Annotated in this window: 202 protein-coding genes, 6 tRNA genes and 1 pseudogene (2 of these 209 running past the window's edge); 74 read left to right on the plus strand and 135 right to left on the minus strand. The window is 60.4% G+C overall.

Annotated elements, in window-relative coordinates:
- From BLT26_RS16270 to BLT26_RS09005, 11 genes are all read right to left on the minus strand, one after another.
- On the minus strand, positions 1 to 558 hold the 5' portion of the coding sequence (locus tag BLT26_RS16270; RefSeq protein WP_139169455.1) for a hypothetical protein. It extends 135 nt beyond the left edge of the window; the window shows 558 of its 693 coding nt (coding positions 1-558); the start codon lies at positions 556 to 558; its stop codon lies off the left edge, out of view.
- Between the two features lie 112 nt (positions 559 to 670).
- Positions 671 to 1681 carry a YiiX/YebB-like N1pC/P60 family cysteine hydrolase gene (locus BLT26_RS08960; protein WP_091512329.1) on the minus strand — a complete coding sequence of 337 codons (1011 nt, stop codon included), beginning with the start codon at positions 1679 to 1681 and terminating at the stop codon, positions 671 to 673.
- A gap of 281 nt (positions 1682 to 1962) precedes the next feature.
- Positions 1963 to 2766, minus strand: coding sequence for a DUF6615 family protein (locus tag BLT26_RS08965; protein WP_091512333.1), 804 nt, complete (start codon positions 2764 to 2766; stop codon positions 1963 to 1965).
- Between the two features lie 128 nt (positions 2767 to 2894).
- The gene (locus BLT26_RS08970) at positions 2895 to 3452 is read right to left on the minus strand and encodes a restriction endonuclease (RefSeq protein ID WP_175453070.1); all 558 of its coding nucleotides are present in this window, start codon (positions 3450 to 3452) and stop codon (positions 2895 to 2897) included.
- Positions 3453 to 3538: 86 nt separating this feature from the next.
- Positions 3539 to 4309 (minus strand): hypothetical protein, encoded by a 771-nt coding sequence (locus tag BLT26_RS08975; RefSeq protein ID WP_091512340.1) that lies wholly within the window; start codon positions 4307 to 4309, stop codon positions 3539 to 3541.
- Between the two features lie 109 nt (positions 4310 to 4418).
- A complete protein-coding gene (locus tag BLT26_RS08980; protein ID WP_091512343.1) occupies positions 4419 to 4718 on the minus strand; it encodes a DUF4288 domain-containing protein in 300 nt (99 codons plus the stop codon).
- A 426-nt stretch (positions 4719 to 5144) separates the two neighbouring features.
- Positions 5145 to 6323, minus strand: a complete 1179-nt coding sequence (gene prpF / locus BLT26_RS08985; RefSeq protein WP_091512346.1) for a 2-methylaconitate cis-trans isomerase PrpF — start codon at positions 6321 to 6323, stop codon at positions 5145 to 5147.
- Between the two features lie 154 nt (positions 6324 to 6477).
- The gene (acnD, locus tag BLT26_RS08990) at positions 6478 to 9075 is read right to left on the minus strand and encodes a Fe/S-dependent 2-methylisocitrate dehydratase AcnD (RefSeq protein ID WP_091513347.1); all 2598 of its coding nucleotides are present in this window, start codon (positions 9073 to 9075) and stop codon (positions 6478 to 6480) included.
- Positions 9076 to 9203: 128 nt separating this feature from the next.
- Complete coding sequence (gene prpC / locus BLT26_RS08995) at positions 9204 to 10331, minus strand: bifunctional 2-methylcitrate synthase/citrate synthase (RefSeq protein WP_091512350.1); 1128 nt, start codon at positions 10329 to 10331, stop codon at positions 9204 to 9206.
- Positions 10332 to 10464: 133 nt separating this feature from the next.
- Complete coding sequence (gene prpB / locus BLT26_RS09000) at positions 10465 to 11343, minus strand: methylisocitrate lyase (RefSeq protein WP_091512353.1); 879 nt, start codon at positions 11341 to 11343, stop codon at positions 10465 to 10467.
- A gap of 3 nt (positions 11344 to 11346) precedes the next feature.
- Complete coding sequence (locus tag BLT26_RS09005; RefSeq protein WP_245720658.1) at positions 11347 to 12012, minus strand: GntR family transcriptional regulator; 666 nt, start codon at positions 12010 to 12012, stop codon at positions 11347 to 11349.
- Positions 12013 to 12329: 317 nt separating this feature from the next.
- Here BLT26_RS09005 and BLT26_RS09010 point away from each other — a divergent pair, with 317 nt between their 5' ends.
- Positions 12330 to 12854, plus strand: coding sequence for a DUF2062 domain-containing protein (locus BLT26_RS09010; protein ID WP_091512361.1), 525 nt, complete (start codon positions 12330 to 12332; stop codon positions 12852 to 12854).
- Here BLT26_RS09010 and BLT26_RS09015 read toward each other — a convergent pair.
- The 5 genes from BLT26_RS09015 to BLT26_RS09035 form a co-directional block, all read right to left on the minus strand.
- Entirely contained in the window at positions 12840 to 13166 is a 327-nt protein-coding gene (locus BLT26_RS09015) for a hypothetical protein (RefSeq protein WP_091512365.1), read from the minus strand. The genes BLT26_RS09010 and BLT26_RS09015 overlap by 15 nt on opposite strands.
- A gap of 35 nt (positions 13167 to 13201) precedes the next feature.
- Complete coding sequence (locus tag BLT26_RS09020; RefSeq protein ID WP_091512368.1) at positions 13202 to 14464, minus strand: lipoprotein-releasing ABC transporter permease subunit; 1263 nt, start codon at positions 14462 to 14464, stop codon at positions 13202 to 13204.
- Positions 14457 to 15212: a lipoprotein-releasing ABC transporter ATP-binding protein LolD gene (lolD, locus tag BLT26_RS09025; protein ID WP_091512371.1), complete on the minus strand. Its 756-nt coding sequence runs from the start codon at positions 15210 to 15212 to the stop codon at positions 14457 to 14459. The genes BLT26_RS09020 and lolD overlap by 8 nt, the downstream gene beginning before the upstream one ends.
- A 55-nt stretch (positions 15213 to 15267) precedes the next feature.
- Positions 15268 to 16512 (minus strand): lipoprotein-releasing ABC transporter permease subunit, encoded by a 1245-nt coding sequence (locus BLT26_RS09030; RefSeq protein WP_091512374.1) that lies wholly within the window; start codon positions 16510 to 16512, stop codon positions 15268 to 15270.
- A gap of 259 nt (positions 16513 to 16771) precedes the next feature.
- The gene (locus tag BLT26_RS09035; RefSeq protein WP_091512376.1) at positions 16772 to 18400 is read right to left on the minus strand and encodes an alpha/beta hydrolase; all 1629 of its coding nucleotides are present in this window, start codon (positions 18398 to 18400) and stop codon (positions 16772 to 16774) included.
- Between the two features lie 205 nt (positions 18401 to 18605).
- On the opposite strand from BLT26_RS09035, the gene BLT26_RS09040 reads away from it, so the two are divergent.
- A complete protein-coding gene (locus BLT26_RS09040) occupies positions 18606 to 18908 on the plus strand; it encodes a hypothetical protein (protein WP_091512380.1) in 303 nt (100 codons plus the stop codon).
- Between the two features lie 40 nt (positions 18909 to 18948).
- On the opposite strand, the gene BLT26_RS09045 is transcribed toward BLT26_RS09040, so the two are convergent.
- The 11 genes from BLT26_RS09045 to BLT26_RS09095 form a co-directional block, all read right to left on the minus strand.
- On the minus strand, positions 18949 to 19413 hold the full coding sequence (locus BLT26_RS09045) for a thioesterase family protein (protein ID WP_091512384.1): 465 nt from the start codon (positions 19411 to 19413) through the stop codon (positions 18949 to 18951).
- The gene (gene sthA, locus BLT26_RS09050) at positions 19410 to 20807 is read right to left on the minus strand and encodes a Si-specific NAD(P)(+) transhydrogenase (RefSeq protein WP_091512387.1); all 1398 of its coding nucleotides are present in this window, start codon (positions 20805 to 20807) and stop codon (positions 19410 to 19412) included. The genes BLT26_RS09045 and sthA overlap by 4 nt, the downstream gene beginning before the upstream one ends.
- A 61-nt stretch (positions 20808 to 20868) precedes the next feature.
- Positions 20869 to 21108 carry a (Na+)-NQR maturation NqrM gene (gene nqrM / locus BLT26_RS09055; RefSeq protein ID WP_091512390.1) on the minus strand — a complete coding sequence of 80 codons (240 nt, stop codon included), beginning with the start codon at positions 21106 to 21108 and terminating at the stop codon, positions 20869 to 20871.
- Positions 21105 to 22031 (minus strand): FAD:protein FMN transferase, encoded by a 927-nt coding sequence (locus BLT26_RS09060; RefSeq protein ID WP_175453071.1) that lies wholly within the window; start codon positions 22029 to 22031, stop codon positions 21105 to 21107. Before BLT26_RS09060 ends, nqrM begins: the two co-directional genes overlap by 4 nt.
- A gap of 164 nt (positions 22032 to 22195) precedes the next feature.
- Positions 22196 to 23419, minus strand: a complete 1224-nt coding sequence (gene nqrF / locus BLT26_RS09065) for an NADH:ubiquinone reductase (Na(+)-transporting) subunit F (protein WP_091512393.1) — start codon at positions 23417 to 23419, stop codon at positions 22196 to 22198.
- 18 nt (positions 23420 to 23437) lie between these two features.
- Positions 23438 to 24046, minus strand: coding sequence for an NADH:ubiquinone reductase (Na(+)-transporting) subunit E (gene nqrE, locus BLT26_RS09070; protein WP_091512397.1), 609 nt, complete (start codon positions 24044 to 24046; stop codon positions 23438 to 23440).
- Positions 24047 to 24049: 3 nt separating this feature from the next.
- The gene (locus BLT26_RS09075; protein WP_091512400.1) at positions 24050 to 24706 is read right to left on the minus strand and encodes an NADH:ubiquinone reductase (Na(+)-transporting) subunit D; all 657 of its coding nucleotides are present in this window, start codon (positions 24704 to 24706) and stop codon (positions 24050 to 24052) included.
- A 2-nt stretch (positions 24707 to 24708) separates the two neighbouring features.
- Positions 24709 to 25491, minus strand: a complete 783-nt coding sequence (locus BLT26_RS09080; RefSeq protein ID WP_091512403.1) for a Na(+)-translocating NADH-quinone reductase subunit C — start codon at positions 25489 to 25491, stop codon at positions 24709 to 24711.
- Positions 25484 to 26695, minus strand: coding sequence for an NADH:ubiquinone reductase (Na(+)-transporting) subunit B (locus tag BLT26_RS09085; protein WP_091512406.1), 1212 nt, complete (start codon positions 26693 to 26695; stop codon positions 25484 to 25486). Before BLT26_RS09085 ends, BLT26_RS09080 begins: the two co-directional genes overlap by 8 nt.
- A gap of 2 nt (positions 26696 to 26697) precedes the next feature.
- Positions 26698 to 28038: a Na(+)-translocating NADH-quinone reductase subunit A gene (locus BLT26_RS09090; protein WP_091512411.1), complete on the minus strand. Its 1341-nt coding sequence runs from the start codon at positions 28036 to 28038 to the stop codon at positions 26698 to 26700.
- Positions 28039 to 28404: 366 nt separating this feature from the next.
- Entirely contained in the window at positions 28405 to 29865 is a 1461-nt protein-coding gene (locus BLT26_RS09095; RefSeq protein WP_091513354.1) for a glyceraldehyde-3-phosphate dehydrogenase, read from the minus strand.
- 309 nt (positions 29866 to 30174) lie between these two features.
- Between BLT26_RS09095 and mfd the strand changes: the two genes are divergently transcribed.
- The 3 genes from mfd (at position 30175) to BLT26_RS09110 (ending at position 35742) form a co-directional block, all read left to right on the plus strand.
- Positions 30175 to 33630, plus strand: coding sequence for a transcription-repair coupling factor (gene mfd / locus BLT26_RS09100; RefSeq protein ID WP_091512414.1), 3456 nt, complete (start codon positions 30175 to 30177; stop codon positions 33628 to 33630).
- A gap of 75 nt (positions 33631 to 33705) precedes the next feature.
- The gene (locus BLT26_RS09105) at positions 33706 to 34440 is read left to right on the plus strand and encodes a CsiV family protein (RefSeq protein WP_091512418.1); all 735 of its coding nucleotides are present in this window, start codon (positions 33706 to 33708) and stop codon (positions 34438 to 34440) included.
- A 66-nt stretch (positions 34441 to 34506) separates the two neighbouring features.
- Positions 34507 to 35742, plus strand: a complete 1236-nt coding sequence (locus BLT26_RS09110) for a DUF819 family protein (RefSeq protein ID WP_091512421.1) — start codon at positions 34507 to 34509, stop codon at positions 35740 to 35742.
- Between the two features lie 257 nt (positions 35743 to 35999).
- Here BLT26_RS09110 and BLT26_RS09115 read toward each other — a convergent pair whose 3' ends face one another.
- The 4 genes from BLT26_RS09115 to BLT26_RS09130 form a co-directional block, all read right to left on the minus strand.
- On the minus strand, positions 36000 to 36215 hold the full coding sequence (locus BLT26_RS09115; protein WP_091512424.1) for a cold-shock protein: 216 nt from the start codon (positions 36213 to 36215) through the stop codon (positions 36000 to 36002).
- A gap of 265 nt (positions 36216 to 36480) precedes the next feature.
- Positions 36481 to 37578: a mechanosensitive ion channel family protein gene (locus BLT26_RS09120; protein ID WP_091513358.1), complete on the minus strand. Its 1098-nt coding sequence runs from the start codon at positions 37576 to 37578 to the stop codon at positions 36481 to 36483.
- 146 nt (positions 37579 to 37724) lie between these two features.
- Complete coding sequence (nagZ, locus tag BLT26_RS09125) at positions 37725 to 38756, minus strand: beta-N-acetylhexosaminidase (protein ID WP_091512428.1); 1032 nt, start codon at positions 38754 to 38756, stop codon at positions 37725 to 37727.
- A 54-nt stretch (positions 38757 to 38810) separates the two neighbouring features.
- Positions 38811 to 39440, minus strand: a complete 630-nt coding sequence (locus tag BLT26_RS09130) for a TetR/AcrR family transcriptional regulator (RefSeq protein ID WP_091512432.1) — start codon at positions 39438 to 39440, stop codon at positions 38811 to 38813.
- A gap of 156 nt (positions 39441 to 39596) precedes the next feature.
- Here BLT26_RS09130 and BLT26_RS09135 point away from each other — a divergent pair, with 156 nt between their 5' ends.
- On the plus strand, positions 39597 to 39917 hold the full coding sequence (locus tag BLT26_RS09135; protein WP_139169457.1) for a DUF6763 family protein: 321 nt from the start codon (positions 39597 to 39599) through the stop codon (positions 39915 to 39917).
- Positions 39918 to 39929: 12 nt separating this feature from the next.
- Here the strand turns inward: BLT26_RS09135 and BLT26_RS09140 are convergent, their stop codons facing one another.
- Positions 39930 to 40571, minus strand: coding sequence for an LOG family protein (locus BLT26_RS09140; protein ID WP_091512438.1), 642 nt, complete (start codon positions 40569 to 40571; stop codon positions 39930 to 39932).
- Between the two features lie 169 nt (positions 40572 to 40740).
- Here BLT26_RS09140 and lexA point away from each other — a divergent pair, with 169 nt between their 5' ends.
- On the plus strand, positions 40741 to 41346 hold the full coding sequence (lexA, locus tag BLT26_RS09145) for a transcriptional repressor LexA (protein ID WP_091512441.1): 606 nt from the start codon (positions 40741 to 40743) through the stop codon (positions 41344 to 41346).
- Positions 41347 to 41612: 266 nt separating this feature from the next.
- Here the strand turns inward: lexA and BLT26_RS09150 are convergent, their stop codons facing one another.
- From BLT26_RS09150 to BLT26_RS09165, 4 genes are all read right to left on the minus strand, one after another.
- Positions 41613 to 41867 carry a hypothetical protein gene (locus BLT26_RS09150; protein WP_091512444.1) on the minus strand — a complete coding sequence of 85 codons (255 nt, stop codon included), beginning with the start codon at positions 41865 to 41867 and terminating at the stop codon, positions 41613 to 41615.
- Between the two features lie 69 nt (positions 41868 to 41936).
- Positions 41937 to 42431, minus strand: coding sequence for a DUF6586 family protein (locus tag BLT26_RS09155; protein ID WP_091512448.1), 495 nt, complete (start codon positions 42429 to 42431; stop codon positions 41937 to 41939).
- A gap of 5 nt (positions 42432 to 42436) precedes the next feature.
- Positions 42437 to 45118 carry a type I DNA topoisomerase gene (topA, locus tag BLT26_RS09160; RefSeq protein WP_091512451.1) on the minus strand — a complete coding sequence of 894 codons (2682 nt, stop codon included), beginning with the start codon at positions 45116 to 45118 and terminating at the stop codon, positions 42437 to 42439.
- A 218-nt stretch (positions 45119 to 45336) separates the two neighbouring features.
- A complete protein-coding gene (locus tag BLT26_RS09165; RefSeq protein WP_091512455.1) occupies positions 45337 to 45858 on the minus strand; it encodes a hypothetical protein in 522 nt (173 codons plus the stop codon).
- Between the two features lie 160 nt (positions 45859 to 46018).
- Here BLT26_RS09165 and BLT26_RS09170 point away from each other — a divergent pair, with 160 nt between their 5' ends.
- Positions 46019 to 46459, plus strand: a complete 441-nt coding sequence (locus BLT26_RS09170) for a universal stress protein (RefSeq protein ID WP_091512458.1) — start codon at positions 46019 to 46021, stop codon at positions 46457 to 46459.
- Between the two features lie 67 nt (positions 46460 to 46526).
- On the opposite strand, the gene BLT26_RS09175 is transcribed toward BLT26_RS09170, so the two are convergent.
- Positions 46527 to 48386: an ATP-binding cassette domain-containing protein gene (locus BLT26_RS09175; RefSeq protein WP_091512460.1), complete on the minus strand. Its 1860-nt coding sequence runs from the start codon at positions 48384 to 48386 to the stop codon at positions 46527 to 46529.
- Positions 48387 to 48542: 156 nt separating this feature from the next.
- Between BLT26_RS09175 and BLT26_RS09180 the strand changes: the two genes are divergently transcribed.
- Complete coding sequence (locus BLT26_RS09180; RefSeq protein ID WP_091512465.1) at positions 48543 to 50504, plus strand: transglycosylase SLT domain-containing protein; 1962 nt, start codon at positions 48543 to 48545, stop codon at positions 50502 to 50504.
- 76 nt (positions 50505 to 50580) lie between these two features.
- Here the strand turns inward: BLT26_RS09180 and BLT26_RS09185 are convergent, their stop codons facing one another.
- Both BLT26_RS09185 and BLT26_RS09190 read right to left on the minus strand, forming a co-directional pair.
- Positions 50581 to 50832 (minus strand): glutaredoxin family protein, encoded by a 252-nt coding sequence (locus BLT26_RS09185; protein ID WP_091512468.1) that lies wholly within the window; start codon positions 50830 to 50832, stop codon positions 50581 to 50583.
- A gap of 4 nt (positions 50833 to 50836) precedes the next feature.
- Positions 50837 to 51718: an FHA domain-containing protein gene (locus tag BLT26_RS09190; RefSeq protein ID WP_091512471.1), complete on the minus strand. Its 882-nt coding sequence runs from the start codon at positions 51716 to 51718 to the stop codon at positions 50837 to 50839.
- A 375-nt stretch (positions 51719 to 52093) separates the two neighbouring features.
- On the opposite strand from BLT26_RS09190, the gene BLT26_RS09195 reads away from it, so the two are divergent.
- The 3 genes from BLT26_RS09195 to BLT26_RS09205 are packed head-to-tail and all read left to right on the plus strand — an operon-like array spanning position 52094 to position 55922.
- Positions 52094 to 53008, plus strand: a complete 915-nt coding sequence (locus BLT26_RS09195) for a PP2C family protein-serine/threonine phosphatase (RefSeq protein WP_091512474.1) — start codon at positions 52094 to 52096, stop codon at positions 53006 to 53008.
- A 13-nt stretch (positions 53009 to 53021) separates the two neighbouring features.
- Entirely contained in the window at positions 53022 to 55490 is a 2469-nt protein-coding gene (locus BLT26_RS09200; protein ID WP_091512478.1) for a bifunctional serine/threonine-protein kinase/formylglycine-generating enzyme family protein, read from the plus strand.
- Between the two features lie 42 nt (positions 55491 to 55532).
- Entirely contained in the window at positions 55533 to 55922 is a 390-nt protein-coding gene (locus BLT26_RS09205) for a hypothetical protein (protein WP_091512482.1), read from the plus strand.
- A gap of 13 nt (positions 55923 to 55935) precedes the next feature.
- Here BLT26_RS09205 and rlmKL read toward each other — a convergent pair whose 3' ends face one another.
- Positions 55936 to 58101: a bifunctional 23S rRNA (guanine(2069)-N(7))-methyltransferase RlmK/23S rRNA (guanine(2445)-N(2))-methyltransferase RlmL gene (rlmKL, locus tag BLT26_RS09210; RefSeq protein WP_091512485.1), complete on the minus strand. Its 2166-nt coding sequence runs from the start codon at positions 58099 to 58101 to the stop codon at positions 55936 to 55938.
- A gap of 465 nt (positions 58102 to 58566) precedes the next feature.
- On the opposite strand from rlmKL, the gene rmf reads away from it, so the two are divergent.
- Positions 58567 to 58818, plus strand: coding sequence for a ribosome modulation factor (gene rmf / locus BLT26_RS09215; protein WP_091512489.1), 252 nt, complete (start codon positions 58567 to 58569; stop codon positions 58816 to 58818).
- A 57-nt stretch (positions 58819 to 58875) separates the two neighbouring features.
- Here the strand turns inward: rmf and BLT26_RS09220 are convergent, their stop codons facing one another.
- Positions 58876 to 59934 (minus strand): quinone-dependent dihydroorotate dehydrogenase, encoded by a 1059-nt coding sequence (locus BLT26_RS09220; RefSeq protein ID WP_091512492.1) that lies wholly within the window; start codon positions 59932 to 59934, stop codon positions 58876 to 58878.
- A 35-nt stretch (positions 59935 to 59969) separates the two neighbouring features.
- A complete protein-coding gene (locus BLT26_RS09225; protein WP_091512495.1) occupies positions 59970 to 64871 on the minus strand; it encodes an NAD-glutamate dehydrogenase in 4902 nt (1633 codons plus the stop codon).
- Between the two features lie 311 nt (positions 64872 to 65182).
- On the opposite strand from BLT26_RS09225, the gene BLT26_RS09230 reads away from it, so the two are divergent.
- The 7 genes from BLT26_RS09230 to rfbB all read left to right on the plus strand — a co-directional run bounded on the left by BLT26_RS09230 (position 65183) and on the right by rfbB (position 73790).
- Positions 65183 to 66157, plus strand: a complete 975-nt coding sequence (locus BLT26_RS09230) for an AAA family ATPase (protein ID WP_091512499.1) — start codon at positions 65183 to 65185, stop codon at positions 66155 to 66157.
- Entirely contained in the window at positions 66157 to 67146 is a 990-nt protein-coding gene (locus BLT26_RS09235) for a DUF58 domain-containing protein (RefSeq protein ID WP_091512502.1), read from the plus strand. Before BLT26_RS09230 ends, BLT26_RS09235 begins: the two co-directional genes overlap by 1 nt.
- Positions 67143 to 67736, plus strand: coding sequence for a DUF4381 domain-containing protein (locus BLT26_RS09240; RefSeq protein WP_091512505.1), 594 nt, complete (start codon positions 67143 to 67145; stop codon positions 67734 to 67736). The genes BLT26_RS09235 and BLT26_RS09240 overlap by 4 nt, the downstream gene beginning before the upstream one ends.
- Positions 67729 to 68775, plus strand: coding sequence for a vWA domain-containing protein (locus BLT26_RS09245; RefSeq protein ID WP_091512508.1), 1047 nt, complete (start codon positions 67729 to 67731; stop codon positions 68773 to 68775). The genes BLT26_RS09240 and BLT26_RS09245 overlap by 8 nt, the downstream gene beginning before the upstream one ends.
- On the plus strand, positions 68772 to 70622 hold the full coding sequence (locus tag BLT26_RS09250; RefSeq protein WP_091512513.1) for a VWA domain-containing protein: 1851 nt from the start codon (positions 68772 to 68774) through the stop codon (positions 70620 to 70622). The genes BLT26_RS09245 and BLT26_RS09250 overlap by 4 nt, the downstream gene beginning before the upstream one ends.
- Before the next feature lie 107 nt (positions 70623 to 70729).
- Positions 70730 to 72394, plus strand: coding sequence for a BatD family protein (locus BLT26_RS09255; RefSeq protein WP_091512517.1), 1665 nt, complete (start codon positions 70730 to 70732; stop codon positions 72392 to 72394).
- A gap of 322 nt (positions 72395 to 72716) precedes the next feature.
- Positions 72717 to 73790: a dTDP-glucose 4,6-dehydratase gene (gene rfbB / locus BLT26_RS09260; RefSeq protein ID WP_091513363.1), complete on the plus strand. Its 1074-nt coding sequence runs from the start codon at positions 72717 to 72719 to the stop codon at positions 73788 to 73790.
- A gap of 460 nt (positions 73791 to 74250) precedes the next feature.
- Here the strand turns inward: rfbB and BLT26_RS09265 are convergent, their stop codons facing one another.
- The 15 genes from BLT26_RS09265 to BLT26_RS09335 all read right to left on the minus strand — a co-directional run bounded on the left by BLT26_RS09265 (position 74251) and on the right by BLT26_RS09335 (position 92837).
- A complete protein-coding gene (locus tag BLT26_RS09265; RefSeq protein WP_139169459.1) occupies positions 74251 to 75267 on the minus strand; it encodes a hypothetical protein in 1017 nt (338 codons plus the stop codon).
- Positions 75264 to 78686, minus strand: a complete 3423-nt coding sequence (locus BLT26_RS09270; protein ID WP_139169461.1) for a rhamnosyltransferase WsaF family glycosyltransferase — start codon at positions 78684 to 78686, stop codon at positions 75264 to 75266. The genes BLT26_RS09265 and BLT26_RS09270 overlap by 4 nt, the downstream gene beginning before the upstream one ends.
- A gap of 47 nt (positions 78687 to 78733) precedes the next feature.
- A complete protein-coding gene (locus BLT26_RS09275) occupies positions 78734 to 81346 on the minus strand; it encodes a sulfatase-like hydrolase/transferase (protein ID WP_091512527.1) in 2613 nt (870 codons plus the stop codon).
- A gap of 63 nt (positions 81347 to 81409) precedes the next feature.
- Positions 81410 to 82231 (minus strand): glycosyltransferase family protein, encoded by an 822-nt coding sequence (locus BLT26_RS09280; protein WP_175453072.1) that lies wholly within the window; start codon positions 82229 to 82231, stop codon positions 81410 to 81412.
- 32 nt (positions 82232 to 82263) lie between these two features.
- Complete coding sequence (locus BLT26_RS09285; RefSeq protein WP_091512533.1) at positions 82264 to 83262, minus strand: sulfotransferase domain-containing protein; 999 nt, start codon at positions 83260 to 83262, stop codon at positions 82264 to 82266.
- A gap of 26 nt (positions 83263 to 83288) precedes the next feature.
- Positions 83289 to 85442, minus strand: coding sequence for a glycosyltransferase family 2 protein (locus tag BLT26_RS09290; protein WP_091512537.1), 2154 nt, complete (start codon positions 85440 to 85442; stop codon positions 83289 to 83291).
- 131 nt (positions 85443 to 85573) lie between these two features.
- Positions 85574 to 86341, minus strand: a complete 768-nt coding sequence (locus BLT26_RS09295; RefSeq protein ID WP_217631410.1) for an ABC transporter ATP-binding protein — start codon at positions 86339 to 86341, stop codon at positions 85574 to 85576.
- The gene (locus tag BLT26_RS09300) at positions 86338 to 87093 is read right to left on the minus strand and encodes an ABC transporter permease (RefSeq protein WP_091512541.1); all 756 of its coding nucleotides are present in this window, start codon (positions 87091 to 87093) and stop codon (positions 86338 to 86340) included. Before BLT26_RS09300 ends, BLT26_RS09295 begins: the two co-directional genes overlap by 4 nt.
- A gap of 73 nt (positions 87094 to 87166) precedes the next feature.
- Positions 87167 to 88060, minus strand: a complete 894-nt coding sequence (rfbD, locus tag BLT26_RS09305) for a dTDP-4-dehydrorhamnose reductase (protein WP_245720660.1) — start codon at positions 88058 to 88060, stop codon at positions 87167 to 87169.
- 16 nt (positions 88061 to 88076) lie between these two features.
- A complete protein-coding gene (gene rfbC, locus BLT26_RS09310; protein WP_091512547.1) occupies positions 88077 to 88637 on the minus strand; it encodes a dTDP-4-dehydrorhamnose 3,5-epimerase in 561 nt (186 codons plus the stop codon).
- Positions 88638 to 88639: 2 nt separating this feature from the next.
- The gene (gene rfbA / locus BLT26_RS09315; protein ID WP_091512551.1) at positions 88640 to 89518 is read right to left on the minus strand and encodes a glucose-1-phosphate thymidylyltransferase RfbA; all 879 of its coding nucleotides are present in this window, start codon (positions 89516 to 89518) and stop codon (positions 88640 to 88642) included.
- A 66-nt stretch (positions 89519 to 89584) separates the two neighbouring features.
- On the minus strand, positions 89585 to 90460 hold the full coding sequence (locus BLT26_RS09320) for an NAD(+) kinase (RefSeq protein ID WP_091512554.1): 876 nt from the start codon (positions 90458 to 90460) through the stop codon (positions 89585 to 89587).
- 219 nt (positions 90461 to 90679) lie between these two features.
- Positions 90680 to 91609: a 1-aminocyclopropane-1-carboxylate deaminase/D-cysteine desulfhydrase gene (locus tag BLT26_RS09325; RefSeq protein ID WP_091512558.1), complete on the minus strand. Its 930-nt coding sequence runs from the start codon at positions 91607 to 91609 to the stop codon at positions 90680 to 90682.
- Between the two features lie 80 nt (positions 91610 to 91689).
- Positions 91690 to 92475 carry an RES family NAD+ phosphorylase gene (locus BLT26_RS09330; protein WP_139169463.1) on the minus strand — a complete coding sequence of 262 codons (786 nt, stop codon included), beginning with the start codon at positions 92473 to 92475 and terminating at the stop codon, positions 91690 to 91692.
- The gene (locus tag BLT26_RS09335; RefSeq protein WP_091512563.1) at positions 92472 to 92837 is read right to left on the minus strand and encodes an antitoxin Xre/MbcA/ParS toxin-binding domain-containing protein; all 366 of its coding nucleotides are present in this window, start codon (positions 92835 to 92837) and stop codon (positions 92472 to 92474) included. The genes BLT26_RS09330 and BLT26_RS09335 overlap by 4 nt, the downstream gene beginning before the upstream one ends.
- Before the next feature lie 269 nt (positions 92838 to 93106).
- Between BLT26_RS09335 and BLT26_RS09340 the strand changes: the two genes are divergently transcribed.
- On the plus strand, positions 93107 to 94087 hold the full coding sequence (locus BLT26_RS09340; protein WP_091512567.1) for a zinc-dependent alcohol dehydrogenase family protein: 981 nt from the start codon (positions 93107 to 93109) through the stop codon (positions 94085 to 94087).
- 445 nt (positions 94088 to 94532) lie between these two features.
- Here the strand turns inward: BLT26_RS09340 and BLT26_RS09345 are convergent.
- The 7 genes from BLT26_RS09345 to BLT26_RS09375 form a co-directional block, all read right to left on the minus strand.
- Positions 94533 to 94609, minus strand: a tRNA-Asp gene (locus BLT26_RS09345).
- 25 nt (positions 94610 to 94634) lie between these two features.
- A tRNA-Val gene (locus tag BLT26_RS09350) sits at positions 94635 to 94710 on the minus strand.
- Positions 94711 to 94844: 134 nt separating this feature from the next.
- Positions 94845 to 97142 carry a DUF6351 family protein gene (locus BLT26_RS09355; RefSeq protein ID WP_245720661.1) on the minus strand — a complete coding sequence of 766 codons (2298 nt, stop codon included), beginning with the start codon at positions 97140 to 97142 and terminating at the stop codon, positions 94845 to 94847.
- Positions 97143 to 97501: 359 nt separating this feature from the next.
- Positions 97502 to 98125: an adenylyl-sulfate kinase gene (cysC, locus tag BLT26_RS09360; RefSeq protein WP_091512574.1), complete on the minus strand. Its 624-nt coding sequence runs from the start codon at positions 98123 to 98125 to the stop codon at positions 97502 to 97504.
- A gap of 219 nt (positions 98126 to 98344) precedes the next feature.
- Positions 98345 to 98420: transfer RNA gene (locus BLT26_RS09365), tRNA-His, on the minus strand.
- A gap of 366 nt (positions 98421 to 98786) precedes the next feature.
- Positions 98787 to 98863: transfer RNA gene (locus BLT26_RS09370), tRNA-Arg, on the minus strand.
- A gap of 19 nt (positions 98864 to 98882) precedes the next feature.
- A tRNA-Pro gene (locus tag BLT26_RS09375) sits at positions 98883 to 98959 on the minus strand.
- A gap of 378 nt (positions 98960 to 99337) precedes the next feature.
- Here BLT26_RS09375 and folD point away from each other — a divergent pair.
- The 3 genes from folD to BLT26_RS09390 all read left to right on the plus strand — a co-directional run bounded on the left by folD (position 99338) and on the right by BLT26_RS09390 (position 102055).
- Complete coding sequence (gene folD, locus BLT26_RS09380) at positions 99338 to 100186, plus strand: bifunctional methylenetetrahydrofolate dehydrogenase/methenyltetrahydrofolate cyclohydrolase FolD (protein WP_091512578.1); 849 nt, start codon at positions 99338 to 99340, stop codon at positions 100184 to 100186.
- Positions 100187 to 100321: 135 nt separating this feature from the next.
- Positions 100322 to 101014, plus strand: coding sequence for a 16S rRNA pseudouridine(516) synthase RsuA (gene rsuA / locus BLT26_RS09385; RefSeq protein ID WP_091512581.1), 693 nt, complete (start codon positions 100322 to 100324; stop codon positions 101012 to 101014).
- A gap of 30 nt (positions 101015 to 101044) precedes the next feature.
- The gene (locus tag BLT26_RS09390) at positions 101045 to 102055 is read left to right on the plus strand and encodes a class I SAM-dependent methyltransferase (RefSeq protein ID WP_091512584.1); all 1011 of its coding nucleotides are present in this window, start codon (positions 101045 to 101047) and stop codon (positions 102053 to 102055) included.
- A 34-nt stretch (positions 102056 to 102089) separates the two neighbouring features.
- On the opposite strand, the gene BLT26_RS09395 is transcribed toward BLT26_RS09390, so the two are convergent.
- The 11 genes from BLT26_RS09395 to BLT26_RS09445 form a co-directional block, all read right to left on the minus strand.
- Positions 102090 to 102545, minus strand: coding sequence for a hypothetical protein (locus BLT26_RS09395; RefSeq protein ID WP_091512588.1), 456 nt, complete (start codon positions 102543 to 102545; stop codon positions 102090 to 102092).
- A gap of 123 nt (positions 102546 to 102668) precedes the next feature.
- Positions 102669 to 103412 carry a spermidine synthase gene (locus tag BLT26_RS09400; RefSeq protein ID WP_091512590.1) on the minus strand — a complete coding sequence of 248 codons (744 nt, stop codon included), beginning with the start codon at positions 103410 to 103412 and terminating at the stop codon, positions 102669 to 102671.
- Positions 103412 to 103882 (minus strand): GAF domain-containing protein, encoded by a 471-nt coding sequence (locus tag BLT26_RS09405; protein WP_091513369.1) that lies wholly within the window; start codon positions 103880 to 103882, stop codon positions 103412 to 103414. The genes BLT26_RS09400 and BLT26_RS09405 overlap by 1 nt, the downstream gene beginning before the upstream one ends.
- A gap of 168 nt (positions 103883 to 104050) precedes the next feature.
- Positions 104051 to 104497, minus strand: a complete 447-nt coding sequence (locus tag BLT26_RS09410; protein ID WP_091512594.1) for a hypothetical protein — start codon at positions 104495 to 104497, stop codon at positions 104051 to 104053.
- Between the two features lie 169 nt (positions 104498 to 104666).
- Complete coding sequence (locus BLT26_RS09415; RefSeq protein WP_091512597.1) at positions 104667 to 105878, minus strand: Wadjet anti-phage system protein JetD domain-containing protein; 1212 nt, start codon at positions 105876 to 105878, stop codon at positions 104667 to 104669.
- Positions 105879 to 106004: 126 nt separating this feature from the next.
- The gene (locus BLT26_RS09420) at positions 106005 to 109628 is read right to left on the minus strand and encodes an ATP-binding protein (protein WP_091512601.1); all 3624 of its coding nucleotides are present in this window, start codon (positions 109626 to 109628) and stop codon (positions 106005 to 106007) included.
- 142 nt (positions 109629 to 109770) lie between these two features.
- Positions 109771 to 110484, minus strand: coding sequence for a DUF4194 domain-containing protein (locus BLT26_RS09425; RefSeq protein ID WP_091512604.1), 714 nt, complete (start codon positions 110482 to 110484; stop codon positions 109771 to 109773).
- A complete protein-coding gene (locus BLT26_RS09430; RefSeq protein WP_091512608.1) occupies positions 110477 to 111958 on the minus strand; it encodes a Wadjet anti-phage system protein JetA family protein in 1482 nt (493 codons plus the stop codon). The genes BLT26_RS09425 and BLT26_RS09430 overlap by 8 nt, the downstream gene beginning before the upstream one ends.
- 15 nt (positions 111959 to 111973) lie before the next feature.
- The gene (locus BLT26_RS09435; RefSeq protein WP_091512616.1) at positions 111974 to 112174 is read right to left on the minus strand and encodes a DUF3012 domain-containing protein; all 201 of its coding nucleotides are present in this window, start codon (positions 112172 to 112174) and stop codon (positions 111974 to 111976) included.
- 68 nt (positions 112175 to 112242) lie between these two features.
- Positions 112243 to 113616 (minus strand): cysteine--tRNA ligase, encoded by a 1374-nt coding sequence (gene cysS, locus BLT26_RS09440; RefSeq protein ID WP_091512619.1) that lies wholly within the window; start codon positions 113614 to 113616, stop codon positions 112243 to 112245.
- A 122-nt stretch (positions 113617 to 113738) separates the two neighbouring features.
- The gene (locus BLT26_RS09445) at positions 113739 to 115412 is read right to left on the minus strand and encodes a glutamine--tRNA ligase/YqeY domain fusion protein (RefSeq protein ID WP_091512623.1); all 1674 of its coding nucleotides are present in this window, start codon (positions 115410 to 115412) and stop codon (positions 113739 to 113741) included.
- A 232-nt stretch (positions 115413 to 115644) separates the two neighbouring features.
- Here BLT26_RS09445 and BLT26_RS09450 point away from each other — a divergent pair, with 232 nt between their 5' ends.
- The 4 genes from BLT26_RS09450 to BLT26_RS09465 all read left to right on the plus strand — a co-directional run bounded on the left by BLT26_RS09450 (position 115645) and on the right by BLT26_RS09465 (position 118673).
- Entirely contained in the window at positions 115645 to 116154 is a 510-nt protein-coding gene (locus BLT26_RS09450; RefSeq protein ID WP_091512626.1) for a peptidylprolyl isomerase, read from the plus strand.
- A 52-nt stretch (positions 116155 to 116206) separates the two neighbouring features.
- Positions 116207 to 116932 carry a UDP-2,3-diacylglucosamine diphosphatase gene (gene lpxH / locus BLT26_RS09455; RefSeq protein ID WP_091512630.1) on the plus strand — a complete coding sequence of 242 codons (726 nt, stop codon included), beginning with the start codon at positions 116207 to 116209 and terminating at the stop codon, positions 116930 to 116932.
- A gap of 95 nt (positions 116933 to 117027) precedes the next feature.
- Entirely contained in the window at positions 117028 to 118188 is a 1161-nt protein-coding gene (locus BLT26_RS09460) for a saccharopine dehydrogenase family protein (RefSeq protein WP_175453073.1), read from the plus strand.
- Positions 118185 to 118673 (plus strand): DUF2269 family protein, encoded by a 489-nt coding sequence (locus BLT26_RS09465; RefSeq protein ID WP_091512636.1) that lies wholly within the window; start codon positions 118185 to 118187, stop codon positions 118671 to 118673. Before BLT26_RS09460 ends, BLT26_RS09465 begins: the two co-directional genes overlap by 4 nt.
- Positions 118674 to 118703: 30 nt before the next feature.
- On the opposite strand, the gene BLT26_RS09470 is transcribed toward BLT26_RS09465, so the two are convergent.
- Positions 118704 to 119336 (minus strand): malonic semialdehyde reductase, encoded by a 633-nt coding sequence (locus BLT26_RS09470; protein ID WP_091512641.1) that lies wholly within the window; start codon positions 119334 to 119336, stop codon positions 118704 to 118706.
- 39 nt (positions 119337 to 119375) lie between these two features.
- Positions 119376 to 119858 (minus strand): DUF3429 domain-containing protein, encoded by a 483-nt coding sequence (locus tag BLT26_RS09475; RefSeq protein WP_091512644.1) that lies wholly within the window; start codon positions 119856 to 119858, stop codon positions 119376 to 119378.
- A gap of 104 nt (positions 119859 to 119962) precedes the next feature.
- On the opposite strand from BLT26_RS09475, the gene BLT26_RS09480 reads away from it, so the two are divergent.
- Entirely contained in the window at positions 119963 to 120226 is a 264-nt protein-coding gene (locus tag BLT26_RS09480) for a DUF3081 family protein (protein ID WP_091512647.1), read from the plus strand.
- On the opposite strand, the gene BLT26_RS09485 is transcribed toward BLT26_RS09480, so the two are convergent.
- Positions 120223 to 120852, minus strand: coding sequence for a MiaE family protein (locus tag BLT26_RS09485; protein WP_091512651.1), 630 nt, complete (start codon positions 120850 to 120852; stop codon positions 120223 to 120225). The two genes, BLT26_RS09480 and BLT26_RS09485, sit on opposite strands and share 4 nt — an antisense overlap.
- A gap of 101 nt (positions 120853 to 120953) precedes the next feature.
- Complete coding sequence (locus BLT26_RS09490) at positions 120954 to 121691, minus strand: iron-containing redox enzyme family protein (RefSeq protein WP_091512654.1); 738 nt, start codon at positions 121689 to 121691, stop codon at positions 120954 to 120956.
- Between the two features lie 136 nt (positions 121692 to 121827).
- On the opposite strand from BLT26_RS09490, the gene BLT26_RS09495 reads away from it, so the two are divergent.
- Positions 121828 to 122835: a DNA replication terminus site-binding protein gene (locus tag BLT26_RS09495; RefSeq protein ID WP_245720662.1), complete on the plus strand. Its 1008-nt coding sequence runs from the start codon at positions 121828 to 121830 to the stop codon at positions 122833 to 122835.
- A 35-nt stretch (positions 122836 to 122870) separates the two neighbouring features.
- Here BLT26_RS09495 and BLT26_RS09500 read toward each other — a convergent pair whose 3' ends face one another.
- The 3 genes from BLT26_RS09500 to BLT26_RS09510 form a co-directional block, all read right to left on the minus strand.
- On the minus strand, positions 122871 to 123305 hold the full coding sequence (locus tag BLT26_RS09500) for a hypothetical protein (RefSeq protein ID WP_091512657.1): 435 nt from the start codon (positions 123303 to 123305) through the stop codon (positions 122871 to 122873).
- The gene (locus BLT26_RS09505) at positions 123296 to 124294 is read right to left on the minus strand and encodes a lipid kinase (protein WP_091512663.1); all 999 of its coding nucleotides are present in this window, start codon (positions 124292 to 124294) and stop codon (positions 123296 to 123298) included. Before BLT26_RS09505 ends, BLT26_RS09500 begins: the two co-directional genes overlap by 10 nt.
- 88 nt (positions 124295 to 124382) lie before the next feature.
- Positions 124383 to 124838, minus strand: a complete 456-nt coding sequence (locus BLT26_RS09510) for a DUF1289 domain-containing protein (RefSeq protein ID WP_091512666.1) — start codon at positions 124836 to 124838, stop codon at positions 124383 to 124385.
- A 319-nt stretch (positions 124839 to 125157) separates the two neighbouring features.
- On the opposite strand from BLT26_RS09510, the gene acnB reads away from it, so the two are divergent.
- From acnB to BLT26_RS16275, 3 genes and pseudogenes are all read left to right on the plus strand, one after another.
- A complete protein-coding gene (gene acnB, locus BLT26_RS09515; protein ID WP_091512670.1) occupies positions 125158 to 127773 on the plus strand; it encodes a bifunctional aconitate hydratase 2/2-methylisocitrate dehydratase in 2616 nt (871 codons plus the stop codon).
- Between the two features lie 890 nt (positions 127774 to 128663).
- Positions 128664 to 128921 (plus strand): annotated as a pseudogene (locus BLT26_RS09520) (hypothetical protein); the annotation flags it as partial.
- Positions 128922 to 129017: 96 nt separating this feature from the next.
- Entirely contained in the window at positions 129018 to 129353 is a 336-nt protein-coding gene (locus tag BLT26_RS16275) for a hypothetical protein (RefSeq protein WP_139169465.1), read from the plus strand.
- A gap of 198 nt (positions 129354 to 129551) precedes the next feature.
- Here the strand turns inward: BLT26_RS16275 and BLT26_RS16280 are convergent, their stop codons facing one another.
- From BLT26_RS16280 to BLT26_RS16745, 6 genes are all read right to left on the minus strand, one after another.
- Complete coding sequence (locus BLT26_RS16280; RefSeq protein WP_139169467.1) at positions 129552 to 129878, minus strand: hypothetical protein; 327 nt, start codon at positions 129876 to 129878, stop codon at positions 129552 to 129554.
- 184 nt (positions 129879 to 130062) lie between these two features.
- Positions 130063 to 130416 carry a hypothetical protein gene (locus BLT26_RS16285; protein WP_139169469.1) on the minus strand — a complete coding sequence of 118 codons (354 nt, stop codon included), beginning with the start codon at positions 130414 to 130416 and terminating at the stop codon, positions 130063 to 130065.
- A 154-nt stretch (positions 130417 to 130570) separates the two neighbouring features.
- Positions 130571 to 130915 carry a hypothetical protein gene (locus BLT26_RS16290; RefSeq protein ID WP_139169471.1) on the minus strand — a complete coding sequence of 115 codons (345 nt, stop codon included), beginning with the start codon at positions 130913 to 130915 and terminating at the stop codon, positions 130571 to 130573.
- Between the two features lie 282 nt (positions 130916 to 131197).
- Positions 131198 to 132670, minus strand: coding sequence for a hypothetical protein (locus tag BLT26_RS16295; protein WP_139169474.1), 1473 nt, complete (start codon positions 132668 to 132670; stop codon positions 131198 to 131200).
- A complete protein-coding gene (locus BLT26_RS16300; protein WP_175453074.1) occupies positions 132661 to 133194 on the minus strand; it encodes a hypothetical protein in 534 nt (177 codons plus the stop codon). The genes BLT26_RS16295 and BLT26_RS16300 overlap by 10 nt, the downstream gene beginning before the upstream one ends.
- A 752-nt stretch (positions 133195 to 133946) precedes the next feature.
- A complete protein-coding gene (locus tag BLT26_RS16745; RefSeq protein ID WP_425435279.1) occupies positions 133947 to 134291 on the minus strand; it encodes a DUF5992 family protein in 345 nt (114 codons plus the stop codon).
- A gap of 806 nt (positions 134292 to 135097) precedes the next feature.
- On the opposite strand from BLT26_RS16745, the gene BLT26_RS16305 reads away from it, so the two are divergent.
- Positions 135098 to 135406 carry a hypothetical protein gene (locus tag BLT26_RS16305; RefSeq protein ID WP_139169478.1) on the plus strand — a complete coding sequence of 103 codons (309 nt, stop codon included), beginning with the start codon at positions 135098 to 135100 and terminating at the stop codon, positions 135404 to 135406.
- A 181-nt stretch (positions 135407 to 135587) separates the two neighbouring features.
- Entirely contained in the window at positions 135588 to 136268 is a 681-nt protein-coding gene (locus BLT26_RS09530; RefSeq protein WP_091512677.1) for a hemerythrin domain-containing protein, read from the plus strand.
- A 730-nt stretch (positions 136269 to 136998) separates the two neighbouring features.
- Here BLT26_RS09530 and BLT26_RS09540 read toward each other — a convergent pair.
- Positions 136999 to 138105, minus strand: a complete 1107-nt coding sequence (locus BLT26_RS09540) for a MipA/OmpV family protein (protein WP_091512684.1) — start codon at positions 138103 to 138105, stop codon at positions 136999 to 137001.
- A gap of 360 nt (positions 138106 to 138465) precedes the next feature.
- Between BLT26_RS09540 and BLT26_RS09545 the strand changes: the two genes are divergently transcribed.
- From BLT26_RS09545 to BLT26_RS09585, 9 genes are all read left to right on the plus strand, one after another.
- Positions 138466 to 139536 carry an efflux RND transporter periplasmic adaptor subunit gene (locus BLT26_RS09545; protein ID WP_139169480.1) on the plus strand — a complete coding sequence of 357 codons (1071 nt, stop codon included), beginning with the start codon at positions 138466 to 138468 and terminating at the stop codon, positions 139534 to 139536.
- Positions 139537 to 139540: 4 nt separating this feature from the next.
- On the plus strand, positions 139541 to 142672 hold the full coding sequence (locus BLT26_RS09550) for an efflux RND transporter permease subunit (RefSeq protein ID WP_091512692.1): 3132 nt from the start codon (positions 139541 to 139543) through the stop codon (positions 142670 to 142672).
- A 58-nt stretch (positions 142673 to 142730) separates the two neighbouring features.
- A complete protein-coding gene (locus BLT26_RS09555; RefSeq protein WP_217631411.1) occupies positions 142731 to 143216 on the plus strand; it encodes a hypothetical protein in 486 nt (161 codons plus the stop codon).
- Positions 143200 to 144132, plus strand: a complete 933-nt coding sequence (locus BLT26_RS09560; protein WP_091512696.1) for an aldo/keto reductase — start codon at positions 143200 to 143202, stop codon at positions 144130 to 144132. Before BLT26_RS09555 ends, BLT26_RS09560 begins: the two co-directional genes overlap by 17 nt.
- A complete protein-coding gene (locus BLT26_RS09565; protein ID WP_091512699.1) occupies positions 144129 to 144803 on the plus strand; it encodes a DUF6064 family protein in 675 nt (224 codons plus the stop codon). The genes BLT26_RS09560 and BLT26_RS09565 overlap by 4 nt, the downstream gene beginning before the upstream one ends.
- 213 nt (positions 144804 to 145016) lie before the next feature.
- Positions 145017 to 146339, plus strand: a complete 1323-nt coding sequence (locus BLT26_RS09570) for a cytochrome c (protein ID WP_091512702.1) — start codon at positions 145017 to 145019, stop codon at positions 146337 to 146339.
- On the plus strand, positions 146336 to 146827 hold the full coding sequence (locus tag BLT26_RS09575) for a (2Fe-2S)-binding protein (RefSeq protein ID WP_091512705.1): 492 nt from the start codon (positions 146336 to 146338) through the stop codon (positions 146825 to 146827). The genes BLT26_RS09570 and BLT26_RS09575 overlap by 4 nt, the downstream gene beginning before the upstream one ends.
- Positions 146820 to 149144 (plus strand): xanthine dehydrogenase family protein molybdopterin-binding subunit, encoded by a 2325-nt coding sequence (locus BLT26_RS09580; protein WP_091512709.1) that lies wholly within the window; start codon positions 146820 to 146822, stop codon positions 149142 to 149144. The genes BLT26_RS09575 and BLT26_RS09580 overlap by 8 nt, the downstream gene beginning before the upstream one ends.
- A gap of 95 nt (positions 149145 to 149239) precedes the next feature.
- Positions 149240 to 149911, plus strand: coding sequence for a haloacid dehalogenase type II (locus tag BLT26_RS09585; protein WP_342706323.1), 672 nt, complete (start codon positions 149240 to 149242; stop codon positions 149909 to 149911).
- A 38-nt stretch (positions 149912 to 149949) separates the two neighbouring features.
- On the opposite strand, the gene BLT26_RS09590 is transcribed toward BLT26_RS09585, so the two are convergent.
- On the minus strand, positions 149950 to 151560 hold the full coding sequence (locus BLT26_RS09590) for a hypothetical protein (protein WP_091512718.1): 1611 nt from the start codon (positions 151558 to 151560) through the stop codon (positions 149950 to 149952).
- A gap of 296 nt (positions 151561 to 151856) precedes the next feature.
- On the opposite strand from BLT26_RS09590, the gene BLT26_RS09595 reads away from it, so the two are divergent.
- The 7 genes from BLT26_RS09595 (at position 151857) to BLT26_RS09625 (ending at position 158004) form a co-directional block, all read left to right on the plus strand.
- A complete protein-coding gene (locus BLT26_RS09595; protein WP_091512720.1) occupies positions 151857 to 152171 on the plus strand; it encodes a hypothetical protein in 315 nt (104 codons plus the stop codon).
- A gap of 86 nt (positions 152172 to 152257) precedes the next feature.
- A complete protein-coding gene (locus tag BLT26_RS16715) occupies positions 152258 to 153349 on the plus strand; it encodes a DCC1-like thiol-disulfide oxidoreductase family protein (RefSeq protein WP_342706325.1) in 1092 nt (363 codons plus the stop codon).
- Positions 153350 to 153383: 34 nt separating this feature from the next.
- The gene (locus BLT26_RS09605) at positions 153384 to 153851 is read left to right on the plus strand and encodes a DUF4174 domain-containing protein (RefSeq protein ID WP_175453075.1); all 468 of its coding nucleotides are present in this window, start codon (positions 153384 to 153386) and stop codon (positions 153849 to 153851) included.
- Between the two features lie 44 nt (positions 153852 to 153895).
- Entirely contained in the window at positions 153896 to 154156 is a 261-nt protein-coding gene (locus BLT26_RS09610) for a fatty acid desaturase (protein ID WP_091512730.1), read from the plus strand.
- Positions 154157 to 154276: 120 nt separating this feature from the next.
- The gene (locus BLT26_RS09615) at positions 154277 to 155128 is read left to right on the plus strand and encodes an alpha/beta fold hydrolase (protein WP_091512733.1); all 852 of its coding nucleotides are present in this window, start codon (positions 154277 to 154279) and stop codon (positions 155126 to 155128) included.
- Positions 155129 to 155321: 193 nt separating this feature from the next.
- On the plus strand, positions 155322 to 156494 hold the full coding sequence (locus BLT26_RS09620; protein ID WP_175453076.1) for an FAD-dependent oxidoreductase: 1173 nt from the start codon (positions 155322 to 155324) through the stop codon (positions 156492 to 156494).
- Between the two features lie 133 nt (positions 156495 to 156627).
- On the plus strand, positions 156628 to 158004 hold the full coding sequence (locus tag BLT26_RS09625) for an MBL fold metallo-hydrolase (protein ID WP_091512738.1): 1377 nt from the start codon (positions 156628 to 156630) through the stop codon (positions 158002 to 158004).
- A 30-nt stretch (positions 158005 to 158034) separates the two neighbouring features.
- Here BLT26_RS09625 and BLT26_RS09630 read toward each other — a convergent pair whose 3' ends face one another.
- The 3 genes from BLT26_RS09630 to BLT26_RS09640 form a co-directional block, all read right to left on the minus strand.
- Positions 158035 to 159822 (minus strand): SulP family inorganic anion transporter, encoded by a 1788-nt coding sequence (locus BLT26_RS09630; protein ID WP_091512741.1) that lies wholly within the window; start codon positions 159820 to 159822, stop codon positions 158035 to 158037.
- A 40-nt stretch (positions 159823 to 159862) separates the two neighbouring features.
- Positions 159863 to 160276 carry a protein tyrosine phosphatase family protein gene (locus tag BLT26_RS09635; protein ID WP_091512745.1) on the minus strand — a complete coding sequence of 138 codons (414 nt, stop codon included), beginning with the start codon at positions 160274 to 160276 and terminating at the stop codon, positions 159863 to 159865.
- Between the two features lie 62 nt (positions 160277 to 160338).
- Entirely contained in the window at positions 160339 to 161220 is an 882-nt protein-coding gene (locus tag BLT26_RS09640) for an MBL fold metallo-hydrolase (RefSeq protein WP_091512750.1), read from the minus strand.
- A 106-nt stretch (positions 161221 to 161326) separates the two neighbouring features.
- On the opposite strand from BLT26_RS09640, the gene BLT26_RS09645 reads away from it, so the two are divergent.
- The 5 genes from BLT26_RS09645 to BLT26_RS09665 all read left to right on the plus strand — a co-directional run bounded on the left by BLT26_RS09645 (position 161327) and on the right by BLT26_RS09665 (position 166646).
- The gene (locus BLT26_RS09645; protein ID WP_091512754.1) at positions 161327 to 161641 is read left to right on the plus strand and encodes an ArsR/SmtB family transcription factor; all 315 of its coding nucleotides are present in this window, start codon (positions 161327 to 161329) and stop codon (positions 161639 to 161641) included.
- Positions 161642 to 161649: 8 nt separating this feature from the next.
- Complete coding sequence (locus tag BLT26_RS09650; RefSeq protein ID WP_091512758.1) at positions 161650 to 162084, plus strand: YeeE/YedE family protein; 435 nt, start codon at positions 161650 to 161652, stop codon at positions 162082 to 162084.
- A gap of 3 nt (positions 162085 to 162087) precedes the next feature.
- Positions 162088 to 162513 (plus strand): DUF6691 family protein, encoded by a 426-nt coding sequence (locus BLT26_RS09655; protein WP_091512760.1) that lies wholly within the window; start codon positions 162088 to 162090, stop codon positions 162511 to 162513.
- A gap of 98 nt (positions 162514 to 162611) precedes the next feature.
- Positions 162612 to 164342, plus strand: coding sequence for a SulP family inorganic anion transporter (locus BLT26_RS09660; protein ID WP_091512763.1), 1731 nt, complete (start codon positions 162612 to 162614; stop codon positions 164340 to 164342).
- A 69-nt stretch (positions 164343 to 164411) separates the two neighbouring features.
- On the plus strand, positions 164412 to 166646 hold the full coding sequence (locus tag BLT26_RS09665; RefSeq protein ID WP_091512767.1) for an ATP-dependent helicase: 2235 nt from the start codon (positions 164412 to 164414) through the stop codon (positions 166644 to 166646).
- Between the two features lie 66 nt (positions 166647 to 166712).
- Here the strand turns inward: BLT26_RS09665 and BLT26_RS09670 are convergent, their stop codons facing one another.
- The 7 genes from BLT26_RS09670 to BLT26_RS09700 all read right to left on the minus strand — a co-directional run bounded on the left by BLT26_RS09670 (position 166713) and on the right by BLT26_RS09700 (position 174310).
- Positions 166713 to 167420: a DUF4919 domain-containing protein gene (locus tag BLT26_RS09670; protein WP_091512770.1), complete on the minus strand. Its 708-nt coding sequence runs from the start codon at positions 167418 to 167420 to the stop codon at positions 166713 to 166715.
- On the minus strand, positions 167401 to 168666 hold the full coding sequence (locus BLT26_RS09675; protein WP_245720664.1) for a patatin-like phospholipase family protein: 1266 nt from the start codon (positions 168664 to 168666) through the stop codon (positions 167401 to 167403). Before BLT26_RS09675 ends, BLT26_RS09670 begins: the two co-directional genes overlap by 20 nt.
- A 188-nt stretch (positions 168667 to 168854) precedes the next feature.
- On the minus strand, positions 168855 to 169862 hold the full coding sequence (locus BLT26_RS09680; protein ID WP_091512773.1) for a YhdH/YhfP family quinone oxidoreductase: 1008 nt from the start codon (positions 169860 to 169862) through the stop codon (positions 168855 to 168857).
- A 50-nt stretch (positions 169863 to 169912) separates the two neighbouring features.
- Entirely contained in the window at positions 169913 to 171088 is a 1176-nt protein-coding gene (gene sohB, locus BLT26_RS09685; protein WP_091512777.1) for a protease SohB, read from the minus strand.
- A 24-nt stretch (positions 171089 to 171112) separates the two neighbouring features.
- The gene (locus tag BLT26_RS09690) at positions 171113 to 171763 is read right to left on the minus strand and encodes a cation/multidrug efflux pump (protein ID WP_091513383.1); all 651 of its coding nucleotides are present in this window, start codon (positions 171761 to 171763) and stop codon (positions 171113 to 171115) included.
- A gap of 5 nt (positions 171764 to 171768) precedes the next feature.
- Positions 171769 to 172596: an NAD(+) diphosphatase gene (gene nudC / locus BLT26_RS09695; protein ID WP_091512780.1), complete on the minus strand. Its 828-nt coding sequence runs from the start codon at positions 172594 to 172596 to the stop codon at positions 171769 to 171771.
- A gap of 16 nt (positions 172597 to 172612) precedes the next feature.
- A complete protein-coding gene (locus tag BLT26_RS09700; RefSeq protein ID WP_091512784.1) occupies positions 172613 to 174310 on the minus strand; it encodes a FimL-related protein in 1698 nt (565 codons plus the stop codon).
- Positions 174311 to 174632: 322 nt separating this feature from the next.
- On the opposite strand from BLT26_RS09700, the gene nhaB reads away from it, so the two are divergent.
- Positions 174633 to 176174: a sodium/proton antiporter NhaB gene (gene nhaB / locus BLT26_RS09705; RefSeq protein WP_091512788.1), complete on the plus strand. Its 1542-nt coding sequence runs from the start codon at positions 174633 to 174635 to the stop codon at positions 176172 to 176174.
- Positions 176175 to 176247: 73 nt separating this feature from the next.
- On the opposite strand, the gene dnaQ is transcribed toward nhaB, so the two are convergent.
- Genes dnaQ through BLT26_RS09720 form a run of 3 tightly spaced genes read right to left on the minus strand, consistent with a single transcriptional unit; the run spans position 176248 to position 178229 of the window.
- Positions 176248 to 176979, minus strand: a complete 732-nt coding sequence (dnaQ, locus tag BLT26_RS09710) for a DNA polymerase III subunit epsilon (RefSeq protein ID WP_091512792.1) — start codon at positions 176977 to 176979, stop codon at positions 176248 to 176250.
- Position 176980: 1 nt separating this feature from the next.
- Entirely contained in the window at positions 176981 to 177418 is a 438-nt protein-coding gene (gene rnhA / locus BLT26_RS09715) for a ribonuclease HI (RefSeq protein ID WP_091512795.1), read from the minus strand.
- Positions 177419 to 177440: 22 nt separating this feature from the next.
- Entirely contained in the window at positions 177441 to 178229 is a 789-nt protein-coding gene (locus BLT26_RS09720; protein WP_091512799.1) for a class I SAM-dependent methyltransferase, read from the minus strand.
- Between the two features lie 180 nt (positions 178230 to 178409).
- Between BLT26_RS09720 and gloB the strand changes: the two genes are divergently transcribed.
- The gene (gene gloB, locus BLT26_RS09725) at positions 178410 to 179180 is read left to right on the plus strand and encodes a hydroxyacylglutathione hydrolase (protein ID WP_091512802.1); all 771 of its coding nucleotides are present in this window, start codon (positions 178410 to 178412) and stop codon (positions 179178 to 179180) included.
- 199 nt (positions 179181 to 179379) lie between these two features.
- Entirely contained in the window at positions 179380 to 181101 is a 1722-nt protein-coding gene (locus BLT26_RS09730) for a lytic transglycosylase (RefSeq protein ID WP_175453077.1), read from the plus strand.
- 182 nt (positions 181102 to 181283) lie between these two features.
- On the opposite strand, the gene BLT26_RS09735 is transcribed toward BLT26_RS09730, so the two are convergent.
- From BLT26_RS09735 to BLT26_RS09785, 11 genes are all read right to left on the minus strand, one after another.
- The gene (locus BLT26_RS09735; RefSeq protein WP_091512806.1) at positions 181284 to 183164 is read right to left on the minus strand and encodes a SurA N-terminal domain-containing protein; all 1881 of its coding nucleotides are present in this window, start codon (positions 183162 to 183164) and stop codon (positions 181284 to 181286) included.
- A 111-nt stretch (positions 183165 to 183275) separates the two neighbouring features.
- Positions 183276 to 183548: an HU family DNA-binding protein gene (locus tag BLT26_RS09740; RefSeq protein ID WP_010132873.1), complete on the minus strand. Its 273-nt coding sequence runs from the start codon at positions 183546 to 183548 to the stop codon at positions 183276 to 183278.
- A gap of 258 nt (positions 183549 to 183806) precedes the next feature.
- Positions 183807 to 186212 (minus strand): endopeptidase La, encoded by a 2406-nt coding sequence (lon, locus tag BLT26_RS09745; RefSeq protein ID WP_091512809.1) that lies wholly within the window; start codon positions 186210 to 186212, stop codon positions 183807 to 183809.
- Between the two features lie 317 nt (positions 186213 to 186529).
- A complete protein-coding gene (gene clpX, locus BLT26_RS09750) occupies positions 186530 to 187819 on the minus strand; it encodes an ATP-dependent Clp protease ATP-binding subunit ClpX (protein WP_091512813.1) in 1290 nt (429 codons plus the stop codon).
- Between the two features lie 152 nt (positions 187820 to 187971).
- Positions 187972 to 188613 (minus strand): ATP-dependent Clp endopeptidase proteolytic subunit ClpP, encoded by a 642-nt coding sequence (gene clpP / locus BLT26_RS09755; protein WP_091512816.1) that lies wholly within the window; start codon positions 188611 to 188613, stop codon positions 187972 to 187974.
- A gap of 172 nt (positions 188614 to 188785) precedes the next feature.
- Complete coding sequence (tig, locus tag BLT26_RS09760) at positions 188786 to 190099, minus strand: trigger factor (RefSeq protein WP_091512820.1); 1314 nt, start codon at positions 190097 to 190099, stop codon at positions 188786 to 188788.
- A gap of 194 nt (positions 190100 to 190293) precedes the next feature.
- A tRNA-Leu gene (locus BLT26_RS09765) sits at positions 190294 to 190378 on the minus strand.
- 202 nt (positions 190379 to 190580) lie between these two features.
- A complete protein-coding gene (fadA, locus tag BLT26_RS09770) occupies positions 190581 to 191756 on the minus strand; it encodes an acetyl-CoA C-acyltransferase FadA (RefSeq protein ID WP_091512824.1) in 1176 nt (391 codons plus the stop codon).
- 11 nt (positions 191757 to 191767) lie between these two features.
- Positions 191768 to 193924, minus strand: a complete 2157-nt coding sequence (gene fadB, locus BLT26_RS09775; protein WP_091512827.1) for a fatty acid oxidation complex subunit alpha FadB — start codon at positions 193922 to 193924, stop codon at positions 191768 to 191770.
- Positions 193925 to 194180: 256 nt separating this feature from the next.
- Positions 194181 to 194777, minus strand: a complete 597-nt coding sequence (locus BLT26_RS09780; RefSeq protein WP_091512831.1) for a cupin domain-containing protein — start codon at positions 194775 to 194777, stop codon at positions 194181 to 194183.
- Between the two features lie 56 nt (positions 194778 to 194833).
- On the minus strand, positions 194834 to 196690 hold the full coding sequence (locus BLT26_RS09785; RefSeq protein ID WP_091512834.1) for a beta-ketoacyl synthase: 1857 nt from the start codon (positions 196688 to 196690) through the stop codon (positions 194834 to 194836).
- A 153-nt stretch (positions 196691 to 196843) separates the two neighbouring features.
- On the opposite strand from BLT26_RS09785, the gene BLT26_RS09790 reads away from it, so the two are divergent.
- Positions 196844 to 197830 carry a GlxA family transcriptional regulator gene (locus tag BLT26_RS09790; protein ID WP_091512837.1) on the plus strand — a complete coding sequence of 329 codons (987 nt, stop codon included), beginning with the start codon at positions 196844 to 196846 and terminating at the stop codon, positions 197828 to 197830.
- A 5-nt stretch (positions 197831 to 197835) separates the two neighbouring features.
- Here BLT26_RS09790 and BLT26_RS09795 read toward each other — a convergent pair whose 3' ends face one another.
- Together BLT26_RS09795 and BLT26_RS09800 are read right to left on the minus strand one after the other, a co-directional pair.
- Complete coding sequence (locus BLT26_RS09795; protein WP_091512841.1) at positions 197836 to 198471, minus strand: class I SAM-dependent methyltransferase; 636 nt, start codon at positions 198469 to 198471, stop codon at positions 197836 to 197838.
- An 11-nt stretch (positions 198472 to 198482) separates the two neighbouring features.
- Entirely contained in the window at positions 198483 to 198959 is a 477-nt protein-coding gene (locus BLT26_RS09800) for an Hsp20 family protein (protein WP_091512844.1), read from the minus strand.
- Between the two features lie 146 nt (positions 198960 to 199105).
- Between BLT26_RS09800 and thpR the strand changes: the two genes are divergently transcribed.
- On the plus strand, positions 199106 to 199732 hold the full coding sequence (thpR, locus tag BLT26_RS09805) for an RNA 2',3'-cyclic phosphodiesterase (protein ID WP_091512847.1): 627 nt from the start codon (positions 199106 to 199108) through the stop codon (positions 199730 to 199732).
- Between the two features lie 42 nt (positions 199733 to 199774).
- Here the strand turns inward: thpR and BLT26_RS09810 are convergent, their stop codons facing one another.
- Positions 199775 to 200656 carry a hypothetical protein gene (locus BLT26_RS09810; RefSeq protein ID WP_091512851.1) on the minus strand — a complete coding sequence of 294 codons (882 nt, stop codon included), beginning with the start codon at positions 200654 to 200656 and terminating at the stop codon, positions 199775 to 199777.
- A 678-nt stretch (positions 200657 to 201334) separates the two neighbouring features.
- Here BLT26_RS09810 and hpf point away from each other — a divergent pair.
- The gene (gene hpf / locus BLT26_RS09815) at positions 201335 to 201670 is read left to right on the plus strand and encodes a ribosome hibernation-promoting factor, HPF/YfiA family (protein WP_091512855.1); all 336 of its coding nucleotides are present in this window, start codon (positions 201335 to 201337) and stop codon (positions 201668 to 201670) included.
- 157 nt (positions 201671 to 201827) lie between these two features.
- Here the strand turns inward: hpf and gorA are convergent, their stop codons facing one another.
- Positions 201828 to 203183, minus strand: coding sequence for a glutathione-disulfide reductase (gorA, locus tag BLT26_RS09820; protein WP_091512859.1), 1356 nt, complete (start codon positions 203181 to 203183; stop codon positions 201828 to 201830).
- A 234-nt stretch (positions 203184 to 203417) separates the two neighbouring features.
- On the opposite strand from gorA, the gene BLT26_RS09825 reads away from it, so the two are divergent.
- Complete coding sequence (locus BLT26_RS09825; RefSeq protein ID WP_091512863.1) at positions 203418 to 203918, plus strand: hypothetical protein; 501 nt, start codon at positions 203418 to 203420, stop codon at positions 203916 to 203918.
- A 15-nt stretch (positions 203919 to 203933) separates the two neighbouring features.
- Here the strand turns inward: BLT26_RS09825 and BLT26_RS09830 are convergent, their stop codons facing one another.
- The 5 genes from BLT26_RS09830 to BLT26_RS09850 all read right to left on the minus strand — a co-directional run bounded on the left by BLT26_RS09830 (position 203934) and on the right by BLT26_RS09850 (position 208591).
- Positions 203934 to 204470 (minus strand): SRPBCC family protein, encoded by a 537-nt coding sequence (locus BLT26_RS09830; RefSeq protein ID WP_091512867.1) that lies wholly within the window; start codon positions 204468 to 204470, stop codon positions 203934 to 203936.
- 10 nt (positions 204471 to 204480) lie between these two features.
- The gene (locus BLT26_RS09835) at positions 204481 to 205626 is read right to left on the minus strand and encodes a TIGR01620 family protein (protein ID WP_091512870.1); all 1146 of its coding nucleotides are present in this window, start codon (positions 205624 to 205626) and stop codon (positions 204481 to 204483) included.
- On the minus strand, positions 205626 to 207065 hold the full coding sequence (locus BLT26_RS09840; protein WP_091512874.1) for a YcjX family protein: 1440 nt from the start codon (positions 207063 to 207065) through the stop codon (positions 205626 to 205628). The genes BLT26_RS09835 and BLT26_RS09840 overlap by 1 nt, the downstream gene beginning before the upstream one ends.
- Positions 207066 to 207264: 199 nt before the next feature.
- Positions 207265 to 208062 (minus strand): GIN domain-containing protein, encoded by a 798-nt coding sequence (locus BLT26_RS09845; protein ID WP_091512877.1) that lies wholly within the window; start codon positions 208060 to 208062, stop codon positions 207265 to 207267.
- Between the two features lie 106 nt (positions 208063 to 208168).
- Positions 208169 to 208591: an HIT family protein gene (locus BLT26_RS09850; protein ID WP_091512880.1), complete on the minus strand. Its 423-nt coding sequence runs from the start codon at positions 208589 to 208591 to the stop codon at positions 208169 to 208171.
- A gap of 395 nt (positions 208592 to 208986) precedes the next feature.
- On the opposite strand from BLT26_RS09850, the gene BLT26_RS09855 reads away from it, so the two are divergent.
- The 4 genes from BLT26_RS09855 to tcdA all read left to right on the plus strand — a co-directional run bounded on the left by BLT26_RS09855 (position 208987) and on the right by tcdA (position 211310).
- Positions 208987 to 209346 (plus strand): globin family protein, encoded by a 360-nt coding sequence (locus tag BLT26_RS09855; RefSeq protein WP_091512884.1) that lies wholly within the window; start codon positions 208987 to 208989, stop codon positions 209344 to 209346.
- A gap of 152 nt (positions 209347 to 209498) precedes the next feature.
- Positions 209499 to 209963: an FKBP-type peptidyl-prolyl cis-trans isomerase gene (locus BLT26_RS09860; protein ID WP_091512887.1), complete on the plus strand. Its 465-nt coding sequence runs from the start codon at positions 209499 to 209501 to the stop codon at positions 209961 to 209963.
- A 106-nt stretch (positions 209964 to 210069) separates the two neighbouring features.
- Positions 210070 to 210507, plus strand: a complete 438-nt coding sequence (locus BLT26_RS09865) for a thiol-disulfide oxidoreductase DCC family protein (protein WP_091512891.1) — start codon at positions 210070 to 210072, stop codon at positions 210505 to 210507.
- Positions 210504 to 211310 carry a tRNA cyclic N6-threonylcarbamoyladenosine(37) synthase TcdA gene (gene tcdA, locus BLT26_RS09870; protein WP_091512895.1) on the plus strand — a complete coding sequence of 269 codons (807 nt, stop codon included), beginning with the start codon at positions 210504 to 210506 and terminating at the stop codon, positions 211308 to 211310. The genes BLT26_RS09865 and tcdA overlap by 4 nt, the downstream gene beginning before the upstream one ends.
- Here tcdA and BLT26_RS09875 read toward each other — a convergent pair.
- Positions 211300 to 212955, minus strand: a complete 1656-nt coding sequence (locus tag BLT26_RS09875) for an aminotransferase class V-fold PLP-dependent enzyme (RefSeq protein ID WP_091512899.1) — start codon at positions 212953 to 212955, stop codon at positions 211300 to 211302. The genes tcdA and BLT26_RS09875 overlap by 11 nt on opposite strands.
- Positions 212952 to 213722 (minus strand): TatD family hydrolase, encoded by a 771-nt coding sequence (locus BLT26_RS09880; RefSeq protein ID WP_091512902.1) that lies wholly within the window; start codon positions 213720 to 213722, stop codon positions 212952 to 212954. The genes BLT26_RS09875 and BLT26_RS09880 overlap by 4 nt, the downstream gene beginning before the upstream one ends.
- 115 nt (positions 213723 to 213837) lie before the next feature.
- On the opposite strand from BLT26_RS09880, the gene BLT26_RS09885 reads away from it, so the two are divergent.
- The 3 genes from BLT26_RS09885 (at position 213838) to BLT26_RS09895 (ending at position 215672) form a co-directional block, all read left to right on the plus strand.
- A complete protein-coding gene (locus tag BLT26_RS09885; protein ID WP_245720665.1) occupies positions 213838 to 214431 on the plus strand; it encodes a LysE family translocator in 594 nt (197 codons plus the stop codon).
- Between the two features lie 183 nt (positions 214432 to 214614).
- Entirely contained in the window at positions 214615 to 215160 is a 546-nt protein-coding gene (locus BLT26_RS09890; RefSeq protein WP_091513390.1) for an Hsp20/alpha crystallin family protein, read from the plus strand.
- 89 nt (positions 215161 to 215249) lie between these two features.
- Positions 215250 to 215672 (plus strand): hypothetical protein, encoded by a 423-nt coding sequence (locus BLT26_RS09895; protein WP_139169482.1) that lies wholly within the window; start codon positions 215250 to 215252, stop codon positions 215670 to 215672.
- Between the two features lie 56 nt (positions 215673 to 215728).
- Here the strand turns inward: BLT26_RS09895 and BLT26_RS09900 are convergent, their stop codons facing one another.
- Genes BLT26_RS09900 through BLT26_RS09915 form a run of 4 tightly spaced genes read right to left on the minus strand, consistent with a single transcriptional unit; the run spans position 215729 to position 219823 of the window.
- Entirely contained in the window at positions 215729 to 216562 is an 834-nt protein-coding gene (locus BLT26_RS09900) for an SDR family NAD(P)-dependent oxidoreductase (RefSeq protein WP_091512909.1), read from the minus strand.
- On the minus strand, positions 216559 to 217533 hold the full coding sequence (locus tag BLT26_RS09905) for an SDR family oxidoreductase (protein ID WP_091512911.1): 975 nt from the start codon (positions 217531 to 217533) through the stop codon (positions 216559 to 216561). Before BLT26_RS09905 ends, BLT26_RS09900 begins: the two co-directional genes overlap by 4 nt.
- A complete protein-coding gene (locus BLT26_RS09910; protein WP_245720666.1) occupies positions 217530 to 218447 on the minus strand; it encodes a bile acid:sodium symporter family protein in 918 nt (305 codons plus the stop codon). Before BLT26_RS09910 ends, BLT26_RS09905 begins: the two co-directional genes overlap by 4 nt.
- Before the next feature lie 35 nt (positions 218448 to 218482).
- On the minus strand, positions 218483 to 219823 hold the full coding sequence (locus BLT26_RS09915; RefSeq protein ID WP_091512914.1) for a flavin-containing monooxygenase: 1341 nt from the start codon (positions 219821 to 219823) through the stop codon (positions 218483 to 218485).
- 185 nt (positions 219824 to 220008) lie between these two features.
- Between BLT26_RS09915 and BLT26_RS09920 the strand changes: the two genes are divergently transcribed.
- On the plus strand, positions 220009 to 220971 hold the full coding sequence (locus tag BLT26_RS09920; protein WP_245720667.1) for an AraC family transcriptional regulator: 963 nt from the start codon (positions 220009 to 220011) through the stop codon (positions 220969 to 220971).
- Between the two features lie 253 nt (positions 220972 to 221224).
- Here the strand turns inward: BLT26_RS09920 and BLT26_RS09925 are convergent, their stop codons facing one another.
- A complete protein-coding gene (locus BLT26_RS09925) occupies positions 221225 to 221707 on the minus strand; it encodes a hypothetical protein (RefSeq protein WP_091512921.1) in 483 nt (160 codons plus the stop codon).
- 189 nt (positions 221708 to 221896) lie between these two features.
- Between BLT26_RS09925 and BLT26_RS09930 the strand changes: the two genes are divergently transcribed.
- The 3 genes from BLT26_RS09930 (at position 221897) to BLT26_RS09940 (ending at position 225938) form a co-directional block, all read left to right on the plus strand.
- Complete coding sequence (locus tag BLT26_RS09930) at positions 221897 to 222466, plus strand: lipid-binding SYLF domain-containing protein (protein WP_091512925.1); 570 nt, start codon at positions 221897 to 221899, stop codon at positions 222464 to 222466.
- A 385-nt stretch (positions 222467 to 222851) separates the two neighbouring features.
- Positions 222852 to 223976: a M14 family metallopeptidase gene (locus BLT26_RS09935; RefSeq protein WP_091512929.1), complete on the plus strand. Its 1125-nt coding sequence runs from the start codon at positions 222852 to 222854 to the stop codon at positions 223974 to 223976.
- A gap of 216 nt (positions 223977 to 224192) precedes the next feature.
- Positions 224193 to 225938 carry a M28 family metallopeptidase gene (locus BLT26_RS09940; protein WP_091512933.1) on the plus strand — a complete coding sequence of 582 codons (1746 nt, stop codon included), beginning with the start codon at positions 224193 to 224195 and terminating at the stop codon, positions 225936 to 225938.
- Positions 225939 to 225995: 57 nt separating this feature from the next.
- Here the strand turns inward: BLT26_RS09940 and BLT26_RS09945 are convergent, their stop codons facing one another.
- From BLT26_RS09945 to BLT26_RS09965, 5 genes are all read right to left on the minus strand, one after another.
- Positions 225996 to 226460: a phosphate-starvation-inducible PsiE family protein gene (locus BLT26_RS09945; RefSeq protein ID WP_091512936.1), complete on the minus strand. Its 465-nt coding sequence runs from the start codon at positions 226458 to 226460 to the stop codon at positions 225996 to 225998.
- 159 nt (positions 226461 to 226619) lie between these two features.
- Entirely contained in the window at positions 226620 to 227015 is a 396-nt protein-coding gene (locus tag BLT26_RS09950) for a YciI family protein (RefSeq protein ID WP_091512940.1), read from the minus strand.
- 248 nt (positions 227016 to 227263) lie between these two features.
- Complete coding sequence (locus BLT26_RS09955) at positions 227264 to 228901, minus strand: AMP-binding protein (RefSeq protein WP_091512943.1); 1638 nt, start codon at positions 228899 to 228901, stop codon at positions 227264 to 227266.
- A 104-nt stretch (positions 228902 to 229005) separates the two neighbouring features.
- Positions 229006 to 229323, minus strand: coding sequence for an SCP2 sterol-binding domain-containing protein (locus tag BLT26_RS09960; protein ID WP_091512945.1), 318 nt, complete (start codon positions 229321 to 229323; stop codon positions 229006 to 229008).
- Positions 229324 to 229383: 60 nt separating this feature from the next.
- On the minus strand, positions 229384 to 230686 hold the 3' portion of the coding sequence (locus BLT26_RS09965; RefSeq protein ID WP_091512948.1) for an acyl-CoA dehydrogenase C-terminal domain-containing protein. It continues 491 nt past the right edge of the window; 1303 of the gene's 1794 nt are visible here — the last part of the coding sequence; the start codon falls outside the window, past its right edge; the stop codon is at positions 229384 to 229386.

Genomic DNA, 230686 nt, shown 5'->3' on the forward strand with positions numbered 1-230686 from the left:
ATCCCCTAACCAAGAACGAACATGGCTCAATTTGCTAAGCTTCTCTGAAGCTTCTGCGCCCTTAATAGCATGAACAACATTTTTGCATGGTTTGTTACGAAAATCCTCTCCGGGGTGTTGCGCTCTCCATCTCGGGAATCCCTCACCTAATGATAGAAGCCCTTCATCGTGTAGTATTTTGTTAAAGGAGCCCTCAATCTGGGGGAGCAAATGGTAACAACAAGAAGAATATTCACCACCAAGAAAGTTTACAACCCCTTTGAAGCACAGCTCTCCGCGTTTCGGAAACAGGCTTTCTAATAGCTCTTTATCTAGTAACTCGAGAGAATAAAGCTTTGCTTTTCCACAAAATTGACAATGCGATTTTTTTACCGCTTGCACTGCATGAATTAAGGCATCACTTTCAGTGGTAAATTTAGTGTTCAAAGTCAGTTGCGGCTGGCCTTTCAAATAATGAAGTTTACCGTTTTCCGCTTCAATAACTATCATATCCGCGGCTAAAGATACCACGCGACCCCTAACCCCATTTTCAGTGGTAATTTCGTCTCCAATTATCAACCTGTATTCCAAAATAAGTCCCCATCCTCCATACGACATAATGCCCCAATCACTGGGTTAGCGTAACCAGCTCAGCCTGCATCGGCTCATTAGGCCGCGATAATTAGTCAAGCTACAACGAATCATTTTTTCCGTATAATTGAATCAAAACTCGTGCCGCTTTCACACGCCGCTTATGATTTAGACATAGCCGGAGATATAAATCACTCAACAAGCGGAATGTTTCACGCGGGTACGCACGATTCATCTCGCCATAACCCCCCGCGTTAGTCTCCCAATGAGCAAAAACACCGTTTTCATCGTCTCTCAACGTGGCGCGACAATAATCAAGCAGCTCTTCAGGGTCTGTAAGCGAGTGATAAAACTGGACAATCAATACTGGATCGTATCTCCATGGAAAGCGCGAAAGCTCCTCTTTCCAATGCTCGAGATATCCTGAAGAACGAAACGCATTAGCAATTAATTTATCGAGATCTTCCCGCTGGATCACCAGACTATCTATATCATTAAGACTTTCGACGTTCGAATTTAAAGCTCGTATAGCTGTAAGCAGCCTATTGGTCTTTTCTCGCATCCCTTCTGTTGTATCACATATCCCCGCAGCCACATTGAGCTCATCAGCTAAGACTGGAACCCATGGGTTATCAATCTGAATTAATTTCTTAGAGCTCTTAATATCATTAGGCGTGCAGAAATCGGGGTTCTTCACCAAAATGATACCTGCGGATGCATAGGCTCTCGCTACCATTCTTGAGCAATACTGCTTGACACTACCTTTTTCTGAAATCGTAGGCGCTATTGATTTAGCCGCCTCAATTTTTGTATAACGTGTTCCCGTGGAGGCTCTTGCATAATTAACGATACTCTCTGCTTGAACCCGGGAAAGCGGCGCCTTTGATCTCAAGGCATAGATTGCACATTCATCTTCGTAGAAAAGCTTTTGGATATTCCTCGCCTGCACGCCCTCTCCAGTCGAATCAATGACTGAACCATAGGCTACGCAAACCATCGCATGAGATATATCACTGCGAGTGACCTTGCGGATCAATCCACTGTCTTTCTTCGTAGTCGTCGTAAGAACAATATCCCCCGGCTGAAGGATTTCAGCATTTATCCTTTTCATAATCCTCCTACAATCTAATGCCTCAGCTCATATTTGGTCAGGCCGGAGCGAAACGACGATATGCAACTACAGGCTATGCCAACATCAACTAATCTTATGGTCAGTATTCGACATCAACGCGGCAAAGTGATTGTTCTAATGAGCGAAAAGAGAAACATTCGGGTCAGAGTAAGGTTTTGACAGCCGAAATCACAGTGGCATAGAGCGCCGACATTTTATTCTGACTCCAATATACGCAGGAGCCGGAGCACGCAGTGCGGTGACCCCTCCGACTGGCCTTGTTATATATTTTCTTCATTCAATTGTCTGAATACTGTTACACGCATAAGCCTCTCATCCTGAATATCGATAAAATCAGCTTGACTCTCGCGCTCTAGCATTTGCTTAACGTAGTATGGCGGAGAGTCTTTGAGGACGTATCTATCGGTGCCTTCATCCGCTTCGACTTCTTGTCCTGATAGAAGGCCGGCTCCCTCTAACCATCCTAGAGCTCTCACAGGGAGGTCCCCCCCAGAGAATCCTGAGCAGCAGAATATGCAATGCATCGGCCTTAAGGAACCAATTACGTTCTTAAGGTGATTTTCTCCTTTCTTTTGGAGTCGCTTAACGACGATTGGATTAAGTATTGCCGTCCCATAATGACGAACGCTGGACTTATAAGTTTTACATTTCCAACTTGTCTGATAATCTCCGGGCTTCCAGTTTGAATACATGCAATACAGTGGAATGAGACCGTTCTTATTAGCATCCTTTATGAGAAGATCAACTTGTTTCCCGCTCTTGTTGCTATGGTGAAGATGCTCATATTTTTCAGACTTTAGCTTGAGCACTTTTGCTTGCACACGCATCCCGAGCCATTTTCCGCTGGAACCTGTAAACCACCACTCCCAATCAGAACCATTGACCGCTTCTTTGTGCCGAGTAAACGTATCAACAACAATTTTTCCTTTGCCCCACTTCTTTAAATTGAGAACAAGAAAGTCGGTAATGGATTCTTCGCCTACCTGGTAGTTGTGCTTCCTAGCCTCTCTCAGCCTGTCCCACGTCCAGCCGGAATTCTTTATCGTTATTTCGTCAAGCTGCATCTATCAGGATACCTTTCACATATAACGCCGCGATCAGCCGCAGCTTACTGTCCATCTTTTGCGCGAAAATGGGGGCAACAGCGACCGCGCAACAGGTGCGCGAAGTAAGCGGTCAGGCTGCAGTCTTCTTATGCTAACTCCTGGGTGCACCACTCAAGCAATGGTTCTAACCGGCCAGATTCAACCAGGCTAAAACACTGACGCTCGTCTTCATTTAAAGTTACAAACCAACCTATAAATTCCGATGTTTTTACCCAGGGAGGCGTAACCGAAGGACCGCTTTCAGCAGACCTTGTTACAAAATTTGTATTGCCATTCTGAATTGTTATTGTTGCAATTCCCCTTTTTGTCGCGTATTCGATTGCACCACGTTGAAACCCTGATGTGGAGAAAACCATACCTTTATGGGCATTTGAGTCTCGTAACTTGGATTCTAAAACCATAATCACATCACGCTTTACTGCGCCACTGTACCTTTTGCACTCAATTAACACTTTAATCTTTGCTCCGCCAAACACAGTGAATTCAGCAGTAACATCTATCTCGTACTCTCCACTATCACCATTTAAAGTATTTAAATGGCTAACTTCAAAGTTTTCAAGGTTTTGTACCGAACCGGAAATCCAATCTTTGACTTGAAGTTCGAATTGCTCGGGAGAAATATCTACAGCTTCTTTTCCTATCACTATTGCGATGTCCCAATTTCGAGCATAACGTCAAGCTTTAGGGCGGGCTGCGCAGCAAGCTGTCCCAGGCTGGCAATAGCGCTTTGTTAGGCGCTGCATTCTACCTCCTTAGAATTGCTCCATATTTCTTGGTAGATCTGCTTTTTTGCAAGAGCAATTGGGGTTTGCAGAGGGATCAAGTACGTTGCTTTTTTACCTGCATCTTTTATTGACCCCCCCATGATCCACGCCACATCATGATCTATGAATATAATGCGGTCATGCAATTCTTTGCTACGCCTTAATTCAATATGAGTTTGAAACTGAGACGAATGCTTTTGAATATAAGTATTGATGTCTTTGGAATAACGATCAGCGAGTATTTGGATACTTAGTTCAGTGTTCGCTGAAGCGAGATAGGCATCAAATGCCTCACCATTAAAATATGGATCAATAATCATGATCTCAGATTCTGCAGAGGCAATTACTTCTTTAAGGTCAGCAAAGAATCTGTAGACATCGCCTGGCGCATAAGCGCTACCAATATCACTTCTATCTTCGAGTTCAAGCTCTAGCTTTATTTCCTCCATCGCATCAAGGACCTGCCCTTGAATTTGGACAATGGCGGGTTCCCAGTATTGAATCAGCGTAGTAAAACTAGATTTGAATTGTACCTTTCTCTCAATACTTAATCTTGACAGTAATGCGCCAACCTTTGATAGCCACTGTCGTTGAGGTGAAGCCGCGTCCATGATTGGCTTGTCACCGAAATCTGGTGCATTTTCTAGAGCTTCGGTAAGCTTAAGAAGCAATATGTGCTTCTCTATCGGCCCATCACCTTCGAGCTTTTTCATCATTCTTTGTAGTTGATCCGTCATATATCGCTCGATTTCATTTTTGGCCTAACGCCCGGCTTTGGGGCGGACTTGGAGCGGCGAAGCCGCGGAAAGGCCGTCCCGGCCCCTCAGGGGCAATAACAGCCGCTTGTTAGGCGTTACCTTTGGGGAGAAACTCTGAGAGCCATTCCAGGTCTGTAATGGCTCCAGCAATTTCGTCTCCAGATTCGAAACTCTTCTCCAATGGTTGGATATCCAAAATGGTCGCAAGGGGCCAGGAAACTAGCTGATCGAATTCATTCCTATACTCATTCGGTTGCTCAGCCTTTAGAGTAGCATCAACATCCTTGATAGAAGTCGAATCAAATATCCGAACTTGGATATCTACCGAGTCAGAGGCCTTCCCTCCGACTATGCAACCGTAAACCACTAGAGCAATGTATTTATCCATTTTTCCTCAGTGGCCGCCTAACAGTTTATTCAAAAGACGCGTCTATATATCCAGCTGTCGTCTATGCACGAGGCACGCCCTCTTCCAAAATGGAGACGAACTAAATCTTTCAATAGGTTGAAATACAATCAAGCCATCATATCGATGTAAAAACGCGACGCGTCAATACTCATCTTACTGATTGACGTATCATGATCATATTAAGCTTTCTATTAAAGTCAATGGCTTAGAAGTATTTCTCTACTGACAGATGACGCGTCTCGTGATATTCGGGATATGAACAGGACTTTGGCTATTTACCGGACACGCAATAGCCATCTGGAGATTTAGAAGATGTGTCAGGGAGGCTATCGCCTCCCTTAACAGGCCATTACAAGAAAACGTAACAGCGAATAGAGCAAGCCAAGAAATCTAGCGACCTTCGGCTCAGAAGGTATCGCCCGGCACCCGCACCCAACCTTCCATCAAAATCCGCGCACTACGACTCATAATGGCCTTGGTAGCCGTCCACTGTCCGTTGACCACCTCCGCCTCCGCCCCAAGCCGCAGGGTCCCGGACGGATGGCCAAAGGTCACGGCATTGTGCTCCCCTCCCCCCGCGGCCAGATTCACCAGGGTACCGGGGATCGCGGCAGCAGTACCGATGGCGACGGCGGCGGTGCCCATCATGGCGTGGTGCAGTTTGCCCATGGACAGGGCACGCACCAGCAGGTCGATATCGCCTGCGGCGACCTTCTTGCCGCTGGAAGCCACATAGTCCTTTGGTTCCGCCACGAAGGCGACTTTGGGGGTATGCTGGCGGCTGGCGGCTTCTTCCACATTGCTGATCAGGCCCATCTTGACCGCGCCATGCGCCCGGATGGTTTCGAACATGGCGAGGGCCTTGTCGTCACCGTTGATGGCTTCCTGCAACTCGGTACCCACGTACCCAATCTCGTCGGCGTTGACGAAAATGGTGGGGATGCCGGCGTTGATCATGGTGGCTTTCAGGGTACCAACGCCCGGCACCTCCAGGTCATCCACCAGGTTGCCGGTGGGGAACATGGCCCCGTCGCCGTCGGCCGGGTCCATGAATTCGACCTGGACTTCGGCCGCCGGGAAGGTGACGCCGTCCAGCTCGAAATCGCCGGTCTCTTGTACTTCCCCATTGGTGATGGGCACCTGGGCGATGATGGTCTTCTTGATATTGGCCTGCCAGATACGCACGGTGCAGGTGCCGTTGTCCGGGATGCGTTCGGCATCGACGAAGCCGCTGTTGATGGCGAAGGCTCCCACGGCGGCGGTGAGGTTGCCGCAGTTGCCGGACCAGTCCACGAATGGCTTGTCGATGGCCACCTGGCCGAACAGGTAGTCCACGTCGTGGCCGGGCTGTTCGCTTTTCGACAGGATCACGGTCTTGCTGGTGCTGGAGGTGGCGCCGCCCATGCCGTCGGTCTGCTTGCCGTAGGGATCGGGGCTGCCGATTACGCGCAGCAGCAGGTTGTCGCGGGCTTTTCCCGGTACCTGGGCGGCTTCCGGGAGGTCCTGCAGGCGGAAGAAGACGCCCTTGCTGGTGCCGCCGCGCATGTAGGTGGCGGGGATTTTGATTTGGGGTGCGAAGGTCATTAAAGAGTCTCGCATGAGTGTTTTTTGTGGTTGTAGGAGCCTGCTTGCAGGCGAGCGGTTCGAGCTTCGAAACATTCGCTTGCAAGCAAGCTCCTACGGGTGCTCTGTAGGTGGTTTGTTCGCCTGCAAGCAGGCTCCTACAGGGGGCTTCGCATCAGGCCTGGGCTTCCGCTTCCAGGAAGTCCTTGGCGAAGCGCTGCAGTACACCGCCGGCGCCGTAGATGGAGACCTCTTCCTGGGTGTCCAGGCGGCAGGTTACCGGTACTTCTACGGTTTCACCGCTCTTGCGGTGGATCAGCAGCGCCAGGGTCGCGCGGGGCTTGTGCTCGCCGATCACGTCGAAGGTCTCGGTGCCGTCGATGCCCAGGGTCTCACGGGTGGTGCCGGGCTGGAATTCCAGCGGCAGCACGCCCATGCCGATCAGGTTGGTGCGGTGGATGCGCTCGAAGCCCTCCGCCACGATCGCTTCCACACCGGCCAGCGCCACGCCCTTGGCGGCCCAGTCGCGGGAGGAGCCCTGGCCGTAGTCGGCGCCGGCGATAATGATCAGCGGCTGCTTGCGGTCCATATAGGTCTCGATGGCTTCCCACATGCGGGTCACCTGCCCTTCCGGCTCGATGCGGGCCAGGGAGCCCTGCTTCACCTCACCGTTTTCGTCGCGCACCATTTCGTTCAGCAGCTTCGGGTTGGCGAAGGTGGCGCGCTGGGCGGTCAGGTGGTCGCCGCGATGGGTCGCGTAGGAGTTGAAGTCCTCCTCCGGCAGGCCCATTTTCGCCAGGTATTCACCCGCGGCACTGCTGGCCAGGATGGCGTTGGACGGCGACAGGTGGTCGGTGGTGATGTTGTCACCCAGCACCGCCAGCGGGCGCATGCCTTTCAGGCTGCGCTCTCCCGCTAAAGCGCCTTCCCAGTACGGCGGGCGGCGGATATAGGTGCTCTGCGGGCGCCAGTCGTACAGGGGCTGGCCCTTCTCCGCCTCGGCCTTGTTCAGGTCGAACATCGGGATGTAGACCTCGCGGAACTGCTCCGGCTTGACGCTCTCTTTGACGATCGCGTCGATCTCTTCGTCGCTCGGCCAGATATCCTTCAGGGTCACCGGGTTGCCGTCCTTGTCGTGGCCCAGTACGTCCTTCTCGATATCGAAACGGATGGTGCCGGCAATGGCATAGGCCACTACCAACGGCGGCGAGGCCAGGAAGGCCTGCTTGGCGTAGGGATGAATACGGCCATCGAAGTTACGGTTGCCGGACAGTACGGCGGTGGCGTACAGGTCGCGGTCGATCACTTCCTGCTGGATCTTCGGGTCCAGCGCGCCGCTCATGCCGTTACAGGTGGTACAGGCAAAGGCCACCACGTCGAAGCCCTGTTGCTGCAGTTCGGGCAGCAGGTCGGCTTCTTCCAGGTACATTTTTACGGTCTTGGAACCCGGTGCCAGGGAGGTCTTTACCCAGGGCTTGCGGGTCAGGCCCAGCTTGTTGGCGTTGCGCGCGATCAGGCCGGCGGCGATCATATTGCGCGGGTTGCTGGTGTTGGTGCAGCTGGTGATGGCGGCGATGATCACGGCACCATCGGGCATCAGGCCCTCTTCTTCCTCCCACTCTTTCGCGATTCCACGAGTGCCCAGTTCGGACACCGGCAGCAACGCGTGCGGGTTGGAGGGGCCGGCCAGGTTGCGGCCAACGGAGGAGAGGTCGAACTTCAGTACGCGCTCGTATTCGGCATCTTTGAGGCTGTCTGCCCAGAGGCCGGTTTCCTTGGCGAACTGTTCCACCAAAGCCACCTGCTCGTCGTCGCGGCCGGTCAGCTTCAGGTAGTCGATGGTCTGCTCGTCGATGGCGAACATACCGGCGGTGGCACCGTATTCCGGTGTCATGTTGGCAATAGTGGCGCGGTCGCCCAGGCTCAGGCTGGAAGCGCCCTCGCCGAAGAATTCCAAGTAGGCGCCGACAACGCGCTCGCGGCGCAGGAATTCGGTCAGGGCCAGCACCATGTCGGTGCCGGTGATGCCCGGCTGCAGCTTGCCGGTCAGCTCAACGCCGACGATATCGGGCAGGCGCATATAGGAGGCGCGGCCGAGCATGACGCTCTCGGCTTCCAGGCCGCCGACGCCTACTGAAATGACGCCCAGCGCATCCACCATCGGGGTATGGCTGTCGGTGCCGACGCAGGTATCCGGGAAGGCGACACCATCTTTCTTCTGCACCACCGGGGACATCTTCTCCAGGTTGATCTGGTGCATGATGCCGTTGCCGGGCGGGATCACGTCCACGTTCTCGAACGCGGTCTTGGTCCAGTTGATAAAGTGGAAGCGGTCCTCATTGCGGCGCTCTTCCACCGCGCGGTTTTTCTCGAATGCATCCTTCTCGAAGCCCGCATGCTCCACCGCCAGCGAGTGGTCGACAATCAGCTGGGTAGGCACCACCGGGTTGACCTTGGCCGGGTCGCCACCCTTCTCGGCGATGGCATCGCGCAGGCCGGCCAGGTCCACCAGGGCGGTCTGGCCGAGGATGTCGTGGCAGACGACGCGCGCGGGGAACCAGGGGAAGTCCAGGTCGCGCTTGCGCTCAATCAGCTGCTTGAGGGCGTCGGTGAGCATTTCCGGCTCGCAGCGACGCACCAGGTTCTCCGCCAGGATGCGGGAAGTGTACGGCAGTTTTTCATAGGCACCCGGCTGAATATTTTCGACGGCCTCGCGGGTGTCGAAAAAGTCGAGGTCTGTGCCGGGGAGTTTTTTGCGGTATTCGGTGTTCATGAAAATCAGACTCGAATAAAACTTGGGGTACTTCGGCGTCATCCCGGCGCAGGCCGGGATCCAGTGCTCGCTGGGATTTCAGTAGAGCTGGATTCCGGCCTGCGCCGGAATGACGAGTAAAAAGTAAATTAACCGCGTTCGGCGATCGGAGTTACCTTGCGCAGCTCCGGGCCGACATATTCCGCGCTCGGGCGGATAATGCGGTTGTCGGCGCGCTGCTCGAATACGTGGGCGGCCCAGCCGGTTACGCGGGACATTACGAAAATCGGCGTGAACAGCTTGGTGGGAATGCCCATAAAGTGATACGCGGAAGCGTGGAAGAAGTCGGCGTTGCAGAACAGCTTCTTCTCGCGCCACATGACTTCCTCGCAGCGCACGGAAACCGGGTACAGCACCTCGTCACCCACATCGGCTGCAAGCTTCTCGGCCCACTGCTTGATGATGGCGTTGCGCGGGTCGGACTCGGTGTAGACCGCGTGGCCGAAGCCCATGATCTTTTCCTTGCGCTCCAGCATGCCCAGCAGCTCTTTCTCCGCTTCTTCCGGCGAGGAGAAGCGCTCGATCAGCTCCATGGCCGCCTCGTTGGCACCGCCGTGCAGCGGACCGCGCAGGGAACCGATGGCACCGGTGATGCAGCTGAACAGGTCGGACAGGGTGGAGGCGCAGACGCGCGCGGTAAAGGTGGACGCGTTGAACTCGTGCTCTGCGTACAGGATCAGGGAAACGTTCATCACCTGTGCGTGCAGGTCATTCGGCTTCTCGCCGCGCAGCATGTGCAGGAAGTGGCCGCCGATGGAGTCGTCATCGGTTTCGGTCTCGATGCGCACGCCGTCGTGGGTGAAGCGGTACCAGTAGCAGATGATGGACGGGAACGCGGCCAGCAGGCGGTTGGCGCGGTCGTACTGCTGGTCGAAGGACTCCTCGCCCTCCAGGTTGCCCAGCATTGAGCAGCCGGTGCGCATAACATCCATCGGGTGCGCGTCGGCGGGGATGCGCTCCAGCACTTCTTTCAGCGCCTGCGGCAGGCCGCGCATGCCCTTGAGGGTGCCCTTGTAATCCGCCAGCTGTGCACTGGTGGGCAGCTCGCCATTGAAAATCAGGTAAGCGACTTCCTCGAACTCGCAGTTTTCCGCCAGGTCCTTGACGTCGTAACCGCGGTAGGTCAGGCCGGAGCCGCTCTTGCCTACGGTGGACAGTGCGGTTTTGCCGGCTACCTGGCCGCGGAGGCCTGCGCCTCCTACTTTCTTCTCTGCCATCTCTAATTCCCCTATTTCTTTCAATGTTTTCTTTAGTACATCGTCATGCCGGACTTGGTCCGGCATCCAGTGCGGAGTTTCTTACCACCCCCGGACTGGATCCCGGCCTGCGCCGGGATGACAGTAGGTAAAATTACTTCTTGAACAGCTCGTCGAGCTTTTCTTCAAACTCGTGGTAGTTCAGGTAGTCATACAGCTCCGCACGGGTCTGCATGGTATCCACCACCACCTGCTGGTCGCCGTTTTCCAGGATGCTGGTGTAGACGTTCTCCGCGGCCTTGTTCATGGCGCGGAAGGCCGACAGCGGGTACAGCACCATATCCGCACCAGACTCCGCCAACTCCGCCTTGTTGTACAGCTTTGTTTTGCCGAACTCGGTGATATTGGCAAGGATCGGCACATTCAGCGCATCCTTGAAGGCGCGGTAGTGCTCCAGTTCGGTGACCGCCTCGGCGAAGATGCCGTCGGCACCGGCCTCGATACAGGCCTGGGCGCGATCGATGGCGGCGTCGAGACCTTCCTGGGCGAAGGAGTCGGTACGGGCCATGATGAAGAAGTTGTCGTCGGTACGGGCGTCAACCGCCGCCTTGATGCGATCGACCATCTCTTCCTTGCTGACGATTTCCTTGTTCGGGCGGTGGCCACAGCGTTTCTGCGCCACCTGGTCCTCGATGTGTACCGCAGCCGCTCCGGCACGGATCATCTCCTTGATGGTGCGGGCAATATTGAAGGCCCCGCCCCAGCCGGTATCGATATCCACCAGCAGCGGCAGCTCGCTGGCGGCGGTGATGCGGCGTACGTCCTCGAGCACATTATCGAGGCTGGTCATGCCCAGGTCCGGCAGGCCGTAGGAGGCATTGGCGACGCCGGCGCCCGACAGGTAGATTGCCTTGTGGCCGATCCGCTCCGCCATGATGGCGGTGTAGGCATTGATGGTGCCCACCACCTGCAGCGGGTTGTTTTCGGCAAGGGCGCGACGGAAACGTGCGCCGGCAGAGAGAGTCTGGCTCATTGGCTACCTCAGTTTATTTTCAATGTTTTGCCGCGAGGCACGGATATGGCGACGCATGAGCAGCTCGGCAAGGTCGCCATCCCCGGCCTCGATGGCCTCGATGATATGGCTGTGTTCGCGGAAAGCCCGCTGGGCGCGGGGACTGGCCATGCCCAGCTGGTAACGGTACATGCGCACGCGGTAATAAAGGCGATTGCAGAGTGTGTCGATCAGCAGGTCGTTACCCGAAGCCTGCACAATGCGGAAGTGAAAGTCGAAATCGCCCTCGGGCTGGAAATAGGCCCGGCCCGCGCGCAGTTCTTCCTGCTGCTCATGGTGCTCGAGCATCCGGCGCAACTCGGCCAGGTCCTCCGCGGTACGGGCACCGGCAGCGAGCCGGCAGGCCATGCCTTCCAGGGCCTCACGCACGTCATAGAGCTCCAGCAGGCCGCGCTCGGTCAGCTCCACCACCCGTGCGCCCACATTGATGCGGCGCTCCAGCAACCCCAGCGCCTCCAGGCGCATCAGTGCCTCTCGCAGGCTGCCGCGGCTAGCCTCGAAGCGACGCGCGAGCTCCGGCTCGCTGATTTTGCTCCCGGCGGCGATGCGTCCCTCAACGATTTCGGCCCGCAGTGTCTCGAACAGGCGATCTGCCAGGGTCCGGGGGGCCTCGCTGGGGGCGGCTTTCACGTGTGAATCATTCAAGCTGGAACCAGATTGTCGACAATCCAAAAGGAAGCCCACCATAAAGCAGCAGGAATGTGCGGTCAACCCTGTAGCCATACCCACATTGTTGACAATTTTGCCTATCTGGGAACCAGTTGGGCGATGGTAGTCTTGAGCGCTCCAAGCGGGCATAATAGCGCCCGCAGCGGGAAGCGCGTGTCGCCCACCGGTCCGCGATCTATCCTAGAGAAGGACCAGGACAGGCGGGGGATCACGCTCAGCTGAAAATGACGGGTGGATTCCATTGTTCCGACCTGCCAGTTTCCGGGTACAGTGACGTTATGCCGAAAAGTTTTATCAGGCGCTGGCTGCCGACCCCCGAACAGGTGCGGGCCAATAAGGGCCTGGGCTTTTTGGGCTCCCTGCTGCACGACCCCAACCTGTTCCACCTGAATCGCCACTCGGTATCGGTAGCCTTTGCCGTGGGCGTATTTACCAGTTTCCTGCCGCTGCCCGGCCAGATGGTGATAGCCGCCCTGCTGGCGCTGTGGTTCCGGTGCAACCTGCCCCTGTCCATGATCCTGGTCTGGATCAGCAACCCGATCACCATGCCGGCCATTTTCTACAGCACCTACAAGCTGGGTGCCTGGATCCTGGGCACGCCGCCGCTGGATTTCAGGCTGGAGCTTTCGTGGGAGTGGTTGACCGGTGAGGTGGGCAAGATCTGGCTGCCGCTGTTTTTCGGCTCACTGCTGGCCGGGATCTTCTTTGCGGCCGTCTCCTATTTCGGCATGCAGGCCCTCTGGCGCTGGCATGTGCTGAAACGCTGGAAAATCCGGCTGGAACGCCGCTCAGCGATCCATTGAAGCCCGCTGCCGTTCGGGATCGTGCACCCGGTTCCAGCAATAGGCCACTATTGAGTAATAGCTGAGGAAAATACCGAACAGGACGCCCATTAGTGGCAGGAGCTCTGCAGTGCCCATGCCTTTTTTCAGGAAAAGGATCACCGACATAAAGCTCCAGATATACAGCGGGTAGAGCGTTGCGCAGGTAAACAGCCGAAACCTTCCGAATGCCTCGCCCTCATTGGGGCGCAGAAAAGGAAACGGCCACCAGCAGATCGACGGCCGGTGTATGACGGCCATAAATCGCATCAAGATCATTTCCTTCTCTCTCATAGCCCTCTCCCCTTCCTGCGCCCAGATTTCAGTTCTTATTGTTCGTTACGCAATGCCGCCGCGGGTTGCACCCTACTCGCCTGCAGTGACGGGTAAAGCGTGGCCAGAAGGCTCAGCAGGAAGCCCGCCCCCACAACCAGCGCCACATCCGCCCACTGCAGCTCGGATGGCAGGTAGTCCACGGGGTAGACGTCGGACTTCAGGAACTGGATACCGAACAGGGATTCCAGGCCCGCCACCAGATCCGTAACAACCAGTGACGCACCTATGCCCAGCAGGCCCCCGACCACAGCGCCCACCAGGCCCACCAGGGCTCCCTGGCTGACGAAAGTGAGCAGGATCTCCCGCGTACTGGCGCCCATGGTGCGCAGGATGGCGATATCGCTGTGCTTGTCGATCACCACCATGACCAGGGTCGACACCACGTTGAACGCGGCAATGGCGATAATCAGCAGCACCAGCAGGCCCACCAGGTTGCGGGACATCTGGATCGCCTGGTAGAGGTTGCCGTGGGTGCGGCTCCAGTCACTGCCATAGAAATTCTCACGCGGCAGGTCTGCCAGCAACTGGCGCATGATCCAGTTGGCTTCCAGCATCTCCTTCACGCGCAACTGTACGCCCGCGCCGCCGGCACCACCGGCAAGGCTACGGGCCTGCTCCCAGCTCAGCAGGGCCAGGCTCTGGTCCAGGGCGGTACCGGAATGAAATACATCCACGATACGGAAGCCCGCCAGCCGCGCCGCCCTTCTGCCGCCGTCGGCACCCTCGCTGTTGGGAACAATCAGGGAGAGGTGCTCGCCGCGCTCTACACCAAGCTTGTCCGCCAGGCCGCGACCGAGAATGATGCCGGGCTCGGCAGCATTCCCCAGGGCGGCAAATGCTTCCGCGGAGACAAATTCATCGATATTCGAAACCCGGGTGATGGTGTCCGGGTTGATCCCCTGGGCCAGCAACGGGGTCACTTCCCTGCCCTTGCGGGCCAGGGCATTCACCTGCCACACCTCGGCCGCCGCCTCCACCTCCGGGGATGCCGCCAGGCGGTCGCGCACTGCGGCCCAGTCTACGTCGGCAGAGGCGTTGTAGATGGTGGCGTGCGGCATAATGCCCAGGATGCGCTCGCGCAATTCGCGATCGAACCCGTTCATCACCGACATCACCACGATCATCAGGCCCACGCCGAGCACCAGCCCGACCATCGACAGTCCCGAGATGAACGACACCAGGCCGGCGGAGTCCTCGCCGCGACGCTGCGCCCCGGCATAGCGCAGGCCGATAAAGGCGGGCAGCGGCCTAAACATGGTTGCCCTGCTGCCAGTCACTCTCAAGGCGCCCATCGATCAGGTGCAGGGTGCGATCCAGCGCTGCCGCCAGGTCAGGGTCATGGGTCACGATAATAAAGCTGATACCGAGCTCGCGATTCAGGCGGTCCATCAATTTGTGGATTTCCCGGGCCGTGGCGCGGTCCAGGTTTCCGGTGGGCTCGTCCATCAGGACGCAGGCGGGGCGGGTCACCAGGGCCCGCGCAATTGCCACGCGCTGGCGCTCCCCCCCGGACAACTGGGAGGGTTTGTGGTCGAGGCGCTCACCCAGTCCCACTGCCCTAAGCATGGCTTCGGCCTCGGCGCGCGCATCGGCAATCGAGGACTTGCCGATCAGCAGCGGCATCGCCACGTTCTCCAGCGCGGAAAACTCGCCCAGCAGGTGGTGGAACTGGTAAACGAAACCCAGGCTGCGGTTGCGCAGCCAGCCGCGCTCATTGGCGTTCAGGGAGGCGAGGTCGCGGCCCGCTACCCGGACTTCCCCTTCGCTGGCGGTATCCAGTCCGCCAAGCAGGTTCAGCAGTGTGGACTTGCCGGACCCGGATGCGCCGACAATGGCCAGCTTCTCACCCCGCCGGACTTCCAGCTCCACCCCGCGCAGGACCTGCAGTTCATTGTTGCCCTGGCGATAGCTCTTGCGCAGGTTGCGACAGGAAAGCACCACCTGGCCGCCATCGGCCTCGGCGGGAGTAGCGGGCTCTGTCTGTAATTCCACTTGGCTGTTCATCTCTAAGATGCTTCCGTATTCTGGTTGCTGTGCGGGCGGCTACCTGGACGCCGCCCTACTCGTAGCGCAGTGCTTCGGCAGGCTCGATCTGGGCTGCGCGCCATGCCGGGAACAGGGTGGCCAGCAGGCTCATCACGATCGCGGCAGCCAGCACTATGACGGCGTCGGCGGTGCGAAACTCCGATGGCAGGAAGCTGACGAAGAATACCCGCGGATCAAAGATCCTGGCACCGAGGACATTCTCAACCCAACTCACCATATCGGTCAGGTTCAGGGCAATCACTATTCCCAGCAGCGCGCCGGTGAGCGCGCCGATGATGCCGATGGCACTGCCCTGTACCACGAATACCCCCATGATCTGCCGCGAGGTCAGCCCGAGGGTACGCAGCACGGCGATATCCGAGCGCTTGTCCGCCACCATCAGCACCAGCGCAGAGACAATATTGAAGGCAGCCACGGCGACGATGATCATCAGCATCAGCGTCACCACCGTTTTTTCCATTTTCACTGCCTGGAACAGGCTGCCCTGGGATTTGCTCCAGTCCTCACCGCTGAAGCCGGGGCCCAGCTCTTCCGCATAACCGGCCACTTTGCCCAGCGCATTGTTCATGTCGTCGAAGCGCAGCTGCAGGCCCTGCGCCCGCCCCGGCATGCGCATCAACCGTGCCGCGTCCTCGATATGCATCAGCGCCATGCTCTGGTCCACCTGCGCGCCCACGGAAAATATCCCGGACACCGTGAAGCGCTTGGTGCGAGGAAAAATGCCCGCGGGGGTAATGACCACTTCCGGCAGCGTCAGGATGACACTGTCACCGGGAATGACATTAAGCTGGCGCGCCAGGATACGCCCCAGCACGATGTTGTAGCTGCGCGGCTGCAGGGTGTCCAGGCTTCCCATCAGCATGTGCTCGCCCACCTGGCTGACATCGCTCAATGCAGCCGGATCGACACCCTGGAACTCGACACCGTGGCTGTCATTGCCCCCGCCGAGCAGCGCGAAACCGCGCACGAAGGGACTGGCAGCCACGACATGGGGCTGGCGGGCCAGCTGCCCGGCCGCATCGCGCCAGTCCTCCAGCCCGCCTTCTTTCTGCACAAACCCGTGCGGCACCACACTGAGGATGCGCGTCTTGAGTTCGCGATCGAAACCATTCATTACCGAGGTGACCACGATCAGGGCCATTACCCCGAGTGCCATCCCCAGCAGTGAAAAGCCGTTGATAAACGAAATGAACTGCTGGCGGCGCCGGGCAGCTACATAGCGCAGGCCGATGAACAGGGGAACGGGGCGAACCCACATAATTCAAAATGCTCCAAAGTGGGCGGTTTCCGGATGGCGCGCTGGCGCCCGCCGGTCCTGGTACAGCCGCCCTGCCCCCGCGGGGAGGTGGGACGATCCGTACGCCGGTCCGTACGCCGGAAAGGTGCGCTTACCGGTTACAAAGTGATTCGACACTGGCGGATATTCGGCACTGCAGGGCCGTTGCGGGTCAGATACGGCAATCATAGGGGGTGATTTAAACGGAAATAGCGCAAGAAATCCAAGTAATTGGACAAAGTCAGCGCTCGTTGTATCCCTGCAGCCGTTTTTTGAGTCGCTCGAGGCCGGACTTGCCCCAGCCCCCGGGTTCTGTCAACGCCAGCCAGGCGAGGATGTAATCCGACGGCGCATAGCTATGGCCGTAGCCCATGGGCGCGACGCCCGCGTGCATGTCCGCGGCGAGCTGGAACATGGTCACGACCGGGTACCATTGCAGCTCGGACGACACCCCGGGGCCCCGCGGGCGTTCCATCCAGGCCGGTTTCCGCAACAGCGCGTCGGGAGTGAAGAACACAATCGGGTCGCTCGCATGCTGCAGGTAGGCAATGCGGAAATTACCCCAGGGTTTCTTACCGCGGTAACCCCCGTGGTGGTTGCCGAAGCGCACTACCGCGCCACCGCGAAACATGGGCAGCCAGGCCGGGGAGCCGGGGTCCCGCCCGGCGGTCACCGCGCGCCAGGTATCGCTCCGGAAAGGCGGGCCGGTCCAGAGCGCGCCGTGGAATGGATCGTCGATGATGTCGTAGAAATCGAAAGAGCGGTCGGAGTTGAGCGCTCCCAGGCTCAACCCGAACAGGTAGAGCTCGGGGCGGCTATCGCGCGGCAGCTTGCGCCAGTACCCGTAAACCGCACGGAACAGGGCCTCCGCCGTCTCCCTCCCGTAGGCGTCCTCGGTCATCAGGGCGATGGGGCTGGGCAGATAGGAGTACTGGGTTGCGACGCTGGCAATGTCGCCACGGTGCAGGTACTCGACGGAATTGATGGCACCCGGGTCCACCCAACCGGTCCCGGTCGGGGTGATCAGGAGCACGACCGAGCGATCGAACCCCCCCACCCGCTTGAATTCCTCCAGCGCCAGCTGTGCGCGTTCCTCCGGGGTGTCGGCGGCGTTCAGCCCCACGTAGACCCGGATCGGGTCCATCCCCTCACCGGCAACCTCGCGGATATCGTCGGCGGTCGGCCCCAGTGCGAGATAGCGGCGTCCCTGGTGGCCCATGTCCTGCCAGCGTACCAGGGACCGGGCGCCCCCCGGCTTGTCTGGATCAGCGGGCGCGGGCAGGTCCGGCTCCATGCGCGCATCGAGCTGTCGGTATACCGAGTCCACCGCCCGCAGGCCAGCCATTAACAACACATCGCTGACAAGCGCCCAGAAAAGCGCGAACGCGGCGACAAGTCCCAGCACCATGGAAACCCGCGGGGGAATGCGGTGCTCCAGCCTGCGGGAAAGGAACCGCATCGTACGCCGGAAGCCCCTGGCCACACCCAGTACGACCATGAATACCACAATCGCAACCAGGGCAATGGTAAAGGGCCGCACGCCCGCTACCGCTCCCAGTCCCATTGCCTCACGAACCGAGTTCTGCCAGCCGGTGGCCTGCCACAGGAAAACGACCACCAGCGCCGCGCAGACCGCGGCGCAGCACCAGACGAGAACCGTGCGGGTGCGGCCAGCCGGAAGCGGCAGCCCGAGGAAACGCCAGAGCCAGGCAAGGAGGCTGCCAAAGCCGTATCCCGCGGCGAATGACAGACCGGAGACTATGCCCTGCATCAGGGCGTCGCGGGGAATCAGGGATGGGGTCAGCGACAGCGCGAAGAACAGGGTTCCGACCAGCAAGCCGGGAATTGAGAAAAGAGCTCCAGGGCGCATCCGTGACCATCCATGGAACAGGGTTCACTTCCAGCCTAGCACAGCGGCTGCCCGCGCCAGCGTCGGAAAAACGTGAATATTGGCAAGTGTTTAGGCAGAATATCTGCTTTAATGGCGCAAGAAGCCGTTAACAGTCGCCGCAAGGCGCTACCAGCGCCTGCCGGGGCGAAGAATAATGAGAGAACCCGTTCGCCGGAGCACACCAATGTACCGCAATACCACCAACCTCACCCGCCTGCGCGCCGTGGCCGGCGCCCTCGTACTGGGCTTTTCCGCCAGCGCTGCCGCCGAAACCGTGGAAGTCCCGGTAGGAAGCCAGGGAATGGTTGCCGAGGCCTCCTCGCTGCGCGGGCTGGACAAGGACCAGGTGACCGCGCGCCTGGGTGAGCCCGTTGGGATCCAGGGCCCGGTGGGTGACCCGGCCATCTCGCGGTGGGAATACGCCGACTATTACGTATATTTCGAGTGGGACAAAGTGCTGCACGTGGTCAGCAAGCCGCGGGGATAAATCCACGCGCCAGGGCTTACCGCGGTAAGCCCTGCCCGCTTCAGTAGAGGTAGGTCGCAGTGCCGGTGGCAATCAGCTCCTCGGCATCATTGAAAAGCTCCATCCGCGTCACGACAAGCTTGTTGCCCGTGCGCAGGATCGAGCCCCGACACAGAAAGTGCTCTCCCCTGCCGGGCTTCAGGTAATCCACGCGCATATCCACGGTGCCGAGTTTCGATAGCCGCTCGGTCTTCTCTTTCCAGTGGATATCCCCCATACGCTGGTACGCGGCGACCATAGCCGTCAGGCCACCGACAGTGTCCAGCGCGGTGGCGATTACTCCCCCGTGCAGGATCTTCTTCCAGATATTGCCGATCAGTTCCGGCCGCAACTCGAAAGCGGCCGACAGGGTCAGCCGCTCCAGGTCGAGTTCGCGCATTTCCAGCCCGATCTGCCGGTTGAAGGGAATCTGCTCGAAGAATCCCCTGACCAGCTCGCGGAATTCACCCGGCGAGGGTTCGGTCACAGTCGCATTACCCGGTTAAGCCCGTCCAGCGCGGCACTGCGGTAGGCCTCCGCCATGGTCGGGTAGTTGAAGGTGGTATTGACGAAGAAATCGATCACATTGTTCGGTGCCGGCTGCTTCATGATCGCCTGGCCGATATGCACGATCTCCGCCGCCTCGGCGCCAAAACAGTGGATGCCGAGAATCTCGTGGGTCTCGATATGGAACAGGATCTTGAGCATGCCGACGCGCTCACCGGAAATCTGCGCCCGCGCGGTATGCTTGAACAGCGCCCGGCCCACCTCATAGGGAACCCTGGCCGCTGTGAGCTCAGACTCTGTCTGCCCGACGGAGGAGATCTCCGGCAGGGTGTAGATACCGGTCGGCGCGTCCTCGATCACCCGGTGTCCCCGGCCGGCAATCGCGGCAGCCACCGCACGACCCTGGTCATAGGAGGCACTTGCCAGGCTCGGCCAGCCGATCACGTCGCCCACGGCATAGATGCTGTCCACCTCGGTGCAGTAGTGCTCGTCCACCTTCAGTTGCCCGCGATGGTTGGCCTCGAGGCCCACATTCTCCAGTCCCAGCGAGCCGGTGTTGCCTGACCGGCCGTTACACCACAGCAATGCATCGGCATGGATACGCTTGCCGGACTGCATTTCCATGATCACCCCGTTATCGGTGGGAACCACCTTCGCGTATTCCTCGCGGTGGCGCACCGTAACCCCCATGTCGCGCAGGTGGTAGCTCAGCGCGTCCGAGATCTCGTCATCGAGGAATTCCAGCAGGCTATCGCGGGTGTTGATCAGGTCAACCTTGATACCCAGTGCCGCGAAAATCGAGGCGTACTCACAGCCGATCACGCCCGCCCCGTAGATCATGATGGAATGCGGGGTGTGCTGCATGTCCAGGATCGTATCGCTGTCGTACACACGCGGGTGATTGAAATTTACATCCGCGGGCCTGTAGGGACGGGAGCCGGTTGCAACAATGAACTTCTCCGCTTTCAGCACTTCCGTGGCCCCATCCTGGAGCAGGACTTCCACGGTATGGGCGTCGCGGAAACGCGCCTCGCCGATAATCAGCTCGACACGGTTGCGGGCATAAAAGCTGGTGTGCATCTCCACCTGGTAATTGATGACCTTGTGGACGGTCTCCATCACCTGCGGGAATGTGAGTCGCCGGGGCTCGCCCAGGGCGCGGAAAACCGCCTGGGTGTTATAGCGCATCAACTGCTTTACCGAGTGGCGCAGTGCCTTGGACGGGATGGTCCCCTTGTGGGTACAGTTGCCCCCTACCGCCGGGCGCTTTTCGATCACAGCCGCGCGCATGCCCTTCTTGGCCGCGCTCATCGCCGCCGCCTCTCCGGCGGGGCCTGATCCGATAACTACCAGGTCAAATTTCTGCTCTGCCATCTACCAGCTCTGTTTTGATGTTTTGATTTTCGGTATCAATGCGGCCCTCTTGGGTCCGCAATCAGTGTTTTTTGGTCGCGTCGTATGCCAGGTCGGCCTGCTGCGCGACTTTCTCCTGTCGCTCCTGCTCCTTGCGGCACTCGTCGTCGTCACCGCCGCAGATTTCACAGTCCTGCTTCATACCGATTTTGTTCAGTCCACCGCAGGAACCCTTGAGGGGTTTGTTCTGCAAGATGGCGCCCAGCGCCATTCCGGTCACGATAAGCACCATGGCTACGAAGGCAAAGATATAAATAGTCACGATTCAGATCCCTCCAGGTAGGGAGTAAATGCGCTGCTGAAACGCTCTTCAAAACCGTTGTCGGTCTTCACCAGCATGAATACGGCCAAGCCTTCCCGCTCTGCCAATTTTAATCCCGCATCTGCGCCCATCACATTCAGGGCGGTCGCGAGGCCGTCAGCCTCGGCGCATATATCAGCAATCACGGTGACAGAAGCAAGCCGGTGCTGCAAAGGCCTGCCGGTGCGCGGATCGATACTGTGGGAGTAACGCACCCCGTCCCGCTCGTAGTAATTGCGGTAATCGCCACTGGTCGCCACGGCGCGGCCACTGACGCGCACCGGCTTGTGCACCACCTGCCCCGCGCGGGTCGGGCTCTCGATGCCGATACGCCATTCGTCACCACCGGGGTTGTGGCCCAGGGTCCTGAGCTCCCCGCCAATTTCCACCAGGTAATTCTCGATGCCCTGCTCTTCCAGCAGCTGCGCCACCCGATCGACACCGTGCCCCTTGGCGATAGCCGACAAGTCCAGCTGCACATCGCGGGTCCGGGTCAGTCGGGGCGGGTTGCGCTCCAGCTCCAGGGCGTCGGAGCCGACCAGTCCCAGCAGCCGGTCGATTTCCTCCTGCCCCGGTACCTTCTCCGGCTCGGGAGTGGGGCCGAAGCCCCACAGGTTCACCAGCGGACCCACGGTGATATCGAAAGCCCCGCCGCTGCGCTCGTTTATATCGATGGAGAGCCCCACTACGTCCGCCAGCGGCTCGCTGATCGCCACCGGTTCGCCTATCGGGCCGGCATTGAAGCGCATCAGCTCGGAATCGGGGATATAGGTGGACATCTCCCGGTTTACCGCTTCCAGCTCCTGCTCGATCAACTCCTGCAGAGACTCCTTTGCGACCTCCGCCGGGGGAGCCACCACAGTGATGTGATACCGGGTACCCATAGTGGGCCCCGACAGCTTCCAGCTCTCGGTATCCGGGCCACACCCTGTGAGGAAGGCAGCGGTAAGCAGTGACGTGCACACAAGCAAAAACAGGGCCCGGAATGCGGGCCCTGTTTTTGTTGTTATCGGGTGATTCGATGCTCTGGGCAATTCACTCACTCCGATCAGCCACCGAAGTCATCCAGCAGGATATTGTCATCCTCAACACCGAGGTCCTTCAGCATATTAATGACGGCTGCGTTCATCATGGGCGGACCGCACATGTAGTACTCGCAGTCCTCCGGCGCCGGGTGATCCTTCAGATAGTTTTCGTAAACCACGTTGTGAATGAACCCGGTGTAACCGGTCCAGTTATCCTCCGGCTGCGGATCGGACAGCGCCACGTGCCACTGGAAGTTGTCGAACTCTTCCTGCAGGCCGTTGTAATCGTCCTCGTAGAACATCTCCCGCAGGGAGCGCGCACCGTACCAGAAGCTGATCTTGCGGCTGCTGTTCAGGCGCTTGAGCTGGTCGAAGATGTGCGAGCGCATCGGTGCCATACCGGCACCACCGCCGATAAAGACCATCTCATTGTCGGTTTCCTTGGCAAAAAACTCACCGAAGGGACCGTAAACCCTGATCTTGTCGCCCGGCTTCAGGTTGAACACATAGGAAGACATCTGGCCCGGGGGAACACCCTCGGTGCGCGGCGGCGGGGTGGCGATACGGATGTTGAACTTCACCACGCCCTTCTCTTCCGGGTAGTTCGCCATGGAATAGGCGCGAACCACCGGCTCGGTGACCTTGGACTCCAGGTTGAAGAAGCCAAAGTGCTCCCAGTCACCGCGGTACTCTTCCTCGATGTCGAAATCGGAGAATTTCACATGGTGGGGCGGCGCCTCCAGCTGTACGTAACCGCCAGCACGGAAGTCAACATTCTCGCCTTCCGGCAGCTTCAGGGTCAGCTCTTTAATGAAAGTAGCCACGTTCGGGTTGGATTCCACAGTGCATTCCCACTGCTTCACACCGAACACCTCTTCCGGCACCTCAATTTCCATGTCCTGCTTGACTGCCACCTGGCAGGACAGGCGCTTGCCCTGCTTGGCCTCGCGCGGGGTGAAGTGAGCAGCCTCGGTAGGCAGCATATCGCCACCACCGGCCACCACCTTGCACACACACTGGGCGCAGCTGCCGCCGCCGCCACAGGCAGAGGCCAGGAACAGGTTGTTGGCCGCCAGGGTCTGCAGCAGCTTGCCGCCGGCGGGCACGGTCAGGGTCTTCTCACCGTTTACCAGGATATTGACGTTACCGGTGTTTACCAGGCGGGAGCGGGCGACAAGGATCACTGCCACCAGCGCCAGCACGATGACGGTAAACATCGCAACGCCGAGAATAATTTCGAGATTCATGGTATTGCGTTCCCCCGCTTAGATATCGATACCGCCGAAGGACATGAAGCCGAGCGACATCAGACCAACGGTGATAAAGGTGATACCCAGGCCCTGCAGGCCTTCGGGCACGTCACTGTACTTTAGCTTCTCGCGGATGCCCGCCAGCGCGGTAATCGCCAGCGCCCAGCCGAGACCGGCGCCGAAGCCATAAGCCACACTCTCGCCGAAGTTGTATTCGCGCTCTACCATGAACAGGGATGCACCCATGATGGCGCAGTTCACGGTGATCAGCGGCAGGAATACACCCAGGGCGTTGTAGAGTGCCGGCACATACTTGTCCAGGAACATCTCGAGGATCTGCACCAGGGCGGCAATTACGCCGATATAGGACAGCAGGCCCAGGAAGCTCAGGTCCACATCCGGGTAACCCGCCCAGGCAAGTGCGCCGTCTTTCAGCAGGTATGTGTAGATCAGGTTGTTGACCGGCACAGTCAGGGTCAGTACGACGATAACCGCCACACCGAGGCCCACGGCCGCCTCGATCTTCTTGGACACGGCCAGGAAGGTACACATGCCCAGGAAGAAGGCCAGCGCCATGTTCTCGACGAACACTGCGCGGACAATCAGAGAAATATACTGTTCCACTTATCAGGCCTCCTGCGCTTTGGTGTTGGGCGCAATCTTGAACTCCGGTTCTTCCACCTGGGCCGGCTTCCAGGCGCGGATTGCCCAGATGAACAGGCCGATCAGGAAGAAGGCACTCGGCGGCAGCAGCAGCATGCCATTTGGCACATACCAGCCACCGTTGTTCACGGTCTGCAGGATCTCGACACCCAGCAGCTTGCCGGCACCGAACAGCTCGCGGATAACCGCCAGGCCGATCAGGATCACGCTGTAGCCGAGGCCGTTGCCGAGGCCGTCGAAGAAGCTGGCCGCGGGGCCGTTCTTCATGGCGAAGGCTTCTGCCCGGCCCATCACGATACAGTTGGTGATGATCAGGCCGACAAATACAGACAGCTGCTTGGAGATGTCATAGGCCAGCGCCTTGATCACCTGGTCCACCAGGATTACCAGCGAGGCAATCACGGTCATCTGTACGATGATCCGGATGCTGTTCGGGATCTGGGTGCGGATCAGGGAGACCAGCACGTTGGAACAGCACACCACCACGGTCAGCGCCACACACATAACCAGCGTCACTTTCAGGGAGCTGGTTACCGCCAGCGCGGAACAGATACCGAGGATCTGCAGCGCAATGGGGTTGTTGTTAAAAATGGGTTCCAGCAGAGTATCTTTGGTTTTCATGCTCACGCCTCCCCTGCTTTCAGGTTTTCCAGGAAGGGACCGTAGCCCTCGCTGCCGAGCCAGAATTCGATCAGGTTGCTGACGCCCCGGCTGGTCAGGGTAGCGCCAGACAGGCCGTCAATCTTGTACTCGGCGTTCGGGGTGTCCTTGTCGACACTGCCCTTGACGACGCTGAGGCCGACTTCGCCACTGTCGAGATAGACAGTCTTGCCGTGCCACAGGGCCTTCCAGTTGGGGTTGTCCACCTCACCGCCCAGTCCCGGGGTCTCCTTGTGTTCGTAGAACCCGATACCGGCAACTGTATTGAGATCGTTCTCAAGCGCGAGGAAGCCGTAAAGCTGTCCCCAGAGGCCGTAACCGCGCACCGGCAGGATGATCTTCTGCAGTTCGCCGTTCTCCTCCACCAGGAACACTTCCTTGATGTTTTCCCGGCGGCTGATCTTGGCGATATCCTCGGCGGGAGTCATCTTCTGGCTCGCGTCGGGGATTTTGGCTGCGGCGCGGCCGCTGCCACCAGCCGGCTCTTCGTCGGTGAAGGTGCCATTGCGAAGGTCAACGTACTTGATGCTGACTTTCGCGAACGCCTCTTCCACCGCCGCCTTGCCGGCCTGGTCGGGCTCGATCAGGTCGCCCGCCAGCAGCACATTGCGCTTCAGGTCCAGCGCCGCATTGGCCTGCTGCATCGGCTTGAGCATGACCGCCGCGGTGGAGACCACGACGGAGCACACGATACACAGCACCAGCGCTACGATCAGGGTGCCTTTGACAGAATCTTTATTAGCCACGTGCCAGCCTCCGTTTGATATTGGACTGCACCACGAAGTGGTCAAACAGCGGGGCGAACAGGTTGGCGAACAGGATCGCCAGCATGATGCCTTCGGGGAAGGCAGGGTTCACGACGCGGATCAGGACCGTCATGACGCCGATCAGCATGCCGTAATACCAGCGACCCAGGTTGGTCATTGCTGCCGACACCGGGTCGGTGGTCATGAAGATCAGGCCGAAGGCAAAACCACCAACTACCAGGTGCCAGTACCAGGGCACATTGAAGAAGGGGTTGGTGTCGGAACCGATCAGGTTGAAGATCAGGGAGGTGGCCATCATGCCCAGCAGGGTTCCAGCCACGATCCGCCAGCTGGCGATCTTCATGCCCATCAGGATGACGCCGGCGATCAGGATAACCAGGGTGGAGGTCTCACCGATGGAGCCGTGCATGTTACCCAGGAACGCGTCCCACCAGGTCAGCGGGCCCGCGGCCGCCTGGACCACACCGTTCTGCACGCCCTCGCTGGCCAGTACGGACAGCGCAGTCGCGCCGGAGTAGCCGTCCACTGCGGTCCACACCATGTCACCGGACATGGAAGCCGGGTAGGCGAAATACAGGAAGGCACGGCCGGTCAGTGCCGGGTTGAGGAAGTTTTTGCCGGTACCACCGAACACTTCCTTACCGATCACCACACCGAAGCTGATACCCATTCCCACCAGCCACAGCGGCAGGTCCGGCGGGCAGGCCAGCGCAAACAGGATAGAGGTTACAAAGAAGCCCTCGTTCACCTCATGCCCGCGCACGGCTGCGAACAATACCTCCCAGATACCGCCGATGACGAAGGTCACCAGGTAAATGGGGAGGAAGAACATGGCACCGTAGACGAAGTTGTCCCAAGTGCTGGCCGGGTTGTAGCTGGTCAGCGCACCGATAATCGCGTGGCGCCAGCCCTCGAACTCGGTGGTACCCATGTCGGCAATAATCAGGTTGGACTGGTAGCCGATGTTCCACATGCCGAAGAAGGCCGCCAGCATGGCACAGGCCCAGACGCTGATCATAATGCGCTTCAGGTCGATACCGTCGCGCACGTGCGCCGTGGTCTTGGTGCGTTCGGACGGCTGGAACAGGCCAGTGTCCACCGCCTCGTACAGCGCGTAGAACTTTTCATATTTGCCGCCCTTGTGAAAGTGCGGCTCGATGGAATCAAGGAATTTGCGCAGCATCCTTAGCCCTCCTTCTCAATACGGGTCAGGTTGTCCCGCAAAATGGGGCCGTATTCATACTTGCCCGGACACACGAAGGTACACAGGGCCAGGTCTTCCTCCGCCAGTTCCAGCGCACCCAGTTGCTGGGCAGTGGCGGTATCGCCCACGATCAACGCACGCAGCAGCTGCGTCGGCAGGATATCCAGTGGCATCACCTTCTCATAGGTACCAATCGGCACCATGGCGCGCTCGGAACCATTGGTGCTGGTGGTAAAGTCGAACCGCTTGTTCTTGAACAGGCGGGACAGGTAGATGGGGAAAGCGGAGAAGCGCTTGTTGCCGGCACGCAGGTAGTGCAGGAACGGACGCTCGTGGCCTTCCTTGAGCACGCTGACCTGGTTGGCATAGCGCCCCAGGTAACCCAGCGGCCCCTCGGCGGCACGGCCACCGAAAACAGAACCGGAAACAATGCGGTTATCACCGTCTTGCAGCTCCCCTGCAGTCAGCTCGACCAGGCTCGCACCCAGCCGGGTGCGCAGCAGGCGGGGCTGCTTGACCTGCGGCCCCCCGAGAGCGACCACGCGGTCGGTGAACAGGCGGCCGGTCTGGAACAGCTTGCCCACGGCAATCACATCCTGGTAGCCGATGGTCACAACGGTGCGACCTGCACGGACCGGGCTGAGGAAGTGAATGTGGGTGCCGGGCAGGCCCGCGGGGTGCGGACCGGCGAAGGCTTCGCGGCTCACACCGGGTGCATCCGGCACCGGGATATCGGCATCGGGGGCGGTGCATACGAAGGTTTTCTCCGCCAGGCGGGACAGGATCTCAACGCCCTGGCTGAAGGCTTCGCGGTGTTCGGCGATGATCAGGGCCGGATCGGCGGCCAGCGGATTGGTGTCCATCGCGTTGATGAACACGGCCGCGGGCTCCAGGTCCAGCGCCGGAACCTTGCTGAACGGACGGGTCCGCAGGGCGGTCCACATGCCGGACTCAACCAGGTTCTCCCGCACCTGCTCAGCGGTCAGGGTCTTGAGCTGGTCGGCGCCGTAGGCGGCAAACTGCTCAGCCTCGTCACCTTCGATCTCGATAACCACCGACTGCAGTGCGCGGCGGGCGCCGCGATTAATGGCGACAACCTTGCCAGCCGCGGGTGCCGTGTAGCGGACACCCTCGGTTTTCTTGTCGGTAAACAGCAGCTGTCCGAGTTTGACGCTGTCCCCCTCAGCCACCGCCATGGTCGGCTTCATCCCGTGGTAATCGGGGCCGAGCACGGCGACGGTCTTGAGTGCAGGGCCATCGTGGATGACCTGCTCGGGCGCGCCGGATATGGGTAAATCCAATCCCCGACGGATCTTTCTCATACGCCTATGCCTAAGTTTCTAGTTTAAGAAAGTATGCGAATACAGCCATCAGGCCGGGCGTACCCCTGCCCTGGCCGGAGGCTGCACTCTGGAATTCACGCGCTGCGAGGACTTAAACCGCTTGGTGCCCGGCAGACGGGCAGGAGGTAGCAAGGCGGCCCCACGAAACCGCGCGCATTATAAAGATGGGTCCGTCGCTTTACCAGAGTCCAGGGGGTCGAATTGGCGTATAGGAGGGAAATTTTTGCTGGAAAAACAAGGATTTGAGATAACGGGTCGGCCGGGGCCTGCCGGCGCCGGCCGCCCCGCCAGTGCGGCCTTCAGGCCGCCGGCGGGACCGGCGGCCACAGTGACCGCCGGGACAGGTCAGTCCTTGACCGGGAAAACCTTGTAGCGCACTCCTGCCATGTCCTCCAGGCAGCGCACCACCTGGCAGCTGTAACCGAACTCGTTGTCGTACCAGCAGTACAGCACGGCGTTATTACCGTCGACGATGGTCGCGATGGAGTCGAACACACAGGCGCGACGGGAGCCAACAAAGTCACAGGACACCACTTCAGGTGAGTTGGTGTAGTCGATCTGCTGGCGCAGTGGCGAATGCAGGGCCACCTCACGGACGTACTCGTTGAGCTCCTCCTTGGTAGTCTCCTTGCCCAGCCGCAGGTTCAGGATCGCCATGGATACGTTCGGGGTCGGAACCCGGATAGCATTTCCGGTCAACTTACCCTTCAGCTCAGGCAGCGCCTTGGCGACGGCTTTGGCCGCGCCGGTCTCGGTCAGGACCATATTCAGCGCTGCCGCCCTGCCGCGACGCTCACCCTTGTGGTAGTTGTCGATCAGGTTCTGGTCGTTGGTATAGGCATGCACGGTTTCCACGTGGCCGTGCTCGACCCCGAAGCCGTCCATCATCGCCTTCAGCACCGGCACAATGGCATTGGTGGTGCAGGAGGCAGCGGAGATGATCTTGTCATCATCCTTGATGTCATCGTTGTTGATGCCGTAAACGATGTTCTTGATATCGCCCTTGCCGGGAGCGGTGAGGATGACCTTGGAGGCGCCGGGGCTCTCCAGGTGCTGGCTCAGGCCCTCCTCGTCACGCCATACACCGGTGGAGTCCACCACGATGGCATCGTGGATGCCGTGCTGGGTGTAGTCCACTTCCTGCGGGGAGTTGGCGTAGATGACCTTGATCTCGTTGCCGTTGCAGATCAGCGAGCTGGTCTCCTCGTCCACGCGGATTGTGCCCTTGAAGGCGCCGTGCACGGAATCGCGGCGCAGCAGGGAGGCGCGCTTGACCAGGTCGTTATCCGCCTTGCCCTTGCGCAGCACGATGGCCCGCAGGCGCAGGACGTCGCCACTGCCCGCCTTCTCGATCAGCAGGCGCGCCACCAGGCGGCCAATACGGCCGAAACCGTAGATCACAACATCCCGCGGTTGCGGGATCGGCTTGCCGGCACCCTCGGCCTCGGCCAGCTCCTCGCGGACGAACTCGTCCACGGACATGCCGCGATCGTCGCGCATGTATTTGTTGGTCAGGGTGCCCAGGTCTATGTGCACCGGACCCAGGTCCAGCTTGGTCATGGCTTCCAGCACCGGGTAGGTTTCCCACTCGGACAGCTCGTTGCCCTCAACCTGCCGCACAAAACGGTGCGCCTTCATGATGCTCAACACGGAGCGGTTTACCAGGTTGCGGCCGTACATGTAGATACCGACGTTACGCTCGCGGTTGAGCTTGCCGATCATCGGGATCATGGATTCGGCCAGCGCTTCGCGCTCTTTCCAGTCCTTGAAAAAATCCGCGGGCTTGGGTCGCTTCTGAGTCACTATCAGACACCTCTGCAATCAGTTGTGTAGGCAGGCAAAACACGGCTGGCAACAGGGGCCCAGGCCGCGTGGCTGCGCATTATCAGGATATGCCCGGGGGCGCGCAACCGAGCAAAAAAACGCCTGAAAATTGTAGTAAAACTACCAGTTCATCCCCACGGATCCCCTCGGCGAAAAGCCGCTTTGCAGGGCCGTCCCGGACCCCGACACTGGCTGTCGGGGGAACCCGGCCTGCACCGCCAGTTGTTCACAGTTACAATAGCCACCGCCCCGGGCCAAAGCCCGCCTGAAAGCGTGGATATACAAGGTACGATGACCAATTTGCAGCCCTTCTCGCCGCCGCAGTTTCGCTCCGAAAATGACCGCCAGTTCTGGGGCGGCCTGCGTGGCGCTTCCGCTTCCCTGGCTATCCTGAGCGCCGCCCGGCGCAGCGATTCACCGACCCTGCTGGTGGCCCGCGACAGCCTCGAGGCCCAGCGCCTGGAAGCCCAGCTGAAATTTTTTAACAACGGTCTTCCGACGGAGATCCTGCACTTCCCGGACTGGGAGATACTTCCGTATGACACTTTCTCCCCCCACCAGGACATTATCTCTGACCGCCTGGCCGCCCTCTATCGATTGCCCCGGATGGGTTCCGGCATCATCATCGTGCCGGTCAGCACCCTCATGCATCGGCTCCCGCCGCGGGACTACGTGGCCGGCAATGCCCTGGTATTAAAGGAAGGCCAGCAGTTCGACCTCAGCAGCCAGCGCCGACTGCTTGAGCAGGCGGGCTACCATTGCGTCGACACCGTCTACGAGCACGGGGAGTTCGCGGTACGCGGCTCCCTGATGGATATCTACCCAATGGGTAGCCCCCTGCCCTTCCGCATCGACCTGTTTGATGAGGAAATCGAGTCCCTGCGCACGTTTGATCCAGAGACCCAGCGCACGGTGGAGAAGGTCGATAGCGTAAACCTGCTCCCCGCGCGCGAATTCCCCATGCACAAGCCGGCCCTGGCGGGCTTCCTGCAGCGCTGGCATGAAGCATTCGACTCCGATCCGACCCAGGTATCCATCTACCAGGACATCAGCGCGGGCATCGCCCCGGCGGGAATCGAGTATTACCTCCCCCTCTTTTTCGAGCGCTGCGACACCCTGTTTGACTACCTTCCGGAGGGCAGCGCCGCCTTCCTCCAGGGCGACATCCAGGGTCCACTGGAAAACTTCTGGAGAGAGGTGAACAACCGCTACGAAAGCCGACGCGGTGACCTGACCCGACCGATCCTGCCGCCACGCGAGATACTGCTGGAGATCAACGAGTTCAACGGCGCCCTCAAATCACTGCCCCGGGCAATTTTCTCTGATGAGGAGTTGCCTTCGGCCGAAGGCAATTACAACTTCGCCACCGCCGAGCCCCCGCGCCTGCCGGTGGACGGCAAGGCGGACAACCCCCTGGCGCAGCTGGAAAGCTACCTGATGGAGTACGACGGGCGGGTGCTCTTCTGTGCTGAGAGTGGCGGGCGCCGGGAAGCCCTGCTGGACCTGCTCGGCAATATCCAGGTGCAGCCGACCCAGTTCAGCTCCTGGTCTGACTTCCTCGCCAGCGACGAGACCCACGGCATCACCGTGGCTCCCATCGACCAGGGGCTGAACCTGCTGGAACCGGCGCTCGATGTCATCGCCGAGCCACAGTTGTTTGGCGAGCGTGTACTGCAGCAGCGTCGCCGCAAAAAAGCCAAGGACGATGCCGAGAATGCGGTACGGAACCTGGCCGAGCTGCGCATCGGCGCCCCGGTGGTGCATATTGACCACGGCGTTGGCCGCTACCGCGGACTGCAGCACCTGGAGATCGATGGCCAGCCGGCAGAATTCCTCATGCTGGAATATGCGGACGAGGCCAAGCTGTATGTACCGGTGGCCAGCCTGCACCTGATCAGCCGGTACTCCGGCGCGGACGAGGCGCTGGCCCCGCAGCACAAGCTGGGAAGCGAGCAGTGGCAGAAAGCCAAGCGCAAAGCGGCGGAAAAAGTCCGTGATGCCGCCGCCGAGCTGCTCGACATCTACGCCCGCAGGGAGGCCCGGGTCGGGCACGCGTTTGGCGACCCCGGCCTGGCCTACCGCGAATTTACTGCGGGCTTCCCCTTCGAGGAGACGCCGGACCAGCAGCAGGCGATCGAGGCCGTAGTAGCCGACATGCTCTCCGATAAACCCATGGACCGCCTGGTGTGCGGCGATGTGGGCTTCGGCAAGACTGAGGTGGCTATGCGAGCCGCGTTCGTGGCGGCGCATGCCGGCAAGCAGGTGGCGATGCTGGTGCCTACCACCCTCCTCGCCCAGCAGCATTACCAGTCCTTCCAGGACCGCTTCGCCGACTGGCCCGTCAACATCGAGGTCATCTCCCGCTTCCGCAGCGGCAAGGAGATCGAAGGAATCAAGGAACGCGTGGCAAGCGGCAAGGTGGATATCCTTATCGGCACCCACAAGCTGCTGCAAAGCGACCTGGACTTCAACAACCTTGGCCTCCTGATTATCGATGAGGAGCACCGTTTTGGGGTGCGCCAGAAGGAGCGCCTCAAGAGCCTGCGCGCGGAAGTGGATATCCTTACCCTCACCGCCACACCAATCCCACGTACCCTGAACATGGCCATGGCCGGCATTCGCGACCTGTCGGTGATCGCCACCCCGCCGGCACGCCGCCTGTCAGTGAAGACCTTCGTGCGCCAGCGTGACGAGGCCCTCATCAAGGAGGCGATCCTGCGGGAAATCCTCCGCGGGGGGCAGGTTTACTTCCTCCACAACGAGGTGAAGAGCATCGAGCGCATCGCACGGCAGCTGGAAGAGCTGGTACCCGAGGCACGGGTCGGCATCGGCCACGGCCAGATGCGCGAGCGCGAGCTGGAACAGGTGATGAGCGACTTTTACCACAAGCGCTTCAACGTTCTGGTGTGCACCACCATCATCGAGACCGGCATCGACGTGCCCAGCGCAAACACGATCCTTATCGAGCGCGCCGATAAATTCGGCCTCGCGCAGCTGCACCAGCTCCGCGGTCGCGTGGGCAGGTCCCACCACCAGGCCTATGCCTACCTGCTGACACCGGGCAGGCGCTCCATGACAGCCGATGCAGTCAAGCGCCTGGAAGCCATCAGCGAGGCCCAGGACCTGGGGGCGGGCTTTACCCTGGCCACCCATGACCTCGAAATCCGCGGGGCCGGCGAGCTGCTGGGTGAGGAGCAGAGCGGGCAGATCCAGAGCGTGGGCTTCACCCTTTATATGGAGATGCTCGACCAGGCGGTGAAGGCCATCCGCGAGGGCCGCACACCCAATATCGATGAGCCGCTGGAATCCCCCGCGGTGGACGTGAACCTGCGGGTGCCGGCACTGATCCCGGAAGATTACCTCCCGGATGTACACGGTCGCCTGATGATGTACAAGCGCATCGCCAACGCGAAGGACGCGGGAGAACTGAGGGAGCTGCAGGTAGAGATGATCGACCGCTTCGGCCTGCTGCCGGAGCCGGTCAAGCACCTCTTCCGTACCACCGAGATCAAGCTGGAGGCGGAGCGGATGGGTATCCGCAAGCTTGAGGCCTCCGCCGTTCGCGGACGCATCGAGTTTTCCGAGAATACGGCCGTCGATCCACTGACCCTGGTGAAGCTGGTCCAGACGCAACCGGGCCGTTTCCAGCTCCAGGGAGCCAACCAGCTGAGCTTCGCCCTGGACGAGGGCGGGTCCGACACCCGCCTGAATCAGGTTTCAGGTGTGTTGGAGCAACTGGCGCAGTGATAGACTGTGCCCTCCGGGGCCCTGCCGACCGGCGGGCCCCGGGCGACACATAACAAAGCAAGCGGTATCAATATTATGCGATTGGTTCACCTCTGTACGGCCCTGCTGCTGGCCCTCACCGCCGCCGGCACCCAGGCGGCCAGCTATGCGGGCACCACCTTCGAGATCGAGATGATCGTCTTCAGCCGGACCGACGGCATGAGTGGCTCGAGGGAAAATTGGCCCGCTAGCCCCCGCCTGTCCTACCCCGCAAAGTGGATTGATTTCACCACCACCGGGGGTGAGGGTGAGCCGCAGCTGGTACCAGCCGCCACCCAGCTGGACAACAAGGCAGCTGCCCTGCAGCGCTCCGGCAACTACCGGGTGCTATTCCACAAGGCCTGGCAGCAGCAGCTGTGGCAGAAACGCCGTGCGCCCGCCATCCTCATCGAGGGCGGTGACACCTATGCCGGTCACAGCCAGCTTGAGGGAAGTATCAAGCTCAGCGTGTCCCGCTACCTGCACCTGAGTACCAACCTGTGGATGAGCGAGTTCGGGGAACCCGGGAGCGAAGGCGGTATCCTGCTGCCGAAGCCATCGAGTCTCGACAATGGCGAGCCCCTCGACCTGGCCGCACCTGGTGCCGCCAGGACGATAGCCTCCCAGGGCAGACCCGGCCCGGTGTACGCAGCCCGCGTCGCCCAGCTGCAGCAGGAGCGCCGCATGCGCAGTGGTGAACTCCACTACCTCGATCACCCCCGCTTTGGCGTACTGGTCCAGGTGCGCACCCTGGACAAGCCGGAAGACGGGACGCCGGCCGCGGGCAACTAGCCCGCGCCGCCGGCCCCATACATCGCAATTTTAATAAGACCAACCAGCGACCCCTGACAGGTATCCATGATCACCAACGACGCCATCATTCTCGGCATGCTGGCTGCTATCCTCGGCTTTGTGTTTTACACCGCGGGCAGCGAGCACCGCTTCTGGAAACGTTTCTACCGCTTTGTTCCGGCCCTGCTGCTCTGCTACTTCCTGCCGTCCCTGTTGACCACTTTCGGCATAATCGACGCCGAGGCCTCCCAGCTGTATTACGTGGCCTCGCGCTACCTGCTGCCGGCCAGCCTGGTCCTGCTGACACTCAGCATCGACCTGAAGGGTATTATCAGCCTGGGCCCCAAGGCGCTGATCATGTTCCTGACCGGCACGCTGGGGATCGTCATTGGCGGCCCGCTGGCCCTGATTATCATGTCGGCAATCGACCCCGATCTCCTGGGAGTAAGCGGCCCTGAGGCCGTCTGGCGGGGTATGACTACGGTCGCGGGCAGCTGGATCGGCGGCGGCGCCAACCAGACTGCCATGAAGGAAATTTTCTCGGTGGGCGACCAGGTGTTCTCGGCCATGGTTGCGGTGGATGTCATCATCGCCAACGTCTGGATGGCGGTGCTGCTGATCATGGCCGGCAACGCGAAGCAGCTGGATGCCAGGCGTGGCGCAGACACCACGGCAATTACCGAATTGCGCGAAAAGGTCGAGGAGATACAGAAAAGGCACTCGCGCATCCCCTCCTTGCCCGACCTGATGCTCATCGCCGCAGTCGGGTTCGGCATTACCGCCATCGCCCACGCATTCGCCGACGTCCTGGCGCCCTGGTTCCAGGAGAATGCCCCGCACCTCGACAGGTATAGCCTCACCAGTCCCTTCTTCTGGCTGATCATCGTTGCCACCACCTTGGGAGTGGCCATGGCTTTCTCTCCGGCAAAGCAGCTGGAGGGCGCCGGCGCCTCAAAGGTGGGCTCGGTCTTCATCTATTTCCTGGTGGCGACTATCGGCACCCACATGGACATCACTGCACTGCGCGACAGCCCGGAACTCTTCCTGCTCGGCGCCATCTGGATGGCGGTGCACGCTGGTCTTCTGCTCCTGGTTGCCAAACTGATCAAGGCCCCGACCTTCTTTATGGCGGTGGGAAGCCAGGCCAATGTGGGCGGGGCAGCCTCGGCCCCGGTAGTAGCGGCGGCCTTCCACCCCTCCCTTGCGCCTGTCGGTGTGCTGCTCGCGGTGATGGGTTATGCGCTCGGAACCTACGCCGCATGGTTCTGCGGCCTGCTACTGCAAACTATTGCGGGAAGCTGATACCTGGGATTAACGCGCCCACCGAAGGGCGCCTGCGAATAGCGGGAAAGCGGAAGACAGTAATTTATCGGGGAACAGCCACCAGGCAGTGAGCCCGGGATGCGCTACGGCGGATAAAAGAGGAAAAAGTAAGGACGGGCCTGTGGCCCGCCCGGCAGGATTCTTGTCAGTGCGCCAGGCACGCTTTACCAGCTGTCAGCGCATTACCGCTAGCGCTTCGCAGGTGCCGGACTGGCAACAACGGCAACGAGGCCGGATCACTCACACGGAACTACGTCTTCCGCCAATAATCCCTTATCGCCTTTCTGCATTTCAAACTCGACCGACTGGCCTTCGTTGAGGGTTTTGTAGCCCTCGCCGCGGATACTGCGGTAATGCACAAAGATATCTTCCGTGCCCTCTCCACAGGTGATGAAGCCATAACCCCGGGCGTTATTGAACCACTTCACGGTACCTGTAACGCGATCACTCATTCAGACAACCTCATTATTGTTATTGCGATTACCACGCGGAGCAGCAAGCGCATCTCCATTGCAGCGGTCGCTCCTCGACTCACTGAACCTCAATTGTCCGGCGGGTCGCCCCGCTAGACACCCTCTGATTCTTAGATAAATCGGCGCCAGTGTCTAGGTTTCCACGTGAAATAATTACTACAGAACGTGTGAGCTGCGCAATAAAAGATCAAAACTGCCAGCGCGCTTCCGCTTTTCTGAACATTCCTGCTTTTCCTGTCTCTGCTTAACCCGCATTTGCCGACGCCACCATCTCCACACCGCGGAGTTCCGGCGGCAATTCCGCAATATGCAATGTGGATGTCGGGAAAGCACAGGAGGCACCATGCTGTTCGACAATTTTCAGGATTTGTAGCAAGACGTCCTGCTTGATCTCGTGATAACGCACCCACTCAGTGGTTTTGGTGAAGGTGTAGATAAAGAAATCCAGGGACGAGGGTGCGAAGCTGTTGAAGTTGACGATAAGGGTCTGGTTGGCATCAATTTCAGGATGCTCCTGCAGCATTGCCTTCACATCGGCCACTATGCCCGCCATGAGCGGCGCATCCTCGTAGCGGATTCCTATCGTCTCGTAAATTCGGCGATTGAGCATACGCGAGGGGTTTTCCACCGAGATCTGGTTGAATACCGCATTCGGGATGTAAAGCGGGCGCTTGTCGAACGTGCGAATACGCGTGAGGCGCCAGCCGATATCCTCAACGGTACCCTCGATCTCCTTGTCCGGAGAACGCACCCAGTCACCCACCTTGAACGGCCGGTCCAGGTATACCATCAACCCACCGAAAAAATTTGCCAGCAGGTCCTTGGCCGCAAAGCCCACAGCCAGGCCGCCGATACCGCCAAATGCCAGAACCCCACTGATGCTGTAGCCGAGAAACTGCATGACGACCATTGCGGAGGTGATCACGATCGACGCGCGCACCAGTTTCCCCAGGGCCCGCACCGTCGTAGCGTCAAGCGGCTTGCTCATATACCGCGGATCGCGCAGGTTGTGCTCGGCACTGCGGGAGAATCGCAGGGCAAACCAGGTAATGACCAGGATGAACCCGATTTCCCGCACAGGCTCTGCGAGAGAGAATATTTCGGCTCCGGTTGCCCTGCCCGCCCGACCGGCTGCGATCGTCAGCCCAAACAGCCAGATGAGCACGGCTCCAGGGGGGTTCAGCGCCTTCATCAGCGCGTCATCCCAGGCGCTCACCGTGCGCGCTGCGCGGGCCTCCAGGCGCCTGGCGAAACGGCCGAACAACCAGCCCGCCAGCGCAGTAGCAAAGATGATCGAGAAAATTACCACGATCCAGAAACGGTTATCCCCGATCCAGGCCATGACCATGGACTCTACAGATTCCACCGGAGGTACTCCTGCTTAATTGATGTCTTCGTCGGGGGCAGAAAATAACGCGCAATGCAGGGGCATGGCCAGCGAAACAGCGCCGAAACCCGGGGTGCGCTCAAGCTGCGCAAGAAAGCGCCTCAGCCGGCCGCGGCCTCCGCGACCAGTCCTGCCAGCCAGGTGCGCGTTTTCTGCCAGCGTTCGCTCTGCGCAAGGGCCTCCCAGCTGATGGGATCCTGCCGGCCGCGCATGCGCTGCAACCGGGCACTGGAGGCCTCCGATGGAACGAACCCCTCGAGGGCCTCCAGGCATTCGAGCGCGCCGGCGCGATTGTTGCAGACCAGGCCCATATCGCAGCCGGCATCCAGCGCCGCCCGGATCCGCGCCCCGTAGCCTCCCGCCGCCCCGGCCCCCTCCATCGAGAGATCATCACTGAAGATCACGCCGTTGAAGCCGAGCTCCGCGCGCAGGATCTGTTGCAACCAGAGCCGCGAAAATCCCACCGGCTTCTGGTCGACCTGGACAAAGCGGATATGGGCAGGCATCACCGCGTCCAGTTCCCCCGCCCCGATACACTCCACGAACGGCAACGCATCCGAGGACATGACCTCTTCGAGTGTCCGCTCATCCTCGGGCAGCTCCTCGTGACTGTCCTCCAGCACATGCCCGTGACCGGGAAAGTGCTTGCCGGTCGTCGCCATGCCAGCCTCATGCATGCCCTCCATGAATGGCCTGACCCGGGCCGCCACCGCCGCCGGGTCAGCTGCAAAGCTGCGGTCACCGACGATCCGGCAGTGCTTGTCATCCGCATCCAGGACAGGGGCAAAACTGAAATCCACCCCGCTTGCGCGCAACTCGGCCGCGAGTAGCCAGCCGGCATCGCGCAACTGCCCGGGCTCCGCCCGCGCAGCCAGCACCTGCATGGAGGGAATGCGGGTGAAATCGTCACGGAAGCGCTGCACTCTCCCGCCCTCCTGGTCCACCGCGAGCAGCAGCTCCGGCCTGACCTCCCTGATCGAGCGGACCAGCGACTGCAACTGCTCGCGGTCGCGATAATTCCGGGCAAAGAAGATCAGCCCCCCCACCAGGGGGTGGCGCAGCACCTCCCGGTCCTCTGTGGACAACTCGGTACCGTCAACATCTATCATTACCGGACCAATCAGATCAGCCATTGCTTGCTCTCCAGCGTATTCCATTCCCTGCCCTATTGGCGCATGACGCCCATTCTACTCCCCGGCCCTGAGCAAAGCTGCCGCCGCAGGCACGAGGCGGTCGAGCGTTTCCGGCAGGCTGCTTGGCGCGCCGAAATCCTCCCTGAGGATAGCCTCGATCGCGTCGAAGCTCGACAGGGTAAAGATCGTCGCTCCCAGCATGAAGTACAGGCGCCAGTAGAAGGTGACCGGGTCAAGGCCCGGCAGGGCCTGGCTGAGAAGGCCGGCAAAGCGACGGTAGCTGTCGCCGTAGCGACTGACGATAAAGCGCCGGAGGTGTCCCTGGTACTGGGTGTAGGCCAGGCCCAGCAACCGCATGAATCGCTGTGGGTCGCGTCCCTCGGCCACCAGGCTCGCGAGCCCCCCGCGGTAGAGGCTCTCCAGCAACTCTTCCACCTCCAGGGATTCGCCCCCGGCCACACGGCGGTCAAGCTCCGCTGCAAGGGTCTCGGTAAAGGGCGTCAAAAACCGCTCGAATACCGCCTGGATCAGTTCTTTCTTGGACCCAAAGTGGTAATTTACCGCTGCAAGGTTGACTCCTGCCGTGCTGGTGATGGTGCGCAGGGACGTTTCTGTGAAGCCCCGCTCGGCAAACAGGACCTCCGCGGCATCCAGAATCCTGCTGACCGTGTCTGACTGGCTCATAAAAATTCAAACCATCAATTTAAACGCTTGTTTTGATCTGGCCGAGATTAGCACATTTGTGCACTTGAGAGTGGCGATTGAGAGTGGCTATCAGGGGGTTACCGGCGGGGGACCCCGGACGCTAGAGTGAAGAGAAACACGAAGGGGACAAAAATCATGGCAAACAGTCACCCCGATATAGGCAACTGGTTCGAGATGATCGAGAGCGGGCAGCTGTTCGAAGTGGTGGCCATCGACGACCTCCACAAGACGGTGGAAATCCAGTACCTCGATGGCATGCTGGACGAACTGGATCTCGAGCAGTGGCTGACTCTCCCATTGGTCCCGGCTGCACCGCCCGAGGACGCCAACGTGGCATACGGGATGACGGCGCGCGAGCACAGCCCCGCATCGAGTGAAACGCCTCTCCCGGAGCAACTCAACCCCCTGGACTCACTGGAGGGCGAGACCTTCAGTGGTACAGATGAGTCCCTGTAACATGGGTCCTCGCTAGTGTCGTCGCTCACGAATGAAATCGAGGATGATTTCCGCAGCCTCATCTACCGTATCCACGATATGAAAGAGGTCGAGGTCTGAGCCGTCAATACAGCGGCTCTCCAGTACCGTATCCACCAGCCAGTCGTGAAGCCCCGCCCAGTACCGCTTGCCCACGAGCACGATCGGGAAGCGGTGTACTTTTTGCGTCTGCACCAGTGTCAGCGCCTCGAACAGCTCATCCAGCGTACCGTAACCACCAGGCAGCCCCACAAACCCTACCGCGTGCTTTACAAACATGAACTTGCGTACGAAGAAGTAGCGGAAATGCAGGCTGATGTCCTGGTACGGATTTGCGGCCTGCTCGAACGGGAGTTCGATATTGAGACCAATGGATGCACCCGGCTGCGGGTGGGCACCGCGATTGCAGGCCTCCATCAGCCCGGGACCTCCACCGGTAATCACCGAGATACCCTCGGCGGCCAGTAATTCCCCCAGCCTGACTCCCTGCCGGTACTCGGAACTCTCCTCGCTAAAGCGGGCACTGCCGAATACAGTCACGGCACCGGTAAGGGCGATCAGTTTCTCGATGCCATCGACTAGCTCGGACTGGATCCTGAGGACGCGCCAGGCTTCTGGCATTTTGGCGTCTAACATTACTGCTTCCTTTCGCTGTCGCGCTATTCAGCGCTTTATTCTTTCCTGTTCTCTCCTTACTCCAAGATAGCAGTATTTGGCGACAATACCGCGACATTTGCGCCCGCCAGAAATCTGTATATAATCCCAGCAACTGTATAAAAATACAGACACATGATCAGGTGACAATATGACCAATCTTACGGCACGCCAGTCTCAGGTACTCGAGCTGATCAAGACCTACCTGGATGAAACGGGTTATCCCCCCACTCGCGCGGAAATCGCCAGGCAACTGGGCTTTAGGTCCCCGAACGCTGCCGAAGAGCACCTCAAGGCACTCGCCCGCAAGGGAGCGATAGAAATGGTGGCCGGGGCCTCTCGGGGCATTCGTATTCCCGATTACCAGCCGGGCCTGCCGATCGTAGGCCGCGTGGCGGCCGGCAACCCGATCCTCGCCGAGGAGAATATCGAGGATTACTGCGAGTTGCCCTCCGACTTCTTCCACCCGCCGGCGGACTACCTGTTGCGCGTACACGGTATGAGCATGCGTGACGCCGGTATCCTCGACGGTGACCTGCTCGCGGTGCAGCGTACTGACCAGGTCCGGAATGGACAGATTGTAGTCGCCCGTATCGAGGACGAAGTAACCGTGAAACGGTTTCGCCGCAAGGGGAACCAGGCCACCGTGCAGCTGTTGCCGGAAAATGAGGATTTCGAGGTAATCCAGGTCGATATGCGAGACAAGAGCTTCGCGATCGAGGGTCTCGCCGTCGGTGTCATCCGCCAGAGCCCCTGACAGGCTTCTTGAGCGGGCCTGTCGGCCCGCCGTCCCCCGCCGCGGGCCGGACACTGGTTAGCAATGCCTGAAGGCCAGGTACCGGCAAGGCAACACCTTCCTTTTCAATCCTTGTACGAATTAATCTGGAAGGCCGGAGGCTGATACACCTACCTCGCGGTCTGGCGATCGTTCGGTCAGTTGGCAGAATCAGGTTCGGACAGGCCGGCAGGTGGAAGACAGCAGGTGGTCGCAGCTACACGCAGGACGCATGTATCAGTGAATGGTCAGTGAATGGTGTGGTTGACAGGCTCCAGCTCCTCTTCCTCGAGGTACTCCGCGGCAATCTCATCAATATTCTGGACGGCATCTATGCCCGCCTCGAGCATGGCCCGGGCCACTGCGATCTTGTGCTCGCGCAGGAACTCGGCGCTGGCGCTGGAAAAATGAATTCGCACCAACGGGTCCTCTTTCTCCCCGGCACGGCGCAGCGCGACGTCACCATTGGCGAGCTCGATAATTTCAAAGGTCTCGGAGGACATTCGCTTCTCCTGCAACATCAGTTTGGCCGCAGTGTAACACAGTAGCGAAGGCAGGTTCAGCGCCGGGCCTCACCATTCCTCCATGTGGGCACGCTGGCGCCGCACCAGTTCCGCCAGGGCTCCTCGCCACTGGGCGAGGACCGCAAAATCCAGCGCCACTCCAGGAGAAGAACCGAGGTCGACAAGTGGAATTTGCCGACCTGCCTTAACGGCCTGCCCCGGAGGGGAGGCCACGGAAAACTGCCACAACTGCTGCCACGCCGCCTGCAATCCCGAGAGCCAGCTACCGGGATCCTCTTCCAGTGCCACGAGCTCGGCCGCCTCAGAGGAGGCCTGCCCGCGCGCCTTGACGTCACGCGCCAGCTCAGCAGAAGTTTGTGGCTCGGTCCCAAGCTGGAGCTGGAAAGCAAGCTCGCACAGGAAGGCGCGGTAGGCGCGCCAGAGCTGCAATACTGCCGCTTCCTCCACAGCCCCCTGCTGCAAACCCTGTGCAGGGGCCAGCTCGAGCAGCAACTGGCTCTTGCGCAGGGCGGCGGCCACGGTGCCGGTATATGGGTTGCTCATGCTGGCTACTTGCTCTTCGCGGCCTTCTTGCGCGCTGGTTTACGCTTGGCAGCGGCTTTCTTGGCTGCCTCCACCTGCCATTTACCGTCGCGGTAGAAGGCTCGCCAGCCAGTCGCCTTGCCGTCCTCCTCGGACTGTACGTATTGCTCCTGGGTCTTGCGGCTGAAACGCACGACAGTATCGCGGCCCTCATCGTCTTCCACCGGAGCCGAAAACAGGAAACTGTATTTTGGATCTATTTCATCCTTGTGTGGGAGAAGCTCCTTGACCAGCGGCGCACGCGTCTCGCGATTCTTGGGAAACTGGCTCGCGGCCAGGAACAGGCCGGACGCGCCATCCCGCAGGATGTAGTGATCATCCACCTTCTGGCAGGGCAGCTCGGGCATGGGCACCGGGTCCATTTTCGGCGGTGCCGGTTGGCCGTTCTTGAGCAATTTGCGGGTATTCTTGCACTCCTCGTTGGTACAGCCGAAATACTTACCGAAACGCCCCGACTTCAATTGCATATCGCTGCCGCACTTATCACACTCAATCACCGGGCCGTCGTAACCCTTGATCTTGAAAGTGCCCTTCTCTACTTCATAACCGTTGCAGTCGGGGTTGTTACCACAGATGTGCAGCTTGCGATGCTCGTCGAGAAGGTAACTGTCCATAGCGGTACCACACTTGGGACAGCGGCGTTTCTCGCGCAGGGCGCGGGTTTCGGCGTCCTCATCCTTGTCTGCGTCCACCGCCTCGTCACCGGCGACCAGGTTCATGGTATTGGTGCAGCGCTCCTTCGGGGGAAGCGCATAGCCTGAACAGCCGAGGAACACGCCAGTGGACCCGGTGCGGATCTGCATATGCCGGCCGCACTTGCTGCACTCGATATCCGTGTCCGTCGGCGTATTGCGGCGCATACCGCCTTCGGCCGCCTGCGCCTTTTCAAGCCGTGCGGAGAAGTCCCGGTAAAACTCGTTCAGCAGTTCCTTCCAGCCCTTGTCCCCCTCGGCTACCGAATCCAGTGACTCTTCCAGGTTGGCAGTAAAGCCGTAATCCATCAGGTCCTTGAAGCTCTCGCTCAGGCGGTCGGTAACGATATCGCCCATTTTCTCGGCGTAGAAACGGCGATTCTCCAACCGCACATAGCCGCGGTCCTGGATTGTGGAAATAATCGAGGCATAGGTTGAGGGCCGGCCAATGCCGCGCTTTTCGAGCTCTTTTACCAGCGCCGCCTCACTGAAACGCGCGGGTGGCTTGGTGAAATGCTGTTTCGGCTCCAGTTTCTCAAGTGCGAGCTTTTCGCCCACCTTTACGTCGGGCAATACCGCATCTTCATCTTTCTTGCTTGTCTGCGGCGCTACCTTGAGAAAGCCGTCAAACCTGATCACCCTGCCCCGCGCGCGGAGCTCGAAGTCTCCCGCGGTTACCACCACCGAAGTCGAGGTGAACTGGGCCGGGGTCATCTGGCAGGCGACAAACTGCTGCCAGATCAGGTTGTAGAGCCGCTCCGCATCACGCTCGACGCCGCTGAGCATATTGGGCTGCATGCGTACATCCGAGGGACGAATGGCCTCGTGGGCCTCCTGGGCGCCCTCTTTACTGGCATAGTTATTGGGAGAATCGGGCAGGTACTTGTCCCCGAATTTCTCGCCGATAAATTCCCGCACTGACTCCACCGCCTCACGGCTGAGGTTGGTGGAATCGGTCCGCATGTAAGTGATGTGCCCCGCCTCGTACAGCCTCTGGGCCAGCATCATGGTTTTCTTGACACTGAAACCCAGGCGATTGCTGGCAGCCTGCTGCAGTGTCGACGTGATGAAGGGCGCGGAGGGCTTTGAGCTCGTGGGCTTGTCATCCCGTGCGGCCACGACAAAGTCACTGGACTGTAGTGCCCGGGTGGCGGCAGTAGCATCGGCTTCATTGGTCGGGCGGAAAGTTTCCCCGGCCTGCTTCTTGACCTCCAGACGCAGGGGGTCCGACTTGGCGGTGGAGGTATCGGCAAACAACGTCCAGTACTCTTCCGGCACGAACGCGCGGATCTCGCGCTCCCGCTCCACCACCAGGCGCACGGCAACCGACTGCACGCGCCCGGCCGACAGGCCGCGAGCCACCTTCTCCCACAGCAGCGGGGACACCATGTAGCCCACGATGCGATCGAGGAAACGACGTGCCTGCTGGGCGTTGACGCGATTGATATTCAGTCGGCCCGGGTCCTTGAAGGCTTCCTGGATCGCAGACTTGGTGATCTCGTTGAAGACCACCCGGCGATAACGCTCATCGTCGCCGCCAATCGCCTCGCGCAGGTGCCAGGCGATAGCCTCACCTTCGCGGTCAAGGTCCGTAGCCAGGTAAATAGCGTCGGCGTTCTTCGCCAGCTTCTGCAGCTCACTGACCACTTTTTCTTTTCCGGGCAGGATTTCGTAATGGGCTGCCCAGTCGTGATCGGGATCAATGCCCATACGCTTGATCAGCTGCTCGCGGCTTTTCTTGCGCTTGTACTTTTCCTTCTCTTCAGGCGACAGCTTGCGGGTCTCAGCCGCCCGTCGGGCTCGCTCCTTGGGATCCACCGGCTGCTTGTTGCCACCGGAAGTGGGCAAATCGCGAATATGACCGACGCTGGACTTCACCACGAAGTCCTTCCCGAGATACTTGTTGATGGTTTTCGCTTTGGCCGGTGATTCGACGATGACCAGTGATTTACCCATAAGTACTTGTTTTTTAATGGAAAATTTTGATTGATTAAGCGCCCGCCGCCTGTTCCACAGCGGTCCGCATTGCGCGAATATATAAGCCCCGCCCTAGGTGCGGTCAAGTTGGAGCGGCAAATTAGTCCCCTCCCGGGCTGCCGGATACTGCTCCCGGGGAGGGAAAAACCGGTTCGCTGGATGGCCCCGCCAAGGGCTGAACCGGGGTTGGCCGCGGACTACCCGGACCGGTCGGGACGCGCTCCCTGGCGAATGGCATCCTCAATCGCGGGCCGGAATTCCTCCAGCGCGGTGACAAGCATATCCATACCCCTGTCGCCCGTCTGCTCGCGCCATTGCACACCAAGTCCTGCCTGGGTCGCATGGATACCAAGGGCGTCATCGGGGAGCGCTGCCAGCATCTCCCGCAGCAGCTGCCAGGCCTTCTCCGGTGCAGAACGGTCATTGCGCCAGTCCCAGCGGCCGCTGAAGTGCATGTCGTGTGCCATGCGCTGCAGCTCGAGCACCCAGCCGGTCAGGAGTCGGCGCGGGTCCTCCCAGCGAGCGATGTACACGGCCGCAGTACCCTCCCCGCGCGATTCCGGCAGGGCGGACATCTGCACGATCATTCCGGCGGCCGCAGCGCGCTGGCGCAATGATGCCAGGCGGCGGTCGCGGCCGCTGGGCTTCAGCCACATCACGGGCCCGATGACCAGCGCCACGGCAAGCAGGATGATAAGGAGAGGGAGCCAACTGCCCATTCGAACTCCGTTTCAGAGGATTGTTACGCCTATTGTGTGGTCTCCGGTGCCTGCAATGTCAACCGGTTTGTTTTACATTAGACTCTCAAGCACATAACAGGCGCCCGGGATCGTCGTACGATATGACGACCAGTCGACATATAAAAGGAGCAATGTGCCAATGGCCACGTATAAGAAAATACTTGTAGGTCTCGATCTCTCTGAGGATTCCTCCCAGGTCCTCAAGAAAGCGGAAGAACTCGGCAAGGCGTTTGGGGCGGAGCTCAGCCTCTCCCACGTTATCGAGCCCCTGACCTTTGCCTATGGCGGCGACATCCCCATGGATCTCTCGGAAGTGCAGGAACAGCTGCAGAACCAGGCGAAGGAGCAGCTACAAAAGGCGTCGGTTCCACTCGGCATCCCGGAAGAACGCCAGCACGTGGTCCTGGGGCAACCGGCATCGGAGATCCATCGCCTCGCGGAGGAGATAAGTGCGGACCTGGTGATTATCGGCAGTCATGGGCGTCACGGCCTGGCGCTGCTGCTGGGATCCACTGCCAACGGCGTTCTCCACGGCGCCGGCTGCGATGTGCTCGCAGTGCGCGTGCATTCCGAAGAATAACAATGGCCAAAAATCGCTAGCGCATTCGGGGCGGCACGGGACGGGGGCGCCCCCCGCGTGCCGTCTATCATGCTCCCTCGTCCAGCTCTGCCCAGCGGTCAAACGCTTTTTCAAGTTCGTCCTGTCGCTCCGCCAGCAGCCGCAATCGCTCTTCCACCACTGCCTGCTCACCCTGGTAGAAATCCGGCTGCGATACCTCTTCCTCGAGCGCCGCTATTTCCTCTTCCAGGGATTCAATCCGTCCGGGCAGGCCATCCAGCTCGCGCTGCAGCTTGTAGCTGAGCTTCCTGGTTTTGCGGGCCGGCTGTGCAGGGGCCGCGGCCTTTTCCTGCGCAGGCGGCTCGGTGCTGCCGGACCGGTCAGGCGCAACAAAGCGGCCGCCCTGGCGCTGGAAATCCTCGTACCCACCCACATATTCGCGAACCACCCCATCACCTTCGAAGGCGAGGCAGGAATCCACCACATTGTCGAGAAAAGCACGGTCGTGGCTCACGAGGAGCACTGTTCCGGAAAAGCTGAGCAACAATTCCTCGAGGAGCTCCAGGGTTTCCACGTCGAGATCGTTCGTGGGTTCGTCGAGCACCAGGATGTTAGCCGGCTGGCTGAACAGCTTCGCCAGCAATGCCCGGTTGCGCTCGCCGCCACTAAGGGCTGATACACGTGTGCGCGCCTTGGCCCCGGAAAAAAGGAAATCCGACAGGTAGGACATGGCATGTCGGGTCCGGCCACCGACAGTGATCGACTCACGTCCACCGGCAACATTGTCGAGCACTGTCATGTCGGGGGCGAGCTGGTCCCGTCGCTGGTCAAAATACGCCACCTGTTGCCTGGTTCCCAACCGTATGGTCCCACTCTGGGGTTTGAGCTCCCCCAGGAGCAGTTTGATCAGGGTACTCTTGCCGGCACCATTGGGGCCGATAAGCCCAACCTTGTCCCCCCGCATCAGGGTAAAATCGAGGTCCCGGACCAGGGGTTCCTCCCCGGGGTAGGCAAAGCTTACCCCCTCCAGTTCCGCCACGAGCTTGCCCGACAGCTCCCCCGAATCGAGGGCCAGCCTGGCGGTCCCCTGCCGGGACCGCCGCGCGTCACGCTGCCGGCGCAGGTCCTGGAGGGCCCGTACCCGCCCTTCGTTACGGGTGCGCCGGGCCTTGATACCCTGGCGGATCCAGGCCTCCTCCTGAGCCAGCTTCTTATCGAACAGGGCTTCGTTGCGGGCCTCCTCCGCCAGCACCTTTTCTTTTTCCTCCTGGTAGCGGCTGAAACCACAGGCGAACACACGCAGGCGACCGCGATCCAGGTCCCACACAGAGGTGGCCAGGCGGCGGGCCAGCGCCCGGTCATGGGTTACAAAGAGCAATGCGCCACGGAAAGTGTCGAGGAATCCTTCCAGCCATTCCACCGCGGCGATATCAAGGTGGTTGGTCGGTTCGTCCAGGATCAGGAGGTCCGGCTCGGTGACCAGCGCACGTGCCAGCGCGGCCCGACGCTGCCAGCCACCGGAAAGATCCCGGACGACATCCGTGGCGGTAAGCCCGAGGCGGTCGAGAAGGCTGTCGATACGGGGAATCAGGTCCCAGCCTTCTGCATCCTCGATCTTCGCCTGCAATTCCTCCCCCGGTTCGTCCCGGTAGTCAGCCAGCCAGAGTCCTACCGGTCCGAGGCCGGCGGCAACAAACCGGTATACCGAGTCGCTGCAGCCCGACGGCAGCTCCTGCTCGAGGACCGCCACCACCGCGCCGCTGCTGCCGACCACCTCACCGGCATCGGCGTCCACCTGGCCCGCTATCAGGCGCAGCAGGCTCGACTTGCCTTCCCCGTTGCGGCCCACGAGGCAGATCCGGTCACCGCGATTAATCGTGCCACAGGCATTCTCTGCCAGGACCTGGGTTCCATAACGCAGGCTCACGCCATCCAACTGAAGCAACATATTTTACAACTACACTATTTGAGGGTGTGCCCGTTCTCATTCTCGCCCGAAAGTCCGGGCAACCGGGAATCCGGGCTTGTGCGAAATGGATATTTTACGCAATATTTACGCGCTATTTCAGTTTTACCGGCGCGAATTATCAATCGGGTGAGTACTATGTCGATTGACGCAAAGGGAATCGCGTTGTCGCTTTTCCTGGTGCTGGCCGCCGCCCCGGCACTCAGCGAGTCCAACGCGGAGAAAGCGGTGGCCCAGCGCGAGAAACTCCGGGAAGCCCGCCTGGCCATCAGCAGGGGGGACACCGTCGAGCTCAACCGCCTGAAGCGGGAGCTGCAAGGCTACCCCCTCCTCCCCTACCTCGATTACTGGGCGATCGTCCGCAAGATCGACAGCCTGCCCTACACAGAGATCGACCGTTTCCTGGGAGAACACCAGGATACCGCAATCGGCGATTGGCTGCGTGTCCGCGTCCTCCGGGAACTCGGCAGCAGAAAGCGTTTCCGCGCCTATCTCAAGTACTACAAGCCGGAGAAGATCACCCGCACCTCCCTGCGCTGTTATTACGCCGATGCCGTTGCCCGTCACGGCGACAGGGATGAGGCCTACCGCCTGGTGGAGGAACTCTGGATGGTGGGGCGTTCCCAGGCCGAGGAGTGTGACCCGGTATTCGCCCGCTGGATCAAGGATGGCGGGCTTACACCCGAACTCGCCTGGGGCCGCCACCTGCTCGCAGTGGAAAGCGGCAATCTTGACCTGGCCAGGTACATCGCCGGCAAGATGCCCCCTGAGCAGGCGCAACTCGCCCGCCTGCTGCGTGAAGTCCATCGCCACCCAGCCCAGCTCACCAATTACACGCACTTTATCGACAAGCGCCCGGAATACCGGCAGATTGTCCTGCATGGCCTGGAGCGGCTGGCGAGGGAGGACGCAGCCGTGGCCGATAGCGCCTGGCAGCGCTATGAGGCCAGCTACCTGTTTGCGGACGCGGAACGCGACCAGTTGCTGCGCGAACTTGCGCTGCAGTTTGCCCGTCAGGATGATATCGATGGGTTGCGACGCTTCTTCGAGCGCACGGAAGAATTTACCGATGCCCGGACGATAGGTTGGCTGGCCCGCCAGTCCATGCGGGAACTCGACTGGGCACAGGTTGAGTTCTGGATCGACCGCCTGCCACCGGAAGAGCAGCTGCTGGACGTCTGGCTCTACTGGAAAGCCCGCTCCCTTGAAGAGCAGTACGGAAAGGGCCGTGCCGACGAAGCCGTGCAGCTCTACCGACAGGCTGCCGAAGAGCGCAGCTACTACGGCTTTCTCTCCGCCGACATCCTCGGCCAGAACTACAAATTTATAGACCGCCCGGCGCCGGTAACGCCGGACCTGGTGGCGGAAATGGCGGCGCGGCCCGGCATGCTGCGCGCCCGCGAACTGCAGGCAATCGGCGAGCTGTATCACGCCCGTCGCGAATGGGACTATGCCACCGAGGGGATGGAACACCGGGAACTGCTTACTGCGGGCAAGGTGGCGAGTGCCTGGGGCTGGTACCACAAATCGATTCGCTCGGTGCTGGCCGCCGACTACCTGGATGACCTGGAACTGCGCTTCCCGCTGGCGTTCGCTGATATCGTCACCGACGTCAGCAATCGCATGGCGCAGAAAACGGCGCTCGATCCCTACCTGATTTACGCCGTCGCCAGGCAGGAGAGCCATTTTGCACACGATGCCAAGTCCGGCGCCGGTGCCCTGGGCCTGATGCAGCTGCTTCCATCCACCGCAAGGGCCACCGCGCGCAAGGCGGGAGTGGAGTACCGTCGCAGCTGGGACCTGCTGACGCCAAAGACAAATATCGCCCTTGGCAGCTTTTACCTGCGCACGCTACTGAATCGTTTCGACAATAACCGGATCCTGGCGGCGGCGGCCTATAATGCCGGCCCAACCCGGGTGGCAGGCTGGCTAAAGGAAACGGGCAAAAAACTGCCCTACGATGTCTGGATCGAGACCATCCCATACCATGAGACGCGCAAGTACGTGCAGAACGTACTGGCCTACTCGGTGATATACGCCTACCGCAGCGGCAGCGTCAAACCGTTACTGAGGGATAACGAGGCCACCAGCAAGCTCTAGCTTCCCCCTGGAAGGCAATGAAATGCGCCTCGACGGGGATACGGGAGCGTGCTGCGGGCAGGAAGGTCCGGGACCGCTAGCGACACCGGGCCTCCAGCCACCCACGTAGCACCCCGGTGTCGAAAGGCCAACCGCACACATCCCCGGGGTCCCCGAGCCCCACCACCGGGATCCGCATCCCGAACTCCCGCTCCAGGGCGGGGTCCCCGGCAATATCCACCTCCCTCAGGCGAAGGCCAAACTCTTCCAGCACCGGCCAGATTTCAGGCTTGGCCTTTTCGCACAGGGTACAGCCGAGCGTGGTGTACAGGAGTAAGTCGCGCGGCACGGGCTCAGATCAATCCCTGCTGGCGGGCCCAGAACAGTCCGGCGACGCCGAGCCCCAGCAACAGCAGGGTGCCCAGCCACAACCAGCCTCCGGCACCTGTATCGGCGGCCGCAGGGCCGCCGTCGAACCGCTGGCGCTCCCGGGTCAGTTCACTTTCGGGAGGTGCCGCCGCCCGCAACACGCCGGGCTGTTCGCCCTCTGCTCCCTTTTCCCGGGCCGCCTGTACCACACTCAGGTCAATAGCCGGCCTGACAGTGGTTTTGTCCAGGTCATCCGCCGGGCCCACGACACTGAAGCTGAGGGTGTCAAAGCGCAGCTCATCACCTCTACGCACCCTCGTCTCTGCGACCCGTCGATTGTTCAGGAATGTACCGTTAGCAGAGCCCAGGTCCACCACAAAGAGGAGCCCGTCCCGGACTTCCAGGCGGGCATGGCGGCGGGAGAGATGTGACAGGGAAAAAGTAATGTCACACTCGTCCGAGCGCCCCACCACGCTGGTCTGCTTCACCGGGAACACACGACCGGCAATTGCCGGGTGATTTGCGCGCAACGCCCAGGATACAGCGGAGCTTCCGGCAGACGCAGATTGCATCCTCGTCACCTTCGGGTCCACGACTGCGAGCTCGCAGTCCCCGACCGTCACCCTGTCATTGAGCTTTACCCGGCAGGCGCCACTGATCGGCTTGCCGTTTACTGCGACCTGTCCGTAACCGGACAGGTCGCGCAGGGTAAGCACATCGCCATCGACCACCACCTCGGCGTGCAACTTGGCTATTGTCTCGCCAGTCAGGGTGAGGTCGCACGTGGATGCGCGGCCGATAGTAACTCGGGGCGCCACAAGCCAGACGCCCTGTCTGGCGTCCTTGAGATCGCAAAGTTTTAGCATGTAATTGCGTTCCTGATAATGCGGGTTTGAGCGATGGCACAGTTTCCGGCAACCGCGGCGGGACGCCACACCGGAGCCGTGTTGAGCAAAAACCAACCCATCTCGTTATTAACCAAAAAAGTTTATCACGAACTTTTTGGATAGCATGTGATTAGGTTTGCAGCATACAATCACCGGGTCGCATATGCTTGTCCGTGGTAGCCTGTGTACACGCCACGGATTCGCGTTTCGCCCGACAGATCGCATTCCGGGAGGAAAGCGTACGTCAGCTCGGCAAAGGATACGGCGCAACACCTGTCGATTTAGCACACCTGTGCAAGCAGGTACCCCGCAGGGCGCCGGAAACCAAGAATAAGATACAGGTAGTTGGACGTAGTGAGTGAAGCCAAAGTACGCGATGTATCGAGGCACAGCCCCCCACAATATTCCAGGACTGGGACCAGCCGCAGTGCAGGTGCCACACACCCAGGCTACAAAAGAGACCAAAACGAAGACGCCTTCTGGTCCGACGAGAATCGCGGTGTCTGGGTGGTGGCCGATGGGCTTGGAGGGCACCAGGCCGGGGAGATTGCCAGCAAGACTGTCGTAGAGGAAGTCCAGCGCTCAGCCGCTACCGATCGCCACTACGAACACGCACTGCAGAGAGCACATGCCCTGCTGCTCGGCGATGAGCAAAGCGCCGGTAACATGGGATCAACCGCGGTGGTGATGGCGGAAGAAGGTCCCTATTTCCATGTTTACTGGGTTGGTGACAGCCGCGCCTACCTCTGGTCACCGGGCTCCCCTACCGGCCAGCTGCGCCAGCTGACCAATGATCACTCTTACGTACAGATGCTGGTGGACTCCGGCGCGATCAATGCCCAGGAGGCCGCCAGTCACCCGAACCGGAACGTGATTACACGGTGTATCGGGGGCAGCACAAACCCAAGCCTGGATGTGGATCGGATGTCTTCACCCTGGGGACCAGGCGACCGACTGCTGCTGTGCAGTGATGGGCTGAGCACCGAGGTCGAACCGGAAGCTATCGCCGAGATTCTCTCAGCCAACCCGGACCCTCGCCGCGCCGCCGACCTGTTGGTGGCAGCCGCACTGGATGCCGGCGGCAAGGACAATATCACCGTTCAAGTTATCGATGCTCCCCATCAGCACGAAGCTGACCGCACTGGTGGCCCGCGCCCTCGCCGCCAAAACCATACTGCCGGGAGAAGAGCCATCGTTATCGCAGCATTCATTCTGGCCGTTGCCAGCGGCCTTTGGGCTGGCTGGCGCTTCGGCCTGTTAACGTTTTAAGGAGACGACATAGATGGAGGTCGTCAGCAGCAACAATTCGCTGGAAATCCCCGGCTACCGCATCCTGAGAAAGATCAACCAGGGCGGGATGTCCACCGTCTACCTGGCGGTGCAGCGCAGCGTCGGGCGGCAGGTGGCCCTCAAAGTCATGTCGCCGGTCCTCAACGCGGACCCGATTTTCAGTGAGCGCTTCCAGCGCGAGGCAAACATCGTCGGGCAGCTGTCCCACCCCAATATCGTTGGCATTCACGATATTGGCCGTTTCCGCAGCCTCAACTATATCGCCATGGACTATATGCCCGGGGGATCGGTCTCGGACCGGCTCGCGCAGGGCGTGATAGAACCCATGGACGCGATCAACATCACCCGCCAGATCGCGCTGGCCCTGGATCACGCGCACGGCAAGGGCTATGTCCACCGGGACCTCAAGCCGGAAAACATCCTGTTCCGCGAGGATGGCTCTGCGGTTCTCACTGACTTTGGGGTGGCACGCGCCGTGGCCCGCACCACCCGGATGACCAGTAGTGGCATGGTAGTGGGTACGCCTCACTATATGAGTCCCGAGCAGGCCCGGGGCGCTGCGATCGATGGGCGCGCCGATCTATACAGCCTCGGCATTGTCTTTTATGAAATGCTCACCAGCGTAGTGCCATTCCAGGCCGATGAGGCTGTGGCAATCGCCATCAAGCACCTGACCGAGCCCGTCCCCCGGCTGCCGGCTCGCCACTCGCTTTACCAGGGGCTGATCGAACGCTTTCTTGCAAAGGACCCCGAACAACGGTTCCAGAGGGGGCTCGATGTTGTCGACAGTATTGACCAACTACTGGCAACACTGGCCGGAAAGCCTGCAGTCCAGTCAACCCACGCAAACAACACGGCGGTAGGCACTTCCAGCCTGCTGCGCGCGCTGGTAATGACACTTTACGGCACGCTGAGCGACCGCGTCGCCGCCGCCTGGGCGCGGATGCGGGACAAGCCCCTGGACGAAAAGCACCCGCGTACCGAGCAGGCAACTATCATGCGGATCCAGCAGGTGATCCAGCAGGCACCTGAAAGGAAAGTCCGGCAGTGGACGTACGGGTCGACCATTGTGGCCGGGCTCCTCGTGGCATGGTTATTCTTGAGTCTCTCCACTGACCAGTTCAACTGGTGGTCAGGGGGCTCTCCCGGTAAAGGTGGTGAAGAGCCTGCGGCACTGGCTCTGCGCCCCGCCGAGGGGAAACCGGAGGCATCCCCCGCACGGGCCGCGGGAGTAAATACGCTTTCCCGTACTGCTGACGACCAGGGCGCCACCGGAGGGGGAGAGGATGACCTGCAAGCGGCCACTGCCCCCACCTCGTCCCCGTCCGCTATACCAGCGGCGGCCAGCGTCGACGAGTCAGTGGGTACTGAGGGGCAGCTGGAAGATAATGCGACCGAGCAAGATGTTGCCGACCCCCACCCGGCGGACGAGAGCGGTGCGACAGGCTCGACCGAAAATCCGACAGTCATCGACCAGGAAGGAACCAGCGGCAGCGAGCAACCAGAGTCGGGTACTTTCGCCCTGTACATCAACACCTCCCCCGCAGACGCCCGGGTAAGGATCATGAACATTGCCCCGACCTACCGAGCGGGTATGGAGCTGGAGCCCGGCAAGTATGATGTAGAGGTAAGTAAGGCCGGCTATGACAGCGAGCGGCGCTGGGTCAGCATCGTGGATGCTGACCGCCGCATCTCCATCAAACTCAGCCGCAGTCACACCCCCGGCGAGATCTTGCGGCCCCGGCTTAAGGATGGTGGCTGGGCACCGAGCCTGGTGGTGGTTGAACCGGGCCAGTTCATCATGGGCGACGACAAACGCCCTACCTCGAGCCCCGCCCACAAGGTCAACATAAAGGAAGCATTTGCAATCTCCCGGCACGAGGTCACCTTCAACCAGTATGACCGCTTTGCCGAGGCTACCGGGGCCCCCCTGCCGGGTGACGAAGGCTGGGGACGCGGCCATCATCCGGTCATCAATGTCACCTGGAAAGAGGCCCGTGAATACGCGCGCTGGCTTTCCCGGCAGACCGGCAAACGCTTCCGCCTGCCCACCGAAGCCGAATGGGAATATGCCGCCCGGGGCGGAGAGGCCAAGCCTTTCTGGTGGGGAGACCAGGACCCTCGGGGCAAGGCCAATTGCCGGCGGGGTTGTGACAGTGAGTTTGTCGGGTTCTTTTCCGCCGCCAGCGCACCGGTAGGCCAATACGATGCAAACGGCTTCGGGCTTTTCGATACCGCCGGCAACGTCGCCGAGTGGACACAGGATTGCTTCCTCGCTGACTACAACAGCAGCCTCGGGGACGGGGGGGCCGTAAAGGTAAGAAATTGCAGCCTGCGCACAGTGCGGGGCGGATCGATGCGCGATCCGCTTTACAATGTCAGCCCGGCACACCGTACGGGACAGAGCCAGATCTCCATGAGCAAGGAAATTGGTTTCCGCGTGGTGATGGAACTCGACTGATCCGACCGCTGCTCGTCATGATAACAACGAAAAGGAGCCGACATGGCGAACACCAGGAAAGTTATTTCGCTGTTGACGGTAACGGGAATCGTGGCCGGCTGCAGCGGCCTGGAGTTCAGGACCAATATCGGCCCCTACACAGAAAGCCGGTTAGTAAGCGCGGCGGTGGAGATCTACTCACCCACAGAAATATCCCGCTATGATGCGGTTACGCTGGGTAACGTAGAGGCCACCGCCTGCCAGGAGCGCCCCGACGAGCCCGTAGCCAGCCGCGCGGAACTGGTGCGGCAGATGAAAATGCGGGCCCACCGGCTCGGCGGTAACGGCCTGGTCATAGAGGCCTGCGGCAAGACCACCCTCGGAGTCTGCCAGACCTACATTGAGTGCCACGGCACGGCCTACTCAGTGCCGCAGCGGCAGACCAGGCCGTGACGTGAACCGCGAATCATGACTGGCGAATTTTCCACACATTGTGGATCCTGGGGTTGCGCTGGAAATCCTTGTCGAGCATCTTCCCGGAAAGGTTTTCCACCTCGAATTCGCCGCTGATACCCTCCCCCATTTTGAAACTGCGCAGGTTGTTGGAGAAAACCAGGGTTCCTCCCGGGGCCAGTAGCACCATGCATTGGCGAATCAATGTCTCATGATCACGCTGGATATCCAGCACACCGCGCATCCTGGCGGAATTGGAAAAACTCGGCGGGTCGAGGAAAATCAGGTCGTAACCACCGCGCCGGTTCTGCTGCGCGGCCTGGAGCCATTCCAGGCAGTCGGCCTCCACCAACTGGTGGCGGTAGGGATCCAGGCCGTTACGGCGAAAATTACGCGCAGCCCAGGCCTGGTAGGTTTTCGACATATCCACACTGGTACTCTGGGCACAGCCACCCAGTGCGGCCTGCACAGTCGCACTGGCCGTATAGCAGAAGAGATTCAGAAACCGCTTGCCGGACGCAAACTCCCGGAGATACCTCCTCACCGGGCGATGATCGAGAAAAAGCCCGGTATCGAGGTAGTCCCACAGGTTCACCTCCAGCTCTGCCCCTTCTTCATTTACCCAGAAAGAGCGGCCGCTCTCTGCACCGCGCTGGTACTGTCCGCCGCCCTTGTGAGTGTGGCGCCGTCGTTCCTTGATACTGATATCGGCCTGGGGGATTTCGAGCACCTGCTCGACGGCCCGCACCAGGTCCCTCAATCGTGAGCGGGCCTTTTCCTCGGGAATCTGCGCCGGCGCCCGGTATTCCTGGACATGCGCATAGGTCTTCCCCTCGAGCGAGCGATAGACATCGATAGCAGCTGCGTATTCCGGCAGGTCCGCATCGTAGAGTCGATAGCAGTCGATATTGTTCCGGGTGGCCCACTTGCCCGTCGTCCGCAGGTTCTTTCGCAGACGATTGGCCACCATTTCCGCCTCGGCGGAAAGGCGCGCTCCTGGCGGCTGGGAGCCAGCGGGCGCTCCCTCGTGGATTTCGAAGAGAAGGAGCTGGCTCGGTATGCTGCCGTTGTAGAGCTTGTATTGTTTGTGCGACTTGAGGCCGGTGCTGTGCCCGAGTTCAGGATTTCCGGTAAAAATGCCTACCAACCAGCCGGGGAACTCCTGTTTGAGCTGGCGGCCGAGTTCGGCGTAGGTTTCACGCAGCGCTTCCTGCTCACCGAGCCGCTCACCATAGGGCGGGTTGGTCAGCACCAGTCCGGGCTGCACATCCCGGTGACTCGGCACCTTGAATGCCTTCACGGCCCGGCAGCTGACGCGCACCTGGCGCTCCAGCCCCGCCCTGGCGATATTCGCCTCGGCTGCAAACAGCACTTTCGCATCGGCATCGTAACCGCGTATTTCCGGCAGGTCCCGTTCCAGGCCCCGCCGCCGGCGTTCCAGCGCCTCTTCACGCAGTCGGCTCCATATGTCGCTCTGGTGGCCGAGCCATCGCTCGAAGCCAAAACTGCCGCGCAGGAGCCCGGGCGCCATATCTGCCGCCATCATCGCCCCCTCGATCAGGATCGTGCCCGAGCCGCACATGGGGTCCAGCAGGGCCCCACCGCGATCGGCGATTTCCTGCCAGCCGCAGCGCATCAGCAGGGCCGCCGCCAGGTTTTCTTTAAGTGGCGCGGCTCCGATATGGGTCCGGTAACCGCGCCGGTGCAGGCTCTCGCCACTCAGGTCGATGGAGATATCCAGCTGGTCCCGTTGCAAGCGCAGGGCGACCGTCAGGTCCGGCTGGTGGCGGTCGACCAGCGGACGATCACCGGTCTTGTCGCGCAGGCGATCCACTACCGCATCTTTCGCCTTCTGGGCCCCGAACTGGCTGTTGCGAATCTCCCGGTTGGTGCCGGAGAACTGCAGCCAGAGTTTGCCGGAAGGATTGATATGCTCCTCCCAGGGAATCCCCGCCACCGCTCGGTAGAGGGCCTCCGCATCATTCACGCGGGCCCGCACCAGCTGCAGGAGGATCCGGTTGGCAAGCCGGCTCCACAGGCAGCACCGGTAGGCCAGCTCCAGCTCGCCGCTGAAGTGCACCGCGGCAGGCTGTTCCCGCAGGTCCTGCGCACCCAGCCGGGCCAGCTCTTCGGCCAAAAGCCCTTCAAGTCCCCTGGGACAGGTAGCGGTAAATTGCATCTGGTTTCCTGACAAAGCTATCTCCGGTAAATCACTCAAAACCTTTCCCAACTCGGGCGCCGCACAGTCCGGCCACGGCGACTGCACCGGTTTGGTCCGGCTGGCTATAGCCTTTGTTTCTATAAATACTATTTTTCAGAGCGAAGCGTTTGTTCACACGGGTCCGCCCTTCTGCTCTACTGGAGGCACGTCAAAACACGTCACTTGAAGCGCCACTTTATGTGATCCCCGCTGTGAGACCCGGGTCAGGTGTGGATACGCTTCTCGCCGCGCTGGCGGAAAGGCTTGGATTCAGCCCCGGCCACAATAATCTAGAAAAGAGGCTGGCCCGCCGCAATGCAGCGGCAGTCCCCCAAAAACATTCACTAAGCTTAAAGACAAAGGATCAAAAATCACACCAAGCCTGCCCGCTGCCGCTAGTGGGCCATACAACCAGCCCAATATGACCGAGAGGTGCTGTATACGATGAAACGCCAAAAACGTAACCAGTCCAGCAGAGCCTTCTACAAGGGATATCTCGCCGCCACCCACAACAAGCCCATGGACAGCTGTCCCTATGTTAACGGAAACCTTCACCAGGAATGGGTCAACGGTTGGCGCGACGGCCGGCAGGATTACTGGAACGGATTTGATGATTCTACCAAAGCCCAAAAACTCGAAACTTACCGCACCGTAACCACCAATATCCATCACCCGGATGGGTGGAGCACTGTCTAGTCCGTTGTGACCGCGCGGAGGCTCAACGGCCTCCGCGCCGGCTTTCGCAAGCAGTCCTTAACCAGCGTCCTGCGCCTGCCTGTTCCCCTCGCCCTGGCGCCGCAACAGGGCAATCGCCTCGGCGGCCTCCCGGATGACCGCCGGGCCGCGATAGATAAAGCCGGTATAGATCTGAACTGCCGTCGCCCCGGCACGGATCTTCTCGACAGCACTTTCACCGTCAAAGATTCCACCCACGCCGATAATCGGCAGTGCGCCCTGCAGCTCATCGGCGAGCCTGCGGATCACCTCGTTTGAGCGGGAAGCCAGGGGCCTGCCGCTGAGCCCACCCTGCTCCTCCCCGTGCGGCAGGTTACTGACCGAAGACTTGTCAATGGTCGTGTTTGTGGCGATGACACCGTCGATCCCGTAGTTCCGCAACGCCGCGGCAACCTGGGCAATTTCCTCCGGTTCCATATCGGGAGCGATCTTTACCGCCAGCGGCACATACCGGTCACCCTCACGCGCCAGCTGTGCCTGCTTGCTCTTCAAAGCGTCCAGCAGGCTGTTCAGGTTTTCGCCGAACTGCAGGTCCCGCAGGCCCTGGGTGTTGGGCGAGGAGACATTGGCGGTGATGTAGTCCGCATACGGGTAGACCTTTTCCATACAGTGGCAATAGTCTTCCGCCGCTCGTTCGACCGGGGTATCGAAATTCTTGCCCACATTGATACCGAGCACTCCGCCGTAACGGCGACGGCTGACCCGCCCCACCAGGTAGTCGACCCCCAGGTTATTGAAGCCCATGCGGTTGATGATGGCCTCGGCTTCCTCCAGGCGGAAAATCCGCGGCTGGGGATTGCCCGGCTGCGGCCGCGGCGTCACCGTGCCCACCTCCACGAAGCCAAAGCCCAGGTGGCCGAGTCCGTTGAATGCCTGCGCGTTCTTGTCCAGTCCTGCCGCCAGGCCCACCGGGTTGGGCAGGGTCAGGCCCATCACCTCCACCGGGTCATCGGCCGGCGGGTCGGCGAACAGGGACAGGAGGCCCAGCCGCTCGGCAGCACCGATGGCATCCAGGGAAACATTGTGCGCGCGCTCCGGGTCGAGCGCGAACAGCGCCTTGCGCAAATATGAATACATGCTCTCTCGTTACCTGACTTTCTCTCTTCCGTGCATCACCCGGCCGCGCCGGCTGCGTGCGGCTCCGCGAGCGTTTCCTGGTCTGCAGTGGCATTGGCCAGGTACATCAGCTCGCGCAGCGCCACGGTAAACATGGCGAAATCGGTGGACGGTGCGGCCCGCAATTCGGCCAGGATCCCGTTCCACCGCTGTATGGCGGGCGCCATGATAGCCTTCCATTGGTCCATTGCGCCATCCACATCCAGATCGGTCTCGGCGGCGAGCCGCAGGAGATTGACCGCCAGGCTGCTCAGCTGGCTGTCCAGGTCGTCCATACTGGTCTCCCGGGCCTGGGCCTGCCAGAAGTTGTCCACTGGCAGGTCGATGATCTGGTTGCCGAACCACGGCAGGTCCAGGGCATCCGCGAGCCGGAAGTAGATCCGCGCTACCTCCTCCACCGGCCGGTTGCTGATCCTGGCTGACTCGGAGATGCCGAGGGCGGAATAGAGATAGGTGGGCGAGGCAGCCAGCAGCGCCACGTGCTCCGGGATCCCGGCCTCGAGCAGCTCGTTGTAACGCTCTTCCCACAGGCGCCGCGGGAGCCCACTGAGCACTTCCGGCAGCCCCTTGATCACTCGCTGCACGGATTCACGGTACGGAACCTGCCCGTCCGTCGCATCGAGTTCGGTACGCCGGTTGCGGATAAACCAGCGCGCGGCGCGTCGCACGCGGCCGATCATCGAGTTCAGCAGCTCGAGTTGCAGGCTCGCCGGCACCTGGTAATCGAGTGCCTCGATCTCGGCCTGGAACTCGTCCATCAGGTAGGCATCCCGGGCGCTGATGTAGGCCGCGGCAATGGTATTGATGTCCGCACCCGTGGCACCGGCCATGCGGTGATAGAAGGTGATCCCCATGTTGTTGACCATCTCGTTCGCCACCTGGGTGGCCACGATCTGCCGGCGCAGGGGGTGGTCGTAGACCAGCTCGCGGTAACGCGCTACCAGCTCCTCGGGGAAGGCGGACTCGACCGCCTCCAGCACCCGCGGGTTTTCGATGATCTCGGCTTCCAGCAACTCTTCCTTGAGCTTCACCTTCACGTAGGAGATGAGCACGGAGAGTTCCGGCCGCGTGAGGAACTGGCCGCGATTCTGCCGCTCGCTGATCTGCTCATTGTCCGGAATGAATTCCAGGCTGCGCCGCAGGCGCCCCTCGCTCTCCAGCGCGTTGATGGTGCGGCGGTACTCGTCGATACGCTCGGGTGCCTGGAGCTCGGCCAGGCTGAGGGCCTGGGTCTGCTCGTAGTTGTTGTGCAGCACCAGTTCGGAGACTGATTCCGTCATCTCCTCGAGCAACTGGTTGCGCTGCTTGCCGGTCAGGTCGCCGTTGGCCACCACCTTGTTCAGCAGGATCTTGATGTTAACTTCGTGGTCGGAACAGTCGACCCCGCCGGCGTTGTCGATAAAGTCGGTATTGCAGTGCCCGCCCGCGAGGGCAAACTCGATACGGCCCCGCTGGGTCATGCCCAGGTTGCCGCCCTCGCCGAATACCCTTGCGCGCAGCTCGCGCCCGTCCACCCGCAGGTTGTCGTTGGACTTGTCACCGACCTCGGCGTGGGATTCCGTCGACGCCTTGACGTAAGTACCGATACCGCCATTCCAGATCAGGTCGACCGGCGCTTTCAGCATGGCGCTGATCAGCTCGTTGGGGTTGAGGCGGTCCGCCTCGATACCGAAGGCCTCCTTCATTTCGGGAGTGATCTCGATGGACTTGGCCTGGCGCTCGAACACGCCCCCGCCCCTGGAGATCAGCGAGCGGTCGTAGTCCGCCCAGCTGGAGCGCGGCATCTCGAACAGCCGTGCCCGCTCGGCAAAACTGGCGGCGGCATCGGGATTCGGGTCGACGAAAATGTGCAGGTGGTTGAAGGCACCCTTCAGGCAGATATGCTCGGACAGCAGCATGCCGTTGCCGAACACGTCCCCACCCATGTCGCCAATGCCGATCACGGAGAAGTCCTCTTCCTGGACATTGATGCCCATCTCGCGGAAGTGGCGTTGCACCGAAACCCAGGCGCCGCGGGCAGTGATGCCCATCTTCTTGTGGTCGTAGCCCTGGCTGCCACCGGAGGCAAAGGCGTCGCCGAGCCAGAAGTCGTACTCCGCCGCGATGCCATTGGCAATATCGGAGAAGGTCGCGGTGCCCTTGTCGGCCGCGACAACCAGGTAGGGATCGTCCTCATCGCGGCGCACCACCTGCTCCGGCGGCACGACCTCACCGTCCTTGAGGTTATCGGTAATATCCAGCAGGCCCCTGATGAAGGTCTTGTAGCAGGCGATGCCTGCCTCGAGCATGGCCTCGCGGCTACCGTCTGCCGGCGGACGGCGCACCACAAAGCCGCCCTTGGCCCCGCTGGGCACGATCACCGCGTTCTTGACGTTCTGCGCCTTCACCAGGCCGAGGACCTCGGTACGGAAATCCTCGAGACGGTCTGACCAGCGCAGGCCGCCTCGGGCCACCTTGCCACCACGCAGGTGCACGCCCTCGACCTTCGGCGAGTAGACGAAAATCTCGAACTCCGGGCGGGGTTCCGGCAGCCCCGGGATATTGCGCGGGCTGAACTTGATGGAGATGTAATCCTTGGGCTCATCATCCTCGCCGGCCTGGAAGAAGTTGGTGCGCAGGGTGGCCAGGATCAGGTCCAGGTAGCGTCGCAGTACCTGGTCCTCGTTCAGGTTGTCGACCCCGTCGAGCCCATCGTGGATCTTCTTGATCAGGCGCTCCACCCGGGTCTGGTCCTGCTTGTTGCCGCTGCCGACCCGCGGATCGAACATGGCGCGGAACAAAGCCACCAGGTTGCGGGTGATATCCACGTGGTTCGCCAGGGTGGCGGCGATGTATGGCTGGCTGGCGCTGAACTTGGTCTGCTTGAGGTAGCGGGCGTAGGCGCGCAGCATGGTGACCTCCCGCCAGTTCAGGCGCGCAGCCAGTACCAGGCGGTTGAAGGCGTCGCTCTCCGCCACACCACTCCAGATCGCGGCGAAGGCATCCTGGAACAGGTTGCGTGAAGCCTGGGCATCGACGCGGGTCGGCAGGCCGAACTCCAGGTGGAACTCGTGCATCCACACGTCACTGATGCCCTTGGGCCGGATGGTGTAGGGGAACTCACCCATTACCCGCAGTCCCAGGTGCTCGAGTACCGGGATCACGTCGGACAATGGCAGGCCACCGCCCCAGTTGAATACCTTGAAGCGCAGGCTGCCAGGCGCCGCGCCCACTGGCTGGTAGAAACTCATTGCCACCCGGTTATGCGGGCTCAGCTCATCCATGGCCGCGATATCCTGCACGGCAATCCGCGGCTCGAAGTCTTCGCGGTAGCCGGCCGGGAAGGCGCGCCCATAAAGGTTGTACAGGCGATTCCCCTCTTCCTCGCCGTGGCTCTCGACGAGGGACTTATGGAAAACATCTTCCCAGGAACGGGTTATATCCACTATCTGTGCCTCCAGTCGGGCTTCATCAATCTCGACGGGCTCGCTGGGATCGACCCGGAAGACGAAGTGCACCCGCGCGAGAATGGATTCGGAAAAATAGGTGGTGAACTCGGATTCGCGCGCGTTTATTGCCTTGGCAATATGCGCGCAAATCAGCTCGCGAACATCACTGTTGAACTGCTCGCGGGGCACGAAGACCGTTGCCGTGACGAACTTACCGAAGGGGTCACGACGCATGAACAGGCGGATATGGGCCCGCTCGTTCATGCTCAGTACGCCCATTACCGTATGGAACAGGCCCTGGGTGCTGCTCTGGAAAAGCTCGTCGCGCGGGAAGGTATCCAGGATCCGGCGCAGCGCCTTGCCATCATGGCTGTGGGGCGAGAGGCCACTGGACTCCATGATCGAGGCAATCTTGCGGCGGATAATCGGGATATTGACCGGGCTCTCGGTATATACGGGTGAAGTGTAGAGTCCCATGATTGCGGACTCACCGATCACCTCCCCGCTGGCATCGTACCGCTTGACGGTCACATAGTCGGAGTAGGCTGCGCGGTGTACCCGCGACTTCACCGACGACTTGGCGAATGTCAGGTAATTCGGCCCCTGGTAAAAGCGCTGCTTGCCCTCGTTGAACGCCGCCTCCGGCGTTGGCTCGGCGGTCTCCTCCAGCTTTTTGAAGATCCCGAGACGGCGGTTTTCCACCTCGGTCAGGACCTTCCCATCACCCTCCTGGGTGAACTCGTACTCCCGGTAGCCGAGAAAAGTGAAATTCCCGTCCCGCATCCACTGCAGGAACGCACACGCTTCCTGCAGGTTGGCGTCGTCCTTCTCTACACCAGTATGCAGCTGGTCCTCCAGCGCGCTGCAGGTGTCCAGCATGGGCACATAGTCATCGACCACCAGCTCGACGTCGCCGAGGATATCCTTGAGCGCCGCCGTCAGGTCGGAGTGGCGCCCGGCAGAGGTGTCGAGGTTGATCTCGACGTGAATCAGGGCCTCGGCGGACACACCCGTCGGCAGGTCCATTCCTGGCCGGGGCCTCGGCAGCAGCTTCTTGAGCTTGCCCTTGGCGGTGCGCTCCATCTGCAGAACGGTGCTCTTGATCGAGTGAATCACCGTGTCACGGCGATTGATCTCGATGCGTACCGAATCCACCAGGAATGGCATATCGCGTTGCAGCACACCCACCACAGTGTGCGAACACTCCCAGCCATCGTCTTCGAGTCGCGGGTTGAAGACCCGCACCTTGGGGCGCCCGGGCGTGCGCTGCTGGATAAAGTCCCACCAGGTGTAAATGCACCCGTAGACATCAGCCATCCGCCGCCCCTCAAGGTCCTCCAGCGGATACTGGTGCAGGAACTGCTCGGCAAAAGCCACCACGGGCTCGGCCTTGTCGGCCAATTTCTCGCGGATCAGGCTACTCACCTGCTCGACCAGTTCCTCCCGGCTATCGGTAATTACCGTCGCCATATTCACGCAAAACCTCCCAAGCTCATTATGTGAAGCCGGCCGGGCATCGCAGGCCTGCTTATTCTTATCGGGTGCGAGGACCAATGCCTCATTTCACTAACTTGCATACCGCCCGGCAGGCGTACAATCCTTGACCAGGCAAAGAACTTTTGTTTATCCCGGCAGCCTAAAGCCACCGGTGGTTGCCTCAGGGCCCAGTGCCGCTAGAATCAACAGAACCACGCCTCCGGCCGCGGGCGACTATATATAAAAGATGATAGATATCGGCCCGCGGGAAAGGGAGCAGCATCATTCTCGGCAGAAGAGACATTATGGAATCGACGACGCAGAATATCAGGGACCGCGTTATCGCTCTGGGCGATTGGCTGGAGCAACAGATCATTGGCCAGGAGGCCCTGGTAAACCGGATACTGATCGCGCTCCTGGCGGACGGCCACCTGCTGGTCGAGGGCGCCCCTGGCCTGGCGAAGACCAAAGCGATCAAGACACTCGGCGATGCTATAGAGGGAGATTTCCATCGCGTCCAATTTACGCCGGACCTGTTACCGGCAGATATTACCGGTACCGATATCTATCGACCGGAAACCGGAGAGTTCCATTTTCAGCCTGGCCCGGTTTTCCACAACCTGGTGCTGGCTGACGAGATCAACCGCGCGCCTGCAAAAGTCCAGTCCGCCCTGCTTGAGGCCATGGCGGAACGCCAGATCAGTGTAGGCCGCAAAACCTATCCGTTACCGGACCTGTTCCTGGTGATGGCCACGCAAAACCCTATCGAGCAAGAAGGGACTTATCCGCTGCCAGAGGCCCAATTGGATAGATTCCTCATGCAAGTGAATCTTGCCTACCCCGATGCGGGCGCGGAAGCAAAAATTCTGCGCCTGGCCAGATCCGAGGCTGCCGTTGGCGAAAATCGCCCTTCCGGTGTGGTCAGCCAGGAGGAGGTTTTCCGCGCCCGCAACCAGGTCCTCGAAATGCAGATGGTGGAAGCGGTAGAGACCTATCTTGTCCAACTTGTCATTGCTACACGCGAACCGGCGAAGTATGACAGCGAGCTGGCCAGCTGGCTAGATTTTGGTGCAAGTCCCAGGGCGACGATCGCCCTGGATCGCTGCGCCCGCGCCCGCGCCTGGCTCGAAGGTCGTGACTTTGTCACCCCGGACGATGTCATGGAAGTAGCACCCGATATCCTCCGTCACCGCCTGCTACTCAGCTTTGAGGCCGAGGCGGCGGGCGTGACGGCCGACCAGGTGATCCACAGGCTACTGCAACAGGTTCCGGCAATCTGATGCCAAAGGCTGTTTCCCACACCGAGCTCAGCCCGCGCGGCGCTTATCCGGAGGTCACCTCACTGGTACAGCTCCGCTACATCGCGCGCCAGCTGCACATGTTCCGGCCCCGCCTGGCGCGCAGCGACCAGGCCGGCGGCCTGCTGACCCGCTACCGCGGACGCGGCATGAACTTCGAGGAGGTCCGGCATTACCACCCGGGGGACGATGTGCGCTCCATCGACTGGCGGGTGACCGCACGCACCGGGGAAACACATACCAAGCTTTACCAGGAGGAGCGCGAACGGCCTGTCGTGATCCTGGTGGACCTGCGTTCGCCGATGTTTTTCGGCAGCCGCCGGGCGTTCAAGTCCGTGGTTGCCAGCGGGATAGCGGCGGCGCTGGGATGGGCCGGCCTGCATCATAGTGACCGCATTGGCGCCATGATATTTACCGACGACGCTATCGATACGGTGCGTCCCCGCCGCAGCCATCACGCCGTCCTGGCGATGATACACGCCATGGTCGAGCTGGCCGGCGAGCTGGACAGCCCGGTGCCCGCGAACGGCAGCCAGCCCATGAAACTGCTGCTCGAGGAAGCCCGGCGGATCAGCCGCCCCGGCACGGCACTATTCCTGGTTTCAGACTGCCACGACCTGGACGAGAGCTGTGCCCAGCCACTATACCTCCTCACCCGCCACGCGGACCTGCAGGTGCTCCGCATCGCGGACCCGCTGGAGCTGTCGCTGCCCGCGCAATCGCTGACCATCTCCGATGGTCGCCAGCGGACCTTCCTCGGCGCCGGCAACCGCCCACTGCGGGAGTTTTTTGCCGAGCGCCATGCGCAGGCCCGCGCCGATGTCGAGCAGCTCTGCCGGCGGCACCGACTGCCGTTGCTGGACTTTGACACCGCCAGCCCGCTGGTGCCCACCCTGCTCGACTACTTCGGCAACCGGCAGCGTGACAACAGCCGGCTCAGTGCCCCCGCAGCACGGGAGCTGGCGCCATGAGACTCCCGGGCAGCCGTCAAGCCACGCCGCAGCCAGCGCCCCCGCAACCGGCGCAGCCACAGCTGTCACCGGAACAGCAGGAGCTGATGGCGCAGCTGCGGGACATACACGAGCCGGCGCCAGTCGGCTGGTGGCCACCTGCCCCCGGGTGGTGGCTACTGGCGGCCATGCTGGTGGCCGTGCTGATCGCCGCCCTGCTATGGCTGCAGCGCGCGCGCGCGCGAGCCGTGCGGCTCCGCTACCGGCAGGAAGCAGTACAGCTGCTGAAGGAAATCGACCCCGCAGATACCCGTGCGGCCGAGACAGCCAACGAGATTCTCAAGCGCGTGGCCGTCACCAGCTACAGTCGCGTCCGTGCCGGCCGCCTCACCGGGAGCGCGTGGCTGCAATTCCTGGAACAAAGCAGCGGCCTCCCCTGCCCCCCTGCAGCAAGGAAGGCCCTGCTCGAGGAGCTCTATCGCCGGGATCGCTCCAGCGAGGAAGCCAACCGGGCACTGGTCGATTACGCCATCGACTGGGTCAGGCGCCACAAGCAGGCACTGCCAATGGCCGCTGCGCGGACACAGGCCACGGAGGCAGCGGATGTTTGAATTTGCCTCTCCCTGGGTCTTTGCGCTGCTGCCCCTGCCGCTGCTGACCCGGCGCCTGCTGCCGCGGGCCCGCCCCCTCGACAGCGCGCTCAAGGTGCCTTTCTACGCGGAACTCTCGCAACGGGGCAGTGGCGCACCCGGTAACCTGCTCAACCTGTTAATGCTCTGGCTGCTGTGGATCCTGTTGATAACCGCGGCTGCCAGGCCCCAGTGGTATGGCGAACCGATCACCCAGACCAGCAGCGCACGCGACCTGCTGTTGGCCGTGGACATTTCCGGCAGTATGGAGACACCGGACATGCTGCTGGCCGGTCGGCCCGCGATGCGGATCGACGCAGTGAAAGATGTAGTGGGCAATTTCGTCGAGCGCCGCAAGGGGGACCGGCTGGGACTGGTATTGTTCGGCACGCGCGCCTACCTGCAGGCACCGCTTACTTACGACCGCGAGACAGTCGGCACGCTGCTGCGCGAGGCGCAGATCGGCTTCGCCGGCCAGGGTACCGCCATCGGTGACGCCATCGGGCTGGCGGTCAAGCGACTGACACAGCGACCGGCGGAACAGCGGGTGCTGATCCTGCTTACCGACGGCGCCAATACCGCCGGTGAAGTAGCGCCGCTAAAGGCCGCGGAACTCGCCCAGCAGGCGGGCGTGACCGTCTACACCATCGGGGTAGGTGCCGAGGAAATGGTGCGCCCGGGCCTGCTGGGCAGTCGGTTCGGCGCGCGCCGCATCAACCCATCCCGCGACCTCGACAGCGAGACCCTGCAGGCCATCGCCGAGCGCACCGGGGGGCAGTATTTCCGCGCCCGCGACCCCGCAGAACTGGCGCGAATCTACGAGGAACTTGACCGCCTGGAGCCGGTCGAGCAGGAGGCCGCCACCTACCGCCCCCTACGCTCCCTGTACATCTGGCCGCTGGGCGCAGCCCTGGCGCTGGCCTTCCTGTGGGCCGCCATCCCCCTGCTGCGCTCAGCGCCAGGCCGTGTCGCAGCCCGGATTAGCGAGCGACGCAGCCTCGCGGGAGGGAAGCTGTCGTGAACCTCCTGGCCGACCTCGAACAGTTTCATTTCCTGCGCCCAGCGCTCCTCTGGCTGCTGCTGCCGGCCGCCCTGGCTTGCTGGGCACTTGCCCGGACGGTGTTCAACAGCGGCCAGCTGCAGAAACTGGTCGACGCCGACCTGTTGCCGCACCTTTTGCTGCGCGGCGGTGCGCGACGCCCGTTGCTGTTTATGCTCATTTTCTTCCTGCTGGCCGGCATGATCGTCGCCCTCGCCGGTCCCAGCTGGCGCAAGCTGCCCACCCCTGTTTTCAGCAACCAGGATGCGCTGGTAATCCTGCTCGACCTGTCCCCGTCCATGATGGCGACCGACCTGTCGCCCGACCGGCTCACCCGCGCACGGCTGAAAATCCTCGACATTCTCAAGGAGCGCAAGGACGGGCTTACCGCCATGGTTGCTTATGGCGGCGAGGCCCATGTGGTAACTCCGCTGACCGAGGATACAGCCACTATCGCCAACCTGGTGCCGGCTCTCTCCCCCGGGATCGTGCCGGTGCCCGGCAGTAACATCGAGATGGCGGTAGAGGCCGCAATCCGCCTGCTGCAAGACGGTGCCAGCGGCCGGGGCCGCATCCTGGCCGTAACCGACGGTATCGCTGACGAAGCCCTCGGGACAGTGGCCGGGCTTACCGACCCGGCCGCAATCGAGTTTTCCGTCCTGGCGGTGGGGAGTGGTGAGGGCAGCCCGATTCCCCGCGGCAACAGCGGCGGGTTCGTGACCGACGGTAACGGTGCCATCGTGATCGCCGGGTACGATGCCGGCCAGCTGCGCAAGCTGGCGCGCAGAGGAGGCGGCCGTTTTTCCCAGATCACCGTTGATGACCGGGATATCTCCTACCTGCTCGAGCAGGCGGGCACCCCCGAGCAGGCCACGGAGACCGAGCGCGAGTTTGACCAGTGGCGAGAAGAGGGCCCGTGGCTGGTGCTGCTGTTGTTACCCCTGGCCGCCCTGTTGTTCCGGCGCGGGGCATTGGCGTGCGCCCTGCCCCTTGCCGTGAGCTTGCTCCTCCCGCAACCTTCCCGCGCAGACGAGGCCAGCGGCATCTGGGATGACCTCTGGCTTCGCGACGACCAGCAGGCCCGCAGGCTGTTACAGCAGGGAGCCCCGGAGCGTGCCGCAAAGCTCTTCGAGGACCCGCAGTGGCGCGGCACCGCCAAATACCGCGCCGAAGATTTCCCCTCAGCAGCCAAGCTGTTCTCGCGCGGCGCGAACGCAGACAGCCTCTATAACCTGGGCAACAGCCTCACCCGCCAGGGCCGCTATGACGAGGCAATCGCCGCCTATGGCCAGGCGCTGGCCCGCCAGCCTCAATTCCCGGATGCGGAGCACAACCGGGAAATCGCCCGCAAGCTCAAGGAGCTGCAACAACAGAAGCAGCAGCAACAACAGTCCCAGCAGGGACAAAAACAGCAGCAAGAGCAGCAGGGTCAAAAGGAGCAACAGCAGGGGGCACAGCAGCCTGGCGAGCAGCAAGATGAAGATCAGTCGGGGTCACAAACCGGCCAGTCTCCGCAGCAGGAGCAACAGGACGGCAGCGAAGCGCAGGACGGTGCCGAGCAGCAACAACAGGGTGCCCAGGCCGGCGAGGAAGCCGAGACCGACGGTGAGGGGAAAGCCGGGGAGCAAGCCGACCGGCAGCAGGCCCCGAATGAAAACGCGCTGGATCCCGAGACCCAGCAGGCCCTGGACCAGTGGCTGCGCCAGATTCCCGACGACCCGGCCGGCCTGATGCGCGAGAAATTCAAGTACGAGAGCCTGCAGCGCAGGCGGGAATACCGCACCGGCGAGTGGAAGCCACCGGAAAACGGGGCTTCCCAGCGATGGTAGCTACAGGAACCAGCAGCCAGCGCTCTTCTTGCCAGGGCTGCTCGTCGGTTAACATCAACCCAGGGGCGGCCCAGCGCCGCAGTACATTGCGAGACTGTTCACATACCATGCGCCGAGTATCCCACCTGCTCCAGGCAGTGTTTTTCCTGCTGCTGGCCAGCACGGCAGCGGCAGATAGCGAGCTCACCGCGACCGTCGACCGCAACGAGATCGCGATCGATGAGACACTGAACCTGCGGCTGCGCTATTCCGGCAAGGAATCCGGCGGGCAACCGGACTTCGAACTGCTGGAACAGGATTTCGATATCCTCTCCCGCCAGCAGTCCAACCAGTACCGGGTGATCAATGGTCGCGCGGAGAGCTTTGTCGAGTGGATGCTGACCCTGGCCCCAAAACGGGAAGGACGCCTGTTCGTGCCCTCCCTGCACCTGCACGGAAAGGTTTCCGACGCAATTCCGATAACCGTTTCCGAGGCCGGCTCCCGGCCCGATGGCGGCGACAGCAAGGCCTTTCTCGAGGTTGAACTCGATAAAGACCGGATTTATGTTCAGGAGCAACTGCTGGTCAAGGTCCGCCTTTATACGGTAATCGGGCTCCACGACATCTCCACCGACCCGCTGCAGATTCCCGGCGCCCATATCGAGAAAGTGGACGAGCAGCGCTACGAGCGCCGGATCGGCGGGGTCGCACATGCGGTCTACGAGCTGACCTATGCCGTCTTCCCGGAAAGCTCGGGCAAGCTCCGTATCCCCGCCCTCACCTACGTGGCTGTGGCCGGCCGCCGCGATCCGTTCTCGCTCTTCAACCGCAACACCCAGCGCCTGCGTCTGCGGTCAGAGGCGAAGGAAATCGAGGTACTGCCCAAGCCGGACAGTTACAGCGGCGAGCACTGGCTGCCGGCAGCCAGCCTGGGCATCGTGCAGAGCTGGAGCCAGGACCCTGACACCTTCAAAGTGGGCGAACCGATCACGCGGATCATCACCATTCGGGCGGAAGGGCTGCGTGCGGCCCAGCTCCCTCCCCTGCCCCGGATCAATGTGGAGGGCCTGAAGACGTACCCCGACCAGCCCCAGCAGGATGACCAGGCCGGCGCCAGCGGCATCAGCGGCAGCCGCATCGAGACCACCGCCATCGTTGCCACCAGGGCCGGTGAATACCAACTGCCCCCGATCACCCTGAGCTGGTGGGATACCAAGGCCGGCCGCCAGCGGGTGACGCAGTTGCCTGCTTTCCGGTTTACCGTCAGTGGTGCTCCAGGCGCTGCCGGCACCAGCGCCAGCGGTCCCTCCACCCTGCCCGCCCCGGCCACCGGCAGCCAGCTTTCAGGCGATGCGTTTTGGCGTAACCTGGCTATTGCGGCAGTGGCGTCGCACTTGTTGTGGATTTTTTATTTTTGGTGGTTTCGGCGGCACCTTGGCGTGCCGCGAAATTACAATCCAGCCCCGCAGAGAAAAAGCACAACAGAGAGTCGCGAAATACTACTACAAGCAGCGGAAAGCGGTGACGCCACCCGCCTCCGTGAGGCGCTACAGTCCTGGCTCTACGAACGGTGTCCGAAACTGAAAGGAAAGGGTATTGACGAGGCCAGCGAGCAGTTGCAACTGAAAGAATTGACTAAACTGCAACAACTGCTAAATGCCGCCCTGTACGTAAAACCTGCTCGCCCGCTCAACCGGCAGCAGGTGCAGATTTTGGTAAAAAAGCTATTAAGGGCCGAGGCCGAACCCCAAGCCCAGCCCAAGCAAGGGTCACTGCCAGAGCTGTTCGGTTAACGAAGCAGCATCCTGTCCCACCGGGTCTGTCCTCGCGAGCCCAAACAGGGTCCATACTAACGGGCATCCAGCCAACGCAAACTTGCTGCCACACGCAAAACCTGGTGCATCTTGCGCTTGAACATCCAGAGGTGCTGCCTCGTGCGCGAGCAGAGGCAGAGATTCCATCAGAGCGCCCTCCGGCTAGCGCCCTTCCCACCCAGTCTACCGACCTGGGTCCCTTCCAGTATGTACCAAAGGCTCTTCTGTTGGTAACATTGGCACCCAAACAACAACTCGCACCAATTTACCGGTGCTCTTGCGATTTTCTTTAGAGGTAAAAGTGGGAACGATCTTAGTCACCGGGGGCGCTGGGTTCATTGGAAGTGCTGTTGTTCGCCATATCATCAACTGCACTCCGGATACGGTAGTAAATGTTGACAAGCTTACCTATGCGGGAAACCTGGATTCTCTGCGGTCAGTAGCGCAGTCGCCACGGTATAATTTCGAGAAAATCGACATTTGTGACCAGCCGGCCATATCTAACTTGCTGGCCAAATATCAGCCCACCTCCATTATGCATCTGGCCGCGGAATCCCACGTCGATCGCTCGATAGATGGTCCGGGTGCTTTCATCGAGACAAATATCCACGGAACTTATTGCCTGCTTCAGGCTGCCAGGGATTATTGGTCTGCCCTGCCACAAGAAGCACGGGAGAGTTTTCGTTTCCACCACATCTCAACCGATGAAGTTTACGGTGACCTGGAGTCCGCTGATGAACTGTTCACCGAGGAGACTCCTTACGCACCCAGCTCACCCTATTCGGCAAGCAAGGCTGCGTCTGACCATCTCGTAAGAGCTTGGGGGCGCACCTACGGCCTGCCGATTCTCATCACTAACTGTTCGAACAATTATGGTCCCTTCCACTTCCCGGAAAAGCTGATTCCGCATGTAATATTAAATGCCTTAGCAGGAAAACCACTCCCGGTTTACGGAGATGGCTCGCAGATACGTGATTGGCTGTTCGTTGAAGATCATGCTAAAGCACTGTACCGGGTTGTTACAAACGGAGAGATCGGCGAAACCTACAATATTGGGGGACATAACGAAAAGAAGAACATCGAGGTTGTTGAGACAATCTGCGAACTGCTCGAGGAATTGGCGCCCAACAAGCCTGCTGGGGTGACTCACTATAAAGATTTAATCACCTTTGTGAGTGATCGGCCTGGCCACGACCGTCGCTATGCAATAGACGCCAGTAAAATCAAGGATCAGCTCGGGTGGATGCCGGAACATACTTTTGAGTCAGGAATTCGTGAAACTGTACAGTGGTACCTCAACAATGAATCCTGGTGGAGCAACGTATTGAGTGGGGATTATCAACTCAACCGCATCGGGATGACGCCGGCTGAGTAATTAGATAGACCTCAACCTTCCCCGCGATCTCGCAGCGCTCTTCAAAGGCCGTTATCGAGATCGCTGGACAACTCAACCATAAGCCGCACGAAGCCCGCCAGCAATTTCGACTCTCGTTCTATAGCTGCTGCATTTCTTCGAATTTTACAGCTTAAAAAGTCTAGCCAGCAAAACGCAATCTATCAAAACCGGTATACTGCGTGAGCCTAGACGCCCTGCTAATTAGAAGCCAAGCTGAAACTAGGCTTCACCCCCCTCAAAAAAAGAACAGAGCTCGAACCCTAGTCGACAACAGTTCCCTGCCCCGAAAGCAGCGCACGCCTAGGGAAGACAGGATTTAGCACACAAAATCATCGGCGCTTTTGAACTTCCCTGCAAAAAAATGGGCCCAACCCGTATCCCGTAGCCCCGACAGCCGTCCACCGGCACTTGAAACAACACTTCACCCCAAAGAAATTGATCAGGAGCCATGAGAATGGGGCCTCTGGAATTTAGCTATTGCTTTACGAATCCGTTCAAATCCTTCCCCCCCCAAATCTGCAATATGCCGCAAGTAATCCTCAACATAGCTGGGTGAAATCGGGCCCTGGGCAATCCAGCTGGTGGCGTCAGGAATATCGTAGCTATCAAAAAGGCTCTGCTTCTCCAGGTACTTCTTGGCCACAGAATTGTTAATCGGCATATACTGCTCCAGAAGCTCTCGACGCTGGCTGGGCGGCAAAAAATATCGCGAGGACTCGGATCTTCCCAGCTCAACAGGTTTTAGAAGAAGCGATATATCAGGGCCATCAAGGTACGGAGCCAAGGCCCTCGCGAAACAAACCTGCTCTCGCGACAAACTGGGGTTGGGATCCCTCTGCACTTGCTCAAAATCAGGGTCAAAAGAAAGACCTAGAACATTCAAGAAATCAGAAAAAATATTACCACCGTAAAACTGGCTACGCTCATAAGGCCGGACGTGGACCTTGTCCTTGCCGATTAGGGAACCCCACTTCTCAGCGTGATAAAAATAATCAAAAATCTTTGCTTGAACAAGCTGTGACCTAAGGCCAGAGATATCGGCATCCAGGGCTCCGGCCTTCACTATTTGCGCAAACCAAGACTCTAGAAACTGATCCTGTCGCCTGAAGTATATGATGACATTAATATCGCAATGCGGCGACAAGAGACCGACCATGTATTCTATTTCTGACAGCGTTAATCCCGGGAAGTTCTCACTGCTAATTACGTGCCGCCGGGCCTCGCTCGCAACAATCTCGTCAATAAGACAACTCAATTTCCTCTTCACTCGCTCAGCGTATGCTGGATCATGGCGATGATCGTTAAAACAGAGGCCATGGTGATTTATACGATGCAATCCAGTTCGACAATAATTTACGCCTTTGCGAAGTAACGCACTATGATTAAGCGACATGAACGACTGAATCGCCGTGGTGCCTGTCTTACCCGTACCCAAATGGATAAATAGTTTCTTCATTCTTCGCAAGCCTCCTCCCGGTTCGCGCGACTGTATCCAGCTAGCCGCGAAGCATTTGATGCCTTCCGTGCGTCAATAAGCTCGGCATCCACGCCGTTCTCCGTCCCCCAGCTCTGGTCTCTCTCATTCAGCGCCCCCACTGCGGGACCGATATCGTCCGCATTTTCCATCTGGTAGCCGAAAACCTTTCGAAAAAAACGCCCTTCCTCATACGCCCTTTTCTCCACATCGCCTTCGTCAAAATCGTGTGAATGGTAAACAACCGCCTGGCACGCATAGACCTTGGAGTAGCCCGCCTTGATCACTTCCCAGGCCCACGCCTGGTCCTCACCAAAATCTATTTCTGGATACGGAATTTTCTCCCAGACGGAGCGACGCATGCATGAATTATTGTCACTATAAAAGTGTAAAAACTGTTTCCATGAAATATCGGAATTCTCCCACTTTTCCGGGTCGGTATACCTGGAAACACAAATCTTTTCCTTCAAAAACTTATGAAAATGATCATGCAAATCCCGCTTGGTAAAAGGATCCGCATCCGGCCATGGAAGGTGCTTTCCAAATGCACCGGCAGCATCAGGAAAGTGCTCCAAATGGGTCACCAGGTTATAAAGCCAATATTCATCTTTCGGTAATGCGTCCTGGGTGAGGATAGCGATATACTCACCTGAAGTTAGGCTGATTCCCAGGTTACGGGTCCGTCCGTGCTGGAACTCGCTATTTGGAATGCGGTGAAGACGAACGGATCCTCGTCCCTCAACAAACTCAGCTGTTCCATCCTCGGAGCCGCTGTCAACAACCAGGACCTCAAATGGCCAAGGGGTCTTCTGACGCTCCAGAATTTCTATTACACGCCTAAATACTTCCCCCCCATTCCAGGTGGGAATTACTACGGACGCTTTGGGCTGGCACTCCTCCTGCGTTTCTCCACCATCCTCGGCGCAGAAACCAAGTGCCTTAAGACGCTCCAAGACAGCACTTTCAACGTCACGGGCGGATTGCTCCCAGGTGAACTGCCCAACCCAATCCAGTGCCGCTCGACGCTGATGACTTAAGCGCTCCTGATCCGATATCAGCGCGGCCAGCTCGTCAGCCATGACTCGTGGATTTGGTGACAGGAGGGTTACAACACCGCGAGGGAATATAGCGCGCGTACTTTCTCCGTCAAGCTCTGCCACAGGTAGACCGCAAGCCATCATCTCCTGGGGTATCAGTGAATAGTTCGTTGCAGAAAAAACGACCCCAAGGTCACACTCCCGGTAAAGGCTTGCCAATTCATGGGGAGCCAGGACCCCATGATCTATGCACTCAAATGGTGTCTTGGAAAAGGGCAGGCTCGCGCCGAAACAGTGAACCTCAAGCTCGATGCCCTTTTTAGCCAGGGCCTCTAGGGCCAGAAATCCCAGCTCCACCGCTCTCCTCGAGGTAAAGTGGCGCGCATAAAATGCGATCTTGAACTTTCCATCCGTGTTATCGACTCGCCCCTCAGGAGAATAGATAGTACGATCCGCGGACAACCAGAATCCCTCTGCCCAGCGGCCGTAACGCTCCTGCATCAATTCACGAAGCCACGGGCTCGCGCATATACAATCCAGGTCATACTCATATGTCATTTTCGCTGCGATCGCGCGGCTGCCCTGCGGATAAAATTCGGGCTCATGATCCTGCACGAAGTAAAACCGGCGCTTAAACCGACATGCTGACAATACATGGCTGACAGAAGACCAATCAGTAGCGAATATCACATCCCCGCCACCAAAATCCTGTCTGGGGCCTACAAACCTGACATCGCCTTTTATCACCTGAAAGTGCTTGACGATGTCATCGTATGCATCCGACTCTGTGGAGTGACTTACAGGATTGTAAATCCAAATGGTATTCTTATGACCAAAGAACTCGAGAAACCGAATTATTCTAAAAATAGTCATGTGGCCGCCTGCGCCGGGCGAGAAATCGGGCATGACCCAATGAATATTTAGTGCGCGCGGGTTATAAGTTTCAGAGCATGGCCTCAGCTCGGTCAAAGAACAGTCTAGCAGGGGCCTGAGTGCGGCATCCTGGACTACTGTGGACCCAGGGTCGAGCTTCAGGCGCCTCCGAGCAGCTGCCACGACAGGAAATGCGGCGAGACCTGTCTGCTTGCCGTACTTAAGGTAGTGACTTAGGGGCTCCGTTAAGCTACTGTCCTGAAGGTATTGTTGATGGTATTTTTTTGAATCGAATCTAAGTGACGGGTTATGTCCCTTCTTCCAGCCCGACTTCGCATAGTGAAGGACTGGATTCCGGTCTTCTGGAATCTCCTCACTGTACATCTCTAGATACCAAGTGGTATCGAAATAAGGGTTCGGGTTACGCCCCTCACACATCCCGGTTTCGACAAAATGCTCTAAGGGATCGACCTGGAGTCCGCGCAAGTCTTCGTAGAAATTTACATACCAGTCACCCAGAAACAGGCCCGTATCCAAAATCTCTGAACAGATGGGTGAACTGTAGACCTTCCTGAACTGGCGGCCCTCAGACTGCCCGTATTCAATAAAGTGCTTCAGCGGCTCGATGCCAGCTTCCTTGACGTCAGGGTTACTTGCCAGATAGTAAGCAATATCAAACTCACCTGACGGGTTTACGCCGCTGCGCCAGCCGGTCTTAAAGTAATGAATCAGTTCGGGAACTCCGGCTTCTGGTGTATAGCAAGCGCTTTTAGAGTACCAAACCGGGTCGAAATAATAATTCGGCTGCCTTCCTTCCTTCCAGCCGTAACGACAGTAGTGATCCAGTGGATCCATGCTGGAAGCCCTTACGTCTGGATACTTTGCAAGATACCAATCTCGTACAAAGAGGCCACAGCTTTCAATCTCGAATTTCAGTTGCTGGAGGTTCAATTCCGCCGGAAAGCCATTATTACCCTGAAACACCCCATGCTGAATGTAGTGAGAAAGAGGGTCCATGCCACCAAGCTCATAAGCCATGGAATACTTCTTCGGGTCAAATCCTGGTGAGGTCCGATCTCTGCCTCCAGTTAGAATGTATTCAACGAGGGGGCACAAGTCTTTTGGCTTCGAGTCCCCTATACGATCCAAGTACCATGAAGTCTCGAAATAGGGATTAGGGTTCTTCCCTTCCCTCCAGCCCACATGGTAATAGTGGGCTATAGGATCAAAAAAAACCTCCGCTCCTTTCTCATACTCTTGCAAATACCATTGAGCCTTAATCAACCCGGACGATCGAAGAAGCTTCAGGTTTTCATTGTCTCTCTTTTTCTTTAAGCCAGGAATCATTCTACAAACAGTCTCCGAGTTCACTCCAGATTGTCTTGCGGCAAAAAACAGCAGCGCAACACTTAGCGATAAGGTATCTGGGACAGCCTGACCATAAAAGCCGAATCGCGGGAGTTCTTCTGACCCGATATAAGCCTTGGCCAAGCTGTCACCTATAAGGCGATTAAGCGCAAAGATAGGCGGCCTCCCCTTTAGAGAGGCCCGCTTCTTAGATCCAAAAAGGGCAAATTTTTTAGCTCTCTCCCGAACTTATCCTCCAGGAATCTACTGTAATCATCTTTGGAGCCGCCACCCGGGATAAACTCCCTGTCGCCGGCATCATATATATTTTTTACATAAAGCTTATTGCTTGATAGCGGATCATTTCTATTCAAATCAAATACAAGCTTCCAGTCTTCAATTTCAACCACATATCGGAAGGGTGTATTTTTGAACCCTGCAGCTGCAGCAACGCCAAAAGATCCGGCTGTATTCTTTGATACAAGGGACTGTCCATCGCTCAGAATATTCCCCAGCTTACCGACACCAAGCAAATCGAGGATCGTGGGCATGATATCGACTTGACTTGCAACTTTCTTGGAACTTAGAGCTGAATATCCTGGAGCCTTAATATAGAGAGGAATATGTAAATCTTCGCTAAAAAGGGTACGGCCATGCATCAAGTAATTGTGCTCCATAAACTGCTGTCCGTGGTCACCAACCACTACTATTATCGCATCCTCGTAGAGCCCGTTTCTCTTCAATTCATTTACAAACCTGCCGAACAGCTTGTCTGAAAACCTTATGGAATTCTTATATCTGTTGAAGATCATTGGATTATTCTTAATGGCTAACTCTCTGGCAGAGTTGAGAGAAACACCCGATTCCTCAGAACCCGCATAAGGTTCAAAGGTGGCACCCATAGTTTTCGGCCAGCGGTAGGGATAATGCGTAGAATCCCAAAAAACAATATTAAACGATGCCCGACCAACATCTGTATTAATTGAGCTTTGAATCAAGGTGTCTGTAACTGAAATATCGATAGCAGGAATACTGCCAGGGATATGCTTGGTAATGTAATCAATGAGTTGCAGATCAGAACCGAACATTGTTTCGTCGGCGCTCAAGTAGGACAGGTCCTTGGAAGAGTGAACTTTTATCTCGTAACCCGCATTCTTGAGCGCCCGAAGGGACTCTGATCCGGCCTTATGCTCTTTAGACTTATAGGTATCCCAATATAACGGTATTCTTGAGTTAACGATCGAATACCAGCCATAGTGTGTCGCATTACCGTTGGCAATCGCCTTCTTGAAATTCAGAGCCTCTCCCTTAAATTTGTATAGGTTTGGCGCAACATTTTCCGTAATAACATCACTTCGAACAGATTCAAGAATAAATAGGTATACGTTCCTCTTCTTAACCTTTTCGGTAAGGTTTTGCGGAAACTCGGTCGATCCCCTGACTGGGTATGGCTTTACCTTTACGCCGTATTCAATAATAAAGTCTTTAGCCTTGATAAATGTGAGATATGTAGGAATATCGCTTTGCTCTAAAGACCAAAGGCTGTGGGATTTTGTTCGCGCGCTAAACCATTGCTCAACATAAGCTATAGAGATCAGAACAACAAAGAGAGAGATGCAGTTCTTCCATGAAATTTTTATAGTGAAGCCTCTCTTAAGTCTCCCAAGAATAAATGCGAGAACGAACGCCGACAAAATCAGGAAAAGGCAAACTATCTGATATGCAACCAATAAAGGCTTCGAAAGCTTCGTAAACTCAAGATTTTTTTGAAAATTCTGAATACCACCATCAAGCATTATCTGAAGGCCATGGCTGATATGCATCCCATTTAAGCGAAAGAGTTGCGCGTCTGCCACATAGCAAATCGCGAAAAGGATTGCCAAACCGGGGAAGAACCAACTGCGTGCAGTATCACGGAGTAGCCAGCCAGCAGCTGCTATCAACAACAGAAAAAAACAAACCGAAACTTGTGCCGCAATAAAGGCGCTTGCGTACGCAACTGACACGCCAGGATAGATAGCCCCAAGAAAAAGCCAACTACCATAAATGGAAATAGCAAAAGCGAAAAGATAGGCTAGAAAATTTATATCACGAGGCTTTTCAACTGAACCCCGAATATAATTTGTAAAAATTGAAATCACCGCATCGACTCGGTTTTCAATTCCTTGCCGGAACAACTCAATCTTTTCACCGCGAACCAGAATAAAGCTGAGCGCTAGCTGAGCCGCCTTGAGTAAAGCAGCAAAAATTGGCGTCAGAATTAGAATACCAATAAAAACATCCCGGTTACGAACAACAAAGTACCCTTGAACATTATCGGTCAACTCAATAATGGGGTCTTGCCCGGAAGAAGTGACTTTAATCCCTCCAGCAGCGCTCTGTACCTTATCAATTCCATTGATGATAGTCAGCTCTGCTCCCCGCCGCTCATCTAATTCTATCTCGAACCAGCGATATGTTCGAAGCTTGAAAGACTTTAGTATTAACTCTCCTTCAGCCCACAGCGGATCAAAACGGATTTTCTTAGTGCCAATACCACAGGGTATACGGCCTTTAAAAACATATGTTGCATCAGCAACCCTATATTCAGGACTGTACGGCAGCTCAAGCATGTGGCTGCTTCGATACCCTTTCCCGTCATCACAGTAAATCGCCGCAACGGCATCTTCTGGTGATAGCAGCTGGGCCTCAAGTTCAAACTTCAAGTGCTCAGGCAGCTTGATTTGGACCTTGAGAAAGAATATAGATAGCAGTGCACCCAGTATCAGGACTATTTGATTTTTATGAAGTAATTTCAATATCATCTTTATATACTTGCAACATAACAACGCGCGTAAACTGACAGCTTCTACGAGTAGTTCATTGAATCAGGTGAATTTCCACCCGTGCTTATTAAAGAATTTAAGTGCAGAGCTGCAAAAATATAGGTGGTGCCGAAACGTCTTTCTCCCAACGTCCCCCCCCGCATGCTTAACCTGTACTGACCGGGCATAGCTTATCCGCCCCAACTTTCTGATTCGTAGCGAAAAATCAAAGTCCTCAAAATACATAAAAAATCTCTCATCGAAGCCCTCCAGTGCAAGAAAGTCCTGAGTACGAAGAAACATATAACAACCCCCTGCCACCTCCAGCTCTGTCGCGGGCTGTGAAGACAAGTCTGCGTAACTGTAGCGACGTAACCGTTTCTCGAAAATTCGAGCCAATGCTCGATTGCCAATATATCTTAGGAATAACGTCAGACAGTCGGGGTAAGTTTTAGCCACATGAGACAACTTTCCCCCCTCCTCCTCTATACTAGGCGTAAGCATGACCGTTTTCGGATTGGCGATCATGAACTTGAGCGACTCCGCTAAAGCGTCAGGATAGAGCCAGACATCGGGGTTTAAAATAAGGTGATACTCGGATGATAGAGCCGGGGAAATGACGTTATTCGACTTACCATATCCCATATTAAAATCAAGTTTAATAAGCTCTATTTTCAGGCCATGGGGTAAATGAATATCACCCACAACTAGCTTAAGCTGCTGAAAGTATTCATCTGACAAGGAATTATCGATGATATAAAGCGTGACACCAGACTGCCCAATTTTATTTAAACAATCGTACGCGGAAATTACTGATGAGAGATTCTCGGCAAGCATTCGCAAATCGGTTTTATGTACAACTATCGAAATGCTAATCTCTATCATGTTTTTTCCGCTTTCATGTACTGTCAAATTCTTCACCAGGGGCGCCATCGGGAATTCTTCTTCAGTGAAGACAAAAATCTCGTCGACAGTCCGGAAAGAAGAAACGCATTAAGGTTGGGCGGTTCATACTTCTCCAGGGAAACAAATCGGTCTATTAGTGGACCACCAAGAAAAGCTGAAGGGTCAAGCCCCAGCTCACCACAGAGCTTGTAATTTTCGCTCTCCCACGCCTCCACTATCCCTTGGGACCCAACTGGATAACGCCACGGTCTTTTGACAAAAACTTTTTCCAGTTTTTTTGATTTCTTCACAAGCTGATTTGTTAATGCAACATACTGCGACCTTCTTTTCCGCTTGTCGCAGCCTATATTAAGCTGCCTGATCAACTCCACGAAATCAATTGAAGGCGAAACATTCTTCCGAAGTTCAGGACGGCATAAATTATTTACTGGCAACTCGATGCCGGCGACCTGTAAAAAAGCAGTGAGAATATCTCTTCTACTACTGTCATAATCTACAACTTCAACATCAAAACCTGCCGACTGCCACAATTTGAACTTCGAAAAGAAGTCGAACTTTTTATTGGAGTCCAAGAACTCTTTGAATGTCGCCTCGCCACCCCATTTGATATGCTCGATATAAAGAGACTGAGCGTAATCTACTTGATTCCTAAAAAAGAGAATTACCTTTACATCGTAATCGGAAAAATATTCCCGCAAAGACTTGCATCTCTCAGGTGTCACATTGAAATCGAAGTGCTCACTTGAAATTAGTATTTTCCTGTGCCTGCTTTCCTCAATTTCAGTGTTTAGCTGTCTCTTGAGACCCTTTATAAGATTACGATTGAAATTTTCAGCTTCGAAATTGAAGCCAAGCGCCTTTGCCAGCCAGTAATGCTGGTTGTCCTCCAAACCCGTAATCGGATACAAAATACCGGCAGCCGAAAGCTCGCTGGCATTGGAAGAGAATACATCTTGAAGATACGTTGTACCCGTCTTCTCCAAGCCCACGTGTAAAATAATTTGCTTCATAAAACTGGCAACACAACTAGGCGCAATCAAGATTGCTCGTGAACGGAGTCCCGGCTTGCGAAGAACTTCTTCTGCTTATCTACCGCTCGCTTGTAGCTCGCATGCAGAGTCTCATGCCGCCTCATTCGCTCATTTCTATCATATGGCGTCCTGAATAGAGAGGTAGTCTTTTCAACATATTTAAACGGGCTATCGCTCGTGTAACGTACCCATAAATCCCAATCTTCGAGCGCATCCATTTCAATATCAAAGCCGCCAAACTGATCGTAAAGATCTCGTTTGAATATGACAGCCTGGATCGGAATGAAGTTGTGATGCCGTAACGTATTCACGGAAAACTCTTGCCTGAAAATAGCGGGCGTTGAATGTGTCTCCTCCAAGTAATGGGAACTTCCTTTAAGCTCTGCATTTGTGGAAGTTTCCACCTCCCAGCTAAGCCCGTAAACCCCGACAACTTTCGACTCATGCAAAAGCTCTGCCATCAGGGTTTCCACGTGGTCAGGAAAAAAGAGATCATCATCATCGAGGAAAGTAAAATATTGACCAGAAGCAATGTCGAGACCAGCGTTTCCGTTGAAAGACCGTCCCTTTTTTGGCTGTCCTGAATAGATGACTTGCTTACCTTCTGGCAATCTTTCAGAAACTTTCTGAATAAAATCCCTGTGAGTCTCGCCGCCATCTTCAACAACCACTAATTCAAGGTTGGGATATGTCTGATTTAAGACACTAGCAATACATTCTCTCAACCACTTTTCCCTGCCTGGATATGTTCTGGTAATCACGCTGACGAGAGGCGGCTTTTCCACAGGTGGCCTTAGCTCAAAAAACGCACCATCCCGCTGCATTTCATAGTCCCACGCACGAAACGGGAAGCGCAAGGTGCTCTTTTTTCGCGTGAGCAGGAAATACGGGGCATTTACAACAATCTTCAGCAGGTTCTTGAATAGCATTCTGCGTCCACCAGGGACGCCACGTACAATTGTTATAAGAGAGCCATAAAGGGCTAAGATTGCGATAATATCCTTAACTGATCCATAGCGGAGTCTTATGTACGCATTAGCCAGTGTGCTACCCATAAACTGTACTGGCTTTACCTGGTGAGCGTGTTCGTACGTATGGTGCCATACGACAGCCTGTGGAACATACTTCACATGGTAACCGGCATCGCGGAATCGATATGAAAGCTCAACATCCTCGCCATACATGAAAATCTTTGGCTCGTACCCACCAACATCGAGATATGCCTCGCGTTGGATTAGGATACAAGCATGCGAAGACCAAGAGGTCTCGAGCGTAACAGGGTCAAAGTATTTCGGGTGCTCGTACGGCTTCTGGCGAAACTCCCAGCTCGCAGTCTTTGCCTTGTCTGCCGCAGCAAAAGATACGGCTCGTGTAATTGAATCCTCCTCAAATACTAGGTCGACATTCGAAACCAGGACATAGTCAGCAACACACTTCCTGATGGCGAAGTCGTGTCCCGCACCGAAACCCAAGTTCGGGCGATTGTACAAATGCACAGCTTTAAATTTATCTCCAAACTCGAGCGTGAGATCTTCGATCTCTTCTGGAGTACCGTCACTGGATGCATTATCCACAAAGTGAAGGGTAATTTTCTTGAGGGGATAATTCTGGGCGCAAAGGCTTTGAAAGAAACCCTTGAGCCATTTTTTATTATTGAAAGTTACAGCTGTAATTTCAATTTCAGGCATATCCTCCATGCAATCATCAAACTCAATATCAAACAGGGCAGAATTTCGGTCGCGCGCCAAATGACGCATCATCTGTCTGTTCGAATTGTTACTGTGAACCTGAAATACCCTGGAGGTTAACCAGCGAAAAATTCCCAGCAGTCGGTATTTCAATTTTGCCGGAAGCCACTTCGCTCTTGCGACCATGTATAGGCCATGGATGATGCCTCGCTTGGCAGCCTGGAGACCGTAGCGAACATAATGCTGTGCCCGGCGGGCCAACCTTGCCGCACAGCGAAGGGGCCTGGTCAACAGCCAGGACTTTGAGCTGTATATCCATTCGAGGCGGAGGTTCGCCTCTTTCAGCTCCGCCTCCACTTTCTCACAGTGGGCACATGGGAATTGTTTTCGGCTGCCACTTTCCATCGCTGAAAATTCATCATCAGATGGGTCGGGCTTACCTTCAGCGCTAAATTGATCTGTGGCACTCATTCAGCAACCTCTATTATCTATTCAGGACTTAGCGTAAGTTCGCGTAATCCACATTTAAACTCTTCCTGATTTCCGACAGGACATTGAAATCAAGAGCCTTTATAACCGAGAAGACTTATTAAACCGTCAGACTAGGATCCATCGCGACAATATGTCGATACAACCTCATCAACACTGCCCTGCTGAACGGTTACGCCATCCTTGATATAGACAGCCCTATCACAGAGTTCCTCTACGGTGGCTAGATCATGCGAGACAATTACAACCGATTTGTCTGAGTGTATTTTCTCCAGAATGACATCCTTCGATTTAACCCGGAAATCTTTATCACCAACACCAAGTACTTCATCAATGAGAAGAATATCGGGATCCGCTTCCATTGCGACGCCAAAACCAAGCCGCGCCCTCATCCCGGCCGAATAAACGGAAACAGGCTTGTCAATTGCGTCCTCTATCTCTGCAAACTTGAAAATACTTTCGAGCCGAGCACGCGCAGCCTTGCGGGACATTCCCAGTAAAATACAGCTCATTATTGCGTTTTCGCGACCACTCAAGTCAGGAATAAAACCGAGCTGCAGAGCCAAGAGCGATGTATGCACGCCCGGTCTTCGGAAGAGCGTTCCAGTATCCGGCTCAATGATTCCTGCCAGCAATTTAAGAAGTGTGCTTTTGCCAGCTCCATTTCTCCCCAAGACGCCTAGAGTTTCGCCCTTCCTTAAGTCCAGCGAAACTGACTTTAGTGCCCAGAACTTATCGCGCGAAAACCGTCTATTATCTGGGTAGGACACGCCGACAGAATCGAGCTTCAACATCACCTGCTCTTTAGTCAGCGCCTTATCATCTACGCCTAATTGGGTTTCTTCACTCAGGCTTTTGCCAATCAGGATATTCTCAGTCATGACATTACCTTTGGATAATAGCGATCGAATTTCCTAAATAAAAATAGGCCGAGCAAGCAAAGAACCGTGGACACTCCAGAGACGTTTGCAAGATGAGTCCAATCCGGCTGAGAGGAATTCAAAAGGACATTTCGGTATGACTCAATAATCGAAATCATGGGATTCAAATATAGAAATTCGCGAACATCGGGCGAGAACTGTTGGATATCAAAGAAGATGCCGGACGCGAACATCAACATCATAAGCCCATGATTAACCAATGTTCTTACGTCGACGACAAAAGGGACCACCGCAGCCAGGATAAGCGAGCATCCAAGGATAAAATAGAGCTGCGTGAGAGCAACAGGCAATATATACAGCCAAGCAAGCGATGGTTGATGTCCAAGCGCCAAGAGTAGTGCGAGCAACAGTACCAAAACCAAAAGAAATTTAACTGTATTAACAGCGACGGGTATCAGGGGAAGGACCGCCTTGGGGATATATACCTGTTGAATCAAGCCCCGATGAGCCAGCACACTTGAGCACGCAGGCATTAACGTTGAGGCGAACCATTTCCAGGGAACCAGCCCACATAGCAAAAAGCTTACAAAATTCTCACCGCCTGAGCGTATGCCGAGAGCGAAGATTAAGTAAAAGGCCCCCATATAAAGTAGCGGTTCCAGAACCCACCAAAGCATACCCAAGTATGCCGAGGCAATATCTCGACGCAACTCGGCATATGTTTTATAAATAACCAGATCTGTCAGTTGCATATCACAGCCTTTAAAGCAACCAAAGAAAAATATGTAAAAAGTATTATGCAGCGACTCTTGTCACACGTACTGTTCAATACGCCCCTCGTTTTGACAGCTCCTTATATTCATCCAACATTAAAGTAAGCTGTGTGCGCCAGTGCTTGGCCGGGAAATTAAATGTCTGCTCTAGCTTACTTTTATCAAGAACGCTATACGAAGGCCTCTGGGCGGGCGTAGGATATTCCTTTTGTGAGATGGGACGTATTTCCGTTGGGCGCTGTAAAATTCCCTTGTCGAGGGCAATTTCCTGAATAGCTGTTGCAAAATCGTACCAAGAAGCCACACCTGCATCTGCCCAATGAAAAATTTCCGGCTTAGAAGGGACTTGGGAATTAGCCATGTGGCCGGCAACAGTCCATACAGCTTTCGCGAGGCCATTGGCCCAAGTGGGACTCCCTACCTGATCGGAGACAACCCCTAAAGAGTCTCGCTCAGCCATTAGCCTGAGCATTGTCTTGACGAAGTTACTTCCGTGGCAGGAGTACACCCATGATGTTCGTATAACTACTGAGCTTTTAACTTCAGATGCAAAAAGAGCTCTTTCTCCGGCAAGCTTGCTATGGCCATAGACATTCAGTGGCGAGGGCGCATCCATACTGTCATACGGCTCAGATTTCTTTCCATCAAAAACGAAATCAGTCGACAATTGAATAAACGACGCCCCAAAATTCTTTGCATGACTAGCCAGCTCCGCGACAGCGGCCTCGTTAAGCAAATATGCTTCTTCGGTTGCCTGCTCGGCTCTATCCACCGCGGTATATGCAGCGCTATTGATAATGATGTCGGGCCGACTTTGTTCAAAAATACTCGCTACGCTATGCCTGTGGGTTATATCAAATTCCTCTCTACCCACTGCAGTTACATGCCAGCCTTGAGGCTTTGATCGCACCAACTCCCACGCTAACTGGCCATTCTTCCCAATCACCAGGGCTCTTACATTTTTATTTCGCATAATATTGGAGCTTTGGAGCCTCAGCTAAACTTTTTCCAGAGCGATCTTTTTCTGACAGGATTGGCTGAACCGAGTCCGGCAGTGGCCATTCAATGGCAATATCCGGATCATCCCATCTAATAGATTCCTCGCTCTCCGGATGATAATAATCGGTACACTTGTAGACAAACTCGGCGCATTCACTCGTTACAATAAAGCCATGAGCAAATCCAGCGGGCACCCAAAGTTGTCGTTTATTTTCTGCGGAGAGGAACTCACCGACCCATTGGCCAAAGCTAGGCGATCCCTCTCGAAGATCAACTGCAACATCGAACACCTCACCCGCGATTACTCGTACCAGCTTCCCCTGTGTATGCGAGGTTTGGTAATGAAGGCCGCGCAATATCCCTTTATTTGAACGAGAGTGGTTATCTTGAACGAAGTCAACATCCGCGACATTCTCTCGGAACCATGTGTCACGGAAAGTTTCCATGAAGAAACCCCTGTCATCCCCGTACACTTTGGGCTCCAACAGCTTCACCGCAGCGATTGCAGTATTTATAACCTTCATGCTCAAAATATTCTTTCCTTGAGTACCTGCAGCAAGTACTGACCGTATCCGCTCTTAAGTAAGGGCTCAGCCAGTTTCTCAAGCTGCTCTTCATTAATAAAGCCCATTCGATAGGCAACTTCTTCAGGGCATGCGACTTTGAGCCCCTGGCGTGCTTCCAACGTCTGAACGAAGTGGTTGGCTGCAAGGAGATTGTCGTGAGTACCAGTATCCAACCAGGCGGCACCGCGTCCAAGCACTTCTACGGTAAGGGTACCGGCCTCCAGATAGGCGCGATTTACATCGGTAATCTCTAATTCCCCCCGTGCAGAAGGCAAGATTGATTTAGCGATATCTACGACTTGATTGTCATAGAAGTAAAGCCCAGTAACTGCGTATTTTGACTTTGGTTCAGTTGGCTTTTCTTCAATAGATAGAGCCTTGCCGTCCTCATCAAACTCGACCACGCCATAGGCCCGAGGGTCGTCTACATGGTAACCAAAAACAGTGGCACCCGTCGTTTGGCGGGTAGCTTTCGTCAAAAGTCCCATAAAGTCATGCGAGTAAAAAATATTGTCTCCCAAGACTAAAGCGCAACTATCCGAACCAATAAAAGACTCACCAATGACAAAAGCCTCCGCAAGCCCATTAGGAGACGGCTGCTCAGCGTAGGTCAGAGTCAGTCCAAGTTCCGAGCCATCACCCAGCAATGCTTGAAACAGCGGCAAGTCTTTAGGTGTCGAGATGATCAGAATTTCCTGTATACCCGCCAACATAAGAGTCGTTAAGGGGTAGTAAATCATTGGCTTATCATATACAGGAATAAGCTGTTTACTAATGGCCTTCGTAAGCGGATATAATCGAGTCCCAGAGCCGCCCGCTAAAATAATCCCCTTTCGCATTTCAATTCACCTCTTGTACACTTTTATTTGTACGTTTTTCTATTACAAAGCGATAACGCAAGCTTCTCAGAGCTGACCAGCCCACCCCAGTTTCGATCTACAAATTTCATAAAAGTTATGATCGATGGGGTGAATCAGCGTTAGTCGATGCGGTTTCTTATGGATCCGGATCACATCCCCCGGTTCAGTAATCACCTGATCGTGCCCATCGCAAGTAACGTGTGGCTTCGCGATGTTGTGCTCGCCAATAATGATCTTGAACTCGCTGCTGCCCTCTACCACGATCGGTCGGCTGCTGAGGGTATGGGGGTTCAGGGGGACGAGGACGATCGCATCCAGCTTTGGATGCATGATTGGGCCACCGCCCGACAGTGCGTAAGCGGTAGAGCCCGTGGGCGTTGAGACAATAAGGCCATCAGAGCGCTGGGTGTAGACGAATTGCCCATCGATGAACAGGTCGAACTCAATCATCCGGATAAATTCGCCGGGATGGATTACCACATCGTTGAGTGCAGAGCCCTTGCCCACCGGCTTGCCATTACGGCTCACAGACATATCCAGGAGGAACCGGCTTTCCGCCATGTACTTCCCGGCCAGAACTTCGCCGACTTTCTGCTCGATCTCGTCCGGGGTGATATCGGTGAGGAATCCCAGGCGCCCACGGTTGATTCCCAGGAGCGGGACACTGAATTTGGCCAGGGCCCGCGCCGCTGCCAGCAGGCTGCCATCGCCGCCGACCACAATCACCAGGTCGCAGAGTTCTCCGAGCTTGTCTTTCGTCGAAATACGGGCGTTATGGCCGGTTACCGCGCTGGCGGTCTCCTTTTCGAGGACAATCGCGTAGCCTTCTCGCTCGAGGAAGGCCATCAGGCGCTTGAGCGAGAGAACAGCACTATCACTTTCTGTACGGCCGATCAGCCCGATATTTTTGAATTCTGACACCGCTCCCCCATGGTGCCCGAACGCGGGCCCAGCGATCCGTTTGTTCTTGTGCCGGCCCCATACCGACCATTTTTTGATCAAAAAGAGGGCCTGACCGCCCTTTTATGCGACCGGGGATTATGCCTGATGATCGTCGCTTAGTCGATCCGGGTCCCTCCGGTCAGCCTCAGCAGAATAGATTAAATATTGAGCAGCGTGCGCAGTCCTGTAGCACCTGACTCATCGCTGTCCCCGCCGCCCCTGTAGCCCACCAGAGTGTACAAGGAGAATCCTGCCGGGCCCGGGTGGTGCGTCGCTAAATAGATGTCGGTGTAGCGCGTAGGCAAGTTTCGCGGTGTAAACAGGATCCAGGGGAACGCCTGTTTCGGCCTCGAACTGCCTCTGGAAAGCTACGAGCTCCCTCGTGCTTCTCGCGTATCCCCCGCAGTGATAGCCGGGCAGGATTCGCGCTGGGGAATCGCTCCTTAGGGTGTTGAGCCAGCCGGCAGCTGCCTGGGCGATTGCGTTCTCTGCCCGCAGCACCGGAATACCGACCGCATTCAGGTCACCGAGCCCGGCCTGCAACCCGGCCAGGGTCAGTCCCGTACCGCAGGCAATCCACACCTGTTCAAATGGCACAGGAGCAGTTTCGCGTATCACTTCGCCAAGTAAGCGGGCTCCCTGCACTCCCTGCCGGTTCGCGCCGCCCTCGGGAATGAAATAACCGTTGATACCGCCCAGCCCCACCCTCTCCAGGAAGTCCGGCAGATCGCGGTCACGATATTCAGCACGGGAAATGAAGCGCAGCTCCATCCCCATCCGCTCTGCATCCTGCAGCATTGCACTCATTGCTTTGGGGCGGTAGCCACGGATGATCCCGAGTGACCGGTAGCCAAAACGGCGAGCCGCCGCAGCGGTAGCGTGAATATGATTTGACCAGGCTCCGCCACAGGTCAGCAGGGTCTCCGTCCCGCGTCGCTCAGCCGCCTGCAGGTTGTAAACGAGCTTATAGGCCTTATTGCCGGATATCAGGGGGTCCAGCAGGTCGTCACGGCGGATCCAGACTTCGGCCCCGGGAAAGAGGCTGGTATCCAGTTTCTGGTAAGGAATATCCCCCGCGGCTACCCGGATATACTGCGGATCGAAGCGGGTCAGGTAACGCGGGCGCATGAGTTCAGAGTTCTTGTCACGACATAGTGAGGCAGGGAAAGTGTCAGCATTGGTCAGCTCGAGGGTTTGGCGATCTCGCGCTACGCCGGCCGGGGTATCTCCCCCTCCACCAGGAAAGGCGCAACCGGAAATGATCGTGTCTCGCTGCGATCCCCCAGTTTCAGCAGAAACGCCACGCCCTCGGGTCCGGTCTCAGCAATCACCTCGGCCTCATGGGCGGGTGTACGGCGAAACAGGGCCCCGGGGGAGAAAAGCGCTACATTAATGCCCTCGTCATCAGTCGGGGGAAAAGGTCCTGTTGCGGCTTGCCTTGCCCGGGCGGACGGTGTCTCTATTCCCGCGACACCGGCGCCGCGCAGGGATTTAGCCATTTGCTGGCAGGGCTGGTAGCGAGCCGGGTCCGATAACCTATCCCAATAGGCCTCCCATGCAGGTTCCTGCAGGCGCACCCCGGGGTCCAGGCAGTAACGGGCAGAGAAGATGGTGTGATAGCTGGTAATCGGGTCAGCCGGCGATTGCACCATGTCACGCAGAAATACCAGCCGGTAATAAGCGGACTCGGCCAATACGGTCGTGATGGTCTTGCTGCCATAGAAAATACCATTCTCGGCCACGCTGCCGAAACGGGATCCCCAGGGCAAGGGTGGGTATCGGAAAGGGGTGGCCAGCAGGTAATGGAGGTGTTCGCTGCCCGGCAGGCGGCGGGGCTTGCTTCTCTCCAGCAGGTTTTCGAGCGCTTCCTGCTTTTGCACACTGTCCACCAGGCTGCGGGTAGCGACGTCTTCCTGTGATTCGACAATACGAAACAGCCGCCCCATGATCCGCTGGCTGGTCGTATCGATAAGCTCCTGTATCCCCCCGGTCAAACCTTGCCCCGCATTGCATCAAGGTAACCTACCACCCGGACCAGCCCCTCGATACTGGCTACGAGTTCCCTGGGGCTGCCATTCAACGCCAGGTTTGGTGTATGGAACCAGTACCGCGCTCCTTCGGCGCCGCCCATCAACACAAATGCAGAACGGTAAGCACGTACCAGGAGCAGTGCCAGCTGGCCAGCGGCACTATTCGGGTCGAGACCGGACTTGCGGCGCAGCGTGCGCTCGTCGAGGTGGACGATTTCCGCCAGCTCTTTCTTCGGCAGACCGAGATGTGATGCCGTGTTGAGTACAGCCTCCAGCAGCACTTCATCATCAGAAGCGTGGGGCTGAAATGAGGGTACAGACGCCATGTTGCCTTCCCAGTTCCGGTCATTTGACCGTATTGTAGACATCAACCGGTCACTTGACAACGGTTCCATTCCAGCAACTACCCGAAGCTGTCAGGTCTGCCCACGCGTGCAATCACCACTGTTCTACATCGAAATATCCAGCCCATGCTGCCATCAAGCTCAGTGATATATCGTCATCAGATAGAAAAAGTAGCCAGGTACAAAATCGATGGACTAGATTGCCACCATGATAAGAGGCCTAACCCAACAGGAAATGGAGGAGCGACAGGATGCTTAAAGCCGAGTACCAGACCCGGGGCCCGGTGCCCCAGGATGTAATAGAACCGGTGGAGTTCGAGAAGCCGCAGCTAAAGGAAGGAGAGGTCCTGCTGGAGTTGCTGGCCTCGCCGATCAATCCTTCCGATGTGCTCACGCTGACCGGACAATACGGCATGCTCCCTCCCCTACCTGCCATCGGCGGCAACGAGGGAGTGGCGAAAGTCATCGAGCACGGGCCTGGCGTCAATGCTCCCGAGATCGGCCAGACTGTGTTGCTGCCGGTCGGGATAGGTACCTGGCGTACCCACTTTGTGGTTGCCGCCGACAAACTGGTACCGCTGCCCAACGAAGCGGACCCGCTGCAATTGTCGATGATTTCCATCAATCCGCCGACCGCCTCCCTGATGTTGAGCGAATTCGTGGACCTGCAGCCGGGCGACTGGGTCATTCAGAATGCTGCCAATTCCGGCGTAGGCAATTACCTGGTCCAGCTAGCGAGTATCCGCGGGCTGAAGACCGTCAATATCGTTCGCCGCGAGTCCCTGGTGGAGCCGCTCAAAGCCCAGGGGGCCGACGTGGTGCTGGTGGATGGGGAAGACCTGCCGGAGCGCGTAAAGGAGGCCACGGGCGGGGCAGCAATTAAACTTGGTATCGACGCGGTGGGGGACACGGCAACCGGCCGCATCGCTGATTGCCTGGCTGAAGGGGGCACCCTGGTCAATTACGGCATGATGAGCGGCAAGCCATGCAAGATCTCTCCTTCCGCCCTGATTTTCAGCGGCGTGTCCCTCAAGGGTTTCTGGCTGGCGCGATGGTTTGAGCAGGCTTCAACCGACGAGCAGCAACGCGTTTACGGGGAGCTGACCCAGTTGATAATCGCGGGCAAATTGAAAGCCCCCGTCGACAGCACCTATAGCGTCAGCGACATCAAGGATGCAGTGGCAGCGGCAGCCCAGGGAGGGCGCGAGGGGAAGATTTTGGTTACTGCCTGACGGCCTTCCCTCCTCCTCGATCGAAAGATCCCCGGGTCGCCCGGTGGATCCTGGATGCCGGCCTGCGCCGGCATGACGACAGCTGGAAAACTGGTGACCTGGGTCGACCCAGCGCTACAAAACAGCCCCGTTCTCGCCTGGATCGCCCACTCTCGAGCGGAACCTGCGGGCGCCTTCGGCGTCCAAAACTGTTCCAGACAGTTTTGTTGCACGCCGATCGGCCATATACAAAAAAGCCCCGCTCTCTCCAGCAGACTTCCATGCAGACTGCGGCTCTTGTAGCGGGACTGACTCGGGCCATCCCTGGCCCTCGCCCTTCGGGCGCCTTCGCTTTGCTCCGGCGTCCAAATCGGCAGTCCTGCCGATTTGTCGAACGGGGGTTCTTGCACGCCGATCGGCCATATACAAAAAAGCCCCGCTCTTTCGAGCGGGGCTTTTTTGTATATGGCGGACCGGACGGGACTCGAACCCGCGACCTCCGGCGTGACAGGCCGGCATTCTAACCAACTGAACTACCGGTCCGCGGTAGCGCATCTCTGTGAAGAGATGGTGGGTGGTACAGGGGTCGAACCTGTGACCTACGGCTTGTAAGGCCGTCGCTCTCCCAACTGAGCTAACCACCCTTCTGCTGGCTGGGGGCTGTGCCTCCCGAGCGACGCGCATCATACCCGATTGGACGGGCCTGTCAACAAAATGGGCGCCAGAATTTCGAAATTTTTCCTTTCCCCACCGTCACTTACATCTTACCGCCACGCGCTCAATCGGCATCGGCCGCCGGCACTGCCACCGAGGTAGGCCGCACCGTCTCGGGCACGTCCTCATCATCACCCGCGAATCGGGGTACCGGCCGGCGGTAGTCGGACAAGATCGAGTGCCCCGCAATCGAGACCGGGGCTCTCCCTGGAATCAGGTTCTCCTCCGGAAGGGCCAGGTCCGGCGCCCCGTAATCGCATACGCCCGACGGGAAGATACGCTGCATGTCCCGCAGCCGTTCCGCAATCTGCCCTGTGGCATTACCATAGGTGCCCTTCTCCAGCGCTGATTCCACAGGCTGCAATTGGCACTTGAAGATGTCATCGGTGAGAGGCCCGCCCGCCATTTGCCGCGGTGTGCTGTGGATGGGGTATTCCCGCATGCACGCGCCGGCGCGACGCCCGTTCCAGGGACCATCCCAGACTCCTTCACCCACCGCAATCACATTGCCCTGGCTGTCGAAGCACTGGTCGTTGGCATCTACTGGCCGGTTGGCCGCCACGCCAAGTTGCGGGCTGTCGATGATGTTCTGCATCCAGCGGTCCATGGTATCCAGCGCTTCATCGAGAGGCGTGTACTCCTTGTGGCTCACCCAGATCAGCTGGTTGTCTGCATGGCCACGGGCCCGCCGGATGCGCTCCCGCGTAGAGAACGATGCCACGCTGTGATGCATATCCAGGTCGCGGTCCAGGTAGTGGCGGAGGTCGATGATGGGCACCTCCACATCACCGAGGAACACATGCCCGGAGCGGTAAATACCCTCGATTGCGGCCATGCTGGCCCGGGAGCGAGGGGCCGGGCTATCCAGGGTGCCGAGGTTCATGTTGTGCTCGCTCCAGACCGACAACTCCATCGGGAAGAGATCTCCATTCAGGAACCAGAGCTTTTCCCCCCCCAGGTTTTCAGGAGCCTTCCAGCCGCCGATGGTGGCATTCAGCTCCAGGAAGGTATCCACCGACAGCTGACCCCGCCGCAGCGCCTCCAGGCCGTACTGGACGCCCTCGTTGTCCCAGGCACTGTTCGCGTACCCGGTCTCGTCGGCGCCGTAGAATGCGCGCAGGTCCTCCCAATGGGACCAGTGGGTGTTTTCCGCCACCTTGTCCGCAAAACTCTTGATGAAGTGTACGAAGTTGGGGTTGTTGACCAGCGGCACCAGGCCCCGCCACCCCTGCGTGCACTCCGTGGTGCCCTCCCGCCCGTTACGGTACCTGCCGTCGAACAGGGCGGCAGCAGTCTCAAGCAGGTGGAAGCGGCCATTCATCTCCCTGCTCCCGGGCAGGCCCTGGACAACACTGCGCTCGGTGGCGTCGCGCCAGCGCGGATTGTCAGCATCGACAACGTCGAAGAAGTACTCCAGTGGCTCGCAGTCGAACACGTAAATGGTCTGGCTGACCATGTCGGGATAGGAATAGAGCGGAATGGCCGCGTCGAGCAGTCCCGGCGCATTCTGGGCAAACAGGTATTGCTGGATCGCGCCACCAGAGCCCCCCAAACCCACTGTGTATAGTGGTTCACCATACAGGGACACAAACTGTTTCTTCAGCCGGCGCGCTACATCCTCCGCCAGCCAGATATTGTAGTGATTGCTGGTCTGGTTGCCGGTGGAATAGACGATCGCATACCCCCGGGCCAGCTGGTCCGCCCGGCGCCCGACGATGTCCCCCTTGGTGATATCGCCCTGGCGCCTGCCCACACCCACGCCGCCACGGAACTGGTAGATAAGGCGTCGGTTCCAGTTCGAGGCGCTCGGCTTGCCAGCAGTCTCACCCGCGCCCCTGAGAGCGGCAATTGCGTAGAAAAAGCGGTTTATTGTTCCCGTCTCCAGCCGCACGACAAAGTCCACGGAGCGGCCATTGACCGTCACCTGGTCGATATCGCCCTCAGCCTGCTCCAGCGGGTAAAAATCGCCGTCATTAATGCTGCGATAGAAATAACTGACGTGGGTGGGATGACTGCAGTCCCGGCTGTAACCGATTATCTCCTCGGTACGATTGCCCTCCTCGTCCACCGCGAATACAGGCACTCCCTCGCCGTTCTGGTTGTCCACCAGCGGCTGGCGAGTGGTGACGTTGTTGACGCCGCAATAGAATGGATAGGTGGAAGGCCCTGAGAAGAGTGTCTCAACCGGCCCTATCTCACCAATCCTGATGGGGAATGGGAAATATTCAGGGGGGCGCTCTATCGTCCGCGGATGAGGGCCGCTGTATGCAGGTGTAGGCGAATGGTCAAGGGCGCCGTCCGGCACACCCACCACCGGGGCTGGCGGCACACCGGGAATATGCGGGAGACGCTCTACAAACATCCAGCTTCCCACGGCCACCGCCAAGACGAGCGCGAGCCCTATTCCAGAGAGAATCCTTGCTCTCCGTCCCTGCATAATCGCCTCCGCATAGCGAGCTTTTCCTGAGTACAGCCTGAGTATATGAAGGGAAACCGGCACCAACCGGCCAGCTGGCGCTCAATTACACTTCACTGCAAAGACAGGCGCACGAGCGGTACGGTAATTTTTACCAGAATGGTCACTTGCAGTATGCAATGCGGACTAATGCGGGAGGGGGCGCCAGTGGCGAGGTAACACTGGAAGCACTTTATAGGAGGAGAGTTTTCCTGTCGTACGGAAGGCGGCCGGGATCACCCGGCCGCCAGGCATTGCGCCCGGCATCAGATAATGATGCCGCGTTCCTGCAGGTTCTTGATGATCACGTCTACTTCCTGCTCAAGGGTGAGCTGGTCAGTGCGCAAATGCAGCTCTGGCTTTGTCGGCGCCTCGTAGGGGTCATCAATGCCGGTAAAACCCTTGATCTCACCCGCGCGGGCTTTTTTGTACAGCCCCTTCGGGTCGCGGGACTCCGCTTCCTCGAGCGGACAATCAACAAAGACCTCCAGGAATTCGAGATCATTTTCCTTGTGAATGCGACGCACCATTTCCCGGTCGTCAAGGTAGGGACTGATAAAGCTGCTCAGCACCACTACGCCACTGTCAGCGAACAGGCGGGAAATCTCCCCCACCCGGCGGATATTCTCCTTGCGGTCCTCGGCAGAGAAGCCCAGGTTGGAGTTGATGCCGAGGCGAATATTGTCGCCATCAAGGCGGTAGCTCAGCACGCCGCGGGCAGCCAGCGCCTTCTCCAGCGCGACAGCCACGGTGCTCTTGCCGGAGCCGGATAGTCCGGTGAACCACAGGGTGACGCCCTTGTGGCCGAGAATGCTGGCGCGATCGTCGCGGTTAATCTCACCGTGATGCCAGTGTACGTTGGTGGCCTTGGGCTCTGCTGATACCGTCACCTGTCACTATCCCCTAAATCCCGTCTACAAAAACCCCCGCAACAGTGCGGGGGCGACCAAACTCTGCCTCATGACCAGCCGGTTGCGGAAGGCCTTTTGACGCCCATATTATCGGGCATCGGGGGCGCCAGCGCAAAGCGCGACACCTTTCTTTTTGGCATATACAAAAAAGCCCGGCTTATAAGCCGGGCTTTTCCGCACCTCGAGAAGAGGTTTGTATGGGGTGGCCGACGGGGATCGAACCCGCGACCTCAGGAGCCACAATCCTGTGCTCTACCAACTGAGCTACGGCCACCATTAAAAGTGCTATGTATTGACGTCTTGTGGCAACGCCAATCCTGCCTGTGGGCACATCGCCCGGCAGGGCCAGAGCGACTGCCTGCAAAGCGCTGCTTTGCGGTCGATCTGGCGCCGATCAGCTGCGCTGACCGGCCGGAATAGTCCTGCGACTATAATCTGGCAGCGGGATTGACCGAGACTGCCTGACCAAAGCCACCTTCTTATAATCGCCCGGCAGGGCCGGGGCAAACGCCTGCGAAGCACTGCTTCGCGTTTGTTTCGGCGCCGACCAGCTGTGCTGGTCGGCCGGAATAGTCCTGCGACTACAATCTGGCAGCGGGGTTGACCGAGACTGCCTGACCAAAGCCACCTTTTATAAGGTTGGCACGCCCGGCAGGACTCGAACCTGCGACCATCCGCTTAGAAGGCGGATGCTCTATCCAGCTGAGCTACGGGCGCAAGAAAAACCCGGTTTATCTGGTCGGGGCAGAGGGATTCGAACCCCCGACATCCTGCTCCCAAAGCAGGCGCGCTACCAGACTGCGCTATGCCCCGATTCAACTTGTCATATAACTGTATCACGGAGCACTGGTTAGGGCTTGCGCCAGCCCTGTTCGCAGGCTGTTCGGGCCCGGGCACCTGCCCCGCAGTCCCGCCGGTCAGCTGCCGCCTACCCTGCGAGAGCGCGCATAATACTGACACCCCCCGGGGGAGTCAACGGCGCTAAGCTATTCTTTTTGCAGAAGTTTACCCGCAGCGACCACACCAGTGACCGGATAGGGAAATTATTCCCGGCCTGTGCGAAAATAGCCCGCCCCGAACCCGGTCCGCGGGCAACTCCTGACGGGCAGTTGCGGTCGCCGGGAGTGATTTCCCCGGGGACGCCCAAAGTGAAGTCCCCTACTGGATAGATGAAAGAGTCGAGATTACCTTATGTCAGCACTGGTTCTGGACGGCAAGGCCCTGGCCAAGAAAACGGAAGAGGAACTGTCTGCCCGCGTAGCGGCACTGAAGGAGAAGAGCGGCGGGCAGACCCCGATCCTGGCCACGATCCTGGTGGGCGACGACCCTGCCTCTGCAACTTACGTAAAAATGAAGGGGAATGCCTGCCACCGGATCGGCATGGATTCCATGCAGGTAGAACTGCCCTCTTCCACCACTACCGAGCAGCTGCTGGCCAAGATCGAAGAGCTGAATGCCAACCCCAACGTGCACGGGATCCTGCTGCAGCACCCGGTGCCGGAACAGATCGACGAGCGCGCCTGCTTTGATGCGATTCGCCTCGACAAAGATGTGGATGGGGTTACCTGCCTGGGCTTCGGTCGCATGGCCATGGGTGAGGAAGCTTACGGCTGCGCCACACCCAAGGGCATCATGCGGCTGCTCGAAGCCTACAATATTGAGATCGCGGGCAAGCATGCGGTAGTGGTGGGCCGCAGCCCCATCCTGGGCAAGCCCATGGCTGCGATGCTGCTCAACGCCAACGCGACCGTTACCACCTGCCACTCCCGCACCCGCGACCTGGCTGACCATATCAGCCGCGCCGATATAGTGGTTGGCGCCGTCGGCCGCCCGGAGTTCATCAAGGCGAACTGGATCAAGGACGGTGCGGTGGTCGTGGATGCCGGTTACCACCCTGGCGGCGTCGGGGATATCGAGCTTGCGCCGCTGGTGGACCGCGTCACCGCGTACACCCCCGTGCCCGGTGGGGTGGGGCCAATGACTATCAATACCCTCATCTACCAGTCGGTCGATTCCGGGGAGCGCAAGATCGCTTCCTAACACCACCAGCCGGCCTGGATACTCACCGGGCCGGCGCCCGCCCGCCAGGCTCTTATTCCACGGTGGACGGCGGGCCACCGTTTCACGAACCAATATTTCTCCCTGCTCCCGGGGAAAAGGCAGCAAGAGGACCCCATGCGCCTAGACAAAGCCGTCAGCCAGGTCACCGACCTGTCCCGCGCCGAAGTAAAGCGGGCCGCCCGTGCCGGACGCATCACGGTGAACGGAGCCCCGGTTTCCGACCCGAGTACAAAGGTCCTTCCCACCGACGAAATATGCCTGGACAGTGAACCACTGGAAGAGCCGGGCCCACGCTATTTCATGCTGAACAAGCCCCTCGGCTATGTATGCGCGACCAAAGACAGTGAACACCCAACGGTACTCGACCTCATCGACGAGCCCAACAAGCACCAGCTGCACATCGCCGGGCGCCTCGACGTAGACACCACCGGACTGGTCCTGCTTACCGACGACGGCCAGTGGTCCCACAAGGTGACCTCACCCCGCCATCACTGTGACAAGACCTACTATGCCCACCTGGCAGAGCGGGTCGACGACAGCGCGGTAGACAAATTTGCCAAGGGGCTGTGGCTCGACAGTGAAAAGAAACGCACCCGCCCGGCAGTGCTCGAGATCCTTTTTGCCAACGAGGTCCGCGTCACGCTGAATGAAGGGCGCTATCACCAGGTGAAACGCATGTTCGGTGCACTTGGTAACCGGGTCCTGGAACTGCACCGGGAACGGATTGGCGATATCATTCTCGATGAGGACCTCGAGGAGGGGAATTACCGCCCCCTCACCCCCGACGAAATAGCCTCGGTCCAGTAATCCCCGCGGATACAAAGACGCCAATTCCAGATGCCCCACCTGCTCCAACAGTTACTGCAAGAAAACCCGCGCGAGACACTGTGGATTGCCGAGGAGAACAGCAAAGCCCTGCTACAGGCCGGCTTTCGCTTCGACGGCGACCTGATTACGAATCGCTGGGACATTGCCCATTTCGCCGACGGACGCTGCCACCACAGTTTCTTCAGCGACTTCCGGTTCGCGGAACTGGAGCGGCGCTATCGCCGTATTGTCTTCCCGGTGTCCAAGGAAAAGGCAATCGTCCACCATGTCATCAACTCGACACCGGAGGTTCTCGGCGCGGGCGGTGAACTCGCGCTGCTCGGCGGCAAGCAAAGCGGCATCAAGACCTATGCCGCCAAGGCGGCGGCCAGGCTCGGAGGGGATAAAAACCTGGTCAAACATGGACTTGAATACAGCTGCCAGGTGGTCTTTCACGAGAGTGACGGGCAACGGCTCGATGACCAGGATTACACCCGCCTGCGGCCGCTCGACGCGCTGGGTGGCCTGTACAGCAAGCCCGGTCTGTTTGGCTGGAACAAAATCGATCGCGGCAGCGCACTGCTGGCGGACCGGTTTGCGGAACACCTCCCTCCTCCAGGAGCGAACGTGGTGGACCTGGGCTGCGGCTACGGTTATCTCAGCGCGGAGCTCGCCCGGCATGGCACCTTCCACTTTACTGCCACCGACAATAACGCGGCTGCCCTGCTGGCCTGTGAGCGCAATTTTCGCGAGCGGGAAATCACCGGCGTGGTTACGCCGTCAGACGCGGGACGCGAGCTCGGAGCCAATATCGCCGACCTGCTTATCTGCAATCCGCCGTTCCACCAGGGTTTCCAGGTCGAGGGAGATCTCACCGACAGGTTCCTGGAAAACGCCGCGCGGCTCTTGCGGCCAGGTGGAACAGCCCTGTTCGTGGTGAATGAGTTCATTCCGCTCGCGCGGAAAGCAGAACCCCTTTTCACAGATATCCAGCCACTGGAAAGGCGCGACGGATTCAGCACCTTCAGGCTGTGTCGCTGACCGGGTCGCTGGACCGCTGCACCTGGAACGGGCTTCAGTAGTCGCGCAGGTTATAGAGGTTCATCGAGAGGTGGTGCTCATCGAGCTCTTCAAGCTCCAGCAATCTCAGGAAGGCATCCCGGGCCGAGGGCGTGTCCGCACCCTGTAGCAGGTCGCGGTACTGGTCGGCCAGGTACATGTCTATGTCCAGCGCCAGCTTGGCAATGCCATCCGCGTCCTTCAGGTCGATATTGCGCAGTCGCTGCAGGAACTCCGGTTCCCTGCCCTCCGGTGCAAACTGCACCCAGGTGTGGAGGGCACCCGGGGAGACGTCGGCGAGAAAGTGCTCCAGGGTGTGCATCATTTCCTTTTCCCGCCGCTTCAGCTGGTCCAGCAGCAGCACGACCCGGCGGTCTCCCGCCAGCTGCTCGTACTCCCCATACTGCCGGGCTAACTGCTTGTGAAAATCCCTGCCCTCCTGGATTACGTCCTCTACGGTTTTGTAACGCATGCACCGACCCCGGATAGACTGACCACTTTGTTATGAGTATAGACAGTCAGTATGAAAAGGCGCCACGGGTCACAGGTCGCCGGTCCCAGGACAGAGGAATCGAAATGAGCGAGAGGGTCCGGGCTAGCGCAGTCGCCTCAGGCGGCACGCCAACCGGCAGGCATTGCTGGACGGGTTGATCTGGGACGGAGCGTGGGTGTGCAACTGCCGTTGCGATAGCGGAGACCGGCTAGTCGCCAATATACAGTTTTCATAACCCGGCAGCTCGGCGCTCCAGCCACCCCACAGCTGCCCACTGACTTCCGCCGAGCGCCAGCCACTCGCGAGCATCTCCCGGCGGCTGCCGAAATTCGCCACCACCAGCCCACGGGGGCTCAGAAGCCTCAGCAGCTGTCGGCACCAGTCCGGGCTTGCCGAAACTGTCCGCTGGGCCTCGCCGCCGACCTCCCCGAACAGGTCGTCGACTATCAGGTCGTAATCCCCTGCCCCGTTTTGCAGGGCGCGCGAGACAAACGCCGCGGCATCCTCGCAAACGAGCCCTGCCCCTCCGGCGCCAAAATGTGATCGCGCCACCTCCAGGTGCACCGGGTCCAGGTCGACGCCGGTGATCTGTTCAGGGCCGACGTAACGTTGCAGAAGGCGAATCACTGCGCCGCCCCCCACACCCAGTACGAGGACCCGGCGAATTTCACTGCTGTCACGGAAGAATGCCGGTAGCAGCAACAGCTCCCACAGGGAGCCTCTGAGGGGATCACGGGAATTCCACTGGCTGTGGAAGACGCCGTCGGTATAGAGACGCACACTGGCGCCGTGGCGGCGCACCTGGTAGCGCCGGCCACCCACGCACCGCTCCCATACCAGCCCCATCAGCCCGCGGGTAGCTCCGAATTTTCCAGCAGGGCCGCGGCAAACTGCCGCAGCCCCGCCAGGTCGTCCGCGCTGAATCGGCCCTTCGTGGGGCTGTCGATATCCAGCACGCCGATACAGCGATCGCCGTTATAGAGGGGAATCACCACTTCCGAGGCAGACACGGCATCGCAGGCAATATGGCCCGGGAATGCGTGCACATCTTCCACCAGTTGCGCCTCGCCCGTCGCCACTGCGGTACCACAGACCCCTGCCCCCACCGGGATTCGGGTGCAGGCGGGCTTGCCCTGGAAGGGGCCCACACGCAATTCGTCACCGTGCAGGAAGTAAAAGCCGGCCCAGTTGATATCGGGCAGCTCCATGAACAGGAGCGCACTTGCGTTGGCGGTATTGGCGAGCCAGTCACGCTCGCCGGAGAGCAGGCCCTCCAGCTGGGCACAAAGGGAAGAATAAAACTCGCTGGGCGGCATGGGGTAAACCTCGCGCGGAAAATATGGTGAGGCACTGTCTGCGGGCAGCCGACCCACGACATACCAGCGCCTCGCTGTGCCTCTATCTTGGGGCGGGGCGGCGAGATTCAATGCCCCACGGCCCGGGTAGTTACTGCCAGGCAGTTACTGTCAGGTAGTTACTAATAGTTACTGGTAGGGGTCCTCGACCGGCTCTTGCGAAGCGTCCTCTTCGCTCCCAGGACGGTAGCGCTCCGCATCGACGGTGGGCCGACTCCACTCATCCTCTTCCTCCCCGCGGCGGATCGCGGGCCCGGAAGAAGTCACATCGGAAGCCACCAGGCCGCGATCGGTGTTGCGACCGGCCTCACGCTGCCCGGCACCGCCGGCCGGCTCGGTCGGCCTGGCCCCGGCCCTGGTGATCGACCTGAGGCTGGGGCGCCGGCGGTCCGAGGCCTTCGCGGCCGCCAGTTCACTGCTCAGCCTGTTGACCTCGGCCTGCAGGTCTCCGACCTTTGCCTGCAGGTCGGTGATCTGCGAATGTACGCCCTTGATCTTGCGACTCTCTTTTTCGTAAAACACTGCCGCACCGCCGAAGGCCAGCACAAACATCATCAGGATCGGAAAATAACGCATGGAAGCCCCCTAAAAGTCCCTTTTCAAACATCTGTCCGTAGTATGCATATACCTCGGGGCCATCTTCTGCGAAGTCCCTCATGTAACGCAACTTCCAGGCGCCGCCATCTGTGACCGGAACGCAAAGACAATCCAGATATTGGCGCGACCAGAGCAGGCTTTCAGCCCGTCACTGGCCTGCAGCCACCAGCGAATGTAATTCCCGCCCGGATAATGCCTCCTGGTCCACACAGGCACCCTCGCGCTCGAGCGCAGGGATCAGGTACTCATCCGCATAAGGGCACCCGGTCTGCCCCAGGCTCCGCTGCCGGGCCTTTCCCGCTAGCTCCGGCGGGTGCCCGCCGCCACCCTGTAGTCGGGCCAGCAACCGCTCGTAACCCGGCCGCCAGCAATCCAGGGAGGCGAAGCTGCGTTTAAGCGCAGCGGCGATATGCATGCCCTCATAATCCAGGTCACCCCAGAAGTGAGCCGGCAGGTCACGGGAAGACTGGCCCTGCCACCATTGCAGGAAATCCCGCCGCAATTCGAGCGATGCCTCGTTGAGCGTTCCGAAACGCACCACCCCGGGCGCCCGCACCCGCGCGGCACCACCGCGGTAACCCTCGATATAAACCAGCGCCATCGTTTCCGGCCGGCAGTCGGCAATGGCCAGGAAAGAGTCCTGGTTCTCGACCAACAATACCTCCCGCCACTCTTCCGGCAGGTACAGGTGCATCAGGATCGGGCGCTCCCGGACACGGTCGCTTCGGCCGGGGAACAGCATCCGCACCAGCGCCTGCCGGTGTTCTGCATCCAGGTACTTGGAGTCGCCGAGAAAGGAGCGCGCCGACAGCTGGCGCCAGGTGGGCTGGCGGTCCTGAGCCAGTTCCTCTCCCACAGCCGCCCAGCACTCCAGCAGCTGGTCATAACTTTCGAACCCGGGGTCCAGCTGCAGTCCCCCGGGTGGAAAGGCTTGAGGACACTCGAAGCGGCCCGCCAACGCCGTCAGTGCCCGCTGCCACGCGGGGTCCACCCGCACCGGGCGGGGACGATCGAGCCACTCTCGCACCAGCTGCTCGCGCCGGTCGTCGAAGTACAGCCGCGCGCCCTCCCAGGCGCCACGGCCTGTTCCGGGCCGTTTCGCCGGTTTGATCGAGAAACAACGGTAGTCATTGGCCAGCCACTGCAGTTCCTCCCAGAGTTCGCCGTCGTCATAGAGCGGGTCGTTGAATGGCGCCAGGACAGCGCGGAGGTCGCGGGGTGCATTGCCCGGGTCCAGGGTCAGGGCGATGGGCTTTTCCTCGCCGGCCAGAATCTGCCGGTCGCGCCGTTCCAGCACATACTCCAGCAGCCCCATGATCACCGGGTTGGCAGCGGCCAGTTCGGGGATTCGGATCGACATTGTCTCCTCCCTGTCGTCTTCCCTCTTCTGATTGTGGCGACAGTGCCGGCCCGGTCAGCAGCCTGCACCGGCATTGTCTTCGTCGCACAGGCAAGTCCCTGCCCTGCACCGCCACATACCGGGAACCTAGTCCACCAGCTCCATGAATTCCAGCGACGCCTGCTGTCGGATGGTGCGGCGGTGGTTGGCCCATAGCTCGGCGATACGGTCGCGATTGCAGACCTTGCGGTCCACGTAGACGCGGGTGTTGAGTTCGCCGATGGGCGTCGCGCTCGGGCACTTGCTGAACACAAACTGGTTGGAAATCAGGTCCATGAAGGGCCCGGACTTGCTCGACGGCATGATAAACAGGAGCTGCAGGCCCAGGGTCTCGGTCAGGTAGCGTATCACCTCCCGCGAGCGGGATTCGTCCATCTTCGAGAAGGCCTCGTCCACCAGCACCATCTGCAGGTGGGTGGCACCCTCGTTGAAACGGAAGGCTGAGGTAACCGCGGCCGAACGGATAATATAGGCCGGCGTCTCCAGCTGGCCGCCGGAGCCGGTGCCGTACTGGCTGAGCGCGATCGGCTCCTTGCCCTCCGGCTCCTTGTAGATCTCGTAATTGCGGTAATTGCGGTAGTCGCTGATGCGCTCCAGTTCCCGCCGCGCCAGCTGCTCGTCTTCGCTAAGCAGCATGTTCAGCAACCTGTCGCGCACCCTGGCCTGCTCCGCGCTGAGCTGCGCGTCGAACAGGCTCTCTTCCTCGCCCAGGTTGGGCAGCTCGATAACCGCCTTGAAGAAATTCCAGTATTCGCGGAATTCCGGCACCCAGCGATAGGCAAAGCGAAACCGCTCACGGTCGGCACCGAAACGGTGGTGCTCCAGTTCCCGGTTCAGGTCATCCAGCACCCGCTTGCCGTCGTTAATGGACTGGTAGATGGCGTGGCACAGGTGCGTTACGAAGGTGGTGTTGAAGGATTTCTTCAGGCCGGTGAGCTGCTCGTGGCGATCCACCAGCAGGTTGTTCTTCAGGCGATTGCGCAGGGCGGCCACCTGCTCGACCAGCTGGCACACCAACTTGAACTGGCCCTCGTTGTGGCCAGCGGCAAAGTCCGGATCGTAGGCAAGGGTATCCCCGGTACTGCAACTACTGTTGTAATCCTTTACGCCGCCCAGCAACTGGCTCTGGTACTTCTGCAGCAGCCCCTGCCACTCCTCGATATCCCGGGAGAAATCGAAGCTACCGCTGGCCTGCGCCGCCTGCTCGTCGGCGTTCTGCAGTGTGGTTTCCGCATCGAAATCCGGGTTGATCTGCACGATGCGCTGTACCGCTGCCTCGCAATCCGCCTGGGTTTCCTCCAGCGCGTCCAGCTGAGTAGCGAGACCCTTGAGCTGCTTGTCGATATGCTCCAGGTCCCGTTCCAGCTTGCCGGCCTGCTTCTGCAGGCCGGCCTGGTTCTCGCGTTCGGCTTCCAGCTTGTCGTGCAGCTCCGACGCCTGGCGCTCCAGCTCGATACCATCGTCCAGGTCCAGGTTGGCCAGCGCCTGCTCGGCGCTGCGCAGTTCCCGCTGGGCGGACAGCGCCGCGTCGACAGATTCCAGCAACCGCAGGGGTGCAAGGGTACGAACCGCATCGCCGACCCGGCGCAGCTGTCGCTGGTGGTCATTGACCTGTGACGCCTCCAGCAGCAGCTGTTCCAGCGCCTGCTGCTGGGCCGCCAGTGCCCGGGCGCGCGCACCCTGGCCGAACACCAGGTCGGCCTCGTCGATATCGCAGCGCCACATGCTGTAGCTACCGCTGGCGAGCCCCTCGGCGGTCAGGCCGCGCCGGGTGGTACGCAACTCCTCTGCGTCCCGCACCTGCAACACGGAGCCGTAGGACGCACGCAGGTAGTACTCGGCGGTCTTGTGGGAGAAGGACATTAATTCCAGGATCGATTTCGCCGGCAGCTCCATGCGCTCCGCGTCCCGCCGTGCCTTCTCGCCCTGGATCACGCGGGCGCGATTGTTGCGCCCCGCCATCGCGCGCACGATGCGGATTGCCTCCGCCTCGTAGGCCGGCTCCACGATAATCGAAAAGCGCGCACCGCCCAGGTAGCCCTCCACCGCCATCTGCCAGGATTCATCAAGCACTTCGACGAAATCACACAGCACCTGCGGCTCCGCCTGCGGGCACTGCTCACGGATCGCGGCCAGCGCCTGCTCCACCGACTGCGGATAGCGCACGCGGTTGGACTGCAGGTGATGGATACGGCTCTCCTGCTGGTGGAGTTGCTTCTGTAGCTGCTGCACGCGCAGCTCACCCCGGGATACCAGCTCTGCCACCTGCTCACGGAGGGTGCCGGCGCCGGAGCCGGGGTCGCCCAGTTGCTCCGCCAGCCTGTTCTGCAGTGACTCCGCCGCGGCTACCTGTTCGCGCAGGGATTCCTGGGCGGAGAGGTCGATCCAGTCGTGGCCCAGCAGCTTCTGCAGGTCCGGCAAATCCTCCGCCCGCGCCGCCGCCTTGATCGACCTGGTCAGGGCACGATCCGAGAAGGCCGGGATTTCAGCCCCCACGGATGTATTGTTGAGCAGTTCAAGCAGATCCTCCGCCGCCGAGCGATTGGCAGAGAAAGCCTTGTACTGTGCGGAGAGCGGGTTGGCCAGGGCCGCAAGGGCGCGGTTGGCGTTGGTGATATTGCGATCCAGTTCATCCTTGGTGCGCAGTGAAGCGATACCCTGCCGCTGCGCCTGCACCGACACCAGCTGTTCGTTCAGCTCGCGGTTGCGCTGCTCCGACAACTGGATCTCGCGACCGGTACGCTCCAGCTCGGCGCGCGCCTCCTGCTGCCGGTTCTTGCCTTCCAGGTAGGTCTTCTGCACCTGCAGCTGCTGGTGCCTGGCCTGCAGGTATTCCTGTACCCGCAGCTGCCGCCACTGTTCGGTGTAAAGGTCAGCAGATTCGGCAATACGTTGCAGGGAGTCGACGCGCTCGATGATCTCCCTCGCCTCCTGCTCCATCCCGTGAATGGTTTTCATCAGCTCGGACACGGAGCGGATGGCGTCGCCCAGGTCGCGCTTTTCCAGCACCTCCTGGGCCACAAAGTCGTTGATGCTCTTGACCGGCTTGTAGGCCATGAAGTTCGAGAAGGTGCGTGCCGCGTGCATCGCCTCGCGATCCGGAACCGCGTCCCGGCGCCCCCGCAGTGCACCGTAAAGGCGGCGCAGGTAGGCCTTTTTCTTGTCGTACTGCTCGACCTTCTCGAACTGCTTGCTGGCTACACTGTAAAACTTGTCCAGCGGCAACAGGTGCTTGCCGTCCCGGTATTCCCTGACCAGGTCCTTGATCGACAACTGTTCGCCGGGAATCACGAAAAATTTCAGCGCGTCCTGTCGCGCCTGGGCCGGTTTACTACTGGTATCCAGGTGCGCGCGGATCCCCATCACCGCGGTGAAGGGTTCCCCGTCCTCGCCTTCGGTCGGAAAGAATACCCCCGCGATATAGCAGTCAGTGGGCTGCAGGCGAGCATAGCTGCCGTCATCGCAGCCGAGCACGTAGGACGCCAGGGTGCGCACCTGCTTGCCACCACGGCCTCGCTGGGTGGTTTCGTCCTGGCCGGGATTGAAGGTAAACAGGGTGTCGTGCGCAGCCGTCATCAATGTCTGGATGGCATCCGCCGCGGTGGTCTTGCCGGAACCGTTGCCGCCCGAAAACAGGTTGATGGGGCCGAAGTCGTATTCCAGCTGGGGAATATTGCCCCAGTTGATCAGGATCAGTTTTTTCAGGAACATATTTTTATCTGGCGCCAGTTGCTGGTCGTGCCGTTAATGCTGATTGGTGCCTGTAGGAGCGGCCGCTGGCCGCGATTTCCGGGCTGCAGCTCTGCGCTCCCCCGGTCGCGGCCAGCGGCCGCTCCTACAGTTCGTAGGCTCTTTATGCTTTGGTTTCCGTGAAAAGGCTGTGGTCCTCGCTCTCCGGTGTCAGCCGCTCTTCCCCATCTACTGCATCATCGCTTTCGCCAGGCTGCCGGTCCAGCAGCTGCTGCAGCGTGGCCTCGGTGACGAACTGGGCGATGGTGGGCCTGACGCGCAACAGGGTGTCGGTAACGGCTTCGCTGTCCTCGCCGGCAAACTGGATAAGGCGCAGCTGGCGCAGTTTTTTCAGGATCTGTTTCCGCTCAGCCAGTTTCTCCGGCAGGGACATTTTCAGCAGGTTGCGCAGGCCCAGCTCCAGCGCTTCGAGTGAGAGTGCCACACAGCCCTGCTCGTCCACCTGCCCCTCGCGGAGGCACTTGTCGTACTCAACCCGCAGCACGAGAATGGCCGCCACCTCCTGTTGCGACAGGCGTGCGCGGAACCCGCCGTGGTGAGGCTCCTCCTGGTCCGGCATGCCCGGCACTTCCGCCCCGGGCGGGTAGACGCGGATAAAGCGAAAGCGCGCATCATGCTGCAGTCGCACACCCAGCGGCTGCAGCCATTCGCGCACCAGCTGCTCACAGCGCTGGAAGCGATCGTAAAGCAGGGTTTCCACATTGCTCTCGTCACGGCAGATTACGCCATAGTCCAGCAGGCGCACCAGCAGTTCGGAAAACTCACCGCGGGTCACGCGGCACTGGGCGAGCGCCTCTTCCAAAGCCTGTTCAATCACTTTCGTTCAGCTCGAGATAGTATTCGTCAAATTGGGCGAAGTAGTCGTTACTGGCCACCTCACCGGTAAACTGCACCCGCAATGCCGGCGCCTCGCCGCCCTGGTTGACCGCGGCCGCCTCCAGCGCGTGGCTCATGGCGAGCAGGTCGCGCGCGTCTTCCAGCGGCAGGTCCTGGCTGCTGACCCGCTGGCCGCGACCGAGTGCCTTGTGCAGGTAGTCCCGCAGGTCGCTGCTATTGAAATTGAAGGCCTGGTCCAGCAGTTGCTGCAACAGGATGGCCCGGCGGTTATCCGCCTCCAGTGGGGCACTCTCCTCCACCCGCGTGTTGACCGGCTGCCGGCGGCTGCGCTGCCACAACTGCACCTGTTTCGGGTCGAATAGGCGCAGCTGGAAAGTGGAAACCTGCTCCCCCAGCCGCTCGAGCAACTCACCGCGGTCGTCGGCACTGCCCAGGTCCTGGCACAGCTCCGAAAAAGTGCCCTCGCTGCTGCTCTGCAGGTAACTGAGCTGGCGGATAATGATCTCGGCGCGCTTGGTGAAACCGTGCAGTGCCTGGCGCAGGGCCGGCAGCTTGACCTCGCAGGCGCGGCGCATACGGTCCTCGATGGTGTCGAGCATCATCCACAGGATCGAGTGGCCCTCCACCACCAGCTCCGGCAGGAGCTGGCGCAGGCGCCGTTCCCAGTCAGCTTTCTGTGTGTTCTTCTTGCGCCGGATCTGGCCAATGACGCGGTCGATGGCATCGCGGTGCTTCTCCACGCTGTCGGCAGACAGGCGGATGGCGAGATCCGGCTGGAAGCGGCTCTCCATAAAGTTGAAGAACTCATCGGTGGCCTGCTGCACCAGTATCTGTGCCTCGACCTCCCGTACCAGCTCCCGCTTGCGCTCTTCCAGCTCGGCGATCATGTCCGTGAAGTCGGCAACGATGCGCTCGGAATATTCCCAGGCATCGATCAGGTCGTAGACCTCGCCGCGCGAGGCGAAGGCCTCCAGGGAATTGAGCGTGTTGCGGGTATTGCGGTGACGCGTCCGCACCCGGGTGCTGTTGAGTTCGATCAACGGCTGGGTAAACAGGCGGCCGCGACGGCTGAAGGGATAGGAAACCGAGAGTGTCGCGCTGTCGACCAGTTTCTCCAGCCAGCCGTACTCGACCAGGCTGTTCAATACCCAGATCGACTGCTCTCGCAGGTTGCGGAAACGGATTTCCCGGTCAGCCGGAAGTGTCCCGTCGGCCGCAGGCGCTCCCTCGACGGCGGGTTCCGGCTGCTCATCGTTGCCGGCGGCAAGATTGGGTGCGCGCGTCAGCGCCTCGGAGAAAATCTCCAGGATCTGCTCGCGCCCGAGCGATTCGCCATAATCCGCCTTGGCAGTATACAGGCGCTCGTACAGCAGGCGCAGGCACTCCACCACCTGCTCCCGGTACTTGCCGGTGAGCGGGCGGAAGAAGTGCTGGTAGGGTTCATCGAAAAACAACGCTGGCAGGTCCGGTTAACGGTTGTCCTGCTCTTCGCCGGGCTTCTGGTTCAGGACACAGTACTTGGTGTAGTCACCGGCATCCTGCAGGGTCCATTCGCCCTTGGGAACACCGTCCATCTTCTTGCACCAGGCATCCGAGCCGCGCTCGGGCTCACAGGCGGTCAGGGCGACCAGTGCGATGGCTGACATGGTGAAGGTAAATACTTTTTTCATGGTCTGTTTCCTTTGCTTTTCTGGTTATCCGGGTCATGGGCCTGCTGCCCGTCATATCGTCGGGGCAGTTATTCCCGCCGCCACTTGGTTCCCTCGCGGGAATCCTCCAGCACCACGCCCTTGGCCTTGAGCTCCTCACGGATCTCATCGGCACGGGCGTAGTTCTTGTCCTTCTTGCTCTGCTGGCGCTCGGCGATCAGTGCTTCGATCTCATCTTCGGAGATTGATTCCCCCCCGCGCGCCTGTTTGAACCAGGTTTCCGGGTCCTGCTGCAGGATGCCCAACATATTCCCGCCGGCCAGCAGCGCCGCCTTGTGTTGCGGCTTGTCGCCTGCCGCTGCCTTGTTAAGCTCGCGGGCAATGCGGTGTAGCTCGCCAATGGCCACCGGGGTGTTCAGGTCGTCGTGCAGTGCGGCCATAAAGGCCTCGTCCTGGGCGGCGTCCTCCGCTGCCACTACCGACTCGCTGTCGCGCAGGAAACCGTAGAGCGTATCCAGGCTCCGCCAGGCCTGGTCCAGCAGGTCCGCACTGAAGTTCAGCTCAGAGCGATAGTGCGCCGACAACAGGGCAAAGCGCAAGACTTCCCCCGGGTACTGCTGCAGCAGGTCATTGACCATGCGGAAGTTGCCCAGGGACTTGGACATCTTCTCGCCTTCGATATTGACGTAGCCGTTGTGCATCCAGTAGCGCACGAAATCTGTGCCATTGGCGCAGCAGCTCTGGGCCCGCTCGTTCTCGTGGTGAGGAAAGGTCAGGTCGCGACCACCGCCGTGGATGTCGATGGTGTCACCCAGGTGCTTCTTGATCATTGCCGAGCACTCCAGGTGCCAGCCGGGCCGGCCACGGCCCCAGGGGCTGTCCCACCCAGGCTCGTCCCCCTTGGAGGGCTTCCAGAGCACGAAGTCCCCGGCGTACTTCTTGTAAGGGGCCACCTCCACCCGGGCGCCGGCCAGCATGTCATCCAGCGAACGCTTGGACAGCCTGCCGTAATCGGGCATGGAATCCACGGCAAACAGGACATGCCCCTCGGCGGCATAGGCGTGGCCCTTGTCCAGCAGCGCCTCGATCATGTCGATCATTTCCGGCACGTGCTGGGTGGCGTAGGGGATGATATCCGGCTCCAGGTTGTTGAGCGCGGCCATGTCCTCGAAATACGCCTGCGAAAAACGCGCCGACAGCACCCCGATATCCTCGTCCTGGTCGCGGGCGGCCTTCATGATCTTGTCGTCAATATCAGTGATATTGCGGGCGTAGACCACATCGCCGAACTCCCGCTTGAGCAGGCGGTATAGCGTATCGAACACCACTGCCGGGCGCGCGTTACCGATATGCACGCGGTTGTAGACCGTGGGGCCGCACACATACATGCGCACGCGGTCCTCTACCAGCGGCTTGAAGGGTTCTTTCTGTCCCGAGAAAGTGTTGTAGAGCTGTAAGGCCATGACTTCCTTAAATGCCTGAATCTTGATTCGCACCGACTTTCACAACATCCGGCGCACTCGGTGAACACTGGATCCCGGCCTGCGCCGGGATGGCGAATCAGCGATCCGCCGCAGTGTGCTGCCTACTTGTTCTGTTCCTTGGCCCAGCTGTCACGCAGGCCGATGGTGCGGTTGAACACCGGCCGGTCCGCGCTGCCGTACTTGTTGTCACGGCAGAAGTAGCCCTGGCGCTCGAACTGGTAACCCTGCTCCGGCGCGGCGCCGGCCAGGCCGATTTCCGCCTTGCAGCCACTCAATACCTTGAGGTTGTCCGGGTTCACATGCTCGAGGAAATTCTTGCCACCGGAGGCCGGTGCCGGGTCCTCGAACAGGCGGTCGTAGAGGCGTACCTCGCAGTCCACGCTGCGGTCCGCAGAGACCCAGTGGATCACGCCCTTGGGCTTGACGCCGTCGGCCGGGTCCACGCCCAGGGTATCCAGGTCAACGGAGCACCGTACCTCGACGATCTCGCCACTGTCGTCCTTTATGACTTCCTCGGCCTGGATCACATAGGCGTTGCGCAGGCGGACTTTCTTGCCCAGCACCAGCCGCTTGTATTTCTTGTTGGCCTCCTCGCGGAAGTCCTCTTTCTCGATATACAGCGTGCGACTGAAGGGCAGCTCCCTGGTGGGGAGGTCATCGCGCACCGGGTGGCCTGGCGCGGACAGGGTCTCCACCTGGCCCTCCGGGTAGTTGGTCAGGGTAACCTTGAGGGGCTCCAGCACGCACATGGCACGGGGGGCGTTCTTGTCCAGGTCGTCGCGAATGCAGTACTCCAGCATACCCACGTCCACCACGGAATCGGAGCGGGTGACGCCGATCATCTCGCAGAAATTGCGGATCGCGGCCGGGGTCACGCCGCGACGGCGCTGGCCGGACAGGGTCGGCATGCGCGGGTCATCCCAGCCGTCCACGTGGCCCTCGTCCACCAGCTGCTTCAGCTTGCGCTTGGAGACCACGGTGTAATTCAGGTTCAACCGCGCAAACTCATACTGGCGCGGGCGCGCCGGCACCGGCAGGTTCTCGATAAACCAGTCATACAACGGCTTGTGGTCCTCGAACTCCAGGGTACAGATGGAGTGTGTGATCCCCTCGATGGCGTCGGACTGGCCGTGGGCGAAGTCGTAGCTCGGGTAGATGCACCATTTGTCGCCGGTCTGGTGGTGAGCCATCTTCTTGATGCGGTAGATGACCGGGTCGCGCAGGTTGATATTGGGCGCGGCCATGTCGATCTTGGCCCGCAGGCTGCACTCGCCCTCTTCCATCTCGCCGTTTTTCATCTGTTCGAACAGCGCCAGGTTTTCCTCCACGCTCCGGTCGCGGTAAGGGCTGTTGCGACCCGGCTCGGTGAGGGTGCCGCGGTATTCGCGGGCCTGCTCCGGGGTCAGGTGGTCCACATAGGCCTTGCCCTCGCGGATCAGGTGCAGCGCCCAGTCGTGCAGCTGGTCGAAATAGTCCGAGGTGTACTTGACGCCGTCGGCCCACTCGAAGCCGAGCCATTCCACATCCCGCTTGATGGAAGCGACGTACTCTTCCTCTTCCTTCGCCGGGTTGGTGTCGTCAAAACGCAGGTTGCACGTACCGCCGAACTCTTCGGCCAGGCCGAAGTTAAGGCAGATGGACTTGGCGTGCCCGATATGCAGGTACCCGTTGGGCTCCGGCGGGAAGCGCGTGGCCACCTGGGATACCCTGCCCTCGGCCAGGTCTTCGCGGATGATGTTCTGCAGAAAGTGAGCGGGCTTGCTCTCGGATGTCATAGTCTTCTCTTACCACTGTGCGAACGTAAGCGGCGGATTATAGCGTAGTTGGCGGCGGGAATACCGGCCCGTGACTGGTTGATTTTTCGACACCGTGTCCCTTTTCAACCCCCTTGCCGCCGGCAGCTGGACATTTTTCACCCAGCGGGGATGCCGGCGTGGAATTGCCGTTTTACTGCCATGGGCGACACGGTATCATGCCGCCCCAAGTTCACCCCGATTAGGATGTTTTATGATCACCCTGCACACCACCCACGGCGATATCGCTATTGAGCTCGACTTCGACAAGGCGCCGAAGACCGCAGCCAACTTCCTGCAGTACTGCCGTGACGACTTTTACACCGGCACCATTTTCCACCGGGTGATCGATAACTTCATGGTCCAGGGCGGTGGCATGACCCCTGATATGGAGCAGAAGCCCACCCGTGAGCCCATCGAGAACGAGGCGGACAACGGCCTCAAGAACGACACCGGCACCCTGGCGATGGCGCGCACCATGGACCCGCACTCTGCCAGCTCCCAGTTCTTCATCAACGTCAATGACAACGATTTCCTCAACCACCGCGGCAAGGATCCGCAGGGCTGGGGCTACTGCGTGTTCGGCAAGGTCGTCGACGGCATGGACGTAGTGAACAAGATCAAAAGCGTCAAGACCGGCAGCAGGGGCTTCCACCAGGACGTGCCGCTGGAGAGCATCGAGATCACCGGGGTCACCATCTCCGACGATTACTCCGGCAAGTAAACACGCCGACCAGTAAATACGCCAAGAAGAAAAGCAGACAGGAAGACCCGCCTTGCCCAGCTACCTGATCTCAGACCTGCACCTGGATGAGAGCCGCCCGGCGATCACCCGGGCGTTCTTCGACTTCCTGCGCGGCCGCGCCGCCGGCGCCGAGGCCCTCTACATTCTCGGCGACTTTTTCGAGGTGTGGGTCGGCGACGACGATGACTCGTCGCTGGCCGGCGAGGTGGCCACCGAACTCAGCCGCTACAGCGGCACCGGCGCCGAGCTGTACCTGATGCACGGCAACCGTGACTTCCTGCTGGGCGAGGAATTCGCCCACCGCGCCGGTGCCATCCTGTTACCAGACCCGAGCCTGGTTACCCTCGCCGGGCAGCGGGTTCTGCTGATGCACGGTGACAGCCTCTGCACCCGGGACGAGGAATACATGGCATTCCGCCGCCAGGCCCGGGACCCCAACTGGCAGGAAGCCCTGCTGGCCAAACCGCTGGCAGAGCGGCGCCAGATCGCCGACCAGATCCGTGCAGTGTCCAAAAGCATGAACAGCCGCAAGGCCGAAGACATCATGGACGTGACACCCGCCGAGGTGGAGGCGGTCATGCGTAAGCACGGTGTCCGCACCCTTATTCACGGCCACACCCACCGCCCGGCAACCCACACTCTCGATATCGACGGCGATCCTGCCAGGCGTATCGTGCTGGGCGACTGGGGGGAAAAAGCCTGGTGTGTCCGGGCGGACAAGAATTCCCTTGAACTCATCGACTGGGACATAGCATGATCTGCCGGAGGGGATAAATTGAATGCCCCGGAAAGGTCCTTGACGGAATGGAAGTGAGGGCCGGTGGCATGGCAGGGGGTACAAGGAGCGGCAGTTTGGTCAGAAATCTCAGCAAACGCGTACTGATTCTCGGCGGCTATGGCACTTTTGGCTCGCGGATCGCGCAGCTCCTGGCCGATCGCGATGATATTCAGCTGATTATTGCCGGGCACAATCGCTCCAGGGCCGAGAGCTTTGCCTCCTCCCTCCCCGGTCTCGCGGAAGGCCTCAGGCTGGAGCGGGATTCGGTCAACCTCCCCGCCCAGCTCAAGGCCCTGCACCTGGACCTGCTGATCCATTGCGCGGGCCCCTTCCAGGGCCAGGATTACCACGTGGCGGAAGCCTGTATCCGGTCCGGCATCCCCTATATCGATATCAGCGATGACCGCCGCTTTGTCTGTGACTTCCATCGCCTGTCCGCCGAGGCGGAACGCGCCGGGGTGACACTGGTTTCCGGCGCCAGCTCCGTGCCCGGCCTCAGCTCCGCCGTATTGAGGGAACTGCGCACGGAATTCGGCGGAATAGATGCGGTCGAGATCGATATCGCCCCGGCCCACCGCATCGCCCGGGGGCTGGCCACCGTCCGGGCCGGATTCGAGTCCCTCGGCCGCGAATTCCCGATCCTGCGCGCCGGCGAGTGGCGCGAGACCTACACCGGCGACCAGTTGCGCAAGACACGCCTGGCCCACCCGGTGGGCACGCGCTGGGTGTGCAATTTCGACGTGCCCGACCTGGAGTTGTGGCCGCGTGCCCTGCCCGACCTGCGCCACGCCCGCTTCGGCACCGGGGTCGAACCCCGCACCCTGCAACTGGGGTTGGCAGCCTGCGCCCGCCTGGCAAGGCACAACCTCCCCGCCACGCAACCGTGGCTTGCCCGGCTGGGACACCGGCTGGCGGCGCGCTGGCCGGGTGGCTCCGCCCACGGCGGCATGCAGATCCATATCGGCGGACGCGACCGCGACGGCAGGCCGCTGGGCTATCGCTGGCAGGTTCTCGGGCTCAACGGCGACGGCCCCTGGATACCGGCCGCCCCGGCCGCCGCCCTGGCCAGGAAAATACTCGACGGAAACTACCAGGCTCCGGGGGCCCGGGCCTGCTGGGAACTGCTGGACCTGCGTGAGATCCTGCTGGAGATGAACCGGTTTTCGATCATCAGCGCCTGTGAAAGGATTGATACCAGCAGCGGAACGCCGCTTATGCCCGCCCTGCAGTCATGACCGCCTATCTGCTGTTCAAGGCCCTGCACGTGCTCAGTGCCATGGTGGTATTCGGCACCGGGGTCGGCATCGCCTGGTACGCACTGCGCGGCTGGCTTAGCGACGACGTACATATCATGCGGTGGGTGAGCGCCGAGACAGTTCTCGCCGACTGGGTTTTCACCTCCATAGCCATCGCGCTGCTACTGTTCAGTGCCGGGGGCATGGTCTTTGCCAGCCCCACCCTGCTGGACGCGGGCTGGCTGCGCGCCTCCGTGCTACTTACCGCGCTGGTGTTCTGCCTGTGGCTGCCCGTGCTCGGAATCCAATATAAGCTGCGCGCGCGATTAGACTCCGCAGGCCGTGAAAAACAGGGTTCTGAGTCGGGACCACGCCCTGGTGCCGCAACGCAACGGCTGGCGCTTTACTGGTGCCTGCTGGGGGCGGCGGCGCTACCGCTGATGATTGCGATAGTATTCCTGATGGTGCTCAAGCCCGCGCTATAGGCCGGGCGCAGTTCCCCCGCTTCCTGCCGGCTACAGAATCTTGCAGACCTCTTCGAACTCAAACCTGGGGCTACGCGGGTGCAGCAATTCGGGGTTCCCGTATCCCAGGTTGCACAGGAAGTTCGAGCGGATATGGCTCTCGGGACAATGCTCCTGCTGGAAAGAGTCGCCCTCACTGGCTTCCCGGAAGAATTCGCGATCCACCTGCTCATTGTCAAAACCCGACATGGGGCCGCAATCCAGCCCCAGGGCGCGCGCGGCGAGAATAAAATAGCCACCCTGCAGCGACCCGTTGCGGAATGCCGTAGCCGCTGCCAGCTCGGTGTTGTCCTCATACCATTCCTTCGCCGGGGCATGGGGGAACAGCCTGGGCAGGTAATCGTAAAACCGCAGGTCGTAGGCGATGATGGCCGTTACCGGTGCCGCCATGGTTTTCTGGACATTGCCCTCGTTCAGTGCCGGCCGCAGTCGCTCCTTGGCCTCCTTGCTGCGCAAAAACAGGATGCGCGCCGGACAGCAGTTGGCACTCGTGGGACCCATTTTCATCAGGTCATAGAGCCTGTTCAGCGTGTCATCGCTCACCTGCCTGTCGAGCCAGTGGCTGTGCGTGCGCGCCTCGGTAAAGAGCTGTTCCAGCGCCTGTCGGGAGAGAGCGTGGCCCATATTTGCCTCCTGTTAACGAAATTTCCCTGCCGTGCAGTGTCACCCGGTGCGCACCAGCACTGCGCCCAGCATGACCAGGTGGCAGGCAATTACGATATAGCTGACCCTGCTGCGTGTGCGAAAGTAATCGTACAGCCCGGGCAGGTTGGGATTCAGTCGAGCCTCGGCCCAGCGCGTAAAGGCAAAACCAAGCGTCAGCAACAGCATTCCCCAAGGGAGCCGATACAACATCAGGCCCACCCAGGCACCGAGACAGACCAGGTTGCTCAACAGGGCCAGCGCCATCCGGTGCGGGTGACTGGCCCGGTTAAGTGCCCCGCCCCACCAGATGCCGCACAGGAAACTCAGGATGCAGGCACTATAGGCGCTGAACAGCAGGCGCCCGTCCACGCCGAGCAGTTCCACACGCGAGAATTCCATGTAGATACCGAGAATGAACGGCACGACTCCCGCATAGGCGAGCGCGTCGAACAAACGCGTGTTGCGCTCCGGTGTCGTTATTCTTTCGTCCAGTTGAGTCATGTAGGCTAAGCTGACATGCTTGGGGTTTGGCGGTCCGTCTTGCACTGTTACTGCACGACGTCGCGAGCCAACTAAGCTTAGCGCAAACGATGGCGGGAATCCCTGTGGAGCAGGAACATAAAATAGACGTCAGGCAGGCACTGCGGGCCTTCGACCGAATCACGAGGGAAGGTGAGAAAAGGGATGACGGCTGGCACTACCAGGGCCTGACGGCCAGCACCGATTTCGACGGCTACACAGTCTTCATCAGCTCGGCTAAAGTCCGGCTCACCATCTTCTTCCACAACAAATACACGGTGGACTACCGCAACGCGTTCGAACTGCACGAGTTCGCTGAGCAGCTGCGCAAACTGGACAAGGCCCGCTAGCTTTTTGCCGGCACACCACTGTGGAAGCGGAACTCACCATCAGCCGACTCCACCAGCGACCGCTCGACCTCGAGCAACTCGCGCACCCGGCCCGAGATATCCTCGCCCGCAGCATTCCGGGCGAGCGTCAGGTAATCGCGGAAATGACGGGCCTCCGACCTGAGCAGGGAGAGGTAGAACTTCTGCAACTCCTCATCGAGCTGGGGGGCGATACGGGCGAAGCGCTCGCATGAACGCGCCTCGATGATCGCGCCGCAGATCAGCGTATCCACCAGCCGGCCGGGCTCGGCGCTGCGCACCTGCTCCCGCAGGCCGGCGGCGTAGCGGGACGCACTGACGTGCGGGTACGCGATGCCGCGCTTCTGCATGATCGCCAGCACCTGTTCGAAGTGGCGCAGCTCCTCCCGCGCCAGGCGGGACATCTTGTTCAGCAGGTCGAAGTTATCCAGGTAGCGGAACATCAGGTTCAGCGCGGTGCCCGCCGCCTTCTTCTCGCAGTTGGCGTGATCCACCAGCATCAGCTCCGGCTCCGCCAACGCCGCCTGCACCCAGGCGTCCGGCGTGGGGCACAGCAGGAATTCATGGATTGCGGAGAGGTCGGGAACCGGCTGGCTGGTAGTCGTCATTGGGCACATCGAACGGTATTGGCGGATTTGAGGGCGCGATTATAGCGGCGACACCGCTGCACGGGAATGGCGCGACGGCAGTGCCGTGAACCGGGAGGGCCTCAGAAGCCCGCGGCCCGGGCGGCCACCAGCCCGGACTTCTCTGCCACCTCGTCGCGGTAGTGCAGCCATCCATGTAACACCCGCCCCATCCAGTGCAGGACAGCCGCGCGGTCCTCCTCGGCTACCAGGTCGAGCATCAGGTGCCAGGCCGAATGGCGATGCGCCCGTTCCACCGAACGCTGTGCGCGTTCCAGCAGCAGGCAGTTGGCCGGCAGGCCGTAGTGGCGCACCAGCGGGTGCCCCTGCGGTCGCCGGCGCGGCGGTCGCTCCTGCCCCGGCTCCAGCACCGCCCGCTCGTAGCGGGTTCCTTCAAGAAATAGCGTGGTAACCGCGGCCGCCACCGCCCAGCCGTGATGGCCGGTGGCGTCATCAAGCACCGAGCGGTACTCCGCCGCGCGCGGCAGTAGCCGGGGATGCCGGAAGCGATCCAGGTTCATGCCCAGCGCCCGGGGAATTTCCAGGTACAGCTCCGCATGGGGAGCGGAGCCACTGACCTGCCCGGTTTCCTCCTCGTAGAGACTCTCCGCCAGCTCCCGGCGCGCCTTCGGCAGCGGGCACTGGATAAAAGCACGCCCCAGCATCACGGAATAGTCCCGCACCCAGGTCGCGTACTCCTGTTCCAGCAGGATATGCAGCTGCTCGGCGGGAACCTGGCCGTGCTCGAATGCCGGTTCCGACCAGTGCACCTTGCGCTCCATGACCCGCAGCAGCGAGTCCTTGAATTCACAGCGATTCATAACCGCCAATGGTAGGAAGAAGCGGGCAGCGCCGGTAATCGTTTGCCCTGGCAAACCTCCCTTTCCGGCTGGCTCCCGCCCTCTCTGGAGGTGCACTGCGCGGCTATATTGATAACGACTTAACAAGTGTCTTATTATGGGCACAAATTCCTTCCGGGAGCCCAAGGTGGCCAGCAATCACAGCCGAGAGCTAGAAATCGCCAGACTGGCGCGGGACATCGCCCCGCGCCTCGATCATGTCTACGAGCGTGCGGCCCTGCTGCGCAGCGAGCTGCAACGCCTCGAGGACTCTCCGCGCCGGTTCGAGCACTACCTGTTGCAGCCCGCCTTCGCCCGGGATGCCGCACTCCAACTGGAGGCCGGCTTCGACCGCCCCTTCGCCCTGGCTGGAGAGCTATATGCGGCCCTGGACCACCGGGACAGCGCCGGCGGAGATGCCAGGACCACCCTGCAGGTTCCGGGTCTGCTGGCCGTTCCGCGGCGGACGATCGACGCCGCGGCCGAACTCAATCTCGCCAAACAGGGCTTTGCCACCGCCGTGAGCGAATTCAGGCGGGCCCTGGATCACCGCCCCGCCTCCGAGCGCGACCAGCGCCTGCGGGAGCTGCTTGCCGATGCAGGCCACCCCCGCGCACATCTCAGGCAGTGCTACCGGCAGGTCCTGCTCTGCCCCGCACACCCGGATGCCATCGCCCTGTCATGGATCAAGGCGCGCAAGTCCATTCGCAAGGTCACCGCGGACTGGTGTGAACAGAAGCTGGTGAAGCTGGACCCGCAGGGCGCGGACCCCGGCATCCAGTACCAGCGCCAACTGCTGGCCGGGCTCGACCGGCGCCAGCACGGCGACCTGCGGCAGGTCCAGCTACAGAGCCGGCCCAACCTGCAGGTGGCGGAAATTTTCCGAGGGGACAACGTTCAAGGTAAGAATGCGGAAGGTGGCGGCCAGGCCGGGGAGGAATACCGGCAGGTTGGCTATGCGGCCATGCCGGTGCTGGTCCTGGCCGATGAGAAAGGCCGCCTGCCGGAATTCACCCGCGTGGGCGACGAGCCTGCGGCGGGCCGGCGACGCCAGCGGCGGGACCTCGCACTGTCGCGGGAGCCATTCTTACCGGCCCTGCGGGTATACCTGCGCAATTCGTCCTGAAGCATGGGGACGCTTAACGCACGGCACCAGTTCAGTCAGGACTGGGCGAGCCCGGCGAGGGTCTGCTCTACGTCATCTTCGCAGCGCTTGAACAGCTCCCGGTAATTCTCTCGCAGAGGTGCCAGCTCGTCACCGCGCAACAGGGTGAGCAGCTCATGTTCGGCATCGCGCCGCTGCAGCAGCACCCTGGTGGTTTCATCGGGGGAAAACATGGCTTCCAGCCGCTGCAGTAACTGCTCGCCGGTTTCCCGGTCGCGGTCGGGCACCGACGGCAGCTCCCCCAACGCCCGGATTTCTTCCGCCACACGCTCGGCGAGCTCGTCCCGACCGCGGGCAATTGCCAGGCAGCGCTCGCTGGCCTCCGGATCATCCAGGAACTCGGCCGCATCGCGGTAATTGTCCGCGCTGTGCCTGAACGCCATGTGCAGGTCGTTGAGGGCTGTTTCCCTGTCGTCTCGAATCAGTGCCATGCTTCGCCGTTCTCCATATCAGAATTGGGTCTCCCGCCGGTACGCCGCTCACCAGAGAGTCCGGCATTACCGCGGGCAGTGAGTTCCGGCGCATCCCGGGGTACGACCACCTCGAGTACCTTTTCCCTTACCTTAAAGGTCGCCGGCGTCTGTGTCACCGGCTCGCCGTCGGCATGCACCTCCATGTGCTCGGGGTTGGTGTCGATCTCTATCTCGCGGCCGGCGGCGTTGAAAACGCGCCGTACCAGGTCGTGCCTGCCGCCGCGCAGCAACGGTGCAAGGGTCACCAGCTCCCAGAGCCGCTGCGGCCGCACACTGTACAGATCCAGCAGCCCGTCGTTGATGGTTGCGTCCTGGTCGACCACATTGCCGCCACCATAGAAGCGGCCGTTACCCACCGCCAGCTGGATGGAGCGCAGGGAGTGCTCGTGCCCGTCGATCTTCAGCCGCACCCGGAACTGGTCGCTGCGGGCCAGCGCCGCGCCCATCGCCTTGAAGTAACTGAATACGCCCCAGCGCTTCTTGACCTCGTCAGTCAACTCCCGGGTTACATGGACACCCAGGCCGATGTTCGCAACATTGAAAAAATAGTGGCCGTTCACCTCACCCAGGTCGATCCGGGTGCGGTGGTTGTCGGCGATCACGGCAAAGGCGCGCTCCAGGTCGCTGCCAATCCCCAGCGACCGCGCCAGGTCGTTGGCGGTGCCAAGTGGCAGGACGGCCAGCGGTTGCCCGCATTCCAGCAATACCCCCGCGGCCGCGCTGATGGTGCCATCGCCGCCGCCAATGATAACCAGGTCGAACTCATCGCAGCGCGAGCGGATCGCCTCGTGCATTTCTTCCACGCTGCCCGATTCCACCCGCTCTACCTCTATGCCCGCCTCGCGCAACTGCTCCAGGCCTGCCGCCAGGTCTGCAACGGCTGCGGCACGGCTTTTCGGGTTGAGCACTAGCAGGGCGCGCTGTGGCGCCGGTGGTGACTGGCCGATGGGGGCAACTCCTGTTTCTGAACGGGCGCGGGACCTGCGCGGGCGCCCACCTGATCCTGTTAAAGCTTAGCCGTGCCCGGCCGGGGCCTCAGGCCCGCTGCAGGCCGGGCGCAACGAAGCGCAGGTAGTAAGCGACCGAGAGCCCGTAAAAGTCCTCGTCGATGCGCCGGCGCAATTCCACCAGCGAAACACCCCGGGCCTGGGGCGTCGGCTGCAGGCCATACTCAGCCGGCTCGCGGATCTGGCTGGCGCCGGCCCGCAACAATTCAAACACCCAGCAATACGGGCTCTGCTGCTCGTCGAACCGGATCTGCTGGTGGCGCAGCTGCGCCTCCAGCAACGCCTGGTCGACAATCTCCAGCTGGCTGCGCACGGCATTGGCCAGGTAGCCTTCGCGACGGTCGGCAATAATCCGCCGCTGCTCCTCGGTATAGGCGTTCCAGTCAATCACCTCGTGGGCGAAACGCTTGCAGCCGCGACAGACATCGTCGCCAATGCCGGTAGAACAGACGCCGATACAGGGAGTACGGACTTTCTTGTACATCTATTAACCAGAAGCTTGCAGTGGTTTCATGAGCCGGCCGCAGAACGGCGATAAAATCGAGCCCGTAGACTATTTTGTTTGCATCCTGATGGGAAGATGCCCGCCCACCTGTGCGCACTTTACGACCAAAATTCACCGCACAAATAGTCGTAATTCGCGTAAGTTATTGATTTTTCAATCAACTTAACAGCTGTGGGGCTTTCCTGTAGAATCCGCGCCCATCCCCAGCGGCCAAGAAACCGGGAAAACCCGCAGTGAAATAACCGCGGTGAATTCCACCAGCTGTTGGTCCACCCCACACACAAAGAGGGACTTATCCGTGCTTGAAGCCTATCGCAAACACGTCGCCGAACGCGCCGAACAGGGTATTCCGCCCAAGCCTCTGGACGCCGAACAAGTGGCCGGGCTGGTGGAACTGCTGAAGAACCCGCCTGCCGGCGAAGAGCAGGAACTGGTAGACCTGATTACCCACCGCGTACCGCCGGGTGTGGACGAGGCCGCATACGTGAAGGCCGGCTTCCTGTCCGCCGTCGCCAAGGGCGAGACCGAATCCCCGCTGATCGACCGCGCCCACGCGGTGAAACTGCTGGGCCAGATGCTGGGTGGCTACAACATCTCCACCCTGGTTGACCTGCTCGACGACGGCGAGCTGGCCGAGCTGGCTGCCGAGCAGCTGAAAGGCACCCTGCTGATGTTCGACGCCTTCCACGACGTGGAAGAGAAAGCCAAGGCTGGCAACAAGCATGCCCAGGCGGTGATGGAATCCTGGGCCGAGGGCGAGTGGTTCACCCAGCGCGAAGCCGTGCCCGAGAGCATCAAGGTTGCCGTATTCAAGGTCACCGGCGAAACCAACACCGACGACCTGTCCCCTGCCCCCGATGCATGGTCCCGCCCGGACATCCCCCTGCACGCGCTGGCCATGTACAAGATGAAGCGCGACGGCCTGGAACCGGAAGAGCCCGGCGTCACCGGCCCGCTGAAGCAGATCGAGGAAGTGAAGGCCAAGGGCCTGCCGGTCGCCTTCGTCGGCGACGTGGTCGGCACCGGTTCCTCACGCAAGTCCGCCACCAACTCCGTGCTGTGGTACTTCGGCGAGGAGATGCGCGGCGTTCCCAACAAGAAGTCCGGCGGCATCTGTATCGGCGGCAAGGTGGCCCCGATCTTCTACAACACCATGGAAGACGCCGGCGCGCTCGTTTTTGAAGCCCCGGTCGACGACCTGAACATGGGCGACATCATCGAGATCCGCCCGTACGAAGGCAAGATCCTGTCCGAGGACGGCAAGGTCCTGTCCGAGTTTGAACTGAAGTCCGACGTGCTGCTCGACGAGGTTCGCGCCGGTGGCCGTATCAACCTGATCATCGGCCGCGGCCTGACCACCCGTGCCCGCGAGTCCCTGGGCATGGGCCCGACCGACCTGTTCCGCAAGCCCGAGCAGCCCAACGACACCGGCAAGGGTTACACCCTGGCCCAGAAGATGGTGGGCAAGGCCTGCGGCATGGAGGGCGTGCGCCCGGGTACCTACTGCGAGCCCAAGATGACCACCGTTGGCTCCCAGGACACCACCGGCCCGATGACCCGCGACGAGCTGAAGGACCTGGCCTGCCTGGGCTTCCAGGCCGAGCTGGTGATGCAGTCCTTCTGCCACACCGCCGCCTACCCGAAGCCGGTAGACATCGACACCCAGCACAAGCTGCCGGACTTCATCATGAACCGCGGCGGTGTTTCCCTGCGCCCGGCGGACGGCATCATCCACAGCTGGCTGAACCGCATGCTGCTGCCCGACACCGTGGGCACCGGCGGCGACTCCCACACCCGCTTCCCGATGGGCATCTCCTTCCCGGCGGGCTCCGGCCTGGTGGCCTTCGCCGCCGCCACCGGTGTCATGCCGCTAGATATGCCGGAATCCGTGCTGGTGCGCTTCAAGGGTGAAATGCAGCCGGGTATCACCCTGCGCGACCTGGTACACGCCATCCCCTACTACGGCATCAAGCAGGGCCTGCTGACCGTGGAGAAGAAAGGCAAGAAGAATGCCTTCTCCGGCCGCATCCTTGAGATCGAGGGCCTGGACAACCTGACCGTGGAGCAGGCATTCGAGCTGTCCGACGCCTCCGCCGAGCGCTCCGCCGCCGGCTGTACCATCAAGCTGTCGGAAGAGACCATCGCCGAGTACCTGCGCTCCAACATCACCCTGCTGCGCTGGATGATCGCCGAGGGCTACGGTTCCCGCCGCACCCTGGAGCGCCGCGCGCGCGCCATGGAAGAGTGGCTGGAGAACCCGCAGCTGATGGAAGCCGACAAGGACGCCGAGTACGCCGAGGTGATCGAGATCGACCTGGCCGAGATCAAGGAGCCCATCGTCTGCGCCCCGAACGACCCGGACGACGCGCGCCTGCTGTCTGAAGTGGCCGGCGACAAGGTGGACGAGGTGTTCCTGGGCTCCTGCATGACCAACATCGGCCACTTCCGCGCCGCGGGCAAGCTGCTGTCCCAGCACAAGGGCAGCATCCCCACCCGCATGTGGATTGCCCCGCCCACCAAGATGGACGAGCACCAGCTGATGGAGGAAGGCTACTACAACATCTACGGCGCCTCCGGTGCCCGCACCGAGATGCCCGGTTGCTCCCTGTGTATGGGTAACCAAGCGCGCGTGGCGGCCAACAGCACCGTGCTGTCCACCTCCACCCGTAACTTCCCCAACCGCCTGGGCGACGGTGCCAACGTGTACCTGACCTCTGCGGAACTGGCCTCAGTGGGCGCCATCCTGGGCAAACTGCCCACCCCGGCGGAGTACCAGGAATACGCGAAGAACATCAACTCCATGGCGGCAGAGATCTACCGCTACATGAATTTCGACCAGATCGAGGAGTTCCAGAAGTCTGCCGAGGAAGGCAAGCGGATCGCCGCGACCGAGATTCAGGAAGTGAGTGTTTAAGCGCTAGTCTGGCCTGAAACGAAAAGCCCCGCCCTGTAAGGCGGGGCTTTTTTTGTTCATTCCCATCTGAAAACCTACGCTCGATCCGACACTCCTAGGGGCACCTACCCGCCTCTAGACTTCCCCCCTCCTTAGCCGGTACTCCCAGAGAGCACTGGATTTCCATACCACTCTGCCTCGTAGACATTAACAAACGATGCTTTTCATTGACATCACCGGCCTCCCCTATAGCATTAGAATTTGGGTCACCCACACCCCAGCCACAACGTCGATTTGATCAAGTTTTTACGGGATATTCCCGCTATCGCCGTGGTTCCTAAGAGCAACAAAAACATGGAGGAAGCGAACCTTGAGCAGCAATCATAATTTTGGAGTCAGCGAGGCTCACGCAAAAAAGTGATTATTTTTTGCTCTATTGATGAAGTCAGCTTTGGCATATACGGGGATTTTGAAGGCGGGAAGGAAATCGGATCGCTAAGAGTTCACAATGATGGCCGGGTATCCTTTGGAACTATCTCGCAAGCACCCGGAACCTGTGATTACTGGGGCTACCAGTTTTCATTTGATGCAACCACAGAAGGCGGGAAAAACATGCTGAGCTTCATATTGTCAGCTAAGGCCATGAATAAACCCATAAATATATGGTATTCACCCGCTCCAAACCCGGGAACTAATCAGACCAGCGGTTGCACAGAATTGAATTTGGCAGTTCCATCTAGCCTGGCTTTTCAAAAATAAAGCCGCGTTCTTCCTTCCTCTTCCGTGCTCTGACCTCTGTCTGGAGGAAGCAGGAGTCTGATTGCCGCTGGATTACCCGCGCTAGCGACGTCCAAAACCGACCTCCAAGATGGAAACCTGGCATTTATATCTAGGCCATGTGGGTAATGACCAGCTTCAAGCGCCGCGCGCGCGTCATGGAAGAGTGGCTGGAGAACCCGTAGCTGATGGATGCCGACAAGGACACCGAGTATGTCGAGGTGATCGAGATCGGCCTGGCCGAGGTCAAGGAACCGTTCGTTTGCGCCCCGGACGAAGCGCACCTGCTGTCTGAAGTTGCCGGCGACAAGGTGGACGAGGTGTTCCTTGGCTCCTGCATGACCATCGGCCACTTCCGCGCCGCGGGCAAGCTGTTATCCCAGCAAAAAGGCAGCTAATCTTTATTCCACGTCAATAAAAAGGATGACGCTCGCATTCCCTCTACTTATAATTAGAAAAACCATTAAGTTAAAGTTTAGGAGAAAACCATGAAGATACAAATCTGCTTGCTAACCTTATTTTCAACCTACTTCCATTCTGCTTTTTCTCATGCCGCCAGCACTGGTCCTCATTATATAGAGACCGTTAAAGCACAGTGGACTGGCACCTATGTAAAGCTGAAAGATTTTGTCAATAGCGACACGTCTGTACAATGCGAGGGTAGCACCTTCTACTTCACTAGCAGCACAGCCAATTACGAAACCAGGACTTCTTTTCTCCTCGCTGCCTTTATGGCAGGAAAACCAGTGAACATCACTTACTATGACTGCAGTTCAAGTTCACCTCATATTGAAGTTGGGTCCGTGCTGCTGTCCCAAGAATAATCTTTGAAGCGAGCAGCAGTAGCTGCTCATTATTTTTACTCACTTGGCCTGCTAAAATGCTCTTTAGGAATTGGCCAACTCCGAGCCAGCACAGTTTCAACACTCTATAAACTAATGAACAGGCTAAATTTACCACGTCATCATATAGATCCTAAACTAGGCAGAACCCACAGCTTGCCCATCGCCGACAATCTCGATTTACTTAAGCTTGACCATGACAATCTGTGGGCGATCTGCTGAACATTGGCTACCGATTATAGTAAAAATTACCGGCTTTCCTGATGCATAAGCTGTCAAGACCATCGACTTTGATATATCCGACGCGCCTCCTGCCATATGGTATTTATCCTCATAGCGACAATCGAAAGGATTAACGAGACTAGCCTCATCGGTCTTGATATACAAGCCATCACCGGAAGTCCAGTTTTCCACCGCAACAATTTTGACTGCCGCAGTTTGCATATTAGAGCCGTGCGTAAGACCACAAGCAAGCATAAGGACCGAAACCAGAATAATTCGATTCATGAAGAACTCCTATAATAAATTTTGAGCCAACCTACAGAAACAATGAGAGGCTGCGGTCCTGCTTAGCGAACACGGAGGAACTTGCTGTTCGCCATGAAAGTTGCGTGGCTAGGGCAGTCGTCTCGGGGAGATACGTTTCCCTTTCTAATAACAACACCCACGGATAAAATTCAATCTTGGCGAGTCATTGATAAAGGGCTACCTGAACGATTATTGGTCGGTTTTCGGGCGCACAACCACCGCCACCTATATTTAACCCCGGATCCGCGCCAGAGGTTATTGCAGCCAATACTACTGAGCGACTCACCGCTGAGGTGGCTTTCACGTGATAGCCCTCCAACTTTGAACAGCTAGCCGGGTTGGTCAAAATTTCCTGATCAGTCTCGACATATAATGAGTCATTTGGATAATTCTCTGTACCAACCCATTTTGATATTTTTATAATTTTTACACGTCCAGTGGCCTCATTCGTAGCCGAATAGCTTAAACCCAGTGTGAAAACGATCAGAAGAATAGAACGCTTACCATTAAAACTCATTACGTTTTCCTACCAGGTATCGACTAACTGAAATTCTGAGACCGAAATTTCAAAGTGTGTCACACACTATATAGTTTTAGAGGTGCCTTAGAGATTACCCCTTTAACTGTAAGTAAACTCAGCTCAAAATCGGTTAATACGAATCATCGCCTTGTTATTGTGGTACTGTTTTTACATGTTGGATCAGTGGGTAGCCATCAGAAGTATGCGGGCTGCAGCCCTCGACCCACAGCCGCACCTGTTTGCCTGACGTGTAGGCGGCAAGCATCAATGCGTAAATCTCGCTGAAAGCCGGATTATCCAGCTTACTGACCACATACCAAGTCGGGTCACAATCAGCATTTACTGAAGCATCGGATATTTGGAAAATACCGTAGCCGCCATGGCCGGAATGCGCGTAAGCGACCTCTATATCGACCGGTGGCGTCCAGGTACCTGCGCTTGCGGGCACTGTGAACAAGGCAAAAGCGGGCAAAATTGCCTGGAAAGCTCTTTTCATAATCTGACCTTTTTAAAACAATTATTTGCATTACTCGAAAACAAAAATTAGCAGACTGTACATCGACAGTTGCTCACGTGGTATAAGCAGCCAGCACGAGGCTCAGCTGTGCTTTGCTTTGCTACCTTCAATGTTAATTTGAAATGCATAGTACCAACCATGGTTGCTGGCAGATACGGGCCAGCTCACTCCACGAGGCTTCATCATTATATATCCCGCACTCTCTCGCAAAATTACCGATCTTTATTTAAAAGAAAACATAAAGATATAGCGGCACATGAATCAATTAACATCGAACGATATAGTTTTCGAGGAATAAATTCCTTTTGTCTCTCGAGGCGAACCGCCAGAAAAAATGAGCTCCCACCCTTCACACTGAGGACCCCACGCCCCACCGCATCCTTGGTATTCTGTACAATTCCTTAGATTGATATCTACGGAGTGCGATTGCCCGAGAGTTTGTGTAAAGGTAATACTTCCGCTATGCGAATCACCTTGATAATCACTGGAATAAGCCAACTTTCCGTCAACCAAAAGATCCATAGCACAATACCTCTCCGCAACGGAAACGCGGCTATCACGAGCAACAAATGAAATTGAGACTCGGTCCAAATCTCTTACATCATTATTGACTGGCTCGCCTGGGCAGCCCATGACAAACGCCCATTCAGTTCCCTCATTTGGGGCACCAACGTCCACTCTTACCTGGTTCGTATCAACTTCACTCTCAGTTACAAAAAAACTCGAGCTATGAAACCCGGATACTTCCTGCTCTGTGGAATATATTTCACTACCATTTAGCGTATAAATCCCCAGCTCATCAGGAATTGTATAGGCTTCAAACTCGAACTTTACCTCTCCAGGCTGATTTCCCAAGTCTTGGATAAAGGAGTAACTACCTTGGCCACCGCTTTTTACTAAGGGTGAACCACAAGCAATCACCTCAGTACACGCAGCACTTTCAAAATTTGCTGCAACAGCATCTACTTGGGCTTGTATCCTATTAATCAAATTGGGATTTTCTTCAAAATAGGCAGGAAAGCTGTGATTATTAGGTGTTGGTTTGCTTACGTATTGGTAGTTCCCGGGAAGAATATCTGTATGCAATAATCTTAAGCCATTAACCACAGTGTCAGAATTTAGGGTTGTATAACTTCCCCTTGAGACACTCTCAAATGGAACACTGTTTGTGACGGCGCCGACCAAGACCGCTCCTACCTGCTGATCTTTAGTTGGCTCATTAATAGAAATCCAATTTGAGGCCATCTTTGAGTAAAGTGATCCTTGAGAGTAACCTAACAGAACAATATTTTTACCCGCGTCCAAAACGGGCAAATATTGATTCAGATGGTTCCCCAAATCTGGCTGATTCAAATAATGCCTGGAATAGGCTTTTTCATAGGACTCAGTCCAGGAGTCTACGATTTTATTGGAGAACTCTGAATCAATGGCCCCCAATTCCGAGAGGCCATACTTCCAGAAGGTACTCCAGTTTTCTATACCCTTCTGGCGACCAGCCTCCACTACATCAAGAAATAAGTTTTCGGTCGAGACATATGAAAGCCTAACATCATATTGAGGGAATAGCGCTCTTATTTTCTGGTAGCCCAAATTGGCCGAAGTAGGATCCGTATTCATCCCATTAACGAAAAAGATCACTGGCTGCATTTTCTCACACTCAGCGGCGGTCAACTGCTGACTAACGAGCGTCGAGCCAACAAGAAAAACCCACCCTATAGACTTTCCTAGTTGCATTGGATATTCCTTCCACCCATTTCATTAATATTTGATAAATATGTTTCTAAATTAGCTGCATATGCTTTCGATCTCTTATAAGTATTAAGTGTCTTACTGATCAAATCGACGATTGCCTTTTCTGCAGCTTGCTCTCCTGCACTTATTGTCACACAACTCCTGGCTTTGATAAGCATCAAGTTTATATCTTGAGCAGGCTCCACGGTTCGAATGATCGCAGACTGCTGAGCTGCCGCAAATTGATATAGCGAATCCCTCACAGCTGGATCACTGTCATAGGCAAGACTGATGTAGCGCTCTATATCATCTCTCACGCCGTCGTTATCTGAATCAATTCCCGCGACAGTGGCTTTGCCTTCTTCACCAGGGTCTTGTGGGATAGAATCATCAAAAACAGGAACAAAAAAAGTGATCGATGAATTGCTAATTGGAATAAATTTAACAGGATCCCCTTGATAAACATCTGAGGGATTGATCAACTCCTGAGCCTGAGCACAAACAGATACCAAACTGAACAAAGTCAATATCAATATCCTTTTTCGCATGACTAAACTTCCTTTAACATAACGAGGTAGAATTAAATATCAGCCACTTAGATATACAACCAGGCCAAAAAAATAAAAAGTAAATTAACACACGGTATAATAGAGACAAAAAGACAATCTAAATAGGCGGCTCTTTTTAGGGAATATAAATAAATAATTAAAGAGATCAAGCTCACATGAAACTGACTAAAAATACACACAAGCAGAAGCCAAGATGCCCAATTTTCGCCACCGGTCCCTGAGCTCCATGCCATATAAATATAAGGCAAAAATGAAAGGATAAGTGGCGCCAGTAAAGCGTTGCCGGCCATTAAGAGAAACGAAATCCGGCGCACAGCCTGCACCGAGATAGACCTGATCAAGATTTCACCACCTTTTTTCTTGTAATTCTTGCACTAGGATAAGTCGCGCCCCAAACCTACGTATAAATTATTCGATTAAGATCAGCAGTTTGGAGTACGTCCTCTCTAGCGCCTCTCAATTTATATAGCCTATGACTGCCCTAGCCTTGTGGTCTCTACTGCTACAGTGCTACCCAGCTTAGCAGCAACCCGCCAGACTTAGCGTGCACCTGGGCCAGATTGCGATTAGATCGGTAATGCGACAGATTAAAGCGATCAAACCATAGCCAAATTAATTCGACCACAATCCTAACTCAAAGCCGCATATTATTCTGTTCCTGCCCGATAAGAAAAAGTGCGCGCAGCACGCCAAGTGCTGCTAGCGGAAAATTAAGTATGTAAATCAACCGACACGGCACTCTCGCAATCAGAAGAATCCGTGTAACTGTATATACTAATTGAATTGCCGGACACCAGGGCACTAGTAGCTAAAGTAAAAGCACGGTCAAAGACTCCGTCGGTTCCCGCATGCTCTCTCCGAAATTTTGCCTTGCCATTGCAGCTATCACTCGTCCCTCCCGAGTAAAAAACCCAGAAAGCCTCCTGATTTTGTGATGTTGCCGATACCTTCGTCACTAAAGCCTTTTGAACAATAAAGCCTCCGGCAGCAGATGAGGGAAGAGAGATAAGCCCGAAAAAGATCACAATGAAGAAGTTACAAAGTCTCATAAGCATCCATAGCAAATAATGTTAACCAATCAAAACTAACGTCCGAGCATATTCTATAAATCGAAAGGGCACAACGAGACATGTGTACCAATTAACAATCGAGCCGGGCCAGTTAACGATAAAAGGTCTGTCGCCTTCCACACATTTTTGAAAGCTCCCTGAGCACTTGGGTTACGGCTCTTATGTGTTGGGACATACATGTTAACCTGCGTGGGTACGGTTAAAATCATTGTGGCTATGCGGAGAAATTATGATTAAATGATGATTTCGACAATGAAAAGTGTTGAAAAATAATAGTTTTTAAAATTGAATTTTCAATATAAGCACCTGCAAGCTTTGGAGTTAAAATGAAACAAAATATTATATTTGCTTTAGTATCCTCTACTATTGCAAACAATGCTTTAGCTACTTGCACATCCAACATCTGCACAGATGTGTACGTTGATCGAATGTATACGAACACTACCGGACTAGTCTACGTAGCCACTAGTGGCGACGAAACGAAGCTGGACTGCAGCCCGATTTCAGATGTCTATCTTTCGTTCACATTAGATGAGCCTGCCGGAGATGCAATTTACTCCACACTGCTTGCTGCGCAGATGGCAGATCGAAGGGTTAGAATTAGAATATTTGACGGTAGCAGCAAGTGTGGCATCCAGTACATCACCCACGATAGGCAATAAGGACGAGCGCTAGTAGCACAGCGCGAACACTTCCGGAAGCAAAAGGGTGCATCGTAGTAAGGTATATGTCAGTGCGCTTTTCTATTGCGGAAGCCCGCACGCTCAACTGTCCCGCAAGGAGTTACGAAGATGCAAAAGCTTTTAACGGTGATTTTCCTATGCTTATTGTCAGCAACCGCGCTTGGGGAGGTAATACAAGTAACAGAAGTGCCGAGCAAGTGGAAGCTTGAAAACTATATCGGTGATAACGTCGTGGCATGGTACACCAGCGCCCCCTGCGAAAATGGAAGAATAATTCTTCCAAGTACTACAACCCGGGATGACCGGAATAGATTCTGGTCTGCCGTGCTGACAGGAAAAGCAAGTGGAAAAGAGATCTTTGTACGATATGACACCACTACCTGCGAAATAGTAAGCTTCGGCGTTAGTGCCCAATAGCCTGTCCGGTGGGGAACATTCGCCCCTGATTCCAGGCGGGCCCCTGCGTCCCCTCTGGTTAGGAACAACGACCCTTTCACTCTATTGTTCCTCCAGTCAGTAGGGGCCTTGTCCGCGCGGGCCTCGCTTCCGGTTCGCCCCATGGGCACAGTGAAGAATCATGGTTTCGGGAGATTAACGTATGGGCACACAACCAGGCCTGAAGGCCAGAGTCACGGCGTCCTGGTCGCGCCTCAGCTGGCTGGTAACCATCGTGGTACTTGCACTCTGTGCGAATCCCCTCGTGGTAAGGGCTGTTGCAGAAACAGAGGCGCAACAGGACCCAACGGACGTCCTGCGTAAGGAGCACCAGCTTATCCAGAAGATGGTTCGGGCGGCACAGCAGGAGGCTACCGATATCCAGCAGAGCGGAAAGGTGGACCGGGCGCGTATTGGCAAATTCCACGATTTTTTCAAGAATTTCGCGGACAAGTGTCACCATGCTAAGGAGGAACGGGAGCTTTTCCCCGTGCTCCGCGAAGTCGGCGTCGATACAGTGGTTATCCACCTTGTGGTCAAGCAGCACGAGGAAGGACGCATCTTGCTGGGCGGGGTTGAAGAATGGCTGGCGGCAGCCGATAAGGGTGAGGAGGCAGATCCGCAGGCACTGAGGCGCTACCTTCTCGAGTACGCCACGCTGATGCAGCGCCATATTGCCACAGAGAACGAATACCTCTGGCCCCGGGCTGCAGCCCAACTCAGCGACGCGCAGAAAGGGGCGCTGGCCGAAGCTTTTTACCGGATCGAGGTTGAAGAGCTGGGCAAGGGGTTTCACGAGAAGTACCACGGCCTGACCATGGAGGTGCTGGGGAAAAGCGAATGACCTGAGGGATCAATCCTGCCTGGTGCAGTAGTAGCTTTTCAGGCTGAGAGAACCAGCCAGTGCTAAAGTCGTGGCCTCACAAAGCCCGCCAGATGGACCAAAGAACCGCCGCTTCGCTCTGGTTTTCCGGCCCCGCTGGCGCGCGTTATACCCAAGACTTACCCCCAATCATTAGACTCCCTGTATAGTTAGGTTTCGGCCTAACACGGTACGCATCTCTGAGGATCGTATGAACACCCTGCTCAACAAAAAGCGTGCTCTACTTGGCTGGGTTCAGTCTCGCCGGCGAATGACGCTCCTGGCTATAGGGCTACTTGCAGTTGTTCTCTATGAGACCGCTTTGGCTTGGTACCGTCCCTTCATCTATTCAACGGGCGCGATTTCCACATTGCCGATACACTCGGGAACAGCCTCGGTACAGTTGCAACCGCGCTGGTGTTCGCCTCGTTACTTGGCCGTTCTCATACACAAGCGCTATTTGTGCTTCGCGCTGCGGCAATCGCGGTCGGGGTTTATGAGCTCGCACACCCGTTGCTGGGCAAGCCGATTGACCCGCTAGACCTTGTTGCCACGCTTATCGCTGGGTTCATATGCCAGTACACCTATGGCCTGGTGTACCGCCGCGAGCTTCGCGTCGAAACAGCACGGGGGTGAGGCCTAATCGTTCGCCCAGGCCGACGTCCCCTCTGGTGGGACTTAACTCAGATGAAAGGGCGAAGCCCGGGTGTTCTCAGAACGCGTAGGTAATCGCCGCAAACCCCTTGATCACCCTGTCGTCCTCGACGATGGGGCTGTCGGTGATGTCACTGTCCAGTTCTTCCGCTGCCACGGCCAGTATTACCCGCCAGTTCCGGGTGAGCTCGTAGAGCCCCCCTACCCCGACTTCCACGGTAAAGCTGTCTCCCACCGAGTAGGCGGGCCGGCCGGGGATGGCCGCGGAGGCGGGCACGCCGTAGTCGTAGTCGGCCAGCTCGCTGCTGAGCCAGTTGACCCCCAGCTCCGGGGCCAGGCGCAGCCTGCCGAACTGGAATCCCCGCGATACGCGCGCCACCGCGGTGCCGCCGCCGATCTGGTCGAGCACGTCGTGTTTGTAACCCAGATCAAACTCGAAGCCGTTGGGGCCGTCGTAGACCAGGCCCAGCCCCGCCATCAGGGTGCTGTCCCGGTCGCCGAGGCCTTCCAGTATGTCTGCGTCGTCCTCCTCGTAGGCGCCCACCCGATAGGAGGCGGTCAGCGCCAGGCGCAGGTCGCCGCTACCCAGGATGCCGTAACGCAGGTAGGGCCCCACCCACTGCAGGCGCTCGCCGAGATAGGTGATCGCCGGGATCGGCTGGATCACACTGCTGTCCGAGCCCAGGTACGGGCTGCTGCGACCGATCACACCCAGCCCCACGCCCCACTGGCCGGACTCACCGAGGATGCTGTAGAGCTCGATGTCCTGGCTGGCTGTGCCATCCCCGGCCAGTGAGAAGCTCGCCTGCTGGAAGCTGGGCGGCCCCTTGGGCTGGTATTTTTTGGACAGGCCCACCGGCTCCACGGGTATGCCGATGAAATTTCGGTCGAGGGCGCGGTTGTTGTTCTTGTCCACGTAGGCGAGCAGCGCCACCTCCCCTGCCGGGACGTCGCGAATCACATAGGTTTCACCGGGCTGTATCGCGAAGCGCTCCTCCCGCGCGGGGTCGCGGAAGTTGCCGAACGCATCGGGATCGTCATAGACCTGCAGTACGAGGGTCCCCTCTGGCGGCAGGTTCTGCACGCGCACGCTGATATCGGCGGCTGTGGCACTTGCGGCACCGATCGGCAAAAGCAGTGACAGGGTCGCGGCGGTTATTTTCATGGGCAATGTCGTCCTGGCTAGCCAATCTGTTCGTATACGAACATCGTAGAAAAACAGATGAAGCGGGCAATTTATCCGGGCGCCCTGCCTCCATTTGGCGGGCGAGTGGGCCGGCGAGTCCGCTATGAAAACAGGCTTTAATTAATATCCCGGCCCATCAAAATTTATGTAGCGCAACTCACGGTAGAGCAGTGTCACCGGGCGTTATTGTTGCGCCACAGGTCGCTTGGCTCGGAGTGCAACTAATCCTGCGCCTTGCCCGGCGTGGCCAGAATTGTTCGAATAATGGAATGGTGAGGAACCCCCGTCCCGAGGCGGCCCACTTGCCTCCAAGCGCAAGCAACAAGCAATGGAGACACCTTGAATACTGCAGAACCTGGTCGAATCCACCGCTGCCTGAATATCATGACCGGCGCTGCGTTGCTGGTTTCAGCGCTGCTCACCGGCTGTGGGCCCACCGGCGAAGCCTCCACGGGCCGGGACCGGCCCCGGGTGCAGCCCGTAGTTACCGAGACGGTCGCCTGGCAGCCACGGGTGGTACGGATCGAGGCGGTGGGCACCTCCCGCGCCGGGAAGAGCGTGACGCTCTACCCGGAAGTGAGTGGTGAGGTGGTCGAAGTAACGCTCAAGGCCGGCGACAGGGTCAAGGCCGGGCAGACCATCGTGCAGCTGGACCAGCGCGACCAGCGCCTGGCGGTACAGCTCGCCCGGGTGGCGCTGGAGGACGCCAAGCGCCTCTACAACCGCTACCAGCGCACCCGCGATTCCGGAGCGGTCACCGAGAGCGCCGTGGACGACGCCCGCAGCGCGGTGGAACGCGCACGGCTGAGCCTGAACCGCGCCGAGGTGGCACTGGACCATCGCTCGATCGAGGCGCCTTTCGACGGGCATATCGGCCTGACCAACCTCGATCCCGGCGCCCGCGTCGACCCTTCCACCGCAATCACCACTATCGACGACCGCCGCAGCCTGCTGGTGACCTTCCAGGTACCCGAACTGTTCTTCGGCCAGATCCGGGAGCGCCAGGGCATCTCGGTGGCCACCTGGTCCAACGGCGACCCTGCGCACGAGGGCGTGGTGCTGGATATCGACAGCCGCGTGGATCCGGGGACCCGCACCTTCACCGTGCGCGCGCGGGTAGACAACAGTGAGGACCGGCTGCGGCCGGGCATGAGCTTCCGCGTGACGCTGGACCTGGCCGCGGGCCGCTACCCGGTGGTGCCCGAGGTGGCACTGCAGTGGGGCAATGACGGCGCCTTCGTGTGGGCATTGAACGGCGACAGCGTCACCCGCGTGCCTGCCACCATCGTGCAGCGCCTGCCGGGCGCGATCCTGGTGGATGCAGACCTGCCGGAGGGCGTGGCGGTTGTGACCGAGGGCACCCAGCGGATGCGCGAGGGCATGCCGGTCGCCAATATGGCGAGGTTGTAATCCCATGCGCGATCACCCGCCCCCTAACACCGACACCCTGCCCCAGCGCAACGACCTGGCCTCGCTGGCAATCCGCCGGCCGGTGCTGGCACTGGTGCTCAACCTGTTGATCGCCATCGCCGGCATCGCCGCCTTCAGCGCGGTGGAGGTGCGCGAGCTGCCCGATGTGGACGTGCCGGTGGTATCCGTGCGCGGGGAAATGCCGGGCGCCTCCCCCGAGACCATGGATGCCGAGGTCACCAGCGTTGTCGAGGGCGCGGTGGCGCGGGTATCCGGCATCAGCACCATCCGCTCCTCCAGCGAGGAGAACAACTTCCGCATCTATATCGAGTTCAACCCGAACGTCGACCTGGATACCGCGGCCGCCGATGTGCGCGAGGCGGTCAACCAGGCGCAGCGGGACCTGCCGACAGATGTCGAGCGGCTGGTGGTGGTGAAGGCCGCCGACCAGCCCGACCCGGTGATCCACCTGGCGGTCACCAGCGACCGGCTGCGCGACGAGGCGCTCACCTACATCATCGAGAAGGACATAGTGCCCGAGCTGGTCTCCATACCCGGCGTGGCCGATGTGCCCGTGTCCGGGCAGCGCCAGCGCGTGCTGCGGGTGGTGCTGGACCCGCTGCGCCTGACCAGTTTTGGCCTGTCCGTGAGCGATGTGGCCGCGGTGCTCCGCCAGGCGCCGCTGGACGTGCCCTCCGGCAGCTTCCGCTCCGATGAACAGCTGCTGCTGGTGCGCACCGATGCCTCGACGGTGACGGAGGAGCAGGTCCGCGACATAGTGATCAGCGGCACCACGCGCATCGGCGATGTGGCCCAGGTGGCGTTTGGGCCCGAAGATGTGCAGTCGCTGGTGTACCTGAACGACCGCCCGGTGATCAGCCTGGGGGTCGTGCGCCAGGCCCAGAGCAATACCATCGAGATCAGTGAGGCTGTGCGCCGCGTGGTGGCCGGCCTCAACCAGCGCTTCGAGGAGCTGGATATCACCGTGACCGAGGACCGGGCGGTGTTTATCCGGGGCGCGGTTCATGAGGTGGTCACCAGCCTCTGCTTTACCATTGCCATAGTCATCGCCGCCATCTGGCTGTTCCTCGGCAACATCCGCACCACCCTGGTACCCAGTACCGCAATCCCCATCGCCCTGGTGGGTACCCTCGCGGGTATCTGGCTGATGGGGTTCTCCATCAATATCCTCACGCTGCTGGCGATTGTGCTGGCCACCGGCCTGGTGGTGGATGACGCCATAGTGGTGCTGGAAAACATCCAGCGGCACCGCGCCCAGGGCATGGGAGCCCGCGCCGCGGCCGTGCTGGGCACGCGCCAGGTGGTATTTGCCGTACTGGCCACCACCGCGGTGCTGGTCAGTGTATTTATCCCCATCGCGCTGTTGCCCAGCACCGCCGGGCGCATGTTCCGCGAGTTCGGCCTGGTGCTGGCCACCGCGGTGGCGCTTTCATCGGTGGTGGCCCTCACGCTGGTGCCCATGCTCACGGTGCGCCTTACCGGGGATGAGCGGGACCAGCGCCCGCACCCGCTCTATGGTCGCCTGCTGGGGATGGGCGGGCAGATTGCGTCCGCCTACCACCGCAGCCTGGCCGCCTGCCTGCGCCATGGCCGGGTGAGTTTCGCGGTGGCGCTGTTGCTGGCGGTAGGCGCCGGCGGGCTCTACCTGGTGCTGGGCAAGGAACTGCTGCCGCCGGAGGATCGCGGGCTGATCCGCGTGGACGCCACCGGCCCGGACGGCGTCGGCCAGAACTACATCGCGCGGCAGGCGGAGCACATCGAGGAGGTGGTGCGGCCCCTGGTGGCGCGCGGCGACGCCACCGACATCATCACCCTGATCGGGCGCTACGACCCCAACCGGGCGCGGGTGACCCTGCCGCTGGCCCCCTGGGAGCAGCGCGAGAATTCCCAGCAGGCGCTGGCGGCGGAGATCGCCGGGCCGCTGGCGGAGATTCCCGGTGCCCGTATCCGGGTCAGCAGCCCCAACAGCCTGTCGCTGCGCGGCGGCGGCGACGGCATCGAAATCGCCCTGGTGGGCAACGACTATGCCCGTATCTACCAGGCGTCCCGGCAGATGGCGCGTGCCATCGAGGACCGGCTACCCCACCTGCCCCAGCCGGACATCAGCTACCGCCCCACCCAGCCGCAACTGGCGATCGAGATCGATCGGCGCCGCGCGGCAGACCTGGGTGTGCCGCTGGAAAATATCGCGCTCACCCTGCGCGCCGTGGTCGACGGGCTCGACGTGGTGGACCTGAACGTGGGCGACCAGGCCGTGCCCATCATGCTCGAGGCGGCCAACACCGCGGTGTCCTCGCCGGAGGACCTGGTGAACCTCTACGTCAAAAGCCGCAGCGGTGCGCTCCTGCCCCTGTCCAGCATGGTGAGCCTGCGCGAGGAGAGCGTGGCCGCCGAGCTGGACCGCCACGGCCAGCGCCGGGCGATTGAAATCAACATGGGGCTGGCGCCGGGCTACCCGCTGGCCAGCGCCGTCGAAGAGCTGCGCGCGCTGGCAAAGGAAATACTCCCCGGGGACGTGGGCATCCTGTTCCTGGGCGAGGCCGACACCCTGCAGGAGAGTTCGCGGGAGGTGGCGATAACCTATGCCATCGCCGCGCTGGTGGTGTTCCTGGTGCTGTGTGCCCAGTTCGAGGCCATCAGCAGCGCCGTGATTGTGATGGCGACGGTGCCTTTCGGGCTGGCCGCCGCGGTCTATGCCCTGTTCCTTACCGGTACCACCGTCAACATCTTCTCGCAGATCGGGCTGGTGATGCTGATCGGGCTGATGGCGAAGAACGGCATCCTGCTGGTGGAGTTCGCGGACCAGCTGCGCGATCGCGGCCACAGTGTGCACGACGCCATCACCGAGGCGGCGCGGGTGCGCCTGCGTCCGATTGCCATGACCATGCTGTCCACCGTGCTCGGCGGGCTGCCGCTGATCCTCAGCACCGGCCCGGGCGCCGAGGCGCGCGCCGCCATCGGCTGGGTGATGTTCGGCGGTCTGGGGCTGGCTGCGCTGTTCACCCTTTACCTGACCCCGGTGGTGTACCTGGGGCTGGGGCGCTTCCACAAGCCGCGCTCGCTGGAGGGCAACCGCCTCGCGGAGGAACTGCAGGCAGCCGCCGGCAAATCCTAGCCGCTACCAGCCGGGCCGGAATGGGCCTGAAGAACGAATGAAGGGAAACCAGACCTGCATGAAGCATTTCACGTGCGATCACGATGCCGTGAGCGAAACGGGCCAGCACCATCTCCCGGCCGCGGAGGCGTGGGTGCGCTTTCTCGCGCATTTCCTGTTTGTGCTGGCGGCGTGGACGGTGTTTATCAAATACATTTTCCCCGCCGGCTATGCCCTGGCCCACGGGGAGCCGTGGCACCGCTATTTCTACTGGGATTTCTGGCCGGTGGCCCATGCCTGGCTCGGCTGGGCCCTGATTGCGCGGCCGCGCTATACCTACCTGCTTGCGGTAACAGTGGCAGTGGTCGAGATCATCATCATCGTCGCCAAGTTCGCCGGATTCCTGGCCGATCCCACCTGGTCCATCTGGCGCACCAACTGGTTCGTGAACAAGGTGTTCGTGCTGGCCTGTTTCGTGTTATTGCTAGCCACGGCAATGCTGAAACCTGGATGCTTCAAACCCCGGAGCAACAACGGGAGCAACAAGGATGAAGAGACGGCCTGATCGCAGGGAATTCCTGAAACTGGCGGCTACCGGCCTGGCCCTGGCCGGGGTGCCTGCGGGGCTACTCCGGGCCGCGGCGGCCAGTCCCGTGCGCAAGGCTATTCCCACCAGCGGCGAAATGCTGCCCGTGATCGGGCTCGGCACCTGGCGCACCTTCAATGTGGGCAGCGACCCACAGTTGCTCGCTGAACGGACCGAGGTGGTCCGCGCCTTCTTCCAGCACGGTGGCGGGCTGGTGGACTGCTCGCCGATGTACGGCTCTGCCGCCGATACGATGGGCTATGCATTAAGGAAACTCGGTACGCCCGACTCGCTTTTTTCCGCCGACAAGGTGTGGGGGCCGGCCGGCGGCTCCGCCCGCGAGCAGGTGGCCCGGCAGGCGCAGCGCTGGGGTATCGAGACCTTCGACCTGATGCAGGTACACAACCTGAGCAACTGGCGGGATTACCTGGATGTCCTGCGCGAGCTGAAAGCCGCCGGCAAAATTCGCTACATCGGCATCACCACCTCCCACGGCCGGCGCCACCGCGAGTTCGAGCAGGTGATGGCCAGCGAGGATATCGACTTCGCCCAGCTCACCTACAACATTACCCATCGCGAGGCAGAGGAACGCTTGCTGCCCCTTGCGCGGGAGCGCGGCATTGCAGTCATCGCCAACCGCCCCTACGACGGCGGCGCCCTGATCAAGGGCCTCAAGCGGCGCGAGCAGGTTCCCCAGTGGGCAGTGGAGGAGTGCGGCAGCAGCACCTGGGCGGATTTCCTGCTGAAATTCATCATAAGCCACCCGGCCGTCAGCTGCGCCATCCCCGCCACCACCCGGGTGGATCACCTGAACGAGAACATGCGCGCGGGCCGTAAGCCCCTGCCCTCGCCGCGTTGCCGGCAGCGGATGATTGAGTTTATCGAGTCGCTATGAGCGACTGGGACAGCTACCGGCTGCAGGACTTCGTGCCCTTTTCCGCCGAGGTTTACTTCCGCCTGCAGGAGCGCATGGGCGAGGCCTTCTGGCCGCTCCACCTGGCCATGCTCGCGGCAGGCGCGGCCGCCCTCTTCCTTGCGCTGCGCGGCCGCCGGCGCCTGGCCTGCCTGCTGCTGGCTCCGGCCTGGGCCTTCGTCGGGGTGGCCTACTTCCTGCAGCGCTACGGCAACCTGAACTGGGCGGGGGACTATTTGGGGTGGGCCTTTATCGGCGAAGGCGGGCTGCTTGCCGTACTCGCGGCCATTCCGGGCGGGGCCGCAACCCGAGTGCCGCGGGCCACCCTGCCGGTTATCGTCGGCACGACCCTTGCTACCGCGGGCCTTCTCGCCTGGCCGCTCATCGCGCTTTTGTTCGGCTACGCCTGGTTGCACGCGGAAACCTTCGGTATCCATCCCACCCCCACCGCCGTCACCACGCTGGGACTCTTGTTGATCGCGTCGCGGGGCGCGGCACTGTGGCTGGCCGCCCTTATTCCCCTGCTCTGGATCGCCCTGTCGGGGTTGACCCTGACGGTGCTCGGCGCCGGCTGGGCCCCTGCCGTCTTTGTGGTGCTGGCGCTCGGCCTCGGCGCGCTGGTGTGGAAAAGCGCGGTAACCGGGCAGCGATAGCAGACCCAGTGACGGCAAGACGCCCGCCAAATATCCCCGCACAACTTCAGGGAAACCCACCGGGACGCCGAGCGCTGCTATAAACATGGCGTGAGCGCGGACACGCGCCGGAGCCGCCCCGACACGCCCGCCCGGCCTGCACGGGAAGAGACAAACAAGTCGATCACGGCATGCCGCGAACCCATCACTCCCCCTGTCAGCGGAGAATCGGCCATGAGTAAACGCTGGTACATTGCCATCGCAGTGCTCGCCGTCATTGCCGGAGGCCTGGCACTGGCGGTGTGGGAGCCCGCTATCCCGGCTGCAGACGAGGCCAGCCGGCAGGACTTCAGTCCCGGGCAGGTTGAGCGGGGCAAGGTACTGGCAGGCATCGGCAACTGCGGTACTTGCCATACCGTGTCGCCGGACAAACCCTTTGCGGGCGGCGTCGAATTCCCCTCCCCTTTCGGCAGTCTCTATTCCACCAACATCTCCCCGCACCCGCAGGACGGAATTGGCCGCTGGCCCCGCGAGGCATTCGTGCGCGCCATGCGCGAGGGCGTTTCACGCGAAGGCTCCCACTTGTACCCGGCCTTTCCCTTTACCCACTTCAAGAACATCACCGACGAAGACCTGGATGCGCTGTATGCGTATTTCATGACGCGGGAGCCCGTCGCCTATACACCGCCGCAGAACGATCTGAGTTTTCCATTCAACCTGCGCTTCCTGCAGTGGGGCTGGAAGCTGTTGTTCTTCGATCCGGACCCGTGGCAGCCGGACCCGGAACGGGGGGAACAATGGAACCGCGGCGCCTACCTGGCTAAAGGGCTGGGGCATTGCAGCGCCTGCCACACGCCCCGCAACTTCATGCAGGCCGAGAAAAAGGACCGCGCCTATGCCGGCGCACTGGTGGACAACTGGTACGCGACAGCGCTGGACGAGAGCCAGCCGGTGCCGGTGCACTGGGACCGGGAATCCCTCTATGAATACCTGCGCGAGGGGACATCCCGCTTCCAGGGTGTCGCTGTCGGCTCCATGGGCGAGGTGGTACACCGCGGCCTGCGCCTGGCCCCGGACAGCGACATCCGCGCCCTGGCCACCTACACGGAGTCCCTTTCCGGGGGCCGGAATAACGGCAATTCCCGGCAGATAGCCGCCGAGACAATCACCGCAGCCCAGCAGCGCGCGCGCTCAGAGTACAGCCCGGGAGAAGAGCTGTATGTCGCCGCCTGTGCCGCCTGCCATTACAACGACCCGCAGGACCCGTTGGCGGTCCGCGCCGAGCTGAGCCTGAACAGCGCGGTGACCGCCGATGACCCCACCAACCTGCTGCGGGTGGTCATGGAGGGCGTTGGTACCGGCGCGGGCACCCCCACCCTGGTGATGCCCGGTTTCTCCACCCTCAGCGACGAGAACCTGGTGGCACTCGCCGACTTCCTGCGCGAGCGCTCGAACCTGCCGCCCTGGAAAAACCTGCGCAAGCGCATCGGCGAATTGCGCGAACTCCACCGGCAATCACAGCCCAGCGCCACCGGAAAGGCGGGAGAACAGCCATGACCACGGAATTCAAGATCAACGCCAGGCCGGTCAGGGTGGATGTGCCCGAAGATACCCCCCTGCTCTGGGTCATCCGCGACGACCTCGGTTATACCGGCACCAAGTTCGGTTGTGGCATAGGCCTGTGCGGAGCCTGCACCGTGCACGTGAATGGCCGCGCCACGCGCTCCTGCATCACCCCCGTGAAGGATGTGGCCAATTCAGTGGTCACCACCATCGAGGGGCTGGCTGAAAACGGGCACCCCCTGCTGGAGACCTGGGTCGAGGCGCAGACGCCGCAGTGCGGCTACTGCCAGCCGGGCCAGATCATGCAGGCCGCCGCCATGCTGCGGGACTTCCCCAACCCCACCGATGAGCAGATCAACCAGGTGATGAGCGGTAACTTCTGTCGCTGCATGGCCTACGTGCGAATCCGCGAGGCCATCCGGATGGCGGCGCAGCGAATGCAGGCCGGCTCCGGGCGCCCACAGGAGGCTGACCATGCTTAAGTACCTCACGGGGAAAAGTTCCGGCGGCGCCCACGCCGACGAACTGGCCTCCCCGGGCCGGCGCGGCTTCATTGTCGGCATGGCGGGCGCCGTCCTCACCCTGGCCTTTGCGCGCTCGCCGCTCAGCCTGGCCAACCCGGACAAGACCGTGGCCGAGGGGGCCTTCGACCCCACCGTGTGGTACTGGATCGAGCCCGACGGCCGGGTGGTGGTCAATATCGCCAAGGCGGAGATGGGCCAGCATATCGGAACGGCGCTGGCGCGGATCGTGGCAGACGAGCTGGAGGCCGACTGGGAGCAGGTGGAACTGCGCTACGTGGATAGCGACCCCAAGTGGGGTTATATGGTCACCGGCGGCAGCTGGTCGGTGTGGAAAAGCTTTGACCCGTTGAGCCGCGCGGGCGCCGCTGGCCGCAAGGTGCTGATCGAGGAGGGCGCAAAGAAACTCGGGGTGAAACCGGAACAGTGTCGCGCGCGCGCCGGCAGGATCATCGCCGGGAACCAATCGATCAGTTACGCCGACCTGGTGCGCGGCGGCGGCATCAGCCGCAGCTTTACCGACGAGGAGCTGAAGCAGATGCCCATCAAGCCGCCCGCCGAGCGGCGCATCATCGGTGGGCAGACCCGCGCGCTGGATATTCCCGGCAAGGTGGACGGCAGCACCCTGTACGGCCTGGACGCGAAGGTGGACGGCATGGTCTACGGCCGCCCCATCATTCCACCCACCCGCTACGGCTCGTCCGTCAGCAGTATCGACGACAGCGCAGCGCGGGAGATCCCCGGTTATCGCCAGACTGTCACCCTGGAAGACCCGTCCGGTACAGTCCCCGGCTGGGCGATGGTGATTGCCGACAGCTTTCACGCCGCCAACCAGGCGGTAAAGCGCATCACCGTAAACTGGTCGCCGGGCAAGACCACCGGCGTGGACGAGCAGGCGGTGCTGGACCATGGGCGCAAGCTTATCGGCACCGCGGACCAGGGCGTGCTGGCGCTGGACGCGGGAGAGGTCGACAAGGCATTCAATGATGCCGCCGAAGTACTGGAAAGCGAATACGTCACCCACGGCGTACTGCATTTCCAGCTGGAGCCGGTCAATGCCGTCGCCCTGGAGAAAGACGGCACCTGGGAGATCCACACCGGTAACCAGTGGCAGTCACTGATCATACCGGTGCTTTCCAGGGCCCTGCAGGTCCCCAAGGAGAAGATTGTCATGCGCACCTACCTGCTCGGCGGCGGCTTCGGCCGGCGGCTGAACGGGGACTACTCGGTGCCGGCGGCCCTGGCGGCCAAGGCAGTGGGCCGGCCGGTGAAAATGGTCCTCACCCGCGAGGACGACGCGCTGTTCGACTCCATCCGCTCCCCGTCGGTGCAGAAAATCCGCATGGCGTTCGATGGCGACGGCAAGATCACCGCGATGGAACACCACGCCACCGCCGGCTGGCCCACACAGGTGATGGCGCCCGACTTCATGGCGGACGGCATCAACGGCAAGTACGACCCCTTTGCCATCCAGGGTGCCCTGCACTGGTACACCATGAACGGCCACCGCGTGCGGGCCATCTCCAACGATCTCGCCAACGACACCTTTCGCCCGGGGTGGCTGCGGTCCGTGGGCTCCGGCTGGGTTAACTGGGCGCTGGAGAGCGCCATCGACGAAGCCGCCCACAAGGCGGGGGAAGACCCCATCGAATTCCGGCTGCGCCGGCTCAAGGCCATCGGCAGGAATGCGGGTAGCGCACCCAACGCTGTCGGCGGCGCGGCGCGCCAGGCCAATGTGGTGCGCCGCGTGCGCGAACTCTCCGGCTGGGGCGCAGAATTGCCCGCGGATACCGCCCTCGGCGTTGCCACCAGCTACGGCCAGGAACGCAACATGCCGACCTGGACCGCGTGCGTGGCACGGGTGCGGGTGGACCGCGAAACCGGCCGCGCCACGGTGGAAAAACTCTCACTGGTCACCGACGCCGGCACCATCGTGCACCCGGACGGGGCCCGCGCCCAGGTGGAGGGGGCGGCGCTGTGGGGAATGAGCATGGCGCTCCATGAGGGCACCGTGCTACACAACGGCAACGTGGCCGATACCAACCTGAACACCTACACGCCGCTGCGGATGCGCGATGTCCCCGAAATCGAGATGGAGTTTGTGGACAGCACCGAGACCGCGGTTGGGCTCGGCGAGCCGGCCACCACGGTGGTGGGGCCTGCCATCGGCAATGCAATATTTGCCGCGGTGGGCGTGCGGATGCGGGAGCTGCCCATCCGCCCCCACGCACTGCTGGCAGAGCTGCAGCGGGACAGTAAGGCCAACCGGGAGGCCTGAGCCGGCACCGGAAGGCCCGCGCGGCGCCCGCCGCGACAAGACACAGACCGGTCGCTACAAAGGCGGCCAGCGCCCGCACCGGGCAAGGATATGGTATGACAAGCCGGGTAGTTTTTTTCGATGTGATCGAGACCCTCTTTTCCCTGGCGCCGCTGCGCGAGCGTTTTACCGCCCTCGGCCTGCCGGAACAGGCGGCCGCGGTGTTCTTTGCGCAGTTACTGCGGGACGCCTTTGCCCTCTCCGCCGCGGGCAGCTTCCGGCCCTTCCCGGAGATCGCCCGGGCCACGCTGGAAGTGGTGCTCGCCAGCGCGGACGCCCAAACCGGCAAGGACGAGATCGACACTGTCCTGGAACAATTCGGCAAGCTTCCCGCCCACCCGGATGTGCGCCCCGCCCTGGAGCGGGCCCGCGCGGGGGGACTGCGGTCGTTCCTGCTGACGAACGGCTCGCGGCAGAACACCGAATCACTGGTGCAACAGGCCGGACTGGAATCCCTGGTGGAGGGAATTATCTCGATCGAGGAGTTCCGGGTCTGGAAACCCCGGCGGGAACTCTACCGCCAGGCGGCCGGCCGGGCGGGCACGTCCCCCGCGGAGGCAACCCTGGTGGCCGCCCACGCCTGGGACACCAACGGCGCACTGGAAGCCGGCCTGCAGGCCATCTGGGTGCGGCGCCAGGATGCCATCTACCACCCGCTGATGCGCGAACCCCGGGCCTGTGTTGATGACCTGCAGGAGGCGGTCCGGGTGGCGCTGGAGGCCGGCTGAGCGCGACCCACCACCTTTGCCCTGCCACCCCCACCGCATCAGTAACCCGGCCTGAGGCACTCGAACCTGTCCGGCGGCTGGCTGCCCGGCTTGGCGTTCAGCAGCAGGAAGCTCATCACGTGCAGGTTCTCGAAGCGCTCCTCGTAGGGGGGAAAACTGTCCACCCCGTGGGGAAAGGCGTCCAGGTGGCAGCGGGCGCAGCTGAAGCCCTTCTGGGTGTAGGTTTCCAGCGTGGTGTTCACCAGGTTCTGCACGTTGGAGTGCTGCGGGCCGGGAATGCCCGGCCCCAGGTGCGGGTTCGGTTCGCGCAGGTTCTTGTTCTGGGTGCCGATCAGCTGGTAGTAGGACCAGACGCTGTCCCGCAGCAGGGTCTGGTACTTGTAGTTCACCACCTGCACGTCCGGCGGAATCGGGGTCACGCGGGAGACATTCACCATTTCCCGCTCGGCCTCCGGCACCAGCATGTCGCCGGCCTTGTAGGGCGCGGGTATCACGTTGGCCACGCCACCCTGGCCGTTGACCTCATAGCCGTTGGGGTATTTCGCCGGGCGACCGTAGTCCCCGCCGGGATTGAGCGCCGGCCGCGCGGGCCTGGGCAGCGGGTCGAACAGCTTCCGGCCCACCTTCACGTTGTCGATATGCTCGAAGGTGGACGGCAGGTGCCCGAATGGAGTTACCCGGTGGATATGGAAACCCACCAGGCCCATCAGGGTGGGCTCGCTCATCGACCCGTCCGGCAGCGGGAACTGCAATAGCCGGCGGAAGTAGCGCCCGGGAATATCCGCATCCTCACCCTCGGTCTTCAGTACCTTCCACGCCGCCTTCACCTCGGTCATGCCCTGTTGCGCCCAGGGCGGCAGGCTGTCGATATAGAACTCGTTGCCGGCGGGCACGGGCTGGAAAAACCGCCGCGCGGGATCTCCCGGGCGCTGTGCTACCGGCGGCGTGGCGTTGTTGTTGTTGGCATAGTCGATGTAGTTCTGCACCACCCGCGCCTGGGTGTCGGCATCGTAATAGCCGAACTGCTTGATGTAAGAGAAATAGGGCTGGCTCTGGGTCACTTCGACCCGCAGGTAGCGCCGGTTCTGGTCCACTACCGGGCCGGTAGGCACATTGGCGTTGGTATAGGGCTGGTTGATGCCCGGGGCGAAGGGCGTGCCGTAGGCGTAGTCGCCGGTGTAACAGGGGGGCGTCGCCACCCGCTGCAGCCCGGTGAAGTCCGGCTGCCCCCACACCACCGGCCATTGCTGCGGATGCACGAACACTGTCTCCGGGGACATGTAGGTCTCCCAGACCACCACGCGCTCGGGATCAGGCGTATTGGAGATAGGGGCGAGGCGCGCCCGCGGATCCGGCTCGCCGCGCAGGCCGCCCACGCGGTAGGGCCAGTTGAGTGCGATAAAACTCTGCCAGGCAAATTCGTAGATATCCAGCTGACTGGGCTCGCCGGGCGGCTGCTGGTCGTGGCCGGCCGGGCGGTAGCGCTGGTTCACGTCGAAGGGCATGATCCAGGGCCGGTCGTGAAGATACCCCTTGCTGTCCGCTGCCCCCGCCGTCACCCCCTGGGCCACGGCTCCCTGCACAAGCAGCGTGGTGAGCGCCGTGACTACCGTGACCAGGAAAAACTCCAGCCGCACTGCTCTGTCCATACGCCGAATTCTCCCTACTGCTACTGGCGTCCTTCACATAAGCCTAGCGCTATTCCACAGCCAGCGGCTGGCGACATGCGCGTGCAATCAGTGACGGTGCAGCTTTTCAAAATGGGATCGCCGGTGCCCGCGTTGCCGAAGGGGGTGCCCTTCCATACACTGGGGCCTTTGCCGGCCCGGGCCCGGGGGAACTACCCTGCACTGCCCGGGAACCATCACCGGAACGACCGGAACCACTAGCTGGACAGACAAGGAGCACACCTGCGATGGGAGGTCACGGGACCCCAGAAGCCGGGATGTCGAGAATTTCACGGGCACTCTACAGTGCCGCCCTGCCCCTGGCAGTGGCTGGCGGACACCTGGTCGCCGCCGCCTTTGGCAGGGGTGAGCTGTCCGTGGAACCTGCCTTTGTCCTGCTGACGCTGCTGGCCAGCGCGGTAATTTTCGCAGCCAGTTACACCCTGCACGACTGGGCCCACAGGCTGGCACCCGCAGCAAGGCACGCAGCAGCGCGCACGGGCCGCATGCGTCGGCTGGCGTCACCGGTGGTCTGGATGCCAGTGATAATCGCGGCACTCGCCCTCATCGCGCACCTTCTCAACCAGTCCTGAGCCCGCCGGTCCAGGGCCCCGGGTTGATCCCGGCTACAATGGCGTGCGTAGCAACTGCGAGCAAATTCACCGAGCGCGGGGCTTCCTTGAACGACGAAAGATTTACCATCTTCTACGATGGCCGCTGTCCGCTGTGCATGCGGGAGATCCATCACCTGCGGCGCTGGGATACCCGGCAGAACGTAAACTTCGTGGATATTCACAGCCCGGGTTTTGCCGAGCGGTATCCGGAGATCGATCCCGTGCGGGCCATGGAGGTACTGCACGCACGGAGGCCGGGCGGCGAGGTGATCACGGGGCTGGATGTCACCGTGGAGACCTGGTCCCGCGTTGGCAAGGGACACTGGGTACGATGGCTGCGCTGGCGCCCGATCCGGCCACTGTCCGACCTGGCCTACCACTTTTTTGCCCGGCATCGCGAGCGCATCGCCGGGCTGCTCACGGGGCAGCGCCGTTGCCCTGAAGACCAGTGCGCCGGTGTGGCGCCTGACGGGGACTCTATGCAAACACCGAGCCTGGAAACACCGCGCCACTGGCACCGCACTGACCTGGACCGGCTGGAGAAAGGCTTTCGCGTCAACCTGGTAAACAGCCTGTCGGGATTCAAGAGCGCCAACCTGATCGGCACCGCCGACCCCGCCGGCCACACCAACCTGGCCATGTTCAGCTCAGTGGTGCACCTAGGCGCCAACCCACCGCTGATCGCCTTTATCAACCGCCCGGACAGCGTGGAGCGCCACACGCTGGAGAACATCCTGGTAACCGGCTGGTTTACCGTAAACCAGGTCAACAGCGATATCTGGCAACGGGCGCACCAGACTTCCGCCCGCTACCCGCGGGAAGTGTCCGAATTCGATGCCACCGGCCTGGCCACGGCGCCCTGCCCCGTCTGCCCGGCACCTTTCGTGGCCGAGAGCCGCCTGCGCTACGCCTGCCGGCTGGTGGAGCACCAGACGCTGCAGGTCAACGGCACCGTGATGGTCATCGGCGAGATCGAATACCTGGAAACTGACGGTGCGGCCGTCGCGGAAGACGGCTATATCGATATCGAGCGCCTCGGCACAGTGGCGGTGAGCGGCCTGGACAGCTACCACCGCACCCGCCGCCTGGATAGGCTGCGGTACGCCAAGCCTGACCGGCCGGTGCGCCCGCTGGGCAGCGCCGGCGACCGGGACTAATATTGCGCTGACAACTCATATGCGAGGAGGCGGCGTGAACAGACTAAGACTCCAGACAGGCGCCTTGCTGGCCCTGTCGCTGGCGGCCGCAACCGCCGCCAGTGCCCCACCGCTCAACGATTTGGCGCCGCTCGTGGGGGAGAAGCGCGTACTCCTGATCCGCGGCACGCCCGCCACTGCCGGATACCCGCAGCAGCTGCGCGAAGCGCGCGTCGGAGTGGCTGAGCGCGACCTGGTGTGGTTCCGACTGACGCCGCCGGCGATCGCGTCAAACTATGCCGGATCCCTTGCACCCGGGTTCGGCGAGGCCCTGGCACAGCGCTATTTTGGTGACAAAAACACCGATGCCACAGTGATCCTGATCGGCAAGGACGGTACGGTGAAGGCGGGCTACCGGAAACTCGACCTCGAGGGACTCTTCGACCGCATCGACAGTATGCCCATGCGCCAACAGGAGATGAGACAGGAGCGGACGCGACAGCGCCAGGCGGATGCCGACTGAGCTGCCCGGCGCTCATCGGTGCGCTGTCCGCTGCCAGGGCGCTGATGTGTTTCGTGATGGGCATCCTGCTGCCTGAAACCATCAACTACATTGAGCACTACAGGCCCTGCCGCGGGCAGCTGGCAAGCGGTCGTTACGAACGGGTGACGCCGACGCACTCCTGGAACTCCAGCCACCTGATCGGGCGCCTGTCGCTGTTCGAGCGGTCGCGCCACTCCGATCATCATTTCCGCGCGAGCCGGCAGTACCCGGTGCTGGACCACCACGACAGCAGTCCGCAGATGCCACGGGCTATGCCGGCATGATGCTGCTGGCGGCCGTGCCCGTGCCTGGTTCCGAATAACGGGCCGGCGCCTGCAGCAAGACAGGCAACCGGTCACCTGACCCGATATCATGATGAAAACAAACCAAGAAAGGATGCAGCCATGCCAGTCGTTCAGAGAGACAGTCTCGCCCTCCACTACGAAATCCAGGGCAGCGGGCCCGCCCTGCTACTGCTCCACAGTTTCCTGTGCTCGGGGGCCATGTGGCGCGAGCAGGTGGAGACCCTTGCGGAGAAGTACACCGTCATCACCATGGACATTCGCGGCCACGGGGAGTCTTCCGTGCCGCAACAACCATTCAATCTTTACGACCTGATGGAGGACGCGCTCGCGGTACTGGACCGCGAGGGCATCGACAGTGCCGTCTGGGCGGGCCTCTCCATCGGCGGCATGATCGCACTGCGGGCGGCAGTCAAGGCGCCGCAGCGGGTGAGCGGCCTTATCCTCATGGATACCCACGCCGGGCCGGAAAAAATGCTGAAACAGATGCGCTACCGGCTCATGGTGCTCGCGGCGCGTGTCTTCGGTATCCGGGCGCTACTGCCGCAGGTAAACAAGCTGATGTTCGGGGACTTCACCCTGGTGAATAAGCGTGACCTGGTCAATGAATGGCAGGAAGTGTTTGCCCGCGTGCCCATGCCCACCATCGCCCACGGCGTCAATGCCCTCTGCAGGCGCGACTCACTGCTTTCCCGGCTGGGACTGATAGAGAAGCCGACGCTGGTAATCGTCGGCGATGACGACCGCTCCCTGCCGCCACACCTGTCCAGGGAAATTGCCGACGGCATCCAGGGCGCACGACTGGAGATGATCGCCAAGGCCGGGCACCTGACGGCGCTTGAACAGCCACAGGCAGTCACAGGGACCATGCAGGACTTCCTCGCTGGGATTGCCGCCGGCGAACCAGCTGCGGGCGCTCCGCGCAGCGAGAATTCCGCCGCGCAACATTCGTAGGCGCCGCCGCCGAGGCCGCGCAGGCCCGCCGCGGTGGCGGGCCTTTTTATTGCCCGATTTCCCGGGCTGGAGCTACCCGCGTCTCGCGATCCGCAATAGCGTAATGGGACCAGAGTAGCCAACGGGAGCGATTCCCACTTTCCAGAGTTTCCAGACATGCATCAGGAGGCCACATATCAGCACCCAGGATGTTGTGGTTGTCGGCGCGGGCCCGGTGGGCCTGGCACTGGCGCTCAGGCTTGCCCGCAAAGGTCACCGGATCCTCGTCCTCGAGAAGGCTCCCGGTACCTCCGTACACTCGCGGGCTCCCGCGATCTGGCCGGCAACCCAGGAAATACTCGCCGGGCTCGGCGTGATAGATACCTTCCTCGAGGCCGGCATCCCGGTGCCCCACCTGCAGCTCGAGGATGTGGACCGGCAGCGCGTGCTCCTGAGCGCGCCCCTTTACGAACTGTCCGCACAAACCAGCTACCCCCAGCTACTCATCCTCCCGCAATCAAAAACGGAGCAATTGCTCCTGGCGGCGCTGCGCCAGCAACCTTCGGCGCAGGTATGCTTTTCCTGTGAAGTCACGGGCCTGGACCTGGGGAAGTCCTCCGTCGAGGTACGCTATCGGCAAGATGGCATAGACACGTCGGTAGCTGCAGCAGTAGTGGCTGGCTGTGACGGCGCCCATAGCCTGGTGCGACGGGAGATCGGTGCTGAGCTGCAGGGAATTACCTACCGGGCAAGCGCGGCACTTGCCGATATCAGGCCAGCGGGTGCCGCCGGTTTCCATTCGCCGCGACTCACGACCCGCCCGCGACTCGCCATCGGGATCCGCATCGAGGGCGATATCTGGCGGCTCATCCTGCCGTTTGCCGGCAATGAGAACATCAGCCTTCAGCAGAGGGTGGCCGATGCCGCGGCCAGCCTTTTTGCTGGAGCCGCCTGGGAGCCCGTCTGGCATAGCGAGTTTCGACTGCACCGGCGCGTCAGCTCCAGTTTCTGCCGGGGCCGCGTGGTGCTCGCCGGCGACGCTGCCCACCTGAACAGCCCGGTAGGTGGCCAGGGCATGAACGCAGGTATTGCCGACACCGTCCCGCTAGCCGCGGCAATCGCGGCCGCACTCCGGCAGGACAGCGCTGCACCGCTGGAACAGTTTGGACGTAGGCGCGAGCGGGAGATCCGGCGCGGGGTCAACCGCTTTACTGATATCCTCACGCGCCTGCTGCTGGCCCGCCGCGGCCGGATGTTGCGGCCGGTAATGGTTTTCCTCAATGCCTGCATGCGTTTCCCGCCGCTGCGCCGACGCTTCCTCAACAAGCTGGCCATGCTGGACCAGGGAGCGGCCAGGCCTGGCGCCCGGAACCAGCCGACAGCTTAGCTGTCGCATGCCACAGTACCACCGCGCATAATTTCCTGCAGGATTTGCCTGCTGGATTAGACTTTTGAGTCTGTATCCGCAGGCAATGGCTGACCGCCCGCGAACACACCAGACACGATCCATCGGAGGTCCAATGTTTGTCGATTCCATCAAGTCACCTGGCCTGGCGCAAATCTCTTACCTCATCGGCGATGGCAACGAGGCCGCCGTAATCGACCCGCGCCGCGATTGTGAAGTCTACGCGCAAATGGCGCGCGAGAAGGGCTGCCGAATTACCCATATCTTCGAAACCCACCGCAACGAGGACCTGATTTCCGGCGGTCCCATCCTCTCAGACATCACCGGCGCGCCCGTGCACCACGGCCCCAATGCTGCCGATGAGGTTGACTACGCCGACACCATTCATGAGGGGGACTCCTTTACTTTCGGCTCCATGCGGCTTGTGGTCCTGGAAACACCGGGGCATACCGACGACAGCCTGTCGTTTGCAATTTACGACGACAGCTTTGGCGAGGATGCCGTCGGGGTTTTCAGTGGGGATGCGTTGTTTGTCGGCGATGTGGGACGCACGGATTTCTACCCCGACCGCGCCGAGGAGGTCGCTGGTAACCTGTTCGACAGCCTGAAGAAGATCACCGGCCTGGGTGACCAGGCGATCCTCTACCCTGCGCACGGGGCCGGCTCGGTCTGCGGTGACAACATGGCCGACCGGGATTTCTCGACCATCGGTTACGAGCGCAAGAACAACCCGATGTTGAGGATCGACAAAAAGGACGAGTTCGTTAAGAAGAAAGTGAACGAGCACCATTACCAGCCGCCGTATTTCCGCGTTATGGAACGCCTGAACCTCGAGGGTGCCGCACCCGTGCGGTCTGTGCTCACCCCGCCGGTGCTCGACATGCAGGCGTTCGAGGAAGTTTCCGGCAAGGCGGTGCTGGTGGACGTGCGCGGTATCTCACCGTTTCTCGGCGCCCACATCCCCGGCAGCTACGCCCTGCCGGTCGACATGATCCCGGCCTTCGCCGGTTGGTTCCTGGACGAAAACGATGAGCTGATCCTGGTTGCAGAGAACGCCGCGCAGGCCGAAGAGGCGGCGCGTAACCTCGCGCGCATCGGCTACGACTACATAATCGGCTACCTGGATGCCTCAATGCCCGGCTGGGCGGCCGGCGCCCGGCCGTTCGAGCGTGTGCAGGTCATCGATGTGCACGATGTGGAAAAGCGGGTCAAGGAAGGACAGGAGAACTGGGTCCTGCTGGATGTGCGTGACAAGGGCGAGGTGGAACAGGGCATTATCAAGGGCGCCGAGATGGCCTATGTCGGCAAGCTCAAGGAGGAAATGGACAAGCTGCCGCAGGACCGCCATTACACGGTCATGTGTGCCAGCGGCGCCCGAGCCACCATCGCCGCCTCGGTGATGTTGCGCGCGGGCTTCCAGAAAGTCGATGTATTCCTGGGCTCCATGGGCGCCTGGCGGTCAGCCGGGCACGACGTGGTCGAGCCCTCCTGACGACCCGCCTTGCGGCCGTGGCGGGCCGGTTCAGGCCGATTCGTGGCCCGCTGGGGCCGCGGCGACCGTCGCCGGCGCTGCCGGCTCAGCCCCGGCCTGGGCCCGCGCCGCATTGAAAGCCTGGAACTGCGTCAGGTAGACCGCTCCCGAAAGATGGGTGAGGAAGCCGCTGCGCTCGAGGCTGTCCATGACCGGGCCCTTTACCTCGGAGAGGTGCAGGTCGATGCCCAGCTCGGCAAGGCGGGTATTCAGGGCCTCGAGTACCTCCAGCGCACTCCAGTCGATCTCATTGATAGCGCTGCACATCAGGATCACATGCCGCACCTGGCGATTGGCCGCCAGGTCGCTGTATATCCGCTCTTCCAGGAAAGCGGCATTGGAGAACATCAGGCTTTCATCGACGCGGATGGTGAGGATTTCCGGTACGGTCAGCACCTTGTGCCGGCGGATATTGCGGAAATGTTCGGTGCCTTCGACCAGGCCGACCTCGGCAATATGGGGCTTGGAGGTGCGGAAGAGGAACAGCGCAATTGAGGCACCCACGCCACAGGCGACCCCCGCCTCCACCCCGAACAGCAGCGTAATCACGATAGTGACCAGCACCGCGACAAAATCGCTGCGGCTGAAGCGCCAGGTCTTGCGCAGTATCGAGAAATCCACCAGCGTAAGGACCGCCACTACGATGGTGGCCGCCAGGGTCGCCTTGGGCAGGTAGTACAGGAACGGGGTCAGGAACAGCGCTGCCAGCGCAATACCGGCCGCCGTCAGGATGCTGGCCATCTGCGTGACCGCCCCGGCATCGAAATTGACCACCGAGCGGGAGAAGCCGCCGGTCACCGGGAAGCCACCGGACAGGCCGGAACCGAGGTTGGCCGCGCCCAGGCCGATCAGCTCCTGGTTCACATCGATTTTTTCCCGCCGCTTTGCCGCCAGCGTCTTACCCACCGATACCGATTCCACATAACCGATAATGGAAATCATGATCGCCGGAAGCAGCAGCGCCTCCACGAGTTCCAGTGAGGGCCAGGGCACCGACAGGTCCGGCAGGCCGCCCGGGATCTCTCCCACAAGTGCCACGCCTTTGGCTTCGAAATTGAACTGTGCCGCGACGGCGATGGTGGCGACCACCCCCAGGACCGGGGCCGCCTTCACCAGCATCCCCGCGGCATGCCCCGAAATCGGCAACCGCTCAAGTACCCCCACCGCATAGCGACGCGACCAGAGCAGGAAGGCGATGACCGCAAAGCCCGTGACGACGGTATAGGCATTGATGCCTGCCAGGTTCCCGCCGAGGGACTCTGCCATTTCCACCACATTATCGCCGCCGGCGCTGATGCCCAGCAGGTGCTTGAGCTGGCTGAGTGCGATCAGCAGGCCCGACGCGGTGATAAAGCCGGAAATGACGGGGTGCGAGAGGAAATTTGCCAGGAACCCCAGGCGCAGGAGTCCCATCAAGGTCAGGAACACGCCGGACAGGAGCGCCAGCACTGCGGCAGCCACCAGGTAGTCCCCTGTGCCGGTCCCGGCCACCTGGCCCAGCGCGGAAGCACTCATCAGGGAGGCCACGGCCACCGGCCCCACCGAGAGGGTACGGCTGCTACCGAACACGGCGTAGGCCACCAGCGGCACCATACTCGCGTAAAGCCCCACCTGGGCAGGCAGGCCCGCCAACAGCGCATAGGCCAGCGACTGCGGGATCAGCATGATCGTAACGATAACGGCCGCGAGGAAATCGCGGCTGAAGGTAACGCCGTCGTAGTTGCGCAGCCAGTGGAGGATCGGCAGTGCGTTCGACAGCAAATTCAGTCCGTTTTTCATACTTCAGTTAACCCGCTATACCGTTTGGGCGCTGCCCGGTTCAGGGAGAAAACGCAATCACCACGCCGCTCACATCAAAGCCGGCCTTGCCGGCCTGCGCCACCAGTGTACGGGGCTCCTCACCGGCGAGGCACTTCGCCCCCGCCCAGAGGTTGCAGGACCGGTTACCCGTGCGACAGAAGGCATGCACGCGCTTCCCGCTCGCGAGCACCTGGCGGAACTGCTCACAGTGCTCCTGGTTCATCTGGCCACGGGCGAAGGGAATGGCCACAAATTCCATCCCATGCGCCTCAGCCGCCTGCCTGAGCTCGGCAAAGGAAGGCAGGTCCTCAACCTCCCCTTCGGTGCGATTACACACCAGCACTTCCACCCCGGCCGCAGCCAGTTCCGGCATTGCCTCTGGCCCGCAAAGGTCGGACACGCTCACCTGCTGGTCCAGTTGTTTGATATCCATTGCTAACTCCATGGGCGGGCCCGGCTCCCCACCGCGGCCCGCAAAGCCGTTGTTTAGACGAATCAGGTCAGGGTGTTGACCGGCACTTTCAGGTAGACCACGCCGTTGTCCTCCGCAGGGGGCATCTGGCCTGCGCGGATATTCACCTGGATCGAGGGAATGATCAGGCGCGGCATTCCCAGGGTGGCATCGCGCTCGGTGCGCATCTTGACGAACTCATTCTCGCTGATGCCGTCGCGCAGGTGGATGTTACTGCGCCGCTGTTCGCCCACCGTGGTCTCGCACTGGTGTTCGCGCTCGCCCTCCGGCGGATAGTCGTGGCACATGAACATGCGGGTCTCCTCCGGCAGCTCCAATAGGTTTTTCACCGACCGGTAGAGGATACGGGCATCCCCGCCCGGGAAGTCGCAGCGTGCGCTGCCCACGTCCGGCAGGAACAGGGTGTCCCCCACAAACAGGGCGTCACCGATAAGCCAGGCCATGTCCGCTGGTGTGTGGCCCGGGGAGTAGATCACCCGCCCCTCCAGCTCTCCAATACTGAAGGTGTCCCCATCGTGGAACAGGTGATCAAACTGGCTGCCGTCCACCAGGAACTGCTTCTCCAGGTTGAACACCTCGCGGAAGATGGTCTGCACCTGGCGGATATGGTCGCCGATGGCAATCTTGCCCCCGAGCTTCTCGCGGATATAGGGTGCCGCGGACAGGTGGTCGGCATGAGCGTGCGTCTCCAGGATCCACTCGACCGTGAGGTCTTCCCCCCGGACGAAATCGATGATCCGGTCTGCACCCTCATGGCTGGTATGGCCGGAAGGCGCGTCGAAATCGAGCACGGCATCCACCACGGCGGCTGAGCCCCCGGACCGGTCGTAAACTACGTAGCTCCAGGTCTCGGTATCCGGGTCCAGGAATGGCTTGACGATCGGTCGCTTTGCACTGGCAGTCATGACTGGCCTCCAATTTCTGAATTACGGCCACAATATACTTTTCATTATTATATAAATCAATATAATATGTTCATGTAAATCGTTGACGCAGCGAGAGCGGAAACCAATGCCCGATACATCCACCTTCAGCCTCGACAAGATGCGCGCTTCTGCCGGCAATGCCTCGGCACTCCTGCGCTCCCTCGGCAACCAGGACCGCCTGCTCCTGTTGTGCCAGCTCAGCCAGGAAGAGCTCTGTGTCAGCGACCTCGAGGAGCGGCTGGACATCCGCCAGCCGAGCCTGTCCCAGCAGCTGGGGGTACTGCGCCGCGAGGGCCTGGTAACCACCCGGCGCGAGGGCAAGCGAGTCTTCTATCGGATCGGTGACCAGAAAGTGCTGACCCTGCTGCAAACCCTGTATGAACTTTACTGTGCGGAGTAACCACACCCATGACCATTGACTGGAATGCCTTTACCCCACTGACGGCCCTCGCCGGCGGCGCGCTGATCGGCCTGGCCAGCGCGCTGTTGCTGGTGCTGAATGGCCGCATTGCCGGCATCTCCGGCATCCTCGGCGGCATACTGGCCCACAAACCCGGGGAGACCGCATGGCGCCTCGCATTCGCGCTGGGCCTGCTGGCCGTGCCCGGCCTGTGGCTGCTGTTTAGCCAGTTGCCGCCGATCGAGATCAAGGCGGGCTATCCCGTACTGATCGCGGCGGGCCTGCTGGTGGGCATCGGCACCCGCTACGGCTCCGGCTGCACCAGCGGCCACGGAGTCTGCGGCCTGTCGCGACTGTCACCGCGCTCGCTGGCGGCGACCCTGTCCTTTATGGGGGCGGGATTTGCCACTGTTTTCGTTGTCCGCCACCTGCTGGGAGCCTGAGCCATGAACAAGACTACCGTCACTGCATTTGTTGCCGGACTGCTGTTCGGCCTCGGGCTCCTGCTCTCGGGCATGGCCAACCCGGAAAAGGTGCTGGCCTTCCTGGACCTGGCGGGCAACTGGGACCCGTCCCTGGGACTGGTGATGGTCGGCGCCATCCTGGTGGCGCTGCCCGCCTTTACCTGGGCAAAGGGTCGCCAGCGGTCGCTGATGAATGAAGCGCTGGAGCTCCCCACCCGCAGCGACATCGACCGCCCGCTTGTGGTCGGCAGCCTGCTGTTCGGCGCCGGCTGGGGACTGGCCGGCTTCTGCCCCGGCCCGGCGGTGGTGGCCACCGGTGCCGGCGAGCTGAAGGCGGTGATATTTACCGTCGCGATGCTCACCGGCATGACGGCCTTCCAGCGCTTCCGGCGACTGGCCACCGCCTGACCGCAGCCCGCCGTTGCTGCCGTAGCCGGGAAAACGGGTCTATCTTTGCATAGCGCCGGGCCCGAATCCCCGGGGCCCGACAAGGGAATTGCAGCAGCATGCGGGCGAGCAACCTCGTACCCAACTGGTTGAAGGGTTATCGGCGCCAGTGGCTCGCGGGCGATACCGTGGCCGCGGTGCTGGCGACGATGATGATCGTGCCACAGGCGCTCGCCTATGCGGCGCTGGCCGGCCTGCCACCCCATATCGGCCTCTATGCCAGCCTGTTGCCACTGGCAGGCTACGCCATGTTTGGCTCCAGTTCCGTGCTGTCGGTCGGCCCGGTTGCCGTGCTCTCCCTGATGACCGTATCCGCACTCTCCCCCCTGGCCACGCCAGGCAGCCCCGAGTGGGTACTCGGCGCGGTCACCCTGGCGGCGCTGAGCGGCATCTTCCTGTTCGCCCTGGGCCTGCTGCGCATGGGCGCCCTGGCCAACCTGCTCTCCCACCCGGTCATTCACGGGTTTGTTTCCGGCGCCGCCACCCTGATCATCATCGGTCAGGTAAGCCCCCTGCTGGGCATTCAGAGAGAGGGCGAAACCGCCGTGGAAATGACCATCGGCGCCGTAGAGCAGCTTCCCAACGCCCTGCATGCCAGCGCGCTCGTGGGGCTCGCTTCGCTGGCCCTCCTCGCCGCCGCCCGCATCTGGCTCTCCTACCTCCTGCGCCGGGCGGGCGTAAAGAAGGCGCGCGCCAAGCTCATTGCGCGCCTGGCACCCATGGTGGTGGTGGCGACGGCGATCGCGCTCTCATGGCACTTCGACTGGGACAAGGAAATGGCGGTGGTCGGGGCCATCCCCGCCGGGCTGCCCGAGATCGGCATGCCCGCCCCGGAATGGGGGATGACCTACCGCCTGCTGCTGCCGGCCCTGATCATCGCGCTGCTGGGTTTCGTTGAAAGCCTGTCGATTGCCCACGCCATCGCCCTGCGCCGGCGGGAGCGGCTCGACCCGGACGCCGAGCTGCGCGGGCTGGGAGCAGCCAACCTGCTCAGCGCCGTATCGGGCGGCTTCGCCGTGACCGGCAGCTTCGCCCGCACGGCCATCAACGAGGAGGGCGGCGCCCGCTCGCCGTTCAGTGGCATCATCGCCGCCGGGCTGCTGGCGCTAATACTGCTGTTCGCCACGGCGCCCTTCGAGATGCTGCCGCTGAGTGTGCTGGCAGCCACCATTATCGTGGCTGCCAGCAGCCTGATCGACCTGCCAGGCTTTATCAGCAACTGGCGTTACGACCGGACCGACGGCGCGGCGATGGGCGGGACCTTCCTGGGCGTGGTCCTGTTCGGTGTCGAGGCCGGCATCGGTATCGGCATCGGCCTCTCCTTCGCCACGCTGATCTGGCGCACCAGCCGGCCGCATATCGCCGTGGTCGGCCGGGTGCCGGGTACCGAGCAGTTTCGCAACGTACTGCGGCACACGGTGAGAACCCAGCCGGAGATCCTGTTCCTGCGTATCGACGAAAGCCTCTTCTTCAGCAACATCAGTGCGGTGGAGGATCGCCTGCTGGCGGAGCTGAAGCGTCGCCCGGAGACGCGCGACCTGGTACTGATCCTGTCCTCGGTCAGCCGCATCGACGGCACTGCACTGGAGCGGCTGCAGCAGATCAACCGGGATCTCCGCGCGCGGGAGGTCCAGCTCCACCTGGCCGAGGTCAAGGGGCCGGTGCTCGACCGGCTCAGCCGCTCCCGCTTCCTCGAACAGCTGAGCGGGCGGATTTTCCTCTCCTCCTATATCGCCGAGCTGGCGCTGCGGCGCCGTGACCAGGAGGAAGGTGACGCCGCCACCACCTGACTCCCCGCGCACCCTGTACCGCCCCGCCGAATACTGGCAAAATATCCAGTATTTGAACCACTGGTTACCATGTCGACAGTCCTCACGGAAGAACAGCAGGCGATTGCCGATCACCCCGGCGGCCACGCCAAGGTCATCGCCGTGGCCGGCTCGGGCAAGACCACCGCCCTGCTCCACTATGTGCGCAACCGCCTGCAGGGCGGCGTGGCACCGGAGCGCATGCTGGTGCTGATGTACAACCGCAGCGCGCGGGAAGACTTTGCGGCGCGGCTGCAGCGGCTGGTGGACGGGCCGGTGCCCGCGGTGCAGACCTTCCACAGCCTTGGCTACCGGCTCTACCAGCGCCTGATCGCGCACGGGCACATCGCCCCCGCCAACCTCTCCCCCCTGCCCCAGTCGACCATCCAGCTACAGATCTGGAAGGCCATCGAGGCCTGCGCCCCACCGGAGGAACTGGAGGATATCCGCGCCCGCAAGCAGACCGAGATCGAGGCGGCGGAGTTCTTCATCGACTACACCAAGACCATCCTTACCGGTGACCTGAGCGCCTTTCAGGAACTGAAGCTGGGCGACGAGTACATGTACTTCCTGAAGGTGTTCCGCGCCTTCGAGGAGTGGCGCCGCGAGCAGCAGGCGGTGACTTACGCCGACCTGATCTACGATCCCGCCATCCTGCTGAGCCTCAGCCCGGAGATCGCCGCCGGTTACGGCAGCCACTACGAGGATATCCTCGTGGACGAGTACCAGGACATCAACGAGATACAGCATTTCCTGCTGCGGGTGCTGTATGGCAAGTCCGGCAATGTCATCGCCATCGGCGATCCCGACCAGACCATTTACGAGTGGCGCGGCTCCCGGCCGGCCTACCTGCTCAGCCATTTCGATGGCGATTTCCCCCCCTCCGGCGTCTACCGCCTCAGCCGGACTTTCCGCTACGGCCATGCCCTGTCACTGGCGGCCAATCACTTTATCGGCAACAACCGCGAGCGCGCGGAAATCTTCTGTGTCTCCGCCAACGGGGAGCAGGAGACAGATATCGAGGTGGTCAACACGGGAAAGGAAACCCGCTGGCTGGTGGAGCACCTGCGCCGCTGCCGCAAGCGCGGCGAGCCGCTGGCCCAGGTGGCCATCCTGGTGCGCCTGTGGTCGGTGGCAGCGCCGATCGAGCTGGCGCTGCTGGCGGCCAATATCCCCTACCGCTCCGGCGCCCGCAATACAGTACTGTCCAGGCGGGAGCTGCGGCCTCTTTTCTGGACCCTCAACATCGCCTCCGGCCGCTTCGCCAGCCTTCCCGCCGCGCGCCGCCAGCAGGGGCTGTACGAATGGCTGACAGCCCCGCATATCCGCATTGCCCGGCGGGTACTGGAGCCAGTATGTGCGGAGCTGGCGCGCCGGGAAAGCGACTGGGGCAGTCACCTGCTGGCCCTGGCACCGGAGGCCCTCAGCAAGCCGCAGCTCAAGCGCTTGCGCCAGCGCGCCCGGCTACTCACGGAAGTGGAGAACTGGCGCGGCCTGGCCGGCGAGTTACTGCGCCGCCAGCTGGGTGAGCTGGATTTCCTAACCGGCATCGCCGAGGACAGTTTTACCCCGCAACAGGGCGAGGAGCGCCAGCAGACGGTGCTGGCATTCTGCCAGTACCTCGACCAGCTGAAGCAGCCCCCGGAACCGGCGCTGGCCCACCTGCAGGAGCTGCAACGGCAGCACCGGGAAGGAGAGCAGAATGCCGCGGACGGGGTCACAATCACCACCATGCACCAGGCCAAGGGACTGGAGTGGGACCAGGTCATCATTCCGTCGCTGACCCGCCACAATATGCCCTACCAGCCCCAGCGCGATTTCTCCACGCCCGCCTCCGTCGAGAGCGAGCGGCGCCTGCTGTATGTGGCGATGACCCGGGCGCGGCGCCGGCTTTTCCTGGTGGCTCCGGGGACCGCCCCCGGCGAAGCGGGTTCCGGCACCGCAGCGGCCAGCGACGACCAGCAGCCATCGCTGTTTATGGATGAGATGCAACTGCCCCTCAGCCGCCTGGTGGCGGAGAGCCTGCGTGAGCGCCCCCGGACACTGCACAGCCCGGTGCCGGTCTCGCGCCTGGCCCTGCGCTATATGGAGGCCGTGGACTACAACCCGGATATAGAGGCGCCGCCGGCTGAGGCCCGCCGGCCACAAACCGGCGAGGGTATCCGGCACCGCAAGCTGGGCCACGGCCGGGTGATAGGCTGGGATGGTGACCGGGTGGAAATCCTGTTCAGCGACCGCCAGTCGCGCCGCTTCGACTGGGAGCGGCTGGCCTCTTTCCTCGTCTAGGGAAGAGCGAGAGGTCTCCGCGACCGCGGCCGGGAGGCGCCCGGCCAGCCAAGGCCGGGCCGTCGGTCAGTTGGTACTGGAACTGGTGCTGGCGGCGGCGTGGGCGAACTGGCGGCTGACATTGAAATACAGTGCGTACTCATCCCCCGACTCGGGGTCGCGCACCTGCATCTTGTCGTACACGCCCTCGCGATCGTAAACGGTCGACTGGTCGAGTACCTGCAGCCCCTTCAGCCGCACGAAGCCATGCAACTCGGAGGTGGTGATGGTGTGGTAGGCACTCTCCTGGCTGCGCCCGTCGCCGCTACTCTCGATAGCCTCCATCAGCCCCTCGACCATGTAGCGGTGGCGGTCCTCACGGGCGAAATCGGCACTGCGACCGCTGCACAGCACGCCGATCATATGCGCCTCGAGGCTCATATAGTTGTCCTCCAGAACCCGGTCGACATGCTGCAGGCAGTCGCCAAACTCACCTTTCTCCACCGCGTTGTAGGCTTCCGGCAAACCCTCGATACGGGCACCGCCGTAGGGGTTGTACGCTGCCGATTGCACGTAGGCCCGGCGCAGCTGGTTGAAATCAAGGGTGAAGGAGAGGTTCTGCGCCTCCGCCAGCAGGCGCTCGTATTCGGTCAGGGGAGCCGCCGGTGTCACCACCGGCCCCGGGGGCGGGGCAGCAGCGCCGTCGCCGCCTGTGGGCGCGCTACAGGACGCGATAAGCCCCAGCAGTACCAGGAGCCCCAGAAGACGTGCGTTCTTATATTTGCGTATTGCCATTTGCTGGTTCCGTTGTCGGTTTAGCTTTCAGTCCGAACAATCCCCTGCGCTCAGTCTCGGCGAATTCCACCTGCGGTTTAAGGAACTGGCGCAACTTTTCTTGCTCCCACATAGCGTCCTGGTACCCAAGCTCGACCAGCTCGCCGATAAAAGGTTTCTCGAACAGGAGATAACTGGCGGCGGAAGCCCCGCCTCCAGAAGTGGTGGCACCCGTGGCGCGGAACAGCCAGCGCAGCGAGCGTGGGAGGTAGCGGACCTTGCGACCGGCGAGGCGGTCGAGGCTCTGTGACGGTTCGATGACAGCCGAGTCCACCGGCCGCAGGGGGGAGAGCTCCTCGAGCTCCTTTTCCGAGACGGAAGCCAGCAGCTGGTTGACCCGGTCCAGGTGTTCCAGGTCCCCTTCCAGGCTGTCGATGAACGCAGCGTTGAACAGCTGCCCCGCGATCTGCGCAATGGATGGGGAATGGCGCGGCGCCTTGATCTTGCGCTTGCCCCAGTGGACGGGTGAGCGGTTGTCCGAGACACCAACTACAAACACGCGGTTGGCGCCCAGGTGCAGCGCCGGGCTGATCGGGGCCATCTGTCGCACCGCCCCGTCACCGTAGTATTCGTTGCCGATCTTGACCGTGGAAAACAGGGTCGGGATGGCTGCCGAGGCCATCAGGTGATCGGGGGTCAGGCGACTGCGTATGCCGTAGCGACGGAAGCGTCGCCATTCGCGCAGGTCGTCTGCTCCCTGGAAGAAGCTCACCGACTCGCCGGCGCTGTAGGACATCGCATTGACGCAGACCGCCCGCAACTGGCCCTCGTCGATCTTCCGCTGGATATTGTCGAACTCGATCACCTCTTCGATGAGCCGGCGCAGGGGGGAATTATCGAGCAGGGCCAGGGGCTTCTGGCGGCCAACCCCCTGGTTGAACAGCGAAAGAGTAATGGAAAGCATGTTGCCAAGCAGGCTGCCCCAGCCGCTGCCGTAGATATCGTCAACCGAAAGTCCCAGCCAGAGCTTGCACAAGCGCTCCACCGATTCGCGAAACGTGCCGGGATGGGAAGCCAGCAACAGGGCATTGACCGCGCCCGCGGAAGTGCCGCAAATGATCTGGAACGGGTGTGGCGTCTCGTCCGGTACAAGCTCAGCGAGCGCTTTCAGGACCCCGGCCTGGTAGGCGGCCCGTGCGCCACCACCGGACAGTACCAATGCGCTGGCCTGATGGGTGAGTCTGGGAATTTCTTTCTGTGACGACAACGCTGTTCTACCAATCGGCTCTGTTCAGGATCCAGGGTTCAGGAAAAAAAGCCGCCGAAATGCCGGTGTTCGGGGCAGCCCCGGTTTTGGGCTGTCGGCTAATGAGGATAGCAGTCGCGCCCGCACGTTTCGATAACCGATTCCGGATCCGGGTCACGAAAATAGCCGGCCTCCCTGCAAGGATACGGCTATAACGCCATATCCACCACGTAGCGTCCGATGCCGTGGCCGCGGTGCAACCGGGCGAGGAATTCCGGCGCCTGCTCGAGGGAGATGTCCTCGGCAATCCGGGCAAGCTTGTCGCCGATGTACCATTCCCCGGCAAGCTTCTCCCAGACGGCCGCCTTCTTTGCCAGCGGCAACTCGACACTGTCCACCCCCAGCAGGCTGATTCCCCTCAGGATGAACGGAAAGACATTGGCCTGGAACTGGGCACCCGCGGCCATGCCACAGGCTGCCACGCCACCGCCATATGCCAGCGACTTGATCACATTGAACAGGGTGTCGCCGCCGACAGTATCCACCGCCCATGCCCAGAGGGGCTTGGCGATCGCCTTGTTGGCAAACGGAACCAGCGTCTCCCGGTCGAGTACTTTCCAGGCCCCGAGCCTCGTAAGGAAGTCGGCCGATTCGAGTTTCCCGGTAACCGCCGCGACCCTGAATCCCAGGTGCGCCAGCAGGGCAACGGCGATGGAACCAACTCCGCCGGTGGCGCCCGTGACCAGCACCTCTCCCTGCTCCGGCCGGGCACCGGCCTCGAGCAGCTTCTCCACACACAGCCCCGCGGTCAGTCCCGCCGTGCCGAGTACCATCGATTCCCGTGCACTGAGTCCGTCAGGCAGCGGCAGGGCCCACTCCGCCGGGATCGCGACCTGTTCGGCCAGCCCCCCGGGCGTGTTCATACCCAGGCCGTAGCCGGTGACCAGCAGCTCCTGGCCCTCGCGGAAAGTCCCGCTGCGGTCCTCAAGCACACGACCTACGGCATCGATACCGGGTGTGTGGGGGTAATGCGTCGTTACGCCGCGGTTGCCGAAGGCCGAAAGGGCATCCTTGAAGTTGAGTGAGGAATAGGAAACGGCCAGCCGCAGCGGGTGGTCGGGCAGCTCGCTGGCGTTGCGCTCTACTACCTGCTGGTCAAACTTTCCCGGGGCGACCTCCTCTACCCGGATGGCCCGGAAAACCGCATCCTGCATCATATCGTCTCCAGTTCACTTGCAACCGATCAGCCCGGCCGGACTGCGCGGCCTTACTGGGCCTGGTGGCGCCAGGCTGCCAGCCGCGACAGCAGGCGCATCAGCGCCGACTCGATACCACTCTGGGCTGCAAGGCCTATCCTCTTGGCGATATTGGTCTTCTCCTTGTACTCCACCTGGTATAGCGCCGCCTCGCCTGCCCGGCTGGTGAGGTATTCATCGGAGGTTTTCAGTGCATCCACCAGCCCGAGGTCGATGGCACGCTGGCCGAACCAGACCTCGCCGGTGGCCACCCGGTTCACATCCAGCTGCGGCCGGTACTCACCGACAAAGTGCTGGAACAGGGCGTGGATCTCTTCCAGGTCACTCTGGAATTTCTCCCGGCCCTCGGGGGTGTTCTCACCAAACATGGTCACTGTGCGCTTGAACTCGCCGGCAGTGAACAGCTCGTAGTCGACATCGTGGCGCTTGAGCAGCCGATTGAAGTTGGGCAACTGGGCCAGTACGCCGATAGAACCGACCATGGCGAAAGGCGCCGCGATAATACGATCGGCGACACAGGCCATCATATAGCCGCCGCTGGCGGCCACCTTGTCCACAGCAATGGTGAGGAAGATGCCGGCTGCGCGCACCCGCGCCAGCTGGCTGGCCGCGAGCCCATAGTTGGCAACCATACCGCCGGGGCTCTCCAGCACCACCAACACCTCGTCGCCGCTCTCCGCCACCTGCAGGATGGCGGTGATCTCCTCGCGCAGGCTGGACAGCGCACTGGCCTTGATGTCGCCATCGAAATGCACCACAAAGACACGCGCGTCCTCGCCTTTTGGCTTGAGTCTGGGGTGCGGCGTACCTTCACCTTCCCCGGCCTCCGCATCGGCCTCACCCTGCTCCGGCACCGGCGTGTCCCTGCCCTCGTGACCTTCCGGCCCTGCGCCCTTGCCTTTGCGAGCCGCCTTGTGTTTTTTGGCGAGCTCCTTTTCGCGCGCCTTGTGCTCGCGAGCCAATTGCTTCTTGCGCTGGGAAAAGGCGTGCTTGTCCAGTACTGCGTGGAGCAGCGCTTCCTTCATCTGGTCATAGCGATCGTTAAGGTGGGTGACACTGATATGGCCCTGCACGTGCTCTTTGAGTTGCGCGCGATTGGCCACGATAAACCCGATAATGACCAACAGGGCGACGACGATCGTTATCACTTTGGCCAGGAACAGGCCGTATTCACTGAGAAATTCCACTGCAACTCCAAAAGTCCGTATTGATTACTGCCACTGCTCCATCGCCGAAGTGGCTTGCTGGTTGAGCGGCCGCGCCAGCAGGCCGGTGTGGGATATCCGAACCTCATAGACGGCACCGTCCTCCATCGGCAGGAAAGTAGCGCTGCCGTATACCGTATCCACCAGCGGCAGCCGTGGGTCCAGCTCCCGCAGCAGGCGCCAGACGTCCACACCGTAATTGCTGCTCTCCAGCTGGTGCACCGTGCGCTGTTTGCCCCGTTCATCCTGCAATGTCAGGTACCTGCCGCTCAAACGGTCCAGGCGATAGGCGGGCTTGATGCCCCAGCGCGCCAGGGGACCTTTCCACTTCAGCATGCGTGCGTCCAGTTGCCACTGGTCGCCGCTCAACTCGAATTCCTGGGTGATACCGTCAGCATCCGCGAAGCTCACCTGGTACTGTTGTTCACCAAGCCTTTCGAAAGAAACGGTTCCCACAGTGTGTTCGTCCGCGAGATTGCGGTAGCTGTATACATCCGCCGCCACCAGTACGATCAACAGCGCGCCGCCAAGCAGCGCCAGCCCGATGGTGCCGCGGATAAAACCCAGTAACCAGCTCCCCTTGAGCAGCACCTTGCCCCCCCAGAAAACCAGCAACAGGGCGACCAGCGCAATCAGGAAGGTGATGGCGATATACATGGTTTTCAACGCTCCATTTCAGAAGGATTGCCACTTGCCGCGGCTGCAAAGCCGCGGATCAATTGCCCCGACAGGGTCTGGGGGGGCGGAATCTCCCCCGGCAGCTCGCGATAGTTAAACCAGCGAGCGTCTGCAATTTCCCCGGGATCCAGCGACAGGTCGCCACCCTTCCAGGGAACCCGGTAACCGAGCATCAGCTGACCCGGGAATGGCCACGGCTGGCTGCCGACGTAGTGTGGCTGCCCCACGCTCACGCCGACTTCCTCACGGACTTCACGCGCGACTGCCTGCTCGGCACTCTCCCCGGGCTCGATAAATCCCGCCAGCGCGGTAAAGAGACCATGGCGATGGTGTGTGTGCCTGGCCAGCAGGCATTCCTCTCCGCGGGTAACCAGCATGATGACACAGGGCGAGATCCGCGGATATACCACCAGCTCGCACGAGGGGCATATCCGGGCGCGCTCCCCGGCAGGTGAATATTCCGTGGCCCGGCCACAGCGGCCACAGAAGCGGTGGTCGCAATCCCAGCTCACCACCTGCAGGGCCCGTCCGGCGAGCGCGAACATCTCGTCATTCACGGCACCGAGTAACGAGCGCAGGCCTCGCCACGCGCGACCGGGGAAATCGCCAGCCTCTGCCAACAGGTGAACCCCGCACGGCTGCCCGGACAGCTCACCCAGGTTGTGTGTGGCGATCGGCTGCTCCGTGAGAAAATCCAGGCACGTGTGGACGAAGTGGTTGCCGATACACAGGAGTTCGCCCCGTGCCACCACAATATGCCGGGACAATTGTGGGTGGGGCCGCACGCGAGTCGCGGGCAGGAAGCGATCCATCACGGTGCGAGCCCGGTCAGGCTGCCTCCACCGGGTAGCCAAGCACAGCGAGGCTTTCCAGCGCGAGTTTGAGGGAATCGGGATTGGCCTTGCGATGCATCCGGACCTCACCCAGATAGTATTCGAGGCTGATGATCGCATCTGCGAAGGTATCGAGCGCCTGCTCGATCTCGGGCACCGCCTCGCGTTGCTGCATCACTGTCTCGACAAAGTCCACCAGGCGCTCCACCACGCCCGCCGCACGGGTAAGGTTCAGTACGACCAGTCCACCCCGGACGGAATTCAGGGTGGTGGAGACATTGCGGATATGGCCGTAGTCGTAGCCCGATTCGGCATAGGAAGCCAGGGCACGCTTGATCAGCGACAGGCCGGCCTCGGCCTCCTTCAGCACCGTCACCTCCGCCTCAGCCAGCTGGCTCATTTCCACCGCGGAATCCGCGTGGCCGAACTCATCCACGTCAATACTGGAACTCTGGCGCAGCGCCCTGATGGTATTGTCCACCTGCAGGACCTGCTGGGTCAGGTTTTGCAGCGCAGTCTCAGTCGCAGTACCACCGAGTTGGGCTTCGGAACGCAGGGCGTCAACCGCCTTGCCCAGCTCGGTGCCCACTTTATGGAAGTTGAGCAGCAGGAGAATACTGGCAATCTTGCCCAGGTTCGCCATCAGCCCCTCGTCCTCACACAGGCCGCTCACGCCGAGGGTCTCCACATCATCGAGCATGCGCCGTACACCGGAGAGCTCCTCGTCCAGGGCCACGGCCACCGCGGTGATGGCAGTGGCCCCGGGGCCGCCCAGGCTTGCACGCTCCCGCTCCAGCTCTGTCTCGCCATAGCCAAGCGGCGCCACATTGAAGGTTTCCAGGATGCGGGCACCCTGGCCACGCGGTCTCGACAACGCGAGCCAGTAGAGGCTCTCTTTCATCAGCACCGCCGGTGGGGATTGGTCGAGGGCCTTGTCTCCCTCACGCTGCAGTGCGCGCAGGCGGCGATCAAACATGCTGAAAACCATCACCCGTGAGCGGCTGATGTGCATATTGCTGGCCGCCATACCCGCAAGTGCAGAGCCTGCCACAGCCCAGAGCTTCCCGATTGGGCGGCCCGCAGTCACACTGGCCACCCGCTGCAGGGCCCGGGCCATCATCGTATACGCCGGCTGGCTGGGCTTGCCCTGCAGCAGGGCCAGCAGGCCTACCTGGTACATGTGGCGGAAACGACGCACGAAACTGCGCAAGTCCTCCGACATGACCGCTGAGGAAACCGCGCCGGGCACGCTGGCATCGAGGCGGCAGCTGAAGAAATGACTCTCCGGCACAGGGGGTTCGGAGAGCGTTGCCCGGAGGTGATTGATGTAGGGAATCAGCAGTTCCGGTCTGGCAACGCCGCGGTTCTGCACGAATTCCAGATAGCGGGTAATCACATAAAAAGAAGTGCTGAGCGCCTCCATTACCTCGCCTGAGGGCTGCGTCTTGCCAGTCTCCATGTCAGTGAGGGCTCTCAGCATCTCCTGTGCAAGCAGCTCACCACTCTTGAGCTGCACCATCTGCAGGACACCGCAGACCTGGCGCAGCCCGGCGATGCAGGAGCCGAGGGATTCCCTGTTGCCCTCTTCCGCAGCGAACTGGTCCAGCAGTGCCGCCGCACTGTCGACGGCGGCCACCAGTTCGTCCTTGACCAGGTTTACTGAGGTTATGTTGATCTCGCGCGATTCTGTCACTGCTACACGACGCCTTTTATTTCATCAACCAGATCATATTTTGACCACCTACGGGCTTCCCGGCCCGGGCGGCTGGCCAATTTATACTAAACTCGTCGAGATTCCACTATCGGGATGTCAATTTCCATCGAACAATCGACATTTCCGCTACTACAGGGACTCACAGGTAACAGTCGCTGGGATTCCCCGCGACCGCGCCGTTTCAGGACTCGGCCCGAAATGACCGTAAAGAGCCGCCGGGCCGGACTCCGGCGCGCGCCGCACGCGCTCCCCCGGCCCTCTTCACACGGAAACTCTTGCGCCACACCAAGGATGTTCACCGATGAGTGTCCACAAGAAAGCGCCCCCTCCCTCCGAGGGAGACCTGGGATGGGCGTTCGCCGCAAACTTTCTTGGCGAAGCGCCGGACTGGTATAAATTCACCATCGCCCTCTCGCTCCTGCTGAATCCCGTATTGCTCTTTACCGTCGGGCCTTTTATTACCGGCTGGATATTGCTCGCCGAGTTCATTTTCACCCTCGCCATGGCATTGAAGTGTTACCCACTGCAAGCGGGCGGACTACTAGCCATCGAGGCCACTCTCCTGGGACTGACATCGGCGGACGCGGTCTATAACGAAGTCAGCACAAATATCGAGGTCATCCTGCTGCTGATGTTCATGGTGGCCGGCATTTATTTTATGAAGGGCCTGCTGCTATTCCTGTTCACCCGCCTGGTTCTTTCGGTTCGTTCCAAAACGCTGCTTTCCTTGCTCTTCTGTGCAGTCTCAGCGCTGCTGTCAGCCTTCCTGGATGCGCTGACCGTCACCGCGGTTCTGATAGCTGTTGCCGTGGGCTTCTATGCGGTTTACCACCGTGTGGCGAGCAACCAGCCCCACCACCACGACAGCCATGACCACTCCTCAGACGAGCATGTGGTCGAGTACCACCGTGAGGATCTCGACCAGTTCCGCGCATTCCTGCGCAGCCTCGTCATGCACGGGGCGGTGGGCACCGCCCTGGGTGGCGTTTGCACGCTGGTTGGTGAACCCCAGAACCTGCTGATAGCGGAAAAGGCGGGCTGGGAATTCCTGGATTTTTTCCGGCGCATGGCCCCGGTCACCTTACCCGCCCTGTTCGCCGGGCTGGCAACCTGTTTCCTGGTGGAAAAAATGAAAGTCTGCGGTTATGGCGCCAGGCTGCCGGCAGCGGTCAGGGAAATCCTGGACATTTACGCTCATGAGGAACAGGGCAAACGTTCCGGACGCGATGTCGCCGAACTATGGGTGCAGGGAGTGGTGGCAGTGCTGCTGGTATTCGCGCTCGCACTGCACGTCGCGGAGGTGGGTCTCGTCGGGCTAATGGTTATCATCCTGCTGACAGCGTTCAATGGGGTAGTGCAGGAACCCAGGATCGGCCACGCATTCGAGGAAGCCCTGCCATTCACCTCCCTGCTGGTGGTGTTCTTCGCCATCGTTGCGGTGATCCACGAACAACACCTGTTTGAACCCGTTACGCACTGGGTGCTGGGCATGGCACCCGAGCGGCAACCGGGCATGCTCTTTATCGCCAACGGAGTGCTGTCGATGATCAGTGATAACGTGTTCGTCGCCACGGTATACATCGAGGAGGTCAAGAGTGCCCTGGAGGCGGGCGAAATTTCGCGTGAGCATTTCGAGAAGCTGGCCATAGCGATCAATACCGGCACCAACTTGCCAAGTGTCGCCACCCCGAATGGACAGGCGGCATTCCTGTTCCTGCTCACCTCTGCCCTGGCACCATTGATCCGGCTGTCTTACGGGCGCATGGTTGTAATGGCCCTTCCGTACACAATAGTACTGAGCGCGGTCGCGCTGGCCTGCGTGGTATTTATTGTGGGCGGCTGAACGCGCGCCGGGCCATTCACGGGTGAGCCGCATGGAGTCCATCCCGAGCCGTTACGCTAGCCCCTGCTACGGATCACTTCCAGAAATGCCTGCCGGCACTTTTTTCCAGGGCCGCCAGCATCTCGTTGTGTGCCTGGATTTCCTCGGCCGAGGCCGTCGGCACCGGCAGCGGGCGACGGTCTGCCGGCAGGCGGCGAATGGCGCCGGGGGCCAGCTGTTGACTGTTTTCCCCTTCGTCACCATCGCTGCTGCGCTCCCCGCCCTGCGCCAGGGCGAGGTCGGTCTGCCCCCCGGTCATGGCAAGGTAGACGTCGGCCAGGATCTCCGCATCGAGAAGTGCGCCATGCAGGTCCCGCTGGGAGTTGTCGACGAAATAGCGCTTGCACAGCGCATCCAGGTTGTTCTTCTGTCCCGGGTGTTTTTCCCTGGCGAGGGCCAGCGTGTCCAGCACGCTGCAATGGGCGGCGACGGTCTGCCAGCGGGGACTGGCCAGCCGCTTCAGCTCCCAGTCGATAAAGCCGACATCGAACGCAGCATTGTGGATGACCAGCTCGGCGCCCTCGCAGAAGGCCATGAACTCATCGGCGATCCGGGCAAATACCGGCTTATCCTGCAGGAATTCGTTGGTGATTCCGTGCACCTCGATGGCGCCGTCATCCACCTCCCGCTCGGGGTTGATGTACTGGTGATAGTGCCGCCCGGTGGGCTTGCGGTTGACCAGCTCCACGCAGCCGATCTCGATGATGCGGTGGCCACTCTTGGGGTCGAGGCCGGTGGTTTCCGTATCCAGGACTACCTGACGCATTTCAGCTCTCCAGTTCATCTATACCGCGGTTGGCCAACTGGTCGGCGCGCTCATTGCCGGGGTGGCCGGCGTGCCCCTTGACCCAGTGCCAGTGCACGTCATGATCAGCGATCCCTTCGTCCAGCTCGCGCCAGAGATCTGCATTCTTTACCGGTTTCTTGGCCGAGGTTTTCCAGCCATTCTTCTTCCAGTTGTTGATCCAGCTGGTGATGCCCTGGCGCAGGTATTGGGAATCGGTGTGCAGATCCACGCGGCAGCGTTGCTTGAGTGCCGCAAGCGCCTTGATCGCGGCAAGCAGCTCCATACGGTTATTTGTCGTATGGGGCTCCCCACCGTAGAGCTCTTTCTCCGCATCGCCGTGGATCAGCAACGCGCCCCAGCCGCCCGGACCGGGATTGCCCCGGCAGGCGCCGTCGGTATATATGGTGACTTGTTTCAATTTGACTGCTTGTTTTTCGTAGTTAGCGTTTTCGATGCCCGCGACGCGCAGCCACCCGCGGGCTTGTGGGGACCGGGCGCAAGGCTGGCTGGCGCTCGCCGCGCCACTGGATGCGGAGGGTGCGCATGCGCGCCACTTCTTTGCGCGCGACTATGATGTAAAAGCCACCCCATGGCAAGCGCCAGCGCGCGCCGAGTCGCTCCATCCAGCTGGTGCGCGCAAGCAGTTCCCGATGCTGCAGCGGCAAGCGAAAAAATCCCCGTTCCAGCGTGTTGGCCTGCAGGTCGAGCAGGTTCATCCAGTCCTCCAGCCGGGCCGCACGGAGGTGATTGCCGTGCTGCACGGCCGCCCGGGAAAACAATAGCCGGGAGGCTCCCAACAATGAGAAGGGGTTGAATCCCACCAGCACCAGGTGTCCCCCGGGGATCAGCACACGCGCGGCTTCGCGCAGGACCTGGTGTGGGTGCTCGGAGAAATCCAGCAGGTGATGCAACAGCACCACATCGATGGACTCCGAGGGCAACGGCAGCTGCTCGAATTCCACCACCGCTGCCCCTGCCTGGCGGGAAGACGGGCTCAGGCGGAAGCAGTGGTTGATCCGGCTGCAGGCGGCAAAATCTATTGCATCCGTCACCCCGGCCTGCATCAGGTGGTAGCCGAACAGGCTTTCAACCAGGGGCTGCGCCAGCGCCAGCTGCTGGCTCAGGATCTCCTGGCCCAGCCCGCTCTCGAACCAGTTGGCCACATCGGTACAGGCCTGGGTCAGGGGCGGGACTTCTGCACCCTGTGTACGAAGCGACACTCTAGCCATTGGCTCTCCGACGGTTTTGCCCTCCGCATGGCGAAACGGGATTACACAGGGAAGCCAAGATGTGGAACCGCCACCCCGATTTATGCCCGCGGCCGACGACCCTGTGCTCGGGCGCTGCCCTGGAGGTACTCTCACTACACTATGTTATCGTTACGCAAGCTAGATTAACCGGTCATAACCATGCTCACAATATCACCTATTCCCGCGTTTAATGACAATTACATCTGGCACCTGGAGCGAGACGGAGAGCACTGGGTGGTCGATCCCGGCGAAGCGCAGCCGGTTATTGACGCGCTGGCCGGGGAACAGCTGGCGGGCATCCTCATTACCCATCACCACCTGGACCACACAGGGGGTATTGCTGAATTACGCGAACATTACGACTGCCCGGTGTACGGTCCCGGCTCGATCGACGGCGTGACCGAGCCCCTGGCAGACGGCGACAAAATCGAGCTTCTCGGGTATCCGGTCCGTGTGATGGCGGTGCCCGGGCACACCCTGGACCACCTGGCACTACTGCTGGAGGAAAATACTTCAGATGGGCAACAGTACCACCTGTTTTGCGGCGACACCCTGTTCGCCGGTGGCTGTGGCCGCCTCTTTGAGGGCACGCCCGAGCAGATGTACGCCTCACTGTCGAAGCTGGGCGCCCTGCCCCCCGAGACGCTGGTCTACTGCGCGCACGAATACACCCTGGCGAACCTGCGCTTTGCCGCCGCGGCGGAGCCCGGTAACAGCGTGTTGCAAAACCGGATTTCGGAAACCGAGTCCCTGCGCGCCCGCGACCAGGTCACCCTGCCTTCCACCATCGGCGAGGAACTAGCCACCAATCCCTTCCTGCGCTGCCACATACCGGCTTTGTCCCGCTGCGCCAGCAACCATGGCGCCGAGAACAATCCTGGAGAGGTGGCTGTCTTCGCCAGCCTGCGCAAGTGGAAGGACAATTTTTAACCAACCAGATACTCCGGAATGGCATCCGCTTGGTCCCCCTGGCCGCAACTCAAGGCAAATTGCGCAAAAACTAGCCAGTTTCCATTGACCGAAACCTGATCAGCTCTTTAGAATCAGAACATTACAAACAGAAGCTCAGGCTCAATAGTAATTTAACCGCCCTGGGCTATCGAACAGCAGAAAACTCGCGGATACCGGCATGGTTCAAAAGAAACTGGCTGTTGCCATATTGGCAACGGCAATGGGGGCCTGCGCGCAGCTCGAGGAACAGCAAGCGTCGCAGCAGCGTTCACTGGATGATCGGGAAGGAGCCCATGAGCAGAGCAGCACCAACCTAGTCACGGCCCCCAAAGTGGATAAAGCACTGCCGCCCGTCGATATCTGGGACCGCCTGCGGCGCAATTTCGACCTGCCCCGTCGCGTGGATCAGCCGAAAGTGCGCGATTACATCGCTTACTATTCACGTAACGAGGGCTACATGGCCCGGGTTACCGAGCGCTCGCGCCGTTATATATTCCATATCGCCGAGCAGCTGGAAAGAGCCAACCTGCCGATGGAACTGGCTCTGCTCCCGATCGTCGAGAGTGCCTACGACCCGTTTGCCTACTCCCATGCAAGTGCGTCGGGCATGTGGCAGTTCATTCCGGCTACCGGACGCTCTTTCGGCCTGCACCAGAACTGGTGGTACGACGGCCGCCGCGACGTGGACGCCTCAACCAAAGCCGCAGTCCGCTACTTTACCTACCTGAACAAGAAGTTCGACGGTGACTGGGAGCTGACCCTGGCTGCGTACAACGCCGGCGAAGGCACCGTCCGGCGCGCGCGGGAACGCAATGCCCGTCGCGGCAAGGGCACCAGTTTCTGGGACCTGCCCCTCCCGCGTGAAACACAACGCTATGTTCCCCAGCTGCTGGCCCTGGCAGAAGTGATCTCCCGCCCGGACTACTACCGGGTACCCCTGCACGACGTGGCCAATGAGCCCTACTACACCAGCGTGGACGTGGGCAGCCAGATAGACCTGGCCCAGGCGGCGGAGCTGGCTGACATCGAAATTGAAGAACTGCAACTGCTGAACCCGGGATTCAGTCGCTGGGCCACCGATCCCAACGGCAAGCACGAGCTGCTGATCCCGATCGACAAGCGCGACACCTTCGTAACCGCACTGGCTGCGATACCCGAGGAGCAACGCGTCAGCTGGGAGCGTTACAAGATCGCGCGCGGCGATAGCCTTTCCACCATTGCCCGACGCTACGAGACCTCGGTCGACGCCATCCGGCAGGCAAACAAGCTTCACGGCAACAATATCCGTGCCGGCAAGACCCTGCTGATCCCGCGTGCATCAGGGGCCAACGGCCAGTACGCCTATGCGCTTGACCAGCGAGTGGGCCGCAGCGGCTCCGGTTCCAGCGGACGCAAGACCAGCTATACCGTCCGGCCGGGAGACACCCTGTGGGAAATAGCGCGCACCCTCGGGGTCAGCGTCCGCCAACTGGCAAGCTGGAATAGTATGGCTACGGGCGAGACCCTGCGTCCCGGGCGCACCCTGGTAGCCTACAGCAGCGGCGGCAACAGCAGCGACACCCGCAAGGTTTCCTATCGTGTGCGCGACGGCGACTCTCTCTGGAAAATCGCGCGCTCCCTCGGGGTCAGCGTCAGTCAACTGGCAAGCTGGAACAATATGACTACGGGGGAGACCCTGCAACCCGGGCGTACCCTGGTAGCCTACAGCAGCGGCGGCGACAGCAGCGCCACACGCAAGCTTTCATACCGTGTGCGCAGCGGCGACTCCCTCTACCGCATCGCCCGGAAATTCAGCCTCGAGATCGACGATATCCTGCGCTGGAACAAGCTCAGCCGTTCCAGCTACCTGCAACCAGGCCAGCGCCTGACCCTGTTTGTCGACAGGGCCGCAAGCGGTTGATGGCAGCCCTGCCCGAGAAAGAAAAAACCCGGCCCAGGCCGGGTTTTTTTATATCTCACCGAGCAGTACTCCAGCCATACGCACGCCCGCCCCAGTTTCCGGCAAGCAGGCGCGGGCCATGGCAGCTTATCGCAGGTATAAAAAAGCCCGGCCGGGGCCGGGCTTTTTCTTGCCGGAAGCTCTTACTGCGCTTCCACTACCTCGATATCTGCCCTGTCAGCCAGGTACCTCTGCACCGCGGCGAGCTCGGCGCTACCGCTCAGGGAGGCCAGTTGCTGGCGGAGAGCCTGCCGCTGCTCCGGAGTCTGGCGCTTGAAATCACCCTCGCGGACGTCGCGCAACTGGAGGATTACCTGATCCCCGCTGTCAGTGGCGAACACCTTGATTGCAGCCGAACCAGATGATGGCGCCGCCATGGCGAAGGCTTCAGAGATAATCTGGCCGCGCTGGCCGACACCCCCGCGACGGGTATTGTCGCTGGATTTCAGGGACAGCTGCTGTTCTTTCGCAACCTCGGCGAATTCGGCACCCGAACGCACCTGCTCGGCAAACGCCTCTGCCCTCTCAGCCAGCTGCATGCTCGCCTTCTCACGCTTGAGCTGTTCGACGATGCGCTCGCGCACTTCCTCGAGCGGATAGGTGCCAGCCGGCTGATGCTCAGTCACCCGCAGGACCACGGAGTGATCCTCTGTCAGGTTCAGCACGTCAGAAGTGTTACCGTCCAGCATCACCTCCGGTGCAAACGCAGCGGCGACTACCTTGTCATTGGCCGCAATGCCGGGTCCGCCCTGGCGACCGAACAGCGGCAGCTGCTGCAGGGAAACGCCCAGTTCCTCTGCCGGGCCGGCCAGTGTCTCGGCGTTATAAGCCAGGTCTGCGAGACGCCCGAGGGCAGCGACAAACTCGCGCTCGGCTTCAGCGTTGCGCAACTGTGCGGTAATGGCGGCTTCCCGCTCCTCAAAGGATGGGGGTTCGACGCCCTCAACCTCAAGCAGCTTGATGAAGTGCGTGCCGGCATCCGTCTCGACCGGACCGGAGACGCCCCCGACATCCAGCTGGGCAAGGGCCTCCTCGAATGCCTCCGGGAATACATCCCCGTCGGTGAATCCAAGATCACCGCCCTCCTCACTGGAGCCCACATCGTCGGAATACTCACGGGCGAGAGCGGCGAAGTCCTCGCCCGCTTCAAGCCTGGACTGAATCTCGGCAATTTTTGCCTCGTCAGCATCCTCCAGAAGGATGTGCGCAGCCCGGCGGCGTTCGCTGGCCTGGTAATTCGCCGCTTCCTGTTCGTACTGTGCGCGAACATCCTGCGGAGACACATCGATATTCTCGGCGAACACCTCGGGCTTCAGCTCGATATATTCAATGGCCACCTGTTCCGGACGCTTGAAAGAGGCCTCGTTTTCGGCGTAGTAATCCTGAACTTCCTGCTCGGACACACTGACTTCGCCGAGCATATCTGTCACAGGCAAGACTACGTAATCGAAATCCCGCTCCTCCATCGAGATCTCGACCACTTCCTCGGCATCGGCACGGGTGGCTATCGCAGTGCCGGATACGCTGTCAGCATATTGCTGCAATACCAGGTCACGCTCCATCACCTGGCGGAAACTGGCCGGGCTATAGCCCATGCGGCGGAGGGCATCCCGAAACATTTGCGGGTCGAAAGTGCCATTTACCTGGAAGGCGGGCACCTGTACGGTTTCCCTGTCGATGGCGGCAGTGCTCATGACCATACCGCTATCCTGCGCTGCCTGGCGCAGTACGGAACTGGTCACCAGCTGTTGCAAAACCGGGCCGCGCAGGCGCTCGTCAGTCAGGAGGTCAGCCGGTGCGTTGTCACCGTACTGGCTCAAAATCATATTGCGGCGATTCTGGATCGCGCGCTGCAGGTCGAGGTTGGTAATTTTTTCACCGTTGACTTCGGCCACCTTATCGGTAGCGCCGCCACTGCTGCCGGCGAAAAAGTCGATTCCCCCAATGACCATAATGAAACCGAAAAAGCCGGCCACGATGATTGCGGCTGTGCCTTTCAGGTTATCGCGCATGGACTGAAGCATGCTCAGCTCCGAAAAATAACTCTAGATAAATTTATATGGGCCAGAAACAAAAAAGGCGCATCCCAGCGATACGCCTCTTCTGAAGCTTCGAACCTCGCGGGTCCGTGCCTCTTAGTTTACTGCGTCTTTCAGGGCTTTACCGGCCTTGAAATTCGGGATCTTGGCAGCGGCGATTTCGATCGGGTCGCCGGTGCGCGGGTTGCGGCCAGTGCGCGCAGCGCGTTCTTTAACGGCGAAAGTACCAAATCCTACCAGAGCTACCTGATCACCCTTTTTCAGTGCATCGGTAATGCTGTCTACCATGGCGTCCAGAGCACGGCCGGCCGCTGCCTTCGGAATGTCTGCAGATGCGGCAATTGCTTCAATCAGTTCGGACTTATTCACGCTTAATCCCTCTGTTCTTTTCTAGGTATGTACTGGGAGCCCCCTCGCAGGGCTCCTCCGCGTTCGAGCCTTGTCATCGGCGAATTGGGCGCCGATCAATAAGCCACGTGTTATACCAACTGCCCGATAGCGGGTCAAGGAAGCATGCGGGTTTCAGGGCAGTTGGACAATTAAGCGACAGCTTTTGCTGGCGGTCAGATTATTTTTTAAGCGGCTTCAGGGGCACCCTGCGGTGCCCCTGCAATGGCGCGAATTTTATTAATGGGTGCGAACCTGGCCCTGGGAACGCTCCTCAGCCTTCTTCTGCAGGGCCGAATACTCTTCGTCCGTCAGGGACTGCGGCTTGTGTTCAAGCGCAAGATCGAGCACCTGGTCGATCCACTTGACCGGCTTGATCGTGAGGTCCTGCAGGATATTGTCCGGGATGTCCTTCAGGTCGCGCTCATTGTCCGCCGGGATCAGCACCGTCTGGATGCCGCCCCTGTGCGCCGCCAGCAGCTTTTCCTTCAACCCACCAATGCGCAACACTTCGCCCCGCAGGGTAATCTCCCCGGTCATGGCCACGTCCGAACGCACTGGAATACCGGTGAGAACGGAAGCCAGCGCCGTGCACATCGCGATACCCGCAGACGGGCCGTCTTTCGGGGTGGCCCCCTCAGGCACGTGGATATGGATATCCCTGGTTTCATGAAAGTCTGGTGCAATGCCGAGGGACTGGGCCCGGGCCCTGACAACGGTCAGTGCCGCCTGGATAGACTCCTGCATCACATCACCGAGCGAACCGGTCTTGATGACACGGCCCTTACCCTGCACTGCCGAGGACTCGATGGTAAGCAACTCACCACCCACTTCTGTCCACGCGAGCCCGGTAACCTGGCCGATCTTGTTTTCCTCCTCGGCGCGACCGAAGTCATACTTCCGCACACCCAGCAGGTCTTCCAGCTGGTCGGGCTGGACCACTGCCTTGCTGGTGGTGGACTTGCGTACGTGCTCGGTAACAATCTTGCGGCAGATCTTGGCGATCTCGCGGTCGAGCCCGCGCACCCCGGCCTCGCGGGTGTAATAACGGATGATGTCCCGGACGGTATCATCGGACAGCGACAACTCGTCCTCTTTCAGGCCATTCGCTTTGCGCTGCTTCGGGACCAGGTAGCGCTGGGTGATGTTGACCTTCTCGTCCTCCGTATAGCCCGGCAGGCGGATAACTTCCATCCGGTCGAGCAGCGGGCCCGGGATATTCATGGAGTTGGAGGTACACACGAACATCACATCGGACAGGTCATAATCAACCTCGAGGTAATGGTCGTTGAATGACTTGTTCTGCTCGGGGTCGAGAACCTCCAGCAGCGCCGAAGCGGGGTCGCCGCGCTGGTCCATGCCCATCTTGTCCACCTCGTCGAGGAGGAACAGCGGGTTCTTGACCCCCACTTTCGAGATCTTCTGGATCAGCTTGCCTGGCAGGGAACCGATATAAGTGCGGCGGTGGCCGCGGATCTCCGCCTCATCCCGCACGCCACCGAGGGCCATGCGTACATATTTCCGGTTGGTCGCCCGCGCCACTGACTGGCCCAGGGAGGTCTTGCCGACGCCGGGAGGCCCGACCAGGCAAAGGATCGGCCCCTTCACTTTCTTGACGCGCTTCTGCACAGCGAGGTATTCGAGGATACGCTCCTTGACCTCCTCGAGCCCGTAGTGATCCTTGTCGAGGATTTCCTCCGCCTTTTTCAGGTCGTGCCTGACCCGGCTGGCCTTCTTCCACGGCACACTCAGCATCCAGTCGATGTAACTGCGCAGCACGGATGCTTCCGCGGACATCGGCGACATCATCTTCAGTTTCGCCAGCTCGGCGCGGGTTTTCTTCTCCGCTTCCGCACTCATTCCGGATTCGGCGATTTTTTTCTCGAGCTCCTCGACCTCGTTGGGCTCTTCGGTGATCTCACCCAGTTCCTTCTGAATGGCCTTCATCTGCTCATTCAGGTAGTACTCGCGCTGGCTCTTTTCCATCTGCTTCTTGACCCGGCCACGTATGCGCTTTTCCACCTGGATCAGGTCGATTTCCGAATCCATCAGGCCGAGCAGGGTCTCGAGCCGCTCCTTGACGCTCGATGTCTCCAGCAGCTCCTGTTTCTGGCCGAGCTCAAGCGACATATGGGCGGCAATCGTGTCGGCCAGGCGCCCGGGCTCGTCGATGCCGGAAAGGGAGGTAATCACCTCGCTCGGCACTTTCTTGCTCACCGAGACATACTGCTCGAACTGGCTCATTGCGGAACGCACCAGGGCCTCGGCCTCGGCTTCGGGCAGCTCCTCTGTCTCCAGCGGCTCTACCCTGGCACGGTAGTGACCGTCGCCCTCGATCACCTCGAGAATATTGACGCGCCGGCTTCCTTCCACCAGTACCTTGACGGTTCCATCGGGTAATTTCAGGAGCTGGAGAACACTGGCGACAGTACCCACGCGGTAAACGTCATCCGCGCCGGGGTCATCCTCCGAGGCCTGCCGCTGGGCAACGAGAAGCACCTGCTTATCGGTACGCATGGCCTCTTCCAGCGCATCGATGGATTTTTCCCGGCCCACAAACAGCGGGATGACCATATGCGGGTACACGACAACGTCGCGCAATGGCAGCAGCGGAAACTCTTGCTTGGTGTCGGATGGCTGATCCATAGAACTCCTCTCGGCCCGATCACTGGGTATACAGTCGCGCCGCGATTGGCCGCAACGCTGAAAATTCATCCGCAAACCTGCGGCTAAGGCTAGAAGATGGGGTGACGGCGGCCGTATTACAAGGGCCGGTCACGGGGATTTTTGCCCCCACCAGTCACTTCCCAATCGCCAGCCTTTCCTGACCGTTAATAATATAGGGATATTCGGCCCCCGACGGGAATCTATCTGCGCGAGGCGCCAGATACCCCAGACTGCCGCACAATTTTCACAGGCATAAAAAAAGCCCCGAAACGGGGCTTTTTTATGCCGGAAGGTCTCTACTCCTCGGGAGCCGCCTTCTGCGTATTGGCGTCATTACTCTCATAGACCAGTAATGGCGCCGACTCGCCCTTGATGACCGCTTCGTCGATCACAACCTTGGCGACATTATCCATAGAAGGAATGTCGTACATCGTCTCCAGCAGGACCGATTCCATGATCGAGCGCAGGCCCCGGGCACCGGTTTTCCGCTCCATGGCCTTGGCGGCCACCGCGTCCAGGGCATCTGGACGGAAATCCAGCTCGACACCTTCCATCTCGAACAGCTTGCCGTACTGCTTGGTGAGCGCGTTGCGCGGCTCGGTAAGGATCTGGACCAGGGCCGGCCCGTCCAGCTCCTCGAGCGTAGCGGTGACCGGCAGGCGACCGACGAACTCCGGTATCAGGCCGTAGCGCACCAGGTCTTCCGGCTCGAGACCCAGCAGGATTTCGCCAAAGTTGCTTTTGTTGTCCTTGGACTTCACCTCGGCACTGAAGCCGATGCCGCCCTTTTCCGAGCGGTCGCGGATAACCTTGTCGAGACCCGCAAAGGCGCCCCCGCAGATAAACAGGATGTTGGTGGTATCCACCTGCAGGAACTCCTGCTGGGGATGCTTGCGCCCGCCCTGTGGGGGTACTGAGGCGACCGTGCCCTCGATCAGCTTAAGCAGGGCCTGCTGGACGCCCTCACCGGAGACATCCCGGGTAATCGACGGGTTGTCTGACTTGCGGGAAATCTTGTCGATCTCATCGATATAGACGATACCCTGCTGCGCTTTTTCGACGTCATAGTCACACTTCTGCAGCAGCTTCTGGATGATGTTCTCGACGTCCTCGCCCACATAGCCGGCCTCGGTCAATGTGGTCGCATCCGCGATGGTGAACGGTACATTGAGCAGGCGCGCAAGTGTCTCTGCCAGCAGCGTCTTACCGCTGCCGGTGGGACCCACCAGCAGGATGTTGGACTTGCTGAGCTCGACTTCATCCTTGCCCTTGACCGCGCCCTTGCTGCGCAGGCGCTTGTAGTGATTGTACACAGCCACCGCCAGCACGCGCTTGGCTCGCTCCTGGCCAATGACGTACTGGTCAAGGATCTCGGTAATCTCTTTCGGGGTGGGCAGCCGGCCCTCCGGACCTTCCGAACTCTCCTGTACCTCTTCTCGAATGATATCGGTGCAAAGTTCGACACATTCGTCGCAGATAAAGACAGACGGGCCCGCAATCAGCTTGCGCACCTCCTGCTGGCTTTTGCCACAGAAAGAACAGTACAGCAGTTTGCCGTTGTCTTCTCCACTGCTCTGGTCGGTCATCAAAATACTCCGTGCTCAGTCGGCCAGCCGGTGGCCCGGCTTCTCTCATGTGTTCTATAGCAAGATGCTGCCTTTCGGCGCGTTTTTCAAGCCTTTTGTCGTCCGGGGGGACGGACAACCGGGCCAGGCAGATTTCCGACCGGCCAACCGCGTTACTTCTCCAGCCCCTGGCGACGGGTAAGTACGTCGTCTACAAGTCCGTACTCGCTCGCCTCGTCGGCGCTGAGGAACTTGTCCCGTTCGGTATCCCGCTCTATCTCTTCAATGCTGCGCCCGGAATGGTGCGCCATCAGCTCGTTGAGGCGCTGCCGGATCTTGAGGATTTCCTGGGCGTGAATGTGGATATCGCTTGCCTGCCCCTGGGCGCCGCCACTGGGCTGGTGGATCATTACCCGTGAATTGGGCGTGGCAAAACGCTTGCCCGTAGCACCGGACGCAAGCAGGAATGCCCCCATACTGCACGCCTGGCCGATACACATGGTGCTCACGTCAGGCTTGATAAACTGCATGGTGTCGTAAATGGACAGGCCGGCAGTCACCGATCCCCCCGGGGAGTTAATGTACAGGTGAATGTCCTTGTCAGGATTTTCCGCCTCCAGGAACAGCAGCTGTGCAACCACCAGGTTCGCCATGTGGTCCTCGACCGGCCCAACCAGGAAGATCACCCGCTCCTTGAGCAGGCGGGAATAAATATCGAAAGAACGCTCGCCGCGGGCAGTTTGCTCCACAACCATGGGCACAAGCCCGGAGGCTGAGGTTTCGATGGTGGACTGGGGGTATTCAAAACGTGCCATAAGTACCGTCGCTTCCTTTTTTGGCGTATCAGGCGAGAGGCCCCGGAACTGCCAGGGGCTGAAATACTGGGTTTTCTGAGCTTAACCGGTCGGGCGCGAGAAAGCCAGCCGGCGGGAAGGGGGGAAGAAAGGGATCCGGCGACCGCTCAGGCGGCCGCCGGGCAGAGGCATTTTAGCCTTGCTGCTGGGGCTTGATAACGTCGTCGTAGGAGCTCTTGACTTCCTCGACCTTCGCCTTGTCCAGCACGAAATCCACCACCTGGTCTTCCAGCACCACAGACTCGACACCGGAAAGCAGCTCGCGGTTGCTGAAGTAGTACTCGACAACTTCCTCCGGCTGCTGGTAAGTGGAAGCAAGCTCTTCAACCTTGGCTTTCACGCGCGAGGCATCGACCTGCAGTTCATTCTGCTTGACGATCTCGCCCACAACCAGGCCGAGCACTACGCGGCGCTTGGCCTGCTCTTCGAACATGGTGTCCGGGAGCATCCTGGCGGCATCCTCCGGCTTGATCTGGCCACCGAACTGCTGGACCATCTGGCCACGCAGGGTCTGGACCTCGCCGGCAACCAGTGCAGCCGGCAGCTCAACCTGGTGCTTCTCGAACAGCTGGTCCATGACCTGGGTCTTGACCTTGTTCTGTGCCGCGTTCTTCAGCTCGCGCTCCATGTTGTTGCGCACTTCCTCGCGGAACTTCTCCTCGCCGCCCTCTTCGACGCCATAGGCCTTGAAGAACTCCTCATCGAGTTCGGGCAGCTCGGGTTTCTCGGAGGACTTCACCTTGATGGTAAAAGTAACTTCAGCGCCGCGCAGCTCTTCGGCCTGGTAGTCCTCGGGGAAGGTCACCTCGATGTCCTTCTCCTCGCCCGGCTTCATGCCCAGGATACCGTCCTCGAAGCCCGGGATCATCTGGCCGGAGCCCAGCACCAGCTGGTGATCCTCGGCCTTGCCACCCTCGAACTCTTCGCCGTCTTTCTTGCCGACGAAGTCGATGGTCACACGGTCACCCTTCTGGGCCTTGCGCTTGGTATCTTTCCAGCCGGACTGCTGCTTGCGCAGAACGTCGATCATGTTGTCGACGTCTTTGTCGGTCACTTCCGCAACCGGGCGCTCAACGCTCAGCTCAGCCAGGTCGGCCAGCTCAACTTCCGGGTAAACCTCGAAAGTGGCGACATACTCCAGGTTCTCGCCCGGCTCGGTCTGCTTGGCCTCGATGCTGGGCTGACCGGCAGGCTTTACCTGCTCCTGCTGCACGGCCTCGTAGAAAGAGCGGCTCATCACTTCGCCCAGCACTTCCTGGCGCACGCCTGCGCCATAGCGCTGGCGGACAACTTTCAGCGGCACCTTGCCCTTGCGGAAACCGTTAATGCGCACGGTCTTGGCCGCCTGCTGGAGACGTTTATCCACTTCTTTATCGACGACTTCCGCCGGCAGGTTGACGGTCAGACGACGCTCCAGGCCGGAAGTTGTTTCGATGGAAACCTGCATCTTAATCCTCGTGAGACTCTCTGTAGTCGCGCCGCAGCGCCAGCTCTTGCGTGGTCGACGGAGCCTTCCGATCGACCTTCCTCTCAGGCCCAGCACCGGTCGCGAATAGCTGACTGGCAGGCTGGCGCCAAATACAAGCAGTCCGCGCCTGGCCACTGTCCGGGCCGGCTGAGCGGACTGCACTGTTCATAGCTTGGTGGGGACGGGGAGACTTGAACTCCCACACCTTGCGGCACCAGAACCTAAATCTGGCGTGTCTACCAATTCCACCACGTCCCCGTGACCACTGCCGCTAACTCATTGATATATATGCATTTTACTGCACTGACCCGTGGGCCCCGCGACAGGGGGAGCAGATTGTGCCACAGCCACGGGGGCGCTTCAACAAAATGCCCGCGGCGGCCACCGCCGCGAGGGGGCTGCGGACAATAAAAAAGGGCGCCCGGCGGGCGCCCTTTCCGTGCCAGAGGCAGAAGGCCTGTCAGACCCGCTCCACGATAGTGGTAATGCCCTGGCCGAGGCCGATACACATGGTGGACACACCAAGGTCCCCGCCCTCATTCTGCATAACCGACAACAGGGTACCCGTGATACGGACGCCACTGCAGCCAAACGGGTGCCCCAGGGCGATGGCGCCCCCGTAGAGGTTCACCTTCTGGTCCATGTCATCGAGCAGCTCCAGGTCCTTCAGCACTGGTAGCGCCTGTGCCGCAAAAGCCTCGTTCAGCTCGACCTTGTCGATATCGCCGATACCCAGCCCTGCACTCTTCAGCGCCTTCCGGGTGGCAGGCACCGGGCCGTAGCCCATGATTGACGGGTCGACGCCAGCCAGCGCCATCTCACGCACCTTGGCAATCGGCTCCAGTCCCAGTGCCTTGGCACGCTCGGCGGACATAACCAGCATGACCGAGGCGCCGTCGGTAATCTGGGAGGAAGTTCCCGCGGTCACCTGGCCGTGCTTCGGATCGAACGCAGGCTTGAGCTGTGACAGGCCCTCGACGGTGGTATCCGGGCGGATGGTCTGGTCAGACTCCACCAGGAAGGGTACGCCGTCCTCGTCGTGACCCTCGATCGCGATGATCTCCCGGTTGAACTTACCCTCCTTGGTGGCGGCAGCGGCACGCTGGTGGGAACGCGCACCAAACTCGTCCATCTGCTTGCGCTGGATACCGTGCATCATGGCCAGGTATTCAGCGGTCATACCCATGGAACCGGCTGCCTTGGCCATATGGCGACCGAGCATCGGGTTGGGGCTGACGTGCTCCATCATATTCAGGTGCCCCATGTGCTCGACACCGCCCACCACGTACACGTCACCAAGGCCCGCGCGAATGTTGGCCGCGGCAGTGTGCAGGGAAGACATTGAAGAACCGCACAGGCGGTTCACCGTCTGCGCAGGAATGGTATGGGGCAGCCCGGCACGCAGAACGATAAAGCGGGCAACGTTGAAGCCCTGCTCGTCCCGCTGCATCACGCAGCCCCAGATCAGGTCATCGATTTCAGCCGGGTCCAGCTTGTCATTGCGCTGGAGAAATTTTTTCAGCAGTTCTGCTGACATGTCGTCAGCACGCACGTTGCGGTATACGCCGTTCTTGGAGCGGCCCATGGCCGTGCGGGCGTAGTCGACAATCACGGCATCTCTGGGATTCAGACTCACGTTAATTCTCCTCACTTATTGCCGTAGTAGGTTTCGCCTTTCTCGGCCATTTCGCGCATGCGCTCGGTGGGCTTGTACAGTTCACCGAGGTCTGCGTACTTGTCTGCCATCTTCACGAACTCAGCCATGCCGATCTTGTCGAGCCAGCTGAAGATGCCACCGCGGAAGGGCGGGAAACCGATACCGTAAATCAGGGCCATATCGCCCTCAGCCGGGGAACCCACGATATCCTCCTCCAGGCAGCGGGCCATTTCGGTGGCCATGGGCACCATCATGCGCTCGATGATTACATCCTTCTCGAACTCTTGCGGCTCGGCCACATGTGGCTTGAGCAGTTCATAGGACTCATCGGTAGCCACCTTCTTGGGCCTGCCCTTCTTGTCCTCTTCGTAGTTGTAGAAGCCCTTGCCGTTCTTCTGGCCGTAGCGCTCGGCTTCGTACATGACATCGGAGGCGGCCTTGAAGGACTTGCCCATGCGCTCCGGGAAACCCTCGGCCATTACTTCTTCGGCATGCACACCGGTATCGATACCGACCACGTCCATCAGGTAGGCGGGACCCATCGGCCAGCCCCAACGCTCCATGACCTTGTCGATCTCCTGGAAATCCGCGCCGTCTCGCACGAGCATGGAGAAGCCAGCGAAATACGGGAACAGCACGCGGTTGACCAGGAAGCCGGGGCAGTCGCGGACCACGATCGGCTTCTTGCCCATCTTGTTGGCGAAGGCCACCACACGCGCAATGGCGTTGTCAGAGGTCTTCTCACCGCGAATCACTTCCACCAGCGGCATCTTGTGCACCGGGTTGAAGAAATGCATGCCGAGGAAGTTTTCCGGTCGCTTCAGGGCTTCAGCCAACTTGTCGATGGAAATGGTCGACGTATTGGAGGCGATCACGGTGTCGTCGCTGACCTTGCCTTCCACCTCGGCCAGTACCGAGTGCTTGACCTTCAGCTTTTCCACCACGGCCTCTACCACCACGTCGACATCGTCGAAGCCGTCATAGCTCAGGGTCGGCTCAATGCGGTTCAGCGTCTCACCCATCTTGGCCGGCGTCATACGGCCCCGGTCGACGAGCTTGGTCAGCAGCTTGTTGGCCTCTTTCAGGCCCAGGTCGATACCCTTCTGGTCGATGTCCTTCATCTTGATGGGGGTACCCTTGTAGGCTGACTGGTAGGCAATACCGCCACCCATGATCCCAGCGCCCAGTACCGCGGCGCGCTCGATCTTCTTGTCCGCCTTCTTTTCCCAGCCCTTGGCAACCTTGCCGATTTTCTGGTCGTTCAGGAACAGGTTGACCAGGGACTCGGCCGTGTCTGTCTGGGCACACTCGATGAACTTCTGCTGCTCGATTTTCAGGGCCTCGTCGCGACCGACCTTGTACCCCTCCTCGATGGATTCGACCGCCTTCACCGGGGACGGATAGTGACGCCCGGCCTGCGCGCCCACGAAAGCCTTGGTGGTGAAGAAGGCCATCATCGCCTCGGTGTCGTTGAGGGGAATCGGCGACTTCTTGATTTCGCGGCGGGCCTTGTAATCCAGGTCACCATTGATGGCGCGACCGAGCAGCTTGAGTGCAGCGTCCCTGAGCTTGTCCGTGGGCACCACCGCATCCACCGCGTAAGCGGTCAGGGCCGCATCCGGCTTCTGCTCCTTGCCAGCGGCGATCCACTCGGCGGCGACATCCACACCCACAATACGCGGCAGGCGCACAGTGCCGCCCCAGCCGGGAATGAGGCCAAGCTTGGTTTCCGGCAATCCGACCTTCGCCTTGTCGCCCATCACGCGATAGTCACAGCCCAGGCAGACCTCAAAACCGCCACCGAGGGCATAGCCGTTGATCGCCACCACGCTGGGTACCGGCAGGTCTTCCAGGCGGCTGATATTTTCGTTGTTCTTGTTCATCAGCTCGGCGACACCTTCCGGCCCGGCGGAAAAAGCACTGCCGAACTCGGTGATGTCAGCACCGACGATAAACACATCCTTGCCACTGGTCAGCAGCACACCCTTGAGGCCATCCGCCGCTTCGATCGCGTCCAGTGCCTCGGAGAACTCCGCTACAGTCTGGCGATTGAACTTGTTAACGGACTCACCTTCGAGGTTGAAGTTGAGCTCGGCGATGCCGTTGTCCAGCATCTGCACGGTTAGCGCTTTGCCTTTGAATAACATTGATTGACCTCTTGGATTCGGGGCTCGAGTTGGCCCGGGGTCGAAATTGTGTGGGACCGGGGATTGAGGGCGCCGTCAGATTAGAGTGACGACCTGCCCCATTTCGGTCAGCCAGCCCTAGTATAGCCAGATTCAAACATACGTTTGAATAGTCTTTTGTTACAAATTCGATGGCACCAGCGGTACAGGAGTTCAGAATTTGGCCAGGATTCCGTCGACTGACAGTGAAAATGCCGCAAAACCTTGCCGCGCCCCGTCACACGCAGGGTGGGGTGTTGGCACTCACGAGAATACAGTCGCAATCTCCCGGATTGCGGAAGCGGTGCGGCCTGCGGCTGCTGAAATAGTAGCCGTCGCCGGGGCCGAGAACCGCCACCTCGGCGCCTACGGTTACCTCCAATTGACCTGATACGACGATTCCCCCCTCCTCACCGGAATGGCTGAGCATCTCCGGCCCGGTGTCACCTCCGGGGGGATAGGTTTCGTACAGGATAGACATCTCGCGGTTACTGTGGCCAGCGGCAAGAAGGCGGTGCCCGACCGCGCCGGTGCCCACATCCGGCATATCTTCGGCGCGAAAAAAGACGGAGGGGGAATCATCGAGCTGCAGGGAGAAAAACTCCGCAAGAGACATGGGGATACTGTCCAGCACCTTCTTCAGCGAACCCACTGACGGGCTGACCCTCCCCTGCTCGATCAGGGAGATGGTGGCATTGGTGACGCCCGCGCGTTTCGCGAGCTCGCGCTGGGACCAGCCCCGCATCAGGCGCACAGACCGAAGCCGCGCGCCGACATCGACGCTGTCCTCTTCCCTGAGTTCCGGGGCTTTCGTCGCCGGTTCGGTTCCAGCCATAGTTCACCCGCCTGTTGCATGGCTCCAGTCTACGCCTTTCGCAACCGGCGGCAACCCTAGCACATGTCTTCGAAGGGATTGACGTCAGGCAGGTTTACTGGCGCCACGCCGGGCAGTGACACATTGTCGGTGGAGACCTCGATCAACTCTTCGTCCACCAGTCCCTCGCCAAAGCGGTAGATAGCATTCAGGTCACCCGTTGCCGCACGCTGGTCATAGGCCAGCGCCCGGTCACGGACGGCCTCATTGCGCTGCCGGAATCCGGTCATTGCCTTTTCACCGTGGCGCCGGGACAGCATGCCCTCGACCAGGCGGGGAGACAGGACGCTGGCCGTGGCATTGTTGCCGCCAAAGCCCTTGGAATTGAGGAATGCCACATCGATCGAGTCCGGTGCCCGCTCCCGGTGCTCCAGCGAAATATCCAGATTCTTGTGGTGCACGTCATCGGCAACGCGATCAATGGTGGTAATCCCCGGAAGGATGCCGTGCGCGAACATGCCCAGGCTGGTAATCAACTGGTCACCACTGGCGGCAGAGACAGTGTGCCCCAGGTACGCCTTGACCGCACACACCGGCCAGTTCTCTATGCCGAAGGCCCCTGCCAGCCGGTCGAAGATGGCTGACTCGGTGACCCGGTTCTGCGGAGTGCTGGAACCGTGCGCCTGGACAAAACTGCGCCGCTGCAGGCTCTCCTCGCCGACGATGGCGCGGGTCTCGGCCAGCGCACGGGCCACCGTGAGGTAATTGCCCGGCCCCGGTGCGGAGATGGATTTCTTGGTGCCGTCCGCGTTGACAAAGACGTTGGCAACCGCGCCGTGGATTGACGCCCCAAGTTCCAGCGCCAATTCATCGTCCATCAGGATGGCCCACTGGGTACCCTCACCGAGGGTGAAACCACAGTTCTCCCCGAAGGGCCGGCTCGCGCGGCGATAATCGATCTCTCCGGGGAACAGCTTGCGCAGCCCATCGATATTGGCGAGCGCACCCATAGTCGTATAGCCGTCGACAACTTCTGGTACCAGCGGGGCTTCGGCGGCCCCGACCACGGCCACCCGGGCACGCCCGTGGCGGATATCCTCCACCGCAGCCCGCAGGTTGTACAGGTAGGTTGCACAGGCACCGGCCACCGCCCCGGTAGTGCCTACGCTACCGAGCACATAGGCGTTGACAAAGTCCGCAGGCATGCTGGTAAGCCCCAGGGCCAGCTGCTTGGAGCTCACCCGGGTACCGCGCAGGCGCGACTGCAACAGGCCACCATTGCCGTAGGGATCCAGCTGGCTCATGGCAGAGCTGGCATAGACCGAGATGTTCTGGGGGCCGGCTGCAGCCACGACGGTTTCCCAGTCGATGCCCAGCGCCTGTACCGCATCGGAAGCGCCGAGAATCGCCAGCTGCAAGCCCCGGGGATGGAAGCGGGAATTGTACTCCTGTCCCGGCTCGAAGCCGGTGGGCAACTGCCCGGCCGACGCCACCGGGATCTCCCGATAACTGTCCAGCATCACCGACAGGCCGGCACAACGCACGCGTACCCGCCCCTCCCCGAGTGCTTCCACCTGCCAGTCTTCGGGCAGCGGATCCGGCAGCTGGCGTGCCGCCATCTCGAATGTAAAGCCGTCCGAACTGCTCAGTTCGGCGGGCTGGTGATAGTGACACTTACGGTAGTCATAAAAGCGCTGCTCCAGCTCCCTCACCAGGGTGCCGTCGATGACCTGCTGTTCGAGTGCGGCGTCGAGCGGGCCACCGGCCTTCGCGCCCTTACGCAATCCCATCAGCGCCGCCAGGTCGGACAGGACGTCCGCCCGCTCGCCAGTACCGAGGCAGTCGAGCACCAGGCGCCGATAGCCGCGGTGAAAGGAACTCCGTCCGGCGGGATTGAATCCTCCGAAAGCGGTGATGACGGGTAGGCGCTGCATCCTTACCTCCAGCTGAAAGCTGCGAAATTGACTAAATTCGACAGGAGGTCAGTTTAGGGGGTGGCGAATCGGCCTCGTTATGGGCATACTGGCCAGCAAAATTGAGTTTCTGGCCAATGACACCCTCAGGGCCTCTTAGACTTCAGAGAAGTAATGCGAACTGTCACTTTTGTACTGATCGACCAGATGCTGGCAACCGGCACGGTATTGCCGCTGGAAATGCTGCGCGGGGCACAGAGTCGCGCCCGGGCCGAAGGCAAAGAAGGCCCGCTGAAAATCGTGACCGTGAGTCTCGACGGCAAGCCCGTCGCCACCCGCTCCGGATTTCCGCTCACCCCCGATGCTGCGCTCGCGGATGCACCTGACAGCGACATAATCTACCTCCCGGCCCTGTGGCGCAACCCGCGGCCCGCGCTGCGCCGCAGTGCGGCACTGCAGCAATGGTTGCGCCAGCAGGCCGAGGCCGGCGCTGCCATCAGCGCAGTGGGCACCGGGGTGTGTTTTCTCGCCGAGGCGGGACTGCTCGATGGCAAGCCCGCGACCACCCACTGGCACTACTTCGAGCGCTTCGCCGCAGACTACCCACAGGTGAAGCTCAAGCGGCAGTACTTCATCACCCAGGCCGACAAGCTGTTCTGTGCAGCCAGCGTCAACGCGCTCGCCGACGTGACCGTGCACCTGATTCGGCAGCTGTACGGACCGTCTGTCGCAAGCCATGTTGAGCGCAATTTCTCCCATGAAATTCGCCGCCCCTTTGAGGAAATAGCCTACTCCGAGGGCTCGGTGCACTTACACCCCGATGAGGAGATCGTACAGGCTCAGACGTGGCTGAAGGAACACTGTAGCGAAGAAGTTCGGCTCAGCGAGGTAGCCGGCCATTTCGATATGAGCGTGCGCTCGTTCAACCGCCGCTTCAAGCTTGCCACCGGACAGACGCCGCTTCAGTACTTGCAGAACGTGCGTGTGGACATGGCACGCGAACTGCTGCAGTCGAGCAACCTGTCAGTGAACGAGATCGCCGAGAAGGTGGGATACCAGGACATGGGTCACTTCACCGCGCTATTCAAGAAGTTCCTGGCCACCACGCCCAGCGAATACCGCACGACCGTCCGTGCAAAACTGTTCCGGGTTAATACCTGAAACCGTCACTTGCGCAGGAAAATCACGTCGCTGTCCACAAACTCGATACCGGCTCCGAGCCGGGCTGCCAGCCAGCGCAGGGTTTCCCTGCTGAAAAAGCAGATATGGGTGGGATCGCGGATATAGTGCCACTGCGCAAAGCGTTCCGGTGAAATCACCAGCTTCGTCATCAGGGCGAGAATGCCGCCCTCGCGCAGCCGCGACCAGAGCAAGCCCAGGACCTCTCCCGGCCGGGAGAGGTGCTCGACCACTTCGGTCGCCACGATAAAGTCGAATTCCCCCTTCAGGACGCACCTGTCCGGCGCGTAAAAGGCATCGTAGAGCTCAACTCTGTGACCGGCCTCTGAGAGCATGCTGGCCAGCAGGGGCGCCGGCCCGCAGCCGAAATCGAGACCGCGTGATGCCGGGGGCAGTGCCTCTACCAGCGGCGCGGCACAGCGGGCCAGGAAACGCCGGTAACCCGCGTCTTCCAGGGAATTCTCATGCAGGTCGTAATAGGCGCGCTCGTCTGTCGCGGAGAGTTGGAATTGCTCAGGGACGAACACCAGCGCGCACACGGCGCACTGGTGATAGCTGCGGAAATTGTCCCGGTGATAGGGCTGTGCGGCCGGATGGCCACACAGCGGGCAGCTTGGGCTCACGCCTGCGTCTATCAGGCAGCCTGCTCTTCATCGGCGGGCTTGCGGTCCGCCTGCAGCAGGCGACCTTCACCGATCTCAATCTGGCGGGGTTTCATCGCCTCGGGAATCTCGCGCACCAGGTCGATATGGAGCAGCCCGTTCGACAGGTTCGCATCCACTACCTTGACGTGGTCTGCCAGCTGGAAGCGCCGTTCGAAATCGCGCGCGGCAATACCGCGATGCAGGAACTGGCGCTGCTCACCATCCTCTTCGGACTGCTTGCCGCGGACGGTAAGGCGGTTCTGCTCCACCTGGAGTTCCAGTTCCGACTTTTCGAAGCCAGCCACCGCCATACTGATCCGGTAACTGTCTTCACCAGTCAGCTCGATATTGTACGGGGGATAAGCGGGCTGGTTCTGCTCGCTGGCAGTCATCGCATCGAGCAGGTTAGCCATACGATCGAAACCAATCGCAGAGCGGTAAAGCGGGGAAAAATCAAAGTTACGCATTGTCATATCCTCAATTCAGAGCAATATTCAAGATGTGCCCGTCCGAAGACCGGGCTTCCGCGGGAGGGCCTCGCCTGAGCGCCCTGCCCGTAACTTTGATATAGGGGTGCACAGAGACTTTTCAAGTGCGGGAGAGAGGGAAATTCATGCCGAGAGCAAGCACCAGAGGCAAAGGCGATAGCAATACCGGGGCGGGTACTGACCAGCCGCGACTGTTCATCGGTATCAGCCCGGACGCACCCACGCAGCACTTCCTCGAGGGGCTGGTGATACATGCCCGCCAACTGCTTTCCTCGGGCCGCGAGCGGCCGCGCTGGACCAGTCCGAGCAACCGGCACCTGACCCTGGCATTCCTGGGGGAAACACCCCCAGAGCTGATCCCGGCCATCGAAAGGGGGCTGATGCAGATGGCGCAAGGCGCAAGACCCTGCAGTGGCAGGATTGTATCACTGGGGCCCTTCCCGAAACCCCGGGCCCGCCTGCTGGCCGCCGAACTGGTCAGCAACCCGGACCTCGACCGATTGCACAGCGGCTGCCGGGAACTCATGCGGGACCTGGGAATGAAACCTGAGAGCGCAGCCTTTCGGCCCCACTTCACTCTCGGTCGAAACCGGCATGGCCTGGGCCCGTTCCCCCCATTGCAACTCGATTATGTCGCCAGGCTGGATAACCTGGTGCTCTACCGCAGCGAAATGGCGCCGGGCGGCAGCCAGTACACACCACTGTTTGAAGCCTTGCTCGGGGGCCCGGAAGAGAACCCGGCAAGAACCTGACCGGCATAAAAAAGCCCGCGCTGGGCGGGCTTCTGCGATACGTCAATCCAGGTAGGACAGCGCGTACTCAGGGTACATAATCAAGCGCGGTCGGGACAGGCGCCGGGCGTCGAGGATAAACACATAGTTCTTGCCGGCGTCCTCGGCCGGGATTGTACGCCGGAACCTCAGGGTGCTGAAGCCGCTGACCTCGTAGGTCTGCAGTCCGGCCTTGACCGGAGCCACCAGCCGGTACTGATTGTGACCGAGGAACTCGAAGTCGTGCGGTTCGCCGCGGGAAGACTCCAGGCTGAGGGACTTGAAGGTCTGCTTCCCCTCGCCCTCTTCCGCCAGCAGTTTCTGGAGACGCTCCTGCTCACGCTTGACGTAGGCCAGCAGCTCCTCATCGATTTCTTCCGCCGGCTCGGCGGCGGCTGCCGGGGCCGGCTCGGCGGACTCAGCCTTGGCCACCGAGGGGGCCGGCAGCTGGGGCTTTTTCACCGCCGCCTCGCCGCCAGCAAGCTTGGCCGCGCGCCTGGCGGTCTCTGCCTTCTCCAGCATCGCAGCCACCATATCTTCCACCTTGCGCTTCTGCGCGGCGATGCGGCCCCGGTTGCGGGCAATTGCCTTTTCGGTATCTGCCTGCTCGGCCTTGAGCTCGTCGTAGCTGGACTGAATGATCTCAACGCGGCGGGAGCGGCTGTCGACTCCCCGCTTGGCCATATCGAACGCGTGCTTCGCCTTGCGCAACTGCCGCTCTGAATTGGAGTCTCCGCTCTTTTCGTGCTCGCGCTCCGCGCGGGTCAGGTCGATACGAGTCTGCTCATAGTTTTCCCGGGCATTTTCCAGGGCCTCCCGGGCCTCGCCAAGCTTGTAGTCGTAGGCGAGAAGCTCATTTTCGAAGTCCTCGGCCTCCACAAGCCGGTTTTCCAGTGATTGCTCCATCCTTGCCAGACGATTTCTCTCCGCGTCGAGCGTCGCCTGGGTCTGGGCTGCGGCACTCGCTCCCCAACCCACCAAAGCCGCCAGACAAAACCATTTGCAGTACCGCGCTAACACCATCATAAACAACCTGTTACCTATTTTTTTACAACTGCCGGCAACCCTCGCCCGGAAATCGGGCGCTGAAAGCACCCTGATTCCTTTGCGGCCGGTGGGTATTCCCTGCACGCCCAGGTGCAATTTTCCCCCAAAAGCACACTGTGTACCCATGCCGGGCACACCGCGACAACATTCTACGCAGCGCCTGCCAGCACTGCAACGACTGCCGCCTTGCGGCGAGTCACTGGCGGAGCGGCCCGGAGCCCAATTCAGGATGCATCACCCCCGCCGGGATGAGTCGCCCGGCAGGTCACAATTTTGTGACATTTTTACCTCCCCAGCGCTTGATTTTTTTATTGGCGGGAGCATTATGGGTAACAGGGAGTAAAAAGCTGATCTCGGTGAGATTGGAGCCCGGACGTAAAACACCCTGAGCTGCCTGAGCAGCAGAATATACGTTGCGATCCCGCTGGCCTCCGGTTCCCGATGCTCTCGGCTTCTCCCCAAAGGGCGCCCTTCCTTTTATCTGGCAAACCGCACACGCGGCCTGCAAGGTTTCCTTATAACCGGAGGTAAATGCCCATGAAATCTGCGCCCAACGATAACATCGTGTTCCGGGATATCGACAAGTCTGCCGCTCTTGCAGATACGGTATCGAAAAAGCTGAATAAACTGGAACGTTATTGTGGCGACATCATCCAGAGTCGTGTCGTACTAGAGGCTCCCCACCAACACAAGACAAAAGGCAAGCAGTTTCGCGCCTCCGTCGAACTTGCCGTCAGTGGCAAGCCAGTGACCATCAGTAACGAAAGTGAATCGATTCACCGTGCAGTCAATGCTGCTTTCGAGTCAGCCGAACGGCGCCTCAAGGAGCGCAGCAACCGTCGCGTCGCACAGCGACACCAGGGAGTGGGCTGACACCGGCCCGGCCTTGCCGTGCGGAAGACAGGGGCGGTGATAAATCCGCCCCCACTCTTCCGGCAGGCGCCGGGTTACACAGAAAAAAGAAGGCGATGCAATGCATCGCCTTTTCGGTTCCGATCCTGAAAGGTAAGAGCGCCCCGGAAACTACCACTCACCCCGCCGGGGTGCGCATGGTGACAAACTCCTCCGCCGCGGTCGGGTGAATACCGATCGTCTGATCGAAAGTTGCCTTGGTGGCACCGGCCTTGAGTGCCACCGCCATGCCCTGGATGATCTCACCCGCGTCGGGGCCCACCATATGCACCCCCACCACCCGGTCTGAACTGGAATCCACCACCAGTTTCATCAGGCTCCGCTCATCGCGCCCACTGACCGAATGCCGCATCGGCCGGAATTCAGACTTGAAAATAGTGACCGGAATGCCGGAGTCGCGGGCCTCCTCCTCCGACAGCCCCACCGTCCCGATATTCGGCTGACAGAAGACCGCGGTCGGGATGTTGTTGTAATCGATTTCCGCCGGCTCCCCTGTTCGCAGGTGCTTCACCAGCGCCATGGCCTCGGCCAGCGCGACAGGAGTCAGCTGGGGCTCGCCGGTGACATCCCCGAGTGCATAGATGGAACGTACATTGGTGCGAAAATCGTCATCGACGGAGATAGTCCCGTCACGGTGCAGAACCACGCCGAGCTCTTCCAGCCCGAGCCCGCTGATATTGGGGCGGCGCCCTGTGGCATAGAGCACCACGTCGACATTCAGGGGGGCGCCATCAGCAGAGTGCGCCATCAGGCTCCCGTCGGCCTGCTTCTCTATGGCGGTGACATCGTGATTAAAGTGCAGCCGGACCCCTTTCTTGCCAATCTCGTTGCGGGCAAATTCACGGATTTCCCGATCGAACCCGCGCAGGAACAGGTCCCGGCGATAGGACAGGTGTGTCTCCGCTCCCAGGCCGGCAAAAATTCCTGCAAACTCCACCGCGATATAACCGCCACCTACCACCAGGATACGCTGGGGGAAGTTTTCCAGTGAAAAGATCTCGTTCGAGGTAATCGCGTGCTCCCTGCCGGGGACGTCCGGTATAAATGGCCAGCCCCCGGTAGCAACGAGGATCCGGTCTGCGCTGTACTCTGCGTCACCTACAACCACCGTGTGCGGCCCTGAGAGCCTCGCCCTGCCCTCAATCACCTGAACCCCGGCATTGGCCAGCAGGTTGCGGTAAATTCCGTTGAGGCGAGCGATCTCCGCGGCATTGTTATCCCGCAGGGTGGGCCAGTCGAAAGGCGTCTCTTGTCTCTTCCAGCCGTACGCGACCGAATCCTCGAAGTCCTCACTGAAGGCACTGGCGTAGACAAACAGCTTCTTGGGTACGCACCCTACGTTGACACAGGTCCCCCCCATGTACCGGTCTTCGGCCACTGCGACACGCAGGCCCGCGTTTGCTGCCATCCGCGATGCGCGCACGCCTCCTGACCCGGCGCCAATGACAAACAGATCAAAATCGTATTCCGACAAAATAAACTCCTGCTGCTCCTGTGACTTGCGGAAATCGGCCGGGAAACTGCGTCACGGCGAAGCCGTGCACCCGTGTATCGGAGCGCATTACCGCCCGATTTATCCGCAAAACGAACCCAATTGACTTTTATCCCTTAATAGCCGTTGACTTTAATCGCGCCATCCGATATTCATGAGATGTTTGTCACAAAATGACGCCTGTTAACGACTAGAAGAAACTATAGGCATAGAAAAATGGACATTTTTTCCTCACACACCCGGCGGGTATTCTGGTTTCTCTGCCTCCTGCTGTCAGCCAGCGCTGCCAGTGCCAGTAAACACCCTTCATATCTGACCCCGAAATACTGCGACGGCCTGGTACAACAGTTTGTCGACTCCGGCATGCGCAGCCTGGGCAAATATGTCAACGAGCATTTCGACCCGCAATACCGCGGCGGCATCCGCAACACCATCCACTTCCTGGAACAGCGCTCCAGCTGGATTTCCGAGTGCGATGCGTACCTGCAGGACACCTCGAAAGAGCACGCCTTTTACAACCAGCAGCTCACCACCGAGATCCTCGGGGCCATGAATGCCCTGGCCAAGGAACTCCAGCTGGTGCGGGATGGTGTCGAGTTCTCCGATGAAAACGGCGTGAACAACCCGGCCCCGTTTATCAAGGAACGCTACCAGAAGCTCGCCGCCCTGGTCGACGAGCACCATACGCGCTACCTGATGCAAAAGCAGTTCCAGTAACCCTCGACCGGCCGGCTAGCGCGGGACCTCGCTCTCGAGGTACCCGCGCATCGACTCCAGCTGCTGGGCCAGTACCCGATCTACTGCGGCGGCCATGCGATCCAGTTTACTCGAGGCAGCCCCCCATACCTGGTATTCCCAGGTCAATACGGCACCCTTGCCACTGGGAACGATACGCCAGCGCAACAGGCCATTCACCGGCATGTTCTGCAGGGGGCCAAGGGCGCCCCGCAACCGCACTTCGCGCTCCGGAACGCTATAGAGAACCCGCAGGTGCTCCACCGAAGCCTCGCCCCAGCGCTCACAAAAACAGCTGCCCGCAGCCAGCTCAAAGGTAAAATTATCAGCGGACCCTGAGTAACTGTGGGCAGGGTCCCACCACTGGGGCAGCGCCGCCAGTGCCCGGTAGACCTCCGCACTCGACTGATTCAGCTCGGCCTCGTGGCGCAGGGTGAATTCGCTGGCATCCTGGTGCACCACAGTTGCACCGACCACTTGCGGCAACAGTACCACCGCCAGGCCGAGGCCCCTTGTTACGGCAGAGAGTTTCACCCCGGCATCCTCATTCCTGGTCCTTGCGAGCCTGACCTGCCCGCATTTCAGCCTCGTGCAACTGGCGTTGCAGCTCAGCCCCCATCGCGCCCGTGCCGCTGCTGCCAAGCAACCGCTCCTTGAGGCTGGAGGCAATTCGCCTGGTCAACGCGCCCAGCCGGGGGCGCTGCTTTTCCGTAAATGGAATCGGCCGACAGGCCTGCAGCGTCGCAAGCCCGATCCTGCCCATAAACAGGCTGGCACCCATGCCCTGCCCCAGTCGCGCAGAAACAGTGCTCAGCATGCTGTCCCCGACCAGTTCCGGCCACAGTTCACTCACTGCATACTCGCTGGCGCCGCTGTAGGCAACCAGGGCCAGGACCTTCTTGAACAGCCTCCAGCGTATCACCATGGAGGGACGCACCCCGTATATCTGCGCCACGTCATCGATCATCCGCAGCGACTGGCGAAGCGCGACCAGGACATCGAGGGTGGCGAACGGGCTCAGCCCCACCAACGCACCGGTACTCGTGGCCTGGCGCACGATGCGCCGCAGGGCTTCCTGGTCCAGTGCCTCGAGAAAGGTCACTTCCAGGTGGCGCAACAATTCGCTGCTATCGTAGTAATCCGGGGTTTCCTCCAGGACTCTCGCCAGCAGGGCGCCCTGCGGCTTCCCGCTGAAATGCTTCTGCAGGCGGGTGCGGAACTCCCGCGCGTCATCATCGCTGCGACAATCGCGCAGCTCCACCGCCAGCTCCTGTGTTTCCTGGAGCCTGCGCAGGGGCCTGCCGGCGCGGAAGTACTCCCAGATGGAGGTAGCAATGGTGGCGAGAAGAGTAAGGATGATCACGCCGGCCAGCGCACCCAGCACCCAGTGGCGCTCCATCGCCCAGCTGAACAACTGGTGCAGCTCCCAGCCCACCGCTGACGCGGCCAGGGCGAGGCCTGCAGCAAGTGCGGGCTTCCAGAACTTCAGGTGGAAAAATGGTACGCGCAGCTCGGTAAAGGAGACCCGGTCTGGCAGGGATTCACCGGTGGTAATGGAGCGCGGCAGCTCTTCCGCGCCCTCGCTGATGGTTTCGACCCGGGTCGACGCCCTGGCCGGACCCCTGCCCTCCGGCTCATCGATCGGCTCTATACGGGTTCGGCGACGGGCCTTGTGCTGTTCACCGGTCATTACAGTTTGTCTCCGAGCAGCAGATTCAGTAGCGCATCGAGGCGGATATGGGGGATGGTGCCGCCGGAGGCCATACCCAGCGGCGGACGCAGCTGCGGCGGGGCGGCATCCGCATAATGGCTCCACCCCGCCCCTTCCTCCGGCAGGCGCGCGAAGATCTCGGCATTCTCAAATCCCAGGTGGTGACCTTCCAAATCGTATCCCACCAGCATACGGCGACCGTTGCGCTGGCTCTCGTTGGAACAGCGCACGGCGGCAATGGCCTCGCAGTAAAGCGGCAGCCCGCGGTGGCGGGCCCCGGCAAAGGCCTGCTGCAGCTGCTGTCCCAGCAATTGCCTCAGGGCATCGTGATCCGCGGCCAGTACCTGGTCGACCTTGGTTGCTGCGAATACCAGTCTGTCCACCCGCGGTCGCCACAGCTTGCGCAACAGTCCGGTACTGCCATAGCGAAAGGTATCGGCGATATGCCCGAACGCCAGGCGCATATCGTCCAGCGCCTGCTCACCGGCATACAGGGTGCCGATCATGTCCACCAGTACCAGTTGCCGGTCCAGGTGACGGAACTGGTTGTCAAAGAAGGGCTGCACCAGCTCTTCCACATAGTGCCTGTAGTGCCCCTCGAGGATCTTGAAGTTGCTGTCTTCCGGCAGGGCATCCAGTGCCTCCCGGTTCTGTCCACGCAGGTCCAGCATGGGCAAGACATTGTATTCACCGCTGTCGATCAGTGCGCGACCCGGCTGGAGATAACTGAGGCGGCGCTCGCTACGGCACTGCAGCAGGAATTGGCGATATTCGCTCCAGAGGGTCGCAATACGGCCCGGGTCTGCCCGCTCGCGCGGGTCGAGGGCGGCCAGCTGGGCCACCAGCGAGGGGGCGAGCCCGGCCCTGGCATCCGCGTCCAGCAAGTGGAACTGGTGCCGGCACCAGTCGAGATAGGTCATTTGCAGCAGGGGCAGGTCCATCAGCCACTCCCCCGGGTAATCGCGCAGCTCGATTACCACCGTGCGGGTGGAGCTGCCACCGAGGCGGCGCCGGTGTCGCAGATGGATATGCAGTTCCATCGCAGACACCTCCCGGGTGCTCTCAGGCCAGTGGGGGGGCTGTGACAGCAGGGCGTCCAGGCAGCGCTGGTAGTCGAATACGGGCAGGCCCGAATCAACGGCGGGCTTGATCTCCGCTCCCAGCAGGTCGCCGTTGAGGGCCGGGGCAAAGCCGGGCAACTGGGCCCGTTGGGGATGGCTGAGCTGGTAAATCAGGCTCGTAAGGAGCGTGGACTTACCCGCACCGCTGAGCCCGGTAACGCCCACACAGAGACGCCGGTCCAGCAGCCGCTCTGCCGCCCACTGGGATTTCTCGCCGGCTTTCCGCCTCCAGCGGCGAACCCGGTCCCGCAGCCTGTCCCGTGCACCCGGTGCGCCTTCACCCATCGCTTCTTCCATAGCCCCGTCAGTCCCGTCCGTTCAGTTCCCCGGCAAGCTGCGCCGGGCAAATCCTGTTGACCCATCAAGGATAACAGGTCACGCGAAAACCTGCGCCGCCCGTTCCCCAAGCTCCAGTATTCGCGTCTACCCGGCCCCAAAAACAGAAAAGCGCGCAGCCAGGCTGCGCGCTCCCGTGAGTCAGCGGATATTCTGCGCCTCACTCCACCAGCGCGATATCACCGGATCCCATTACCGAAAAGGAGTCCTTCGCGGGTCGCCGCAGGACAATATCGCCCGATCCCATCACGGCACCACTGGCGTTCTGCGACTGGAAGTTGCGCCCCAGGAAATCACCGGACCCCATGATACTGACCGAGAGATCGGCGACTTTGCCACCAACCACCATATCCCCGGAACCCTTGATCTCCGCCGCGAACGACTCCCCGATCACGCTGTCCAGCCGGATGTCTCCGGAGCCCTTGATGGACGCTTTGCCCGCCACCGCCAGCACGGTACCCAACACCATGTCGCCAGAGCCTGTGACAGATACCTCCAGGGTCTCCGCCGCCACCCTGTCTACGCTCACCGAGCCGGAGCCGGTCACCTGCAGGTCCAGGGTTTCACTTTCCAGCAATTCCGCGCGGGCGTCGCCAGAGCCGGTAACCTCGAGCGACTCCAGTTTTGGCAGCACCACCCGGTAGTTGACACCTTCACTATCGCTGACGGTGACCACGCCGAAGAAGCGCTTGTGCTTGCTCCGCACCGAAAGCTCCAGGGTGTCGCCCCGGACTTCGGCCACCGCCAGTTCGATGGCTTCGTCGGAGCCGGTGGCACTCACCTCGAACGCCTCGCCCTGGACCACTTCCAGCTCGGAGCTGCCCTTCAGTTCGATACGTGAAAACCCCTCGACCGGGAACACCTTGCGGGCGTCTGCGGCAAATACGGCGCTGCTGCCGAGCAGTAGCGCCAGGGCAGTGCCCAGCAACGGGCGGTTCAAGAAAGAATTTACGGCCATGCGATCCTCTCAATAGTCAGCAATAGTCAGTTTTCACTGTTGTTGTCCTCTTGGACGCATCGCTACCTGCACTCGGATGCAGGCTCTCTCACTTTTTTGCGACTGGTCAGTCAAGATCCGCCTCAGCAAACCCCAGCTCCACCAGGGCCCGGCGCACCTTGTCCGCCTCAGCGGCCAGCTCCTCGGCGGCCGCCGGCTTCTGCTTGGAGAAATCAAAATCGTCCAGGGAATCGACGGGCACCAGGTGGATATGGGTATGCGGAACCTCGAGCCCCGCCACCATTACCCCGACCCGCCGGGGCTGGTAGACGGCCTTGATTCCCTTGGCCACTTTCTGGGCCACATGCATCAGGTGGGCAGACAGGTCACCGGGCACGTCGTCCCAGTGGTTGATTTCCTCCACCGGAATCACCAGGCAGTGACCCGGCTTGATGGGACTGATCGTCATGATCGCCACAGCCCGCTCATCGCGCCAGACAAAATGCCCCGGCAGGTCGCCATTGATGATCTGGGTGAAAATACTTGCCATAAAAGTGCCCTCGGGTTACCTGGAAAAGGCGGCGAATGGTTTCCTGCCGCAGAGACCGGACAGTCTACCAGCTTGGCACCAGAGCGCAGCCATTTTCACGCGCACGCGAACGGAAGCCGCTTTGCGCCCGCCAGTTGCGGGCCTGCCGCTGCGCACTGCGGGGCGGCGCCCGAAACCCAAGGAACAAGGTGACAATCTGGCAGGCAGGCGTTGGCACTGCCGGCATGATCGCGTAGGCTCGCCTCATAAAATTGATCCAGCGCGACCGGCACCACCGACAGGGCAAATTGGCTAGGGGAAATTGGCACAGCCAGGCCAAAACGCAGCCAGGACAACGAGGCCGGCGGATCGATACGATAAAGCAATAAATAACTGAGTTAATTCGGGGGGGCATTATGAGCAATCTGTTGGAGCAGGTTGGCGGCGCGCCTGTAGTAGATCGCACCGTAGCCGAATTTTACCAATCCATTGGCCGTCACCTTTCCAGTTTTGAATCCTGTGACCACCATAAACAGGAAGTCCGCCAGTCCCGGTTTCTGAATACCGCCCTGGGTAGCGAGCCGGGACCCGTGCGGGCGGACCGTGCCAGATTTCTCGCCCGCGGCCTCAACCGGCCGCTGTTCGAGGCCCTGCTGGAATTCCTGCAGCCGCGCCTGGTCGAGCTCGGGGTTCCCCGGCAACTGAGCAGCGACCTGGTGGAAGCTGCCGAAGATCTCTACGGGACCTGCGAAACCGGCCTGTCCCTGGCCAGCTGACCCCTCCCCGCTGCCCGGCCGGGGCCGAGGCCGGTTGCGACCCGGCGGGACGGTCAATACAATACGCAGTTCACAGCCTTACTTCCCCGTTTGCACACCTACCGCATGCGGTAAGCGCTACTCAATTCACCCACCTTTCTCAGAGACATTTCATGAAGATTGCCAACCACTCCGTCGTGGAGATGCACTACACCCTGAAAGACGCCGACGGAACAGTCATCGACTCTTCCGAGGGGCGCGAGCCGCTCAAGTACCTGCAGGGCGTGGGCAACATTATCCCCGGACTGGAAAAGGAAATGCTGGATAAGGCTGCCGGCGACAAGTTCACTGCAGTCATCCCCCCCGAAGAGGCTTACGGCCCGCAGAACCCGCAGCTTATCCAGACCCTGCCCCGCAGCGCCTTCGGCGGTGTCGAGAAGCTCGAAGTCGGCATGGCATTCCGCGCGCAGAGCACTGAAGGACAGCCGATCGAGGTCGAGATCATCGATATCGAGGGCGACAATGTGACCATCAACGGCAATCACCCCCTGGCCGGTGTTGAACTGCACTTCCAGGTAGAGGTGGTTTCCGTGCGCGAAGCTACTCCCGAAGAGATCGACCACGGTCACGTACACTGACCCGTTCGGGGTGGCCCGCTGTGGGCCACCCCACCCCCTCGCCCTCGCCCTCCCGCGCGACTACCATATCCTGCTGACGCAGCGGACGTAGAGCCACCTCAACACCATGATCCCTTCCCTGCCGGATAGAATCATCCTGTTCGACAGCCTCTGCAATCTCTGTAACGGCTGGGTCCGCTACGTGCTGCGGCGGGACGCCGATGGCATTTTCACGTTGTGCAGGGCGCAGTCGCCCGCCGGCCAGAAGCTGCTGGAATCTCTGGGCCTGCCACTCGACGAGTACGAGAGCGTCGCCTACCTGGAGCGCGGCGTCGACGGGCAGCTTTGCCCTTATCTCAAGAGCGAGGCCGCCCTGCGGGTTCTGGGGCAGCTGCCCGGCCCATCGCGGCATTTTACGTGGCTGCGTCTCGTACCTCGCGCGCTGCGCGACGCAATTTACGATATGATCGCGCGCAACCGTTACCGGCTGTTCGGGCGGCGTGACCAGTGTCGCCTGCCGGATGAAGCCGAGAAACACCGTTTCCTGGAAAACATTGACGAATGAAGCTGAGCGAGCAATACCTGCAGAGATTTGGCGGCATCGGGAGACTCTATGGCAGTGAAGCCCTGCCCTTACTGCATGATTCCCACTTTATTGTGATCGGTGTCGGGGGGGTGGGCAGCTGGGCCGCAGAGGCCCTGGCCCGCTCCGGCGTCGGCGCTATTACACTGATCGATCTCGACGATGTCTGCATCACCAATACGAACCGCCAGAGCCACGCGCTACAGCCGACCATTGGCCGCCAGAAGGTGGCTGTGCTCGCCGAGCGCCTGCGACAGATCAATCCCGAAATCCGCGTGCGCGAGGAAGAGGATTTCCTTGCGCAGGATAATCTCGCGGAACTGATTGACCCCGACACGGGCCCGGTGGATGTGGTGATTGACGCGATCGACTCGGCACGGGTGAAGGCCGCCCTGGTCGCCTACTGCAAGGCCCGAAAACTGCGCCTCGTCACGGTAGGTTCAGCCGGGGGCAAGCGGGATCCCCAGCGGATCGAGTGGAATGACCTCGGCCGCACGGTAAACGACCCGATGCTGGCCAAGGTCCGCCAGCACCTGTACCGGTTCCACAACTTCCAGAAGTCCAGCAAGCGGGTGTTCGGTGTCGACGCCATCTTTTCACCGGAGCAGATGGTCTACCCACAGCCCGATGGCCAGGTTTGTGGCCGCAAGAGCGCCATGCAGGACGGGGTCAAGCTCGATTGCAGTGGCGGCTTTGGTGCCGCCACCATGGTTACCGGCACTTTCGGCTTCGTCGCTGCCAGCCGGGGAATCGAGCGCCTGCTGCAGGCGAAACTCAGCCGTTGATGCTGGTCCAGACCTGCCGCAGCAAGGCATAAAATCCGTTGCTGCGCGATTCGCTCAGGTGGCGCGCGAGCCCCAGCTCGGCAAAGAGGCCGGGCAGGTCAGCATTGCGGATTTCCTCCGCGCGGCGACCATCCACCTGCGACAGCAGCAGGGCTCCCAGGCCCTTGACCACACGGCTGTCACTGTCAAAGGCGAAATAGTGGCGATCGCCCTCCTGCCGGTGCACCAGCCAGGCATCCGCCTCGCAGCCCCGCACCAGGTTTTCCGGCCGGCGTATCTCCGGCTTTACCGCAATTGCCTTGCCCCAGCGCAACAGCTCGCGGTACCGATCCTGCCAGTTGCGCTGGGCCGCCAGCCGTTCGAGCTGCAATGCGCCCAGGTCATCCGGCGCCCAGGCCGCACTGCCCGGCCAGGCGCTGGCCAGGGACTGGTCCAGCTGCAGGTAGTCCGCCACAGCCAGAAGAAATGCCTCTACGTCGTCGAAGGTGTTGTAGGCAGCTACCGAGGCCCGCACCGTGGCCCCGGTGCCGGCCGCGTGCAACAGTGGCTGCGCGCAGTGATGGCCGACCCGTACCGCAATATCCCGACCATCAAGCCAGTGCATGAGGTCGGCGGCCTGGCCCGCCTCGGGCGCACAAGCCAGTACACCAAGATTGTGCTGGGGCTGGCTCAACAGCCGCATGCCGGGCAGAGCCCCTATCCCCTCATGCAGGCGCGCCAGCAGCGCCTGCTCATGCGCCGCCATCGCAACACGGTCCTGGCTGCGCAGGAACTCCAGTGCCGCGCCGAGGGCAGCGATATCGGCCAGGGAGGACGTACCGGCTTCAAAACGGTGGGGCAGACCGGCGTACTCGCTTTCATAAAGCCCGACCTCGGCGATCATTTCTCCACCGCCCTGCCAGGGCGGCAACGACTCCAGCCACTGCTCGCGGCCGTACAGCAAGCCGATACCAGTCGGGCCATAAAACTTGTGCGCCGAGCACACCAGGAAATCGCAACCGATGGAATCCACATCGATGGCCTCGTGGGCTGCCAGCTGTGCACCATCGACAATCCAGCGCAGGTCGTAGCCGGCCAGCTGGTTGCGGATCTGCGCAAAGTCCGGGCGCAGGCCCAGGGCATTGGAGCCACCGGTCAGGGACACGATCCGCGTGCGCGGCCCCACCACCTCGTGCAAGCGGTCAAACCGGGGCACACCGGCCGTATGCGGCACATAGCGCAGGCGCAGCTGGTGACGCGCGGCGGCCATCTGCCAGGGAACCAGGTTGGCGTGGTGCTCGATGGTTGAGAGGACAATTTCATCCCCCGCGTCCAGGCCGCTGCAGAGGCTGTAGGCAAGCAGGTTGAGCGCTTCGGTAGCGCCCCGGCAGAAGACAACCTCACGCGCTGATGCCGCATTCAGAAAAATAGCCGCCTGCTCGCGTACACGCTCGACCATCTCGGTCGAGCGACGGGCCAGCCTGTGGCTGGACCGGTGGGTATTGGAGTTACTGTGAACATAAAAATCCCCGACCGCCTGAATGACAGCCTGGGGCTTGTGGGTGGTAGCCGCATTATCCAGGTAAACCAGGTCGCGGTTTTCCTGCTGGGCGAAAAGGGGGAACTGGGCCCGGAAAACAGCCGGGGAAAATGGCAACTGGCTCATAAGGCAAATAATCGCTCGGTATTACGCCGGGCCTGGACAGCGACCTCTTCGACAGGCATTTCCCGCAGTCGCGCCAGCTCCGCCAATATCTCGGGCAGATATTCCGGGCTGTTGCGCTCCCCCTGGCGCCCGTTCAGGGGCATGTCCGGCGCATCGCTCTCAAGCACCAGTGACTCCAGCGGTGCCGCGGCCACGGAGCGACGTGTCTTCGCCGCCCGCGGGTAGGTGATGGTGCCGCCGATGCCCAGGTAAAAGCCCTGCTTCCAGTACTCGCGGGCGATTTCCTCACTGCCACTGAAAGCATGTATCACGCCGCCGCGGGGGAGGTGAAATTCCTTCAGCATAGCGAGTAGTTCCGCGTGGTACCTGTGTACATGCAGGATAACGGGCAGCTGCAGCTCAGCCGCGGCGGCCAGGTGAACACGGAGCACGGCCTGCTGGCGCTCCAGCGGCGTGTCGATTGCCCTGTCGAGCCCGCATTCCCCCACGGCGATACAGCGCTCCCCGTGCCCCCACTGGAGCAGCTGCTGCTTGAGTTCTTCCTCGCTGGCATCGAGGTCGCGGACCCACCAGGGGTGAACACCGACGGCGCCGTACCAGTCCGGGCATCCCTGTAACAGGGCAAACAGGCTCTGCCACTGGGACACACTGACCCCGGGGATAACAAGCTTCCCCACGCCCACTTCCTGACAGCGCTTCCATACCGCCGCACGGTCAGGGGAGAATTGCTCGAAGTCAAAGTGGCAGTGGCTGTCGATGAGCTCCACGATTTACCTGCATCCGCTGCAAACAGTACCGGCAATTCTAACATGCGCCCGAGGGGGAAAGACCGATGCCTGATGTCGCGATACAATACCCCCTAAATCCGCGGGAGAAACCTGAGTGATCGAAGCGTTGTTGCCACTGGCCCTGTTTGTTTTTTCCACCAGCATTACTCCCGGCCCGAATAACATGATGATCATGGCCTCGGGCGTCAATCACGGGATTGCGCGCTCGCTGCCTCACTTCCTGGGTATCTGCATTGGTTTTCCGGCTATGATCATGGCGATCGGGCTGGGGCTCGGCACGGTCTTCGCTGAATTTCCGCTGCTTTACCAGGTTGTCCGCTGGGCCGGTATCGTATACCTGCTCTACCTGGCCTGGGCCATCGCGACTACCCGCGATGTGGACAGGGCAGAGCGCCACCGCCCCTTCACTTTCCTGCAGGCTGCGGCGTTCCAGTGGGTCAACCCCAAGGGCTGGGTGATGGCCGTGGGCGCGCTGGCCGCCTTTTCGACTCCCGGGGTGGAGCCGTGGGTCGATGCCAGCCGGGTGGCACTGGCCTTCGTACTGGTCGGCGGGCCCTGCATAGTGATCTGGCTGCTGTTCGGGGTGGGCATGCAGAGGCTGCTCACCAATGCGCGCTACCTGCGCCTGTTCAATATCACCATGGGGACCCTCCTTGCAGCCAGTATCGTACCCATGGTGCTCGAATGACCGGCCACCCCGTATAGCCCCGGCCAGGCGCGCTGTTCGACACATTTCCGGTAACGCCCCTTGAATTCGTTTTACGCCGCCCCAGAACTGTATGTGAGGGCGGCGAACAGCGAGCAAACTGGTGCATAAGTTCGCACCGTCGCTGGGGCCGCACAGACATTCTGCAACCGAGTGGAGGTCATCATGGATATGAAGAAACTCGCTCCGTGGAACTGGTTCAGTGAAGAGGAAGCCTCCGAGTCCGCGCGCCTGGCGCAGGGCGGGCGGCCGTCCCTCGAATTCCCCTCAATGGCACGCATGCAGGACCGCCTCGATCGGCTGATGGAGGACATGTTCCACCGGTCGGGCGATCGGGAGCCGGCGATCACCGGTCCCGCGGAGAGCCTCTTGCTCAAGCCCAGCGTGGATATTTCCGCGACTGATGACAAATACCATATCAGCGTGGAAGTGCCGGGCATCGATGAAAAGGACATCGAATTGCGGCTGGTCGGGAATACCCTGGTGATTCGCGGGGAAAAGAAACGCGAGCAACAGGATTCCGACCAGGCCAGCTTCTACAGGCTGGAGCGCAGTTTTGGCGCCTTCCGGCGCGTGCTCTCCCTGCCAGAGGACACCGAGCACGACGCCGTGGATGCCGCCTTCAGCAACGGTGTCCTGAGTATCACCTTCCCGCGTAAGGCAGAGCCGGCGGACAAGGGTAAGGTCATCGATATCCGCTCCGCCGCCTGATACCGGGAAGGCCGGCGGCCCCCTGTTTATAGTGCCGCCGGCGGATTACCGGGTTCTGGATTTCAACAGGTCAACCGACGGAGGAATTTATGCGATTCGCAAACTTGATTATTCCGATGCTGGCAGGCCTGGCGTGCGCCGCCGGCGGAGCCGCAGCCGAGACACCAGGAGTACACGAGCGCGGAGAAGTACGCTATGTATCCGGGGGTATTGGCGAGCAGGAGCGCCGGGCACTGGACGCACTCGCAGCCTCGATGGATGAAGACTTCGATACGAAGATTCACCTGAGTGCGGCATCCGGCCATTACCTGGCGGATGCCCACGTGCGTATTATCGACGAGCAGGGCAGAACCCTGGTCGATACGCAGACGGAGGGTCCGCTGATGCTCGTTGACCTGCCCGAGGGCCGCTACACCGTTGAGGCCCGCAACGGCAGCGCCACCCAGGGTACCACGATCGAGGTCAGCCCCCGGGACGGGGTTAAACCACTTTACCTGGCGTGGACTATCTGACCTGGTGGCCAGCACCATTTGCACCGGGGCAGGCCAGTGCCTGTCCCGGCGCAAACTCACCCCGCCTGCACCGCCCTGCCCGCCTCCAGCTCGACGCGAAACCTCTTCACCATCTGCTTCATGAAAAGCCGGGGTGCCAGCCGGTAGAGCCAGGCCCCGAGCAGTGTCAGGTCCCGGGGAAACAATCGTTCGCGCTCATCTCTTACGGCCTCGACGATCCGGGATGCCATCCACTCGGCACTTTTCACCGAACCCACCGTACTCTGCTGGTGACGCGCCGTGCCGCCATCACCACCCAGGGCATTGCGATCAATATTGGTGGCAACGAAACTGGGGTAGACCATCAATACCCGGACTCCATCCGCGCGCACCTCCTCGCGGAATGTTTCGAAGTACTGGTGCATCGCGCTCTTGGCTGCACAGTATCCAGCCCGCCCGAGCACCGGCATCCAGCCCGCCATGGAACTGATATTCACCACGCATCCCCTGGCAAGGCGCAGTTCGCCGAGTAGTCCCTGCACCAGTTCTACCGGCGCGTGGTAATCCACTGCCATCACTCTCCGGATAACCTCGTTGTCAGTCTGGCTCGCGAGGCTCCTGTGCGTGATGCCGGCGTTATTCACCAGCAGGTCGACGCGCTCGAAGGACTCCCGCAGGCGCCCTACCAGCGAGGCCACTTCGGTCGCACTGGCCAGGTCCACACAATAGGATCGGGCGTGAATGCCGCGGGCCTGGAGATCTGCGACCCTTGCCTCCAGGGCCGGGCCGTCCCGATCCACCAGGGCAAACTCGGCACAACCCGCTGATGCAAGCGCCTCGACAATGGCCCAACCCAGCCCACCGGCCGCGCCGGTAACGACAATCACCCCCTGGTGATTCACGCCTGTCATGCCATATCCCCGGCAGGTTCACCGACCGGCTCTATCTTGAGCGCCTCGCGGGCGAAATAATCGAAAGCTTCTACTGAGCTCTTCTGCGGCACGAACCCGAGTTCCTCCTTCAGGCGCCGATTGGAAAGTACCGGGCGGTACTGCAGGAACATGACCTGGCCCGGCTGCTTGTCAGTCAGGTGGAGCGTGTAACCGGTCCCCAGCAGCATCTTGACCAGCCAGACCGGCGGGGTGCGCAGGGGCTTGCCGAGCCGGGCAGCGATTTCCTTCGGTGTCAGGGCACCGTCGCCCGCCAGGTTGTAGACCCCGGCAGCATTGTTGTTAACCCCGAACGCTATCGCCCGAACCACGTCCTGGTCCCAGATAAATACAAATGGCGAGTTGTGGCCGCCCGGGTCGACGATAGCACTGCCGGAAAACAGTCCGGCGATTTTGTTGTTGGTAGAAGCCCCGACCACCGAACAGGGCCGGAACACCAGCTGCCTGAGCTGGGGGTAACGCTTGCGATAGGCGGCCAGCATCTCCTCCACCAGCCGCTTGTTGTCCGAGTACCCGAACTCCGGATTGCCCCGCAGCGGGTGTTGCTCGTCCAGCCATTCGGGATTGTCGGCATGGTAGCCGTAGGCCGCACCGCTGCTGGTTACCGTGACGTGCCCTACCCCGGCCGCAAGGCAGGCCCTGAGCACGTTTTCCGTACCCTCGACATCGATGCGGTATTCCTCCGCTCGGTCGCGCCCCGATGCCATGACCGACGCGAGGTGGACCACATGCGTAACCGATTCCGCGCGCATGAGCTCTCCCAGGGCGGCATCGCAGATATCCAGCTTGAACATCGGGAAGGTGGCCGGGCTCGGGTGGATGTCGACGCCGACTACCGGCATTTCCCGGGCCAGCAGCTCGCCCAGTTGACGGCCGATATATCCGGACGCCCCCGTTACCAGTACTTTTTTCTGCACTTCTTTCTGCGTCATAGTGCCCTACCAGCCTCTCTCATCCGCTCGCGCAGCCGGGCACGTGCATCCCGGCCAGAAAAATTCCACAGGCCGGCGAGCGCCAGCCCGCCCACCAGGTGCCAGACACCCCAGAATCCGGCCACCACCAGCATTTCTCCCGCCGAGGGGTAGAAGGTGAACAGCACCGCCAGCGCCAGCCCTGAATTCTGGATTCCCACCTCCATGGTCACCGCCCGGCGGTCGGCCAGTGGCAAACCCATGGCCCGAGCGCTCAGGTTGCCGATGCCGAACGCCAGTGCGTTATGGGCAATTACCAGCAGCAATACGGAACCGGCGACCTGGACCGCCGTCTCCCAGTGCTTGCTGAACGAGACCACCACGAACAGCAGGAACACCAGCAATGAAGACCCACGGAAAAACCGCTCACTGCGGGCTGCAAAGGTCGGCAGGTGAGCCCCAACCAGCATGCCGAGCACCATCGGCAGCGCCAGCACCAGCAAAACCAGCATGACCATGCTGCCTGCAGGCAGTGCGATCTCCTGCAACAGGGCGCGGGTCGCGGGATTCAGGCTTCCATAAAGAGCGAAATTGACTGGCGTCAGGACCACCGCTGCCAGGCTGGACACTGCCGTCATGCTGACCGATGTCGCCACGTTCGCCCGGCCAATCCACGTCATTACATTGGAAAAAGTGCCCCCGGGACAGCAGGAGACGAGGATCATGCCGAGCGCCAGGCCCGGGCTGACATCAAACCACCAGGTTGCCAGGCAGGTGATCGCGGGCAGCAGGAGAAACTGTGCGACCAGCCCGGTCACCGGCGCAATCGGGCGCTTCAGGACCGCGGCAAAGTCCGCCGGCCGCAAACCCAGCGACACGCCGAACATCATGAACGCCAGCACCGCATTGAGGAGCAGCAGCGCTCCCGGAGACATCTGGAAACTCTCCATCGCCTGCACACTGCTACCCACTAGACCGCCCCCAGGCGCCGCTGCCGGGCCGGCCCGGCCGGCTCCACCAGGTCACGCCGCAGCTGGCGGCGATGGCGACGCAGGGCCCCGAGATAGGTTTCCTTGTGCACATAGTAGGCCATGCGCTCAAGCTCCAGGTACTTCATGCCGCCGTCCTCACGGGACAGGGCGCGCTCGCCCTTGATGCGGCGAAATTCCCGCGCCGACAGGGTGCCCGCCGCCAGCTGCCTGATATAGAGTGCCACCAGCTCCGCCTGCTCATTGCGGCCTTCCCAGCCGAGGCCGGCGGCCTCCACCATTCCCATCAGGAACAGGTTGTCGTATTCGGGATGGAAGGCATTCAGGTACAGGCCGGGCGCCATGCCCTGCCAGTTGAGGTATTCGCGGTCAATGAATGGGTAATGCAGCTTGTAGCCGGTCGCCAGCACGACCATGTCATAGTCGGCGCTCTTGCCGTCCCGGAAGGTCACTGTGTTCCCGCTGATGGCCGCGATGTCGGGCCGCGGGTGCACGTCCCCGTGGCCGATATGGTGCAGGATGAGTGAGTTGATCACCGGGTGTGACTCGAACATCCTGTAATCCGGCTCGGGCAGGCCGTACTGGCTGGGGCGTCCCAGCATGAAGCGACTCAGGGCGGCGCTGATGCGCTGCTGGATGAAGCGCGGCAGCCGGATCTTCCCTCCCAGTGCATCGGTAGGCCTGCCGCCGATGAATTTGGGCAGGAAATAATAGCCGCGCCGCAAGCTGATATCGACACTCTGTGCCCGGTGGGCGGCATCCACGGCGAGGTCGGCACCACTATTACCGCAACCTACCAGGAGTACCCGCTTGCCCTCGAATACTGCGGGGTCGCGATACTCGCTGGAGTGAATCAGCTCACCGGCGAAATCACCCGGCAGCTCGGGAATATTGGGGTGATGCAGGGTGCCGTTGGCGATCAGCAGGCCGCCAAATACACGGGTCTGCTCCTCGCCTCCGCAACGGGTGGTAATCCGCCAGTCATCCCCTTCCCGCTCGCAGTGCACCACCTCGGTGTTGAATTCATAACACGAGTAAAGGCCGAACTCCCTGGCGTAGTCGCGGAAATACTCACGCAGCTCGCTGTGATGGGGAAAGTCCGCCACTTCATCAGCCATCGGGAACTCGGCGAATTCCGTCATTTTCTTCGACGAGATCAGGTGGGCCGATTCATACATGGTGCTGGTGGGACTATCGATATCCCAGAGGCCGCCCACATCCGAGTGGATTTCAAAGCCGACGCAGGGGATGCCATATTTGCGCAGGTTGCGCACTGAGCACAGCCCCATGGGGCCGGCGCCGATCACAGCGTAGGGTTTCATTGTTATTTTCACCTCTGTCAGTTACCGCAGCCCGGGAAATTCTGGGCCAGCGCCTGGCTCGACCAGCAGCCGGGGCCACGGTCGCAATATACAGTGACAACCGGCGGTGCGTTCGTCATAATCGGGCGGCAACTGGTGATTTTCGGACAGGACCCATGTTACCGAGAGATTCAAGAAGTGTCACTTTGAACTACTCCCGTGCACTTGCCTCGGCATTGCACAGCATGGGAAAGGAATTACCGCCCTCCGCCCTGGAGATCCTGACCGATATTGACCAGCAAGAGCGGGTACCCATGGAGCGCCAGGAGCAGCTGTGGAAATGCCTCGCCGACTGCCACAGCGACCCACTGCTCGGTGTCAGGCTGGGTCGCGCCATCCAGGCGAGCCAGCTCGGGCTGGTCGGCTACCTGCTGATGACGCAGAAAAACCTCGGCGAGGCCATCGACCAGTTGCTGCAGTACCACCCGCTGGTGGGTGAGGGAGGCCAGTTCGAACTGCGCCGGGGCGGCCAGCACGTCGACCTGTGCTACCTGCCCAACTATGTATGCTGTGCACAGCTGCGCGTGGAGACTGTGCTGTCCGCCTGCCTGACCCAGATCCGCGATATGACCGGCGGCCAGATGCGCGTCCACAGCCTGCAACTCGCGTACCCAGCCCCCTCACTCGCGGTACAGCAGCAATACCAGGCCGAGTTGCAGGTGCCGGTACAATTTGGCGCCGCCGTATCCGCAATCCGCCTGCGCCCGGAGCACCTCGGTGCGCCACTGGTTGCGGCCGACAACCAGGTGATGAACCGGCTTCAGCCCGAGGCCGATGCACTGCTCAAGTCCCTGAACAACAAGAGCCTTCAACTGCGCGTGGCGCACCTCCTGCAGCAGGAGCCACAGCTGACGCGCGAACAGGTTGCGAGCCGGTTGTGTATGAGCCCACGCCACCTGGGACGCAGGCTGACGGAGGAGAATGCCAGTTTCCGCGAGATCCAGGACGAGATCCGCAGCCAGTACGCCTGCCAGTGGCTGACAGAGGGATCGCGCAATAATGCAGAAATTGCGGCTGCGCTCGGCTACTGTGACGAAAGCGCCTTCGGCAAGGCGTTCCGGCGCTGGAAGGGTATGTCCCCGAAGGCGTGGCGGATCAGTTCGCGCTGAATCCTGTAGCGCCACCACCCTGTAAACGCCCGCCAGGTTGACCGGCGACGGGGATTGTTGAGCAGGGAGCAAGCAGCAAGGCTGGAGTAGCTTCCCCCATTCCCCGCATCTCGACAGCCAGACTACAAACCGGTGGCAAGAAGGGACAAGAAGGGAGGAGGCGGCCGACCATAATGCCTGGCGGCACTGGTCGCGAGGTCAGCCCGGCTGCCGCGAGGCGACAGGCCGGGCCCTGAAGGAACGGACTGGAGGCTTACAGGGACGCTGTGCGCTCTGCCATGCTGGCGCGAAGCGCCGCAAGGTCCTCTACCCAGACGATATCCTTCACTGCAACCTGCTGGCCAGTGGCCGAGGACAGGGTCGCACTCAGCTGCTCCAGGTTATCCGCATCCAGGGAGACCTTGTCGACCGGCATCTTCAGCCATACCTGACCCTCCTGATCGACGACCTGCTCGGCGCCGTCGGTATCGACAGCACTCACGTGACGGTCAACGGCCGAGCGACCACCTGCCGGCAGGTAGATCGTACCGGTAGCGAAGTCCACAGCAAAGGCAACCACACCCGGCAATACACCGAACAGCAGCGCCGCCCCATCGAGGATTACCACGGTCGGGTCAACCCGGCCACCGGTCTGGCCCTTGCGCTCCGGGTACAGGAAGTAACCGCATGCGGTCAGGTTCATCATCAGGACCAGCAGGCAGCTGGCAGCAACACCGCGCTTGGCAGTTTTGTTCATGGTCTCTCTCTCAGTATGTTCAGAGTATGAATTTTGGGTGGCCTAGCTTAACCAATCGCGCCCGTCACCGGAAGTGGCGCCCAGTGCCACCGGTGTGCGCCTTGTCGCAAACCGCGGATTAACCGCTCGAGGGTTCGCGACCGCTCTGGTTAAATGGAGCGCACAATAATAAATCCGTGAGGGCATACCATGTTACGGAAACTCACCCTGGCCACATTTGTCCTGGCCACCCTGATCAGCGTTGGCTGCACGGCCCCCGGCCAGACACGCGAAGACCGGCGGCAGCATATAGACACCACAGAGCGCCAGGTACTGAGCGAGCTCTACCGACTCCAACCCGACCTGCAGGGCGATGTGTCCCGGGCGCCCGGCTACGCGGTATTCAGCAACGTCAACGTGAACCTTGTACTGGCCAGCGCCTCCACGGGTTACGGGGTCGTAGTGAATAACCGCACCCGCGAGCGCACCTATATGAAAATGGGGGAGGTCGGTGTGGGCCTGGGATTTGGCGTCAAGGACTTCCGCGCACTGTTCCTTTTCGATTCGCCAGAGGTCATGCAGAGATTTGTCGAAAGTGGCTGGTCATTCGGCGGCCATGCGGACGCCGCAGCCAAGGCGCAGGAAAAAGGGGCGGCAGTAAGCCGGGAGGTGGTGATCGACGGTATGCGGGTTTACCAGCTGACCGAAAGCGGCATTGCGTTACAGGCCACGCTCAAGGGCACCAAGTTCTGGAAAGACCCGGAACTCAATTACGACTAGGCACTCCAAGAATGGTTAAAACTTAACCATTTCACCGCCAATCTGGGCAAAACCGCCCCCGGGCCGGGACGGCATGCCTAAACTTTGAACAGCACCTGATGCGGAATGTAAGGGAGCAGTACAGAATTTCTGACGTGCGAGGTCGCGCACTTGTGACAACTTGGGACAGTCAGCAGTCGTCCGCAATCGTCGCCGGGAATTTCAGGGAGCAGTAGTCGCTCAGGTGCCGCCAGGGATGGCTCGGGCACGGTATCCAGTGGTTGCCGTGCCCTTTTATTTCCGGCCGCCAGGCAATCCCCATCCTCACCTTTCCCGCACCGGCGTGAAAATTATCCCGCCTCCCTGTTATCCTTGCTGAGCAAATCAGTATTGGAGCCCATCATCCATGCATATCAGTAGCGCTTTCGACAGCGGCAATATCGAAGTTATCAACACCGACAGCCGGCCAATCGAGCTGGCCATCCGCCAGGATAATAACTCTGAATTCTACCAGTGGTTCCACTTCCGCCTGGAGGGCCAGGTGGGTGAGACATTCCCCCTGCGCATCGTCAATGCCGGCAAGGCCGCGTATCCGGAAGGCTGGGAAAATTATCGCGTGTGCGCCTCGTACGACCGGCAGAGCTGGTTCCGCCTCCCGGCAGAATATGACGGCAGCACCCTCGACTTCACCGTGGAGCTCGAACAACCCGGCATCTACCTGGCCTACTTCGCCCCCTTCTCCTGGGACCGCCACCTGGACCTGCTGGCCTGGGCCCAGTGCCACGAGCGGGTGAACCTGGAGACCCTCGGCCAGACTCTCGATGGCCGCGACATGTCCCTGCTCACCATCGGTGACCCCGAAAGCGCGAAACACCGCGTCTGGATGATCGCGCGCCAGCACCCGGGTGAAACCATGGCAGAGTGGTTTGTGGAGGGATTCCTGGAAACCCTGCTCGACGATGCCAACCCGGCCGCCCGCACCCTGCTGGAAGACACTGCGTTCTACGTGGTGCCCAACATGAACCCCGACGGGAGCGTCCGCGGTCACTTGCGCACCAATGCAGTAGGCACCAACCTCAATCGCGAATGGCAGGATCCCAGCATGGAACGCAGCCCCGAGGTATACCTCGTGCGCGAGAAAATGCTGTCGGTAGGTGGTGATATTTTCCTCGACATCCACGGGGATGAGGCCCTGCCCTTCAATTTTGTAGCCGCCTGCGAGGGCGTACCGGGATACGATGAACGCCATGCGAAACTGGAGGAGACCTTCAAGCGCGCCTTCCTGGCGGCCAGCCCGGATTTCCAGACTGAGCGCGGCTACGACCTCGACAAGCCCGGCGAGGCCAACATGACCGTGGGCACCAACTGGTGCGGCCACCAGTTCCGCACGCTGGCACTCACCCTGGAGATGCCCTTCAAGGATAATGAGAACCTGCCCGACCCCATCGAGGGCTGGTCACCGGCGCGCTGCCAGCAGCTGGCACGGGATATCCTGTTCCCGATCCGCGAGACCCTGAAAGCCCTGGCCTGAGTCGTCCCGTGAGACATGCTGCCCCGCTGCCCCTTCCGGTAGCGGGGCAACCACAGGCGTGTCCCGCTGAAGGTGCCGGGTGGGAATCCCCTCTCCCCTCCCCCCGCACAACATGATTTGCTGAGGAGACAGTGTTTTTCAGCACAGAATCTCTCGGTAGCAGGCGCGCTTTTTGCTAACTTAAAGCGCTCAGAATAAGACTCACAGGAAAATCCCATGCAGATACCTCCTCTCTGGCGCCGACTCGGCGTGGCCGTGGCCATCAGTGGCGCCCTGGCCGGCTGCGACAGGGACGCAGCATCCCAGCCCCCCGAAAGTGCAACTTCAGAAGCCACCGCTGTAGCGGACGAGACATCCGGCAGCGCCGGGCAGGGCCAGCTGCAAGTGATGGCCGACGAGCTTCACCGGCATGTGAAAATCCTCGCCTCCGACAAGTTCCAGGGCCGTGCCCCGGCCACCGAGGGCGAGGAACTCACCGTCACCTACCTCGCAGAGCAGTTCGAGGCCCTCGGCCTGGAGCCCGGCGCGGTTGACGCCAACGGCGAGCCCAGCTGGTTCCAGCAGGTACCGGTAGTGGAAATGCAGATCGACTCCACTCCCCTGGCCATCGAGGGAGAGGGATTCAGCAAGTCCCTGCAGCCGCTCACCGATATGGTCGCTTTCACCCAGCGCCAGACCGATAGCGCAGGGCTCGATAACAGTGAGCTGGTGTTCGTGGGCTACGGCATCGTCGCCCCGGAAAACGACTGGAACGATTACGCCGGACTGGACATGACCGGCAAAACCGCCGTCATCCTGGTCAATGACCCGGGCTACGCCACCCAGGACAAGGCCCTGTTCAACGGCAATGCCATGACCTACTACGGCCGCTGGAGCTACAAGTTCGAAGAGGCCGCCCGCCAGGGAGCCGCAGGCGCAATCATCATCCACGAGACCGGTGCCGCCGGCTACCCGTGGGAAGTGGTAAGCGGCAGCTGGTCCGGCGCGCAGATCAGCCTGGCAGCCGATGACAAGAACAGCGATCGGGTGGCCGTGGAAGCCTGGATGACCGGTGACGCCGCCAGCGAGGTTTTTGCCGCAGCCGGGCTCGACCTGTCCAAGGAAATGGAGGCGGCCAAGACCCGCGACTTCAAGGCCAGGCCCCTGGGATTAACCGCAAGTGTCCAGCTGAAGAACCAGCTGCGCACCTCGGATTCCCGTAACGTCATCGCCAGGCTGCCGGGCAGCAAGTACCCCGACGAGGCAGTGATTTACACCGCCCACTGGGACCACCTGGGTGTGAACCAGCACTCCGACGGCGAGGACCACATCTTTAATGGCGCCGTGGACAACGCCACCGGCACTGCGGGCCTGATCGCCATGGCACGCCAGGCGAGCGAGCTGGAACAGCGCCCCGAGCGCTCACTCCTGTTCGTCGCGGTCACCGCCGAGGAATCCGGCCTGCTGGGTTCCAAGTACTATGCCGCCAACCCGGTGGTACCGCTGGAAAAAACCGTGGCAGGCATCAATTTTGACGCCCTGGGCGTGCTGGGACCGATGCGCGATGTCGTGGTTGTAGGCTATGGCAACAGCGAGCTGGAGCAGCTGCTGGAGACCGCCGCGAAGGGGCAGGACCGTTACCTGGCACCGGAGGAGCACCCGGAGCGCGGCTACTTCTATCGCTCGGATCACTTCAGCCTGGCGAAGAAGGGTGTGCCAATGCTCTACTTCAAGGCCGGTACCGACAGCTTCGAGCACGGCCGCGAGTGGGCCCAGGCGCAGGGCCAGGAGTATCTCTCCCACGCCTACCACAAGCCGGCGGACGAGTACGACCCGGACTGGAACCTGGAGGGCACGGCGATGGACCTGCAACTGGGCCTGGAGCTCGGGCTGCAGCTGGCCAACAGTCGCGACTGGCCCAACTGGTACGAGGGCAACGAGTTCCGCGCGATCCGCGACGAGAGCAGCGACAGCCGCCAGTAAGCGATCGCTATCAAAAGAAAAGCCCGGCACACGCCGGGCTTTTTTATGCCTGCTGTATCAGTGCTTTCGCGCTACCAGCCAGTAGGTCCCACCCAGCGCGGCCACCGCCGCAGCGATGGCGAGGATCTGCTCGGGCCCCACATCCGCGAGATCAAGTACGATGATTTTACGGGCAATCGCCATCAGTGCCGTGGCCACCACGAGCTGGATCGGGATGATATTGGAGCCCAGGTAGAGCCGGATATTGATAAAGATTTCGATGGCGATCAGCACCAGCATGAAAGCGCCGAAGACATCGAACAGGTCGTTGTAATCCAGCAGCCAGTAGGGCTCCTCATTGAGGCGCTGGTACATGACCAGCACTACGTCCGCCACAGCCCACAGGATCACCAGGAACATGAGTATCGCCAGCAGGCGGACGGCCCCGCGTATCATGCCGTGCAACCAGCGAACCAGCGGGTCGTCATGCTCCTTGGGTAACTCCTCGTGCACGAGCAGGTTGTGGTCGTCGCTGTCTTTCATTACTGATCCCATGCATGGGCGGGAAAAACAGTTATAGCGCAATCCACAACCAAATGGGCCGGCAGCCTGTTGAGGTCGGAGGCCTTCCTGATATCTGTCGCGCGGCAGTGGAAGCACCTGGCACCGATAATACCGGAGCTTCCGGGAGACGCCCCCTGCTCAGGATTCCGCGCCGGTAACCAACTGCGGGACATCCTCGGGAAAATCCTCCACCTCCTGCACCCGGCGGACCTCGATGGTCTCTGTCGCGGCCGCCGGGCAGCGCCGCGCCCAGTCGATTGCCTCTGCCAGTGACGACACCTGGATCATCCAGAAGCCCCCCAGTGATTCCCCCGCCTCAATGAGCGGACCGTCAATGACCTGCGGCTCACCTGCGGCGAACGCGACACGTGCGCCCATGGAGCGGGGATGCAGCCCCTCCACGCTGACCAGTATCCCGGCCTCTTCCATCGACCGGTTGTATTCCATCATCGACGCCACCCGCTCGGGGTCCGGCATCACTCCAGGCCCGGCCTGCCCATAGCCCTGTGGAATCATCAGCAGCATAAATTTCATGCCAGTGCTCCTTTATTGGAAGTTATCCTGCCTGCGCCAGGCCCGTGGAACCGATCCCGGGTATCTCTTCCGGCAGGGAGCCTCCTGTTTAGCCGGAAACAGGACCAGGCGGAACCGGTTGGGACGATTGGCGCACAGGTCGACGTTAATTTGTCGGTGACATCTCGTTCGCACCGGTGGCCAGCCAATAAAAAAGCCCCGCTGTCGCCAGCGGGGCTTACATTGCAGGGCTAATTGCCTGTCAGCGGTCAGGCACTTTCCAGCGCCTCGATCTTCTTCATTTCCTCGTCGCGCAGCTCGCGGCGGAGAATCTTGCCAACGTTGGTCTTGGGCAGCTCGTCGCGGAACTCGACCTGCTTCGGCACCTTGTAGGCAGTCATATTTTCGCGGCAGTAGGCGATCACTTCCTCTTCGGTCAGGGAGTCATCGGCCTTGACTACAAACAGCTTGACCACTTCCCCGCTCTTGTCATCGGGGATGCCGATGGCGGCTGCCTCTGTCACCTTGTCGTGGGCGCTGATCACGTCCTCGATCTCATTCGGGTAGACGTTGAAGCCGGACACGATGATCATGTCCTTCTTGCGATCGACAATCCTGATGTAACCGTCATCCTGGATCTCGGCCATGTCGCCAGTCCGGAACCACCCTTCACTGTCGATGGATTCAGCGGTGGCCTCCTCGCGCTGCCAGTACCCCTTCATCACCTGGGGACCACGTACACAGAGCTCCCCTGGGGAGTTGTTCGGCAGGTCGTTGCCGTTCTCGTCGATCACCTTCACCTCGGTAGCCGGCACCGGCAGACCCACGGTACCCAGCTGCACGGCCTCGGCCGGATTGAACGACACCACAGGCGAAGTCTCGGTGAGACCGTAACCCTCAGTTACCTTGCAACCAGTCATTTCCTCCCAGCGCTTGGCCGTATCCCGGGTCAGGGCCATGCCACCAGAGGCTGTGGTATGCAGCTTGCTGAAATCCAGGTCCGCAAAGTCCGGGTTGCGCATCAAACCATTGAACAGGGTGTTGAGGCCACAGAAACCGGTAAAGCGAACGCCCTTGAGCGTCTTCACGAAGCCCGGGATGTCGCGGGGATTCGGGATCAGCAGCGAATGGTTGCCGGTGGCAAACAGGCACATGCAGTGAATGGTAAAGGCGTAGATATGGTAGAGGGGCAGCGGAGCCACGTAGAGTTCCTCGCCCTCTTTCATGCTGTTGCCCAGCGCCTCACGCACCTGTTCCATGTTGGCAACCAGGTTGCGGTTGGTGAGCATGGCGCCCTTGGCGACACCAGTGGTACCACCCGTGTACTGCAATACCGCCACATCTTCAGGACCCCGCTTCACCTCTTCGTGGGGCTGCTTGGAACCCAGCCCCATGGCATCGCGGAAATTGACCTGGTTGGTGAAGGAGAACTCCGGCACCATCTTCTTTACGTACTTGGCCACACTGTTGATCAGCACCCGCTTGACCGGGCTGTGCAGGTCGGCGAGCTCGCTGACGATGACCTTCTCCACCCCGGTCTCAGAAACTATCTGGGACGCAGTGTCGGCAATGTTCGCCAGCACCACCAGGGCCTTGGCACCTGAGTCATTCAGCTGGTGTTTGAGCTCCCGGCGCGTATAGAGCGGGTTGGTATTGACCACCACCAGGCCGGCGCGGATGGCACCGAATACCACTACCGGGTATTGCAGGACATTCGGCAGCTGTACCGCGATGCGGTCGCCGGGCTCCAGGTTGGTATGATTCTGCAGGTAGGAGGCAAATTGCCCGCTGAGCCTGTCGATATCACCGATCGAAAGTGTCTGCCCCAGGCAGGTAAAAGCCGGCCTGTCGCGGAATTTTGCGCAGGCGTCAGAAAATACGTCGAGTATGCTGCGGTCGATGTCCAACTGTTTTCTCCCAGTCCTGTTGTTGTCGCTTGTCCGCGTGTTCCGTTTCTTATAGACGAAATTCCCTCATGGAGAGTGCGAACGTGTCGTTATTCTTCGTAAGCTTATGCTGCGGGAAAGAGGTCCGCCAGCGCGGCGGCCAGTTCCCGGTCGCCGGAATAAGTAATATCCCCCAACAAAAATGCATGGCGGGCGCTGAGGCGTCCCTCCATGATGGCATCCAGGGTTGTCTGCGACATCTCCAGAACAAGTGACGCGTCGTCCACCTCTCCCAGCCGGGCAACAGCCGCGGGCTCGCCGGATTCTCGTGACAGTATCACGCCAAAATCACTGGCGTCCGGCAGTCGAAACTGTACCCGAGTGCAAGGGTGCAAACAAGAGAGGCGCCCCAGGCGCGCAACCACCTGATCTGGCAACTGCATAAAAACCCCAGAATAAAAAAACCGCCGGCGGGGCCAGCGGTTTCCTTGTTACAGCGAAGATCAGAACGCGAAGTGTTCCGCGTCCAGATCCATCAGGTTACCGGCGCCGCTCTTCATCGCCGCCGCATGCGCCGCGGTACGCGGCAGGATGCGGTCGAAGTAGAAGCGCGCAGTCGCCAGCTTGGCGCGGTAGAAGTCGGCGTCACCCTCACCTGCGGCAAGCTTGTCACTGGCTACCTTGGCGGCGCGGGCCCACAGGAAGCCCAGGACCACGTAACCGGAGTACATCAGGTAGTCCACAGAGGCAGCGCCCACTTCGTCCGGGTTTTCCATCGCCAGGGCGCCCACGTGCATGGTCACGTCGCCCCACTCCTTGTTGAGCTCCTGCAGCCGGCTGACGAACGGCGCCAGGGCCTCGGTGTCGATTTCCGCCTGGCAGAACTTGTGTACCTGCTTGGTGAACTTGCGCAGCAGCTCACCCTGGCTCATCAGGACCTTGCGGCCCAGCAGGTCCAGTGCCTGGATGCCGGTGGTGCCTTCATAAATTGTGGCAATACGGGCGTCACGGACGTTCTGCTCCATGCCCCACTCGGAGATATAACCGTGGCCGCCGAAGCACTGCAGGCCGAGGTTGGCAGACTCGAAGCCGGTCTCGGTCAGGAACGCCTTGGCGATCGGGGTGAGGAAGGCCAGCAGGTCTTCTGCTTCCTTCTTGTCCTCGTCGCTGCCCTTGTGGGTGCGGTCCACCTGCTGGGCGCACAGGGAAATCAGCATGCGCCCACCCTCGGCGAATGCCTTTTGCGTCAGCAGCATGCGGCGCACGTCCGGATGCACGATGATCGGGTCGGCGGCACCTTCCGGGTTTTTCGCACCGCTCAGGGAACGCATCTGCAGGCGGTCCTTGGCGTATGCCAGCGACTTCTGGAAACCGGCCTCGGCGTGGGCCAGGCCCTGCAGGGCGGTACCCAGGCGCGCAGTATTCATAAAGGTGAACATGCAGTTCAGGCCCTTGTTGGGCGGCCCGATCAGGAAGCCCTTGGCGCCGTCGAAATTCAGCACGGCAGTCGCGTTGCCGTGGATACCCATCTTGTGTTCCAGCGAGCCACAGGCAACGCCGTTGCGCTCGCCCACGGAGCCCTCGGCGGTGGGCAGGAACTTGGGCACGATAAACAGGGAAATGCCCTTGGTGCCAGCGGGGGCGTCCGGGAGACGCGCAAGTACGATGTGCACAATGTTCTCGGCCATATCGTGCTCACCGGCTGAGATAAAGATCTTGGTGCCGGTGATCGCGTAGGAACCGTCTGCATTCGGCTCGGCCTTGGTGCGCAGGATGCCCAGGTCAGTACCGCAGTGCGGCTCGGTC

This window comes from Microbulbifer yueqingensis (genome assembly GCF_900100355.1).
Lineage (GTDB): Bacteria > Pseudomonadota > Gammaproteobacteria > Pseudomonadales > Cellvibrionaceae > Microbulbifer > Microbulbifer yueqingensis.

Coding starts and splice junctions, on each gene's coding strand:
- BLT26_RS08960 (WP_091512329.1), bottom strand. CDS start 1,681: ATGAAAAGGATAAATGCTGAAATCCTTCAGCCGGGGGATATTGTTCTT.
- BLT26_RS08965 (WP_091512333.1), bottom strand. CDS start 2,766: ATGCAGCTTGACGAAATAACGATAAAGAATTCCGGCTGGACGTGGGAC.
- BLT26_RS08975 (WP_091512340.1), bottom strand. CDS start 4,309: ATGACGGATCAACTACAAAGAATGATGAAAAAGCTCGAAGGTGATGGG.
- BLT26_RS08980 (WP_091512343.1), bottom strand. CDS start 4,718: ATGGATAAATACATTGCTCTAGTGGTTTACGGTTGCATAGTCGGAGGG.
- prpF (WP_091512346.1), bottom strand. CDS start 6,323: ATGACCTTCGCACCCCAAATCAAAATCCCCGCCACCTACATGCGCGGC.
- acnD (WP_091513347.1), bottom strand. CDS start 9,075: ATGAACACCGAATACCGCAAAAAACTCCCCGGCACAGACCTCGACTTT.
- prpC (WP_091512350.1), bottom strand. CDS start 10,331: ATGGCAGAGAAGAAAGTAGGAGGCGCAGGCCTCCGCGGCCAGGTAGCC.
- prpB (WP_091512353.1), bottom strand. CDS start 11,343: ATGAGCCAGACTCTCTCTGCCGGCGCACGTTTCCGTCGCGCCCTTGCC.
- BLT26_RS09010 (WP_091512361.1), top strand. CDS start 12,330: ATGCCGAAAAGTTTTATCAGGCGCTGGCTGCCGACCCCCGAACAGGTG.
- BLT26_RS09015 (WP_091512365.1), bottom strand. CDS start 13,166: ATGAGAGAGAAGGAAATGATCTTGATGCGATTTATGGCCGTCATACAC.
- BLT26_RS09020 (WP_091512368.1), bottom strand. CDS start 14,464: ATGTTTAGGCCGCTGCCCGCCTTTATCGGCCTGCGCTATGCCGGGGCG.
- lolD (WP_091512371.1), bottom strand. CDS start 15,212: ATGAACAGCCAAGTGGAATTACAGACAGAGCCCGCTACTCCCGCCGAG.
- BLT26_RS09030 (WP_091512374.1), bottom strand. CDS start 16,512: ATGTGGGTTCGCCCCGTTCCCCTGTTCATCGGCCTGCGCTATGTAGCT.
- BLT26_RS09035 (WP_091512376.1), bottom strand. CDS start 18,400: ATGCGCCCTGGAGCTCTTTTCTCAATTCCCGGCTTGCTGGTCGGAACC.
- BLT26_RS09040 (WP_091512380.1), top strand. CDS start 18,606: ATGTACCGCAATACCACCAACCTCACCCGCCTGCGCGCCGTGGCCGGC.
- sthA (WP_091512387.1), bottom strand. CDS start 20,807: ATGGCAGAGCAGAAATTTGACCTGGTAGTTATCGGATCAGGCCCCGCC.
- BLT26_RS09060 (WP_175453071.1), bottom strand. CDS start 22,031: ATGGGTACCCGGTATCACATCACTGTGGTGGCTCCCCCGGCGGAGGTC.
- nqrF (WP_091512393.1), bottom strand. CDS start 23,419: ATGAATCTCGAAATTATTCTCGGCGTTGCGATGTTTACCGTCATCGTG.
- BLT26_RS09075 (WP_091512400.1), bottom strand. CDS start 24,706: ATGAAAACCAAAGATACTCTGCTGGAACCCATTTTTAACAACAACCCC.
- BLT26_RS09085 (WP_091512406.1), bottom strand. CDS start 26,695: ATGCTGCGCAAATTCCTTGATTCCATCGAGCCGCACTTTCACAAGGGC.
- BLT26_RS09090 (WP_091512411.1), bottom strand. CDS start 28,038: ATGAGAAAGATCCGTCGGGGATTGGATTTACCCATATCCGGCGCGCCC.
- mfd (WP_091512414.1), top strand. CDS start 30,175: ATGACCAATTTGCAGCCCTTCTCGCCGCCGCAGTTTCGCTCCGAAAAT.
- BLT26_RS09105 (WP_091512418.1), top strand. CDS start 33,706: ATGCGATTGGTTCACCTCTGTACGGCCCTGCTGCTGGCCCTCACCGCC.
- BLT26_RS09110 (WP_091512421.1), top strand. CDS start 34,507: ATGATCACCAACGACGCCATCATTCTCGGCATGCTGGCTGCTATCCTC.
- BLT26_RS09115 (WP_091512424.1), bottom strand. CDS start 36,215: ATGAGTGATCGCGTTACAGGTACCGTGAAGTGGTTCAATAACGCCCGG.
- BLT26_RS09120 (WP_091513358.1), bottom strand. CDS start 37,578: ATGGCCTGGATCGGGGATAACCGTTTCTGGATCGTGGTAATTTTCTCG.
- nagZ (WP_091512428.1), bottom strand. CDS start 38,756: ATGGCTGATCTGATTGGTCCGGTAATGATAGATGTTGACGGTACCGAG.
- BLT26_RS09130 (WP_091512432.1), bottom strand. CDS start 39,440: ATGAGCCAGTCAGACACGGTCAGCAGGATTCTGGATGCCGCGGAGGTC.
- BLT26_RS09135 (WP_139169457.1), top strand. CDS start 39,597: ATGGCAAACAGTCACCCCGATATAGGCAACTGGTTCGAGATGATCGAG.
- BLT26_RS09140 (WP_091512438.1), bottom strand. CDS start 40,571: ATGTTAGACGCCAAAATGCCAGAAGCCTGGCGCGTCCTCAGGATCCAG.
- lexA (WP_091512441.1), top strand. CDS start 40,741: ATGACCAATCTTACGGCACGCCAGTCTCAGGTACTCGAGCTGATCAAG.
- BLT26_RS09150 (WP_091512444.1), bottom strand. CDS start 41,867: ATGTCCTCCGAGACCTTTGAAATTATCGAGCTCGCCAATGGTGACGTC.
- BLT26_RS09155 (WP_091512448.1), bottom strand. CDS start 42,431: ATGAGCAACCCATATACCGGCACCGTGGCCGCCGCCCTGCGCAAGAGC.
- topA (WP_091512451.1), bottom strand. CDS start 45,118: ATGGGTAAATCACTGGTCATCGTCGAATCACCGGCCAAAGCGAAAACC.
- BLT26_RS09165 (WP_091512455.1), bottom strand. CDS start 45,858: ATGGGCAGTTGGCTCCCTCTCCTTATCATCCTGCTTGCCGTGGCGCTG.
- BLT26_RS09170 (WP_091512458.1), top strand. CDS start 46,019: ATGGCCACGTATAAGAAAATACTTGTAGGTCTCGATCTCTCTGAGGAT.
- BLT26_RS09175 (WP_091512460.1), bottom strand. CDS start 48,386: ATGTTGCTTCAGTTGGATGGCGTGAGCCTGCGTTATGGAACCCAGGTC.
- BLT26_RS09180 (WP_091512465.1), top strand. CDS start 48,543: ATGTCGATTGACGCAAAGGGAATCGCGTTGTCGCTTTTCCTGGTGCTG.
- BLT26_RS09190 (WP_091512471.1), bottom strand. CDS start 51,718: ATGCTAAAACTTTGCGATCTCAAGGACGCCAGACAGGGCGTCTGGCTT.
- BLT26_RS09200 (WP_091512478.1), top strand. CDS start 53,022: ATGGAGGTCGTCAGCAGCAACAATTCGCTGGAAATCCCCGGCTACCGC.
- BLT26_RS09205 (WP_091512482.1), top strand. CDS start 55,533: ATGGCGAACACCAGGAAAGTTATTTCGCTGTTGACGGTAACGGGAATC.
- rlmKL (WP_091512485.1), bottom strand. CDS start 58,101: ATGCAATTTACCGCTACCTGTCCCAGGGGACTTGAAGGGCTTTTGGCC.
- rmf (WP_091512489.1), top strand. CDS start 58,567: ATGAAACGCCAAAAACGTAACCAGTCCAGCAGAGCCTTCTACAAGGGA.
- BLT26_RS09220 (WP_091512492.1), bottom strand. CDS start 59,934: ATGTATTCATATTTGCGCAAGGCGCTGTTCGCGCTCGACCCGGAGCGC.
- BLT26_RS09225 (WP_091512495.1), bottom strand. CDS start 64,871: ATGGCGACGGTAATTACCGATAGCCGGGAGGAACTGGTCGAGCAGGTG.
- BLT26_RS09230 (WP_091512499.1), top strand. CDS start 65,183: ATGGAATCGACGACGCAGAATATCAGGGACCGCGTTATCGCTCTGGGC.
- BLT26_RS09235 (WP_091512502.1), top strand. CDS start 66,157: ATGCCAAAGGCTGTTTCCCACACCGAGCTCAGCCCGCGCGGCGCTTAT.
- BLT26_RS09240 (WP_091512505.1), top strand. CDS start 67,143: ATGAGACTCCCGGGCAGCCGTCAAGCCACGCCGCAGCCAGCGCCCCCG.
- BLT26_RS09245 (WP_091512508.1), top strand. CDS start 67,729: ATGTTTGAATTTGCCTCTCCCTGGGTCTTTGCGCTGCTGCCCCTGCCG.
- BLT26_RS09255 (WP_091512517.1), top strand. CDS start 70,730: ATGCGCCGAGTATCCCACCTGCTCCAGGCAGTGTTTTTCCTGCTGCTG.
- BLT26_RS09265 (WP_139169459.1), bottom strand. CDS start 75,267: ATGAAGAAACTATTTATCCATTTGGGTACGGGTAAGACAGGCACCACG.
- BLT26_RS09275 (WP_091512527.1), bottom strand. CDS start 81,346: ATGATATTGAAATTACTTCATAAAAATCAAATAGTCCTGATACTGGGT.
- BLT26_RS09280 (WP_175453072.1), bottom strand. CDS start 82,231: ATGATAGAGATTAGCATTTCGATAGTTGTACATAAAACCGATTTGCGA.
- BLT26_RS09285 (WP_091512533.1), bottom strand. CDS start 83,262: ATGAAGCAAATTATTTTACACGTGGGCTTGGAGAAGACGGGTACAACG.
- BLT26_RS09290 (WP_091512537.1), bottom strand. CDS start 85,442: ATGAGTGCCACAGATCAATTTAGCGCTGAAGGTAAGCCCGACCCATCT.
- BLT26_RS09295 (WP_217631410.1), bottom strand. CDS start 86,341: ATGACTGAGAATATCCTGATTGGCAAAAGCCTGAGTGAAGAAACCCAA.
- BLT26_RS09300 (WP_091512541.1), bottom strand. CDS start 87,093: ATGCAACTGACAGATCTGGTTATTTATAAAACATATGCCGAGTTGCGT.
- rfbC (WP_091512547.1), bottom strand. CDS start 88,637: ATGAAGGTTATAAATACTGCAATCGCTGCGGTGAAGCTGTTGGAGCCC.
- rfbA (WP_091512551.1), bottom strand. CDS start 89,518: ATGCGAAAGGGGATTATTTTAGCGGGCGGCTCTGGGACTCGATTATAT.
- BLT26_RS09325 (WP_091512558.1), bottom strand. CDS start 91,609: ATGCGCCCGCGTTACCTGACCCGCTTCGATCCGCAGTATATCCGGGTA.
- BLT26_RS09335 (WP_091512563.1), bottom strand. CDS start 92,837: ATGGCGTCTGTACCCTCATTTCAGCCCCACGCTTCTGATGATGAAGTG.
- BLT26_RS09340 (WP_091512567.1), top strand. CDS start 93,107: ATGCTTAAAGCCGAGTACCAGACCCGGGGCCCGGTGCCCCAGGATGTA.
- BLT26_RS09355 (WP_245720661.1), bottom strand. CDS start 97,142: ATGTTTGTAGAGCGTCTCCCGCATATTCCCGGTGTGCCGCCAGCCCCG.
- folD (WP_091512578.1), top strand. CDS start 99,338: ATGTCAGCACTGGTTCTGGACGGCAAGGCCCTGGCCAAGAAAACGGAA.
- rsuA (WP_091512581.1), top strand. CDS start 100,322: ATGCGCCTAGACAAAGCCGTCAGCCAGGTCACCGACCTGTCCCGCGCC.
- BLT26_RS09390 (WP_091512584.1), top strand. CDS start 101,045: ATGCCCCACCTGCTCCAACAGTTACTGCAAGAAAACCCGCGCGAGACA.
- BLT26_RS09395 (WP_091512588.1), bottom strand. CDS start 102,545: ATGCGTTACAAAACCGTAGAGGACGTAATCCAGGAGGGCAGGGATTTT.
- BLT26_RS09400 (WP_091512590.1), bottom strand. CDS start 103,412: ATGGGGCTGGTATGGGAGCGGTGCGTGGGTGGCCGGCGCTACCAGGTG.
- BLT26_RS09405 (WP_091513369.1), bottom strand. CDS start 103,882: ATGCCGCCCAGCGAGTTTTATTCTTCCCTTTGTGCCCAGCTGGAGGGC.
- BLT26_RS09410 (WP_091512594.1), bottom strand. CDS start 104,497: ATGCGTTATTTTCCGATCCTGATGATGTTTGTGCTGGCCTTCGGCGGT.
- BLT26_RS09415 (WP_091512597.1), bottom strand. CDS start 105,878: ATGTCGATCCGAATCCCCGAACTGGCCGCTGCCAACCCGGTGATCATG.
- BLT26_RS09420 (WP_091512601.1), bottom strand. CDS start 109,628: ATGTTCCTGAAAAAACTGATCCTGATCAACTGGGGCAATATTCCCCAG.
- BLT26_RS09435 (WP_091512616.1), bottom strand. CDS start 112,174: ATGAAAAAAGTATTTACCTTCACCATGTCAGCCATCGCACTGGTCGCC.
- cysS (WP_091512619.1), bottom strand. CDS start 113,616: ATGGCCTTACAGCTCTACAACACTTTCTCGGGACAGAAAGAACCCTTC.
- BLT26_RS09445 (WP_091512623.1), bottom strand. CDS start 115,412: ATGACATCCGAGAGCAAGCCCGCTCACTTTCTGCAGAACATCATCCGC.
- BLT26_RS09450 (WP_091512626.1), top strand. CDS start 115,645: ATGATCACCCTGCACACCACCCACGGCGATATCGCTATTGAGCTCGAC.
- BLT26_RS09465 (WP_091512636.1), top strand. CDS start 118,185: ATGACCGCCTATCTGCTGTTCAAGGCCCTGCACGTGCTCAGTGCCATG.
- BLT26_RS09470 (WP_091512641.1), bottom strand. CDS start 119,336: ATGGGCCACGCTCTCTCCCGACAGGCGCTGGAACAGCTCTTTACCGAG.
- BLT26_RS09475 (WP_091512644.1), bottom strand. CDS start 119,858: ATGACTCAACTGGACGAAAGAATAACGACACCGGAGCGCAACACGCGT.
- BLT26_RS09485 (WP_091512651.1), bottom strand. CDS start 120,852: ATGACGACTACCAGCCAGCCGGTTCCCGACCTCTCCGCAATCCATGAA.
- BLT26_RS09490 (WP_091512654.1), bottom strand. CDS start 121,691: ATGAATCGCTGTGAATTCAAGGACTCGCTGCTGCGGGTCATGGAGCGC.
- BLT26_RS09495 (WP_245720662.1), top strand. CDS start 121,828: ATGGGCACAAATTCCTTCCGGGAGCCCAAGGTGGCCAGCAATCACAGC.
- BLT26_RS09500 (WP_091512657.1), bottom strand. CDS start 123,305: ATGGCACTGATTCGAGACGACAGGGAAACAGCCCTCAACGACCTGCAC.
- BLT26_RS09510 (WP_091512666.1), bottom strand. CDS start 124,838: ATGTACAAGAAAGTCCGTACTCCCTGTATCGGCGTCTGTTCTACCGGC.
- BLT26_RS16275 (WP_139169465.1), top strand. CDS start 129,018: ATGAAGATACAAATCTGCTTGCTAACCTTATTTTCAACCTACTTCCAT.
- BLT26_RS16280 (WP_139169467.1), bottom strand. CDS start 129,878: ATGAATCGAATTATTCTGGTTTCGGTCCTTATGCTTGCTTGTGGTCTT.
- BLT26_RS16285 (WP_139169469.1), bottom strand. CDS start 130,416: ATGAGTTTTAATGGTAAGCGTTCTATTCTTCTGATCGTTTTCACACTG.
- BLT26_RS16290 (WP_139169471.1), bottom strand. CDS start 130,915: ATGAAAAGAGCTTTCCAGGCAATTTTGCCCGCTTTTGCCTTGTTCACA.
- BLT26_RS16295 (WP_139169474.1), bottom strand. CDS start 132,670: ATGCAACTAGGAAAGTCTATAGGGTGGGTTTTTCTTGTTGGCTCGACG.
- BLT26_RS16745 (WP_425435279.1), bottom strand. CDS start 134,291: ATGCTTATGAGACTTTGTAACTTCTTCATTGTGATCTTTTTCGGGCTT.
- BLT26_RS16305 (WP_139169478.1), top strand. CDS start 135,098: ATGCAAAAGCTTTTAACGGTGATTTTCCTATGCTTATTGTCAGCAACC.
- BLT26_RS09530 (WP_091512677.1), top strand. CDS start 135,588: ATGGGCACACAACCAGGCCTGAAGGCCAGAGTCACGGCGTCCTGGTCG.
- BLT26_RS09540 (WP_091512684.1), bottom strand. CDS start 138,105: ATGAAAATAACCGCCGCGACCCTGTCACTGCTTTTGCCGATCGGTGCC.
- BLT26_RS09550 (WP_091512692.1), top strand. CDS start 139,541: ATGCGCGATCACCCGCCCCCTAACACCGACACCCTGCCCCAGCGCAAC.
- BLT26_RS09555 (WP_217631411.1), top strand. CDS start 142,731: ATGAAGCATTTCACGTGCGATCACGATGCCGTGAGCGAAACGGGCCAG.
- BLT26_RS09560 (WP_091512696.1), top strand. CDS start 143,200: ATGAAGAGACGGCCTGATCGCAGGGAATTCCTGAAACTGGCGGCTACC.
- BLT26_RS09565 (WP_091512699.1), top strand. CDS start 144,129: ATGAGCGACTGGGACAGCTACCGGCTGCAGGACTTCGTGCCCTTTTCC.
- BLT26_RS09570 (WP_091512702.1), top strand. CDS start 145,017: ATGAGTAAACGCTGGTACATTGCCATCGCAGTGCTCGCCGTCATTGCC.
- BLT26_RS09575 (WP_091512705.1), top strand. CDS start 146,336: ATGACCACGGAATTCAAGATCAACGCCAGGCCGGTCAGGGTGGATGTG.
- BLT26_RS09580 (WP_091512709.1), top strand. CDS start 146,820: ATGCTTAAGTACCTCACGGGGAAAAGTTCCGGCGGCGCCCACGCCGAC.
- BLT26_RS09585 (WP_342706323.1), top strand. CDS start 149,240: ATGACAAGCCGGGTAGTTTTTTTCGATGTGATCGAGACCCTCTTTTCC.
- BLT26_RS09590 (WP_091512718.1), bottom strand. CDS start 151,560: ATGGACAGAGCAGTGCGGCTGGAGTTTTTCCTGGTCACGGTAGTCACG.
- BLT26_RS09595 (WP_091512720.1), top strand. CDS start 151,857: ATGTCGAGAATTTCACGGGCACTCTACAGTGCCGCCCTGCCCCTGGCA.
- BLT26_RS09610 (WP_091512730.1), top strand. CDS start 153,896: ATGTGTTTCGTGATGGGCATCCTGCTGCCTGAAACCATCAACTACATT.
- BLT26_RS09615 (WP_091512733.1), top strand. CDS start 154,277: ATGCCAGTCGTTCAGAGAGACAGTCTCGCCCTCCACTACGAAATCCAG.
- BLT26_RS09625 (WP_091512738.1), top strand. CDS start 156,628: ATGTTTGTCGATTCCATCAAGTCACCTGGCCTGGCGCAAATCTCTTAC.
- BLT26_RS09630 (WP_091512741.1), bottom strand. CDS start 159,822: ATGAAAAACGGACTGAATTTGCTGTCGAACGCACTGCCGATCCTCCAC.
- BLT26_RS09635 (WP_091512745.1), bottom strand. CDS start 160,276: ATGGATATCAAACAACTGGACCAGCAGGTGAGCGTGTCCGACCTTTGC.
- BLT26_RS09640 (WP_091512750.1), bottom strand. CDS start 161,220: ATGACTGCCAGTGCAAAGCGACCGATCGTCAAGCCATTCCTGGACCCG.
- BLT26_RS09645 (WP_091512754.1), top strand. CDS start 161,327: ATGCCCGATACATCCACCTTCAGCCTCGACAAGATGCGCGCTTCTGCC.
- BLT26_RS09650 (WP_091512758.1), top strand. CDS start 161,650: ATGACCATTGACTGGAATGCCTTTACCCCACTGACGGCCCTCGCCGGC.
- BLT26_RS09655 (WP_091512760.1), top strand. CDS start 162,088: ATGAACAAGACTACCGTCACTGCATTTGTTGCCGGACTGCTGTTCGGC.
- BLT26_RS09660 (WP_091512763.1), top strand. CDS start 162,612: ATGCGGGCGAGCAACCTCGTACCCAACTGGTTGAAGGGTTATCGGCGC.
- BLT26_RS09665 (WP_091512767.1), top strand. CDS start 164,412: ATGTCGACAGTCCTCACGGAAGAACAGCAGGCGATTGCCGATCACCCC.
- BLT26_RS09670 (WP_091512770.1), bottom strand. CDS start 167,420: ATGGCAATACGCAAATATAAGAACGCACGTCTTCTGGGGCTCCTGGTA.
- BLT26_RS09680 (WP_091512773.1), bottom strand. CDS start 169,862: ATGATGCAGGATGCGGTTTTCCGGGCCATCCGGGTAGAGGAGGTCGCC.
- BLT26_RS09690 (WP_091513383.1), bottom strand. CDS start 171,763: ATGTATATCGCCATCACCTTCCTGATTGCGCTGGTCGCCCTGTTGCTG.
- nudC (WP_091512780.1), bottom strand. CDS start 172,596: ATGGATCGCTTCCTGCCCGCGACTCGCGTGCGGCCCCACCCACAATTG.
- nhaB (WP_091512788.1), top strand. CDS start 174,633: ATGAGTGTCCACAAGAAAGCGCCCCCTCCCTCCGAGGGAGACCTGGGA.
- dnaQ (WP_091512792.1), bottom strand. CDS start 176,979: ATGCGTCAGGTAGTCCTGGATACGGAAACCACCGGCCTCGACCCCAAG.
- BLT26_RS09720 (WP_091512799.1), bottom strand. CDS start 178,229: ATGGCTAGAGTGTCGCTTCGTACACAGGGTGCAGAAGTCCCGCCCCTG.
- gloB (WP_091512802.1), top strand. CDS start 178,410: ATGCTCACAATATCACCTATTCCCGCGTTTAATGACAATTACATCTGG.
- BLT26_RS09730 (WP_175453077.1), top strand. CDS start 179,380: ATGGTTCAAAAGAAACTGGCTGTTGCCATATTGGCAACGGCAATGGGG.
- BLT26_RS09735 (WP_091512806.1), bottom strand. CDS start 183,164: ATGCTTCAGTCCATGCGCGATAACCTGAAAGGCACAGCCGCAATCATC.
- lon (WP_091512809.1), bottom strand. CDS start 186,212: ATGGATCAGCCATCCGACACCAAGCAAGAGTTTCCGCTGCTGCCATTG.
- clpX (WP_091512813.1), bottom strand. CDS start 187,819: ATGACCGACCAGAGCAGTGGAGAAGACAACGGCAAACTGCTGTACTGT.
- clpP (WP_091512816.1), bottom strand. CDS start 188,613: ATGGCACGTTTTGAATACCCCCAGTCCACCATCGAAACCTCAGCCTCC.
- tig (WP_091512820.1), bottom strand. CDS start 190,099: ATGCAGGTTTCCATCGAAACAACTTCCGGCCTGGAGCGTCGTCTGACC.
- fadB (WP_091512827.1), bottom strand. CDS start 193,924: ATGTTATTCAAAGGCAAAGCGCTAACCGTGCAGATGCTGGACAACGGC.
- BLT26_RS09780 (WP_091512831.1), bottom strand. CDS start 194,777: ATGGCTGGAACCGAACCGGCGACGAAAGCCCCGGAACTCAGGGAAGAG.
- BLT26_RS09785 (WP_091512834.1), bottom strand. CDS start 196,690: ATGCAGCGCCTACCCGTCATCACCGCTTTCGGAGGATTCAATCCCGCC.
- BLT26_RS09790 (WP_091512837.1), top strand. CDS start 196,844: ATGCGAACTGTCACTTTTGTACTGATCGACCAGATGCTGGCAACCGGC.
- BLT26_RS09800 (WP_091512844.1), bottom strand. CDS start 198,959: ATGCGTAACTTTGATTTTTCCCCGCTTTACCGCTCTGCGATTGGTTTC.
- thpR (WP_091512847.1), top strand. CDS start 199,106: ATGCCGAGAGCAAGCACCAGAGGCAAAGGCGATAGCAATACCGGGGCG.
- BLT26_RS09810 (WP_091512851.1), bottom strand. CDS start 200,656: ATGGAGCAATCACTGGAAAACCGGCTTGTGGAGGCCGAGGACTTCGAA.
- hpf (WP_091512855.1), top strand. CDS start 201,335: ATGAAATCTGCGCCCAACGATAACATCGTGTTCCGGGATATCGACAAG.
- BLT26_RS09825 (WP_091512863.1), top strand. CDS start 203,418: ATGGACATTTTTTCCTCACACACCCGGCGGGTATTCTGGTTTCTCTGC.
- BLT26_RS09835 (WP_091512870.1), bottom strand. CDS start 205,626: ATGACCGGTGAACAGCACAAGGCCCGTCGCCGAACCCGTATAGAGCCG.
- BLT26_RS09840 (WP_091512874.1), bottom strand. CDS start 207,065: ATGGAAGAAGCGATGGGTGAAGGCGCACCGGGTGCACGGGACAGGCTG.
- BLT26_RS09845 (WP_091512877.1), bottom strand. CDS start 208,062: ATGGCCGTAAATTCTTTCTTGAACCGCCCGTTGCTGGGCACTGCCCTG.
- BLT26_RS09850 (WP_091512880.1), bottom strand. CDS start 208,591: ATGGCAAGTATTTTCACCCAGATCATCAATGGCGACCTGCCGGGGCAT.
- BLT26_RS09855 (WP_091512884.1), top strand. CDS start 208,987: ATGAGCAATCTGTTGGAGCAGGTTGGCGGCGCGCCTGTAGTAGATCGC.
- BLT26_RS09860 (WP_091512887.1), top strand. CDS start 209,499: ATGAAGATTGCCAACCACTCCGTCGTGGAGATGCACTACACCCTGAAA.
- BLT26_RS09865 (WP_091512891.1), top strand. CDS start 210,070: ATGATCCCTTCCCTGCCGGATAGAATCATCCTGTTCGACAGCCTCTGC.
- tcdA (WP_091512895.1), top strand. CDS start 210,504: ATGAAGCTGAGCGAGCAATACCTGCAGAGATTTGGCGGCATCGGGAGA.
- BLT26_RS09875 (WP_091512899.1), bottom strand. CDS start 212,955: ATGAGCCAGTTGCCATTTTCCCCGGCTGTTTTCCGGGCCCAGTTCCCC.
- BLT26_RS09890 (WP_091513390.1), top strand. CDS start 214,615: ATGGATATGAAGAAACTCGCTCCGTGGAACTGGTTCAGTGAAGAGGAA.
- BLT26_RS09895 (WP_139169482.1), top strand. CDS start 215,250: ATGCGATTCGCAAACTTGATTATTCCGATGCTGGCAGGCCTGGCGTGC.
- BLT26_RS09900 (WP_091512909.1), bottom strand. CDS start 216,562: ATGACAGGCGTGAATCACCAGGGGGTGATTGTCGTTACCGGCGCGGCC.
- BLT26_RS09905 (WP_091512911.1), bottom strand. CDS start 217,533: ATGACGCAGAAAGAAGTGCAGAAAAAAGTACTGGTAACGGGGGCGTCC.
- BLT26_RS09910 (WP_245720666.1), bottom strand. CDS start 218,447: ATGTCTCCGGGAGCGCTGCTGCTCCTCAATGCGGTGCTGGCGTTCATG.
- BLT26_RS09915 (WP_091512914.1), bottom strand. CDS start 219,823: ATGAAACCCTACGCTGTGATCGGCGCCGGCCCCATGGGGCTGTGCTCA.
- BLT26_RS09925 (WP_091512921.1), bottom strand. CDS start 221,707: ATGAACAAAACTGCCAAGCGCGGTGTTGCTGCCAGCTGCCTGCTGGTC.
- BLT26_RS09930 (WP_091512925.1), top strand. CDS start 221,897: ATGTTACGGAAACTCACCCTGGCCACATTTGTCCTGGCCACCCTGATC.
- BLT26_RS09935 (WP_091512929.1), top strand. CDS start 222,852: ATGCATATCAGTAGCGCTTTCGACAGCGGCAATATCGAAGTTATCAAC.
- BLT26_RS09940 (WP_091512933.1), top strand. CDS start 224,193: ATGCAGATACCTCCTCTCTGGCGCCGACTCGGCGTGGCCGTGGCCATC.
- BLT26_RS09945 (WP_091512936.1), bottom strand. CDS start 226,460: ATGAAAGACAGCGACGACCACAACCTGCTCGTGCACGAGGAGTTACCC.
- BLT26_RS09950 (WP_091512940.1), bottom strand. CDS start 227,015: ATGAAATTTATGCTGCTGATGATTCCACAGGGCTATGGGCAGGCCGGG.
- BLT26_RS09960 (WP_091512945.1), bottom strand. CDS start 229,323: ATGCAGTTGCCAGATCAGGTGGTTGCGCGCCTGGGGCGCCTCTCTTGT.